This window comes from Rhodococcus sp. MT28, from assembly GCF_058792695.1.
Window position 1 is genome coordinate 1,348,950 of sequence record NZ_JBXAFD010000001.1, and the last position, 227,536, is coordinate 1,576,485.

224 protein-coding genes (2 of these 224 only partly in view) are annotated in these 227,536 nt (G+C 61.8%); 111 read left to right on the forward strand and 113 right to left on the reverse strand.

The window, feature by feature from the left end; genetic code table 11:
- Positions 1-395, forward strand: the 3' portion of a protein-coding gene (locus tag AC1Q6C_RS06490) for a MarR family winged helix-turn-helix transcriptional regulator (RefSeq protein WP_003940222.1). 121 nt of this gene lie to the left of the window's left edge; only the last 395 of its 516 coding nucleotides appear in the window; the start codon falls outside the window, past its left edge; it ends in the stop codon at positions 393-395.
- 1 nt (position 396) lies between these two features.
- On the opposite strand, the gene AC1Q6C_RS06495 is transcribed toward AC1Q6C_RS06490, so the two are convergent.
- Positions 397-801 (reverse strand): PaaI family thioesterase, encoded by a 405-nt coding sequence (locus AC1Q6C_RS06495; RefSeq protein ID WP_019745591.1) that lies wholly within the window; start codon positions 799-801, stop codon positions 397-399.
- Positions 802-918: 117 nt separating this feature from the next.
- On the opposite strand from AC1Q6C_RS06495, the gene AC1Q6C_RS06500 reads away from it, so the two are divergent.
- Positions 919-1,362, forward strand: a complete 444-nt coding sequence (locus tag AC1Q6C_RS06500) for a winged helix-turn-helix transcriptional regulator (RefSeq protein ID WP_064687803.1) — start codon at positions 919-921, stop codon at positions 1,360-1,362.
- Positions 1,363-1,364: 2 nt separating this feature from the next.
- On the opposite strand, the gene AC1Q6C_RS06505 is transcribed toward AC1Q6C_RS06500, so the two are convergent.
- From AC1Q6C_RS06505 to AC1Q6C_RS06520, 4 genes are all read right to left on the reverse strand, one after another.
- Positions 1,365-1,820 (reverse strand): PPOX class F420-dependent oxidoreductase, encoded by a 456-nt coding sequence (locus AC1Q6C_RS06505; protein WP_030536493.1) that lies wholly within the window; start codon positions 1,818-1,820, stop codon positions 1,365-1,367.
- 33 nt (positions 1,821-1,853) lie between these two features.
- Complete coding sequence (locus AC1Q6C_RS06510) at positions 1,854-2,363, reverse strand: hypothetical protein (RefSeq protein ID WP_030536492.1); 510 nt, start codon at positions 2,361-2,363, stop codon at positions 1,854-1,856.
- 70 nt (positions 2,364-2,433) lie between these two features.
- On the reverse strand, positions 2,434-3,249 hold the full coding sequence (locus AC1Q6C_RS06515) for a DUF72 domain-containing protein (RefSeq protein ID WP_218747831.1): 816 nt from the start codon (positions 3,247-3,249) through the stop codon (positions 2,434-2,436).
- Positions 3,250-3,293: 44 nt separating this feature from the next.
- Positions 3,294-3,476, reverse strand: a complete 183-nt coding sequence (locus AC1Q6C_RS06520; protein WP_003940600.1) for a hypothetical protein — start codon at positions 3,474-3,476, stop codon at positions 3,294-3,296.
- 81 nt (positions 3,477-3,557) lie between these two features.
- Here AC1Q6C_RS06520 and AC1Q6C_RS06525 point away from each other — a divergent pair, with 81 nt between their 5' ends.
- From AC1Q6C_RS06525 to AC1Q6C_RS06545, 5 genes are all read left to right on the forward strand, one after another.
- Positions 3,558-3,878: a GYD domain-containing protein gene (locus AC1Q6C_RS06525; protein ID WP_007729728.1), complete on the forward strand. Its 321-nt coding sequence runs from the start codon at positions 3,558-3,560 to the stop codon at positions 3,876-3,878.
- A gap of 44 nt (positions 3,879-3,922) precedes the next feature.
- Positions 3,923-4,771 carry an LLM class F420-dependent oxidoreductase gene (locus tag AC1Q6C_RS06530; RefSeq protein WP_175280085.1) on the forward strand — a complete coding sequence of 283 codons (849 nt, stop codon included), beginning with the start codon at positions 3,923-3,925 and terminating at the stop codon, positions 4,769-4,771.
- A gap of 75 nt (positions 4,772-4,846) precedes the next feature.
- On the forward strand, positions 4,847-5,596 hold the full coding sequence (locus tag AC1Q6C_RS06535) for an SDR family oxidoreductase (RefSeq protein ID WP_492666451.1): 750 nt from the start codon (positions 4,847-4,849) through the stop codon (positions 5,594-5,596).
- Positions 5,597-5,658: 62 nt separating this feature from the next.
- Positions 5,659-6,123 (forward strand): RrF2 family transcriptional regulator, encoded by a 465-nt coding sequence (locus tag AC1Q6C_RS06540; protein ID WP_063315611.1) that lies wholly within the window; start codon positions 5,659-5,661, stop codon positions 6,121-6,123.
- Between the two features lie 118 nt (positions 6,124-6,241).
- Positions 6,242-7,384 (forward strand): GGDEF domain-containing protein, encoded by a 1,143-nt coding sequence (locus AC1Q6C_RS06545; RefSeq protein WP_007729732.1) that lies wholly within the window; start codon positions 6,242-6,244, stop codon positions 7,382-7,384.
- A 27-nt stretch (positions 7,385-7,411) separates the two neighbouring features.
- On the opposite strand, the gene AC1Q6C_RS06550 is transcribed toward AC1Q6C_RS06545, so the two are convergent.
- Positions 7,412-8,296, reverse strand: a complete 885-nt coding sequence (locus tag AC1Q6C_RS06550) for a helix-turn-helix transcriptional regulator (RefSeq protein WP_064073862.1) — start codon at positions 8,294-8,296, stop codon at positions 7,412-7,414.
- A gap of 167 nt (positions 8,297-8,463) precedes the next feature.
- Between AC1Q6C_RS06550 and AC1Q6C_RS06555 the strand changes: the two genes are divergently transcribed.
- From AC1Q6C_RS06555 to AC1Q6C_RS06570, 4 genes are read left to right on the forward strand one after another with little or no spacing between them, the layout of a single operon-like run.
- Positions 8,464-9,501 carry a zinc-dependent alcohol dehydrogenase family protein gene (locus AC1Q6C_RS06555; RefSeq protein WP_030536486.1) on the forward strand — a complete coding sequence of 346 codons (1,038 nt, stop codon included), beginning with the start codon at positions 8,464-8,466 and terminating at the stop codon, positions 9,499-9,501.
- Between the two features lie 36 nt (positions 9,502-9,537).
- Entirely contained in the window at positions 9,538-11,016 is a 1,479-nt protein-coding gene (locus tag AC1Q6C_RS06560; RefSeq protein ID WP_202427086.1) for an MFS transporter, read from the forward strand.
- Entirely contained in the window at positions 10,991-11,377 is a 387-nt protein-coding gene (locus AC1Q6C_RS06565; protein WP_492666452.1) for a DUF2255 family protein, read from the forward strand. Before AC1Q6C_RS06560 ends, AC1Q6C_RS06565 begins: the two co-directional genes overlap by 26 nt.
- Before the next feature lie 29 nt (positions 11,378-11,406).
- On the forward strand, positions 11,407-11,820 hold the full coding sequence (locus AC1Q6C_RS06570; RefSeq protein WP_492666453.1) for a (R)-mandelonitrile lyase: 414 nt from the start codon (positions 11,407-11,409) through the stop codon (positions 11,818-11,820).
- Between the two features lie 13 nt (positions 11,821-11,833).
- Here the strand turns inward: AC1Q6C_RS06570 and lexA are convergent, their stop codons facing one another.
- Positions 11,834-12,523 (reverse strand): transcriptional repressor LexA, encoded by a 690-nt coding sequence (lexA, locus tag AC1Q6C_RS06575; RefSeq protein WP_172827072.1) that lies wholly within the window; start codon positions 12,521-12,523, stop codon positions 11,834-11,836.
- Positions 12,524-12,600: 77 nt separating this feature from the next.
- Here lexA and AC1Q6C_RS06580 point away from each other — a divergent pair, with 77 nt between their 5' ends.
- Positions 12,601-13,071 carry a hypothetical protein gene (locus AC1Q6C_RS06580; RefSeq protein WP_492666454.1) on the forward strand — a complete coding sequence of 157 codons (471 nt, stop codon included), beginning with the start codon at positions 12,601-12,603 and terminating at the stop codon, positions 13,069-13,071.
- Positions 13,072-13,153: 82 nt separating this feature from the next.
- Here AC1Q6C_RS06580 and AC1Q6C_RS06585 read toward each other — a convergent pair whose 3' ends face one another.
- Positions 13,154-14,653: a flavin-containing monooxygenase gene (locus AC1Q6C_RS06585; RefSeq protein WP_003940522.1), complete on the reverse strand. Its 1,500-nt coding sequence runs from the start codon at positions 14,651-14,653 to the stop codon at positions 13,154-13,156.
- A 516-nt stretch (positions 14,654-15,169) separates the two neighbouring features.
- Here AC1Q6C_RS06585 and AC1Q6C_RS06590 point away from each other — a divergent pair.
- Together AC1Q6C_RS06590 and AC1Q6C_RS06595 are read left to right on the forward strand one after the other, a co-directional pair.
- Positions 15,170-15,829, forward strand: a complete 660-nt coding sequence (locus AC1Q6C_RS06590; RefSeq protein WP_047271918.1) for a helix-turn-helix transcriptional regulator — start codon at positions 15,170-15,172, stop codon at positions 15,827-15,829.
- Positions 15,830-15,997: 168 nt separating this feature from the next.
- On the forward strand, positions 15,998-16,885 hold the full coding sequence (locus AC1Q6C_RS06595; RefSeq protein WP_065351495.1) for a ScbA/BarX family gamma-butyrolactone biosynthesis protein: 888 nt from the start codon (positions 15,998-16,000) through the stop codon (positions 16,883-16,885).
- Positions 16,886-16,923: 38 nt separating this feature from the next.
- On the opposite strand, the gene AC1Q6C_RS06600 is transcribed toward AC1Q6C_RS06595, so the two are convergent.
- The gene (locus AC1Q6C_RS06600) at positions 16,924-17,568 is read right to left on the reverse strand and encodes a ScbR family autoregulator-binding transcription factor (RefSeq protein ID WP_492666455.1); all 645 of its coding nucleotides are present in this window, start codon (positions 17,566-17,568) and stop codon (positions 16,924-16,926) included.
- 86 nt (positions 17,569-17,654) lie between these two features.
- Between AC1Q6C_RS06600 and AC1Q6C_RS06605 the strand changes: the two genes are divergently transcribed.
- The 5 genes from AC1Q6C_RS06605 (at position 17,655) to AC1Q6C_RS06625 (ending at position 22,520) form a co-directional block, all read left to right on the forward strand.
- Positions 17,655-18,497: an NAD-dependent epimerase/dehydratase family protein gene (locus AC1Q6C_RS06605; protein ID WP_209922226.1), complete on the forward strand. Its 843-nt coding sequence runs from the start codon at positions 17,655-17,657 to the stop codon at positions 18,495-18,497.
- Between the two features lie 358 nt (positions 18,498-18,855).
- On the forward strand, positions 18,856-19,974 hold the full coding sequence (locus AC1Q6C_RS06610) for a hypothetical protein (protein WP_492666456.1): 1,119 nt from the start codon (positions 18,856-18,858) through the stop codon (positions 19,972-19,974).
- A 217-nt stretch (positions 19,975-20,191) separates the two neighbouring features.
- Positions 20,192-20,905, forward strand: a complete 714-nt coding sequence (locus tag AC1Q6C_RS06615; protein WP_003940486.1) for a FadR/GntR family transcriptional regulator — start codon at positions 20,192-20,194, stop codon at positions 20,903-20,905.
- A 49-nt stretch (positions 20,906-20,954) separates the two neighbouring features.
- Positions 20,955-22,190 carry a CynX/NimT family MFS transporter gene (locus tag AC1Q6C_RS06620; protein WP_030536477.1) on the forward strand — a complete coding sequence of 412 codons (1,236 nt, stop codon included), beginning with the start codon at positions 20,955-20,957 and terminating at the stop codon, positions 22,188-22,190.
- Positions 22,191-22,373: 183 nt separating this feature from the next.
- Positions 22,374-22,520: a hypothetical protein gene (locus AC1Q6C_RS06625; RefSeq protein ID WP_020723613.1), complete on the forward strand. Its 147-nt coding sequence runs from the start codon at positions 22,374-22,376 to the stop codon at positions 22,518-22,520.
- 5 nt (positions 22,521-22,525) lie between these two features.
- Here AC1Q6C_RS06625 and AC1Q6C_RS06630 read toward each other — a convergent pair whose 3' ends face one another.
- Positions 22,526-23,182, reverse strand: coding sequence for an alpha-ketoglutarate-dependent dioxygenase AlkB family protein (locus tag AC1Q6C_RS06630; RefSeq protein WP_037128920.1), 657 nt, complete (start codon positions 23,180-23,182; stop codon positions 22,526-22,528).
- A 94-nt stretch (positions 23,183-23,276) separates the two neighbouring features.
- Between AC1Q6C_RS06630 and AC1Q6C_RS06635 the strand changes: the two genes are divergently transcribed.
- Genes AC1Q6C_RS06635 through AC1Q6C_RS06645 form a run of 3 tightly spaced genes read left to right on the forward strand, consistent with a single transcriptional unit; the run spans position 23,277 to position 24,575 of the window.
- A complete protein-coding gene (locus AC1Q6C_RS06635) occupies positions 23,277-23,621 on the forward strand; it encodes an ArsR/SmtB family transcription factor (protein ID WP_003939956.1) in 345 nt (114 codons plus the stop codon).
- 2 nt (positions 23,622-23,623) lie between these two features.
- Positions 23,624-24,106, forward strand: coding sequence for an SRPBCC family protein (locus AC1Q6C_RS06640; RefSeq protein ID WP_003940319.1), 483 nt, complete (start codon positions 23,624-23,626; stop codon positions 24,104-24,106).
- Positions 24,107-24,146: 40 nt separating this feature from the next.
- The gene (locus tag AC1Q6C_RS06645; protein WP_007729747.1) at positions 24,147-24,575 is read left to right on the forward strand and encodes a VOC family protein; all 429 of its coding nucleotides are present in this window, start codon (positions 24,147-24,149) and stop codon (positions 24,573-24,575) included.
- Here AC1Q6C_RS06645 and AC1Q6C_RS06650 read toward each other — a convergent pair.
- Genes AC1Q6C_RS06650 through AC1Q6C_RS06670 form a run of 5 tightly spaced genes read right to left on the reverse strand, consistent with a single transcriptional unit; the run spans position 24,538 to position 28,420 of the window.
- On the reverse strand, positions 24,538-24,831 hold the full coding sequence (locus AC1Q6C_RS06650) for an Ada metal-binding domain-containing protein (RefSeq protein ID WP_007729748.1): 294 nt from the start codon (positions 24,829-24,831) through the stop codon (positions 24,538-24,540). The two genes, AC1Q6C_RS06645 and AC1Q6C_RS06650, sit on opposite strands and share 38 nt — an antisense overlap.
- Entirely contained in the window at positions 24,821-25,540 is a 720-nt protein-coding gene (locus AC1Q6C_RS06655; RefSeq protein ID WP_007729749.1) for a 2OG-Fe(II) oxygenase, read from the reverse strand. The genes AC1Q6C_RS06650 and AC1Q6C_RS06655 overlap by 11 nt, the downstream gene beginning before the upstream one ends.
- Positions 25,541-25,561: 21 nt before the next feature.
- A complete protein-coding gene (locus AC1Q6C_RS06660) occupies positions 25,562-26,581 on the reverse strand; it encodes an ABC transporter substrate-binding protein (RefSeq protein WP_492666457.1) in 1,020 nt (339 codons plus the stop codon).
- Positions 26,578-27,954: an MFS transporter gene (locus AC1Q6C_RS06665; protein WP_042925156.1), complete on the reverse strand. Its 1,377-nt coding sequence runs from the start codon at positions 27,952-27,954 to the stop codon at positions 26,578-26,580. The genes AC1Q6C_RS06660 and AC1Q6C_RS06665 overlap by 4 nt, the downstream gene beginning before the upstream one ends.
- A gap of 46 nt (positions 27,955-28,000) precedes the next feature.
- Positions 28,001-28,420 carry a MerR family transcriptional regulator gene (locus AC1Q6C_RS06670; RefSeq protein WP_054827009.1) on the reverse strand — a complete coding sequence of 140 codons (420 nt, stop codon included), beginning with the start codon at positions 28,418-28,420 and terminating at the stop codon, positions 28,001-28,003.
- Between the two features lie 132 nt (positions 28,421-28,552).
- On the opposite strand from AC1Q6C_RS06670, the gene AC1Q6C_RS06675 reads away from it, so the two are divergent.
- The 3 genes from AC1Q6C_RS06675 (at position 28,553) to AC1Q6C_RS06685 (ending at position 32,962) form a co-directional block, all read left to right on the forward strand.
- Entirely contained in the window at positions 28,553-29,962 is a 1,410-nt protein-coding gene (locus AC1Q6C_RS06675) for an ABC1 kinase family protein (RefSeq protein ID WP_003940433.1), read from the forward strand.
- A gap of 77 nt (positions 29,963-30,039) precedes the next feature.
- Entirely contained in the window at positions 30,040-31,767 is a 1,728-nt protein-coding gene (locus AC1Q6C_RS06680; protein ID WP_257237583.1) for a PucR family transcriptional regulator, read from the forward strand.
- Positions 31,768-31,846: 79 nt separating this feature from the next.
- A complete protein-coding gene (locus AC1Q6C_RS06685; protein ID WP_042447159.1) occupies positions 31,847-32,962 on the forward strand; it encodes an NDMA-dependent alcohol dehydrogenase in 1,116 nt (371 codons plus the stop codon).
- A gap of 58 nt (positions 32,963-33,020) precedes the next feature.
- Here the strand turns inward: AC1Q6C_RS06685 and AC1Q6C_RS06690 are convergent, their stop codons facing one another.
- Together AC1Q6C_RS06690 and AC1Q6C_RS06695 are read right to left on the reverse strand one after the other, a co-directional pair.
- Complete coding sequence (locus AC1Q6C_RS06690) at positions 33,021-33,971, reverse strand: alpha/beta hydrolase (protein WP_003940156.1); 951 nt, start codon at positions 33,969-33,971, stop codon at positions 33,021-33,023.
- 246 nt (positions 33,972-34,217) lie between these two features.
- A complete protein-coding gene (locus AC1Q6C_RS06695; protein WP_003940245.1) occupies positions 34,218-34,808 on the reverse strand; it encodes a GlcG/HbpS family heme-binding protein in 591 nt (196 codons plus the stop codon).
- A 184-nt stretch (positions 34,809-34,992) separates the two neighbouring features.
- On the opposite strand from AC1Q6C_RS06695, the gene AC1Q6C_RS06700 reads away from it, so the two are divergent.
- Both AC1Q6C_RS06700 and AC1Q6C_RS06705 read left to right on the forward strand, forming a co-directional pair.
- Positions 34,993-36,162: a sensor histidine kinase gene (locus AC1Q6C_RS06700; protein ID WP_042447161.1), complete on the forward strand. Its 1,170-nt coding sequence runs from the start codon at positions 34,993-34,995 to the stop codon at positions 36,160-36,162.
- The gene (locus tag AC1Q6C_RS06705; RefSeq protein WP_058038293.1) at positions 36,159-36,788 is read left to right on the forward strand and encodes a response regulator; all 630 of its coding nucleotides are present in this window, start codon (positions 36,159-36,161) and stop codon (positions 36,786-36,788) included. Before AC1Q6C_RS06700 ends, AC1Q6C_RS06705 begins: the two co-directional genes overlap by 4 nt.
- 21 nt (positions 36,789-36,809) lie before the next feature.
- On the opposite strand, the gene AC1Q6C_RS06710 is transcribed toward AC1Q6C_RS06705, so the two are convergent.
- The 6 genes from AC1Q6C_RS06710 to catA form a co-directional block, all read right to left on the reverse strand.
- A complete protein-coding gene (locus AC1Q6C_RS06710; protein WP_003939951.1) occupies positions 36,810-37,175 on the reverse strand; it encodes a cupin domain-containing protein in 366 nt (121 codons plus the stop codon).
- Between the two features lie 17 nt (positions 37,176-37,192).
- Positions 37,193-38,656: a benzaldehyde dehydrogenase gene (locus AC1Q6C_RS06715; RefSeq protein WP_492666458.1), complete on the reverse strand. Its 1,464-nt coding sequence runs from the start codon at positions 38,654-38,656 to the stop codon at positions 37,193-37,195.
- Positions 38,657-38,810: 154 nt separating this feature from the next.
- Positions 38,811-39,758 carry a helix-turn-helix domain-containing protein gene (locus AC1Q6C_RS06720; RefSeq protein ID WP_492666459.1) on the reverse strand — a complete coding sequence of 316 codons (948 nt, stop codon included), beginning with the start codon at positions 39,756-39,758 and terminating at the stop codon, positions 38,811-38,813.
- A 6-nt stretch (positions 39,759-39,764) separates the two neighbouring features.
- On the reverse strand, positions 39,765-40,046 hold the full coding sequence (catC, locus tag AC1Q6C_RS06725; protein WP_042925169.1) for a muconolactone Delta-isomerase: 282 nt from the start codon (positions 40,044-40,046) through the stop codon (positions 39,765-39,767).
- 13 nt (positions 40,047-40,059) lie between these two features.
- A complete protein-coding gene (locus tag AC1Q6C_RS06730) occupies positions 40,060-41,181 on the reverse strand; it encodes a muconate/chloromuconate family cycloisomerase (RefSeq protein WP_003940572.1) in 1,122 nt (373 codons plus the stop codon).
- A gap of 29 nt (positions 41,182-41,210) precedes the next feature.
- Entirely contained in the window at positions 41,211-42,050 is an 840-nt protein-coding gene (gene catA, locus AC1Q6C_RS06735) for a catechol 1,2-dioxygenase (protein WP_003940427.1), read from the reverse strand.
- 199 nt (positions 42,051-42,249) lie between these two features.
- Between catA and AC1Q6C_RS06740 the strand changes: the two genes are divergently transcribed.
- Complete coding sequence (locus AC1Q6C_RS06740; protein ID WP_003939932.1) at positions 42,250-43,020, forward strand: IclR family transcriptional regulator; 771 nt, start codon at positions 42,250-42,252, stop codon at positions 43,018-43,020.
- On the opposite strand, the gene AC1Q6C_RS06745 is transcribed toward AC1Q6C_RS06740, so the two are convergent.
- A complete protein-coding gene (locus AC1Q6C_RS06745) occupies positions 43,017-43,955 on the reverse strand; it encodes an AraC family transcriptional regulator (RefSeq protein WP_007729772.1) in 939 nt (312 codons plus the stop codon). The two genes, AC1Q6C_RS06740 and AC1Q6C_RS06745, sit on opposite strands and share 4 nt — an antisense overlap.
- A gap of 273 nt (positions 43,956-44,228) precedes the next feature.
- Here AC1Q6C_RS06745 and AC1Q6C_RS06750 point away from each other — a divergent pair, with 273 nt between their 5' ends.
- From AC1Q6C_RS06750 to aztD, 10 genes are all read left to right on the forward strand, one after another.
- On the forward strand, positions 44,229-44,798 hold the full coding sequence (locus AC1Q6C_RS06750) for a flavin reductase family protein (protein WP_007729773.1): 570 nt from the start codon (positions 44,229-44,231) through the stop codon (positions 44,796-44,798).
- A gap of 11 nt (positions 44,799-44,809) precedes the next feature.
- Positions 44,810-46,438, forward strand: a complete 1,629-nt coding sequence (locus AC1Q6C_RS06755) for a 4-hydroxyphenylacetate 3-hydroxylase family protein (RefSeq protein ID WP_003939685.1) — start codon at positions 44,810-44,812, stop codon at positions 46,436-46,438.
- Positions 46,439-46,698: 260 nt separating this feature from the next.
- Positions 46,699-48,096, forward strand: a complete 1,398-nt coding sequence (gene benA, locus AC1Q6C_RS06760) for a benzoate 1,2-dioxygenase large subunit (protein WP_208690172.1) — start codon at positions 46,699-46,701, stop codon at positions 48,094-48,096.
- A gap of 11 nt (positions 48,097-48,107) precedes the next feature.
- Complete coding sequence (benB, locus tag AC1Q6C_RS06765; protein ID WP_003939939.1) at positions 48,108-48,617, forward strand: benzoate 1,2-dioxygenase small subunit; 510 nt, start codon at positions 48,108-48,110, stop codon at positions 48,615-48,617.
- Positions 48,618-48,648: 31 nt separating this feature from the next.
- Positions 48,649-50,202 carry a benzoate 1,2-dioxygenase electron transfer component BenC gene (benC, locus tag AC1Q6C_RS06770; RefSeq protein ID WP_208690171.1) on the forward strand — a complete coding sequence of 518 codons (1,554 nt, stop codon included), beginning with the start codon at positions 48,649-48,651 and terminating at the stop codon, positions 50,200-50,202.
- Positions 50,199-50,981, forward strand: coding sequence for a 1,6-dihydroxycyclohexa-2,4-diene-1-carboxylate dehydrogenase (locus AC1Q6C_RS06775; RefSeq protein WP_007729779.1), 783 nt, complete (start codon positions 50,199-50,201; stop codon positions 50,979-50,981). The genes benC and AC1Q6C_RS06775 overlap by 4 nt, the downstream gene beginning before the upstream one ends.
- Before the next feature lie 44 nt (positions 50,982-51,025).
- Positions 51,026-52,411: an MFS transporter gene (locus tag AC1Q6C_RS06780; RefSeq protein WP_208690169.1), complete on the forward strand. Its 1,386-nt coding sequence runs from the start codon at positions 51,026-51,028 to the stop codon at positions 52,409-52,411.
- Entirely contained in the window at positions 52,408-55,110 is a 2,703-nt protein-coding gene (locus AC1Q6C_RS06785) for a helix-turn-helix transcriptional regulator (RefSeq protein ID WP_065351508.1), read from the forward strand. The genes AC1Q6C_RS06780 and AC1Q6C_RS06785 overlap by 4 nt, the downstream gene beginning before the upstream one ends.
- A 4-nt stretch (positions 55,111-55,114) precedes the next feature.
- A complete protein-coding gene (locus AC1Q6C_RS06790) occupies positions 55,115-56,359 on the forward strand; it encodes a benzoate/H(+) symporter BenE family transporter (protein ID WP_054188474.1) in 1,245 nt (414 codons plus the stop codon).
- A gap of 62 nt (positions 56,360-56,421) precedes the next feature.
- Positions 56,422-57,669: a zinc metallochaperone AztD gene (gene aztD, locus AC1Q6C_RS06795; RefSeq protein WP_007729787.1), complete on the forward strand. Its 1,248-nt coding sequence runs from the start codon at positions 56,422-56,424 to the stop codon at positions 57,667-57,669.
- A 383-nt stretch (positions 57,670-58,052) separates the two neighbouring features.
- Here aztD and AC1Q6C_RS06800 read toward each other — a convergent pair whose 3' ends face one another.
- Positions 58,053-58,520, reverse strand: coding sequence for a VOC family protein (locus tag AC1Q6C_RS06800; RefSeq protein WP_007729793.1), 468 nt, complete (start codon positions 58,518-58,520; stop codon positions 58,053-58,055).
- Between the two features lie 102 nt (positions 58,521-58,622).
- Here AC1Q6C_RS06800 and AC1Q6C_RS06805 point away from each other — a divergent pair, with 102 nt between their 5' ends.
- The 6 genes from AC1Q6C_RS06805 to AC1Q6C_RS06830 all read left to right on the forward strand — a co-directional run bounded on the left by AC1Q6C_RS06805 (position 58,623) and on the right by AC1Q6C_RS06830 (position 64,278).
- A complete protein-coding gene (locus AC1Q6C_RS06805) occupies positions 58,623-59,597 on the forward strand; it encodes a helix-turn-helix transcriptional regulator (RefSeq protein ID WP_218747852.1) in 975 nt (324 codons plus the stop codon).
- Between the two features lie 122 nt (positions 59,598-59,719).
- Entirely contained in the window at positions 59,720-60,925 is a 1,206-nt protein-coding gene (locus AC1Q6C_RS06810) for an MFS transporter (protein WP_042447245.1), read from the forward strand.
- A gap of 102 nt (positions 60,926-61,027) precedes the next feature.
- On the forward strand, positions 61,028-61,696 hold the full coding sequence (locus AC1Q6C_RS06815; protein WP_003939850.1) for a FadR/GntR family transcriptional regulator: 669 nt from the start codon (positions 61,028-61,030) through the stop codon (positions 61,694-61,696).
- Positions 61,697-61,717: 21 nt separating this feature from the next.
- The gene (locus AC1Q6C_RS06820; protein WP_225320164.1) at positions 61,718-62,146 is read left to right on the forward strand and encodes a hypothetical protein; all 429 of its coding nucleotides are present in this window, start codon (positions 61,718-61,720) and stop codon (positions 62,144-62,146) included.
- 119 nt (positions 62,147-62,265) lie between these two features.
- Positions 62,266-63,630 (forward strand): HNH endonuclease signature motif containing protein, encoded by a 1,365-nt coding sequence (locus tag AC1Q6C_RS06825; RefSeq protein ID WP_492666460.1) that lies wholly within the window; start codon positions 62,266-62,268, stop codon positions 63,628-63,630.
- A 99-nt stretch (positions 63,631-63,729) separates the two neighbouring features.
- Positions 63,730-64,278: an SMI1/KNR4 family protein gene (locus AC1Q6C_RS06830; protein ID WP_230793204.1), complete on the forward strand. Its 549-nt coding sequence runs from the start codon at positions 63,730-63,732 to the stop codon at positions 64,276-64,278.
- Between the two features lie 13 nt (positions 64,279-64,291).
- Here AC1Q6C_RS06830 and AC1Q6C_RS06835 read toward each other — a convergent pair whose 3' ends face one another.
- Complete coding sequence (locus AC1Q6C_RS06835; RefSeq protein ID WP_208690166.1) at positions 64,292-65,665, reverse strand: hypothetical protein; 1,374 nt, start codon at positions 65,663-65,665, stop codon at positions 64,292-64,294.
- Between the two features lie 549 nt (positions 65,666-66,214).
- Between AC1Q6C_RS06835 and AC1Q6C_RS06840 the strand changes: the two genes are divergently transcribed.
- The 3 genes from AC1Q6C_RS06840 (at position 66,215) to AC1Q6C_RS06850 (ending at position 69,043) form a co-directional block, all read left to right on the forward strand.
- On the forward strand, positions 66,215-66,919 hold the full coding sequence (locus tag AC1Q6C_RS06840) for a TetR/AcrR family transcriptional regulator (protein ID WP_042446242.1): 705 nt from the start codon (positions 66,215-66,217) through the stop codon (positions 66,917-66,919).
- Positions 66,916-67,653, forward strand: a complete 738-nt coding sequence (locus AC1Q6C_RS06845) for an SDR family oxidoreductase (protein ID WP_492666461.1) — start codon at positions 66,916-66,918, stop codon at positions 67,651-67,653. Before AC1Q6C_RS06840 ends, AC1Q6C_RS06845 begins: the two co-directional genes overlap by 4 nt.
- 82 nt (positions 67,654-67,735) lie before the next feature.
- A complete protein-coding gene (locus AC1Q6C_RS06850) occupies positions 67,736-69,043 on the forward strand; it encodes a serine hydrolase domain-containing protein (RefSeq protein ID WP_492666462.1) in 1,308 nt (435 codons plus the stop codon).
- A 19-nt stretch (positions 69,044-69,062) separates the two neighbouring features.
- On the opposite strand, the gene AC1Q6C_RS06855 is transcribed toward AC1Q6C_RS06850, so the two are convergent.
- The 3 genes from AC1Q6C_RS06855 to AC1Q6C_RS06865 all read right to left on the reverse strand — a co-directional run bounded on the left by AC1Q6C_RS06855 (position 69,063) and on the right by AC1Q6C_RS06865 (position 71,392).
- The gene (locus AC1Q6C_RS06855) at positions 69,063-69,899 is read right to left on the reverse strand and encodes a DUF1206 domain-containing protein (protein ID WP_003943056.1); all 837 of its coding nucleotides are present in this window, start codon (positions 69,897-69,899) and stop codon (positions 69,063-69,065) included.
- A gap of 61 nt (positions 69,900-69,960) precedes the next feature.
- Complete coding sequence (locus tag AC1Q6C_RS06860; protein ID WP_037130583.1) at positions 69,961-70,362, reverse strand: hypothetical protein; 402 nt, start codon at positions 70,360-70,362, stop codon at positions 69,961-69,963.
- A 58-nt stretch (positions 70,363-70,420) separates the two neighbouring features.
- Positions 70,421-71,392: a serine/threonine dehydratase gene (locus AC1Q6C_RS06865; RefSeq protein ID WP_050655983.1), complete on the reverse strand. Its 972-nt coding sequence runs from the start codon at positions 71,390-71,392 to the stop codon at positions 70,421-70,423.
- 167 nt (positions 71,393-71,559) lie between these two features.
- Here AC1Q6C_RS06865 and AC1Q6C_RS06870 point away from each other — a divergent pair, with 167 nt between their 5' ends.
- Complete coding sequence (locus AC1Q6C_RS06870; protein WP_065351516.1) at positions 71,560-72,198, forward strand: NAD(P)-dependent oxidoreductase; 639 nt, start codon at positions 71,560-71,562, stop codon at positions 72,196-72,198.
- Positions 72,199-72,200: 2 nt separating this feature from the next.
- Positions 72,201-73,148 (forward strand): nuclear transport factor 2 family protein, encoded by a 948-nt coding sequence (locus AC1Q6C_RS06875; RefSeq protein WP_492666463.1) that lies wholly within the window; start codon positions 72,201-72,203, stop codon positions 73,146-73,148.
- Positions 73,149-73,185: 37 nt separating this feature from the next.
- On the opposite strand, the gene AC1Q6C_RS06880 is transcribed toward AC1Q6C_RS06875, so the two are convergent.
- The 4 genes from AC1Q6C_RS06880 to AC1Q6C_RS06895 form a co-directional block, all read right to left on the reverse strand.
- Entirely contained in the window at positions 73,186-74,352 is a 1,167-nt protein-coding gene (locus tag AC1Q6C_RS06880) for an alkane 1-monooxygenase (protein WP_030536015.1), read from the reverse strand.
- Between the two features lie 420 nt (positions 74,353-74,772).
- Positions 74,773-75,756 (reverse strand): ABC transporter substrate-binding protein, encoded by a 984-nt coding sequence (locus tag AC1Q6C_RS06885; RefSeq protein WP_030536016.1) that lies wholly within the window; start codon positions 75,754-75,756, stop codon positions 74,773-74,775.
- Between the two features lie 94 nt (positions 75,757-75,850).
- Complete coding sequence (locus tag AC1Q6C_RS06890; RefSeq protein WP_050655982.1) at positions 75,851-76,708, reverse strand: helix-turn-helix transcriptional regulator; 858 nt, start codon at positions 76,706-76,708, stop codon at positions 75,851-75,853.
- Positions 76,705-77,649, reverse strand: a complete 945-nt coding sequence (locus AC1Q6C_RS06895) for a D-cysteine desulfhydrase family protein (RefSeq protein WP_492666464.1) — start codon at positions 77,647-77,649, stop codon at positions 76,705-76,707. Before AC1Q6C_RS06895 ends, AC1Q6C_RS06890 begins: the two co-directional genes overlap by 4 nt.
- Positions 77,650-77,705: 56 nt before the next feature.
- On the opposite strand from AC1Q6C_RS06895, the gene AC1Q6C_RS06900 reads away from it, so the two are divergent.
- Positions 77,706-78,392, forward strand: a complete 687-nt coding sequence (locus tag AC1Q6C_RS06900) for a dienelactone hydrolase family protein (protein ID WP_341513799.1) — start codon at positions 77,706-77,708, stop codon at positions 78,390-78,392.
- Positions 78,393-78,405: 13 nt separating this feature from the next.
- On the opposite strand, the gene AC1Q6C_RS06905 is transcribed toward AC1Q6C_RS06900, so the two are convergent.
- The 3 genes from AC1Q6C_RS06905 to kynB are packed head-to-tail and all read right to left on the reverse strand — an operon-like array spanning position 78,406 to position 81,885.
- Positions 78,406-79,839, reverse strand: a complete 1,434-nt coding sequence (locus AC1Q6C_RS06905; RefSeq protein ID WP_003943087.1) for an amino acid permease — start codon at positions 79,837-79,839, stop codon at positions 78,406-78,408.
- Between the two features lie 52 nt (positions 79,840-79,891).
- Positions 79,892-81,157, reverse strand: coding sequence for a kynureninase (gene kynU / locus AC1Q6C_RS06910; RefSeq protein ID WP_341513800.1), 1,266 nt, complete (start codon positions 81,155-81,157; stop codon positions 79,892-79,894).
- Positions 81,154-81,885 (reverse strand): arylformamidase, encoded by a 732-nt coding sequence (gene kynB / locus AC1Q6C_RS06915; protein WP_341513801.1) that lies wholly within the window; start codon positions 81,883-81,885, stop codon positions 81,154-81,156. Before kynB ends, kynU begins: the two co-directional genes overlap by 4 nt.
- Before the next feature lie 137 nt (positions 81,886-82,022).
- Here kynB and AC1Q6C_RS06920 point away from each other — a divergent pair, with 137 nt between their 5' ends.
- Both AC1Q6C_RS06920 and AC1Q6C_RS06925 read left to right on the forward strand, forming a co-directional pair.
- Positions 82,023-82,514: an Lrp/AsnC family transcriptional regulator gene (locus AC1Q6C_RS06920; RefSeq protein ID WP_007730865.1), complete on the forward strand. Its 492-nt coding sequence runs from the start codon at positions 82,023-82,025 to the stop codon at positions 82,512-82,514.
- An 82-nt stretch (positions 82,515-82,596) separates the two neighbouring features.
- Complete coding sequence (locus AC1Q6C_RS06925; protein ID WP_269610710.1) at positions 82,597-83,571, forward strand: phosphotransferase enzyme family protein; 975 nt, start codon at positions 82,597-82,599, stop codon at positions 83,569-83,571.
- A gap of 49 nt (positions 83,572-83,620) precedes the next feature.
- On the opposite strand, the gene AC1Q6C_RS06930 is transcribed toward AC1Q6C_RS06925, so the two are convergent.
- The 5 genes from AC1Q6C_RS06930 to AC1Q6C_RS06950 all read right to left on the reverse strand — a co-directional run bounded on the left by AC1Q6C_RS06930 (position 83,621) and on the right by AC1Q6C_RS06950 (position 88,681).
- Positions 83,621-84,247: an MBL fold metallo-hydrolase gene (locus AC1Q6C_RS06930; RefSeq protein ID WP_007730862.1), complete on the reverse strand. Its 627-nt coding sequence runs from the start codon at positions 84,245-84,247 to the stop codon at positions 83,621-83,623.
- Entirely contained in the window at positions 84,244-85,332 is a 1,089-nt protein-coding gene (locus tag AC1Q6C_RS06935; protein WP_007730860.1) for an S-(hydroxymethyl)mycothiol dehydrogenase, read from the reverse strand. The genes AC1Q6C_RS06930 and AC1Q6C_RS06935 overlap by 4 nt, the downstream gene beginning before the upstream one ends.
- Before the next feature lie 148 nt (positions 85,333-85,480).
- On the reverse strand, positions 85,481-86,743 hold the full coding sequence (locus AC1Q6C_RS06940) for a helix-turn-helix transcriptional regulator (RefSeq protein WP_047269429.1): 1,263 nt from the start codon (positions 86,741-86,743) through the stop codon (positions 85,481-85,483).
- A 22-nt stretch (positions 86,744-86,765) separates the two neighbouring features.
- On the reverse strand, positions 86,766-87,935 hold the full coding sequence (locus tag AC1Q6C_RS06945; protein ID WP_050655976.1) for a glycoside hydrolase family 183 protein: 1,170 nt from the start codon (positions 87,933-87,935) through the stop codon (positions 86,766-86,768).
- Positions 87,936-88,054: 119 nt separating this feature from the next.
- Positions 88,055-88,681 carry a type 1 glutamine amidotransferase gene (locus AC1Q6C_RS06950; protein ID WP_007730853.1) on the reverse strand — a complete coding sequence of 209 codons (627 nt, stop codon included), beginning with the start codon at positions 88,679-88,681 and terminating at the stop codon, positions 88,055-88,057.
- A gap of 209 nt (positions 88,682-88,890) precedes the next feature.
- Here AC1Q6C_RS06950 and AC1Q6C_RS06955 point away from each other — a divergent pair, with 209 nt between their 5' ends.
- From AC1Q6C_RS06955 to AC1Q6C_RS06980, 6 genes are all read left to right on the forward strand, one after another.
- Complete coding sequence (locus tag AC1Q6C_RS06955; protein WP_065351522.1) at positions 88,891-89,394, forward strand: PASTA domain-containing protein; 504 nt, start codon at positions 88,891-88,893, stop codon at positions 89,392-89,394.
- A gap of 129 nt (positions 89,395-89,523) precedes the next feature.
- Positions 89,524-90,300, forward strand: a complete 777-nt coding sequence (cuyB, locus tag AC1Q6C_RS06960; protein WP_223304559.1) for a cysteate racemase — start codon at positions 89,524-89,526, stop codon at positions 90,298-90,300.
- A 36-nt stretch (positions 90,301-90,336) separates the two neighbouring features.
- A complete protein-coding gene (locus AC1Q6C_RS06965; protein ID WP_003942830.1) occupies positions 90,337-91,020 on the forward strand; it encodes a GntR family transcriptional regulator in 684 nt (227 codons plus the stop codon).
- A gap of 61 nt (positions 91,021-91,081) precedes the next feature.
- Entirely contained in the window at positions 91,082-91,459 is a 378-nt protein-coding gene (locus tag AC1Q6C_RS06970; RefSeq protein ID WP_054187497.1) for an ArsR/SmtB family transcription factor, read from the forward strand.
- A complete protein-coding gene (locus AC1Q6C_RS06975) occupies positions 91,456-92,052 on the forward strand; it encodes an SRPBCC domain-containing protein (protein ID WP_042446276.1) in 597 nt (198 codons plus the stop codon). Before AC1Q6C_RS06970 ends, AC1Q6C_RS06975 begins: the two co-directional genes overlap by 4 nt.
- A 133-nt stretch (positions 92,053-92,185) precedes the next feature.
- Positions 92,186-94,225: a YhgE/Pip family protein gene (locus AC1Q6C_RS06980; RefSeq protein WP_492666465.1), complete on the forward strand. Its 2,040-nt coding sequence runs from the start codon at positions 92,186-92,188 to the stop codon at positions 94,223-94,225.
- A 6-nt stretch (positions 94,226-94,231) separates the two neighbouring features.
- Here AC1Q6C_RS06980 and AC1Q6C_RS06985 read toward each other — a convergent pair whose 3' ends face one another.
- From AC1Q6C_RS06985 to AC1Q6C_RS07040, 12 genes are all read right to left on the reverse strand, one after another.
- Complete coding sequence (locus tag AC1Q6C_RS06985; protein ID WP_064113694.1) at positions 94,232-95,431, reverse strand: glycoside hydrolase family 183 protein; 1,200 nt, start codon at positions 95,429-95,431, stop codon at positions 94,232-94,234.
- Between the two features lie 173 nt (positions 95,432-95,604).
- The gene (locus tag AC1Q6C_RS06990) at positions 95,605-96,390 is read right to left on the reverse strand and encodes a RhlG family 3-oxoacyl-ACP reductase (RefSeq protein WP_007730838.1); all 786 of its coding nucleotides are present in this window, start codon (positions 96,388-96,390) and stop codon (positions 95,605-95,607) included.
- Positions 96,387-97,586: an acetyl-CoA C-acyltransferase gene (locus AC1Q6C_RS06995; protein ID WP_064113693.1), complete on the reverse strand. Its 1,200-nt coding sequence runs from the start codon at positions 97,584-97,586 to the stop codon at positions 96,387-96,389. Before AC1Q6C_RS06995 ends, AC1Q6C_RS06990 begins: the two co-directional genes overlap by 4 nt.
- 79 nt (positions 97,587-97,665) lie before the next feature.
- On the reverse strand, positions 97,666-98,649 hold the full coding sequence (locus AC1Q6C_RS07000; protein ID WP_230359158.1) for an NADPH:quinone oxidoreductase family protein: 984 nt from the start codon (positions 98,647-98,649) through the stop codon (positions 97,666-97,668).
- Positions 98,650-98,680: 31 nt separating this feature from the next.
- The gene (locus AC1Q6C_RS07005) at positions 98,681-99,778 is read right to left on the reverse strand and encodes an acyl-CoA dehydrogenase family protein (protein ID WP_047269421.1); all 1,098 of its coding nucleotides are present in this window, start codon (positions 99,776-99,778) and stop codon (positions 98,681-98,683) included.
- The gene (locus AC1Q6C_RS07010; RefSeq protein WP_492666466.1) at positions 99,775-100,968 is read right to left on the reverse strand and encodes an acyl-CoA dehydrogenase family protein; all 1,194 of its coding nucleotides are present in this window, start codon (positions 100,966-100,968) and stop codon (positions 99,775-99,777) included. The genes AC1Q6C_RS07005 and AC1Q6C_RS07010 overlap by 4 nt, the downstream gene beginning before the upstream one ends.
- Before the next feature lie 34 nt (positions 100,969-101,002).
- Complete coding sequence (fabG, locus tag AC1Q6C_RS07015) at positions 101,003-101,761, reverse strand: 3-oxoacyl-ACP reductase FabG (RefSeq protein WP_042446291.1); 759 nt, start codon at positions 101,759-101,761, stop codon at positions 101,003-101,005.
- Positions 101,762-101,806: 45 nt separating this feature from the next.
- Positions 101,807-102,841, reverse strand: coding sequence for a phosphotransferase family protein (locus AC1Q6C_RS07020; protein ID WP_039973187.1), 1,035 nt, complete (start codon positions 102,839-102,841; stop codon positions 101,807-101,809).
- Positions 102,834-103,616, reverse strand: coding sequence for an SDR family oxidoreductase (locus tag AC1Q6C_RS07025; protein ID WP_007730827.1), 783 nt, complete (start codon positions 103,614-103,616; stop codon positions 102,834-102,836). The genes AC1Q6C_RS07020 and AC1Q6C_RS07025 overlap by 8 nt, the downstream gene beginning before the upstream one ends.
- A 1-nt stretch (position 103,617) precedes the next feature.
- Positions 103,618-104,838, reverse strand: a complete 1,221-nt coding sequence (locus AC1Q6C_RS07030; RefSeq protein WP_019745701.1) for an acyl-CoA dehydrogenase family protein — start codon at positions 104,836-104,838, stop codon at positions 103,618-103,620.
- Positions 104,825-105,628 carry an enoyl-CoA hydratase-related protein gene (locus AC1Q6C_RS07035; protein ID WP_075834648.1) on the reverse strand — a complete coding sequence of 268 codons (804 nt, stop codon included), beginning with the start codon at positions 105,626-105,628 and terminating at the stop codon, positions 104,825-104,827. Before AC1Q6C_RS07035 ends, AC1Q6C_RS07030 begins: the two co-directional genes overlap by 14 nt.
- Entirely contained in the window at positions 105,625-106,446 is an 822-nt protein-coding gene (locus AC1Q6C_RS07040) for an SDR family oxidoreductase (protein ID WP_003942864.1), read from the reverse strand. The genes AC1Q6C_RS07035 and AC1Q6C_RS07040 overlap by 4 nt, the downstream gene beginning before the upstream one ends.
- Before the next feature lie 157 nt (positions 106,447-106,603).
- Between AC1Q6C_RS07040 and AC1Q6C_RS07045 the strand changes: the two genes are divergently transcribed.
- On the forward strand, positions 106,604-107,080 hold the full coding sequence (locus tag AC1Q6C_RS07045) for a MaoC family dehydratase (protein WP_003942878.1): 477 nt from the start codon (positions 106,604-106,606) through the stop codon (positions 107,078-107,080).
- Positions 107,081-107,153: 73 nt separating this feature from the next.
- Here the strand turns inward: AC1Q6C_RS07045 and AC1Q6C_RS07050 are convergent, their stop codons facing one another.
- Positions 107,154-107,834: a TetR/AcrR family transcriptional regulator gene (locus AC1Q6C_RS07050; protein ID WP_007730821.1), complete on the reverse strand. Its 681-nt coding sequence runs from the start codon at positions 107,832-107,834 to the stop codon at positions 107,154-107,156.
- Positions 107,835-107,971: 137 nt separating this feature from the next.
- Here AC1Q6C_RS07050 and AC1Q6C_RS07055 point away from each other — a divergent pair, with 137 nt between their 5' ends.
- On the forward strand, positions 107,972-109,474 hold the full coding sequence (locus AC1Q6C_RS07055) for an AMP-binding protein (RefSeq protein ID WP_064113685.1): 1,503 nt from the start codon (positions 107,972-107,974) through the stop codon (positions 109,472-109,474).
- A 74-nt stretch (positions 109,475-109,548) separates the two neighbouring features.
- On the opposite strand, the gene AC1Q6C_RS07060 is transcribed toward AC1Q6C_RS07055, so the two are convergent.
- From AC1Q6C_RS07060 to AC1Q6C_RS07085, 6 genes are all read right to left on the reverse strand, one after another.
- Positions 109,549-109,836, reverse strand: coding sequence for a putative quinol monooxygenase (locus AC1Q6C_RS07060; protein WP_007730819.1), 288 nt, complete (start codon positions 109,834-109,836; stop codon positions 109,549-109,551).
- Positions 109,837-109,891: 55 nt separating this feature from the next.
- Positions 109,892-110,524: an HAD family hydrolase gene (locus tag AC1Q6C_RS07065; RefSeq protein WP_042446307.1), complete on the reverse strand. Its 633-nt coding sequence runs from the start codon at positions 110,522-110,524 to the stop codon at positions 109,892-109,894.
- Between the two features lie 38 nt (positions 110,525-110,562).
- Entirely contained in the window at positions 110,563-111,237 is a 675-nt protein-coding gene (locus AC1Q6C_RS07070) for a TetR/AcrR family transcriptional regulator (protein ID WP_054187504.1), read from the reverse strand.
- 68 nt (positions 111,238-111,305) lie between these two features.
- Positions 111,306-112,697 carry an MFS transporter gene (locus AC1Q6C_RS07075; protein ID WP_030536042.1) on the reverse strand — a complete coding sequence of 464 codons (1,392 nt, stop codon included), beginning with the start codon at positions 112,695-112,697 and terminating at the stop codon, positions 111,306-111,308.
- A gap of 250 nt (positions 112,698-112,947) precedes the next feature.
- A complete protein-coding gene (locus AC1Q6C_RS07080) occupies positions 112,948-114,603 on the reverse strand; it encodes an AMP-binding protein (RefSeq protein ID WP_054187505.1) in 1,656 nt (551 codons plus the stop codon).
- Between the two features lie 3 nt (positions 114,604-114,606).
- Positions 114,607-115,578 (reverse strand): phosphotriesterase family protein, encoded by a 972-nt coding sequence (locus AC1Q6C_RS07085; protein ID WP_003943005.1) that lies wholly within the window; start codon positions 115,576-115,578, stop codon positions 114,607-114,609.
- Positions 115,579-115,735: 157 nt separating this feature from the next.
- Between AC1Q6C_RS07085 and AC1Q6C_RS07090 the strand changes: the two genes are divergently transcribed.
- From AC1Q6C_RS07090 to AC1Q6C_RS07100, 3 genes are all read left to right on the forward strand, one after another.
- A complete protein-coding gene (locus AC1Q6C_RS07090; protein WP_003943195.1) occupies positions 115,736-116,296 on the forward strand; it encodes a TetR/AcrR family transcriptional regulator in 561 nt (186 codons plus the stop codon).
- Between the two features lie 102 nt (positions 116,297-116,398).
- Entirely contained in the window at positions 116,399-117,103 is a 705-nt protein-coding gene (locus AC1Q6C_RS07095; protein WP_003943086.1) for a FadR/GntR family transcriptional regulator, read from the forward strand.
- Between the two features lie 15 nt (positions 117,104-117,118).
- Complete coding sequence (locus AC1Q6C_RS07100) at positions 117,119-117,925, forward strand: ABC transporter ATP-binding protein (RefSeq protein ID WP_003943111.1); 807 nt, start codon at positions 117,119-117,121, stop codon at positions 117,923-117,925.
- 12 nt (positions 117,926-117,937) lie between these two features.
- Here the strand turns inward: AC1Q6C_RS07100 and soxR are convergent, their stop codons facing one another.
- Positions 117,938-118,378, reverse strand: a complete 441-nt coding sequence (soxR, locus tag AC1Q6C_RS07105; RefSeq protein ID WP_003943238.1) for a redox-sensitive transcriptional activator SoxR — start codon at positions 118,376-118,378, stop codon at positions 117,938-117,940.
- A 63-nt stretch (positions 118,379-118,441) separates the two neighbouring features.
- On the opposite strand from soxR, the gene AC1Q6C_RS07110 reads away from it, so the two are divergent.
- Positions 118,442-119,872 carry an MFS transporter gene (locus AC1Q6C_RS07110; RefSeq protein ID WP_042446339.1) on the forward strand — a complete coding sequence of 477 codons (1,431 nt, stop codon included), beginning with the start codon at positions 118,442-118,444 and terminating at the stop codon, positions 119,870-119,872.
- A 32-nt stretch (positions 119,873-119,904) separates the two neighbouring features.
- Positions 119,905-120,117: a helix-hairpin-helix domain-containing protein gene (locus AC1Q6C_RS07115; RefSeq protein WP_007730800.1), complete on the forward strand. Its 213-nt coding sequence runs from the start codon at positions 119,905-119,907 to the stop codon at positions 120,115-120,117.
- A 9-nt stretch (positions 120,118-120,126) separates the two neighbouring features.
- Here AC1Q6C_RS07115 and AC1Q6C_RS07120 read toward each other — a convergent pair whose 3' ends face one another.
- From AC1Q6C_RS07120 to AC1Q6C_RS07130, 3 genes are all read right to left on the reverse strand, one after another.
- Complete coding sequence (locus AC1Q6C_RS07120) at positions 120,127-121,221, reverse strand: GGDEF domain-containing protein (RefSeq protein WP_042446343.1); 1,095 nt, start codon at positions 121,219-121,221, stop codon at positions 120,127-120,129.
- A gap of 147 nt (positions 121,222-121,368) precedes the next feature.
- On the reverse strand, positions 121,369-122,508 hold the full coding sequence (locus tag AC1Q6C_RS07125) for a serine hydrolase domain-containing protein (protein ID WP_136470914.1): 1,140 nt from the start codon (positions 122,506-122,508) through the stop codon (positions 121,369-121,371).
- Positions 122,509-122,612: 104 nt separating this feature from the next.
- Positions 122,613-123,506 carry an oxygenase MpaB family protein gene (locus AC1Q6C_RS07130; protein WP_371698828.1) on the reverse strand — a complete coding sequence of 298 codons (894 nt, stop codon included), beginning with the start codon at positions 123,504-123,506 and terminating at the stop codon, positions 122,613-122,615.
- Positions 123,507-123,601: 95 nt separating this feature from the next.
- Between AC1Q6C_RS07130 and AC1Q6C_RS07135 the strand changes: the two genes are divergently transcribed.
- Positions 123,602-124,222, forward strand: coding sequence for a TetR/AcrR family transcriptional regulator (locus tag AC1Q6C_RS07135; RefSeq protein ID WP_007730794.1), 621 nt, complete (start codon positions 123,602-123,604; stop codon positions 124,220-124,222).
- 9 nt (positions 124,223-124,231) lie between these two features.
- Here the strand turns inward: AC1Q6C_RS07135 and AC1Q6C_RS07140 are convergent, their stop codons facing one another.
- Positions 124,232-124,924, reverse strand: a complete 693-nt coding sequence (locus AC1Q6C_RS07140) for a GntR family transcriptional regulator (protein WP_003942905.1) — start codon at positions 124,922-124,924, stop codon at positions 124,232-124,234.
- A 9-nt stretch (positions 124,925-124,933) separates the two neighbouring features.
- Positions 124,934-126,076 carry an acyl-CoA dehydrogenase family protein gene (locus AC1Q6C_RS07145; RefSeq protein WP_007730792.1) on the reverse strand — a complete coding sequence of 381 codons (1,143 nt, stop codon included), beginning with the start codon at positions 126,074-126,076 and terminating at the stop codon, positions 124,934-124,936.
- Between the two features lie 127 nt (positions 126,077-126,203).
- On the opposite strand from AC1Q6C_RS07145, the gene AC1Q6C_RS07150 reads away from it, so the two are divergent.
- A complete protein-coding gene (locus tag AC1Q6C_RS07150) occupies positions 126,204-127,730 on the forward strand; it encodes an aldehyde dehydrogenase family protein (RefSeq protein ID WP_193604695.1) in 1,527 nt (508 codons plus the stop codon).
- A gap of 12 nt (positions 127,731-127,742) precedes the next feature.
- Here AC1Q6C_RS07150 and sfnG read toward each other — a convergent pair whose 3' ends face one another.
- The gene (gene sfnG / locus AC1Q6C_RS07155; RefSeq protein ID WP_007730790.1) at positions 127,743-128,867 is read right to left on the reverse strand and encodes a dimethylsulfone monooxygenase SfnG; all 1,125 of its coding nucleotides are present in this window, start codon (positions 128,865-128,867) and stop codon (positions 127,743-127,745) included.
- 98 nt (positions 128,868-128,965) lie between these two features.
- On the opposite strand from sfnG, the gene AC1Q6C_RS07160 reads away from it, so the two are divergent.
- Positions 128,966-130,186 carry an SfnB family sulfur acquisition oxidoreductase gene (locus AC1Q6C_RS07160; protein ID WP_058038329.1) on the forward strand — a complete coding sequence of 407 codons (1,221 nt, stop codon included), beginning with the start codon at positions 128,966-128,968 and terminating at the stop codon, positions 130,184-130,186.
- Between the two features lie 6 nt (positions 130,187-130,192).
- On the opposite strand, the gene AC1Q6C_RS07165 is transcribed toward AC1Q6C_RS07160, so the two are convergent.
- Positions 130,193-130,855, reverse strand: coding sequence for a TetR/AcrR family transcriptional regulator (locus tag AC1Q6C_RS07165; protein ID WP_003943078.1), 663 nt, complete (start codon positions 130,853-130,855; stop codon positions 130,193-130,195).
- A 119-nt stretch (positions 130,856-130,974) separates the two neighbouring features.
- On the opposite strand from AC1Q6C_RS07165, the gene AC1Q6C_RS07170 reads away from it, so the two are divergent.
- Positions 130,975-132,369: an MFS transporter gene (locus AC1Q6C_RS07170; RefSeq protein ID WP_003942889.1), complete on the forward strand. Its 1,395-nt coding sequence runs from the start codon at positions 130,975-130,977 to the stop codon at positions 132,367-132,369.
- Positions 132,370-132,375: 6 nt separating this feature from the next.
- Positions 132,376-133,371 (forward strand): ABC transporter substrate-binding protein, encoded by a 996-nt coding sequence (locus AC1Q6C_RS07175; RefSeq protein WP_231782624.1) that lies wholly within the window; start codon positions 132,376-132,378, stop codon positions 133,369-133,371.
- On the opposite strand, the gene AC1Q6C_RS07180 is transcribed toward AC1Q6C_RS07175, so the two are convergent.
- Complete coding sequence (locus tag AC1Q6C_RS07180) at positions 133,358-134,185, reverse strand: helix-turn-helix domain-containing protein (protein WP_030536057.1); 828 nt, start codon at positions 134,183-134,185, stop codon at positions 133,358-133,360. The genes AC1Q6C_RS07175 and AC1Q6C_RS07180 overlap by 14 nt on opposite strands.
- A gap of 140 nt (positions 134,186-134,325) precedes the next feature.
- Between AC1Q6C_RS07180 and AC1Q6C_RS07185 the strand changes: the two genes are divergently transcribed.
- Both AC1Q6C_RS07185 and AC1Q6C_RS07190 read left to right on the forward strand, forming a co-directional pair.
- The gene (locus AC1Q6C_RS07185; protein ID WP_007730785.1) at positions 134,326-134,994 is read left to right on the forward strand and encodes a DsbA family protein; all 669 of its coding nucleotides are present in this window, start codon (positions 134,326-134,328) and stop codon (positions 134,992-134,994) included.
- A 146-nt stretch (positions 134,995-135,140) separates the two neighbouring features.
- Positions 135,141-135,572 carry a MarR family winged helix-turn-helix transcriptional regulator gene (locus AC1Q6C_RS07190; protein WP_003942924.1) on the forward strand — a complete coding sequence of 144 codons (432 nt, stop codon included), beginning with the start codon at positions 135,141-135,143 and terminating at the stop codon, positions 135,570-135,572.
- Positions 135,573-135,626: 54 nt separating this feature from the next.
- Here the strand turns inward: AC1Q6C_RS07190 and AC1Q6C_RS07195 are convergent, their stop codons facing one another.
- Complete coding sequence (locus tag AC1Q6C_RS07195) at positions 135,627-136,319, reverse strand: alpha/beta hydrolase (RefSeq protein ID WP_007730784.1); 693 nt, start codon at positions 136,317-136,319, stop codon at positions 135,627-135,629.
- Positions 136,320-136,494: 175 nt separating this feature from the next.
- On the opposite strand from AC1Q6C_RS07195, the gene AC1Q6C_RS07200 reads away from it, so the two are divergent.
- Positions 136,495-137,403, forward strand: a complete 909-nt coding sequence (locus AC1Q6C_RS07200; protein ID WP_492666467.1) for an AraC family transcriptional regulator — start codon at positions 136,495-136,497, stop codon at positions 137,401-137,403.
- Between the two features lie 2 nt (positions 137,404-137,405).
- Here the strand turns inward: AC1Q6C_RS07200 and AC1Q6C_RS07205 are convergent, their stop codons facing one another.
- From AC1Q6C_RS07205 to AC1Q6C_RS07215, 3 genes are read right to left on the reverse strand one after another with little or no spacing between them, the layout of a single operon-like run.
- Complete coding sequence (locus tag AC1Q6C_RS07205; RefSeq protein WP_030536059.1) at positions 137,406-138,134, reverse strand: YdcF family protein; 729 nt, start codon at positions 138,132-138,134, stop codon at positions 137,406-137,408.
- A 55-nt stretch (positions 138,135-138,189) separates the two neighbouring features.
- On the reverse strand, positions 138,190-138,717 hold the full coding sequence (locus tag AC1Q6C_RS07210) for a hypothetical protein (protein ID WP_007730781.1): 528 nt from the start codon (positions 138,715-138,717) through the stop codon (positions 138,190-138,192).
- Positions 138,718-138,777: 60 nt separating this feature from the next.
- Positions 138,778-140,061 (reverse strand): PucR family transcriptional regulator, encoded by a 1,284-nt coding sequence (locus tag AC1Q6C_RS07215; protein ID WP_007730774.1) that lies wholly within the window; start codon positions 140,059-140,061, stop codon positions 138,778-138,780.
- Positions 140,062-140,197: 136 nt separating this feature from the next.
- Here AC1Q6C_RS07215 and AC1Q6C_RS07220 point away from each other — a divergent pair, with 136 nt between their 5' ends.
- A complete protein-coding gene (locus AC1Q6C_RS07220; RefSeq protein ID WP_007730772.1) occupies positions 140,198-141,073 on the forward strand; it encodes an SGNH/GDSL hydrolase family protein in 876 nt (291 codons plus the stop codon).
- Between the two features lie 52 nt (positions 141,074-141,125).
- Entirely contained in the window at positions 141,126-142,502 is a 1,377-nt protein-coding gene (locus AC1Q6C_RS07225) for a spinster family MFS transporter (RefSeq protein ID WP_003942962.1), read from the forward strand.
- A 52-nt stretch (positions 142,503-142,554) separates the two neighbouring features.
- On the opposite strand, the gene AC1Q6C_RS07230 is transcribed toward AC1Q6C_RS07225, so the two are convergent.
- Together AC1Q6C_RS07230 and AC1Q6C_RS07235 are read right to left on the reverse strand one after the other, a co-directional pair.
- Positions 142,555-143,811, reverse strand: coding sequence for a Tat pathway signal protein (locus tag AC1Q6C_RS07230; protein WP_492666468.1), 1,257 nt, complete (start codon positions 143,809-143,811; stop codon positions 142,555-142,557).
- Positions 143,808-145,136: a lipase family protein gene (locus tag AC1Q6C_RS07235; RefSeq protein WP_007730767.1), complete on the reverse strand. Its 1,329-nt coding sequence runs from the start codon at positions 145,134-145,136 to the stop codon at positions 143,808-143,810. Before AC1Q6C_RS07235 ends, AC1Q6C_RS07230 begins: the two co-directional genes overlap by 4 nt.
- Before the next feature lie 156 nt (positions 145,137-145,292).
- On the opposite strand from AC1Q6C_RS07235, the gene AC1Q6C_RS07240 reads away from it, so the two are divergent.
- Genes AC1Q6C_RS07240 through AC1Q6C_RS07250 form a run of 3 tightly spaced genes read left to right on the forward strand, consistent with a single transcriptional unit; the run spans position 145,293 to position 148,741 of the window.
- Positions 145,293-146,042 carry a succinate dehydrogenase cytochrome b subunit gene (locus AC1Q6C_RS07240; RefSeq protein WP_047269404.1) on the forward strand — a complete coding sequence of 250 codons (750 nt, stop codon included), beginning with the start codon at positions 145,293-145,295 and terminating at the stop codon, positions 146,040-146,042.
- Positions 146,043-147,995, forward strand: a complete 1,953-nt coding sequence (locus tag AC1Q6C_RS07245) for a fumarate reductase/succinate dehydrogenase flavoprotein subunit (protein WP_116057752.1) — start codon at positions 146,043-146,045, stop codon at positions 147,993-147,995. It abuts the gene before it with no gap.
- Complete coding sequence (locus tag AC1Q6C_RS07250; RefSeq protein ID WP_003943253.1) at positions 147,992-148,741, forward strand: succinate dehydrogenase/fumarate reductase iron-sulfur subunit; 750 nt, start codon at positions 147,992-147,994, stop codon at positions 148,739-148,741. Before AC1Q6C_RS07245 ends, AC1Q6C_RS07250 begins: the two co-directional genes overlap by 4 nt.
- A gap of 3 nt (positions 148,742-148,744) precedes the next feature.
- Here the strand turns inward: AC1Q6C_RS07250 and AC1Q6C_RS07255 are convergent, their stop codons facing one another.
- On the reverse strand, positions 148,745-150,226 hold the full coding sequence (locus tag AC1Q6C_RS07255) for an anion permease (protein ID WP_042446385.1): 1,482 nt from the start codon (positions 150,224-150,226) through the stop codon (positions 148,745-148,747).
- 427 nt (positions 150,227-150,653) lie between these two features.
- On the opposite strand from AC1Q6C_RS07255, the gene lepB reads away from it, so the two are divergent.
- The 10 genes from lepB to AC1Q6C_RS07305 all read left to right on the forward strand — a co-directional run bounded on the left by lepB (position 150,654) and on the right by AC1Q6C_RS07305 (position 158,928).
- The gene (lepB, locus tag AC1Q6C_RS07260; RefSeq protein ID WP_054781019.1) at positions 150,654-151,397 is read left to right on the forward strand and encodes a signal peptidase I; all 744 of its coding nucleotides are present in this window, start codon (positions 150,654-150,656) and stop codon (positions 151,395-151,397) included.
- Positions 151,398-151,503: 106 nt separating this feature from the next.
- On the forward strand, positions 151,504-151,857 hold the full coding sequence (locus AC1Q6C_RS07265; RefSeq protein ID WP_003942961.1) for a glyoxalase superfamily protein: 354 nt from the start codon (positions 151,504-151,506) through the stop codon (positions 151,855-151,857).
- Positions 151,858-151,912: 55 nt separating this feature from the next.
- Positions 151,913-152,962, forward strand: a complete 1,050-nt coding sequence (locus AC1Q6C_RS07270; protein WP_042921555.1) for a saccharopine dehydrogenase family protein — start codon at positions 151,913-151,915, stop codon at positions 152,960-152,962.
- Positions 152,959-153,543: a TetR family transcriptional regulator gene (locus AC1Q6C_RS07275; protein WP_003943180.1), complete on the forward strand. Its 585-nt coding sequence runs from the start codon at positions 152,959-152,961 to the stop codon at positions 153,541-153,543. The genes AC1Q6C_RS07270 and AC1Q6C_RS07275 overlap by 4 nt, the downstream gene beginning before the upstream one ends.
- A gap of 21 nt (positions 153,544-153,564) precedes the next feature.
- Entirely contained in the window at positions 153,565-154,191 is a 627-nt protein-coding gene (locus tag AC1Q6C_RS07280; RefSeq protein ID WP_042446400.1) for an SMI1/KNR4 family protein, read from the forward strand.
- Positions 154,188-155,288, forward strand: a complete 1,101-nt coding sequence (gene galT, locus AC1Q6C_RS07285) for a galactose-1-phosphate uridylyltransferase (protein WP_047269402.1) — start codon at positions 154,188-154,190, stop codon at positions 155,286-155,288. The genes AC1Q6C_RS07280 and galT overlap by 4 nt, the downstream gene beginning before the upstream one ends.
- On the forward strand, positions 155,288-156,418 hold the full coding sequence (gene galK / locus AC1Q6C_RS07290; RefSeq protein WP_492666469.1) for a galactokinase: 1,131 nt from the start codon (positions 155,288-155,290) through the stop codon (positions 156,416-156,418). Before galT ends, galK begins: the two co-directional genes overlap by 1 nt.
- A 119-nt stretch (positions 156,419-156,537) precedes the next feature.
- A complete protein-coding gene (locus AC1Q6C_RS07295; RefSeq protein WP_003943059.1) occupies positions 156,538-156,987 on the forward strand; it encodes an RrF2 family transcriptional regulator in 450 nt (149 codons plus the stop codon).
- Between the two features lie 31 nt (positions 156,988-157,018).
- Positions 157,019-158,212 (forward strand): globin domain-containing protein, encoded by a 1,194-nt coding sequence (locus AC1Q6C_RS07300; protein ID WP_064075004.1) that lies wholly within the window; start codon positions 157,019-157,021, stop codon positions 158,210-158,212.
- Positions 158,213-158,304: 92 nt separating this feature from the next.
- Positions 158,305-158,928: a LysE family translocator gene (locus tag AC1Q6C_RS07305; RefSeq protein ID WP_007730629.1), complete on the forward strand. Its 624-nt coding sequence runs from the start codon at positions 158,305-158,307 to the stop codon at positions 158,926-158,928.
- A gap of 2 nt (positions 158,929-158,930) precedes the next feature.
- On the opposite strand, the gene paaK is transcribed toward AC1Q6C_RS07305, so the two are convergent.
- The 9 genes from paaK to AC1Q6C_RS07350 all read right to left on the reverse strand — a co-directional run bounded on the left by paaK (position 158,931) and on the right by AC1Q6C_RS07350 (position 166,583).
- Positions 158,931-160,232, reverse strand: coding sequence for a phenylacetate--CoA ligase PaaK (paaK, locus tag AC1Q6C_RS07310; protein WP_007730627.1), 1,302 nt, complete (start codon positions 160,230-160,232; stop codon positions 158,931-158,933).
- A 41-nt stretch (positions 160,233-160,273) separates the two neighbouring features.
- Positions 160,274-161,353: a 1,2-phenylacetyl-CoA epoxidase subunit PaaE gene (gene paaE, locus AC1Q6C_RS07315; RefSeq protein WP_492666470.1), complete on the reverse strand. Its 1,080-nt coding sequence runs from the start codon at positions 161,351-161,353 to the stop codon at positions 160,274-160,276.
- 4 nt (positions 161,354-161,357) lie between these two features.
- Entirely contained in the window at positions 161,358-161,864 is a 507-nt protein-coding gene (gene paaD / locus AC1Q6C_RS07320; protein ID WP_037130654.1) for a 1,2-phenylacetyl-CoA epoxidase subunit PaaD, read from the reverse strand.
- A gap of 2 nt (positions 161,865-161,866) precedes the next feature.
- Positions 161,867-162,784 (reverse strand): 1,2-phenylacetyl-CoA epoxidase subunit PaaC, encoded by a 918-nt coding sequence (gene paaC / locus AC1Q6C_RS07325; RefSeq protein WP_492666471.1) that lies wholly within the window; start codon positions 162,782-162,784, stop codon positions 161,867-161,869.
- A gap of 28 nt (positions 162,785-162,812) precedes the next feature.
- Positions 162,813-163,130, reverse strand: a complete 318-nt coding sequence (gene paaB / locus AC1Q6C_RS07330; protein ID WP_007730622.1) for a 1,2-phenylacetyl-CoA epoxidase subunit PaaB — start codon at positions 163,128-163,130, stop codon at positions 162,813-162,815.
- Entirely contained in the window at positions 163,127-164,095 is a 969-nt protein-coding gene (gene paaA, locus AC1Q6C_RS07335; protein WP_492666472.1) for a 1,2-phenylacetyl-CoA epoxidase subunit PaaA, read from the reverse strand. The genes paaB and paaA overlap by 4 nt, the downstream gene beginning before the upstream one ends.
- Positions 164,096-164,187: 92 nt before the next feature.
- On the reverse strand, positions 164,188-164,973 hold the full coding sequence (locus AC1Q6C_RS07340) for an enoyl-CoA hydratase/isomerase family protein (RefSeq protein WP_058226875.1): 786 nt from the start codon (positions 164,971-164,973) through the stop codon (positions 164,188-164,190).
- Positions 164,974-165,000: 27 nt separating this feature from the next.
- Complete coding sequence (locus AC1Q6C_RS07345; RefSeq protein WP_007730617.1) at positions 165,001-165,858, reverse strand: 3-hydroxyacyl-CoA dehydrogenase family protein; 858 nt, start codon at positions 165,856-165,858, stop codon at positions 165,001-165,003.
- Positions 165,855-166,583 (reverse strand): enoyl-CoA hydratase/isomerase family protein, encoded by a 729-nt coding sequence (locus AC1Q6C_RS07350; RefSeq protein WP_058226874.1) that lies wholly within the window; start codon positions 166,581-166,583, stop codon positions 165,855-165,857. The genes AC1Q6C_RS07345 and AC1Q6C_RS07350 overlap by 4 nt, the downstream gene beginning before the upstream one ends.
- Before the next feature lie 107 nt (positions 166,584-166,690).
- Between AC1Q6C_RS07350 and AC1Q6C_RS07355 the strand changes: the two genes are divergently transcribed.
- The 4 genes from AC1Q6C_RS07355 to paaI all read left to right on the forward strand — a co-directional run bounded on the left by AC1Q6C_RS07355 (position 166,691) and on the right by paaI (position 170,186).
- Entirely contained in the window at positions 166,691-167,302 is a 612-nt protein-coding gene (locus tag AC1Q6C_RS07355) for a TetR/AcrR family transcriptional regulator (RefSeq protein WP_007730612.1), read from the forward strand.
- An 88-nt stretch (positions 167,303-167,390) separates the two neighbouring features.
- Complete coding sequence (gene paaZ / locus AC1Q6C_RS07360; protein WP_492666473.1) at positions 167,391-169,433, forward strand: phenylacetic acid degradation bifunctional protein PaaZ; 2,043 nt, start codon at positions 167,391-167,393, stop codon at positions 169,431-169,433.
- Positions 169,434-169,439: 6 nt separating this feature from the next.
- Positions 169,440-169,751, forward strand: a complete 312-nt coding sequence (locus tag AC1Q6C_RS07365; protein WP_003943191.1) for an EthD family reductase — start codon at positions 169,440-169,442, stop codon at positions 169,749-169,751.
- A gap of 66 nt (positions 169,752-169,817) precedes the next feature.
- The gene (gene paaI / locus AC1Q6C_RS07370) at positions 169,818-170,186 is read left to right on the forward strand and encodes a hydroxyphenylacetyl-CoA thioesterase PaaI (RefSeq protein ID WP_046380079.1); all 369 of its coding nucleotides are present in this window, start codon (positions 169,818-169,820) and stop codon (positions 170,184-170,186) included.
- Positions 170,187-170,219: 33 nt separating this feature from the next.
- Here the strand turns inward: paaI and AC1Q6C_RS07375 are convergent, their stop codons facing one another.
- Positions 170,220-172,010 (reverse strand): CocE/NonD family hydrolase, encoded by a 1,791-nt coding sequence (locus AC1Q6C_RS07375; protein WP_162114107.1) that lies wholly within the window; start codon positions 172,008-172,010, stop codon positions 170,220-170,222.
- A gap of 81 nt (positions 172,011-172,091) precedes the next feature.
- Positions 172,092-172,538, reverse strand: a complete 447-nt coding sequence (locus tag AC1Q6C_RS07380; protein WP_003943263.1) for a cupredoxin domain-containing protein — start codon at positions 172,536-172,538, stop codon at positions 172,092-172,094.
- Positions 172,539-172,810: 272 nt separating this feature from the next.
- On the opposite strand from AC1Q6C_RS07380, the gene AC1Q6C_RS07385 reads away from it, so the two are divergent.
- Both AC1Q6C_RS07385 and AC1Q6C_RS07390 read left to right on the forward strand, forming a co-directional pair.
- A complete protein-coding gene (locus tag AC1Q6C_RS07385; RefSeq protein ID WP_042446474.1) occupies positions 172,811-173,173 on the forward strand; it encodes a hypothetical protein in 363 nt (120 codons plus the stop codon).
- Positions 173,174-173,180: 7 nt separating this feature from the next.
- Positions 173,181-174,320 (forward strand): cation:proton antiporter, encoded by a 1,140-nt coding sequence (locus AC1Q6C_RS07390; protein ID WP_030536077.1) that lies wholly within the window; start codon positions 173,181-173,183, stop codon positions 174,318-174,320.
- Here AC1Q6C_RS07390 and AC1Q6C_RS07395 read toward each other — a convergent pair.
- The gene (locus tag AC1Q6C_RS07395) at positions 174,304-175,065 is read right to left on the reverse strand and encodes a DUF2127 domain-containing protein (RefSeq protein ID WP_003943067.1); all 762 of its coding nucleotides are present in this window, start codon (positions 175,063-175,065) and stop codon (positions 174,304-174,306) included. The two genes, AC1Q6C_RS07390 and AC1Q6C_RS07395, sit on opposite strands and share 17 nt — an antisense overlap.
- 75 nt (positions 175,066-175,140) lie before the next feature.
- On the opposite strand from AC1Q6C_RS07395, the gene AC1Q6C_RS07400 reads away from it, so the two are divergent.
- The 3 genes from AC1Q6C_RS07400 to AC1Q6C_RS07410 all read left to right on the forward strand — a co-directional run bounded on the left by AC1Q6C_RS07400 (position 175,141) and on the right by AC1Q6C_RS07410 (position 178,872).
- Positions 175,141-175,947, forward strand: a complete 807-nt coding sequence (locus AC1Q6C_RS07400; protein WP_492666474.1) for an alpha/beta fold hydrolase — start codon at positions 175,141-175,143, stop codon at positions 175,945-175,947.
- 118 nt (positions 175,948-176,065) lie between these two features.
- On the forward strand, positions 176,066-177,439 hold the full coding sequence (gene gabT / locus AC1Q6C_RS07405; RefSeq protein WP_162114106.1) for a 4-aminobutyrate--2-oxoglutarate transaminase: 1,374 nt from the start codon (positions 176,066-176,068) through the stop codon (positions 177,437-177,439).
- Complete coding sequence (locus AC1Q6C_RS07410; protein ID WP_162114105.1) at positions 177,436-178,872, forward strand: aldehyde dehydrogenase family protein; 1,437 nt, start codon at positions 177,436-177,438, stop codon at positions 178,870-178,872. Before gabT ends, AC1Q6C_RS07410 begins: the two co-directional genes overlap by 4 nt.
- Here AC1Q6C_RS07410 and AC1Q6C_RS07415 read toward each other — a convergent pair.
- Complete coding sequence (locus tag AC1Q6C_RS07415; protein WP_228401428.1) at positions 178,848-180,380, reverse strand: PucR family transcriptional regulator; 1,533 nt, start codon at positions 180,378-180,380, stop codon at positions 178,848-178,850. The two genes, AC1Q6C_RS07410 and AC1Q6C_RS07415, sit on opposite strands and share 25 nt — an antisense overlap.
- A gap of 163 nt (positions 180,381-180,543) precedes the next feature.
- On the opposite strand from AC1Q6C_RS07415, the gene AC1Q6C_RS07420 reads away from it, so the two are divergent.
- A complete protein-coding gene (locus AC1Q6C_RS07420; protein WP_030536080.1) occupies positions 180,544-181,983 on the forward strand; it encodes an amino acid permease in 1,440 nt (479 codons plus the stop codon).
- A 121-nt stretch (positions 181,984-182,104) separates the two neighbouring features.
- Positions 182,105-183,229 carry a GGDEF domain-containing protein gene (locus AC1Q6C_RS07425; protein WP_063892116.1) on the forward strand — a complete coding sequence of 375 codons (1,125 nt, stop codon included), beginning with the start codon at positions 182,105-182,107 and terminating at the stop codon, positions 183,227-183,229.
- A gap of 1 nt (position 183,230) precedes the next feature.
- Here the strand turns inward: AC1Q6C_RS07425 and AC1Q6C_RS07430 are convergent, their stop codons facing one another.
- The 7 genes from AC1Q6C_RS07430 to AC1Q6C_RS07460 form a co-directional block, all read right to left on the reverse strand.
- A complete protein-coding gene (locus AC1Q6C_RS07430) occupies positions 183,231-185,558 on the reverse strand; it encodes a putative bifunctional diguanylate cyclase/phosphodiesterase (protein WP_007730571.1) in 2,328 nt (775 codons plus the stop codon).
- A 237-nt stretch (positions 185,559-185,795) separates the two neighbouring features.
- On the reverse strand, positions 185,796-187,418 hold the full coding sequence (locus AC1Q6C_RS07435) for an MFS transporter (protein ID WP_042446444.1): 1,623 nt from the start codon (positions 187,416-187,418) through the stop codon (positions 185,796-185,798).
- A gap of 42 nt (positions 187,419-187,460) precedes the next feature.
- Complete coding sequence (locus tag AC1Q6C_RS07440; RefSeq protein WP_047269390.1) at positions 187,461-188,624, reverse strand: VWA domain-containing protein; 1,164 nt, start codon at positions 188,622-188,624, stop codon at positions 187,461-187,463.
- Positions 188,621-190,807: a DUF5682 family protein gene (locus AC1Q6C_RS07445; RefSeq protein ID WP_234552306.1), complete on the reverse strand. Its 2,187-nt coding sequence runs from the start codon at positions 190,805-190,807 to the stop codon at positions 188,621-188,623. Before AC1Q6C_RS07445 ends, AC1Q6C_RS07440 begins: the two co-directional genes overlap by 4 nt.
- Positions 190,804-191,937, reverse strand: coding sequence for an ATP-binding protein (locus AC1Q6C_RS07450; protein WP_003943132.1), 1,134 nt, complete (start codon positions 191,935-191,937; stop codon positions 190,804-190,806). Before AC1Q6C_RS07450 ends, AC1Q6C_RS07445 begins: the two co-directional genes overlap by 4 nt.
- Positions 191,934-193,418 (reverse strand): DUF5691 domain-containing protein, encoded by a 1,485-nt coding sequence (locus AC1Q6C_RS07455; RefSeq protein ID WP_064687866.1) that lies wholly within the window; start codon positions 193,416-193,418, stop codon positions 191,934-191,936. Before AC1Q6C_RS07455 ends, AC1Q6C_RS07450 begins: the two co-directional genes overlap by 4 nt.
- Positions 193,415-194,722, reverse strand: a complete 1,308-nt coding sequence (locus AC1Q6C_RS07460; protein WP_064075021.1) for an SWIM zinc finger family protein — start codon at positions 194,720-194,722, stop codon at positions 193,415-193,417. The genes AC1Q6C_RS07455 and AC1Q6C_RS07460 overlap by 4 nt, the downstream gene beginning before the upstream one ends.
- A 116-nt stretch (positions 194,723-194,838) precedes the next feature.
- Here AC1Q6C_RS07460 and AC1Q6C_RS07465 point away from each other — a divergent pair, with 116 nt between their 5' ends.
- Positions 194,839-196,149 carry an HNH endonuclease signature motif containing protein gene (locus AC1Q6C_RS07465; RefSeq protein ID WP_492666475.1) on the forward strand — a complete coding sequence of 437 codons (1,311 nt, stop codon included), beginning with the start codon at positions 194,839-194,841 and terminating at the stop codon, positions 196,147-196,149.
- A gap of 107 nt (positions 196,150-196,256) precedes the next feature.
- Here the strand turns inward: AC1Q6C_RS07465 and AC1Q6C_RS07470 are convergent, their stop codons facing one another.
- The 5 genes from AC1Q6C_RS07470 to AC1Q6C_RS07490 all read right to left on the reverse strand — a co-directional run bounded on the left by AC1Q6C_RS07470 (position 196,257) and on the right by AC1Q6C_RS07490 (position 203,459).
- Positions 196,257-197,546: a PucR family transcriptional regulator gene (locus AC1Q6C_RS07470; RefSeq protein WP_064075023.1), complete on the reverse strand. Its 1,290-nt coding sequence runs from the start codon at positions 197,544-197,546 to the stop codon at positions 196,257-196,259.
- A gap of 35 nt (positions 197,547-197,581) precedes the next feature.
- Positions 197,582-199,015, reverse strand: a complete 1,434-nt coding sequence (locus tag AC1Q6C_RS07475) for a phytoene desaturase family protein (protein ID WP_030536102.1) — start codon at positions 199,013-199,015, stop codon at positions 197,582-197,584.
- Complete coding sequence (locus AC1Q6C_RS07480; RefSeq protein ID WP_492666476.1) at positions 199,012-200,859, reverse strand: DUF3556 domain-containing protein; 1,848 nt, start codon at positions 200,857-200,859, stop codon at positions 199,012-199,014. Before AC1Q6C_RS07480 ends, AC1Q6C_RS07475 begins: the two co-directional genes overlap by 4 nt.
- 85 nt (positions 200,860-200,944) lie before the next feature.
- Positions 200,945-202,417 carry a class I adenylate-forming enzyme family protein gene (locus AC1Q6C_RS07485; RefSeq protein ID WP_042451673.1) on the reverse strand — a complete coding sequence of 491 codons (1,473 nt, stop codon included), beginning with the start codon at positions 202,415-202,417 and terminating at the stop codon, positions 200,945-200,947.
- 148 nt (positions 202,418-202,565) lie between these two features.
- Positions 202,566-203,459 carry a LysR family transcriptional regulator ArgP gene (locus AC1Q6C_RS07490; RefSeq protein WP_007730552.1) on the reverse strand — a complete coding sequence of 298 codons (894 nt, stop codon included), beginning with the start codon at positions 203,457-203,459 and terminating at the stop codon, positions 202,566-202,568.
- 75 nt (positions 203,460-203,534) lie between these two features.
- Between AC1Q6C_RS07490 and AC1Q6C_RS07495 the strand changes: the two genes are divergently transcribed.
- Together AC1Q6C_RS07495 and AC1Q6C_RS07500 are read left to right on the forward strand one after the other, a co-directional pair.
- A complete protein-coding gene (locus AC1Q6C_RS07495) occupies positions 203,535-204,155 on the forward strand; it encodes a LysE/ArgO family amino acid transporter (protein WP_003943198.1) in 621 nt (206 codons plus the stop codon).
- A gap of 114 nt (positions 204,156-204,269) precedes the next feature.
- Positions 204,270-205,592 carry a ClC family H(+)/Cl(-) exchange transporter gene (locus AC1Q6C_RS07500; RefSeq protein WP_073513474.1) on the forward strand — a complete coding sequence of 441 codons (1,323 nt, stop codon included), beginning with the start codon at positions 204,270-204,272 and terminating at the stop codon, positions 205,590-205,592.
- A 44-nt stretch (positions 205,593-205,636) separates the two neighbouring features.
- On the opposite strand, the gene AC1Q6C_RS07505 is transcribed toward AC1Q6C_RS07500, so the two are convergent.
- The 4 genes from AC1Q6C_RS07505 to AC1Q6C_RS07520 form a co-directional block, all read right to left on the reverse strand.
- Positions 205,637-206,506: a TIGR03619 family F420-dependent LLM class oxidoreductase gene (locus AC1Q6C_RS07505; RefSeq protein ID WP_073513473.1), complete on the reverse strand. Its 870-nt coding sequence runs from the start codon at positions 206,504-206,506 to the stop codon at positions 205,637-205,639.
- Positions 206,507-206,828: 322 nt separating this feature from the next.
- The gene (locus AC1Q6C_RS07510; RefSeq protein WP_162114096.1) at positions 206,829-208,019 is read right to left on the reverse strand and encodes a 4-hydroxybenzoate 3-monooxygenase; all 1,191 of its coding nucleotides are present in this window, start codon (positions 208,017-208,019) and stop codon (positions 206,829-206,831) included.
- A gap of 98 nt (positions 208,020-208,117) precedes the next feature.
- Positions 208,118-208,870 carry an IclR family transcriptional regulator gene (locus tag AC1Q6C_RS07515; RefSeq protein ID WP_003943227.1) on the reverse strand — a complete coding sequence of 251 codons (753 nt, stop codon included), beginning with the start codon at positions 208,868-208,870 and terminating at the stop codon, positions 208,118-208,120.
- A 49-nt stretch (positions 208,871-208,919) separates the two neighbouring features.
- Positions 208,920-210,287, reverse strand: coding sequence for an NAD(P)/FAD-dependent oxidoreductase (locus AC1Q6C_RS07520; protein ID WP_003942969.1), 1,368 nt, complete (start codon positions 210,285-210,287; stop codon positions 208,920-208,922).
- Positions 210,288-210,411: 124 nt separating this feature from the next.
- Between AC1Q6C_RS07520 and AC1Q6C_RS07525 the strand changes: the two genes are divergently transcribed.
- The 3 genes from AC1Q6C_RS07525 to AC1Q6C_RS07535 all read left to right on the forward strand — a co-directional run bounded on the left by AC1Q6C_RS07525 (position 210,412) and on the right by AC1Q6C_RS07535 (position 214,510).
- A complete protein-coding gene (locus AC1Q6C_RS07525) occupies positions 210,412-211,302 on the forward strand; it encodes a LysR family transcriptional regulator (protein WP_003943104.1) in 891 nt (296 codons plus the stop codon).
- 93 nt (positions 211,303-211,395) lie between these two features.
- Positions 211,396-212,859: a benzaldehyde dehydrogenase gene (locus tag AC1Q6C_RS07530; RefSeq protein WP_073513472.1), complete on the forward strand. Its 1,464-nt coding sequence runs from the start codon at positions 211,396-211,398 to the stop codon at positions 212,857-212,859.
- Between the two features lie 154 nt (positions 212,860-213,013).
- Positions 213,014-214,510, forward strand: coding sequence for an MFS transporter (locus AC1Q6C_RS07535; protein WP_492666477.1), 1,497 nt, complete (start codon positions 213,014-213,016; stop codon positions 214,508-214,510).
- 27 nt (positions 214,511-214,537) lie between these two features.
- Here the strand turns inward: AC1Q6C_RS07535 and AC1Q6C_RS07540 are convergent, their stop codons facing one another.
- Both AC1Q6C_RS07540 and AC1Q6C_RS07545 read right to left on the reverse strand, forming a co-directional pair.
- Positions 214,538-215,401 carry an SDR family NAD(P)-dependent oxidoreductase gene (locus AC1Q6C_RS07540; RefSeq protein WP_492666478.1) on the reverse strand — a complete coding sequence of 288 codons (864 nt, stop codon included), beginning with the start codon at positions 215,399-215,401 and terminating at the stop codon, positions 214,538-214,540.
- 47 nt (positions 215,402-215,448) lie between these two features.
- Positions 215,449-216,336, reverse strand: coding sequence for an SDR family NAD(P)-dependent oxidoreductase (locus tag AC1Q6C_RS07545; protein ID WP_042921616.1), 888 nt, complete (start codon positions 216,334-216,336; stop codon positions 215,449-215,451).
- Between the two features lie 241 nt (positions 216,337-216,577).
- On the opposite strand from AC1Q6C_RS07545, the gene AC1Q6C_RS07550 reads away from it, so the two are divergent.
- The gene (locus tag AC1Q6C_RS07550) at positions 216,578-216,925 is read left to right on the forward strand and encodes a hypothetical protein (RefSeq protein ID WP_073513467.1); all 348 of its coding nucleotides are present in this window, start codon (positions 216,578-216,580) and stop codon (positions 216,923-216,925) included.
- Entirely contained in the window at positions 216,918-217,568 is a 651-nt protein-coding gene (locus AC1Q6C_RS07555) for a Dabb family protein (RefSeq protein WP_030536113.1), read from the forward strand. Before AC1Q6C_RS07550 ends, AC1Q6C_RS07555 begins: the two co-directional genes overlap by 8 nt.
- A 5-nt stretch (positions 217,569-217,573) precedes the next feature.
- Here AC1Q6C_RS07555 and AC1Q6C_RS07560 read toward each other — a convergent pair whose 3' ends face one another.
- Positions 217,574-218,500, reverse strand: a complete 927-nt coding sequence (locus AC1Q6C_RS07560; RefSeq protein ID WP_007730522.1) for an alpha/beta hydrolase — start codon at positions 218,498-218,500, stop codon at positions 217,574-217,576.
- A 280-nt stretch (positions 218,501-218,780) separates the two neighbouring features.
- On the opposite strand from AC1Q6C_RS07560, the gene AC1Q6C_RS07565 reads away from it, so the two are divergent.
- Entirely contained in the window at positions 218,781-219,503 is a 723-nt protein-coding gene (locus AC1Q6C_RS07565; protein WP_007730520.1) for an IclR family transcriptional regulator, read from the forward strand.
- Between the two features lie 108 nt (positions 219,504-219,611).
- On the opposite strand, the gene AC1Q6C_RS07570 is transcribed toward AC1Q6C_RS07565, so the two are convergent.
- Together AC1Q6C_RS07570 and AC1Q6C_RS07575 are read right to left on the reverse strand one after the other, a co-directional pair.
- Positions 219,612-220,193 carry a PadR family transcriptional regulator gene (locus tag AC1Q6C_RS07570; protein ID WP_065352790.1) on the reverse strand — a complete coding sequence of 194 codons (582 nt, stop codon included), beginning with the start codon at positions 220,191-220,193 and terminating at the stop codon, positions 219,612-219,614.
- A 138-nt stretch (positions 220,194-220,331) separates the two neighbouring features.
- The gene (locus AC1Q6C_RS07575) at positions 220,332-221,597 is read right to left on the reverse strand and encodes a cytochrome P450 (protein WP_099697170.1); all 1,266 of its coding nucleotides are present in this window, start codon (positions 221,595-221,597) and stop codon (positions 220,332-220,334) included.
- Positions 221,598-221,965: 368 nt separating this feature from the next.
- Here AC1Q6C_RS07575 and AC1Q6C_RS07580 point away from each other — a divergent pair, with 368 nt between their 5' ends.
- Positions 221,966-223,012, forward strand: coding sequence for an NADP-dependent oxidoreductase (locus AC1Q6C_RS07580; RefSeq protein ID WP_136471995.1), 1,047 nt, complete (start codon positions 221,966-221,968; stop codon positions 223,010-223,012).
- Positions 223,013-223,073: 61 nt separating this feature from the next.
- On the opposite strand, the gene AC1Q6C_RS07585 is transcribed toward AC1Q6C_RS07580, so the two are convergent.
- Positions 223,074-224,159, reverse strand: a complete 1,086-nt coding sequence (locus AC1Q6C_RS07585; RefSeq protein WP_003942925.1) for a TerC family protein — start codon at positions 224,157-224,159, stop codon at positions 223,074-223,076.
- A gap of 225 nt (positions 224,160-224,384) precedes the next feature.
- Between AC1Q6C_RS07585 and AC1Q6C_RS07590 the strand changes: the two genes are divergently transcribed.
- Entirely contained in the window at positions 224,385-224,732 is a 348-nt protein-coding gene (locus tag AC1Q6C_RS07590) for a hypothetical protein (RefSeq protein ID WP_030536118.1), read from the forward strand.
- A gap of 4 nt (positions 224,733-224,736) precedes the next feature.
- On the opposite strand, the gene AC1Q6C_RS07595 is transcribed toward AC1Q6C_RS07590, so the two are convergent.
- Positions 224,737-225,969, reverse strand: a complete 1,233-nt coding sequence (locus AC1Q6C_RS07595; RefSeq protein WP_492666479.1) for a PucR family transcriptional regulator — start codon at positions 225,967-225,969, stop codon at positions 224,737-224,739.
- 162 nt (positions 225,970-226,131) lie between these two features.
- Between AC1Q6C_RS07595 and AC1Q6C_RS07600 the strand changes: the two genes are divergently transcribed.
- Complete coding sequence (locus AC1Q6C_RS07600) at positions 226,132-226,959, forward strand: SDR family oxidoreductase (protein WP_003942902.1); 828 nt, start codon at positions 226,132-226,134, stop codon at positions 226,957-226,959.
- Here AC1Q6C_RS07600 and AC1Q6C_RS07605 read toward each other — a convergent pair whose 3' ends face one another.
- A protein-coding gene (locus AC1Q6C_RS07605) for a PucR family transcriptional regulator (RefSeq protein WP_007730515.1) crosses the window boundary here: on the reverse strand, positions 226,960-227,536 show its 3' portion. The gene runs 635 nt beyond the window's last position; only the last 577 of its 1,212 coding nucleotides appear in the window; its start codon lies beyond the right edge, outside the window; the stop codon is at positions 226,960-226,962.

Below are 227,536 nucleotides of genomic sequence, written 5' to 3' on the forward strand. Positions count from 1 at the left end.
ACGCGCAGTCTCTTCACCAGCTCGACCGCGCACTGGCGTCCAGCGGGGTCTCTCGCGCCGAATTCGACGTGATGAGTGCACTCGCTCGCAGTGACCGTCCCCTGCGGGCGAGCGAAGTCACCGCCGTCACGATGGTCAGCGGCGCCGCCACCACAAAACACGCAGACCGCCTGGCCAAGCTGGGCTTTGTCGAGCGTCAGCGCTTCGAACACGACGGACGAGTGGTTCTGCTTCAACTCACCGATGCCGGTCGCGCATTGGTCGAGGCAGAGTTTCCCCGACGCGTCGAGCGAGACCGTCAAGTACTCACTGGACTCGACGAGGACGAACGTGCCCAACTGACGGCACTGCTCAAACGCATCTCACTCAACATCGACTCGGGGATCTGGGACTGACCTACTTCGGCAGCGGCACGTTCTGCAAACGCACCTGACCGCGCGCCACCTCTTTCCCCGATTCCGGATCGGTGATGACCACCGACCACAACTGCTGAACGCGTCCCTGCTGTATCGGCACAGCCACGACGTCCACGCGCCCACCCGTACGCGCCCGCAGGAAATCCGTTCCGTTGTGCACTCCGACGGCAAATTCGCCACGGTCCGCCACTGCGGTACTCGCCCCGATGCTCGCGGCCGACTCGACGGCAGTCGTGTAAACGCCGCCGTGGACAACGCCCCACGGAGTGTGGTGTGCCTCGGACAGATCGATGTGCCCGACAACCTTCGTGCCGGACACCTCGTCCAGTTGCAATCCGGCAGCGCTGACGAATCCGCTTGCTGCCTCGAGATTCAATTCCGTCATGACGACCCCTCATCTGCTCCGTTGGATTTCTCGACCTACCTTCCGCCCTCGAATACATGCCGTCAAGTGCTAAGTTGGAATTCCCAACTAACATTTCCAACTAACAGGGGCCCAGAGATGACGGCGACAAAAGGACGCAACTGCTCCATCGCCAACGCCTTGGAGGTCGTCGGCGAGAAGTGGTCACTGTTGGTGCTCCGAGAAATCGTCCTCGGGCAACGACGGTTCGACGAGATCGCCGCGGGCACGGGTGCGAGCCGCGACATCCTCGCCGCGCGTCTACGCACCCTTGTCGACGCCGACGTCCTCACGAAGCGACGCTACGAAGACCATCCACCGCGCTACGAATACGTCGCCACCGAATCAGGGAAGGCGCTCTATCCCATTCTGATGGCGCTCATGGAATGGGGGGACGCCTTTGCGACGACGGGTCCACCGCCAACCGTCGTCGAACACCGTTGCGGTGAGATCCTGCACGCCCAAGTTGTGTGCGCGCACTGCAAAGAGCCGCTGGCCGCCAAAGACGCGCATGTAGTCGAACTCTCGCCGCCTGCTCGATAACGTCAGCGTCCGGGCGGAAACCCGCCTGTTGCGATCGGACCCCAGGAGTCGACGGTGACGCGGATCAGGCTCTTACCCTGCTTGCGCATGGCTTCGCGGTACTCGTCCCAGTCGGGATGATCACCGGCGATGGATCGGTAGTAGTCGACCAACGGTTCCACCGAGTCCGGGAGGTCGATCAACTCCGCGGTTCCGTTCACCTGGACGTACGGGCCGTTCCACTCGTCGGAGTGGATACACAGAGACACCGCCGGGGTGCGGCGGACATTCGCGGCCTTGGCCCGTTCCGGGTACGTGGAGATGACGATCCGACCCTCGTCGTCGACCCCGCACGTCACCGGAGAGATCTGCAACTCGCCGGATTTCTTCACCGTGACGAACGTGGCCCGATGGCGCGGCCTGACGAATTCGAGGAGCTCGGCAAACGACACACGATCTGCGCTGGCGATCTTGGACATGACCTCAGCCTAATTCGATTTACGAACTGACGCTCAGGGCATCTCGATGGTCTGAGCACGTGCGATTTCGCCGATTGCACGAATGATGTACGCGCTCTGAGCTTTCTTCACTCCGGTCGACAAACTCCCGATGACCAGAACCGCCGAACGCAGGTACGCGCCGTGCCCGATACGGAACGAATCGTCTTCCAGATCCGAGATCCCGAGCGCCCCGGTGTAGACCGCAGCGAGCGCCTGCACGTCCAGATCCGGCAGCCACACGATCGTGGACTTGGCGCAGGCGGTGAGCGCATCCTGCACGTCCTCGCTGGACAAGCCGTCCGGATGCGTGTCCTCGAGCAATTCGCGCACGATCGCCGCGTGAACCGAGCTGACCTGCTCGAAAGAGAGCCCGCGCAGTTCCTCGACAGCCACGAGTAGTCCGTCACGATTTGCCGCCCGCACCGCGGCGAGTGCGTCGGCCGTGGCATCGGCGATGTCACGGGCGACCTTCGGCCAATGCGTCGGCCAGCTCTGTTCTGGCGTCCGCTGTTCTGGCGTCATCGTGGTATCTCCTCGGTCCTCGTGTTCATGCGGAAGCCTTCCACATCCCACCGACAGGCCAGGCGATCCGTCAGCGCAGCCGCTCCAACAAGGACATTGCGTTGTGCGGCGCAAAGCCTTTCATGTCGTTGTCGAAGTAGACGTACACGTCGAGGCCCTCGTCCATCCAATCCCGAAAGCGCTTGGACCACTTGTCCAGAGCTTCGTCGGTGTACCCACTCGCATACAGTTCCTTGTCCCCGTGCATCCGCACATAGACAAAATCGGCAGTAGGAGTGGTGATGCGGGGATACCTGCCGGCTGTGTCTGCGACGACAAAACCGATGGAGCGCTCGCGCATCAGGTCCACGGCTTCGTCGGTCTCGAAGCTGGCGTGCCGCGCTTCCACCGCGTAGCGAATCGGCACGTCCCTCTCGGTCTGGGCGAACACTCGGTCTTCGGTGAGTTTGTCGTCGTGCTGTGCTGCCAGATCGGCTGCAGCCTGCGTGGTACGGGGAAGACCGTCGAAGAAGTCGGCCAATCGCTGCGATTCGAACTGCAGCGTCGGAGGTAGTTGCCACAGAATCGGCCCGAGCTTGGGGCCGAGGGCGAGCGTTCCGGCGGCAAAGAAGTTGGCGAGTCCGTCACGGGCGTCGAGCAGCCGTTTCATGTGTGTGATGTACCGGCCGCCCTTGATCGCGAACACAAAATCTTCGGGAGTTTCGCTGCGCCATTTGGTGTAGCTTTCCGGCTTCTGCAGCGCGTAGAACGAGCCGTTGATCTCGATCGACGTCAATCTCTCTGCGGCATAAGACAATTCTTTGCGGTGAGCAAGACCTTTCGGATAGAAATCTCCGCGCCACGCGGGATACGTCCACCCGGAGATACCTACCCGAATATCTGCCATCGATTCAGACTAAGCGGCACTCGAGCGTTTTGGCACTCCGTGTTTCAAACTCCGGCGCTGAGCGCGACGGATACCGGTACGACGGTCAGGCACACCACCGCACCGATGAACAACGCGATCACGAGGCGACGGTCCCACTTTCCGCGTGCACCACTGGCAGCGAGCATGAAGATCACAAAACCTACACACACGGACACGATAGTCACGATCACCGGAGTTCCAACCATGCCGTGATTGTCCCCTACCCATTGCCACCGAGCGCCCTACGGGTACACGATCGAAGTACCCATCCCGAGCTAGGAGTGGAAATGCCGAAATACCTCTGGCAAGTGACGTACTCACCCTCCGGCGCCGCCGGTCTGCAGCAGGAGGGAGGCACTGCGCGGCGCGACGCGATAACGCGAATGGTCGAAAGCATCGGTGGCACTGTCGAATCCTGCCACTTCGCACTGGGCGGTCACGACATGTTCGTGATCGGCAACCTGCCGGACGACGTCGCGGCAGCCGCATTGAGCATTCGCACGGCTGCGGCAGGTGCAGCACGCTCGGAGTCGATCACACTGCTCACGCCGGAGCAGATCGACGAGGCAGTCAAGCGACCGACCGACTACCGCGCGCCGGGCAAATGACGACGGAAGGAATAGATCCCGGCAGCAGCCGAGTTGCACCCGCTGTGACGGAGACTACGAAAACACCTGACCTGGGCACCTACGGAATCTGGCGAGGAGCGGCTGGTTTGCCGCCCGAGCTGGGAACTGCGATCGAGAAACTCGGTTTCGGCACCATCTGGATCGGCGGCTCCCCACGCGCCGATCTAGGGATCGCCGAGAAACTTCTCGACGCGACCGAGCACATCACCGTGGCAACCGGAATCGTCAACATCTGGTCCTCACCTGCGGCTGAGGTGGCGGAGTCCTATCACCGACTCGAAGCCGCGCACCCGGGTCGATTCCTGCTCGGCGTAGGCGTCGGACATCCGGAAGCGACCGGCGACTACACCAAGCCGTACGCCTCACTCGTGTCGTATCTCGACGAACTCGACGCGGCCCAGGTCCCGGAATCGCGGCGCGTCCTCGCCGCACTGGGGCCGAAGGTGTTGAAACTGTCCGCCGCTCGCGCCGCCGGCGCGCATCCGTACCTGACCACCCCCGAACACACGGCCGAAGCTCGCGAAATCCTCGGCCCTTCGAAGATCCTGGCCCCCGAGCACAAGGTTGTCCTGGAAACCGATCCGGAGAAGGCCAGAGCAATCGGTCGCCCCGCCGTCGCCAACCCGTATCTGTATCTGCGCAACTACACGAGCAATCTCGAGCGCCTCGGTTTTGCGCCCGAAGAGTTGGCCAACGAGGGGAACGATCGCGTCATCGACGCCCTGGTTGCGCGGGGTACCGCGAAGTCCATCGCGGATCGACTTCGGGAGCATGTCGCGGCGGGTGCCGATCACGTTGCGATCCAAGCACTTCCCGCCGAAGGTGATCCGATCGCGACCTACGAAGCACTGGCCGCCGAACTCTTCGACTGACCGGGCAACCCTTGACTTGGATAAATAGTGTCCGAGTATACTTGGACACTACTTATCCGAGTAAAGGAGAAAAACATGAAGATCGTCATTTTCGGAAGCGGACTCATCGGAAGCCAGGTCGCCGCCAAGCTCGCTGACGCCGGGCACGACGTGAAGGCGCTCGGTCGCGGCGACGGGATCGACATCACCACCGGCGCAGGTATCGCCGAGGCAGTCGAGGGTGCCGACGTCGTCGTGGATCTGACCAATTCCCCTTCGTGGTCGGACGACGACGTCTTGGCCTTCTTCCGCGACGGAACCGGCCACATCCTCGCCGCGGAAGAGAAGGCAGGCGTCGGGCACTACGTCATACTGTCCATCGTGGGTGCCGATCGACTGCCCGATTCCGGGTACATGCGAGCCAAGGTCGCCCAGGAAGACCTGGTCAATGCGGGCCCGACCCCCTACACGATCGTCCGATCGACCCAATTCTTCGAGTTCGTCGCCGGAATCGCCGACGCGGGAACCACCGACGGCGCCGTCCACGCAACGCCGGGACATCTGCAACCCATCGCGTCTCGAGACGTCGTGTCCCACGTCGCCGAGGTAGTGACCGGCGCGCCGCAAAACGGCACGGTCGAGATTGCCGGACCCGAACCGCTGGGCATCGACGAACTGGTCCGGCGCTTGTTCCTCGTCACCGGCGACAAGCGTTCGGTTATCTCCGATCCCGAAGCCGGCTACTTCGGCGCGAAACTCGACAACTCGGCACTGACCCCGACGCCCGGTGCAGATGCATGGATCGCGCCGACAACATACGACGCGTGGCTTGCCGAGAAGGCCTGACGTCGACAACTCGAGCGACGTCCGGCCCGCACCGCTTTCCGCGGCGTCGATAGAGTCCAATCATGAAGCTTTCCGGAGGCGTGGAGTGGTCACTCCACTGCTGCGTGGTTCTGAGCCAGTCCGAGGGGCCGGTACCCACAGCCAGACTCGCCGAACTTCACGGGGTGTCGAAGACATACCTGGCGAAGCATCTGCGAGCGCTCGCGCACGCCGACCTGGTCAATCCGACCGAGGGCCGAGACGGCGGGTACGTTCTCACCCGGGCTCCCGAGAAGATCACCGTTCTCGACGTCGTACAGGCCGTTGACGGCACCGAACCTGCGTTCCGGTGCACGGAGATTCGACAGCAAGGAATCCTCGCCGCTCCACCGGAGCAGTGCCGTTCCGCCTGCGGAATCGCCAAGGTCATGGCCGACGCCGAAAAAGCCTGGCGCGCATCGCTGTCGGGGGTCACTATTGCAGATCTTGCTGCAACCCTGGACCTTCCGGCACTCAGAAAGATCCTGACCACACCGATCACACCCTAGAGCAGCCCACACCCCACGAGACGGCAATCCATCGTTCAACTATCGGGTACCTTGTTCGGGGATCAAATCTTGACGAAGAATCTTCCGGGAATTTTCGCAAGATCTCGGAGGGGGTTTCATGGGAGTCAGTGGCGCTGCGGGGTTGGGGCAGAACATTCGTCAAACAACTGGACTGTTGAGTCGCTGGTGGTCTCTTGCGTACGACGGCGAATGGTTCCCGAGGTTCCTGGCTGCTCGATCGATGTTGGGGACAGCCAGGGTGGTCGTCACCTTTTGGTGTGCTGTGTTCGTGGCACTCGCCGTACTGGCTCAATTCGTGAAGGGTGGCGCAACCGAGCTCCCTGAACGGCTCGCGGCGGGCGCAGCATGCATGATCGCGCTCTACTGCATGATTCGCTGGTCACTCGGACGGTCTTGGCCGAGTCACCATCAATCCGTTCGTTTCGTTTCGCTCACCAATATCTGCTTGTCCTTGATACTTCTCGCCGGAATCCATTCGAGCTTCCTGGCATTGACCGGCACCGTTCTGTTCGTGGTCGTCGCGAACTATTCGTCGGTATTCCACAGCCCTCGAATAGTCACAGCACAGATCACCGGCGCGCTGTTCGTCGTTGCGCTACTGACAATTCGAGCTGTAACCGATCCGGATACCGACTCTTCGCTGTCGGTGTCCACTGGATTCGTCATCGGGTGTGTTATCGCTTCAGCTTCGATGACCGTGCATTTCCTCGTCCTGTATTTGACCGACGACGCACGACACTCTTGGCGCGATCCACTCACCGCTGCCCTGAATCGACGTGGGCTGCACAATGTCTGGCAACAGTTGTTCGGTGTCGGCGAACTCCAAGGACACGTAGTCCTTGCGGTGGTGATCGATGTCGATTCGTTCAAGAGCGTCAACGACAAACTGGGTCACGCGGAAGGCGATCGGATGCTGGTGACAGTCGGCCGGCGCCTGAACTCGGTGGTCGGAGAGGTCGGGCTGGTTGCGCGGACTGGCGGCGACGAGTTCGTGATTCTCATGCCCGTGGAGCCACGTCGCATCGAACAAACCGTGGTGGACATTCACAATTCGATATCGCGGCCCGCCGGCCGGCAGTCGATTTCCGTGAGCGTCGGAGCCAGCGTGTGGCTGTCCTCGACAATCCCGGACGCTTCGGGAACCATCGATCGGATTCTTGCCGATGCCGACAACGCGATGTATCGGGCGAAACGACGAGGTGGAGACCAGGTAGCTTGGGCAGTAACGCATCTGAGCTGAATCGACACGATTACCTGTCGATCGAATTCAGAGCGCCGCTTCGCTGTCGTTCGCCGGATCCAGCTGATCCTGGGTTGCCGCCCAACTCGCCAAGAGTTTGAGTGCATCAGCCGTGGGCGTCCCCGGCGCCGCGGTGTAGACCAGCAGTGTCAGCCCGGGATTGGACGGCAGTTCCATCGCCTCGAAGTTCAGCTCCAGGTCGCCGACGACGGGGTGACGAACCTTCTTGAATCCCGTCCGATGAAAGCGCACATTGTGTTTCGCCCACCGGGTGCGGAATACCTCACTGCGAGTGGCAAGTTCACCGATGAGCTCGGTCAGCGCCCTGTCATGGGGATTGCGCCCCGCTTCCGAGCGGAGCATCGCGGCGATGTCGTCTGCCGCGCGCTCCCAATCCACGAAGAAGTCCTGCGATGCCGGGTCCAGGTACACGAACCGGGCGTTGTTCGCCGGCCTACGTGGATCGGCCAACACCGGCGAATACAACGCGCGCGCCATACGATTGGCCGCCAGCATGTCGTGCCTGGCATTACGTACCCACGCCGGCGCGTCGGTGATGGCGTCGAGTATCTGCTGAATCGCCGGGCTCACGCCCTTGGGGGCGGGCCGCTTTCTACTCGGTGCGCCTGCACTGGCGGCCTTCGCAAGGTCATACAAATGGGCAGTTTCGGCTTCGTCGAGTTGCAGTGCTCGGGAAAGGCTTTCGAGCACCGAGTCCGACGCTCCCGCCAGATTTCCGCGTTCCATGCGCACGTAGTAGTCGATGCTCACACCGGCGAGCAGAGCGACTTCCTCACGGCGCAACCCCTTGACGCGACGGTTCCCGCCGTAGGCCGGCAGCCCTGCCTGCTCGGGTGTGATGCGAGCACGACGGGAGCTGAGGAATTCGCGGATCTCGGCTCGGTTGTCCATGCAGTTCACGTTACTCGAGCGGAGAAGACCGAGGGAGGTACTGCCGTTACCTGGAACAACAGACACTCCCGCGCCCGCGAGGCGCGGCGTTGACTGATTGCAGTCGACCGGTCCACGCCGAAACGTCGACTTCGAAGCACGCGACACCAGAAGCAAGAGGGGACACCATGCGAGCAACCATCATGTACGGCGCCGGAGACGTTCGAGTCGAGACCGTGCCCGATCCGGCACTGCAGCAGCCGACGGACGCGATCGTGCGGGTCGTCAGGGCGTGCGTTTGCGGCTCTGACCTGCACCCTTACCACAACATGCCGGCCACGCCCGGTGGTTCCCCGATGGGCCACGAATTCGTCGGAGTGGTGGAAGAGACCGGTCGCGAGGTGTCCACGTTGAAGAAGGGCGACTTCGTCATCGCCCCCTTCGCCTGGTCCGACGGGACGTGCGACTTCTGCCGCGAAGGCTTGCAGACGTCTTGCCGACACGGTGGATTCTGGGCCGGAAACGGGATCGGAGGCGGTCAGGCAGAGGCCATCCGAGTGCCGTTGGCAGACGGCACCCTGGTCAAGGCGCCGGTCGGTGAGGATTCCGAACTCCTACCGTCACTGCTCACACTCTCCGACGTCTTCGGCACCGGCTATCACGCGGCGGTCAAGGGTGGCGTCAACCAACGCACGACGGTCACGGTCATCGGCGATGGAGCCGTGGGGCTGATGGCAGTGCTCTCCGCCAAACGCCTCGGCGCCGAGCGCATCATCCTCATGGGGCGCCACAAGACCCGCACGGATCTCGGTCTCGAGTTCGGAGCCACCGACGTGGTTGCCGAACGTGGAGATGAGGGCATCGAGAAAGTCCGCGAACTGACCGGAGGCGACGGCACTCATGTCGTCCTCGAAGCGGTAGGTCACATGCCTGCCTACGAGCAGTCGCTCGGAGTTGTCCGACCGGGCGGCGTCATCAGCCGAGTCGGGGTACCCCAATACGAAGAAGCTCCAATCGGATTCGGGACACTCTTCGGACCCAACATCACACTCACCGGTGGACCGGCCCCGGTGCGCGCGTACATCGAAGAGCTGATGCCGGATGTGCTCGATGGAAAGATCGAGCCGGGCAAGGTCTTCGACCACACCGTCGGACTCGACGACGTAGCGGAAGGCTACCGAGCCATGGACTCCCGTGAATCGTTGAAGGTCCTCGTCCGCCCGTAGTCCACCACTTGCGAAAGTCCACCACTTGCGAAGAAGATGCGCGTGACCCACATTGCCACCCGTCCTGTTGCCGGTCGCATCAATCCCACCGCGATCCTGGCGATCATTCTGATCAGCTATTTCATGATCCTGCTCGACAATTCGATCATCTTCACCGGGCTACCCAGCATCCAAAGCAGCATGGGTTACTCGGCAACCGGGCTGTCCTGGGTCCAGGACGCCTACACCCTGGTGTTCGGCGGGCTTCTCCTGCTGGGTGCTCGCCTCGGGGACATCTTCGGCCGTCGTCGCGTATTCGTGGCCGGTCTCGCGATTTTCGCGATTGCGTCGTTTCTCGTCGGGGTCGCGCCGAACGGTTGGTGGCTCATCGCAGCGCGCGCTCTCCAAGGCGTCGGAGCAGCAGTGGTCGCCCCGGCGTCGCTGTCACTGCTGACCGCCAGTTTCCCGCCCGGCCCGGAGCGAACGCGCGCTGTTGCCTGGTACGGCGCTGCTGCGGGAATAGGCGCCAGCCTCGGACTCGTGATCGGCGGCGCCCTTGCCGACTGGGTGTCTTGGCGCGCAGGCTTTTTCATCAACGTTCCGATCGGTATCGCGATGATCGCTCTCGCTCCCCGGTTCATTCCGGAAACCGAGCCCAACTCCGGACGTTTCGATGTGGCCGGCGCTGTTCTCGCCACACTCGGGATGACCGCGCTCGTCTTCGGCACCGTCAACTCGGCCGAAGCGGGGTGGACCTCACCGATCACCGTTGCGACACTGGCGGCCGGGGCGATACTACTGACCTTGCTCTTCCTCAACGAAGCGAGAGCGGAGCAGCCGATCATGCCACTGAGGTTGTTCCGTAGCCGGGAGCGATCCGGGGCGTACGCCGCCCGAATGCTCTATCTGGGTGCCATGATCGGATTCTTCTACTTCACGACTCAGCTACTCCAAGGCGTCATGGGCTTCAGCGCGTTCCAAGCAGGCATCGCCTTCTTCCCGATGACGATCGTCAATTTTGCTGTGGCGATGCTTATTCCGCGACTGACACCGCGATTCGGAAATTCCGCAATTCTGTCGGTTGGCATTGCCGTCACCCTAGCCGGGATGGCGTGGCTCAGTCTGGTCCATCCCGGCAGCACGTACCTCACTGCGATAGCACTTCCGATGATCTTGATCGGCGCCGGACAGGGGTTGGCTTTCGCCCCACTGACTTCTGCTGGCATCTCCGGGGTACAGGCCGAAGATGCCGGTGCCGCATCAGGATTGGTCAACACTGCACATCAACTGGGCAGTGCTCTCGGACTCGGCATCCTCGTCGCAGTCTCCGCGGGCGCCGGATCCTCTGCCGACGACGCTACAACGGCACTCACCGATCACGTATCAACGGCTCTCACCGCAGGCACCGCCCTGCTCGCCGCTTGTCTCGTCATCGTCCTCGCACTGATCGTCCCGGCTACGAGAACGCGAAGTACCGCAAAGCAATTCGACCAGGAGAAAGGAAGCCGAGATGTCGCACTCGTGGACCGAGGCTGAACTGACCAAGATCGGCGACGCCGAGGAGTTGCAGGTCTCCTCGTACCGCCGAGACGGAACCGCAAGGCCGTACGTCACGATTTGGGTTGTCCGTACCGGCAACCAACTGTACGTTCGCTCGGCCTACGGAACCGACAACCCGTGGTTCGTCCGAGCAACGGCAAGTGGAACGGGCCGAATCCGAGCAGGAGGAATCGAGCGGGACGTGGCGTTCGAGTCCGCCGCACCGGATGCCCACTCGTCGATCGACTCCGCCTATCACACCAAGTACGACCGCTACGGCCCGCAGATCGTCGGCTCCGTCACCGGCCGCGCCGCCGCACCCAACACCATTCGACTTGTTCCGCTGACGCAGAACTGAACCGCCCCTTTCGATTCCGAGGAGACCTCATGGAAATCTTGAAGCCCCAGCCCACCAGCAAAGCACCCAGCGACTGGTTCACCGGCGACGTCTGGTGGGACGTCATCTACGCCGGCCAGGAGCCGTCGAGGATGCGCGCCAACATGGTTCGCTTTGCACCGTGCGCGCGAACCGACTGGCATTCCCACGCCCTCGGACAGACCCTCCACATCGTCTCCGGGACCGCGCTGGTTCAAGCTCGCGGCGGCGAGATCGTCGAAGTTCATCCGGGCGAGACCATCTATACCCCGGCAGGAGAGGAACACTGGCACGGCGCAGCACCCGACCGTTTCATGACCCACCTTGCGCTGTGGGAAGGACCCGGCGGCGGAAGCACCGAAACTACATGGGGCGACAAAGTCACCGATGAGGAATACGGCGGTCCCCGCGCCAAACGTCGTTGAGACCGGACACCTCTCAGATACGGCGCATCACGGAAACAACTTTGCCCAGGATGACCGCGCGATCGCCGTCGATGACGCTGTACGCGGGATTGCGAGGCTCGAGGTACACGTGACCGTCGCGACGCCGGAGCACCTTCACCGTGGCCTCGCCGTCGATCATCGCGGCGACGATCTCACCGGAATGAGCTTCGTCCTGGCGGCGCACCACGACGACGTCACCGTCACAGATCGCTGCGTCGACCATCGACTCACCACGCACCCGAAGTCCGAACACCGTGCCGGAGCCGACGAGCTCGCGAGGAAGCGCAAGCACCTCGTCGGCGTGCTCCTCCGCGAGGATCGGCGCGCCGGCCGCGATGTCACCGACGACCGGAACCGTCACCGTATTCGACGACGACTGTTCCTTCGCGCCTACGAGGAACGGCCGCACGTCCAACTGCCGAGCCATGGCCGCTCCCCTACGGAGGAAGCCCTTCTCTTCGAGACTCTTGAGGTGCTTGGACACCGTCGACGTCGAGCGCAGACCAACCGCGTCTCCGATCTGCCGTGTGCTCGGCGTGCACCCGTTGGCAGCCACGAGATCCCGGATGGTCATCAGAATCTGCTGCTGGCGGAGCGGCAGGGAGGAGGCGTCGAGGCCACCGAACATGTCGAGATCGTCGTAATCGGTCACGACGAGAATCGTAGTGAGGGGTCCCGACATCCAGGCCAGGCAGCCGGAGTCTGCCAGAAACGGCACAGGCAGTTTGTTTCCCGAGCGGCGCATGGCACGCTGAGCTGATGGAGCCTCTCGAACCGATGCGCCCGGTCAGTGTTCCCGCCGACACCCATAAGTCGACGCCGATCTGGAAGTCGGCACCGGTCACTTTGGGAACGGTGGGTGTGTTTGCCTACGCATTGATGTCCGCGAGAACCGGCGTCGTCGAAGTTGCACTTGGCGCGGCGATCGCGATCGCCGGCGCCGCCCTCTACTGCATGTCAGTGATGCGCACGATCAGAGAAAACTCAGGCAGCCGCGTACCTCTGCTCGGAACCCCACCCGTCTCGCCCCGTGACGTCGACCTGCTCGCCGGGGCCGGGATGCCCTTGATCATGGGCGGATCGTTGCTGGCCATACGAGCAGCGGGATGGACCTGGCCATATCTCTATCTCGGACTGCTCGCCGTGATCATGGTCGCTACCTATGTTCTTCCCGTGGTGGTGCACAACCGACGATTACGGAAGCGAACTCACCGATCGCAAACCCCGTGACGCGGGTACGTCGACGCAACATCTCCAGCACATTCTCCGACGTCCCCACTGGTACGACCGGTCCATCCCCCGGTGGAGCCGACTATGCGCTGGCGACCTTGCTATCAGGCACGACAGCAATATCGACCTTGCTGAACTGCAGCACACCGTCTTCGATCTCGGCGTCGTGCATCAGCTTGCGGTCGCGGTAGTAATTGTTGACCACTTTCCACGCACCGCGGGCACCCTGACGCGGCATCTCTCCGTCGCCGCGCTGGATGTAGCCCGAGGTCAGGGCTCCGCCCATGAGAGATTCTTCGGCGAAGTCCTCAGGTTCGGCGTGAACCTCGAAAGTCGTGTAGTCGCGCTTACGCATGATCTTGAGTACGCGACACAGATAGGACGCGGCCAGGTCTGCCTTGAGCGTCCAGGATGCGTTGGTGTAGCCGAGGATCATCAGGAAGTTCGGGATGTCGGAGTAGAGCACGCTCTTGTAGGCGACCGTCTCGTTGAGCTTGACGGGCTCGCCGTCGATGCTCATGGTCGCCCCGCCCAGGATCTGTACGTTCAAGCCGGTCGCCGTGACGATGACGTCGGCCTCGATTTCGCGGCCCGACTCGGTCACGATGCCCTTCTCGGTGAACGTGGCGATACGGTCGGTGACGATGTCGGCCTTGCCGCTCTTGAGCACCTTGAACAGGTCCCCGTTGGGAACCACGCACAGGCGCTGATCCCACGGGTTGTAGTTGGGGGTGAAGTGACGCAGGTCCACGTTCTTGCCGAGTTGCAAGCGGATCTGGGTGAGGAACAGCTTCTTCGCCAGCTTCGGATTGGTACGTGAGAGCTGAAAGCTGGCGCGTTGCAGTGCGATATTGCGGGCTCGACCGATCTTGTAAGCGATCTGGTCGGGAACGCGTGCAAGCTTGAGACCCTTGGCAACAGGGTCCTCGGACGGAAGCGCCTGGATCCACGTGGGCGAGCGCTGCAGCATGGTGACGTGACCGGCAGTGGGGGCCATCGACGGGATCAGGGTGATCGCGGTGGCACCGGAACCGATGACCACTACCTTCTTTCCGGTGTAATCGAGATCCTCCGGCCAGTGCTGCGGGTGCACGATCTGACCACGGAAGTCGTCCTCACCGGGGAAGGCGGGGCGGTATCCCTTGTCGTAGTTGTAGTAACCACAGGCGCCGACGAGGACGTTCGCGGTCCACGTCTCGGTCTCCCCCGTCGCCTCGACCAGGACGGTCACGGACCACTGAGCAGTCGCGCGATCGAAGTCCATTGCCACGACCTTGCGGCCGAAGTTGATGTGGTCGGTGACGCCGTATTCCTTGGCGGTTTCCTCGACATAGTCACGGATACTGGCGCCGTCTGCGAGCACTTTGGTTCCGATCCACGGACGGAAACCGAATCCGAAGGTGAGCATGTCGGAATCCGATCGGATGCCGGGATACTTGAACAGGTCCCAGGTGCCACCGATGTTCTCGCGGCGTTCGAGGATCGCGTAAGTACTTCCGGTCTGCTCACGAATGAGGTGGCAAGCCGCGCCGATTCCGGACAAGCCAGCGCCGATGATCAGTACGTCGACATGCTGTGTCATGAGGAAACTCGTTTCGTCGGTCGTCGCGAAGCTACTTCTGGCGTCGGCAGTGACCGAGAACGATCGGCCGGTTCAGGCCGGGTTCCCTAAGGTCAGCGCCAATGAACAGGGTATGTGCAACTGACGGTAACAGTCAATATCTCGACCCGGCCGCGCACGGAACATTGAGGCGCGACGCACCGGCCTCGCGGAACTCGATCGAGACGCCTGAATGCCTCGAGACACCGGAGAGTTGTTCACGTCGTCGACGGAACGCCCAATGACTCGTCTACACGGGATGCTCATCGCCCAAATATTCAGCGCCCCAGCATAATTCGAAGGTCCATGATCAGGTGTCGAACGCGCGAGTTTCCATGGGAAGACGGGCAACTGCGATATCGCCGTAACCTTCGTGCGCATCAGCGGAAAGGTCACTGCGATAGCTAACCTGCTGACGAAACCACGCTGAAAGCAACGGTTTTGGTTTCGCAGCGAAGAGAGCGGGCGGAGCGGACCTCCACCGGAGATGTAGTCGCTATGACACTCTCCAGCACAGTCACCGTGTACACCACTCATAGCAATCGAGGGTTCGCCAATGCAATCGCTGCCGGAATCAGCGCCAGGGCTTATTCCGAGCCACAAACCGCAGACATGAGCCTGTTAAGGCATCACACCAGCGATCACGGTAGAGCGCTCGTTCTCCTACCACTCGGGGGCGTCGATTGGCAGGTGAAGGAGCTCTCCGCGCTCGAGGGATCGGTCCTGGTCGGCGATCTCAGTAGCGGCAACTCCATGATTCGGGGGCTCGCAGCGGGCGCCCACGCCGTGCTCAACTCTCAACTGCCATTCACATCCCTGCTCGATGAGCTGCAGGCCGCGATCAACCCCAACTCCGCTCGGTCTGCACACGACAAGTCCTCGCTCGTACAACGCATCCGGTTGCGCACCGAAGAATTCGCACGAATCAGCAGTCTCACCGATCGCGAGTTCGAGATCGTGGGCCTTCTCTACGGAGGCTCGAATGTCGACTCGATTGCTCGAACCGCCCACATCGCACCGACCACGGTTCGCGCCCACATCCGAAGCATCCTGCAAAAACTGGGGGTGCATTCCCAGCTGGAGGCATGCGCGATGCTCCGCCGCTCTGGTCACGACGCACGCAGACACCCACTGGAACTTCGGATCGGACGCTTCTAGCAGGAAGTGCCCCAGACACACTCGCCGAGATGGGGTGCCGCCCCTGATCGAACTCGACCTTCGAAAAGATCGTCAATTTTGACGATTCGATGACGCGCCCGGACGTCGAATATTAGGTCCTACACGACACCGAAGACACGAGTGAACATCGAAAGGTGCATTCAATCAATGGAATACACACGCACAGTGCCGCGGCATCTCGTCCACAGACATGCTGTTGCCGAGGTTTTCTTGACGGACTACCGGATCGAATCGGACTCGGCGTACCAGGTTGCTGTGCAACTCCCGGTCTCGCACCGGATATTCGACGTATCGAGCGAGCAACACGATCCGCTCGGGGTGGCAGAAGCATTTCGACAGGCAGTGGTGCTTCTGTGCCACACCCGATACGAGATTCCACTGCACTACAAGTTCGTCATGGAAACGTTCAGCTTCGAGATGCTGGACGCGCTCGACGTGCAATCAGTCGCGGAGCCGTTGAGTTTCTCGATGACAGTGGACAACCTCACTCATCGCGACGGAGCGGTTTCGGGGGTCGAAGTGTCGGGGATCCTCAGCGAGGGCAACCGGCACGTCGCCAGATGCAACGCTGTTGCGCGAGGAGTCAGCCCCGAGGGATACCGTCGAATTCGGCAAGGACGAGAAGACCACCGCCCGAGCCGACGCATCCTTCCTTCCGGAGCCGCGGTGGTCGGATCGGAGCGAGTCGGACGCCTAACCGATGGAGATGTGCTCATCAGCACTGATCCTGCTCGGCACGCGATGTTCTGCGCTCCCGATCCGCGCAACCACTCCCTTTTCGACCACCCCGTCGACCACATCCCAGGAATGATACTTTTCGAGGCCGCCCGACAAGCGCTCCGATTTCACATCGGCAACCCAGCAACAAAGATCGCCTCACTCTCGGCGGTCTTTCCGAGGTTCACTGAATGGGAAACGCCGTGCGAGGTGTCAACGATCCCCCTTGACGCGTCGGGCCATGTGCACCGAGTTCGGTTCACTCAAGAACTGGAAACCACCGCGGAACTCGAAATTACAGTTGCGGACCAATCATGAGAGGGAACGAACACGTTCTTCTCGTCGCGTCTTCCACGTCAAGCGCTCGGTGCTTCCCACTCTCTCGGTGCAAGCGCCGCCAGTTGCATGACGTGCGCCAACTTGTCCTCGCGGACGATCGTTGGCAGCACCAGGTTCCACATCTGACTCAACCGCTCGTACAGATCGGTTCTGCCCGTCAGCATTTCCGAGAGAATCTGCACTCCGGTGAACGACCCCACCACAAATCGAGCCAACGCGTCGATATCGGTGCCCGGGACGATATCGCCGGCTTCGGCCGCTTGGGTTGCCACCTGCTTGATAGCCTCGATCCAATCGAGGTACGGCTGTTCGATGGGGCCTTGAATACTGCCGATCTCCATCGTCAACCGCATGCCACCTCGCGCGATGGGCTCGGTCACAAGCTGCCGAGCCATCTCCTGCGAAACGAGCACCAGGGTTTCGACCGCGATGTCGGAGTGCGCAGCAACCCGCCGGGTACCCTCCATCGCCATACCGTGCTGCGCTGCGATGACCGCGTGCGCAAGCTCCTCCTTGGACACGAAATGAAAATACATCGCACCCTTCGACACACCCCCGTGCTGCAAGATCGTGCCCAAACTGGCGGAGTACCCGAACTTCTCGAAGCTCTTCGCAGCACCCAAAATGACGGCCTGGCGCGTCAGGACAGCACGCTCCTGCATGATCTACCCAGCTCTCGTTGCCGACGGAATGAATCTCAACGATACGTCGAAAGAGCCCGCAGCAACGCTCTCGACACGGACACACCGTGACGACTCTGGTACTCGGGGCCACTGGTTTCATCGGCTCCGCAGTGATGAAACAGCTGGTTTCCCGCGACGGAAACGCTGCAATCGGTTTCGTTCGCACGGCCACCGCAGCCAAACAGTTCGGCCGTGAAGGAATCGCCACCGTGATCGGCGACATCAACGAAAGTGCTTCTCTACGAGTTGCAATGAGTCAGGCGTCGACCGTCATCTGTTGCGTGTCGTACGTGGGCGACGACGAACAACGGTGCGTTCACGTCAACCAACACGGCGTACAGAACGTTGCGTCGATGGCCGCCACCGTCGGCGTCGAACGCTTGCTCTACGTCAGTACCGCGGCCGTGTACGGGCCGGGACCGTTTCGAGACTTGCCGGTCAACGGCGCACCTCTCAGCCCCTTCTCACCTGCCAGTCGCACGCGCGCTCTCGCCGAGAAGTTCGTGCGCGACGCCGGAGGCCTGGTCGTCCGGCCGCATCTCGTGTACGGACCCGGCGACAGATGGTTTCTTCCGACACTGACGCGAATTGTCTCTCGCCTCGACTCGATCATCGACGGCGGTAGCGCTGTCCTGTCGGTAGTCGACGTAGACCTACTCGCCCGATCCATCTACGAGTTGTCGATAGAACAGCAATTTCGCTACGGCTCAACACTTCACGTCAACGAGCCTGTCCCGCGGACAGTCATCGACCTTCTCGAGCAACATGCACGGGAGACCAACTGGACTCTGCCCCAGAACTCTATCCCCCGCGCCGACGCGGTGAAAGCTGCTGCCCAGCTGAGTCTCGACATGCACCAGATCGACATGATCAGCCTCGATCACTGGTTCCGGTCGAGACTGTACTGATGGCACACGGATCACTCCTGCCAAAACACCTGTCTCCCAACTTTTTCAGCCCTCTCTATTGTTCAGCCTCAGCAATCAATACGACCTATTTCGCAGTCACTACAGGCAAACAGAGAGCTCTGATCGACGAAAACCACAGCTACACAAAGACGGCAGTGATCGCGCACACCGAAGAAGCGGCGTTCACGCGACTGGCAGCAGCCTGGGGCTCCCTTCCGTCCGCCTTCGCCACCGAATGCAGTGTGTGGCGATCATGTCGTGCGCGACGAAACGGCCAGGAGCTCTGACATCACGGGAGAAGGCTCTCCATCTCGCTGACCTCGACTACCGTCATCTGAACCAGAAAACGGGAGAACAGATGCTCACTGCGGATATTTTGCTGTCGGGCCCGCGCGGGCGCCGGATGCTGCTCGCGTATGCGATCGACGCCGAACGCGCCCTGCGTCCCGAGTCAGGCGACGACATGTTCCGCATCAGCGCTCACCGGGCGGCGTATCACCTCGACGTCGGACAAGGAACCTCCCGAGTGTTGTTCGGCCCGGGCGCCGAAGAGGCCCGGCAGACCATAGTCACCGCGGAGGACGTGGCGCGCAGCCTCACGGAAATATCGCTCCCCGACGTCACCGCCGTCGATCTACGCTCCGCCCTCGCAGAAGCGGTCGATGCGGCGCGTTACTGGCAGGATCCCGACGGAGAAGACGTCCTCGTCGCCACCGAAGTTATGCGCGATGAGCTTCGACGCGTCGCCGAGCACATCGCCGGCTCCGAATGCGCGCGGTGGTGGTCAACCTCGCTCGCCTCATCCGACCAATGGTCGATTATGAGCAGAGGTGAGGAATCTCCGGACACAGACGAAGTGCCTGCTGCGCAACAACTCCTCAGCGAGTGGCGCACGAGCACCCTGGAATCTGAAGCGAGAGCTGAACGTGACCGCCCGGTGGATCCCGCGGCGAACTGGTCAGGTTATTGGTGGTCGAATCCACCCACTAAGGGTTCGACGAGGGCGCTGTTCGACGGGACTCCGGCGGGCTTGTGGTTCGTCGAAGACAGCATGGGACGGGAACGGGTCGTCGTGCGAGCATTGCGGCCACCGACTGGCGCACGCATCTACGAGATCGACAGCGCGCAAGCCTGGTCGGAGCTGTGCAGACGGTTCCCGCTCGAGGTCACCGCAGAAACGCGGCAGGTTTGGTACCGGACTACCGGCCGATCAGGCAGGTGGGTCATCCCCGACTGGGTGCAAGTCGCGGAAAGATTTGAGGGAGTGCACCTTACCGTGACGGGATACCTCGCGGCAGCAGGAACCGCGATCGAGGTCGATACCGACACGGCGAGCGTCATCGCGGGCTGGGCACCCGACGAAACATACTGGTTCACCGATGCTGCCACCTACATCTCCGAGCCGTGTGTTTGGGTGCTGCACGACGGCCCGGAAGTGACCGACCAGCCCGCGTGGACGCTGGAATCGCAGCAATGACCCGCACGTGAGGGCCTGCTAGGTATGAGGTTCCGCGAGGAATCGATCGCAGTTGCCCTCCGAGTCGAGTCAACTGCCCGTGCGCGGTCGGCAGGAGCACTCACGTGCACGCAGACATGCAGAAGGGCGGTACCCGCCCAGGCCGATCCGAACCCGAGTGCCCTAGATCACAAAGGTAAACCTATCCACAAATCGCCAAATGTCCTACATTTGACTCATGCCGGATTCCCGTATCGCACCCACCGCACGCAACATCCCACTTTCAGTGCAGATCGCGGAACAACTGCGGTCCCAGATCACTTCTGGCAACTGGGAATTAGGGGAGAAGATCCCCGGCGAGCATCAACTTGTCGAAATGACCGGCGCGAGCCGCAATACAGTCCGGGAGGCCATTCGTGGCCTCGTCCATGCCGGCCTCCTCGAAGCACGCCCGGGAGACGGAACCTACGTCTGCGCGAGCTCAGAACTCGAAATTGCACTTCAAAGACGTGCAGCGGCGGAGAACGTGCTCGAAATCTTCGAAGCCCGTGAAGCTTTGGAGCTCTACGCCGCCCGACTCGCTGCCGAACGAGCCCTGCCCGAAGACATCGACCGAATGACTCGGGCTTTGGATGGCCGAGACGCTGAGCCCGACGTCGCCAAATCCGTCGAGTACGACCTCGACTTCCACCTGGAGATGTTCGCAGCGAGCGGGAACCAACTGATCACGGACATCTACCGCAGTCTCGATCGCTCTGACACCATGAGCATCCCACAAGGTAAGTCCGACAAGGAGACTCGACAGCTGTTCATCGGACCTTGGACCGACGACGACCCACACCGGCAGCTGCTTGCGGCTATCCGTGACCGCGATCCGGACGGCGCAGCCGCCGCAGTGGTCCGACTGATGGACCACAGCCGATCCCTCTTTCTGCAAAACATGCCGAAGTAGCTGACACACAAGAGGTTCAGCGCACAGACAATCTCAGAAGGGCACACCTATGGCTAACGTCATCTCCGACACCGAAAACGTGGCGTCTGCCCCGAGCGCGATACCGATAATGCGCCGAGGACTCGTTATCGCTGGCATTCTTCTCATCGCAGCCAATCTTCGAGCCTCAATCACAGTCGTCGGCCCGCTACTCGGTGAGGTACGCACCGATCTCGATATCTCGTCGACAACAGCATCAGCGCTGATCAGCCTTCCACTGCTGTGCTTCGCAGTGTTCTCCCCCGTTGCCCCGGTCATCGCAGCTCGGTGGGGAATGGAACGGACACTCGCAGCAGCACTCGGCATGCTCGCCTTAGCGATCGTGATCCGCTCTGTTCCGTGGATGCCTGCGCTGTGGATCGGTACCGTATCGCTCGGCATGACCATCGCAACAATGAACGTTCTACTGCCGGCGCTCCTCAAACGAGACTTCCCGACCGAAGCCGGCCGTTTGACCGGCATCTTCTCGGCGGTCTCTGCAGCCGTCGCCGCAACCGCATCCGGACTTGCCGTGCCGATCGCCGGTCTCACCGATCACGGTTGGCGGATCGCATTCGGAATCTGGGCTGCTATGGCTCTCATAGGATTTGGGGTGTTCCTTCCCCAACTTCGCCGACGCACGCTTCCGAAACACGATCACGCTGCGGCTTTGGATCCCCATCCAGGCGGCCATCGCTCCCCCTGGCGCTCAGCACTCGGGTGGCAGATCACAATATTCATGGGCGTCCAATCTCTCTTCTTCTACACCGTTCTGACATGGTGGCCCACCATTGAAGAATCACACGGCACTACCGCGGCTACAGCCGGACTGCATCAAGGCATCATGCAAATATTCTCGATCGTCGGCAGCCTCCTCACAGCAGTGCTCCTGCACAAACTGCCCAAGGATCAGAGAGGAGCCGTCCTCGGGCTGGTGTCGGTCGCCGCAGTGGCAGTTCTCGGCCAACTCCTCCTCCCCTCCTGGGCCCTGCTGTGGAATGCATTCCTCGGCATCGGCATCGGCGGATCGATTGTCATTGCCTTGTCCTTCTTCGCAATACGCACTGTCAATCACGGTCAAGCAGCGGCACTCTCGGGTATGGCACAGTCCGTCGGATACCTTCTGGCCGCCACCGGTCCCCTCGTTTTCGGTGCACTGCACGACGCCGTCGATTCCTGGACGACTCCGCTGATCGCGTTGCTGGTGCTGCTGGCCGTGCAACTCGTCTTCGGCTCCCTCGCCGGCCGCAACAAGACACTGGGATAAGCGAACCACGGTCGCCTCGAATCCACCCACCAACCTCCCCAGACCCGTGCCGCGACCCGAACTGTCGTCGACGTGCTGAGGTCCGAGGATGTCGACGAGAGAGCGGGGCGCTCAACGGCCTACCGAATTGCACCCGGCCCATCCCCGACTGGTGGATCGGAGCCGGAAGTCGATAATGAGGGCATGAACGAGACACAACCCCACAACCTCGAACGAGAGCGCTGGCGCACGCTGCCAACTCCACCGTCGACCGAGTTGATCGAGATGGTCGGGGACGGACCTTCGAGCGCAGACTTCGACCCTGCTGCACCAGTGGCACAGCAGGGGTGAGACAGTCACGACATTCCGGTATCGCGCAGCGTGATGTTCAGCCGCCCGGACGGCAGACCTATGTCGGGACTTGCACTTCCCGCAATAACTTTCGGCACTCCGTGATATGCGAACCGAGACTCTCCACCGAAGACGAAGAGATCACCCGAATGGAGTTCGACGTCGGTGTACGGCTTGTTCCGGTTCTCGGAATTCCCGAATCGAAAGACACAACTCTGCCCGACGCTCAGTGAGACGACGGGAGCGTCGCAGCGCTCGTCCTTGTCCTGGTGCATGCCCATCCGAGCGCCCTCGTCGTAGAAATTGATCAGCGCGGTGTCCGGCGTGTACCGCTCCCCCGCAGTCGGATCATCATAGGCAGCGGCAACTGCGGCCCGGCCGAGGTCGACGAGCCAGTCAGGCACCGCTGCGACAGGCGCACCGTTCACGTCGTCGGCGGTGCGCGTGTACTTGTACGGCTGCCAATGCCAACCGAGACAGACTGTTTGCACCGACATCTTGTGCCCACCAGGGACAACAGCGGAGCGCATCGGTACGGGTGCGGTCGCCCACCGTCGGCACTCGGCCACCAAGAAGCGTTGCTGTTCGACGCTGAGCCAATCCGGAACGAGGATCGCCCCCGGCGCCACTTCCAATCGTGGCCGAGGAATCAGAGCGTTCATGGTTTCCACGCTAATCGGTTTCGAAGCATTGACACCCTCGCCATGGGCTCGTACCGTAATCAACAGGTTGGTTGATAAAGGAGATGGTTGACAAGTGATCGTGGATCCAGGGGCAGACGAGCGTCTCGACAAAGCGTTCATGGCGCTTGCCGACCCGGTACGACGGCGGATCATCGCCCGCCTGAGCACCGGCCCCCAAACGGTCAACGAGTTGGCCGAGCCGTTCGAGATCACGAAACAGGCCATCTCCAAACATATTCAGGTACTCGAAGCCGCGGGTTTGGTCACTCGCAGCCGCGAAGCCCAGAGGCGGCCGGTACATCTCAACGCCGCAACTCTCGAGGCTTTGACCGCCTGGATCGACCGCTATCGACTGATCCACGAACAACAGTTCCGCAAGCTCGATCACCTACTCAGCACCACACAGAAGGAGACTTAGCCATGGCTACCACCAATCCCGTCACCATCACGGCTCCTGAGGGCGTGCCGTACATCGACATCACCCGCGAATTCGACGCACCCGTCAGTGCCGTCTTCGCAGCTCATTCGAATCCCGATCTGGTCAAGCAGTGGCTCGGCCCCAACGGATACGAGATGGAGATCGACGAATACGAGTTCGTGAGCGGCGGTCGATACAAGTACGTCCATCGCAACCCCGAGGGCGAAGAGTTCCGGTTCAACGGTGTATTTCACGTCGTTCGCGAGAACGACTTTGCCATCCAGACCTTCGAATACGAGGGATTTCCCGACGTCGTCAGCATCGAATCGATCACGTTCGAGGATCTGGGCAACGGACGCACCCGCCTCTCCGGCCATTCCGTATATCCGAGCCTCGAAGCGCGAGACGGAATGATCGAGAGCAATATGGAGCTCGGCGTCACCGAAGGTTACGAACGCCTGGACAAGATCGTCGCGCAACTCTGACCACCTGTTTGCCCGAACCTCCTCAGCGAAAGGCAGTTTCATGGACTGGACCCTCGAAGTAGTCATCGTTCCCGTCAGTGACCTCGACCGCTCCATCGAGTTCTACCGTGACAAGGTCGGTTTCGATCTCGACCACCACACCGTCAACGAACACATGACGGTCGCCCAGCTCACTCCGCGTGGTTCGGGCTGCTCGATCGTCATCGGGAACCTGCCGTCGCAGACCGAGATGACCCCTGGTTCGTTGAAGGGATTGCAGTTGGTCGTGGCCGACGCTGCAGCGGCTCGCCAAGAGCTCATCGGCCGCGGCGTCGATGCCAGTGAGGTCACCGTCTTCGACGAGCGTGACGGGGGCACCTTCTTCGGATTCGCCGACCCGGACGGCAATACCTGGGCTGTCCAGCAGCTGAAGGTCCGCGGCGACAAGCCGCTCATTCCGAAGGAGTACCGCGACCGCTTCGGCGCGTAGCAACTGCCTTCCAGGCTGCGTAACCTTCGGGCATGCAGACGGCACAGGGGCGATAGCCGGCCGCAATCGCGGTCGGCTCGTCCGCGAAGAACACCCGACTGGCGACATACCCGCCACGCGCGATTGCCTGCGCGGCCCCTCGACAGTCGAGTCGCCCGTAGATCTTCGTTTTCCGGTGCCCGCCAAGCACACCGGGCGTCGAACTCTCGTAGGGTTTGTTGCGAGCGTCGCGGAGAATGTACGTCTTACTCGGCATCGTGAAGCACCAATCCCAATGTTCTACGCGTACCCGAGTGCACCACGCTGACACCATGTCGCACAGGGGCTCTCGACCACCCACGAGAACTCTGCACCGGTCGATCCCGCGTGGTGAAGATCAAAGCGTGACCTTGCCCGAGAACTGTCACCGTCCCTTTCGACTGGGCGCGCGGCCGCTGTTCCACGAGCAAGAACTCGCCGCCGACGTGGTCGATGCGAGGTCTGTCGAGCCCGATCACGACTTGCAAGGGAAACACCAACTCTCCGTACAAGTCCCGATGCAATGCATTCCAGTCACCAGGTCCGTAGGACAGAAGGATCGGGGTAGGGCGATTCTGACCGGCGTCGTGACACTGATCGATCCATTCTTCGAAAGAATCCGGCCACGGTGCACCCTCGCCCAGCTTGAACGCCCACTCCCGCGCCACGGGCAGGAGGTGTCGGTAGAAGGCGGATCGCATAGCCGTGATCGGCTCCGGTACGGGATCACCGAAGTATCGGTACTCCCCTTGGCCGAAACGGTATCGAGCCATGTCGACGGTGCTCCGGAACCGGTCGACCTCCGAGTACCAGGAAGCAATTTCGCGACATTCCGACTCGTCGAGTATCGGCGTCGTCTGGGCACACCCACTGGAGTCGATTCCCTCGATCAGCGCAGGCCAATCGAGGGATTCAACACGAGCAGACAGAGCGGTGAAGAGGTCCATACGTCGTAGACGACGCGGCGGTCAGGAATGTGAGAATGCCAGCAGCTGGTCAGCCAGATCGTTGTACGTACGGGCGATCCCGGCATAACTGAGCACGGGTTCCGGATTCCAGGTCCCGATCTTCCCCGCCTTCACCGCGGGCAAGTTGGACCACGCAGGATTGGTTCCGAGCGTATCCAGTTGCAAACTGGACGGGCGATCGTCGAGGAAGATCATGTCGGCCGGATAGTGGTCCGCCATCTCCCAAGCCAGTTTCTCGACGTAGACCGACGATCCCGCGGCCGGATCGACGACGGCAAGGCCCAATCCCGCCAGATCTGCAAGGATCGGGAATCCCGAACGACTGACACGAATCGTGTCCGGATCTGCGGACGCGAACAAAACCTGTGAATTATTCAGCGAAGAAGCAACTTCGGAGATCCGTGCACGCGCAGCGTCGTAGTCTTTTCGCTGAGCCTCCATATCCTGGTCCGCCCCGAGTTCCACGGCGAGTTCCACGATCTCTTGCACGGTTCGGTCGATGGTTCCTGCTGCCGTTTCCACGAACAGTACTGTCGACAAGCCTTTCACCGCATCCAAGTTCGCCTCGTCGAGTAGTGCCGAACCACGCAGCTGAGGGACTATGACGACGTCCGGCTCCAGCGAAGCGATCTTCTCGAGTTCCACTTGTCCCCAGAGCTGCCCGACCATGTCGGTCTTCGCGAAATCCAAATTGCCGGAGATGCTGGTGTCCGTTGATCCCGGCGATCGTGTCAGTGCCCCGAAAACTCCGACAGGCACCAGTCCGTAATCCCACAGAGCACCCGCGATACCGGTGTAGGTGACAAATGTCCTTGGTGGTGAATCCAATTCGATCAGATTGTCGCGATCATCGGTGAAGGACCAGCCTGCGTCGCCTTCGCCCCCGGCGTCTGCGTCCGAACGCGAGCAACCGGCCGCTGCCAGCGCAGCAGCCAATCCTGCTGCAGCGCCGAGGAACCTGCGGCGATTCCAGTCCATCTCGATACGCCGGTGCGGTCGTAGAGTGAACAGCGTGGTCATGTGTGTGCCCTTTCGGCGATTGGTTGAACTGTTTCAGGAGTTGACGAACGAGAAAAGAGAAGGATCGACACCAAACCCGTGAGCATTCCGACGCCGGCACAGAAGACCAACGGCCACAGCAAGGCGAACTCGTCCGGACCGACGAAGAGCGAGCCGCACAACGCAATTCCGACGGCAAGCCCGAATTGACGCGACGAGTTGGCTGTTGCCGAAGCCGTCCCGGCGCGCTCTGCCGGGGCGTCCGACATCGCGGCACCCGGCAGCACCGGCGACACCATCGCCGAACCGACACCGGTCAGAATCAGCCCGGCGATCAGTGCGGGCCAGACCGGCTCGGCGAGAACGTACAGCATGGCCACGCAACCGATTCCGCAAAGGATCGTCCCGAATCCGAGCGACAGTCGAAGGTCGACGCGCTGAAGCCGTGATCCACACAAGGCCGATACGAAGACAAAAGCGAGCGGTTGAATCGAGAGCACGAGTGCGGCCGCCGATGCCGACAGTTCCAGCCCGTTCTGCAGCCACAGTGAAAGGACTACGAGCGGGCCGTAGGCCGCGAGGTAGTACCCGAAAGCAGCGACGAGGACGCCGTCGAATTTCAGGGATCGGAACAATGCCGGATCGAGCATCGGACTGCTGCCTCGACGCTGCCAGCACACAAACGCCGTCAGCGCACCGATTGCGATCAGGAAGGCAAGAGCTGTCGACGACGAAGCCCACCCGATGTCGCCGCCCCACGTCACGCCGAGAACCGCGGCAACGGCAGCGAGGGTGAACAAAACGATTCCGGCCCAGTCGATGTTGTCGTCGCCGCGCTCACTGTCGGCGAAACAGAACACAGCCATTGCGAGCGCCACTGCGGCCACGGGGATTCCGAAATAGAAGACCGCACGCCAGTCGAAGAACTGCGTCAGCAGCCCTCCTGCAACGTTGCCGATTCCCGCCGCCAATCCAGCGACGGCACCCCACGCGGCAAAAGCCACGTGCCGATCGCGGCCCGAATAAGCGTCGCCAAGCAGAGGCAGGAGTGTCGCGAACATCGCCGCACCGGCAATTCCTTGCGCGCCGCGAGCAACGACCAGAACCGTGATGTCCGGAGCAATCGCGCACACGGCCGTTGCAACCAGGAACACGACCAGTCCACAGATGTAGAGGCGTTTGCGTCCCCACGCATCGCCGAGTGCGCCCATGCCCACCAGAAGCGCGGCAAGAGCCAGCGTGTAGGCGTCGACGACCCATGACATCGCGCCCGTACTGCCGTCCAAACCGACTGCGATGGCCGGCACCGCGATCGTTGTGATCGTGGCGTACGTCAGTAACAGGAAAGTTCCGATGCATGCGGCGATGAGCGGCAGCCATCGTCGTGCCGACATGGTCAACCTCCAGATAGGGCGGTAAGTGCGCCCTAACTATGAAGGTTCAAGTCAACTTGAAGTCAAGCGCCGCTTCGACACGAATGTCGAGCTGCTCGAGCAACCACGGGCACTGCATCGGACGCTCTTGCCGACACGTCAGGTGATGCTCGAGGATCAGCTTCGCTCGCGTAGCAGCGGCGATCTGTGCCTCGAGTGTCGACACTTGATCTGCGAGAACTGTGAAGAACTGCTCGGACGTGGTGTCGGTTTCGATGAAGGACCGCACCTGCTCCAATGACATTCCCGTCTCGGCGTACATCCGGATCAATGCCAGCCGGCGCAGCTCACGCTGCCCGTACCAGCGTTTACCGCCAGTTCGCGACCGCGCGGACAGCAGTCCTTCGTCCTCGTAATAACGCAAGGTCGACGCCGCGATTCCGAACGATTTTGCAACCTCGCCGATCGGGATCAAGTGCTCACGCATTCACCGATCGTAGGCTGAATGCGTAGGCGGTTCCGGCAGTTATGTGTGACTTGGCATACTGACTAACGGAAGGGGTCGCGTAAGTGATCTCACGGCAAAATGCTGGATGCGCTCGTTGAACGAGGGAGAGCTGTGCTGGATCCAACGCGACCTGTCGGGCCGTACTCGTCAGGAGTGCCCGCCACTGCCCTCGAAGTCCGCATGCCGGACCTCGAACGCTTCGGCCTCGCCCAGTTGTGGCGTTCCGCGATCATCGCCGTCGTGTTGTCCACGTCGATCATGCTGGCACTGATCGTGTGGCCTTTCCGCAAGCGTGGACGCACCTGGGCAGACGCTGCTTCCGACGGGATGGTCGACGGCTTCATCGCGCTGGGGCCCACCTTCGTCAAGCTCGGCCAACTGGTCGCGTCGTCGTCCGGCCTGTTCCCGGCCCCCGTCGCCAATGCATGCCTACGCTGCCTCGACGATGTTCCGTCTTTCCCGGCCGAGCAGGCCAGAAGCGTCGTGCAGAAGGACCTCGGTTACTCCGTGGACGACCTGTTCGCGAAATTCGACGACGTACCTCTCGCGGCCGCATCGGTAGCGCAGGTACACGCGTGCGTTCTGCACGACGGCCGAGAGGCGGTCATCAAGATCCAGCGTCCGGACATCTATGCGCGGATGCTGATCGACCTGCGGGCGGCGTACTGGGGCGCGAACATCCTCGAGAAATTTGTCGAGTTCCTTCGAATTGCCAATGCCACCGCCATCATTCGCGATCTGCACAACGCCACGATGACGGAATTGAACAGCGCGGTCGAGGCCGACCGGCAAACCACTTTCCGGAACAACATCAGTGCGTTCGGCGACAACAAAGGAGTCACGACACCAGAGGTGTACTGGGACTACTGCGGCCCCCGAGTCATCTGCATGGAACGCATGCGCGGCGTTCCACTGGATCGGTTCGTCGCCGGTCCGGACGGTATCGACGAAGCCCGCATGCTGATCCGACGCGGAGTGAAGGTCTGGCTCGAATCAGTCATCGTTCACGGTCCGTTTCACGGAGACGTACATGCCGGGAATCTGTGGGTCCTCGACGACGGCAGGATAGCGATGCTCGACTTCGGCATCGTCGGCGTCCTTCCCGAGACCTGGAGATCCATCCTTTCCGACATGTTCCGAGCGACCCTCATCGACGGTGATTTCGCCCGTGTCGCCCGCGGAATTCGATCCTTGGGATATGCAACCGACTACGAGGTCGACGACGATCAGCTCGGTATGCAGGTCGCAACGGCCCTGGCCCCGATTCTCGGCCGTGACCTGGGTGAACTCAAGCTCAGTGAATTGATCATGGCACTGATTCAGTTGGGCAAGCAGTGGGGCGTTGCGAGTCCCGAGGAATTGGTTCTTTTCGGTAAACAACTCGGATACTTCGAACGATATGCGACGGCTTTGGCCCCTGGTTGGGTGATCGGACAAGACCTTTATCTGTTCAAGAACGTTTTTCCAGAGGCAGTCGCCGAAAAGGTGCAGGAACTCGGCATCACCATGCCTGACGAATAAATTTGTCCCCTATTTCCTTATTCTGCATTTCGTCTGTCGGGGTTAGCCTGTAATGACCCACTGGCCGAGGAGCAAATGTGCAGCCACTTTCTGTAGCCCTCCCGCAAGCGTCGACAGGTCCGAGGAGTAACGGGCCGAGTGTCGGCACCACCCTCGGCGCCCTCATGCATTCCACGGACAAGTCCGTGATCGAGCTTCTGGAAAGCCCGGACGGACTCGATGTCGAAATCCGTTCGATCGCCCTCGTCGAGTCCTCCGATATCGACGGCACCGACAGCCGTGGTGCGATCTCCGACATTTACCTTCCCGTGGGAGTTCCCGAATCGACGTTGACGCAGTGGTTGCGAAAGTTCGAAGGCAGGCCGGCGAGGCGTCGTCCGAAGCTCTTGCTCGTCAAGAATGCGCGCGCGGCGACAACGCTTCTCACCGCCGCACGCAACATCGGAATCGCAGTGGCCGCGGTACATCCGCAGGCTAGTTCCGGACACGTCTATTCACTCGTACAACGACTTCTGACACAGAGCATGTACCGTTCGCGGGCCGTCTCAGGAGCTGTGGCCGGTGGCGATTCGGATCTGTTCGCGCTCTCGGAGACGATCGCCGAATTGACCGGCGGACTCGTGACGATCGACGACACGGCACTCCATGTCATCGCATATTCAGCTGCTCACGAAGGTGAAGACGAACTCCGTCAGCTCTCCATACTGGGCCGGGAGTGGCCGATCGAATACACCGAATGGATAGAGCGCAGAGGCGTGTTCGAGCATCTCAGGCGATCGGACGAGGTCATCAGTCTGCCCTCCGAGCCGAGCATCGGAGCCGCGCACAGGTTGGCTGTGAGCATCACCCGCCCGGACCTGTCAGCGCCGACGGGTTCTGTTGCACACCAACACAATCTCGGCAGCATCTGGGTGCAGCGCGCCTCTGAACCTCTTTCCGACGACGCCCAAGCGGTATTGCGGGGTGCAGCGGCAGTCGCCGCACGCATTCTCATGCGAACCTTGGACGCCTCCAGCCGCGAGAATGCCCAATTGCAAAGGCTGTTCGGCGTTCGCTCCGGCGGAGTCGACATGCACTCGCTGGCCGGCTCCTTCGGCATCAACACCGACGGACCGTCTGCGGTCATCGGATTTGCGACATCACTCGCGCCCGGATCGAATCTCGATCGAATCACCAACGCCTTGCGCCTGCGCGCCAGCGCATTCCGCAGCGACGCGGTCACAACGATCATCGACAACCGGATCTACGTGCTGTTTCCTCAGGCCGAACACGAGGTCGCGATCAGCGACTGGGCTTACGACACCGTGGGAGTAGTCGAGGCCCGTGCGGGCATCAGCGTGCGCGCCGCCGTCGCGGTCCCGATCGCGCGATTGCACGGCGTACCCGAGGCGCGTCGAGAAGTGGACCGCGTGCTCGATACCACCGATGATCACGAAACCTCGAAGGTCACCACACTCGCGGCGTCACGCACCGCGGTGTTGCTGGGCGAGATACTCGACCTCGTTGCTGATCACGAGCGATTGCGGGACCCTCGTATCGACAGACTCGTCTCCTACGACGACAAGAACGCCTCTGACATGCAGTTCACGCTCACGGCCTACCTGACAGCTTTCGGGGATGTGAAGAAGGCCGCCTCGTCTCTGAAAGTACATCCGAACACGCTGCGCTACCGCATTCGGCGCGCTGAACAGATCATGGGCATTTCGTTGGACGAGCCGGATACGCGACTGCTCACCGAACTGCAACTCGCCATCTTGGGACGCACCCCGGACGAGTCTGAAAGATACGAAACGTCCGATCAGTGAGATAGGCCTCGAGCCCGTCCTGAACTCTCGAGTAGACAACTGAGGAAGTCGAAGAACAACTCTTACCTCAGGAGATACCTTGCGCACTCGTGGAGCCGTCATTCGCCAAGCACCAGGCACATACGAGGTGGTCGATCTCGAACTCGATTCACCCCGCAGCGGCGAACTCACTGTCAAAATGGTCGCCTCAGGCCTGTGCCACTCGGACGATCACATCGCCAGCGGCGACCACGGAGTCGGCCGCTACCCCATCTGCGGCGGACACGAAGGCGCCGGAATCGTCGTCGAGGTCGGGCCGAACACGGAAGGATGGTCCGAGGGCGATCATGTCGTGTTCTCGTTCCTCGCCGCCTGCGGCCGTTGCCGTTGGTGTGCAAGCGGAATCCAGAACCTCTGCGACAACGGCGCCGCCATCATGACCGGCAGCAGACCCGGCGAAACCTCAAGTTACAGAATGTCTCTCGACGGTCAGCCCGTCGCACAAACCTGCGGCCTGTCCACCTTCAGTGAATACACCACGGTCAGCACTCTCTCGGCTGTGAAAGTCGACAAGCACCTGCCACTCGACGCTTTGTGTCTGCTCGGCTGCGGCGTCGGAACCGGTTGGGGCGCCGCGGTCAACTCCGCTCAGGTGTATCCCGGGCAGACTGTCATCGTCATGGGCGTCGGCGGAATCGGAATCAACGCGGTGCAGGGCGCCTCGCATGCCGGCGCCGCCCACGTGATCGCGGTGGACCCGGTTGCGTTCAAGCGCGACAGTGCATTGAAGTTGGGCGCCACCCATGCCGTGGCCACCATGGAGGAAGCCACCGACATAGCGCGCTCGTTCACCAACGGCCAGGGCGCGGATTCGGCCATCGTCACCGTCGGTGTCACCACCGGAGAACATGTCGCGCAGGCATTCTCGTCGATCCGCAAGGCAGGAACCTGCGTCGTCACCGGCCTCGGGAAGATGACGGACGTCGGAATTCCCGTGAGCCTGATGGAACTCACGCTGTACCAGAAGAGAATTCAGGGATCCCTGTTCGGTGCATCCAATCCCACCGCCGACATTCCCTGGATGATCGATCTCTACACCAGCGGCAAGCTCGAACTCGACGGACTGATCACCAACCGATACACCCTCGACCAGATCAACGACGGTTTCGCCGACATGCATGCCGGTCGCAACCTCCGTGGAATCATCGCCTTCTGAGCGAGTTCTCTCCGGACTTTCGATCGAGAGCAAGTCCGGAGAGATCCTCACTACAGCTTCACCAGGCGTTCATGGTGTCGAGGATTTGTCCTCTGGCCATCCACAATTCAGCAGACCAATACGGCCACGAGTGAATTCCGGCGGGCGGAAAGCTGTACGTCGCTGGGATTCCCAAGGATTTCAGGCGAATTTCGAATGCACGCGCGTGCACCCACGAGAGCGCCTCGAGCCCCATACCCGTCGCCGTGTGGAAGTAATCGATCGGCGCAGAGGGATGATCGTACGGTCCCGGGATGCCGTTGGACGACGAAATGTACATCGACAGTCCGCGAAGCGATTCCGCGTTGACGAACGGGTCGTTGCGAAGCCATCCGGATGACCACGGCGGGCCCCACATCGAATCGACGTTGTACCGGCCGGCGTCGAACATGGCTACGCGGATCGCTTCACGCATACCCGGACCCGAGATATTGATGTAGCCGGACAGCGAGCCGGCGAACTTGAACTGATCCCGATGATGCCCCGCCAGGTTCAACGCGGCACTGCCGCCCATCGACAACCCGATGATCGCATTGTTGGTTGGTGAAACGCCATACCCTGCAAGGAAGTCCGGAAGCTCGCGGGTGAGGAACGTTTCCCACCTGTACGTTATCGGCTGAGCGTTGAAATTGGACGGCGCGTACCAATCCGTGTAGAAACTCGACTCACCGCCGACCGGCATCACCAACGTGATGTTGTCATTGCGGTACTGATCGAGTGCGTTCGTTTCGAAACTCCAAGCATTTCTGTCGTTTTGCGCGCGAAGACCGTCGAGCAGGTACAACGCGGCGTTGCCACCGCGCGCGGCCCACTGCACCTGAACCTTGATGTTTCCCATCGAAGACGGGACCCACAACTCGTCGTACCCACCCCATGGCGCCGAGCGCGCCGGAGTAGCACTCGCGGCGGTCGGACCGAACATACCGCCGAGCAGGAATATCGACAACAACGCCGCTACGAGCACCCGCACCCGCCGTGTATTGCGTTCGGGCAACGTGAATCTGATTCTCTGCAAGGTTGTGTCTTTCCCCGAAACTGCGCATCAAGAAACTCGCTTCGGTAAGTGCATCGTCGGTTCCACTGTCGACGTGTTTGTCCCTTTCCGGGGGCTCCGGTGTTACAAAGTCGAGGTCATCGCAACAATCGGACAACTGTCGTGCCGAGCGAATCCAGGTGGCGAAAAGCACAATTCACGAAGCACGCTGAATGCGCTCACTCAGCCGAGTGACGAAGCGATCGCATCACGACCTGCGGCAGCACACGCTTGGTCCTGCATTCCGTCTGGAGCGCCACCGACACCGATACCGGCGATCGACCCGGCTCCAGCCTTCAATGTGACTCCACCTGCAAGGAAGAGAGTGCCGGGAAGGTCGGCGATGGTTGATCCTTCGCCTTTGGTACGCTGCGAGAGGTCACTGGTGTCGGCTCCGAAAGCTGCAGAGGTGTATGCCTTCTCGCGTGAGGCTTCCACCGTGTGCTGGGCTGCGTTGTCGCCGCGCACCATGGCGATGACATTTCCCGCGCGGTCTACGACGGAGACGGTGACGAAGCCGAGACCGTCGGCGCGGCATTTCGCCAGGGCCGCACCAGCAGCCTTCACTGCTGCGTCGGCACTGAGTCGATTCTGAGTGACAATCGCCGAATCACCGGTCGCGGCAGGCTGCTGCGTGGCAGTAATCGACGTCGTGCTCGATGCGTTCGCCACCGGTGTGTCGGTGGTCGAGCATGCGGCGCTGGCAAGGATTGCGACAACCGGAACGGCGACAGCGAGCGTACGGGGAAGTCGTGTGTAAATGCGGTGGTTCATGTCGGGCACACTTTCAATCGAATGGTTCGAAACCGTCCACTACAGCGTCGCGTCCGGGGGCGGGTGCGCACATCGGGCGCTCGGGTGACGAACCGTGCCCCCTACGGCTACCCGGATATCATCCGAATGGTTGATACGACGGCCTGGTGCCCTCCGTAACATTCGAGGGATGAGTAACGGAGCCATGAACGCCGACGCCGAACGCGGCCTACGCGGCCCGTTGGCGTATGCGATCCACGCGTCGTTCTTCGTACTGCTGTCTACATCGGGAGTTCGGTACGTCACAGTCCACGGGACCAGCGGTCGGTTCGGGGTGGTACTCGTCCTGGCCGTGGTCCTCGCCCTGCTCTACGCCGTCATGGCCACGGTGTCCTCGCGAGATGTGGTTCGCCAACGGCTGTGGATGTGGCCGGTACTGAGCGCATGGGCAGCGCTGGTCTGGCTTGCCCCGAGTTTCGCGTGGTGTGCGTTTCCCGTTCTCTTCCTCTGCATTCGTCTGTATCCGAGCAAGATCGCCTACCCCCTCGTCGGGATCCTGGGCGTCCTCGCCGGTATCGCGTTCTACCGGGTCACCGGTCGTGCCGAATTGGTGACACTTCTCGGGCCGCTGTGCACCGCGGCACTGGTCGCGGCCGCGTACGGGCAGATGGAACGAGATGCCCGAGAACGCCTTCGGCTTCTGCGTCAGGTAGCAGAAGCGCAATCTGCATTGGCAGATACCGAACGCGCTGCCGGCGTTGCCGCTGAGCGAGAGCGCCTCGCGCGCGAAATCCACGACACCGTTACCCAGGGACTGGCGAGCGCCCTTCTACGGCTCGAGGCAGCCGAACAAACGTGGAATACAACGGGTTCGCCGTCTCGAGCCGATGTCGATGCCGCAGCAGAGAACATCCGAACGAGCTTGATGCAGAGTCGCGACCTCGTCCACGATCTGGCGCCGACCAAGGGCGGTACGGGCGACTTCGACGCCTTGGTCGTGGCCGCCGCCCGCCAGTTCGTCCCGGCCGTTCGGATCCGCACCGTCGGTGAAGCCGTCATCTTGCCCTCGGACGTAGCTCATGCCGTCGTGCGAGTGGTCTCGAGCGCGTCCTCCAACATCGCCCGCCACGCTCGCGCCAAAACGGTGGGCGTGACGATCACGTATCTCGACCACTCCGTCTCCGTAGACATCTTCGACGACGGCGTCGGCTTCGATCCGGGAAAGCTCGCCGACCATTCTCGGTACGGTGGATACGGCCTGCGTGCGATGCGAAGCCGCGTCGCACAGCTCGGCGGATCGTTCACCGTGGAAAGTGCACCGGGAGACGGCACCGTCGTCGCGGCCCAGTTCCCTCTCGAACGGAGGATCCGGTGACCACCACCATTCGCGTGTTCCTCGTCGACGATCATCTGGTCGTGCGAGCCGGGCTGAGAGCGCTGCTGAACACTCAGCCGGACGTCGAAGTAGTAGGCGAAGCATCGTCCGGCGAGGAGGCGGCCACGGCGATACCGTCGGCCTCACCGGATCTGGTGATGATGGATCTGGACATGGGCACCGGCATGCACGGTGCAGAAGCGATCAAACGCCTGCGAAGCGACGGTGTCGATGTTCCCGTACTGGTTTTCACGACGTATGACACCGACGCCGACGTCGTGCGGGCCGTGGACGCCGGTGCCATCGGTTACCTACTCAAGGACTCGACTCCTGACGAGATCTTCGGCGCGGTGCGCGGCGCGGTCGCCGGGCGCAGCGTCCTCTCCCCCGCCGTGGCCTCTCGTCTCGTCCAGCAGATGCAGCGCCCGCAGGAAGCGCTCACCGCCCGTGAGTCCGAACTGCTCAGCCTGCTCGCCGAGGGGATGACCAACCGCGAGCTGGGTAAAGCACTCTTCATCAGCGAAGCGACGGTGAAAACACACCTCGGGCACATCTACGCCAAACTCGGTGTCGATACCCGCTCTGCCGCAGTGTCCGTCGCACTCCGTCGCGACGGAATACGCTGACCTCGGTGGCGGCCGAACAGCTCAGCCGCCCATCGCCTTACGCACTCCGTCGATCAGTTCGAGGAATTCAGCCTTGGGAGCAAAGTCGACATACTCCGAGTCGTCGATCGCTCCGGGAACGTGACCGGGTGCCCAGTAGAACACGTCGCCGGCATCGTAGGTTTGCCGACCTGCTTCGGAATCTGTGTAGATCCTTCCTTTCAAGACGTATCCGTAGTGCGGACATTGACAGCGCCCGCCTTCCAATTGTGCGAACGGTTCGGCGAAGTCTGCACCAGCAGGAATTTTGACGAAGTTGACGATCATGTCGCCTTCTTCTCGCATCCGCAATTCGAATTCGCCGTCCTGCAACACGATGGGAAGATCGTGAGCCGAGATGGTGTGCATAGGAGTACCTTTCGACTTCAGAAGGGGAAGGTCTGCGCCGCTGGCCGGCTGGTTCGCCACTGCCAGGTGGTGAATTCGTCCCAACTGCTTTGAGTTCCGAATCTCGCGCCGTTTCCGGAGGCACCCGTGCCACCGAATGGTGCATAGGCATCGTTGTTCAAAGTCTGATCGTTGATGTGCACGATGCCGGTACGCAGTCGGTCCGCGATCCGCTCGCCGCGTTCAACCGATCGTGTTTGAATGGCAGCAACCAGACCGTATTCGCTGTCATTGGCCGTCCTGACTGCCTCGTCTTCGTCCTTGACGATCACGACGGGCGCCACGGGCCCGAAGATTTCTTCACGGAACGCGGGCATGTCCGAGGTGACTCCGGCCAGGACGGTCGGCTGATAGAAGAGCCCTTCGTATGTTCCACCGGCGCGGATTTCGGCGCCGGCCGCCTTGGTGCCCTGGACGATTCGATCGACGTTCGCAATCTGCCGCGCGTTGATGAGCGGTCCGAGAGCGACGTCGCCTGTATTGGGATCCCCGACCGGCAGGACCGCTGCGCGCTTGGCCAGCAGGTCCAGGTACTGATCGGCGACCGATTCCAACACGATGTGGCGGCCTGCGGTCATGCAGACCTGCCCCTGATGCAGGAACGAACCCCACGCACCCGCCGAGCTCGCGGCATCCAGGTCTGCGTCGTCGAGGACGATCAGCGCATTGTTCCCACCCAGTTCCAGCGAGACACGCTTGAGCGTGCGACCGGCAGTTGCCCCGACCTGACGGCCGACGGCGGTCGAACCCGTGAAGGACACCATCGCGATGCTCGGGCTCTCGCACAATGCCTGACCAGGTGCCGCGTCACCGGCGAGCACATGCAGGAGGCCTTCGGGAAGACCTGCGGACGTGAACAATTCCGCGATGACCGCACCCCCGCTGATCGCGGTTTGAACATCCGGCTTGAGAACGACGCCATTTCCGAGCGCCAAGGCGGGGGCGACAGCGCGCATGGCGAGGAGAAGCGGGAAATTCCACGGGCTGATCACGCCGACCACACCCAGGGGCACCCGGCGACCGATGCTCGTGCGCCCCTCCTGGCTGGCGGGCAGAAGGTGCCCGAACGGCTGTGTCGGCAGCGCCGAGGCTTCCCACAGTTCGGAGATGACAAGATCAACTTCGAATGCGGCTTTCACTGGTACGGAACCACCTTCACGGATCAACCAGCGCTCCACCTCGGGTCGCTCGGCTTCCAAAATCTGCGCTGCCTTACGGATCACCGAAGCGCGAGCCTGCCCGATCGTCGCCGCCCACGCCGGCTGCGCGGCCGACGCGATGTGTGCCGCTCGATCGATATCCGCAGCAGTCGCCGTGCCGATCACACCGAGCACCTCGCCGGTAGCCGGTTCGAGCGACTCGACGGTGTCACCGCCTCCGTCGATCCATTGGCCGTCGAAAATCTTTCCGTGCCATTGCTGATGAGCGAGCAGATTCGTCATGCGTTCCTCGATTCGTAGCTTTCGCTGCGGTCCTCGCTGTTCGTGGACCTGAGCTCTTCGCGAGCCTGAAAAAGCGATCTGAAACACACTCTGCCCCGGTATTCGGGCTCCCAGTTGTCGTGATCGGACACGTTTGTTGTTCGGATGCGACAGATCAGCGACGTTCGCGGGCGTTCGGATCAGGCGAGTTACGTACTTCCGACGGCGCCGCACCGAATTCCGCTTTGAACGCACGCGAAAACGCTGGTGCGTCATGGAAACACCATCGTGCGGCCAGGATGGAGATCGAATGACCCCGCAGTGAGACGTCGGTGAGATCGCGGCGTACGCGGATCAACCGTTCGCGGCGAATCAGCGCACTGAGGGTCAGATCCCCGTCACCGAAGTGACGCTGAACGGTTCGCGGCGACAGGTGCAACGCACCGGCGATCGACGCGACCGAGAGGTCTGGTGAGTCGAGATTCCGAAGCGCATATCGCAAGATCTCCTCTCGCGTCGAACGTCCAGGTGTCGCGGGCGCAGATCCTTGCATCAGAACTGCCGAAGCGAGATTGACTCCAGCATCTCCGAGAAGCCCGGCTGCGCTGCCGTCGACCTGGGATGCAACAGCGCCCGAGATGAAATTTTCCAGCAATGCACCGGACCCACGCCGACCGTCGTGGGTGCGCTCGAGCGCGCAATTCAGTTCTCGCTCGGTCAGACTCACCGCACTGCGCGGTAGGGTCATGACGGTGCACGACCAGTGACCGTCGAAACGCAGCGCGTACGAATGCTCGACGTCGTAGAGAATCATCGCGCCGGGCGGGGCCGTCAACTCGCGGTCCGATTGGCGCAGTATCGCGCTCCCGGTTCGGACCGTGCAGATCTTGAGCAGATCACTACCGTGTCGCTTCGCTGCGCGTGCGCTCCGCCGCAGTATCTGCGGCGAACCGGAGATGTCGAAAGCGCCTACGTCCCCGAGACTTACGCCGCTGACCGTACCGACAGGCGCGGCATCGACGGAACTCTCGGGGCACAAGCCACCGAAGGTCTCCGACATCTCGCAGTGCCACTGCTGCACAGATTCCGGCAGGCTCGCAGGCGTGGCAGACACGGCAGACATGGCGGGTTACTTGATCGAAGATCCGTGCTGCGTCAACGGCATGACCTCGATGGTCATGTACGGGAACAGGGGCAGGTTCCAGAGAATCTCATGGAGTTCGTCAGCCGACTCGACATCGAAGATGCTGATGTTGCTGAACTGTCCCACAATTCGCCACAGATGTACCCACTTTCCCTGTCGCTGAAGGTCTTGCGAGTACGCCTTCTCCGTTGCGACGGTATCGGCGCGTATTTCCGGATCCAGGTCGCGCGGAATATCGACGTCCATCCGAACGTGAAAGAGTGCCATGTTCTTCTATCCTCTAGTTCCTGGTCCAGGTCTTGACGGCGTCCATGTTCAGTTCGACTCCCAGGCCAGGTCCGGCGGGGAGGTGCAACTGACCCTCGGAATACTTCAGGGGTTCCTGAAGCAACTCTTCGCTGAAGAGCAGTGGGCCGAAAAGCTCTGTTCCGAAGTTGATTCCGGGCTCGGCGCACGCGAAGTGCAACGAAGCGGCGGTGCCGATCGGGCCTTCGATGGACGTCGCACCGTGGCACGCGATACCTGCGGCCTTGGCAATCGCGACGATGTCGCGGCTGCGCTGGAGGCCACCACATTTGGTGGTCTTGAGGGCGATGACATCGGCGGCGCTCCGGCGGGCGATTTCCAGAGCGTCGTGTGGGGTCTGCACACTCTCGTCGGCCATGATCGGAATCGGTAGAAGCCTACTGAGTTCGGCGAGGACCTCGATTTGGTCTGCCGGAGTGGGTTGTTCGATCAGTTCGACTCCACCCTCGGCGAGTTGTGGCAAGTACCGCAGGGCAGTGAAGCGATCCCACCGTGCGTTGACGTCGACACGGACTCCGGCGTGGCCGTCCAGCGCCTGCGCGATGTTGACGATGCGCGCAACGTCGACTGCTGGATCGAGTGCTCCCATCTTGAGTTTGAAGCTGAAATTGAGCCGGGATTCGAGCTTTTCGTGAGCTTCCTCGATGATCTCGTCCGCCGGCGCAGCACCCAGTGCCCACGTGACGTCGACACTCTCGCGGAAAGCCCCGCCGAGGAGCGTGTGCACGGGGACTCCCAGGCTACGCGCCCAGGCGTCGTGCAACGCCACGTCGACGGCCGCCTTCGCGAATCGTGCATTGGCAACAACTTTTTCGATGTCGGCCATGATCGCGGTGATGTGATCCACGCGCCTGCCGACCACCACCGGTGCGATGTACTTCTCGATGATGACCTGCATCGTCTCCACCGATTCGCCACCCCACCACGGCCCGCCCGGAACGACTCCTTCACCGTATCCGATCACCCCGTCGGAGGTGCGAATCGCGACCAGCAACAACGGCTGCGCCGTCATCGACGTGGTGGCGAACTTGTGGGGGCGAACCAGCGGAACGTCGAGGATGGTCGTCTCGATGGAGACGATCGACAGGTCTGTCATCAAATCACTTTCTTCAGAGCAGTTGTGGATCAGGCCGGATCGAGCACGAAGTCGTATGTGACCCGGTTGGTTCCGTCGGCACCTGGCTTCGGATCGAGAATCAGTTCGGGCTTCGTCGCCGTTGCCACGTCGTTCTCGATCCACTCTCCATCCTTGAAATAGAGCTGGGTGGTGATGGTGCGCTTACCGGGAGCCTTCACCATGAGGTGCAGGTGAGCCGGACGCCACGGGTGCCAGCCGGCCTTCTCGATGAACCAGCCGGTGGGGCCGTCGGTCGGGATCTGGTACGGCGCAGGCTGAATCGTGGTGATCTCGAAGCGTCCCTCGTCGTCGGCGACGATCGTTCCGCGGAGGTTGCCGTCGGGGATGTGCGGCGCGAAATGGGAGTAGTAGCCTTCGTCGTCCGCGTGCCAGAGTTCGACGGTTGCACCGCCCAACCCCTTGCCGTCGAGATCGCGAACCTGGCCCTCGAAGACCAGCTTCGATCCAACCTCGTTGTCACGCATCGGAAGTTCACACTTGGCAGGCAACGTCTTGGCATCGGCAACGTAGTACGGGCCCTCGATGCTTCCCTTGGTGCCGTGCTGGCCGCGGTACGCAACCTCCTCGACGTTGTGCTCGAGGAAGACGTCCAGCCACAGGGGCCACTCGCCGAACTGGCCGATGTCGATGAGCCACTGCTTGAGGACGCGGTACTCGGGGTAGGTGATGCCGTGCTTGTCGATGACGCCTGCGAGTGCCTCGAGCACGTCCTTGGCGATGGCCGAGACGCGTTCGGGCGGGGTGTCCGCGCTGACTCGTTCCTGGAGGAACTTGTCGGTGGCGGCAGTACCCGAACCTACTGCGGTGGGACTCTCGGAAGTGGTCATGTGGTCCTCCTCGGGGCCGTATGTGGCTGTTACCGGGTGGGTGCCGTACTGCTGGGCTGCGTCGGCTCCCCAAGTTTGGGTTGTACGCTCTGCGTACCTCTGTTACGCTGTGCGTACGCTTGTACTGTGCGCCCAGTCACAAGGTTTGTCAACCTTCGAAGGCGCCGATCGGGCATACCCGCAGATGAAAGGCCATTCCGTGAGCGAGAACGATCGCGATTACATCCAGAGCATCGAGCGTGGATTTGCTGTGCTGACGGCCTTCGACGAGAAGAACCCCAACCCGTCGCTCGCCGATCTTGCCGCCGAAACGGGTCTCTCCCGCCCAGCGGTCCGGCGCATCCTCCTCACGCTGCAGAAGCTCGGATACGTCACCGGCAACAACAGTCGGTGGTCGCTCACCCCACGCGTTCTGAGTATCGGGCAGCACTTCTCGGCATCACATGCTTTGACAGAGGCGGCGCTCCCTCGTCTGTTGGAGATCGCAGAACACACCCACGAGTCGGCGTCGCTCGGGGTGCTCGACGGTGTCGACGTGGTCTACGCCGCGCGTGTACCCGTCCGGCGGATCATGAGCATCAACGTCAGCGTCGGCACCAGAGTGCCTGCATATGCCACCTCCATGGGTCGAGCCCTGCTAGCTTGGGCGCCAACCGAAATCGTCGACAACGTCATCGCGAACTCCACGTTCGACGCCCTCACACCCACCACGATCACCGACGAAGGCGCATTCCATACCGCCCTCCGGGTGGTGCGCGAGCAGGGATACGCGCTCACATCGGAGGAACTGGAAGACGGCCTGATTTCCCTCGCTGCTCCCGTCCGCGACGCCGGTGGAAGCGTCGTCGGAGTGACAGCGTGTTCGACCTCGGCCGGACGAACATCCCCGGAAGCTTTCCGCGCCGACGTCGCGCCTTTCCTCGTCGAAAAGGCGAACCAACTCAGCGCGGACATGGGGTACCGAAGCTAGCGCCTCAACACCTCGGAAGGCAGCAATCCGTACTTACGCCGAAAGGACGACGCGAACCGTCCGGTGTGCGTGAAACCCCATCTCACAGCGACATCGGTGACCGTCGTCGAGTCGTCGGCATCCACCAGATCTGCATGGACCCGCTCGAGACGGATGTCGAGCAGGCATTCCGACGGACTCCGGCCCACGTACTGCCGAAATCCCTCCTGCAATCTCCGTACGCTGACGCCCGCCACCTCCGCCATCTCGGCTGCGGTCCACACGCGGGCCGGGTCGTCGTGCATCTCGTCGAGCACCCGCTTGACGATACGTGGCCTGGCGTGTCGCACCGCGTCCTCGCTTTCGGGCATTGCGGCAAGGACGAATGCCGTGACCACGGCGCCGGAGAGCTGACCTGCCACCAGTTCGTTGTGCAGCACGCCGACCGGGCCGAGTATCTGATCCGACAGTGAGCGAACAAATTTCAGCCATCTGGCTCCGTCGTCGCCCCGAAGATCCACCTGATCAGGCAAGTGCATTCCGGGTCGACCGAGAACCTTTTCCATCTCACGGTCGAGGTACTGACGGTCCATCCGGACTCCGACGATCTCGCAGTCCGCACTCCACCGCGTGATTCTCGTCGTGATGTCGGGTGGACATACCGTCGCAACACCCTGCGTCGAGAGCACGTGCGAGCCCGCGAACACCGACTCGAGCTCGCCCGAGAGCGGGATGTTCACCCCATAGGCACCGGGATGATCGGATTCGACGGCGACGTCAGCTCCCCACCGAATATGAGCGATCCTCAGCGGTCCCAACTCGGTGGTGCACACCCCGACTCCACTGGCCGCATGCCGAGACAACGGCGTCAGCGTGTGCGGAAAGTAGGCGTCCGAAACCGCATGACACGCCTCGTCCCAGTCGCGGGGAGCTGTACCGATCATGGAGTCGACCATCGTCCTTCTTCACCTTCCAAACCCGTGACCAGCCACATTGCCGAGCAAGGGCGCTGAACATCATTGAACACTGTGTCCCCGGTCACCTCCAAGAGAAAACGGGTACGGGCCGCGATCGGGTGCGCAATCCGGATAGCCACCGCGCTGTGCGGATCGACCGAAGCCTGCGCCCGCCGTACGTTCGTCTTCACTCCCGGCGCGAGTCGCCCACTACTTCCCTCCCGCACTTCGCGGCACTCTCACTCAACCGCCATCCGACAAGGAGGTCCGGTCATGGAACAAAATCAGCTTCGAGGAATCTTCGGTCAATTCGCGAGCGGCGTCACCGTCATCACCTGTACCAATGCCGACGGTCAACCACACGGAGCCACGGTCACCGCATTCACGGCCATTTCCCTGGAACCACGGCTGTGCCAGATCACGATGACTCGCAAGTCCAAGGCGTGCGGCTACCTCGGCAACGCGCCGTTTGCGGTCAACATCCTTGCCTCCGACCAAGTGGACACGGCCATGCATTTTGCCGGCCGACCGCAGCGCACCGAACCGAGGTGGATCGACGGACCGACCGCTCCCCTGCTCGACGGCGCCGCAGCAACCATCTCGTGCGTCCCGTGGAGGGAGTACGACGGCGGTGACCACATCATCTTCATCGGCGAGATCGTCGACGCTCAGTCGAGTGGCAAGGATCCGCTTCTGTTCTACCGAAGCACTTTTCACGATCTAGGCGCTACCTCGTCGACCACAGTCTGGAACGGAAGTCAGGACGACCCCCACAGCGGCTGGTTCGACGCCACCACTTCGTTCACCCCGATTCATCTTCAGCCCGCACCCCAAACGATCTGAAAGGCTTTGCCATGACGACCACCGAAATTCCTCCCACCGGCGTCGATCCCGCAGATTCCGGAGCGCCACAGGTCAATCCGGCCGCCGACTGCGAAGCCAACCGCACGAAGAACTTCGCCACCCGACCGATGACCGGTGACGAGTACATCTCGAGCCTGCAGGACGGCCGCGAGATCTGGCTTCACGGTGATCGCGTCAAGGACGTCACGACACACCCCGCGTTCCGGAATCCGATCCGCATGACCGCGAGGCTGTACGACGCTCTGCATACGGGCGAGCACGTGGACGCCTTGACCGTTCCGACGGACACGGGCAACGGCGGTGTCACCATGCCGTTCTTCCGCACTCCGACGTCCTCGGCCGATCTGCTCAAGGAACGCGATGCCATAGCGACGTGGGCTCGTATGACCTACGGCTGGATGGGCCGTTCCCCCGACTACAAGGCGAGTTTCCTGGGCACCCTCCACGCCAACAAGGAGTTGTACGCACCGTTCCAGGACAACGCCGAACGCTGGTACCGCGAATCGCAGGAGAAGGTTCTGTACTGGAACCACGCGATCATCAATCCCCCGGTGGATCGCCAACTTCCACCGGACGAGGTCGGTGACGTCTTCATGAAGGTGGAGAAGGAAACCGACGCAGGTTTGATCGTCAGCGGCGCCAAAGTGGTCGCCACCGGATCGGCGATCACGAACTACAACTTCATCGCTCACTACGGTCTGCCGATCAAGAAGAAGCAGTTCGCCCTGATCTGCACGGTACCGATGGACGCGCCGGGTGTGAAGCTGATCTGCCGCACCTCGTACACCGAACATGCTGCGGTGATGGGCAGTCCGTTCGATTATCCGCTGTCGAGTCGCATGGACGAGAACGACACCATCTTCGTCTTCGACAAGGTGTTGGTTCCGTGGGAAAACGTCTTCATGTACGGCGACGTCGACCGGATCAACGCATTCTTCCCTCAATCGGGCTTCCTGCCGCGCTTCACCTTTCAGGGCTGCACTCGCCTGGCCGTCAAGCTCGACTTCATCGCCGGACTGTTGATGAAGGCACTCGAAGCCACCGGCGCCGGCGGCTTCCGCGGAGTCCAGACCCGTGTCGGTGAGGTGATCGGGTGGCGAAACCTCTTCTGGTCGTTGACCGAATCGATGGCACGCGATCCCGAACAGTGGGTCGGCGATTCGGTGATCCCGAAGCTCGAGTACGGCCTCACCTATCGAATGTTCATGATTCAGGGGTACCCGCGGATCAAGGAGATCATCGAACAGGACGTCGCGTCGGGCTTGATCTACCTGCCTTCGAGTTCACTCGACTTCAAGAGCCCGGACGTGCGTCCGTACCTCGACAAGTACGTTCGCGGTTCCGACGGCATCACCGCCGTCGACCGCGTGAAAGTCATGAAGGCGCTGTGGGATTCGATCGGGACCGAGTTCGGCGGCCGACACGAACTCTACGAGCGCAACTACTCCGGCAATCACGAGAACGTCAAAGCGGAACTGCTGTTCGCAGCCCAGAATCGTGGACACGCAAGTTCCATGAAGGGACTGGCCGAGCAGTGCCTGAGTGAATACGACCTCGACGGCTGGACGGTCCCTGACCTCATCGGCAACGACGACGTCTCGTTCTTCAAGAACCGGTAATCCCCTCGGCAGGTAGGGCGGACTCGCGATGTCGAGTCCGCCCTGCTCGTCGTCTTCAGCAGGCATGGCCCATCAGCAGAATTCGACGAACACTGCACCCTTGGTCAGGACTAGGCAATTGCCTAGTGTGACCCGAGACACACGATGTCAAGGTGAATTCAGTACCGGACGCAGCCCCGTCCGGAAAGCGGGTCCCACCGATTTGGTCCGACAGCCCTCGGCTTTCTCGGTAGGCGCCCACTCTTATCTGGAGGACACCCATGACGGATATGTTGGATGCTGCCCGCGGCACCGACCAGTTCGCGAACATCCGCGCCGTCCTCGACGACGCGCTCGTCGAGGACCCGGAGACCGGCCGCTACCAGGTGCGGCGCAGCGTCTTCACGGACGAGCAACTGTTCGAACTCGAGATGACGCACATCTTCGAAGGCAATTGGATCTACCTCGCGCACGAGAGCCAGATCCCGAACGTCGGCGACTACTTCACCACCTACATGGGCCGTCAGCCCATCGTGATCACCCGCAACAAGGACGGCGAATTGGGTGCGCTGATCAACGCATGCAGCCACCGCGGTGCGATGCTCTGTCGCCGTAAGACCGACAACCGAACCACCTTCACCTGCCCGTTCCACGGCTGGACCTTCAACAACAGCGGAAAACTCCTCAAGGCCAAGGACGCTCGCACCGGTGGCTATCCGGAGCAGTTCAACAAAGACGGCTCACACGACCTGACCAGGGTGGCGCGGTTCGAGAACTATCGCGGCTTCCTCTTCGGCAGCCTCAACCCCGACGTGCTGCCACTCGAAGAGCACCTCGGTGACACCACGAAGGTCATCGACATGATCGTCGATCAGTCACCTGACGGACTCGAAGTTCTGCGCGGTGCTTCCACCTACACCTACGACGGCAACTGGAAGCTACAGACCGAGAACGGTGCCGACGGCTACCACGTGTCTTCGACGCACTGGAACTACGCCGCTACCACCGCTCGCCGCACCGCCGGTGAATCGTCCAACGAGACCAAAGCCATGGACGCCGGCACCTGGGGCAAGCAGGGCGGTGGATACTTCTCCTACGACTACGGCCACCTCCTGCTCTGGATGTGGTGGGGCAATCCCGAGGACCGACCCCTGTTCGAACGCAAAGCAGAACTGGAGGCTCAGTTCGGTTCCAAGAAGGCCGAATTCATGGTCGGTGCGTCGAGGAACCTCTGCCTGTATCCGAACGTCTACCTCATGGATCAGTTCAGCAGCCAGATCCGGCACTTCCGTCCGATCTCCGTGGACCAGACCGAAGTCACCATCTACTGCATCGCGCCCACGGGAGAGAGCGCCGAAGCGCGCAGCAACCGCATCCGTCAGTACGAGGACTTCTTCAATGCCAGCGGTATGGCCACCCCGGACGATCTCGAAGAGTTCCGTTCCTGCCAGAAGACCTACCAGGCAGCCGGCGCCCCGTGGAACGACCTCAGCCGTGGTGTCACACACCAGATTCCCGGTCCGAACGACGTCGCGAAGGATCTCGGCATGAATCGTGTGCTCTCGAGCGGAGCCAAGACCGAGGACGAAGGCTTGTATCCCATTCAGCACGGGTACTGGCGCGACGCCATGCTTGCGGCCGTAGATGCCGAGCAAGCCGCTTCCAACCGGACCATCTGAGGACCATCATCATGACTGTCACCACCACCAATGCCGTCGCCCTCGAAACAGTGCAGCAGTTTCTCTACCGTGAGGCTCGCTACCTGGACGATCGCGAGTTCGAGAAGTGGATCGAGTGCTACCACCCCGATTCCGAGTACTGGATGCCCGCATGGGCGGACGACGGCGAGCTGACCACGGACCCGGCCGCAGAGATCTCCCTGATCTACTACCCGAATCGCGGCGGTATCGAGGACCGCGTGTTCCGAATCAGGACTGACCGTTCCAGCGCGACAAGCCTTCCCGAGCCCCGCACCGGTCACAACATCACCAACGTGGAAGTGATCGAAGAACGCGGCTTCGTCGTCGACGTCCGCTTCAATTGGTTCACGCTGTACTTCCGCTACAACACAGTCGACACCTACTTCGGCACCTCGCACTACACGATCGACTTCTCGGGCGAGCAGCCGTTGATCATGAAGAAGAAGGTAGTCCTCAAGAACGACTACATCCATCACGTGGTCGACATCTACCACTTCTGACACGACTTCCCTTCGAATCGAGCTGTTTCCCATGAGCATTCAAGCTGCGCCGACCTTTCAAGTAGCCCTGAGTTTCGAAGACGGCATCACCCGCTTCGTCGAATGCAACACCGACGAGACCGTCGCGGACGCGTCGTACCGCGCACGAATCAACATTCCGCTCGACTGCCGCGACGGAGCTTGCGGAACCTGCAAATCACTCTGTGAGTCAGGCACTTTCGACGCCGGCGACTACATCGAGGAGGCCCTGACGGACGACGAGGCCGAGCAGGGATACTGCCTTCCGTGCCAGATGGTGCCGGAATCTGATCTCGTGCTGCAGATTCCCACCACGTCGGCGGTCGCCAAGACCACTGCCGGTTCGTACACGTCCACCATCACCGAGATCATTCGCCATTCGGATTCCACGGTGGGTTTCACCGTCGCAGTCGACAACCGCGCAGATCTGGTCTTCCTCCCCGGTCAGTACGTGAACATCCTCGTTCCCGGAACCGAAGCGACGCGGTCGTACTCGTTCAGCTCCGGCCCTGAGGTCGAGTCGGCGTCGTTCCTGGTCAAGATCACCCCGGGTGGTCTGATGTCCGAGTATCTCAGTCAGCGTGCGCAGGTAGGCGACACTCTCGAATTGACCGGACCGATGGGTAGCTTCTTCCTCCGGTCAGGTCAACGGAGAGCCCTACTGCTTGCCGGCGGAACCGGCTTGGCCCCGCTGCTCTCCATACTGGAGAAGATTCGTACCGAAAGCTCCACTCGGCCCGTCCATCTGGTCTACGGCGTCAGCTCCGACACCGATCTCGTCGAACTCGACAAACTGCACGACTACGCGGAGTCTCTACCCCAGTTCACCTTCGACTACTGCGTATCCGATCCCGACAGCACAGCACCGAACAAGGGCTATGTCACGGGCTTGATCGAGCCCGATCACCTCGACGACGGCAACGTAGACGTCTACCTGTGCGGCCCGCCGCCGATGGTCGAAGCCGTACGTCTGCACTTCAAGGACGTATCGATCACACCCACGAACTTCTACTTCGAAAAGTTCAACAATGCGGCAGCACCGGCTGATTCACCGTCAGCCTCGGCCGAAGAATCAGCTGCCGGCACGTACGAGATCGGTGAAGAACATCTGCCGGTCACGGAGTCGGACGCACAGTTCGACGCTCGGATGGCCCTCGAACTCGGAGCAATGGAACTCACGATCGGCCGCCTCACTCCGGCACAGTTGACGGAGTACCGCATTCTGGCGGAGAACTCGGCTGCTTCCATCGACCGCGATCACTTCACGGACGCAGCGGCATTCACCGAAACCAATGCCCTGTTCCACGACTTCCTCTTCCGCTGCACCGGAAACGAAGTGCTGCTGCAGGCATACCACCGTCTCGAGGTCACACAACTGATGAACCGAGTGCTCCGCACCGCCGATTGGGTGGACGAACATGTCGCGGAGGATCACTCACGTATCGTGAGTGCATTCGAGCAGAATGATCGCGCCGCGGCCCGTGATCTGATCGTCCAGCACAGCGAACACGCCAAGTCGACGATGCACCGCGCCGTCACTGACGCTCGGGAAAGTGTGGCGTCGTGAGCACGAGATTCTTCGCCGGCCGGTTCGACGACCGGGTCGTGGTCGTCACCGGAGCGGCTCAGGGGATCGGGCGCAGCGTTGCCGAAAGAGTTTCCGCAGAAGGTGGTTCCGTCGCGCTTGTGGATCGAGCTGAACTGGTTCACGACATCGCGACACCGCTGGAGCGTTCCCATTCGGTGACCGCGGACCTCGAGACGTTCGAAGGTGCCCAGAATGCAATAGATTCCGCATTGGAGCGCTTCGGACGCATCGACGTCCTGATCAACAACGTCGGTGGGACCATCTGGGCCAAACCCTACGAGCACTACACGCCGCAGCAGATACAAGCCGAGGTCACACGATCACTGTTCCCCACGCTCTGGACGTGTCGCGCCGTACTGCCCCATCTGATCGAGCAGGCGAGCGGCACCATCGTCAACGTCTCCTCGGTCGCCACCCGCGGTGTCAACCGTGTTCCTTACGCGGCGGCCAAGGGCGGGGTCAGCGCGATCACCGCTGCACTGGCGATGGAAGTCGCGCAGTACGGAATACGCGTCGTGGCAACCGCTCCCGGCGGAACCGAGGCGCCACCACGCGTCGTGGCACGCGGACCGGGTGCCGAGACCGACGAGGAGAAGGCCTGGTACCAGCAGATCGTCGACCAGACCGTCGACTCGTCGCTACTCAAGCGTTACGGCACCCTGGACGAACAGGCTGCTGCTATCACTTTCCTTGCCTCCGAAGAGGCTTCGTATGTCACCGGAACGGTTCTTCCCGTTGCCGGTGGCGACCTCGGCTGAATCCAGCCTCCCCCGATTCCTGATCTCTCGAACGGAGATTCGCCATGTCCTCGATCGAACGTGGTTCCTGGGCCAGTGCCCGCCATCGCTCGTCAGTGTTGTGGGTGGTCACCATCGCCGCCATTGCCATTCTGTTCGATGGATACGACCTGGTCGTGTACGGCACGATCCTGCCCGTACTCATGGACGACTCCAGCCATATCGGCACCTTGACCGCATCTCAGGCCGGCGCGTTGGGTTCGTATGCACTCGTCGGAGTGATGGTCGGCGCACTGACGTGTGGAGCGATCGGCGATCACTTCGGTCGCCGAAAGATGATGCTGGTCAACATCATCTGGTTCTCGGTCGGAATGGCACTGGCAGCGTTCGCCACCAGCATCACCACTTTCGGTCTGCTGCGGTTCTTCACCGGCATCGGTGTCGGTGGGCTTGTCGCCACCGCCGGAGCCATGATTGCCGAGTTCGCGCCGCCGGGACGCCGCAATCTGTTCAACGCCATCGTCTACAGCGGTGTCCCGGCCGGTGGCGTCATGGCTTCCGTCCTGGCGATCGTTCTCCGTGATTCCATCGGATGGCGCGGACTGTTCCTCATCGGCGCCCTGCCATTGGTGTTCCTGTTCCCACTCGCCTGGTTCAAACTGCCCGAGTCTCCCGCGTGGCTGATTGCTCGCGGACGCGTCGAGGAAGCTCGCGCCATTTCCTCGAAAACCGGAATTCCATTGCCTGTCGGTACAGATCGACCCAACGACGCCGTAGCCGAGAAGGTCGGCTTCCGAGCGTTGGCGAGCAGACAATATGTCTGGGGCACCGCGCTTCTCGGCCTGATGAGCTTCGCCGGCCTCCTCCTGACCTACGGACTGAACACCTGGCTGCCCAAGATCATGGAAAACGCGGGATACAACGCGAAGGGTTCGCTCTCGTTCCTGTTGGTACTCAACGGCGGTGCCATCATCGGTGGACTTCTCGCCTCCAAGATCGCGGACGTCACCGGTCCACAGCGGGTTGTCGCAACCACCTTCGGCCTGGCCGCACTCGCCCTGCTCCTGTTCACATTCGGGTTCCCGCTTCCCGTACTCCTCGCCTCCGTTGCCATCGCGGGTGTCGGAACCATCGGTACTCAGGTTCTGATCTACGGATTCGTGTCCAACTACTATTCGACGGCCGCTCGGGCCGCAGGTGTCGCGTGGTGCGCCGGATTCGGACGTCTGGGCGGGATATTCGGGCCACTGATCGGCGGAAGTTTGATCAGCGCCGGAATCAGTTCCGAATCGGCGTTCTACGTCTTCGCCGGCATCGCGGTGATTGGCGCCATCGTCACCTTCTTCGTGCCGAAGCAAGCACCCGACCTGGGTGCCACTGCACTTCGATCCGATGGAGACCGTGCCGAAAAGGAAACCCGTGGTGAGCCCGGCGTTACGGTAGTCGGGTGACACTTCGTGACCTGTTGCTCGGCCGAGAACGCGAGCTCGCCGTTCTCGGCCGAGCCTTGGCCGCGGCAGAGACAGGAGTGCCGACTCTCGTGCTGGTCGAGGGCGATGCCGGTAGCGGTAAGTCCACTCTCGTCGACCGGTTCGCCGAAATCTCTTCCGCTCATACGCTCCGCCGCGCTCGTGGGCTGGAGTGGGAATCGAACACTGCCTTCGGAGTGATCGAACAACTACTCGAACGTCCGGTTTCCAACTCGGACCCGGTCGCCGTTGCACACGAGATCGTCGACGCAGCGGAGCAACTGACCCTGATCGTCGTCGACGATGCCCATCACAGCGATGTCAGCTCGCTTCAGGCAATCACCTCCGCCCTCCATCGAGGCCGAACGGCACCACTGCTGTTCGTCCTCGTCGCCGAGGAAACGCCGTTCCTGCGCGAGGATGTCAGGCAGATTCTCGACCTGCACTGGTCGACGCGTTTGCACATCAGCCCGATCGACGCACCCGTCATCATCGACATCGCGCGCATGCGAAGCGGAATCGACCTCAGCTCCGGCGTCGCGCTTGCCCTTCAGGACTTCACCGCGGGCAACACACTCGACATCGTCTCGCTTCTCGACGAGCTGCCACCTACCTATTGGACCCAGTGGCACCGAACTTTGCCCGTCCCTCGCCATCGTGCAGTATCGATCGCCGCCGCCCTCGCTACGTGTTCGGCGGGAGCACGAACGTTGATCGAAGCCGCAGCAGTTGTCGGGCGCAGCACGACGTTGTCGCATCTTGCTCAGCTGGCCGAAATCGACGACGTGGTCGGCGCCTTGGACAGCGCCTTTGCCAGCGGCCTCCTTTCTGTCCACGAGCAGCGCGGCAGCACCGAGGTGTCACTGAGCAGCACGATGGTCACGGCCGCAGTGCGCGGGGCGTTGGGACCCGCGCACTTGCATCTGCTGCACACACGCGCAGCCGAGATCGCTTGGGGAGAAGGTGAACGGCTTTTCCACCTTGCCGCTGCCAGCACCACCCATGACGAGGACCTCGCCGCCGAACTCGTTGCGTACGCATCACTACGAGCATCCGACGGCGCGTGGTCGGAAGTCGCCGACGCCATGGTCACGGCAAGCCGTCTCACCACGGCCCGAACCGAACACGAGGACCGACTGCTCCGCGGAGTCGACGCGCTGACCGGATCGGGTGACATCCCCCGCGCCATGGTCTTCGTGCCGGAGATCGAGAGTATTTCGCGCGGGCCTCTCCGCGACGCCGTCCTCGGCTACCTCGCCATCCATAGAGGGCGACCGACCGAGGCCGCCGATCTTCTGACCAGAGCGTGGGACAGCTGCAGCGTGGATCGTGAGCCAGGCATCGCTGCGATGATCGCCCAACGAATGGTCCTGCATTCTCTGGCTCGGCTCGATGGCACGGCGCTCGTCGAGTGGGTTGACCGCGCAGTCGAATTGGTGGGCCCTTCTGATCCCGCAGCAGTGGAGTCCGAAGCGATCAAGGGTCTCGGGCTCGGTGCTACCGGAAGAACCGAGAATGCGCTCGCGGCATACGCCGAACTCTCCGATCGTGTCCGCCCCGGAGCCCAAGCACAGCGCTTCCAGATGGGACGCGGATGGCTCGAGCTTGCGTTGGACCACCCGGAGTCCGCCAGACGCGACCTCGAAAGCGCGGTGTCCACAGAGTTTTCCAGTGGTTCGGCAAGAATCTCACTGTGGGCACAGGCCTGGCTCGCCCGCACTCAATTCGCTCTCGGCGCCTGGGACGAAGCGCTCTCGACCGTCGAGGGCGCCGGTGCCGAGGTGGATCGGTTCGAGATCGAGATCATCCGGCCGTTGGTCCACTGGTCGGGAGCACAGATTCACGCTCTGCGCGGCAACTGGGAACTGGCCCGTGACCATGTGCGACGTGCGTACGCCGGCATTCATGCCTACGAAATCATGTATGTTCCTGCACTTCTCGCCAGGGCCCAGGTTGCCGAGGCCGCCGCCGACTACGCCGAAGTTCTGGTGGCGCTGGCTCCGCTCACCTCGAGCAAGGCGCAACAATGGCTCGACGAGCCGGGCTTCTGGCCGTGGGTCGATCTCTACGCCAATGCATTGGTCATGGTCGGGCGAGCTGATGATGCCGACGCCTTTCTGCAACCACACGAGCAGACCGCACGACGTCGGGAGCACCGCTCAGCTGCGGCACGTCTCGGCTACGTTCGCGGCCGGATCCACGGCGCACGGGGCGAACTCGACTCGGCAAGAGAAAGTTTCGATGCTGCACTACTCGGCATCGAGACGCTGCCGCTCCCCTACGACCGAGCCCGAATCAATTTTGCCTACGGCCAAACTCTCCGCCGGGCCGGGAAACGCGCGGAGGCCGACGTCGTCCTCCGCGCCGCCCGCGAGCTGTATCACTCGTTGGGCGCCGCTACTTACGTCGAGCGCTGCGAGCGCGAACTCCGCGCGGGCGGGTTGAACCTCTCGCGGACGGAGAAGGGAATCACCGACCTGACCCCGCAAGAACGAGCCGTCGCCGACCTTGTCGCAGCGGGCAAGTCCAACAAGGAAGCTGCCGGCGAATTGTTCCTCTCCGTCAAGACCATTCAATATCACCTCACGCGCGCGTACGCGAAACTCGGACTGCGATCACGGAGCGAACTCGCGGCTTTGTTCCGCGACCGAGGGCTTTCGGATCCGCATCAGGAGAACTGAGAACATGCCGGACACTACGACGACCGCGCCCGTTCGCGTCGTCACCGAGCCACTCCCCCAACCGCTCTACGGCCCGAAGCGGGTCTTGCGCGACTTCGGCGGAACGTCCATTGCCAACGGAATCATCGGCATCGTCTTCTCGGCCACCGGGCCGGTGGCGGTCATTCTCGCTGCGGGGTTGGCGGGTGGACTGAGTCAAGCTCAATTGGCCTCTTGGCTTTTCGGTGCCTTCTTCGTCAACGGAATTCTCACCATCACGGCTTCCTGGCTGTACCGGCAGCCGCTGGCCTTCTTCTGGACGATTCCCGGAACCGTTGTCGTCGGAGCGTCGTTGGAGCATCTGCCGTGGGAGCAAGTGCTCGGAGCGTTCTTCGCGACCGGCGCCCTGATCTTGCTCTTGGGATTGACAGGGTGGGTCACACCGATCATGGCCGCATTACCCTTGCCCATCGTAATGGCAATGGTGGCAGGCGTTTTCCTTCATTTCGGAACGGATTTGGTCGAAGCGCCCGCCCACGACGCGGTGATCGCCCTGCCGATGATCGCCACCTTTGTCGCTCTGAGCGTGTTCGCCAAGCTGGGAAGATTCGTTCCGCCCGTTCTCGGCGCGTTGATCGTCGGCGTGGTCGTGATACTCGCGGCCGGAAGATTCAACTCCGCCGGCGACGCGCACGAGTGGCTGGCGCATCCGATGCTGACCACGCCAACCTGGTCTTGGCAGGCGATGATCGAACTGGTTGTACCGCTGGCGATCACAGTCGTCGTCGTGCAGAACGGCCAAGGAATCGCAGTCCTCCGCGCAGCGGGTCATCAACCGCCGATCGGGGCAGCAACGGTTGCCTGCGGTGTGTTCTCTCTCGTGAACGCGGCGGTGGGTTGTGTCTCGACGTGCCTTACCGGGCCGACGAACGCATTGCTCACGGCGTCGGGAGAGCGGACACGCCAATACACCGCCGGAATCTTCTGCGGCTTACTCGCCGTCGTCTTCGGACTGTTCGCCCCGACTTTCGTCGCGATGATGTTGGGAACTCCGACGGCATTCATCGTCACTCTGGGTGGTCTGGCCATGCTCAAGGCCTTACAGGGAGCCTTCGTGACCGCATTCGGCGGGAAATTCACCTTCGGCGCTTTGATCGCGTTCCTCGTGACGATCTCCGACATCGAACTACTCAATATCGGAGCCGCTTTCTGGGGACTCGTCTTCGGGGTCATCGCCTCGCGCATGCTCGAACGAGCCGACTACACCTGACATGCGAATATTCGCATACTCGACTTTGACAATCATTTACATTAAGCAGTAGATCTATACCCATGCACCTCAACACCCGCATGTCGCGGCGCCTCACCCTTGCCACATCAGTGGGCCTCTCACTCGCCCTCGTTACGGGTTGCTCGTCCGACAACAAGGACTCCGCCCAGTCCGAAACCACGACCACGACGTCGGCCGCACCAACCGAACAGGCCTCGGCAACACCACGTCTCGCCGTGTCGTACGACGGCGGCGTCCTGGTGCTGGATGCAACTTCCCTCGACGTGGTCGGCGAGACCGAGATCGACGGCTTCACCCGACTCAACCCGGCCGGCGACGGTCGCCACGTCATGATCTCTGCCGGCGAAGCATTCAAGGTGCTCGACACCGGCACGTGGTCTTCGGCTCACGGTGATCATTCTCATTACTACACAGCCGATCCCGCGATGTCCGAGGTCGAGTTCGCAGCCAACGAGCCCGGACACGTCGTACGCCATGCCGGAAAAACCGTTCTCTTCAACGACGGCTCGGGACTCGTCGAGATCTTCGATCCGGCGCAGTTGGCAAAACGCCAACCCCGCGTCGAGACGTACACCACGCCAGAACCCCATCACGGCGTTGCGGTCGCACTTGCCGACGGCAGCCTGTTGACGACCATCGGAAATTCGGAGTCCCGCAACGGCATTGCCATCCTCGATGCCGACCGCAAGGAAATCCTGCGCAACGAACAGTGCCCCGGTGTCCACGGCGAAGCAGTCGCTGCCGGCGAAGCCATCGTGCTGGGCTGCCAGGACGGGTTGCTCGTGTACAAGAACGGAGCGATCACCAAGGTCCAGAGTCCGGATGCATACGGCCGCATCGGAAATCAGGCAGGCTCGGAGGAGTCGGACATCGTGCTGGGTGATTACAAGACCGACAAGGACGCCGAACTCGAACGTCCGCAACGGGTCTCGCTGACCAACACGACGACGTCCGAACTCAAGCTCGTCGACCTCGGCACCAGCTACACCTTCCGCTCACTCGGCCGCGGACCACACGGAGAGGCACTGGTGCTCGGCACCGACGGCGCCATCCACGTCATCGACCCGAACACCGGCGTCGTCACCAAGAAGATCGCCGTCATAGACGCATGGACCGAGCCCACCAAGTGGCAAGAGCCCAGGCCCGCGCTCTTCGTAGAAGACCACACCGCTTACGTCACCGACCCCGCGTCGAAGAAGCTGATCGCAGTCGACCTCGAGGACGGCAGCATCCTGACCGAGACCACTCTCGATCACGCCCCGAACGAATTGACCGGTGTCACCGGCTGATTCAGATCCTCACCTCAGGCCCCCATCTCACACCGAGATGAGGGCCTGAGCCGTTCTCGTGCTTCGCCTACTGACCAGGGAATCTCATACCCAGGCAATCCTCGAGGTGCTACGACGCGCGCCTCAGAGAATCGAAGCCGTTGTCGCCAGCTCTGCTGGAGCTGAGCGATGAGCAGGATCACGATTGACCGCGGCACAAGTCAGCATGGAATAACTCCGTGTGGAGGTTCGTTGGAGATGGTGTCGGTGTTCGGTTCTTTGCCCCGGGTACCACCCCAGAATTGCCACTTCGAGTGGCCACTTGCCGAGAGGCGCAAGACGGGCACCGACGCGCTGGAGCCGCTGGACACCTTTCGGTGCCAGCGGCTTTGTCGTCTGAATGATCAGGCCGGGTTTTCGCCGGCAGCGACGTCGAGGATCCACGTCACCCCGAACGCATCGGTGAGCATGCCGAAACCGGGGCTCCACGCCGCGGCGGCAAGACCCTCGATGATCGATGCACCAGCAGAGAGTTTGGCCCAGTAGTTCTGCACCTCTTCGAGGGTTTCACCGCGAACCGAGACGAAGAACGGTTGGTCGGTGATCGTGGTGCCGTTCTCGCGGTGTGTCGAGCCTGCGTTGCCGGCCGAGCCGCCCGACTGTCCAGGGATGTCGTATGCCATCACACAGAAGCCGTCCTCTGTCTCCACCTGGCCGAACACGACGTTCTCAGCGCCGGGCACCTCCTTGGGCATCCCGAAGTCGCCGTAGGTTGCGATCGTGACCTGGCCACCGAAGACGGACTGGTAGAACTCCAGAGCCGCGCGGGCGTCTCCGCGGAAGTTGAGGTGGGTCGTTGTCTTGATGCTCATGTCTGCTCCTGGTACGAACGTCGCTCGGGTTTTCCCTGACAACGTCGACTCTCACAGCCGTATAGGACTGTTTTCGTCCTAGACTCGTCGTAGTCTCACCGCATGGCGACCACCACTCGACTCTTGAATCTGCTGTCCCTCTTGCAGACGAGACGCGACTGGCCGGGCGCTCTACTCGCCGAGCGGCTCGACATCAGCCATCGCACGGTCCGCCGCGATATCGACCGGCTCCGGGAGATGGGTTACCGCATTGCGGCGACCATGGGCCCGGACGGCGGATACCGACTCGACGCCGGCAGCGAGCTGCCACCCCTGCTGTTCGACGACGATCAGGTCATCGCACTGGCAGTTGCGCTGCAGGCGGCGACGCTGACCGGCGTCGGTATCGAAGAGGATGCGGTTCGAGCGTTGACCACTGTGCGGCAAGTGATGCCGTCGCGTCTGCGCCATCGCCTCGACGCGCTCAGTTTCACCACGATTTCGGCCGGTTCCGGCGACGCAGACTCCGTGTCCCCAGAGGTGCTCGTAGCGATTTCCGCTGCAGTCCGCGCTCGCGAGGTGTTCCGCTTCGATTACTCGAACGACCACTCAACCGACAACAGCGAAATAACACCCCCGCGCCGAGTGGAGCCGCATCATCTGGTGACCTCCAAGCGTCGCTGGTATCTCGTCGCGTGGGATCTCGCGCGAGACGACTGGCGAATCTTCCGCGCCGATCGCATCACCCCACGCACCCCGAACGGTCCCCGGTTCACGCCGAAGGAAATCCCCGGCGGCGACGTCAGCGAATACGTTTCCGCGCGCTTCAAAGGATCGGAACATATCAACAATTGGCCGTGCCACGGCAAGGTCGTTCTCCATCGACCAGCCAGTTATGTTCTTCCCTTTGTCGGGGACGGCATCGTCGAAGATCTTGGCCCCGAGCAGTGCAGTCTCGAAGCCGGATCATGGTCTTGGACGGCGCTGGCAGCCTCCTTCAACCGATTCGACACCGACATCGATGTCGTCGGCCCGGCAGAACTTACCCACGCTTTCGCGCAACTCGCCGCCCGCAACGCCGCGACTGCTGAGAGTTAGTCAGTCGTCTCGAATGAGATCCAGGTCTCCAACGCAACCGTGCGCCCGCGGGTTCGTGATAGCTTTCAAGTCCTCAGAGGACCTGAGGACTTGAAGACCTGAACGAAGGGATGCCCAAGGAGATGAAGAAGGGGCAAGTTGCATTTCTCACCGGCACACACGTCGTGAACGATCTGTACCAGGGGGCTGTGCCTGCGCTGTTGCCGTTCATGATGCTCGAACGCGGATATTCCTATTCCGCGGTCGCCGGAATCACGCTCGCCGCGACCGGACTATCCAGTGTCGTGCAACCTGCATTCGGCATGCTGGTCGATCGAAAGAGCCGAAACTGGCTGGTACCCACAGGTTTTGTGACGGCCGCAGCAGGCATTGTCGTGGCAGCGATGAGCACCACCTACATCGTCACTTGGCTGGCAATTGCCGTGGCCGGCATCGGCATCGCCGCATACCATCCTCCCGCCACAAATTTGGCACGCGCGGCTGGAGGTCATTCACAGAAAGCCATGAGCGTGTTCTCCGTGGGCGGTACGTTGGGCGCCTCGCTGGCGCCACCGTTTGTCACGCTCGTGGTTGGCTCACTCGGTTTGTCCGGCGGCTATCTACTCGCAGTTCCTGCAGTGGTGGCGGCTATTTGGTGGATGGTCGCCCAGTCGCGATCGGCCAACACGGGTGCGGCCGAGTCAGCCCAGTCGTTGAGTGCGCAACTGGCAGCGAACGGTCCCGTGTCAGACGATTGGCGCTCGTTCACACGACTCGTGCTGGTAACGGTCTGTTGGTCAATTCCGTACGTGACCACACTGTCGTTGGTCTCACCGTTCGTGCTCAACGCACTGAACGGATCGTCCTCGAGCGCTGCAATCGTGTTGTCCTCCTTCACATTGGCAGGAGCGGCCGGAACGCTACTGGGAGGAGTCCTCGCGGACCGTCGTGGTCGACGCGCATCCATCCGACTCGGCTACCTGCTTGCGGTACCTTCACTGGCACTGCTCGCTGCCGCCCCGCACGTCGCAGTTGCCGAATTGGGAATCGTCTGTCTCGGATTTGCTATGTTCCTGCCCTTCGCGCCACAGGTGACATTGGCGCAGGACTACCTACCGAATCGCCCCGGCACAGCAAGTGGGGTGACGCTCGGACTCGCGATGTCCGTGGGAGGCATCGCATCTCCGCTGTTCGGCTACCTGGCAGATCACTTCGGACCGCGCATGGCGATCGGGGCGACAACTGCAGTGCTGTTCGTCGGCGCCGTCATCGCATTCACGTTGCGCGATCGACGCCTCGACCCGGAAGACGAGACGGAGCGCGAACTGGACGTCATCGCCCTTCGATAAACCATAAGACGGCCCCGTAGTCTGAAGATTCATCGGAGGACATGAAGTATTACTCGGTGAGCCGCTCCATTGCGGTTCACCGAGTCAGTCAGGAGCAGTCACATGGCAGTGCGCCAGATCAAGCAGCAGTCGCTGGTACAGAAAGCCGCGGACGAACTTGCGCGCCTCATCGGCGACGGCGAGTGGCCGGTCGGGACCAAAATCCCGAACGAACAGGATCTGAGCACACTCCTCGGAGTCGGGCGTTCGACCGGCAGAGAGGCCGTTCGCGCACTGATTGCGTCGGGCCAGCTCTACTCGCATCAAGGGTCCGGCACCTACGTCATGTCCTCGACACCGGTCACAGAGCTCGAGAGAGAACTCAAACGCTCGGACCGCCGCGAAGTCTACGAAGTACGCAGACTTCTGGAAGTGGAAGCGGGCCGCCTGGCTGCCATGCGCCGGACTTCCGCCGACGTCGATCTGCTACAGGCAGCACTCGAAGCCCGTGAAAATGCTTCGACACCAACAGAATTTGTCGACGCTGACATGGAACTACATCGCGCCGTGGTGAATGCTGCGCACAACAGCGTGTTGTCGATGGTGTTCGATTCATTCATCGAAACGCTCCGCAACTCGGCCCTCGACGTGATCACCGACGTCGCGGCGCGAGACCCCGAATCGATCGACGACGAAGCCGCTGCCCACCGAGATCTAGTGGAAGCCATCGTCGCGGGTGATGCCGACGCTGCCAGCGCGGCAACGCGCAGGAACATGGACGGGCTCGACTGACCCTCTCTATCGTTGTCAGGCATGACGTCCACATCGCTCCCTCCACGGGGTCTCCGGATCGGTCTGTCCGCCATCGCGTGGCTAAACCTGCTCTCTGCGCTCGTAGGAATGGCGGGCCTGACGATCGGCGGCGGGATGGGCCTGCCTCCTGAGTGGATCGAGGGAACCGTCTTCCCTTCATATTTCTGGCCCGGAATCCTCCTCGGCGTTGTCGTCGGAGGCATCCAGGCCGCCGCGCTCTTCGCTCAGCACAACAGGTTCCGTCTGACGTGGGGCCTGCACGCGGCCGCCGGCCTGACCATGATGATCTGGATCTTCGTCGAGATCGCCATCGTTCTCGCCTGGTCGCCGCTGCAGGGCATCTTCTTCACCACCGGACTAGTCCAGACGATCCTCGCCGTTCTCGCACTCGGCGCCTGGCCTCGCCCCTTCCTCCAACGAGTCGAGTAGCGACGGAACCTGTTCTCGAACAACAGAATCACGACGGCCGGGCCCACCTCACCTTCCCGAAAAAGCCCTTGACTCGAAAGTATGTTCGAGTATGATGGAAGGCGGAACGGGGGGTTCTCATGACGATCAACATCACCGACGAAGATACTGTCACCGACGTGGTCAACAACTCCGCCGTGGGTGTGCGCGGACGATTGTGGCGGCTTCACCCCAGCGACGTCCGCGAGATCGCCATCACCGCGTCAGCGGAAATCCTTCGCCTGGAAGCCATTCGAGTCGCCGCTGTCGACACCCTGACGTTGAACCCGGACGAACAAGTACTCTGCTACCGCGGCACCGGACAATGGCTCGCGAACCACACCATGCTGCAGATCTCCGCCGGCAGAAGAATCGCAGCCCTGGGAAAAGCGCTACGGTCGTTTCCCGAGATCGAAGACCAATTCGATGCCGGTGACCTCACTTTCGAGCACGCAGCACTGATCGTGGCGTTCTGCGAATCCCCACCCAAGGCAATGCCCGACGTCGCACTACCGTACTGCCGCGACACACTCCTCGCCGCAGCATCGGGAACCGAAGCAACCACCGTCAAACTGCGCTACGCCATCAGCGTCCTCGAGCACATGTTCGAATCCGACGACCCACCACCAAGCGAAGACACCGACCGCAACGAACTGCGCATCTCCCCCACCCTCAACGGAAGAGTCGCCGTCCGAGGCGATTTCGACGGAGTGACCGGCGAAATGCTTCTCTCCGCCCTCTCCAACCTCTCCATGCCCACCCCCGCCGAAGACGGCACACCCGACAAACGACCCGCCGCCACACGCAACGCAGACGCCATGGCAGAACTCATCCGACGCTACCTCGACAACGCTGCCACCGGCATCGACGGCGGCCAACGCCCACACCTGAACGTGCACATCAACGCCAAAGACCTGGCCTACCACCGTGAATGCGCCACAACGAGTGATGGCTCAACACCTGTCCCGTCCGAGGACGACGATCCCGGCATGCTCGATCTCGACTTTCACGATCTCGACAAACAAGATCTCGATGTCGGCCACATGCCCTGGATGGGACCACTGAGCGTCGGCCGCACCCGCATGATCGCCTGCGACTGCATGCTCTCCAGCGTCCTCCTCGACGAAAACGGTGCCCCACTCGACGTCACCCCACTCAAAAGGCTTGTCACCGCAGCACAACGCACCGCCCTGATCGCCCGCGACAAAGGCTGCGCCTTCCCCGGCTGCGACTGCGTCCCCGCCTGGACCGACGCCCACCACATCAAACACTGGGCCAAAGGAGGACCAACCGTCATGGACAACCTGGTCCTACTCTGCCGAACCCACCACACCCTGATGCACCGAAAACCCGGATTCACCGGCAAATGGGAAATCCGAATGGGCACCGATCACCTGCCCTGGTTCATCCCACCACCAGGCATCGACCCCGACCGGAAACCCCGCCGCTCCACCACACGACTCTGAACCCGGAGGTCACCGAGCACACGCCTCGGTGACCCATTCCGGCGTGCTTCGATAGCCGGAAAGGGCGGCACGGTGTCCCCTATTGCTAGCGTTGAGCGTGTGTTTGCACAGGGAACCAACGCGCTGACGGTAGACGGCCGACCGACGCTCGCGCATATCGATTTTGCCCTTATGGATTCCTATCGATTTCCCGACCGGCAGGGCTTCCCCGATTCATATCGCGCATTCATCAGGCACGCAGGTTGGGCGCGGACCTTCGGACTCTGGCTCATCTATCCGCCCGTCCTTCCCGGATTTGCCGACGGCTGGCAAGGGCGCGCCCGCAACCTCACCGCCCATCTTCATTCGGTCTACAGAGAAGGACAGGATGACGAGTTCGATTGGATGATCGAACCCGACGGCGATTGGTCACTCCCCGACTCGCTGCAGGTTTTCGGATGGAGCGAAAACGGTGACGCCCTCCTGTGGGACACAGCATCACGCGACACCGACGGAGAGTTTCCGGTTTGGGAATCACGCTCGTTCAACTCTCTCCACCGTCTCGGCGGGAGCATCCACGAAGCACTACCGTCCATTCGCACCCGGGCTATGGGCCTGTTCGGACCTCGCACCTCCGACATAGAACCACTCCAGCCCACCGCGCTCTGATCTACACGTCCGGTCATTGATCGACGGTGAAGTCCCGAGCGATGCTCAGAGCTGCACCGCGCTCAGTTTCGACGTCGACAGTGACAGTGTAGGTGCCAGGATCGTAGATAGGGGTGTTGGTACCGAAGGCTCCGCCCCCTTGGCAGATGTTGAATCCGGTGTCGTCGTAGCGCGCGATTTCTGTTCCCTCACTGTTGGTAATTCGCGCGTGAGCTCTGCAGTATCCGAGGTCGCTGCCTTCTGGTCGGTTCAGCTTCCAGTGGTAATTGACGTCCACGTAGAAACGACCGTTGTTCTTGTGAACGTCCGAAATCTCGTAATGATCTGGCCCACGAGTGAACCCGAATCCGTTTGGGGTGATCTTCGTGATCAGTTCGAGAGTGGCGCCAGTATTGTTCGGCGACGGCGCAGTCGAGGTCGCGCGGACAGGTCCCCTACTTTCCAGGGTGTATTCGAGGTGATTGTCACCATTAATTTCGCCGGCGATTCCCGTGATATTGGCCATCAACTGACTCGGGAGCGCGGTGAACAGGGACGTGACGACACTCATCTTGTGCAGAATCCGACCTTGACTGTCGCCTACTGCGCCTGTCGCCCCGGCAAGTCCACATTGAGCGAGATCGCCGAGCACCTTGGTGAATTCGCCGACGCTGGCCTTACTCGGGTCAGTCAAACTCTCGTATACCGTCACCAAACAGTCGTAGGCAGATTTGGTCGCCTGAAATGCATCGACCAGTTCGTCTCCTTGGATCCCATACATGTCGAGACCGGTAAGAATCGTCTCCAATTGTAGTGCGGCGGCATCGACATCGAGGCGGACGACTCCCGTGGCCGTGCCGGCAGGTAACACTAGTGTGCCAGCGCCTTTCGGGGTCAATAGTCCCGAATTCCCGCCACTTAAACTGGATCGAAGCAATACTGCAAGTTGATCAGTCCCTTGCAACGGCCCTTGATTCACGAATTGGCCGGGCGGTTGGGAATTGACTTCGTAATATTGTGCGGATTTCGTGGCAAAGTCGACGGCGATCCCTTCCTCGGCAGCGCGGAGGCAAGCAGCAACTACCCCCGATTTAGAGGCAGTGAGCGTGTATTTCATGCCTGCAAGGTCGAGTTCGCTTTTCTCAGAGCATAATTCATCGGATCCTCCTGCACTCGCCACCCATACCTGAGTGAAAGAGTCGGTGAGCACTTGCCCGACGTCGGTAAGGAGGACTTGGAAGCTGCTGAGGTGAGTGGTTGTAGTCGTCACGGATTTCGACACCGCGTTCCATTCGGCAGGAAGCAGGTCACTACTGACAGGATCATCGGAGTTGACCGCGACGATCGGTCGAACGGAATCGCTGATCTGTCGGACGATCTCGGGTTGTCCGGACAAGTCGAAGGTCAACGTGATCGGCTTCCTGGGCTGCAGTCCGTCTTCGAGAGTGAGCTGCGCCGGGATTGTCGAGACCAACTCTGCCGGAAAGACTTTACGGTTCGTCCCGACGCCACTCGATAGCGTGAGCGTGGTCCCGATATCCGCGACTCCCGCGGGCGCTGTTGCAGTGACACCGAGCTGACCGATCTTCCCACTGACCGATACACCGTCCTCGCCAACTTCAGCCTCGACGGGCCCATCACTTGCCGAGGCCTCGACAGTTGCAGTCACGGGCGCAACTGTTGTCACGGGAGTGTCGGACGAACCACACGAGAGCAGCGGGAAGCACAGCATCGCCAACACGAAGACTATGACTGACCGAGCCGAAGGGTATTTCACCGGTAGAACCTCCTGAATTTTCGCTCCTGAGCAGGGACATGCCATCGACAGGGCGAACTCAGAGAGTTTTAACACGACTTGGGACTAGGTATCTGTAGTCCATCCAACGGACACCGACACACCAAAGCGCCTCTTCACCCCCGGTAGCGATGATCACATAATTCTGTTAGCGTTGTTTTTATGAGCTCGAGAGCAAAGATTCTGGCCGCGGCAACCGAGCTGCTCAACACCTCCCCCAACGGCGACATATCCACCCGCGCCGTGTGCGAGATGGCCGGCGTCGGCGCCCCCGCGCTCTACCGTCAGTTCGGCGACAAGGACGGACTGCTCGCAGCCGTCGTCGAGGCGGGCTTCTTCGAATACCTCGAAGGCAAACGGGCTGCGACACCTTCCGATGACCCCGTCGCCGATCTGCGGGCCGGCTGGGATGCGCACACCGCCTTCGCGCTCGCGCATCCCGCTCACTACCGCTTGATGCACTCACCTTCCGCCCAGAGCGCCGACACCGCCCTGCAGGCTCAGGCGCTACTTCGATCCGTTCTCGAACGATGCGCTGCGGCAGGTGTTCTGACCGTATCGGTCGACGTGGCTACGCAGATGGTGATGTCCGCGAATGCGGGCGTCGCTCTGATGCTCGTCGTCAGGCCGGAACAGTACCCCGATCCGACGCTGTCACAGCGAGTTCGCGACGGAATCTTCGCGTCCATCATCGACGAATCCGGCGCCCACCCGGAAACCTCACTCAACAGAGTTGCATCTACTCTCGACGCCCAACTGGCCGCTGCAGATTCAACTTCTCTCTCCGCCAACGAAGTCGGCCTACTACGAGAGTGGCTTCGCAAGCTGTCCGATGCAACCGAAACCAGTTCAGGAGTTACATCATGACTGACACCATCACCCGCGTCGCCATCGTCACCGGAGCTTCCGGCGGCATCGGGCGAGCGACTGCCGAGAAGCTCGCCGCCGACGGAATGGCTGTCGCCGTGCACTATTCAGGAAACATTCAACGCGCCCAGGAAACAGCTGACGCCATCGTCGCTGCGGGCGGTCGCGCCATAGCGGTGCATGCGGACGTCGCCGACGAAGGTGAAGTCGCCGCACTGTTCGATACGGTCGAGGAGGAGTTCGGGGGCATCGACGTCGTCGTTCACGCAGCCGGAATCATGATTCTCTCCACCGTCGCAGAACTGAACTTCGACGATTTCGATCGGATGCATCGGACCAACGTCCGAGGGACCTTCGTGGTCGACCAGCAGGCAGCCAGACGTGTCCGGCGCGGTGGTGCGATCATCAATTTCTCCACCTCCGTGAAGAAGCTGGCATTTCCGACTTATGCCGCGTACGCCGCCACCAAAGGTGCTGTCGACGCGATCACTCTGGTTCTCGCGAAAGAGCTACGGGGACGCGATATCACGGTCAACGCCGTAGCCCCAGGCCCCACGGCCACCGATCTGTTCCTTGACGGGAAAGACGAAGCTACAGTGGAGAACCTGTCCAAGCTGGCTCCCCTGGAACGCCTCGGCACACCGGCGGACATCGCGGAGGCTGTCGCGTTTCTCGCCGGCCCAGCTCGTTGGGTCAATGGCCAGGTCATCTACGTCAACGGCGGCGTGATTTAGCAAAACCATCGTCTAAGGACCACACCTTGGCAATTCCGACAAAACAGTCAAACCAGTCGACTTTGGTTGTAATGTGCAAACAATGGATAACCAGGATCGAGGGTCCGCCCGGACGTCACGACGGCAGTTCATCAGCGTTGCAGGGCTGGCGGCAACCGCGGTCATAACCCTCGCGACCTCCTCGACCGCCGGCGCCGCCGGCCCCACGGCACCCAATCCAGGTTCGCGGGTCGGCGATCCTGCTGAAGCCCAAGCGGTGCAACGCGTCGCAGAGACACTGCTGAACAGCGGCGTTCCCGGCCTTGCCTTCGCTATCGTCAAACCGGATGAGAAGAACCGCAAGGCGAGTGTCACCACTACGTACCACTACGGCCAGGCCGACGTCGAAAACGGCGTGAGAGTCACTCCACGAACGCAATTCGAGATCGCCTCGGAGACCAAGACCTTCACCGCTTCACTACTGGCGAAACTGATCTCTCGGGGAGAAGTCGGACTGGACGACCTGGCGAGCAAGTATTCGGATGGCAACCCGCTGCCGAAAGGCATCGGCGGCGAGGAGATCACGCTTCGCCAACTGGTCACCCACCGTTCCGGCCTGAGCGACGACCCGCCCAATCTTTCGGCGGGGTGTGCCGATCCCACACGATCGTGCACGGACGAGAAGGCGAAGTACACCAGAAATATGCTCTGGAAAGGACTCCAAGACGCCGGCGCCTTGGAGTTCGCCCCCGGTAGCCACTGGCTGTACTCGGACTTCGGGTTCGGACTGCTCGGCACACTCATGGCCGACAAAATCATTCCGGGACAAGAGAAGCCACCATTCGCGGCGGCAGTCGCCCGCGAAATCACCGACCCGCTCGGGATGATGGGTACCGTGATCGAGACCAAAGCAACCGACCTTGCCGTTCCGTACTACCTCGACGGCACACGAGCGCCTCTGTGGAACAACACGGGTGCGATCGCAGGCGGGGGTGGGCTGGTCAGCACCGCCGAGGACATGTCGATCTGGGCTGCAACAACTCTCGGCTACGGAAACAACCCGCTCAAACCAGTCCTGACCTCGATGCTCGAGCAGATCGACACGCAAGCTCCGGAGAATCCTGCATTCGGAATGGGAATGGCGTGGCAGCTCCAACCCCCGACGCCGAACTTCCCACAACGGTTCGCCAAGAAAAACGGAGACAGCTCGGGATCCAACTGCATCACCCTGCTGGTTCCCGACAGCGGCTGGTCGATCACGATTCTGGCGAACGGTGGAAATGCGGCGATGATCGACCCTGCAGCCGTGAACCTGATGCATGATCTGGTTCCGAAACGACCGATATTCGGTAGCTCGACGGGAAGTTCGTCGGGCAGCGACGTCGGCTTCCAGACCGGGTCATTCGGATAGGCCCACTTGCCTACAGAGGCTACATCTTCGTCGAGCGCGCCATCACGAAGCAGTAGAGCCCGTAGGTGATGATGCCCAATCCGGCAAGGATCAGCAGCGCCACTCCGTACGGCTGCGCGCCCAGCGTCTTGAACGCTCCGTCGAGTCCGGAGGACTTGCCGGGTTCGGAACTGTTGACCGCAAGAAGAACCAGAATGCCGACTGCAGCGATGGCCAAGCCCTTGGCGACGTACCCGACGGTTCCGAGTCGGCGCACGAAGTTGCTGGGTGTGCCTTTCAGATCATCGAGGAAGTTCTGGCTCGCGCCCTTGTACACGTGGTACACACCAACGGCGATGATCGCGATCCCGCCGATCACCAATGCGATAGTTCCAAGCGTGTTCTCCATCAAACGCGCCGTGATCCCCGCACTCTGACCGCTGCTGGACTTCCCGCTACCGCGGGCGAATCCGAATGCAGTGAAAGCAAAACCGAAATAGACGAGCGAAATGCCCAGAGCCTTTGCGCGGTTGAAGAACTCTTTCTTCTTGTCGTCAGAGGACGGCGACGACGAGCTTCCCAACGCAGCTTCGGCCAATCTCCACAACGCCATGGCAAGGAAGGCAACGACGCCGACCCACAGAGCGAAGACACCCCCTGGCTTTCCTGCCAACTCGGCCATCGCACCCGATTGGTCCGCAGACCCGGATCCACCGAGAGCAAGGCGGATCGCGATATATCCGATCAGCAGATGAACCACACCGCTGACGACGAATCCGGCACGGGCAAAGCGCTCGAAGACATTGTTCTGTGCGACGTCAGCCGCCGTGGACGCGACGCTCTTCTGGTCGTGCGGTGACGATTCTTTATTCATCATGATCGTCGAACCATATACGGGCAGACGCTTCCCTCGAACGCCTGCATCAAGTGTTTCGAGATCAAGGGTTTCGAGGGTTCTGATCCGGCGTCGACCGCGGTTCTTCGGGGTTGGGGACCTTGGGGTCGATCGTGTCTGCATGATCTCGTTGCTGGTTCAGTTCGTCGCGAGAACTCGTCGCCTCTTTCCGATGCTGCGCTGCATGATGTTGCAGCGCAGACGCTTCCGCCGCTTTGGCGTCGGCCTCAGCCTGCACCATGCGCGCTTTGGCTGCTGTCTCTTCTGCCCGCGCCTCGCGCTCGCCTACTTGCAGTGACTTGTCTGCGACGTCTTCGCGGATCTGTTCTGCCTCGATGTGACGACGCTCGTCACGCCTGTTTCGCGCCACCCACAGGAGTGCGGCCACGATCGCTATCACCACGACCACGGCAACAATTATCCAGATAATGCTGCTGGTACTCATACTGCGAGAGGTACCCACCTGCGACTTTCTCACACGCAGGCAAACAAATACGCTGAAATTACAGGTCGGTCGGATGTGTGTTGGCTCCGCATAGAACCACGCACAGTTCACCGTCGGACGGCGGCGACACCGTTCCGTTCAGAACCGGAGCCAATGCTGCTGCGGTTCCCAACTCCACCAGAATCCGGAACTCCCGCCACAGGAATGCCCGCGCTTGCCGGATCGAATCATCTTCGACCACAACACTGTCTACCGAACTCTCATGCAGTGTCTCCCAGGCGATGGCACCAATTCGTGTAGCCCCCAACGAGTCTCCGGCGATACTGTTTACTTCGATATCCACCGGACGCCCCGCATCGAGCGAGGTGCGCAAGGTGGCAGCCCCGGTCGGCTCGACGGCTACCACGTGATCTTCGGGACGAGCCGCCGCGACGATTCCAGAGACCAATCCGCCGCCGCCGACTGCAACGCAATACGTAATCGGTCCGGATGCGTCGTCTTCGAGCTCGAGAGCGATGGTGCCGGCCCCACTGACGATGTCGGGCAGGTCGTAGGCATGCAGTTCGAGCGCACCGCTGGTGCGTGCGATGTCCGCCGCAGCGGCAGCAGCGAGCGCATACCGGTCGCCTACCTTGTGAACGGTTGCACCCAACTCTCCGAGAGCCTTCACCTTGGCATCAGGCGCTGTCTCCGGTACCACCACTGTGCAGGTGAGTCCTCGTCGCCGCGCTGCCCACGCGGCCCCGATTGCAGCGTTGCCGCCAGACGCGATCACCACGCCGGCATCGGGCATGGTGCCGTCGGCGACCGCTCGTTCCACTGCATTGAGACTGCCGCGCACTTTGAAGGAACCGCCGTGCTGGAGGTACTCGAGCTTGAACAGAACCGGTACCTCACCCTGTGGCGTCGGTAGCGCAGTGCGAAAGATCGGAGTACGCCGCGCCAGTCCTGCGATACGAGTCCGCGCAGCTTCGACGTCCGAGCGCTCGATTGCCACTGGACCTGCATTGTTGTCGGCGGTGAGAGTCATGTACCAACCCTACGGTTCGCAACGTCGACCCGAAGCAGTCGGCCCATCGTCATCATGATGTCTGTTTTTCACCAAGGAATGCCCGCATCTGACCGAGACAATGCACCTCGGGGTGAATAAATTTACTACTACAAGCACAACGACGACATCAAGGAAAGGCACACCCCATGTCGAAGATCGCAGTATTCGGTGGAAACGGTTTTGCAGGAAGCGCAATCGCGAAAGAAGCCGCTTCACGCGGCCACGAGGTAACCGTCGTCGCTCGCAGCGCGCAGTCCGGAACCGACACGAATGTCGTGCAGGGTTCTGTTCACGACAACACGATCGTGGAGCAGATCACGGCAGACAACGACGTCGTTGTCGTTGCCATCCCCGCTCGCGAGATCGACGGCAAGCGCCTGCTCGACGCCGTCACTCCCCTCGCAGATGCCGCCGCTCGCAACGGTGCTCGCATTGCCGTAGTCGGTGGCGCCGGCAGCCTGTTGGTCTCCGAGGGTGGGCCACGCGTCGTCGACACCCCCGACTTCCCGGACGCATACAAGGGTGAGGCACTCGCTCACGCCGACGTCCTCGATGCGCTCCGCGCGACCGACAGCAATGTCGACTGGTTCTACGTGAGCCCGGCCGCGGCATTCGGCGCCCATGCCGGCATCGCTCCGAAGGGATCCTTCCAGGTGGGTGGCGACATCCTCCTGACGGACGCCGAGGGCAACTCCGCCATCGCGGGAGAAGACTACGCACACGCTTTTGTCGACGAGATCGAGACTCCGGCACACCGTCGCCAGCGTTTCACCGTCGCACACTGAATATGAGCAACCTTCGTAGGCGCGCAGCCTGGATGACTGTTCCCGCTGCCGCCGCACTCCTGCTCACCGCGTGCTCCAACGACGCGGAATCCGCAACGCCCAGCAGTTCTACGACGTCCACGAGCGTTGTTGCCGAAAAGGGCGATCAACTCGAATCCAACAAGACCATCGTCACGGATTTCTACGAACTGGCGTTCAACGGCCGTCAGGTTCAGCAAGCCGCCGACCGATACCTTGGCGACGTCTACATCCAACACAACCCCACCGCCGCCGATGGGGCAGCTGGATTTGTCAGCGGCATAGGCGGTTACGTCGAGGCCACACCCGGATTGCATGCCGAGATCACTCGCGTTTTCGCCGAGGGCGATCTGGTTGCCCTCCAGTCCCACACCACGTCTGCACCCGGCGACCGCGGCCAGGCCGTGTTCGACATCTTCCGCGTCGACAACGGCAAGATCGTCGAACACTGGGATGCCATTCAAGACGTGCCGGAAACGTCCGCGAATCCGAACACGATGTTCGACGGACCCACCTCGTCGCCGTCCAAGTCGTCAGAAGTCTTGGAGCGCAACACGGCCAACGCGTTGACGTTCCTGCAGCTCGCCTTCAACGAAGGCAAAGCCACCGAGGCTGCCGACCAGCTGGTCGGTCCGACCTACACCCAGCACAACCCCTCGTTCGCTGACGGCAAGGACGCATTTGTCACCGCACTGGCCGGGATCGAACCCGTTACCGGAGACAAGGCCACCAAGTTTCCACGGACGGTAGCCGAGGGCGACTTCGTCTTTGTTCAGACCTTCGCTTCGTCCGGTGGGGGAACGGCCGGCAGCGGCTCGATGGACATCTTCCGATTCGACGAGAACGGCAAAATCGTCGAGCATTGGGACGCCGTCCAGGACTACCCGTCGACGACTGCAAGCGGCAACACCGTGTGGGACGACGGTCGCTGAGACGACAACTCCGAACAGTTCAGAGAGGGCTACGTGATCAGCCGACGTTGATTCGTTCTGTGTCGCCGTCGTAGTAGTCCAACAATCTCTGATCCATCACCCGGCGCCACAGCGGTGGAATCCACGCGATCACGATCATCACTGCGTAGCCGGCCGGAAGTTGCGGCGCTTCGGCCGCGCTACGCAGACTTTGGTACCGCAGCTTCGGGTTGGCGTGGTGATCGCTGTGCCGCTGCAGTTGGTAGAGAAACAGATTGCTCACGACGTGATCGCTGTTCCAACTGTCAGCGGGGCTGCAGCGAACGTACGAGCCGTCGGCACGCTTGCCACGCAGCAGGCCGTAATGCTCGAGGTAGTTCGCGGCTTCGAGGAAGGTGAATCCGGCAACTGCCTGCAGCAGGAGCCAGGGCGCGACCTCCCAACCGAAGATACCGATCAGCGTCGCGAAGAGGACAACACTCATCGCCCAAGCGTTGAGAATATTGTTCTCGAAGCTCCAGGTTCGTTTGCCTTTCCTCTGGAGTCGAGCGCTCTCGATGCGCCATGCCGAACGCAGCCCGCCGAACACACTTCGTGGCAAGAACCTCCAGAAGCTCTCACCGAACCGTGAGCTGGCCGGGTCCTGCGGAGTAGCTACACGCACATGGTGGCCGAAATTGTGTTCCACGTAGAAGTGCCCGTAGAGAGATTGCGCAAGCGCCACTTTCGCGAGCCACTGTTCGATCTTCTCGCTCTTGTGGCCGAGCTCGTGGGCCGCGTTGATACCGACGCCGGCGACGACGCCCACCGTGAACGACATCGCGATCTTCTCCGCGATTCCCATCGGAGCGTTGATCCAGCACCAGCAGGCGAAGACCAGACCGGCGTATTGCAAGGGGAGGAACGCGTAAGTGCACCAGCGGTAGTAGCGGTCCTTCTGCAGTCGTGGGATCGCATCGTCCGGCGGACTTTCGCCGTCTTCACCGGCCAGCATGTCGATGATCGGGATGACGATGACCAGTAGCCACGCGCCGGTCGCCCAGAACAATCCGAGACGAAGGTTGTCGACGAGAAACCAGGAGATGAACGGGCTGAGTGGAATCAGCAATCCGAGCGGCCACAGGTACCTCTTGCGGTCGCGCCAGCGCGGATTTTCGCCGGACGGCGAGTCGGTGTTCTGGACAGCGTTCGATTCGGTACGCCGTGCGTCGGAAGTCGCTGTCATTCGCCGATCTCGCCTTTCGTCCCCTCGAACGATTCGCCCCACGCACCGTTCACGCTCAGCAAACCAGAACTAATGCCCGGACGGGTATGCTCCCGAAATCCAGAGCGCCCTGCTCGAAAGACGGCACGAGCGCTTGTACTCACCAGAAACTCCCCCGCACATCACTGCTCACCCCGACAGTAGATACGGACAAAATACCCCACGGATCTGCGGGGATGGCGACCACCTCCGCACGTCGCCGAGGATCGATGATCCCTGCCAAGGCAAGGTCGAACCGCGTCGCCCTCGTCGAAGTAACGGTAACCGGCAGTGACAGAAATCATAAGCAGAGGACAGGATTTCCGCTCGTAGTGGCGACCAAAAAGACTGCGCGCCCTCAACTGGTCAGTTGCGGGCACGCAGTGAAAAGGTGAGCAAGCGTCAGAGCGTTGCAAACACCTTCGTTTTCACTTCGTTCAGCCAACCGTTCGCGGTCACGAAGTCTGTGACGCTCGACTGCAATCCGAAGACGTGCCCGGCCTGCGCCGCCGGCAGCCTCGTGAAGAGGTTGTCGTCGAGGACCGCCTGAACCGCCGCACTGGTCGACCCGTCCGCGTTCAGCGGATACAGCACGACCGTCACGCCGTTCAGGATGTCGGCCAACTGCTCCATCGGATAGGACGCGTATCCGGCATCGGTGTAATTGGTCGGAACACCGGGCCCGTACGCCAATCCGAGTTCGTTGACCACCAAATTGCCGATCGCACCGGTGGGCTGCTGAACCGAGAAAGCGCCGGGCGCGTCTCCGAGTGAAATGTGAATCCACTTGTTGGTCGCGATCACGTCGGCGTACTCGCCACGGACACGTTCGAGATTCTCTTCGTAAGCAGTCCGCGTCGACTCGAGCACGTCGGTCTTGCCAATTGCCTCAGCAAGCTCGGTGGTGATCTTCTTCCAGTCGCCTCGGCTCTCTCCCTTGACGATGACGGTGGGTGCAATGCCGGACAGACGGTCGAACGCCGCTTGGTCCACCTCGTCGGCGTCGCCGACAATGATGTCGGGATCCGCCGCAGCGATCGCTTCGAAGTTCATTTCCCCGAAAGGCCCGATGGTCGGGAGCCCGTCGACGAAGGCCTGCTGCTCCGGCGTGAATTCACTGATCCACTTGCCGTAGTCCTGCACAGCAGCCGGTTTCACTCCGAGGGACATGAGCTGCCAAGGAGTGTCGTACGACGCGGCGACGACGCGCTCAGGTGAAACCGGAACCTCGATGTCCCCGTACGCCGACGCGACGGTCCGGACGTCCGTCTGCTCGGAGTCGGCCGACGACGAGGAACAGCCGGTCACCACCATCGCACCTACGACGGCAACCGCCGCCGCTGCAATGACTCTGGAACCGAAAGAAAATGATCGAATTGCGCGCACGCAGAACTCCTACAGGGTGATTGTTTAGCCAACCCTAAGTTCATTCTGCGGCACGGCACAAGTCCGATCGAGATGCTTTGAGTCGCTGTTCGGACTAGTCCTGTAGCCAATCGGTCATTGGCGCGCGCGGATGATCGATCAGGCTTGCAAACTCCCCCGGTGTCACGCCCATCGTTCGACGAAAAGCCGCACCGAACGCGCTTTCGGAACGAAAACCCGTCTTCCGCGCCACAAACGAGATGCTTCGACCGAGTGCCAGAAGTTGCATCGCGTGATGAGCCCGCAATCGCATACGCCATTCCGAGAAGGTCAATCCGGTCTCGGCCGGAAACCTTCGTGTGAGAGTCCTCGTACTGACCTTCGCGTCGGTGGCCCACTCCTCGACCGATCGGGTGTCGGCCGGGCTGGCGACCAACTGATCTGCGATCTGCCGAAGCCACGGCGTCGTCGGCAGCGGTACATCGAAAATCAGTCGCGGAACAGGTTCGACGAGGTCGATGGCAAACGCCTCGGCTCGTCGACGAGCCGCGTCGGTCAGGTCGTCTCGGGTGAGGTGATCGAGTACTTGTTCGAGCAGCGGAGGGGTGGACAAGGCCACCACACGATCCAACCCGGTCACATCGGATGCCACCAACCACGTGCACGACAATTCTGTGCCGCTGCGCGCTGTCACCTCGTGGGGAACAAAGGACGGGATCCACAGACTGACTCCGCTCGGCACCGTGTACACAGTCTCCGGAGTACGGACCTCGAGAACACCGTCGATCGCCCACAGCAATTCGTGATCGCTGTGGCGGTGCATCTCCCAGGTGTAGTCGGAATCGACGGCCAGCCGATTGGTCGCCAACCGCAAGTACCCGTCGGCACTGACGCGCAGCGGTCGAACGACGCGTTGCCACTCGGACAGTTCGTCGAGCGGACTGCTGAGCGGGTAGTCGATCTGCTCGCTCACCGCAGCGTCGACAGTTCGGGATGTCCGAACAGGCCAGGCAACCCACCGGTGTGCAGGAAGACCGTTTTTGATCCCGCCGTGATGGCTTCGTCCTTCACGAGTTGGATCAATCCCGCAAAGGCTCGGCCGGTGTACGTCGGGTCGAGGAAGATGCCCTCAGTACGAGCCAAACATCGGATCGCGCCGGCTGATGCTTCCGTGAGCGTCGAATATCCTTGTCCAACTTGGTTTCGCAGGATCTGAAGATCTGCGGCTCGCACGGTCGGACCAGGCACACCGTCCAACAACCCAGCGACAGTCGACACCGGGTCGGCAACAGCCCCGACGTCGACGCCCACAACTCTGTCGACGCCCAGATGCGCGACAAGGCCTGCCATCGTTCCACCCGATCCGAGTGCAACCACGACGCGATCGACGCCGGCGAGTTGCTGTTCGATCTCGCGTGCGCAGTCCACGTATCCCTGCGCAGCCACCGCGCTGGTACCACCGAAGGGAATGACAAAAGGTACACCGCCCGAGTCCGCGACGGCCTGCACCGCGGCGTCGAGCGCGGATGCCGTGTCCCCACCGGCCCAGACGATCTCAGCGCCCGCGAGTGCATCCAGAACGAGATTTCCCTGCGCGGATTCCGGCTCGGCACCACCGAGCACCAGCACACAACGCAATCCCAAACGGGCTGCTGCCGACGCAGTCAAGCGAGCGTGATTGCTTTGCGGTGCACCGGTAGTGATCAGAGTCGTCGCGCCGACGGCCAAAGCCTGAGCGCAGGTGTACTGCAGCTTTCGGATCTTGTTGCCGCCACCGCCCAGGCCGGTGACGTCGTCACGTTTGATCCACAGATCTTCCGGCCCCAATCCGAGTGCCTGCGCGCAACGCGCCACAGGTTCGACGGGCGTCGGCCAACTGCCCAGGCTGATCGGCGGAACGGCGGAACTCAACATTTGACGAGTCTAGTTCGACGGTCCGTCTACAGTCTGGGCTCGCCTACAGTCTGGATATGGGAACTTTCACGACGACCACACACGACGTGCCGCTGACCGTCAGCCGACCGGATTCGCCAGGAGAACCGAAGCATGCGGTGGTGGTTCTCCAAGAAGCGTGGGGCGTGAACCAACACATCGAGAGCATCCTCGAACGCCTCGCCGATGCCGGCTACCTTGCCGTCGCCCCGCATCTCTACCACCGCGGCGCACAGACCTCCTTCACCGACTTCCCGTCCGCGAAGGATGCGCTCATGGCACTCGACAGCACAAGCATCGGCCACGACGTACGTGCCGCCGTCGACTACAGCCGATCCGAGGGAGCAGACAAAGTCGGCTCCCTCGGATTCTGCATGGGCGGCACCGCATCCCTGTGGTGTGCCGCCGTACCCCTCGTCGATTCCGCTGTCACGTACTACGGTGGCGGCGTTGCAGAAGCCCGATGGGATGGGATTGCCGCAGGCACCGAACTTGCAGCGCAACTGCAGGTCCCGTGGCTCGGTCACTACGGCGACCTCGATCCGAGTATCCCGCCGGAGAGCGTCGGGCAATTGCGCGCAACCGCGTCCGATCTCGCCCGGGTGTACCGTTATTCCGACGCCGGCCACGCGTTCAACAACGACACTTCGACCAGCCACTACGCCCCGGATTCTGCTGCCCTCGCCTGGACCCGCACTATGGAGTTCTTCAACGAAACCCTTTGATTGCCAGCGCGAGTCAGGGCACCCGCTTGACCACCGTGCCGGTGATCTCGTCCTGAACCTGCTCAGCCGTCACCGCTCGACTCTGTGCCCGACGTGAGCGGGTGAAGTAGTAGATGCCGATCACGGCGAGGACAAACGGTACTCCGAACACCAAGGTCATCTTGAAATCCTCGACCCACAACGTCGTGACGAGGATCGCGACCATGAGGACACCTCCCAGTATCGTCCCCACCGGGAAGAACGGAATCGTGAAGGAGAGTGTCCGTCCTTCGCTCGCCATCCGCTTGCGAAAGAACCAGTGCGTCACGAAGATCAGCAGCCACGTCGCCATTGCCCCGAACATCGACAGCGAGATCATCAAGGTGAATGCCTGCTCGGGAAAGAGAACGTAGACGATGGTTGCGACGGCGATACCCGACGTCGACAGCAGCAAGGCATTGACCGGTGAGCCGTTGGCCCTGACCTTGCCGAGAATGGCCGGCGCGTCACCAGCACGGGAGAGCGAGAACATCATTCGCGAAGACACGTACAGCTGACTGTTCATCGCGGACAGCGCGGCAATGATCACCACGAAGTTCAGCACGCTGTCTGCGCCCGGAATCTTCACGACCTGCATCACCGTGACGAAAGGGCTTCCGCCGCTCAATATCTTGTCCATCGGAGCGATTGCCAGAATCAAGGCAAGCGTTGCGATGTAGAAGACGAACAGTCGGACGATCGTCACACGGAATGCCTTCTTCACCGCCACTGCCGGGTTTTCCGCCTCACCGGCCGCAATGGCGATCATCTCGATGCTCAAGTAGCTGAAGATCGATACGATCACGGCAAACCACATGCCGGACAAACCATTCGGGAAGAATCCGCCACCGGCCGTGTAATTGTGGAATCCGTAGTCCGGGTTTCCGCTACCGAACACGACGTACGCTGCCATCACGATGAACGCCACGATCGCGAAGACCTTGATCGTCGAGAACCAATACTCCATCGTTCCGAAGGCCTTGACGTTGAACATGTTCACGCCGATCAGCACTCCGGAGAACAACACGATCCACAGCCACGACGGTACGTCGGCGAACCAGAACTGCATGTATTCACCGATCGCGGTGACCTCGGTCCCGACCGCGAGGACGATGCATGACCAGTAGAGATAGCGAACGAGGAAGCCGATCAACGGTCCGACGTAGAATTCTGCGTACGCACCGAACGAACCTGATGTCGCATGTGCAACAGTCATTTCGGCGAGGGCACCCATCAGCAGGAGGGCGATCAACCCGCCGATCGCGTAACTGATGATGACGCTCGGGCCGGCAAAGCCGATGGCGAACTTACTGCCGAGGAAGAGTCCGGTGCCGATTGCACCGCCGAGCGCGATCATGCTCATCTGCTTGGGGCCGAGTTCGCGTTTGAGACCTGATTCTCGCTGCTGAATGTTTTTGAAATCACTCATGAAAGCTCCTTGCGAAAGGCGGTACCTCCCGGTCCGCGGAAACTTGGAAGAATCAGGTGACTGCGTCGCGCTCGCGGAATTCGGGGCGATCCCAGGACTTGTTCTCGAGGATGTCTCGCAACACGTCGACGGCGTTCCACACGTCGGCGTATCCGAGATAGAGCGGAGTGATACCGAACCTCAGCACTCCGGGTTCGCGGTAGTCGCCGATGACGCCCCGCGCGATGAGAGCCTTCATGATGGAATAGCCCTCGGGATGAACAAAACTCACGTGCGATCCACGACGCTCGTGTTCGCGCGGCGTGATCAACTGCAAACCGTAATCAGCGCAACGCTCCTCGACGAGGTCTATGAAGAGATCGGCCAGCGCGAGCGACTTGCTGCGGATGTCGGCCATGTCAGCTTTGAGCGCGACGTCAAGACCACATTCGACGAGAGACAACGACGTGATGGGCTGAGTACCACTCAGAAAGCGCCGTATTCCTGCGCCGGGTTCGTAGGCCGACTCCATCGCGAACGGTCGCGCGTGCCCCCACCACCCGGACAGCGGCTGGATTCCGGTGTTCTGATGGCGACGGTTGACCCAGATGAATGCAGGCGAACCCGGACCACCGTTGAGGTACTTGTACGTACACCCGACCGCGAAGTCGGCGTCGGCACCGCTCAGATCGACAGTGACGGCGCCGGCCGAGTGTGCGAGATCCCAGATCATGAGGGCGCCACGTTCCTGCACTGCTGCAGTGACTTCCGTCATCGCATACAGGTTTCCGGTGCGGTAGTTGACGTGCGACAACATCACTACGGCGGTGTCCGGTCCTACTGCTTCGGTGAGGTCGCCCGGTTGGTCGATCAGGCGTAGTTCGTATCCCTGATCGAGCAGCGAGATGATGCCCTCCGCAATGTAGAGGTCAGTGGGGAAATTGTCGCGCTCGGAGACGATCACCTTCCGGCTGGGATCCTGAGCAGCCGCGATGGACAGCGCAGAGGCCAATGCCTTGAACAGGTTGATCGACGTCGAATCCGTCACTACCACTTCGCCTTCACCTGCTCCCAGCAACGGGGCAAGTTTGTCACCGAGGCGGACCGGGAGGTCGAACCATCCAGCCTCGTTCCAACTGCGAACCAAGCCGTTGCCCCACTCGTCGCCGATCACTCTCGCGGCGCATTCCTGTGCGGCAATGGGACGCGCGCCGAGCGAGTTTCCGTCGAAGTAGAGAACGCCCTCCGGAATCGCGAACTCGCGGCGGAACTCCCTCAGGGGATCCACTGCGTCGGCCTTGACGCAGTCTTCCAACGAAAGGGTGGTTGTCGATGTCATGACGATTCTTCTCCTGCATGTGTCGGCGTTGAAAGTGATGAAGGCAGAGTCCGGAGCACGGCGCGTACCGGGCTGGCATCGAGGTCGAGGAACTTCAGCGGCAGTGCGATCAACTCGTAGTAGCCTTCGTCGACCTCGTCGAGGCAAAGTCCTTCGAGGATCGCGACGCCACGATCGCTTGCCGCGTGGTGCCCGTCCATGGTCTTGCTGTCCATCGGATCGAACGAGGCGCCGTCGATTCCGATCAGAACTCCACCGCGGTCGGCGAACCAGTGGGTCAGCTCCGGAGAAACACCGGCGAAGTCGTTGTCCCACTCGCGCGGGTACTTCGGGTAGGTCCTCAGAATCAGCCGCTGCGGCAGATGGCCGCCGAGTCGCTCCACCGTCTCTTCGACGGGCCTGATGCAGGCGGCACCGTCGACCCCCGTCATGTCGACCACCAGTGCTTCGCCGAGATAGGGCTCGAGGGGAACGGAACCAATGGTCGCGCCGTCGATGCGAGTGTGCGCCGGCGCATCGGCGTGAGCACCGATATGCGGAGTGGTGGTGATTCGGTTGATGGTGACGGCGTCACTGCCGCCGAGGTCGGACGTGACAGCGCGGGTGAAGGCGGTATCGCCTGGCCACACGGGCGTCGATTCGGAGATCGGCGGGCTGATGTCGATCAACCGTGCCCTCCAGTCGCCCGTGTGTCCGTCGCCCGCGTGTCGGCCGATCCTCGGAAGCATCCAGACCCCTTCGTCGCAACAGTCGACTGTGTAGATCTCGACCGTTTGATAATTCGATGTGTTTGGCAAAAGCTAGGATCATCGACGGGCGCGGTCAATAGATGCTGAATATTTTCGCGACGGCAGGGAGAAATCGGATGATAAATGCGATCGAACGGGCAGCTGCCGCAGCTCGGCCGAATCATGTTCGGCTCGACGACGTCGATACGGCGATTCTCCGCGAACTCGTCCGGGATGCACGCATCCCCAACAACGCACTCGCCGAGAAGGTCGGGATAGCGCCGTCGACCGCTCTGGCGCGGATGCGCGCTCTACGCGAATCGGGCGTCATCAAGGGGTTTCACGCAGACATAGACCTCGAGCTACTCGGCCTCGAGATCTCGGCGATGGTGTCGATTCTGATTCACTCCCACGCCAGAAGTCGGATGACGGAAATTGCCGAGCACCTGAGCGGATTGGATTCCGTTCAGCGAGTGTTCCTGATGAGTGGGGACCGTGATCTCCTGGTGCACGTGTCGTGTGAATCCCCCACTCGGCTTCGCGATTTCGTCAGCGCGCACCTCAACGATCCGGCCATCGCCAATACCCAGACCAACCTGATCTTCAGCGAACTGAGTCAAGGCGGCTGAACTGCAGCTGTCGCCAAGGCGTCTTCGGGTGCTTCCGAGATCGACACCTCGATTCGAACTTCCCCCACTAGAGTCGAACGGCATGTTGCCACTCGGGTTGTCCATGCTCTGGGAGTCGGTGGAGTCGGAAGCCGCTCTGAAGCAGCGATTCGGATTCAACAGCTTCGGCGCAGCCACCCATTGGGTCTCGGCGGTACTCGAGCAGACTTGGGGATTGACGGCCCTCGAGTGCTCGCGAATGGCGATCAGTGACCAGAACGCGATTGTGTGGGTTGCGAGCGACCGAGGTGGGCTGGTGGTGAAGTGGTCGCGCGCCACAGAGCGCTTCGCGAACCTGGAGGCGTCGACGCGACTGCTGAGCGCACTCGCCGGGCAGGGTGCGCCCGTTCCGTCGCCAATCACTTCCCTGAACGGATTGGACCGGGAAACACTGCTGGACCGGGAAACACTGGAAGGGCCTTCGTGCGCAGTGTCGTTCACCGTACTGCCGGAGTTGGCGGGAGATTGGTTGGACGTGCAGGACCGCGTGGCGGTCCGTTCGGCAGGAGCATGTCTGGCAGAAATACACCGAACGCTCGGCGCCACCCATGTCGACGGATCGGTTTTCTCGTCGCGCAGCACCGGGTTGAAGGAGCGCATCGGTGGTTGGCTCGAGAATTTCGACCGCGGGTTCGCGCCTGAGGCAACGCGTAGGTTCGTGGGCCTCCTGGCGCGTGCGTCCGAGCTCGATGACCAAACTCAACTGGTACACAACGACTTCCGTGCAGCCAACATCTTGACTCGAAACTCTCGGACCACCGGAGTACTCGACTTCGACGACGTGGTGATCGACCACCGGGTGAGCGACCTGGCCAAGGCAAGCGTCTATCTGGGCACCCTGTTCACCGATTGGCGACCGACACCGATCGCGGTACGGCAGAGCCTGCGCGCCGGCTACGAATCCGTCCGTCCCCTCAGCCGATCCGAGACAGAATGGTTCGAGATCCTCGAACTGTGGCACGGCCTGATGGCAATCCCGGGTGAGAACGACACCGCCGGTTGGGCATCAGCGTTGTGACAAAAGTGGGGACGCCGGTACCGGCGTCCCCACTTCGCTTCTGACCACATCAGGATCCGGCGCGGATCCATTCTTCGAGATGCGGCGCCTCGGTACCGATCGTCGTGCCGTCGCCGTGACCGGTGTGAACCTTGGTCTCGGCGGGGAGCGCGAACAGCTTGTCGCGAATGGACCCGATGATGGTCGGGAAGTCTGAGTACGACCGCCCCGTTGCGCCGGGTCCACCGGAGAACAAGGTGTCGCCGCTGAACAGTTCCCCCGCCTCGGGCAGGTAGAGGCAGGTCGACCCCGGGGAATGGCCCGGTGTGTGGATGGCCAGAATGTCCGTACCCGCCACAGCAATACGCTGATCATCTTCCAAGCTCAGATGCTTCACCCCGGGGTGAGTCATCTCCCAGAGGACATCGTCGGCCGGGTTCAGGTAGATCGGAGCGTCGAGTTTCTCGGCCAGCTCCGGCGCAACGGTGACGTGGTCGTTGTGGCCGTGGGTGCAGACGATTCCGATCACCTTGCGTCCACCGACAGCGTCGATGATCGGCTGCGCGGTGTGAGCTGCGTCGACGATCACCACTTCGTTGTCGTCACCGATCAGCCAGATGTTGTTGTCGACGTCCCATGTTCCGCCGTCGAGGCTGAACGTGCCCGAGGTGACGACGCGATCGACTCGCAATGTCACAGGACCACCACCGAACGGAGAACCTCGCCGCGGTGCATCGTCTCGAATGCCTTCTCGACCTCGTCGAGCTTGATGCGCTCGCTGACGAACTTCTCGAGCGGCAGACGCCCCTGCTGGTACAGGTCGACCAGAACGGGGAAGTCACGCTCGGGCAGGCAATCGCCGTACCACGACGACTTGAGGGCTCCGCCGCGCGAGAAGAAGTCCACCAGCGGCATTTCCAGCTTCATGTCCGGCGTCGGAACTCCCACCAGCACTACGGTTCCCGCGAGGTCGCGGGCGTAGAACGCCTGCTTCCAGGTCTCGGGACGGCCGACTGCGTCGACAACCACGTCGGCGCCGAAACCTCCGGTCAGCTCCTGAACTGCTTCGACGACGTCGTCGACCTCGGTCGCATTGATCGTGTGCGTGGCACCAAGTTCCGTGGCCCACTCCAGCTTTCGTGGATCCCGGTCGATGGCGATGATGGTATTGGCACCGGCCAGGCGTGAACCCATGATCGCTGCGTCGCCGACGCCGCCACACCCGATCACAGCCACCGAATCACCGCGTCCGACGTTGCCGGTGTTCATCGCGGCACCCATGCCGGCCATGACGCCGCAACCGAGCAGTCCGACGACAGCCGGATCGGCCGAGGCGTCGACCTTGGTGCACTGGCCTTCGTGAACGAGCGTCTTGTCTGCGAATGCGCCGATGCCGAGTGCCGGCGTCAGTTCGGTGCCGTCTTCGAGCGTCATCTTCTGCTCGGCGTTGAACGTGTCGAAGCAGTACTGCGGGCGGCCACGCTTACACGCACGACACTGCCCGCATACTGCACGCCAGTTGAGCACGACGAAGTCGCCCACCTCGACGTGAGTGACACCGGGGCCGACGCTCTCGACGATGCCCGACGCCTCGTGCCCGAGCAGGAACGGGTACTCGTCGTTGATTCCGCCGTCGCGGTAGGTCAGGTCGGTGTGGCACACACCGCACGCTGCAATGGCGACCACTACCTCGTTGGCGCCGGGATCGGGGATCGTGATGGGGACGATTTCGACGGGGGCACCCTTGGATCGGGCGATGACGCCGCGTACCTGCTGTGGCATGGCTTTGCTCCTGGCTTCGTGCGATTGAGGACGTGTCGTCACATGGCGCCGTGTTTTCACATTGCGATATGTGCACTCGTTGAAAGGTTAGCCCGAAGTAGGTGCCCGCAACCCTGGTCGAACTGACTGACCGACCTGGCCGAAAGGACTAGGGTGCAGGCTTCACGCCGGCCTCGGCGCCCGCGGCGGCCGCCGCACCCCGACTCTCGACGCCCAATTTCCGCAGGACCCCGGCAACATGAAACTTGACTGTGCTCTCACTGACGCCGAGTCGCTCCGAGATTGCCTTGTTGCGCCGTCCGGCCACCAGATGCTCGAGTACCTCGAACTCCCGCGGAGCCAGTTCCGTCAGGACGTCGCGGTTCGGTAGGGCGACGGGCGCGTCGAGCGGGATGGTTGCGCTGATCCGGTTCCCCCACCCGGGCGTCGACTCGGATTCGACGGTTCCACCCAAAGTCTCTACCCTCGAACGTAATTGGCGTTCCACGTCGATCACGTCGGCTTCACCACCACCGTCGTCGCGGATGTCGATCGAGAGCGAAGCCGCGTCGAGGGTCCAGGCCACCCGGATTCGCGAGAGCGTCTGCTGATCCGACAAGGCCAAGACCGCGCCGCGGACGACCGCGCGGGCGCCGTGCGCCACTTCACCGGGTAACCCACGCCCGTCGACGGGTGGCTCCACCAACTCCAACGCGATTTCCCGATGCTTGAGCAGCGAACGCAATTCCCCACGCATCCGCGCAAAAGCGGTGGTGGTCGACTCTTCGGCCAACTCGCGGTGCACGTCGACGGCCGAACGCAGGCCGATCAGAGCCGAGGCCGCAGTCTCCCTGGCCGAGGTTCGCGCACGTGTGTCGTCGAGATCCGCCGAGCGCAGCGTCGCCAGCATCGTCTCGAGGGTGGCCGCATGCACCTCCGTCATCTCTGCCACGGTGCGTGCACGCTCGGACGACGCTGCCCGCGACTCGGCGAGATATGCCGGGCTCGCGTTCCGGACCTGGAGCTGAATTCCGGTTGAAGTCACTGCGAACAGTGCCTGGATCAATTCGAGGGATGCTGTCTTCACCGGTACGGGGTGCGGTGTCAAAACGAGAAGCGTATCGGTTCGATCAAGCATCGCAAGCACTTCACGATCCCGGCCGGCGATAGCGCATTTTCCCCGAAATATCTGTCCGACAGTGAGATCCGTACGGATACGGTCGAGTTCGGCGATGGTCACACGATCGACGACGGCTGGATCCCCAGCGACCTTGCGCGGCCTACCGGTGCATTCACGGGTGAAGATCACCAGGGAAGTGTGCGGCGCCATGTCCGCGATCAACGTCGAAAATCGTCGGCCGATTTCGGGAAGTGGTCCCACCAACACGTCTCGAAGGGCGGTGATCAGTAGCGCATTGTCGGTGGTGCTCACCGTTCAACGATAACCATCCGGTTCACTGGTGCAGCGTGGTCTTCATGAGCATCACGTTGTAGTCGGACCACGTGGTGGCGAGAAAGTAGAGGTCCTGCCCCTGCGACCAGGGGTGCATGTACGCGCCGTAGAGTCCCGGAACCGCGTCGGTGCCGATCACGACGTCCGGTGCGCTCCACGGGCCGGTCAGGTCCGAGGCCGTCCGCAGCACCAGCGCTCCCCACTCGTTGGAGTACATCGCGACGAACTTTCCGAGATAGTTGTTGTACTGCACCGACAGTTCGCTGACATCCCCGTCGAGAACTACTGCAGCGGCAGCAGGATTGTTGGGGACCCATGCCTTTCCGTCCCAGTATTCGTACGCCGCGACGTCCGCGATGGAGGCTTCCTTGACTCGCGAGAGACGCCCCTCGCCAAAGCGTCCGGCGGGGGTGCCGAAGTTGTAGACGTAACCACCGTCTTTGACGAAGGACCCCATCTGGAAGTTGTCGTTACCTGTCAACGGCAGATTGGGCCGGGACGAGGCCGGTTCGATCTGCCAGGTCTCACCGTTGTCGTGCGAGGACGCGATCTGCGAGAAGTTGGTGACCCACTCGCCCGACCCTCCCCACGAACGTATCGACATGTAGTTGACGTACTGAACGCCGCCCACGGAGATACCCGTCGTCGGAATGCTGCTGGTTTCGACGCCGGTGACTTTCAGACTTCCGATGATCTCGCGCGAGTGATTCGGTCGGTCGGTCGGTGAGGAGTCGATGTTCATGCCGTCGGACAGATTTCCGTCCGAGCTACGGAACAGGACGTTGCTGCGCCAGTCGCCGACCACCCCGGAGCACAGAGGGTCAGATCCGATACCGACGGTGTCACCGAAAGCTGTCAGGACCTGACCTGCGCCGTTGTCCCACATGATGCCCAGATCCGTGCCGAGAACGTTGAACCGCTCGACGGTTTGGTTGGGGCTCAGCGCGCCCGTGATGTACTCGACCGCCGAGGTGCGGCCTTGCAATTCCGGCAGTTTGCCATCCGTGCCGTTGAGCCAGGGAATCGGATTGGTCGGCCCACCTGATTGATCCAAGCTCCCGGTGACATTGCAATCCCACGGGGATGCATTGGCCTGGGTCGCCCCCAAGACCGCGGTCGACGCGAGTACACACGTCACTGCTGCTGTCGATATCTTCCGCATCCGGCGCATCGCTCCCCTTTCGCGGGGGAGATCCGGACTCTACGAGGTGTGTTGCTCGACCGGATCGGTTCATCCACCCACGAGAACACAAGGTAACAGGTAAATCGGTCAATCAGGACAAAACGGGCTTATTCGGTGGAGATGGATTTCAACCATTTCTCCATCACGGCTGCGGCAATCTCGAGCCCCTGCGACTCGGCTGCACTCAACTGCTGCATGAAGATGCGCGGACCGTCCGCTCCCAGCGAAGCATGCAGCGAATCGCGGTACTCGGCCAGTTCCATCCACTCGCGCGCCACCGCGGAGGACGCTTCGAGGTGAAACTGAACGGCGTAACTCTGCTTGTATCGGAAGAGTTGATTCGGATACTTGGCTGAACCAGCGAGCCGCACCGCGCCGTTCGGAATGTCGAAGGTATCCGAATGCCATTGCATTGCAGGAAATGTGGAGGGCAGATCTCCCCACACGGGATCTTGCCGGCCCTCGACAGTCAAGGTGATCTCCTCAACTCCGACTTCAGGCACAGCGCCCGTGTAGACGCGAGCACCCAGCGCCGCGGCGAGCAACTGCGAACCCAGACACACTCCCCACACCGGGACGTCGCTCTCGACCAGATCGCGAATGTATTCGATCTCGGATGCCAACCACTCGACCTCGCCCTGATCGCCGACGCCCATCGGCCCGCCCATCACGATCACGGCGTCGAACCGTCGATGTGCCGGAAGCGGGTCGGTGCCCAGAAGAACAGTCTGCACGTCTCCGTAGCTCTCCAGGACAGGCGAATACGCCGCTGGGGGTTCACACTGCGCGTGTCGTAGTTCCAGAAAATGCATGTAGGCAATTCCTCTCGAATCCGGTGCCGAAAGCCTATGGTTCTATTCGACATAAGGCACATCGACGGCGTCGGATGTGCTCTGCGCTCGAATCTCCGCTTTCATCGCCCCTTTACCGACAAGGAACGTCTGTGCGCGCACCACACCACTTTTCGACATCGATTCGCCCGCCCTCAACTGCCGTTCGCATCGGACTCAGCGCATTCGCCTTGGCGTCACTTGCCGCGTGCTCAGGAACAAGCACCGACAGCGAGGCCGAATCAACATCCACCGCGACCACCACTGCAACCTCGACAACTCAACCCACGACGACTCAGGCTCCATTGACCACCTCGGTGATCGGTACGACGAATTCTCCACTGGCCACGACCCCAGTCGCCGCGGAAGTGACGCCCGCTGCAGCTCCCGCGGTCATGCCCAACGTCGTGTGCATGAATCTTCAAGACGCACAGGACACCATTCAGTCGGCCGGAGTCTTCTTCTCCAGAAGTGCTGACGCAACCGGCGCGGGTCGACGCCAACTGGTCGATTCCAACTGGATTGTCGTCGATCAGACACCCTCTGCCGGAAGTCCTTTCGGGGAAATCGAAGCCGTGCTCTCGGCCGTGAAGATCGGCGAACCGAACCCCTGCTGATCGGCTGAGTTCTCGAACTTCGCAATTCCGGGAACACTGCGCCTTACTTGACAACTACCTCCGACCTCCTTCACTGTAGTCAACATTACGAGTATCCAATATATTGGATGCGAAAGGTTGGATTGCAGCATGAAGGTGCCACGAATACGGCAGAGCGCCAGCTCTCCGGCGTCCATGAGCGACCCCGTCATCGGAATACTCGGAGGCATGGGGCCCGCCGCTACTGCCGACTTCTACTCCAAACTCGTTGCGCTGACACCAGGTTCGACGGATCAGGAGCACCCCAAAGTTGTCATCTGGGCCGATCCCACCGTTCCCGACCGGACATTGGCACTCACCGAGAACGGCCCTGACCCCACTCCGTGGCTGATCCGCGGTGCGCGCGTTCTCCGAGAGTCGGGCGCGACGACGCTCGCCATCCCATGCAATACCGCCCACGCCTTCCTGCCCGCCATCTCGTCCCAACTGGGACTTCCCGTCGTCCACATGATCGACGAAGTCGCTCGGCACATCCGGACGCTCTCACCCGCCGTCACATCCGTCGGACTATTGGCCACCACGGGGACGGTCCGCACCGGGTTGTATCAACAATGGCTGTCGGAACACTCGATTGACGTCCTGGTGCCCGGACCTGCGATCCAGGACGAACTGGTGATGCCGGCGATCCGAGCAATCAAGAGCGGCAACGTCGGAGACGAGACCACCGACAAGCTCGTCAGGGCCGCTGATCTTCTCGTCGAATCGGGCGCGCAGGTCGTCGTGGCCGGATGCACCGAGATTCCGCTCGGACTGCCCGCCGACGCCACAACCTGTCAGATCATCGATCCGGCAACAATTCTCGCCCGCGCTCTGCTCCGGCGGGTTGCAGATGCCCGGAGACACCCTTCGATGGTCGTTTCGGGCTGACCTGCAGCAGGGAGGCTGCAGAGTACGATATCCAGTATGTTGCGTGGCGGTAAACCGGTTGAGCGAGCACGAATGAGCGACATCGCTCTCGAACGCATTCGCGAAGCGATCGTCACCGGTGAACTGGCGCCGGGCTCGAAGATCAAGGACAGCGAACTCGCCGAGTACCTGGGACTGAGCAGAACTCCGGTCCGCGAAGCGCTCGCAAGGCTGGTCGACACCGGACTCGTGGAAGCGAAACCCGGTGCGTACACGCGCATCACCACCCTCGACCGCGGCGACGTCGAGGCAACACTCGCAGTCATCGAAGCTCTCGACCAACTGGCCGTCGTCACCGCTGTACCGAATCTCACCGACGAGATGATCGGGGCGATGCGTTCGGCCAACAAGGACTTCGCTGCCGCCGTCAAGCGAAACGACATAGGCCGAGCCCTGACCGCTGACGATCGCCTACACAGCGTCATCATCGATGCTGCGGCGAATCCGCTGTTGAAGAAGCTGATTCATCAGGTTCACCCACAAATTCACCGCATCTACTACCGCAAGTTCTCGAGCCTCCTCGGGAGCCAGGACTCCGTCGATCATCACAACAGACTGATCAAGCTGTGCGCAGACCACGATGCCGAGGCGGCAGCGACGCTGTCAGCCGAACATCGACGCCATCTCGGCGGGCTGATCGGCGAACTTTTCGACGCCGACGAGTTCGCGCTCTCGGACTGACCGAGTCCGGGTACAAGCTTCGGCGCTTGCCTATATTGGTCATTGCCGATATAAATGACTGGTGCATGCATTCGACGTTCTCGGAGACCCAGTGCGGCGACGAATCATGGAACTCCTGTCCGGCGGCGAGCGCTCGGCGGGTCAGATCGCCGAAGTCGTGGCAGCGGAGTTCGGAATCTCGCAACCGACCGCGTCCGGACACCTGCGAGTACTTCGAGAAAACGGATTCGCCACCGTCCGCAGCGAAGGCACCAGGCGTCTCTATGCCGTCGAGCCCGCGCCATTGCAAGAAGTGGACCAATGGCTCGACGGATTCCGGCAGTTCTGGAGCGGCCCTCTCGACGCATTGGCCACAGAACTCGCACGCGGGAAACGACGCGACTCGAAGCGGAGCAGATCTTCACAATCGAATTCTTCCGACGAAGGAGACTCACAATGACCGAGATCGCGAACCAGGACACCAGCCTCACCGCGGTGGAGCGGAGCATGGGTAACCGCGACATCGCAGAAGGTTCGGCTCGAACTGCCGTACTCAAGCGCCGCTACAACGCGTCGGTCGACGACGTCTGGGATGCCATCACGACCCCTGACCGCATCAACCGTTTCTTCCTTCCGGTGAGCGGAGACTTCCAGGTGGGCGGCTCGTACGCCTTCGAAGGCCAGGCAAGTGGCGAGATCCTGGCCTGCGACGCCCCACACCTGCTGCGACTGCAGTGGACACCGCCCGGCGATCGCGGATACAGCGATCAGGTCGAGATCCGGCTGACTGCAGACGGCCCCGACGCCACCTGGCTCGAGTTGGAGCACGCCTCCGTCGCCGATGTCTTCCGCAACGACCCGGACACCGGCTGCTACGGCGTCGGAACCGGCTGGGAAGGCCCACTTCACTACCTGGGCGAATACTTGCGCGGCACTCTCCCTGATGCGCCGAGCACCGAGTGGTACACCTTCGACGAAGCAGAGGAGCTTCGTCTGGCCAACTTCCGAGGGTGGGAGTGGGCAAAGATCGAGGCAGAGCACGGCGACCGATAACGCCCAATTCTTCGAAAACGGTCACAGGATGGCCGTTTGCTTTGTATCGTGACCGAGCTGGACGTATGTCCAGCAGTTTTGGTGGCTTCCTTTCGTGCCACACCTGCTTCGGTCCACGAGAAGAGAGCTCCACATGGCGCCACAACCCGTAGTCGACAACGCGGCCACGACGCGACGAACGCACATCATCCGGACAGTTCTCGCTGTCCTCGTCATCGCACCGCTGTCGATTGCGGCGTTCTACATGTGGGCACTGTGGGATCCGGGCGACACGGTCAACCGCTTGCCCGTCGCCATCGTCAACGCCGATGCGGGCACAGAACTCGACGGAACACGTCTGCAAGCCGGCGATGAAGTTGTTGCCGCGCTCGTCGAGAGCGGAGACGTTGCATGGAAGGTCGTCTCGGAACAGGAAGCCGCCGACGGCGTCAACGACGGCACCTATTACTTCTCGGTCGTCATTCCGAAAACTTTCAGCGCGGATGTGGCCAGTGCCGCATCAGGTTCGGGCCGCAAGGCCGAACTCGACGTCTTGTACAACGACTACAACAGTCTGGTCGCCGGCCCGGTCGGTGAAAGCATCATCGCTCAGGTGCGCTCGGCGGTCTCCGAGTCGATCGGCGAGCAGTCCATCGACCAGGTGCTGGTCGGGTTGGGTGAACTCGGAACAGGATTCGGTGAAGCAGCAGCAGGAGCGCAACAGCTGTCCGACGGATCCTCCGAAGCGCTTGCCGGAACCAACGAGCTCTACGCTGGAAGCAAGGAACTCGCCACCGGCATGGGCGAAGCAAATCAGGGCGGCAAGGAGCTGGCCGCCGGAGCCGGCGAGCTGGCTGCCGGAGCTGGCGAAGCTGCTGCAGGCTCGGGCGAGCTGAGCAGCGGACTCAACCAGTTGGTCGGGGGCACCGACGAACTCGGCGCAGGCGCCCGACAGATCAGCGAAGTGGTCGACATGGTCACCACCCCGGTACTCGACCTCGCGGGGTCCTCGAACGCCGTCGTCGGTCAGATCGACGCCCTCACGTCGATGCTTCGAAACTCGGCCGATCCGGTCTCCGCCGGACTCGTCGAAGCCCTGGGTGGACTGCGGGCTTCCCTGACTGCACAACCGTCGGACGACGACGTGATCGGTCAGCTCGGTCAGCTTCGCGACGGCGCGCGGGAAATCTCGCGGCAGCTCACTGATCCGAGCAGCGACTACCGTGGTGGGCTCCTTGCCGCCGCGGCCGGTGCAGGTGAACTCAACACCGGCCTGGGCCAACTGTCCGACGGCGCAGGCCAACTCGCTACCGGTGCACAGGAACTCTCCACCGGGCTGGGGCAGTTGGACACTGGAAGTATTGCGCTCCGTGACGGTCTCGGGCAGCTATCGGCCGGCGTCGGCGAGCTCGACGCGGGCAGCGCGGAACTCGCCACCGGTTTGTCCGACGGTGCCGCCCAGGTACCGCAGTTCACGGACGACGAGCGCGCCACCACGGCCAATCTCCTCTCTTCCCCGGTTGCCGTCGACGCGCGGAACAACTATCCCGCAGCCGGTTTCGGGCCGGGAGCCGTACCTGCCGTGATCTCGGTGGCACTGTTCCTGTGCGGAATTCTCACGTGGTTCGTCGTCCGCCCACGACGCGGACGTTCACTGAACTCGCACACCAGCGTGGTACGTGAGGGGCTGCGCCGCTACCGCATTCCCGCCCTGGTCACCTTGGTCGCGGCGCTCGTGTTGTCGGTGGTGTCACTGACCGTGGCAAACGTCGAACCACCTAGTGTTCTGGCGATGATCGCAGTGATGATCCTGGTGGGTGCCGCCGCGGTCAGCTCGGGCAGGCTCTTCACCGTTGTGTTCGGTGCCGTCAACGGAACCTTCATCGCTCTGGGCGCCTTGATGATTCAGATCTTCGCCTTCGGCGCGGTATACCCCATCGAACAGATGCCGACGGTTCTGCAGTGGCTGCACGCTCTGATGCCACTCACGTGGGCGCGCAACGCCATGCGCATGGTCCTTGTCGGATACTACGGCCCGAAATTCTGGGTGGCGGTAATCGCTCTGGCTGCCTTGGTGATCGGAGCCGTCCTGTTCACCATCTGGTGGCGCCGCCGACAAGAACCGCCGACCGAAGCCGATGACGACGCGCCGATCACCGAAGAGATCGTGTACCTCCAGCAAACGCAAGCGTGAGTCGGATCAGCGAACGAGCGTCGTACGCATCAACATGACGTTGTAGTCGGCCCACGTGGTGGCAAGGAAGTACAGATCCGAACCACTGGACCACGGGTGGATGTATGCGGCGTAGATACCGGGAACCTCGACCAGATTGACCAGTGTCTCCGGTGCCGTCCACGGACCGACCGGACTGGGAGCGGTTCGCATCACGATCGAACTGAACGCGTCGGCGTACATCGCCACGAACTTGCCGAGGAACTCGTTGTACTGAACGGAGACCTCACCGATGCGGCCGTCCATGACGGGTACGGCCGCAGCGGGATCGGCAAGGATCCAGCCGTTTCCGTTCCAGTACTCGTAGGCGGAAAGATCGAGGATCGCCCCCTCGGGCACGCGAGAAAGTCGAACCTCGCCGGATCGTCCCGCGGGGGTTCCGTAGTTGTAGACGAACCCGCCGTCCTTCACCATCGAGCTCATCTGGAAGTTCTCGCTACCGGCGACGGGGGCGACACCCGCGGGAAGAACCCCACCGATGTTGGGGCGCAGAGTTTCCGGACGAGTGGTCCACGTCTCGCCGTTGTCCGAGGAGGTAGCAATCTGTGAGTAGTTTGTACTCCACTGCCCGGCCTCGCCCCAGTTGCGCACCGACATGTAGCTCAGATACTGCACACCGTTCACTGCGATGCCGCTCGTGGGGATGCTGGAGGCCTCGACGCCCGGAATCTTCAGACCGGAAATGATCTCACGCGCCTGAGCTGTGCCGTCCATCGGCGCGCTGTCGATGCGCATACCGTCGGCCAGTACCCGATCCGAGCTGCGGAAGAGTACATTGCTTCGCCACTCGCCCACCAAACCGTCGCAGCCGGGGTTACGACTGAGCCCGGTGGTATCGCCGAAAGCGGTCAGAATCTGCCCCGCACCGTTGTCCCACATGATGCCCAGGTCGGTACCCAGGACATTGAAGCGATCAACTGTCTTGTTGGGACTGTATGTGCCGGTGACCTTTTCGATCGCGGTAGTACGACCGGATAGACCTGGCAACCCTCCGGTGTTGCCGTTGAGCCACGGCGCCGCATTGGCCGGACCACCGCTACTACCGACGCCACTGACTCCGACGCAGCCCGGCGCAGCCATCGCCGGCGAAGCCACCGCCGTGACGGCAGCAGCTGCCAGAGCAGCAACTACCCCGAACACCCCCAACGATCTCCCCGCGCGAAACATGACTCCCCCATGGCCGGGATTGTTGGTGTTGTCGTCGTCGTTCCCCCCGAACCTCGGACAATCTAGCAACTGCAGTCACAGATAACCCAATCAGACAAAGACGCGAAAAGGCCTGAAAGTCATAGTAGTTCAGACTTTCAGGCCTTTTCGGACAGAGAAGATCAGTCAGTAGGTCAGCGCGCTCCGCTCGCACCGCCGTCGAGTGGAATCACCGCGCCGGTCAGATAAGCCCCGGCACGTGAAGCCAGGAAGATGGCAAGACCTGCGGCATCCTGGGGAGTTCCGACCCGGCCCAACGGGACCGAGTCCGCCACAGCCTTTGCACTCTGTTCGTCCTCGAGGAGGAATGCCATCATCTTCGACGGGAACGGGCCCGGCGCAATGGCATTGACCGTGATCTGTTCCCCCGCAAGCGTTGCCGCGAGCTTGCGCGTCAACATGTGCACCGCAGCCTTACTGGCTCCGTACGAGAAGTTCTCCGAACCCGACACCACGAGTCCGTCGATCGATCCGATATTGATCACGCGCGCGGGATCTTCCGCCGTGGCTGCAGACCGCAACTGCGGCAACAGCTTCTGCGTCAGGAGGAAGATTGCCTTGACATTGATGTCGAAAATCTTGTCGAAGCCTGCGGCCGGAAAATCGTCGACGGGAGCTCCCCACGTGGCACCGGCGTTGTTGACCAGTACGTCGAGCGTCGGCGAAATCTCGGCGACCTTCGCAGCGAGGCTCTCGACCCCCTCGTCCGTGGACAGATCGGCCGGATGCGAAATGCAGGTGCCGAACTCCGAAAGCTCTCGCGCGGCTTCGTCACAGGCTTCGGCCTTTCGGGCCGAAATGACGACCGTCGCTCCGCCTTCGACAAACCCGCGAGCGATCATGTATCCGATGCCGCGTGATCCACCGGTGACCACAACGGTCTTGCCACTGACGTCGAACAGTCCCTCGATCAAGCTCATGCGACCTCGAAAAGCCCGGCAGCGCCCATACCGCCGCCGATGCACATGGTCACCACCACGAGCTTGGCTCCGCGCCGTTTTCCTTCAAGAAGAGCATGGCCGACCAGACGAGCGCCCGTCATTCCGTACGGATGGCCGACAGAGATACCGCCGCCGTCGACGTTGTACTTCTCGGGATCGATCCCGAGCTTGTCGCGGCAGTACAGGGCCTGAGAGGCGAAGGCCTCGTTGAGTTCCCAGAGATCGATGTCGTCGACCTTCAGGCCGTGAAGATCCAGCAGACGCGGAATCGCGAACACCGGTCCGATGCCCATCTCGTCGGGAGCGCAACCCGCGACAGCCATGCCACGGTAGATACCGAGAGGAGCCAACCCGCGGCGTTGCGCCTCGCCTGCCTCCATCAGCACCGACGCCGAAGCGCCGTCGGAGAGCTGAGACGAGTTGCCCGCAGTGATGGACGAATGAGCACTGACAGTCCCGTCGGCCAGAACCGGTCGCAGACTCGACAGCCCTTCCAACGTGGTGGAAGCGCGGTTGCCTTCGTCGCGGGTCAGCGTCACGGACTCGCTGCGGATCTCACCCGTCTCCTTGTCCTGCACCTGCTTGATCGAGGGCAGCGGGACGATCTCGAGATCGAACCGACCTGCGTCCTGGGCCGCTGCGGTCCGCTGCTGGGAGACGAGCGCGAACTCGTCCTGCTGCTCGCGGGTGACTCCGTAGCGCTCGGCGACGATCTCGGCCGTGTGCAGCATCGGCATGTAGATCGACGGCTTGTTTTCCTTCAGCCACGGATCAGCCGCGCGGAAGTTGTTCATGTGATCGTTCTGGACCAACGAGATCGATTCGACTCCGCCGCCGACCGCGATCTGCATTCCGTCGTCCACGATCTGCTTGGCTGCGGTCGCGATGGCCATGAGACCGGACGAGCACTGACGGTCGATCGTCATTCCGGAAACCGAATCCGGAAGCCCGGCCCGCAGCACCGCTTGCCGTGCGACGTTGCCGCCGGAAGATCCCTGCTGCAGCGCAGCGCCGAGGATGACGTCCTCGACCTCGCCGCCCTCGAGGCCCGCGCGCTGAACTGCATTCGAAATGGCATGTGCAGCAAGCTCTTGAGCCTGAGTGTTGTTGAACGCGCCGCGGTGCGCCTTACCGATCGGGGTACGGGCGGTGGAAACGATGACAGCTTGCCTCATCGGGGAAACCTTTCGTCGAACACGAAGTGCTGTGCGCCTTTATTAACCGCCGGGGGTTAATAAAGGCGCACAGCAAGAATCAGGGCTGGAACACGACGCGACCGACAGTGGTGCCGTCGCCGAGGCGACCGATACCCTCGGCAACGTCCGTCAACGACAACCGCTCACTGATCAGTGGTTTGACCAAGCCGGCATCGGCGAGCCTGGTGAGCTCGACGTGGCAGTCGTCGATGGCCTGCTGGTTGTAGGCCTTGTACAGCCCCCAGTGCAGTCCGATGATCGAATAGTTCTTGATGAGAGCGTGATTGAGTGCCGGCTGCGGGATCGTGCCACCGGCGAAGCCGATGATGACGATCCGTCCCTCGAAGGCGATGCACTTGGTGGACTTCGCGTAGGCGTCGCCGCCGACCGGATCGAAGACCACGTCGGCGCCCTTACCGCCGGTGAACTCCTTGACCGCTGCCACGAAGTCCTCACTGTGACGGTCTACGACGAGGTCTGCGCCGAGCTTGCGCGCGTACTCGGCCTTGTCCGGGCCGCCGACGACGCCGATGACCTTGGCGCCTGCCGCCTTGCCGAGTTGCACTGCCGCACTACCCACACCACCCGCAGCAGCGTGGACCAACAACGTCTCACCCTCTAGCAGTTGGGTGCGGCGATGCAGAGCGAACCACGCTGTCTGATAGCCGATGCTCAGAGCGGATGCTTCCGCGTCGTCGAGAGCCGACGGCGCCGGGAACGTGTTGTTCTGATCCAGTACCGAGTACTCGGCGAATCCGCCGGACGGCAGACTCGGATTACCGATCACCCGGTCCCCCACTGCGAATTTGGTCACCGATTCACCGACCGAGACCACTTCACCACACAGTTCGACACCGGGTGTGAAGGGCAGCGGCGGCTTGATCTGGTACTCACCCCGGCACATGAGGACGTCGGGGAAGTTGGCCGGGGCCGCCAGCACCTTGACCAACATCTCCGTCGCATTCGTGGTGGGATCCGCGGTCTCCTCCAACGCGAGCACATCGCGGGGTTGACCGAGTTCGTTGACGCGCCAAGCCTTCACAGCAATTCTCCAGACAGATAGTGGGTGAGTTTCAGGACGAGATCGGGAGGTCGACCAACTCGGCGAGGCGTGCCCGATGCTGATACGCGGTTCCCAGCGACAGCTGATCGCTCTTCGCCCGTTTGAGGTACAGGTGCGCCGGATACTCCCACGTCATTCCGATACCACCATGAAGTTGGACGCACTCCTCGGCAGCATGAACCGCGACGCCGCTGCAGAATGCCTGGGCCACCGTCGCTGCGATCGCCGCATCGGCGTCGCCGCGTGCATAGGTGTCCGCCGCATAGCGTGCTGCCGCGCCCGAAGAGCTGACTTCGAGCCAGAGATCGGCGAGGCGGTGCTTGATCGCCTGGTACGAACCGATCGCCCGGCCGAACTGCTTGCGCTCCTTCACATACGCGAGAGTCGTTTCGAGGCACCACTGAGCTACAGCGAACTGTTCGGACGCCAGAAGTGCGCTTCCGCAGAGCAACGCTTCCTCAACCGCTTGCGCCGCGTTGCCGCTGTCGACACGGACCGACGACGACCCCGAGAACTCGACGTCCGCCAATCGGCGCGTCATGTCCAGGGACAGAACCGGCGTGACGGTGGCGTCGGCGATCCGAACGGTGTGCAGCTCCAGACCGCTCTCACCGGCAACCGGAACAACAAGAACATCGGACTCGGCGACGCCGGCAACCGTCGTGACGCTGCCGACGAGTCCACTCGCCGTTGCCTTGACAGTGGGTGTGAAAGTTCCTGGTGCAGTGGACAACGGGACGATCAGAGCAGCCGTCGAATCCCCCGCCGCCAATTGACCGAGCACCTCGGTCTCGCCGGCCTTCAGCAACGCCGTGGTCGCCAGCACAGCGCTGGTGAAGAACGGAACGGGAGCGACCGCACGTCCGATCTCCTCCATCACGACCGCCGCCTCACGCGTCGACGCACCTGCCCCGCCCAGTTCCTCGGGTACCAGCAGTCCCGCCAAACCGAGTTCCGACGCCAGCGACTTCCACAGCCCGGTGAAGTCGGCGGACACGTCGTCGTACGCCGTGACCACGGTGTCGGCGCCGGCGCGCTCGCTCAGCAGTCGTCTGACGCTGGCTCGCAGATCTTGTTCGGTCTCGGAGTACAGCAGATCGGCGCTCATCGGGGTAAGTCCTTCCAGGCGATGTCCTTGTCGACGCGATGCTCGGGCGGCAACCCGAGTACACGTTCTGCGATGACGTTGCGCAGGATCTCCGACGTTCCGCCCTCGATCGAATTGCCCTTGGCTCGCAGGTACCGGTATCCGGGTTCACGCCCGGTGAAGTCGACGGAATCCGGTCGACGCAGCGTCCAGTCGTCGTAGCGCAGACCGGCTTCGCCGTGCAGCTCGAGGTCGAAACCCGAAATCTGCTGAGCCAAACCGGCAAACGCGAGCTTCATTCCCGAGCCTTCGGGGCCGGGCTGGCCGGCGGCGAGCTGCTGGCGCAGTCGCTCACCGGTCAGACGCGCAACTTCGGATTCGGTCCAGAGCCGCATCAACTCGTCGTGCATCGCCGGGTTACGCAGCTCGGGCTCGTCACGCCAGGACTGAGCGACCTTTCCGATCATGCCGCCCTCACGCGGTGCGCCCGAACCGATGGCAACACGCTCGTTGTTCAGGGTGGTGGTCGCAACCTTCCACCCCTGGCCTTCGGCTCCGAGGCGATTGGCGTCCGGAATCCTGACGTCCGTGAGGAATACCTCGTTGAATTCGGCCTCGCCGGTGATCTGACGCAGCGGCCGGACATCGACGCCCGGATCGGTCATGTCGCAGATGAAGTAGCTCAGACCCGCATGCTTGGAACGTGACGGATCGGTCCTGGCCACGAGAATCGCCAGCTGCGCATTCTGCGCGCCCGACGTCCATACCTTCTGCCCGTTGACTATCCAGTCGCCGCCGTCGCGGACGGCGCGGGTAGCGACGGCCGCGAGGTCCGAACCTGCGCCCGGTTCACTGAACAGCTGGCAGTAGACCGTCTCCGCAGTCCACAACGGGCGCAGGAACTTCTGCTTCTGCTCCTCGGTGCCGAAGGCAGCGATGGTCGGTGCCGCCATGCCCAGTCCGATCCCGTTCTTGCCGGTGGCCGGGCCCGGTGCACCGGCGGCCTCCAGCTGAGCGTTCACCTGACGCTGAAAGCTCTGCGGTACACCGAGTCCCCCATGACCTTCGGGGAAATGAACCCACGCCAGTCCGGCGTCGAATCGTGCGCCGAGGAAATCCGATACCGACACGCTGTTCGGATCGTTCTCCGCGAGAAGCGTGTTCACCTTTTCGGTGAGATCACGCGATACTGCCTCTTCGTCGAAAGCCATGCCCATTCCTTCGGTTCGAGCGGTGAGCGGACGGTCAGTCCTTCGGTCCACCGGCGACGTAGACGACCTGACCGGAAACGAAGCCCGCGCCTTCGCTGACGAAGAACGACGCGGTGTGCGCGATGTCCTCGGGCTGACCGACACGGTTGACCGGAATCTGCGAAGCGGCAGCGGTCTTGAAGTCCTCGAAGCCGACGCCCATGCGCTCGGCCGTTGCGGCGGTCATCTCGGTTTCGATGAATCCGGGGGCAATAGCGTTCGCGGTCACGCCGAACTTGCCCAGCTCGAAGGCCAATGTCTTGGTGAAGCCCTGCATTCCGGCCTTCGCAGCGGAGTAGTTGACCTGTCCACGATTACCGAGAGCCGACGTGCTCGAGAGGTTCACGATGCGGCCGAACTTCGCTTCCACCATGTACTTCTGCACCGCACGCGACATGAGGAACGCTCCGCGCAGGTGGACGTTCATCACCGAATCCCACTCGGCAACACTCATCTTGAACAGAAGGTTGTCGCGAGTGATACCGGCATTGTTGATCAGCACGGTAGGTGCACCCAGGTCTGCGGCCACACGATCCACCGCTGCGGCGACCGAAGCCTCGTCGGAGACGTCAGCCCCGACGGCCAGCGCCTGTCCGCCTGCGGCCTTGATCGCGTCGACGGTTCCGGCACACGCCGCTTCGTCGAGGTCGAGCACGGCGACGGCAAAACCGTCTTCCGACAGTCGCTTCGCCACTGCCGCACCGATTCCGCGTGCTGCACCCGTGACAATTGCGGTTCTACGTTCCTGGCTCACTGGCCCTCCATACTTTCGTGATTCGACGGACACCGGACGATCTCGTCAGATCCCGGCCTGATCTGCAATTTCCCTGGCTTTGGCGACCAAGGCGTCAATACGTTCCACGGTGGGAGTTCCGCTCTCGGCGGCATTCTGCGGTTCGTCGCGGGCGCGACGCATCACGCCCTCGGCGATCACGGCAATCTTCCACAGTCCCAACGTGTGCCAGAACTTCAGCGCAGCAGGATCCCGTCCGGTGGCCTCGAGATAGATCCGGGAGATCTCCTCTCGCGAGGGGAATCCCGGGAGTGCCGACGCCGGGAAATCGCCGCCGGTATTCTCACCAGCCGCCGGCCAGTACGCCAACAAGCTTCCGACGTCCGCCAACGGATCACCGAGTGTGCACAGTTCCCAGTCGAGGGCCGCGACAACTTCGCCGTTGCTCGCCGAGGTGATCACATTGCGTAGGTGAAAGTCGCCGTGCACCAACGTGGTTTCAGTGTGATCCGGCTGGGCTGCAATCAGGCGTCGGGTGAGATCGTCGAGATCAGGGCATTCCCGCGTCTTCGACTGTTCCCATTGACCTCCCCAACGCTTCAACTGCCGTGCAGCGTAGGGCTTGTGGCTTGCCAGGTCGTCGAGACCGGCCTGCTCGAGGTCGACGGCGTGTATCTTCGCCAGCGTCTGAGCGAGCGAGATTCCGATTGCCCGGCGACGATCTTCCGACAACGCCTCCGCAAGAGGCATTCGGTCCACCACTTCGCCGTCCACGAATTCCATGAGGAGCAGCGGAACTTCGGTGACGGCAGGATCCTCGGTCAACCCGAATACTCGCGGCGAAGGCACGTCGGTGGATTCGAGAGCGCTCAGGATTCGAGCCTCACGCGCCACGTCGTGAGCCGAGGCCAGCAGATGCCCCAGCGGTGGGCGTCGTAGCACCCAGCGATTGCCGTCCTGATCGCGAACCAGGTACGTGAGATTCGACTGCCCCAAGCCGATTCGATCGAAGGACAACGGCCCGGAAAAGTCGATCCCCAGGCCTGCGATCCACCCGGTGACCGCTTCGGTATCGAGTCCCACTACTCCGACGCTAGCCACCGACGGACGCTCCCTGCCGGAACGGGAGTGCGTCACCCAACAACTGGCCACCGTCGATGGTCATGATCTCGCCGGTGATCCACTGGGCTGCATCCGAAACCAGGAAGGCAATGGCAGCGGCCACGTCCTCGGGTTCACCGATGCGTCCGAGAGCAGTCGACGCGGACACCGCTTCTTCGTGTTCTTTCCACAGAGCTTCGGCGAGTTTGGTTCTCACCACTCCCGGCGCAACGGCGTTGACACGAATCTTCGGTGACAACTCGAGCGCCAATTGCTTGGTGATGTGGATCAGAGCAGCCTTCGACGCGTTGTACGTACCGATTCCCGCCTCGAACGCCATGCCGCCGATCGAAGCGGTGTTGACCACGGAACCACCGTGCTCGCCCATCCAGGCCCGCGCTGCGAGGCCGGTCCACAGGACTGGAGCCCACACGTTGACGTCGAAAGTCTTGGCGAAGCGCGAGTGATCCTGGTTGATGATCGGCCCGAACGACGGGTTGGTGCCCGCGTTGTTCACCAAGATGTCGAGACTGCCGAAACGCTCGATCGTCTGCTCGACGCACTTGCGTGCAGCATCCTCGTCCGTCGCGTGAGCGCCGACGCCGATCGCGTTGCCGTTCACCTGCGCGGCAGCCGCATCTGCGGATTCCTGTGAGCGCGAAGTCAGTACGACGTTTCCGCCCGCCGCCGCAATCGCCTGCGCGGTCGCGAGGCCGATGCCCCGCGATGCGCCTGTGACGATTGCCGTCTTACCGGTGAGATCCAGTCCTGCCATGTCAGTTCGCCTTGACTTCGCGGTACTTGCGCAGTTCCTGCTTGGCGATGGCGCGCTTGTGCACCTCGTCCGGGCCGTCGGCCAGGCGAAGGGTGCGCATGTGGGCGTAAGCCATCGCGAGCGGGAAGTCGTCGGTGACGCCGCCACCGCCGTGAACCTGGATGGCGCGGTCGATGATCTTGAGCGCGATGTTCGGTGCCGCAACCTTGATGGCTGCGATCTCGGTGCGCGCTTCCTTGTTGCCCACCGTGTCCATCATGTGTGCGGCCTTGAGCGTGAGGAGTCGAACCATCTCGATGTCGATACGAGCCTCGGCGATCCAGTCCTGGATATTCGCGTTGTCACTGACGGGCTTCCCGAAGGTGATGCGGGTGGATGCGCGCTTGCACATCAGTTCCAGTGCGCGCTCGGCCATTCCGATTGCACGCATGCAGTGGTGGATGCGGCCGGGGCCGAGGCGGGCCTGGCTGATCGCGAATCCTTCACCCTCACCGGCGAGAATGTCCTTGGCCGGGACGCGCACGTCCTCGAAAGTGATCTCGCCGTGTCCTTCGCGGTCCTGGTAGCCGAAAACCGGCAGGTTGCGCAGGATCGTGACGCCGGGAGCATCGATCGGCACGACCATCATCGACTGCTGACGGTGGGTGGCGGCATTGAAGTCGGTCTTACCCATGACGATCAGAACCTTGCAGTTCTGGTGCAAGGCGTTGGAAGCGAACCACTTACGGCCGTTCAGCACGTACTCGTCGCCGTCACGGTCCATACGGAGCTGGATGTTGGTGGCGTCGGAGCTGGCAACCTCGGGCTCGGTCATCGCGAAAGCGGAACGAATTTCGCCTTCGAGAAGCGGCTTGAGGTACTTCTCCTTGTGCTCGTCGGTGCCGAAGAGCGTGAGCACCTCCATGTTTCCCGTGTCCGGAGCGGCGCAGTTGGTGGCCTCGGAGGCCAGGTGGCTGCGGCCCATGATCTCCGCGAGCGGTGCGTATTCCAGGTTGGTCAGGCCGGGGCCCCATTCGGGATGGGGATGGAAGAGGTTCCACAGCCCGCGGGCCTTGGCTTCCTTCTTCAAGTCGTCGATGATCGGCGGCTGAAAGTGCGGGTTACCGGACTCACGCATCTGCTCTTCGTAGACCGCTTCGGCCGGGTAAACGTGCTTGTCCATGAAATCGAGCAGTTCGGCCTGGTACTTCTTGGTGCGATCCGAGAACTCAAACACTGACATGTGAACTCCTGACAGAGAGGGAAGGAAAATTGGGGGCTCGATGTTCGAGATGGCTGTTGACACCCTCGACGACATCCGGGCCGTGAAATGCGTTCAGCATCAGCGATTCCGCACGCCTGGCGGAATCGGTGAAGGTCGAGTGCGCATCGACACTCATCTGAGATTTGATGACGGAGAGGGACGTCGGCGAGCAGTTCGCCGCGATGTCCTCGGCGTAAGCAATCGCCGCATCCAGAACGTCACCGCCGGTGACCAGGTGGTCGATCAAACCGATGCGGTACGCCTCGTCGGCGTCCACCATCCGGCTGGAAAGCAGAAGATCGACTGCTCGACTGTGCCCGACCAAGCGGGGCAACATCCAGGAGATGCCGTACTCCGCAATCAGGCCTCGACGCGCGAACGCGGTAGTGAATCGTGTTGCGCTCGAACCGAAACGAACGTCGCAGTACAGAGCCTCGACCATTCCGAGCCCGGCAGCGACGCCGTTGACGGCGGCGATCAGCGGCTTGCGGATGGTGGTCGGGAAATGACGGTCTCGCGGCCGGACAAGATCACTTTCGGAGACTTCGCCGACGTTCTTCAAATTGCCGAGGTCAGCCCCCGAGCAGAATCCTCGGCCGGAGCCGGTGACAACAATTGCTCGGACACTGGGATCTTCGTCTGCCACGGCCAGAAAGTCGTAGTACTGATCTTCGAGCTCGTTGGTCCACGCGTTGAGAACGCGGGGCCGATTGAATGTCAGAACCAGCACCGCTCCTCTCTGCTCGGAGAGGACGAGTTCCTCGGTCATCGTGTTCCCGCGAGGAGCGACGCCTGGTACCGGCGCATCCCGCGCAGCCAACGGTCGTAGTCGGCGCCCTTCTGCCGGTACATGTCCAGCACGTTCTTGTGCGGAAGGATGAGAAATTCTTCGGCATCCACTGCCGCAAGAACGATTTCGGCGCATTCGGCAGGCTCGAGAACATTGCCTGCCGCAAGCACGGCTCCGGTTGCGGCCTTGCCGACCGGATCGCCGGAGTTCTCACCTTCGTAGAGGAGCTTGGTGTTGACGCCCATCGGGCACAAGCAACTGACGCGAACACCCTGATCTCCGTAGGTGATCGAGAGCCACTCGGCAAACGCGACCGCGGCATGTTTGGTCACCGAGTACGCGGCGGACCCGACCTGACTGAGCAAGCCGGCCGCAGAGGCCGTGCTGATGAAGTAGCCCTCCCCGCGCTCCGTCCAGCCGGGGACGAGGAGCCTGGCAGCGCGAATGTGGGCGCGAACGTTGACGTCGATCGTCGTGTCCCAGACGTCTTCACTGATGTCGAGGCCCATGCCACCGGTAACGCCGGCATTGGCGAAGTAGAGGTCGACCGGGCCGAATTCCTTTTCCGCCTGCGCGATCAGGCCCGCAATGACCGTCTCGTCGGAGACGTCGCCACCGGCAGACACGGCCGCTCCGGGACGCTCCGCGTTGATCGCCTCTGCTACTGCCGAAGCTGCTGCCCCGTCCAGGTCAGCCACTACGACGCGAGCACCCTCGGCAGCCAGTCGCTCGGCCAGTGCACCGCCGATTCCCCCGCCGCCACCGGTGACAATTGCTACCTTCTGGGCAACCTTCATGAGCGATTCCTCTCGCTTGCGTCATACCTACGCGCTGACAGTGATCCACGTCTCCCCTCATGTATAGTTGAATCCGGCGTCAGTTTCAACCGTCGAATCGCGACGGTCACCCGAACGGCCCGTTCCGTCCTCCTGAACTGCGAGTAAAGGGATAACGATGACTGAAAACCAATTGCCCGTCCGCCCGTCCACCTTCGCCGAGCTCGAGAAGCTCATCGGCCAGGAACTTGGCCCGACGGAGTGGTACGACATCACCCAGGAGCGCATCAACGCGTTCGCCGAAGCCACAAACGATCATCAGTGGATTCATGTCGACCCGGAACGAGCCGCATCGAGCCCGCTCGGCAGCACGATCGCGCACGGACTCTTCAGCCTCTCGCTGGGCCCCCAGTTCTCCTACCAACTCATCCACTTCGACGGCTTCGCCCACAGCCTCAATTACGGCTACGACAAGGTTCGCTTCCCCGCTCCCGTTCCCGTGGGATCCCGGGTCCGCATGCGCGCAACCGTCGTGTCCGCGGAGCAGTTGCCCGGCGGAATCCAAGTGAAGATGAGCCAGGTGGTCGAGCGCGAGGGTTCCGACAAGCCCGTCGTGGTCGCCGAATCCGTCGCTCGCGTCGTCGAAAAGAGCTGAACCGAAAAGAGCTGAACCGAGACTGGGACGCCCGGCCGCTCGAACATCGATGCAGCCGGGGCGGCCCACCTCGTCAGAGACGGTCGGGGAACTTCAGAGCGTTCGCCCACAGATCGGTCACAGTGGCGACAATCTGATCGAACTCCGGTGAACGCCCGTCCACCTCACCCTCACGAAGGGTGAACAGACTGTAGGCGAGTCGACTCACCATGCCGGACAGAGCAATCGACGCCGTCATCGGATCCAGCGTCGTGTCCGCGATGCCGCGGGACTGCAGATCTGCAATCCCGCGGGCATTACGGCGTATGAACGCATTGGCACGCTCGCTGCGGAACTTCCGGAACTCCGGGTCGATGTGAGCTACCTGCTCCATGAGCCCCATCAACTTCGCATTGCGTTGATACGCGGCCAGATACGCTCGATTACTTGCCTCGAGCACGGCGTACGGATCGTCCGCGCTCGCAACGCGTCCCATGCCCGGGTGCATCATGTCGTCTCGCGCGACCTCGAGGACGGCGGCGAACACCTCTTCCTTGTTCGCGAAGTACGTGTAGAACGATCCCGTCGCGCAACCGGCTTCTTTTGCGATGTCGATCAAACGTGCATCGAGATAGCCACTGCGCTCGAAAACCTTACGGGCAGCAGCAACCAATGCCGCACGCGTGCGTGTCCCCCGCTCGGTGGTCGGTCGATCCCGGAGCAGCGCGGGCGGAGCCACCGGTAAGGCGGCAATTCGCGATTCGTCGTCGAGCACGGTGCGCTCCTCATCCTTCCGATCAACATCATTTTCGGGACAATCCCAGCAGACTCGATGTTGACGCCGGATTCAAGTGTACGCTCTGGTGAGACCCAGGACACACAATCGGTCGATTCCTCCCGAAAGGCAGAACCATGGTTAGCGTTCTCGACCCGGTGACCCGTCACGCGGAAGCCACTCCGGAAAATATTGCAATTCGCGGCACGGATAGTCATTGGACATACCGACAGCTTCACGACGCGTCTCTGGCGTTTGCCGGCCGCATTCGCGACGAAGGGTTGAGCATCGGCGACCGGGTTCTGCTCGCGGCGCCGTCGGTGCCTGAATTCATCGTGGCGTACATGGGGATTCAGGCTGCAGGTTGTGTCGTGGTGCCCATCAACACGATGTCGGCGCAACCCGAAGTCGAGTACGTACTGGACGACGCCGAGATTTCGCTGGCGATCGCCTGGCACCAGCTCGGTCCCGCAGTTCAGGATGCAGGGAGTGCGCGCGGCGTCCCGGTGTGGACGCTCACCGAAGAATCGGCGAAGGCCGACCATCCACCGGCAACGGTGGTCGACCGCGACGCAGCGGACACCACGGCGATTCTCTACACCTCCGGTACCACCGGACGTCCGAAGGGCGCTCAGCTGACAGTCGGGAATCTGTTGTCTGCCGGTGAGATCGGCGCCGAGAGCAGCCGCGGAAATCCCTCGGACCGCACCGGTACCGGGCTGCCGCTCTTTCACATCTTCGGCCAGGGTTCGGTCATGATGGCAACCTTCACCGGCGGCGGATCGCTGTCCCTGCTCGCCCGGTTCGACCCGGCCGCCATGCTCGATCTGGTGCGTCGGGACAAGCTCACCATCATGGCGGGCGTCCCCACCATGTGGAATGCCATGCTGCACGCCGCAGCCGACGTGGACAGCTCCGACTTCGAACAACTGCGGATCGCAATCTCCGGTGGCGCATCACTTCCCGGTGAAGTCGCTCGCGCCTTCGAAGCACGGTTCAACTGCACAATCCTCGAGGGCTACGGCCTGACCGAGACGAGCGCATTCGGAACTTTCAACAGCATCGACCGCGTCGCAAAGATCGGATACACCGGCCGCGCCGTACCGCGCACCGAGGTCGAGGTCCGTGATCACGACGGAAATGTCTGCCAGGCAGGCACAGTGGGCGAGGTATTCATCAAAGGACCGACGGTCATGAAGGGCTACTGGAGGCGCCCGGCCGACACGGCCGCCGTCCTGTCCGACGACGGATGGTTCCGCACCGGAGACCTCGGCGAGACCGACGCCGACGGTGACCTTCGCATCGTCGACCGCGTCAAGGACCTCATCATCCGCGGTGGATACAACGTCTATCCAGGCGAGGTCGAAGAGGTGCTCTACCAGCACCCCGACATCATCGAGGCCGCGGTGATCGGTATACCCGACGACTACTACGGCGAGGAGGTTGCGGCGGTGGTGGCCGTGCGCCCAGGCTCCGACCTCGAAGCAGATGACGTCACCTCGTGGGCTCGGGAACGTCTGTCCGCCTACAAGATTCCGCGGGTGGTCCAGTTCATCGACGCGCTCCCGAAGGGTTCGACGGGAAAGATCCTCAAGCGATCGATCGACCGCACCGAACTCCTCGCCCAGAAGCAGAACTGAAAACACAGGTGAACCCCGGCGAGATTTCGCCGGGGTTCACCTGTCCATGCGCTCAGAGTGCCCTGTCCATGCGCTCAGAGTGCGTCGAAGTACTCGATCTGCGGGGCGCCTGCGAGGAAGGGCGCCATCGCCTTTCCCGCGGCCTGGAAATGCTCGGACGATCCATGGGCCTTGATCGCAGCACTGTCTTGATACAGCTCCATGAACTTGTACGAATTCGTATCCGTCTTCGAGCGGATCAGTTGATACAGAACCGTTCCGGGCTCTTCCGTGCGCACCTTCTCGGCAAGTTCGGCGACTACGGCTTCGAACTGTTCGCCGCTTCCGTCTTTGACGGTGATATCCGCGATGACAGCAATCATTCATTCCTCCAAAAGTGTTCCAGCAGTATTCGAGTGTTACCGAGAACCTACAGTTTCACTGCATGGGCAGTAGTCCGAACGTCGATTCCAACTGACTGCGAGTGCTTTCCGCATCGGTGTGGAGAATGCCGGCGATCCCCAATCGTGCCGCGCCGTCGAGGTTCTGTTGCAGGTCGTCGATCATCACGGCGCCTTCGGGCGCTACACCCAGCCGCTCACACGCGATGGTGTAGATCTGACGAGAGGGCTTACGAATCCCTACTTCCGAGGAGATCACCACTTCGTCGGCGAGGTCCTCGAGCACAAAACCCGCGTAGCAATCACGCCCGAAAGCATTGGACACGAGCGCAACAGGGTGACCCGCCGCTCGGACGTCCGCAATCAGTCGCACCATCTCTTCGTCTCGGACAAGCCCGGCCTGCATACGGTCGACCAATCCTTCGCTGTCCACGACGGCGCCGTGCGCTCGTAGCCGTTCCCCGAATCCTGCTTCGAAGGCCTCCTGGTCGATCTTTCCGGATTCGTGATCGGAGAGCAGTTTCTTCGAGACGTCGTCGCGGGAGAGCAGGGTCAACGGAAGTCGTGGGTCGCCGCCAAGCGAGGCCCCGAAATCTTCGAAGGCCCGCAGCACACTGGAGGTGAGAACTCCACCGAAATCGACGAGCACTGCCGTACGCGTGGGTGTCATTGCTCCATCAGACACCAAACATGAACCCGGCGTCAACATCAATTTTGGCGTAGCGAGAATTGCAAAGTGTTGATCCACAACCGGTTGACCGTATCGAGCAGACCATCGAAGGTCACTCCGGCGGCGCCGTCCTCGCCGCCGCGGGATACGAAGTACCCGAACGCAAGTCGACTGATCATCCCGGAGAGTGCCCGAGACGTCAGTAGCGGATCCAGATTCGCGTCCGCCAGTCCGGCCTTCTGCAGCTTCTCGATACTGCGCGCGTTGCGTCGAACAAACGCGTCAGCACGCTCGAGGCGGAGAACCCGGAACTCCGGATCGATGCTTGCTACCTGCTCGAGCAGTCCCATCAGCTTCGCGTTCCGTCGGTATGCCTCGAGGTACGCGCGGTTACTCGCCGCGATGACCTCAGCAGGATCCGCGCCTTTCGGAGTGTGCGGCATACCCGGATGCATCATGTCTTCGCGCGCCAACTCCATCACTGCCGCGAAGATCTCTTCCTTGCTCGCGAAGTAGGTGTAGAAAGTACCGGCCGAGCACTGCGCCTCCACAGTGATGTCGATCAGCCGCGAGTCCAGATAGCCGGACCGTTCGAAAACGGTGCGGGCCGCATCGATCAACGCTCGACGCGTACGCAAGCCACGCTGAGTGGAGGGGAGTTCCCGTGACGCTGTCGACGAAGCATCTTCGGAGCCTGTGCGTGCTGCAGCCATGCTCCAGTTATACGTCAGACGCCCGCTACCGGTGACCGATAGCGGGCGTCTGCTCGAAACCGAAAGAGTTACTTGGCGTACAGGTGCGCGCCCGGAATTGCGTTCGGATCATCCCGAACTTCCTTCGGGTTGGTCTCTTTCAGCACCCAGGCACTGAAGAAGGTCACCAGACCCATGAGGGCTACGAACACGGCAACCCATGTAGTGGTCCCGGTCTTCGCGATGAGTGCCGTCATGATGAACGGAGTACCACCGCTGACCGTGATCGCCGCCAGCTGGTACGCCAACGATGCTGCCGAGTAACGCACGTTGGGCGCGAACAGCTCACCCATGTACGCAGCGATCGGCCCGTAGGTCATCGACTGGAACACGCTGCCGACTGTCACCGCGATGAAGAACAGCGGCAGGGACTTGGTGTTGATCAACCAGAAGTACGGGAATGCCCAGACCACGATCGCCGCGGCGCCGATCAGGATCATCGGACGACGACCGATCTTGTCGGACATCTTCCCGGACCACAGCACCACGCCGACTGTCAGCAACGCGCTCAGGAGCGAGATGATGAGCAGTGAGTTCCGCTTCAACCCCAGTTCGGTTGTGCCGTAGCTGAGCACGCCGGCGATGCTGATGTAGAACAGTGCATTGGTGGCGGCCAGAAGTCCGCAACCGAGCAGAATCTTGCGCCAGTGATCCTTGAGCGCCTGCGCCAGTGGAGCCTGAACGACGACGTCCTTTTGGTTCTTCTTGGCGTCTTCCTGCAACTCGAGGAATTCCGGCGTGTCCTCGACCTTCGTCTGGATGTACAGAACCACAGGGAAGAGCAGCGCGCTGGCGAAGAACGGAACTCGCCAACCCCAGCTCAGGAATGCATCATTGGAAATGGTCGCGGTCGCAACGAGGAAGACCAGGTTGCCCAGCACTACACCGAACGAGACACCCATCTGACCGAAAGTGCCTGAGAATCCGCGCTTCTTGGGACTCGCGGATTCGGTGAGGAGAAGGACGATTCCGCCCCACTGGCCACCGCAGGCGAGACCTTGGATGAATCGCAGTGTCACCAGAAGAATCGGAGCGACGACGCCGATTGCCGACGCACTCGGGATCGCGCCGATCAGGAACGTCGCGACGGCCATCAGCAACAGGCAGGTGACGACAGCGGGCTTACGCCCATACTTGTCGCCGAAGTGTCCGGCGACCAAACCGCCGATGGGGCGGGCAACGAAGCCGGCCCAGAACGTACTGAACGAGAGCAATGTGCCCATCAGTGCGGATGAATCGGGGAAGAACACATGCGGAAAGACCAGTGCCGCAGCCGTTCCGTACAAGAAGAAGTCGTACCACTCGATGGAACTGCCGAGCAGTCCCGCGCCTAGAAGTTTGCGGTGCGCCTTCTTCTTCTTCCGTTCCTGATCGGACAGGCCCCCTGCCTGCGTGCTCGAATCCACTGCCGATCTCGTCATGGGTTACTCCTCGATGGGTCGGACGCTCGTCGCGCCGGGAGTTGAGAAGCGGAGCCGGGCCAGAAGTAGAAACTGACACCAACTTCAACTCTGTGGCGTTGCGATCAGTCTGCGATACAAAAAGAGTGATGTCAATCACTGAAATGCATTGCCGCATAGGGGACTAAATCCCCTACCGATGCTCGTCAGCCACCACGACGAATGGCCGGCTCACCTTGTCGGCGGCCGGCAATTCGTTGGTCAGGTAGATCTAGTTCGGTACCCGCAGTTCACGACGAAGAATCTTGCCGCTCACTGTTTTCGGCAGGTCATTCATGACCTCGACGATGCGTGGATACTTGTATGCTGCAAGCCTTTCCTTGCAGAACTCGACCAGATCCTCGGTGGTCGCCTCGGCACCGTCCTTGAAGGACACGAAGGCCTTCACGGTTTCGCCGCGATACGGATCCATGACACCGACGACAGCAGCCTCTCGTACGGCAGGGTGTTCGTAGAGAACATCTTCCACTTCGCGTGGCCACACTTTGAAGCCCGAGGCATTTATCTGATCCTTCATCCGGTCGACGATGTAAAACCAACCGTCGCCGTCCATGAATCCGATGTCGCCGGTGTGAAAACGCCCGTCCGGCATGGCATGTGCGGTCTCGTCCGGCTTGTTCCAGTATCCGAGTGCAACCTGGGGACCGGAGACCACGATCTCGCCGTACTCCCCGACCTGTACCGGCTTGTCGTTCTCGTCCACCACCTCGGCGTACGTATTCGATACCGGTACGCCGACAGCAACGGCCCCCGACGCCGGATCTACCGGCGCTTCACGCGAATTCGGCACCACGATTGCCGGGCTGTTCGTCTCGGTCAGCCCGTAGCCGTTGTGAATGTAGTGACCGAACTTCGCCCGGAACGCTTCCAACGCCGCGTGCGGGATCGGCGCGCCACCTGAATACACCGACTCGAGAGAGCTCAAAGATTCCTTCGAGACTGCGGCGCTGTCCGTCCACGCGATGAATACCGTGATCGCTCCGATGATCGCGGTAGCCCGATGCTCCGAAATTGACTCCGCTGCAACGATGGGATGGAATCGGCAGGTCAGAATCGTGGGCGCGCCGGCCAGGAGTGGAGCCGCGACGTGCCCGATCAACCCGGTGATATGGAACAGTGGCGCCACCGCGAACATCGCGCCGCCGGGGCGCAACCCCAGCCAGTCCCGATAGATCTGCGCTGCGAACACGACATTTGCGTGCGAGTTCATCGACCCCTTCGGCGGGCCGGTTGTCCCTGACGTATAGGGAAGGTAGGCAAGGTCTTCCGGGGACAGATCGACCTTCTCGGGCTTCTGCCCTCGATGAGCCTCGATCAATTCCAGTAGATCCGGAAATCCATCGTGCCGAATCCTGGACGCCGAACCGAAGATCCGTTCATCGTCGCGCGACTGAAAATCCCGTTCCGACGTAGTGATGACCCGTCGCACTTCGGTGCCCTCGGACGCAGTCGCCACGGTCTCGGCCGAGGACTCGAGACAGATGACTGCTACCGCTCCGCTGTCGGCCAGTACGGTGGACAGCTCACGGTCGCGGTACATCGGATTGACCGGAACGACGACGGCACCGAGCTTCCAGACCGCGACTGTCGCGATCACGAACTGCGGAACATTCTGCAGGACAAAGGAAACTCTGTCTGCGAACCCGATTCCATCCTTGGCGAGGGCTACGGCAAGCGCATCCGACATCTCGTCGAGCTCGGCAAAGCTGACGGTCCTGTCGAAGTACCTGATGATCGGGGCGGTGCGATCGCGCTCCAGCGAAGCACGGAACATCGCGAGGGCGTCGACGTGCTCGATGTCTACGTTCGGCGGAGTGTCGGCGTCGTAATTGGCGAGCCAGGGCTTGCTCTCGTACACGTTGGTCATATCTCAGCTCTCGAAGTACCGACGTGGGTTGTCCACCAGCATCGCCTTGACCTGGTCTTCGGTGACACCACGTTCGAGCAGCGCCGGAATGACATCATCACTGATGTGGGTGTAGTTCCAGTTCGGAAGTGCCACTTCTCTTGCCGCGCTGGGGAAGTAGTCGATGAAACACGACGCGTCATGCGCCAGAACCATCTTCTCCGCGTAACCGCGACGGGCCATCTCCACCACGGTGTTGACACGATCCTCGAACGACAGGAACGGTTCGAGACCGAAACGGTCCATCCCCAGTAGCGAACCGGCATCGGCCAGCGCACACAAGTAGTCGAGATCGGTGGTGTCGCCGGAGTGACCGATGACCACCTTGGTCAGATCCGCACCCTCTTCGGCCAGAACCTTCTGCGCGACCAGCCCGGATTCAGTGTGCGGATTGGTGTGCACGGTGATCGGCACTCCCGTTTCCACCTGCGACTGTCCGACCGCGCGCATGACCCGCTCGACGCCGGGGGTAAGGCCCGGCTCCTCGATGGCGCACTTCAGGAAGGAGGCTCGGACACCGGTTCCGGCGATTCCTTCCCTGATGTCCTTGACGAACAGTTCGACCATCGGCTCGGGGCCGTCGAACAGCAATCCCGGTCCGGTGTAATGGAATTGGAAGGGAATGTCGTTGTAGGTGTAGATGCCGGTAGCAACGATGATGTTGAGATCGACCTGCTCGTTGATCCGGACGATGCGCGGAATGTACCGGCCGAGGCCGATCACCGTGGGATCGACGATCGTGCTGATTCCGCGGGACTTCACCTCGGTCAGCTTTGCCACCGCGTCCGCTACCCGTACTTCCTCGTCCCAGGGTTCGGGGTAGTCGGGGTAGTTCTGGCGCAACTCCTCACCCAGAACGAAGACATGCTCGTGCATCAACACCTTTCCCAGATCGGCTGTATCCACCGGCCCACGAACGGTTTGTACTGAACTCATCGATCGAACCCCTGACTGTGATCGCCATCACTAACATGAGACAATGAGCTAGTGTGTCTCACGTGGCCAGGTTCGTCAATAGGCTCGATCCCCCGAGGCTCACCATTTTTCAACGGCCGAAATTGTGCAGTACCGGACAACCGGAGAGAATGTCCCGATGCCTACCGACCTCGAACGCCGACGCGCGATCGACACCGCCGCGAGCATGTACCTCGCGGAGGAACCACTCGACATGTCACTGCTCGCCGAACGTCTCGGCGTAGGCCGCGCGACGCTGTACCGCTGGGTCGGCAACCGCGACGAACTGCTCGGAACAGTGCTGGCCGAGGCCACCGAACGGACATACCGAAAGGCGATGTCACAGGCGTCGGGGCAAGGTCCGGAGTACATTCTCGACGTCTTCGGCCGCGTTATGCGATCGGTGGAATCGTCGACAGAACTGCGCGCGCTGACCAAACGCGAACCGATGGTGTTCATCAAACTCGCGATGATGCCCGGCTCCATCGAATCGATCTCCGCCTCCATCACCGCCGAAATCTTGCAGTCCCAGGTCGACGCCGGCCAACTGACGATCACGCTCTCGCCGCAAGTGCTGGGCGAAGCCCTCGTTCGCATCTGCGACGTACACCTCTACGCCCCCCTGCTCGGCCGAGAAAAGGCCGAGATCGAGACGGCCCTCGACCTGATCGCACTGCTCCTCGGCGTCACCCGCAACTGACACGCTTCGACCGCGTGAACACTACGGCGACACACCGGCCACCCGAGTCCTCAGACGTCTGATGAGTTGTTACTCTTTCGGTACCCACCCGAGAGGCGAGCCGTGTCCGACGACCACACAGGATTCACACTTCGCAGTGGTCCGCTGGTACCGCAACTCGAACAGTTGCTGCGCGGGCGAATCATGCATGGAACGTGGGCGCCGTCCGAGCGCATACCGAGCGAGGCGGCCCTCGCCGTCGAACTCGGCGTCGGGCGTTCCTCGATTCGCGAGGCAATCCGCCTCCTCGCTCGCGACGGACTACTCGAAGTCCGACACGGCGTCGGAACCTTCGTGGCTGCCGCGTCCGAACTCGAGCACGTCGACGAATTCACCAAACTTCTTCGACGCTCGAGGATCCTCGAGGTCTTCGAAGTCCGTCGCGCACTCGAGATCGAGGCCGCCAGACTGGCCGCGGAGCGGGTACAACCCGAGGACCTCGACGGCCTGCGGCGTCGACTGACCATGCGACACAGTCATTTCGAGGGTGATGTCGAGAAGTTCGTCGACGTCGACCTCGACTTCCACACCGAAGTCGTTCGGCTGTCCGGAAACGCAGTTCTGCTCTCGCTTTTCACGTCGGTGCGTCCACTCCTTCGTGAATCCCTCGTCGAGATGATGGCCCACGAGGCCGGCGTCCCCGACACCTCACATGCCCATGATCAGTTGGTCGAGGCCCTTCAAGACGCCGACCCAGAAGCCGCGGTAGCGGCAACTCGAGCAAACATCGACACCGTCCTACGACGACTGCGTGTGCTCGACGCCTAAGAGAGGTTAGTTCTCGTGCAACACCCCACCGGCACAGTTCTGTCTACCGAACACGTGGATCTCGTCCGCGACGGCCGATACTTGTTGAAAGACATCAACATTTCGATCGAACCCGGACAACACTGGGTCCTCCTCGGCGCGAACGGCGCGGGCAAGAGCACGCTTCTGAGCCTGCTCGGAGCAACCGCCCACCCGACTCGCGGTTCCGTTTACGTCCTCGGCCACAAGTTGGGCCGCGTCGACATGAGGGAACTGCGGATGGACATCGGGCACGTGAACCCTCGTCACACGATCGGAATTCCGATCACCGTCCGCAACGTCGTGATCACCGGCCTCACCAACACCACCGAGGTGATGCCGCGCTGGTCACCGACGCCGGAGCAAGAGGCTCACGCCGACGCACTGATCGATCTACTCGGAATGAGTCCGCGTTCGGACGCGCTGTGGCCCAACTTGTCCCAAGGCGAACGGGGACGAGCCCTGATCGCCCGCGCACTCATGGTCGAACCGCGCCTGCTTCTGCTCGACGAACCGGCGACCGGGCTCGATCTTGCTGCACGCGAACAACTCTTGACGGCACTGGACGACCTCCGCAATCAGAACCCGTCACTTGCCAGCATCCTCGTGACGCACCACATCGAGGAGATCCCCAGCACCACCACACATGCTCTTCTGATCAAGGACGGCGTCGTGACCGCCAGCGGCCTCGCCGAGGATGTGATCACCACCCAGAACATCAGCGAGTGCTTCTCGCATCCCATCGAGATCGAGCGTCGTGGTGGTCGGTGGAATGCTCAGTCGCGGCCACGCGAAAGAGTGTGACCGACAGTAGTTTCAGAGACGTCTGGCGCCGGGTCCCTCCCGGCCCAGTTCGTCTCCAGGGTTGAGCAGGTTGCATGTTTTCAGTGACAGACACCCGCAGCCGATACAGCCCGTCAGTTCGTCCTGCATCCGGTTGATGGCCTGCTTGCGATCCTCGAGGCGCTGATTCCACTCCGTGGAAATCTTGCGCCAGTCCTTCTTCGTCGGAGTTCGCCCCTGCGGCAACGATCCGAATACTTCGGCAACTTCGGCCAGGGGTATCCCGAATCTGACTGCCAACTGGATCAGCGACACCCGCCGGATCGAATGCCGCGGGAACTTCCTCATATTTCCTGCCGTCCGCTCCGCAGGAACCAGACCGAGTGTTTCGTAGTAGCGCACAGCCGACACGGCGACGCCGGTGCGCTCCGATACCTCACCGATCGAGAGAAGTTCGTCACTCTTACGGATCATTCTGCCTCCCAATGGCTGCGCGACATTGACCTGAAGCGCACTCGAGATTCTACCTTCGACAACATGCACTCCCCCACCGATGCTCCCGCCGGAACCTGGCGGCAACTCCTGAGCGGTCGATACCTCGGCACCGCTACCGTCCTCGCAGGCGGCGTTGCGCTGTACGCGACCAACGTCTACCTGACGACCAGCCTGCTTCCGACTGCCATCGACGACATCGGCGGTCAGCAGTACTACGCCTGGACCGCGACGGTCTTCCTCATTGCTTCCGTCATCTCTTCGATGTTGGTCACCAACGTCCTCGCCGCCAGGGGACCGCGCGGGGCCTACCTGATCGGCCTCGCGATCTTCGCGCTCGGCACCGTTGTCTGTGCGGTCAGCCCGACGATGGAATTGCTGTTGGTCGGCCGCACGATCCAGGGTTCGGGCGGTGGCCTGCTGGCCGGTCTCGGTTACGCCGTCATCAATGCCGCGCTCCCCAGACATCTGTGGACTCGCGGGGCCGCGCTGGTTTCGGCGATGTGGGGAGTCGGCACCTTCGCCGGCCCTGCAATCGGCGGTGTCTTTGCTCAGTTCGGAGCCTGGCGATGGGCTTTCGGCGTCCTGGTCATCGCGACGATCGCAGTCGCCGCTCTCGTCCCCAGCGCGCTACCGGCACATGAACCGGGCAGCACCACCAGTAGCCCGGTGCCGGTCCTCTCGCTGGCATTGCTGACTGCGGCAGCTTTGCTGGTCAGCGTTGCCGGAATTCTGTCCAACCTCGCCGTGACCGCCGCAATGGTTCTCGCCGCTGTGCTGCTACTGATCGCTTTTGTCGCCGCTGACCGTCGCTCGCGCCACGGCGTACTACCGCCGTCGACGTTCAACGCGTCATCTCTCAAATGGGTGTACCTGACCATCGTCGTCCTCGCCGTCGCGTCGACCGTCGAGACGTTCATTCCACTCTTCGGGCAACGACTTGCCGGCCTGGCGCCTCTCGCGGCCGGATTCCTCGGGGCCGCACTCGCTCTCGGCTGGACTCTCGGCGAAATCCCGAGCGCCTCGGCCACGACCCCTCGTATCGTGCGACGAATCGTTGTCAGCGGTCCGATCCTCGTCGCGATCGGGTTGGGCATCATGGCAGCATTTCTCACCGAACACGCCGGCGCCGGTGCGATGGTCGCGTGGGTGATCGGACTGCTGTTCGCCGGCGTCGGAATCGGCATCGCCTGGCCTCATCTTGCAGTCGGGGCGATGACCTCGGTCACCGATCCCGGAGAAGGTGCGCGTGCCTCGGCTGCCATCAACACCGTTCAGCTGATCGCCAATGCCTTCGGTGCAGCCCTGGCCGGAGTGCTGGTCAACATCGGCGAACCGTCGACGCTTCGTTCTGCGCAATTGCTTCTCTTCACCTTCGCCGCTGTCTCGATCATCGGCATTGCCGTGGCAGCTCGCGCACTTCCGCGAACGCCCGACAAAATCGGCAGCCCCGAAATCGTTCACGACGCTCGCTAAACTGTGAGAAACCCACACGGAGGAGTTGGCCAGTGACAGAACCGGATCCGGGCACAGTGGAAACCGACTTCCCGAAGACGGGAGCTCCCGCACAGCGCGCGCTGATCGCAGCGGGTTACACCCATCTCGCGCAGCTGACGTCCGTGTCCGAGAAGGAACTCGGCGCTTTGCACGGGATGGGACCGAAGGCCTTGAGGATTCTGCGCGAAGCACTCGCCGAACGTGGTCTGAGCTTCGCCGACTGAGCTCTCACATCAGACCAAGCTCGCCCGCACCTGGTTGCCACCTTCGCGCTTCGCTTCGTACATCACCGAGTCCGCGACGCGGAAGAGTTCGGCAAAAGCAGCGTCGACGGACTCACCCGGATTCCGGGGCGCGGTGCGGACCGCCATTCCGATGCTCGCGCTCGTCGGAGGGTCATCGTTCGCTCCGTCCATCGCGGAGCGGATCTGTCCTTCCAGCCTGGAGATCACGCTGACCGGTACCCGTTCGACCACGACGAACTCGTCACCGCCCATACGAGCAGTCAAGGCGGACTGGGTTGTCCACAAACGGATGCGCAGTGCAGTTCGCATGATCGTGCTGTCTCCTACGTCATGGCCGTGAACGTCGTTGATCGTCTTGAAGCGATCGAGGTCGATCACCACTACGAGCAGTGCATCCGCTTCGGTGACCGGAGCGCCCATCAAGTCATTCACCCGACGCGCCAATCCGCGACGGTTGAGCAGTCCGGTCAACGGGTCGATGTCGGAGGTAGTGGCATCCGAACCCAGGACCGCCAGAACAATCTGTGACACAACAGGAATCACGATGATCGTAGCCAGCACAACCGAGATCTTCGCCAGTCCCAAGCCGACGTCCGCTGCTGGCCCGAACAACAAAGTCCACCCCGAAAGCACCGTGACGGTCGAGGCGAAGACCAAGTGACCGACTTGGAGTTTCGGATTGTGGAAGAACGCGATGTAGCCGCCGATCGACGCGAAAACGACGCACGCGATGAGTCGTCCCAGCGGTTCCGAGTCGGTTGCGGCCGCCGCCGCAATCGCGACGTCGGAACCCACGACAAAGGTGTACGACCACAGCGGCGTAGGCGGAAACAGCCACCAGATCAGGGCCGCGCCGAGGCACAGCGCGATGACCGCCAGATTGACCGCTCGCCAGAACGTACCTTGCGGACCGACGTCACTGAATCGCGCCGACAGCAACACCAGCCCCATCCAGAATGCTGTTCCGCCGACCAGCGCCCGGCAGGAAGTCAAGAACCCGCGGTCCTGGAGGTACCTGCTGAAACTGTGGAACTGGTCCGGCAACTGCCACCAGCGCATGACGACGTCGACCAAACCGTTCATCGCCGATCAGCCGATGCAGCTCCGCAACTTTTGGGCGTACTTCGACGAAACGGACTCGCTGATTTCCCCCCGGAGCACACTGGCATATCCGGCAGCATAGTCAGCGGCGACAGACAAAAACCGTTCTGCCGGATTTGAATCGGTCGATCAACTCAAAGCGTCGTAGGCCGCCGATACGTACTGCGCCGATCTCTCGGAACCGAGCAGACCCGGCCCCATCTTGTTCATCACGTACGAGAACGTCATGCGCTTCTCGGTGTCGATGATGATCTGCGAGCCACCCCAACCTCCCCAGAAGCAGATTCGCCCCTCCGGAATGAACGGGACGGACTCGGGCGTCGGCAATCCGAATCCGACGCCGAAGCGGACCGGCACGCCGAGGACGAGGTCGACCCCGTACGACTGCTCCTCGAAGATCTTGTCGATCGTTTCCTCCGACAGCAAGCGAACGTCACCGACCTTGCCACCGCACGCGATCACCGATTGGATCCTTGCGAGTGCCCTCGCATTCGAATGACCGTTGGCCGCACCGATCTCGGCGGCGCGCCACCCGTCGGTCCACGAACCTGTAGCGTCAGCCGGCGGCGCGGTGAATGTCTTCACCATGATGTTGTCCATCCCGAGTGCCTCGATGTCGATCGGCAAAGGCGGTGGCGCAATCACATTCGAGACTCGCCCGTATTCCGACTTCGGCAAGCCCAGGCGGAAATCAGCATCGAGCGGGCCGGCGATTTCCTCGTCGATGAAGCTACCGAGGGTTCGTCCGTCGATGCGCCTGACGACCTCGCCGATCAGATGGCCATAGTTGAGGGCGTGGTATCCGGATGCCGTACCCGGTTCCCACCACGGAGCCTGCGTCGCCAACCGGGCGGTGGCATATTCGTCGTCGCAAATGTTCTCGAGGGTGAACGGTTGATCCCACCCCGACACACCCGAGGTGTGCGACAACAGTTGCCGGACCTGAATTCGGTCCTTGCCCGCTGCTGCGAATTCCGGCCAGTACTGCGCGACCGGGGCGTCGAGATCAAGCAACCCGCGGTCGACGAGCATGAGCGCGGCCAGTGCGGTCACGGTCTTGCTGCAGGACCAGACATTGGTAACGGTGTCGCGAGACCAAGGAGCAGTGTGCTCGACGTCGACCCAACCGCCCCACATGTCGACGACGGATTCGCCGTCGATCGTCAGTGCGATCGCTGCCCCGACGTCCTCGCCGGAATCGAGATTGCGTGCCAGCGCCTCCTTCAAGCCAGAGAATCGCTGGTCACATACGCCTTCGATGTTCGCCACTGACAGCCTCCACAGGAATGATGAAACTTGACGTCAACTTCAACTACGTTGAGTATGTGTCCGATTCACCTGTGGTGTCAATCACTTCAAGTGCCAGAGTCGGCTCAGACCAACGGGATTCCCTTGGCGATGCGCCGACGCAGATCCCAGAGATAGAAGTTGTAGGGAAACATCCGCAGAATCTTCGGGCTGAACCGATTGACCAGCGCGGCGACGCGCATGGATCGATCGAAGTTACGCTGCTGACGCACTGACCACGGGAGCCGCATTTCGTCACGAAAGGCTTGGGGCAGGAACCCGGTGGTGACAAATCGGTTGAGCGGACCGACCACGGGATGCAACAACTTCGGAGTGAAGGTCGCCGACGCGATCCCGTAGAGATGCTCACGAATCGTCTCGTCGATCGCCACCTTGTCGAGGTTCTCGTTCCAGTAGACCTCGAACGCATCCCGGTCCGCCGGCCACATGTCGCGTCGCATCTGAAGGGTTGTACCGAACGTGGCGCTGCGCTGATAAAACGCATCCCGGGTTACCGGATCGAGATCCCCGTACAAGATTTTGTAGACGTCCTCGAAGCCTCGGTACAGACAGGCGGCCACCCACAACTGCAGTTCCGGATCGAACGCGTTGTATTCGACTGCACTGTTCTCATCGGAACGAACATGCTTGTGCGAGCCGTTGACTGCGCGTCGGTACAGCTTCTTTTCTTCGTCCGTCGCCAGGCTTGCGACGGCGAGATACGTCAGTGTCGTCCGGGTTCGCTTCACCGGATGCCGATCCAACCGACCCGTCTCGACCTTGCTCTCGTACACGCCGTACCCCACCGCCGGACGCGCGAGCTGCATGATGACATTCGCGCCGGCTGCCAACAACCCGAGACCGGACATCGCCTTTTCGACTTCCGCATCGATGTCGATCGCTTTGGTGTCGACCGCTTCGATACCGCCGACTGCCTCGGTTTCCCCGCGCCCGCCCGTCGAATACCTACTCACCGTCATGGCAGAACCCCTTCGAAGTCATATCTGCGAACGCATGTTCTCAGATGAGTGAAACGCTGAAATGCCGAGATGTCAAGCAATCTCGGGATGCAAAGATGGTCTTCATGAATGACCAACCGCGTTCGTACGGTGGCGTCGACGGCGCGCTCCGCGTAGCCCAACGACGGGAGGCGCTGATCGAGGCCGGTCTGGAACTCATGGGCTCCGCCGAGCCCGAACTGACGGTCCGCGGAGTGTGCAAGAAGGCCGGTGTCGCGGCGCGGTACTTCTACGAGAGCTTCACCGATCGTGATGCTCTGATGTCGGCCGTCTACGACACCGTCATCACGGACATCGCCGTTTCAACCCAGGCTGCAGTGGACGCCGCCGAGACCGAACGCGGCAAGGCGCTCGCTGGAATCGCGAACATCGTCCGCACTATCGCGAACGATCCCCGTCGCGGACGTCTACTGTTCTCCAGCGCCCTGACGAGCCCTGTCCTGGCCGAGAAACGCCAAGCGTCGACGACGATATTCATCGGTCTCCTGGCCGCCAACGCGAAGACCTTCTACCGATTGAACGACAGCGGTCATCTGACCCTGACCGCCACGTTCCTGGTCGGCGGCCTGGCGCAGACCCTCAGTGCATGGCTCGACGGGTACATCGACGTGACGGAAGAAGAACTGGTCGCCGAATGTGCGGCGATCCTGCTCGCACCCGCCCTGCCGCCGTCTTGAGCTCCTGATTCAGTCCCAGATCCCGATGTTGTCGAGGTGAGCGAGAAGTCGAGCAGCGCCGTCGGAGAACTGCAGACTCATCTGCGCGTCCACCTGTTCTCGATCGTGCTTCTCGAACGCCGCGATCAAAGCATCGTGGCTCGATACCGCAAGCTCACCCCAGCCTGGATCCGTCGCGTAGAGACGAGCAGGGGTGTACCGAATCGCGCCGAACAGGAACCATGCCAACTTCGCACCACCCGCAGCGCGATTGATCAGGCGATGGAACTCGAATTCGCACTGCTCGATCGCAGCTGCATCCGAAGCGTCGACCGCCGCTCGCAAATCGGCATTGAGTTCCGTGAGTTCCGCGAGTTGATCAGCGGTGATGCTGTCCATCGCCCGCAACGCCAGCTTGACCGCGATCTGCCCCTGCAACCAGAAGATGTCTTCGATGTCCTGGCGACTGAGGGGCGAGACGAGATAGCCGCGATGCGGAACCAACTCGACCATCCCCTCGCCGCGTAATGCGACGAGGGCTTCTCGCACCGGCGTGACGCTGACCCCGAGGTCGGCCGCGGTTTCGTCCAGCCTGACGAACTCGCCCGGACGGACCGAGCCGGACATGATCAGGTTGCGAACGTGGTTGGCCACGTCCTCCGATAACTGTGGCCGTCTCCTCAGCTCAGATGTCGCTCTCCGAGTGCGTGCAGACGTTGCCACAACCGATCCTCACAGTCCGTACGTTTTGCCGATGATGTCTCGCTGAATCTCGTTGGTACCACCATAAATGGAGGACACAAGAGTCTTTCGCACATGGTGCTCCATGTCGAACTCAGTCGCGTAACCGTACCCACCCATCATCTGCATCCCCTCGAGCGCGACCTTCTTGGCGGTCTCGGTCAGCTTGAGCTTGGCCATCGACGCTTCCCGCGGGAACATCTTGGTCGGGTTGGCGTCGACCATCCTGGCCACGCTGTAGACCAGCAGACGGCCGCATTCGATCTCCGTGGCGAGATCCGCGATCCGATGGCGAAGCGCCTGAAACGATCCGACCGGACGGCCGAACTGCTTACGCGTGGTGACGAATTCGAGGGTGTCGTCGAAAGCGCGCTGCGCGGTCCCGAGCATCATCGCCGCGAGGATGAGGCGTTCGATGTTGAGTCCGGCCATGAGTTGACGCCAGCCGTTGCCGACTTCCCCAACCACCGCGTCCTCGGGCAGGAATGTGTCGGTGAAGTAGAGATCGTTGACCTCCTTGCCGCCCATGGTGTCGATTCCACTGATCTTCAATCCGGAGATGTCGGCCGGGACATGGAACATCGTCAGGCCCTCATGCTTGCCTTCACCTCGGGATGTGCGAGCCACCAGAAGGATGTTCTCGGCGAAGTGCGCGTTGGAACACCACGTCTTCTGGCCGTTGATCAGCCACCCACCGTCGACCTTCTCGGCGCGGCAACTCAGATTTCCCACGTCGGAGCCCGCTTCGGGTTCGGACATCGAGATCGACTGAGACGCGCCACGGACGATCCCGCCGAGCACTGCCTCCTTCTGGGCCGGACTGCCGAACTTCTCGTATGCAGCCCCGGTGATGACGGTCGGGCCGAGTCCACCGATCGGCGCCATGCCCTTGGCGGCTTCCTCCAGAAAGATGCACAGGTCGACCGTGCTTCCGGCAGATCCGCCGTACTCCTCCGGGACAGTCAGCCCGAGCCAACCCAATTCCGCCATCTTCTCGTAGAACGCCTGGTTGTGGTTATGGGCGCCATGATCGGTCAGCAGGTCTCGCTGCTCACGGGTACCACTTTCCTTCTTGCAGAACGACGCTACCGACTTGGCGAAATCAGACTGCTCCTGCGTGAAATCCATGTACATCGAAAACTCCCGAGTGAGATGAGGCTGGAGGCTTGTCGGAGCTCGGTCCGACGCATACGGTGACTACCAGCACAGTAAATCACATCACATATATGTGATGCACCGACATGTGGAGGATCTGAAGAACATGACAGAACAGCTCGGCCGCCAGAGCACGTCCACGTCGACAGATCCGAGATCGGACGATCACACCTTCGCGAGCCTCGACCCTCGCAACGATTCCGTGGTCGCGCAGCACCCCATTGCAGACCAGCGAGAGATCGAGAAAGCGGTCGCCGCAGCACGCACGGCGTCGAAGTGGTGGGATCAACTCGGATTCCAAGGCCGCCGGAAGGTGCTCGGCAATTTCCGCGCCGCGATCGCCACTCACGCCGAATCGATGGCGGCGATCATTTCCGCCGAGACCGGAAAACCCAGCGACGACGCACTACTCGAAGTCATGCTGGCCGTCGAACATCTCGACTGGGCGGCACGCAACGCACAGAAAGTGTTGCGCCGCAGACGCGTCGGTGCAGGACTGATCAGCGCCAACCAGTCTGCATCCGTCGGCTACCGGCCGATGGGCGTCGTCGGCGTGATCGGCCCCTGGAACTATCCGCTGTACACACCGATGGGGTCGATCGGCTACGCACTGGCCGCCGGTAACGCCGTAGTCTTCAAACCGAGCGAACTCTCACCAGGCGTCGGCGTCGAATTGGCCCGGCTGTGGAACATCGCGGCACCCGGACACCCTGTCCTGCAGACCATTACCGGCGACGGCAAAACCGGAGCACTTCTGTGTTCGTCCGGCGTCGACAAGATCGCATTCACCGGTTCGACCGCTACCGCAAAGCGCGTAATGGCCGCCTGCGCGAACACCCTCACTCCCCTGGTCGCCGAATGCGGTGGCAAGGACGCCATGCTGGTGGACTCCGATGCCAACCTCGATGCGGCCGTGAGCTTCGCGGCATTCGGGGCAGTGGGCAACGGCGGACAAACCTGTGCCGGCGTCGAACGAATCTACGTCGCAGCGCCCGTGTACGACGCCTTCCTGTCCAAGCTCACCGCCGCGCTACGAGACGCCCACGCCGGCGCCACCGACAGCTCGACCTACGGGCCGATGACGCTGGGAAAGCAGACTGGGATAGTCCGGGGCCAGATCGAAGACGCTCTCAGTCGCGGCGCGAAAGCTGTACTCGGCGGACTTGATTCGTTCAACGGTCCGTTCATCGATCCGATCATCCTGACAGATGTTCCGGAGGATTCCACGGCGATCACCGAGGAGACGTTCGGCCCGAGCGTCGTGGTGAACAAGGTCGCCGACATGAACGAGGGGATCGAACGCGCCAATGCGTCGAAGTACGGCTTGGGCGCCTCGGTGTTCACCAAGAGTTCGTCGAAGGGCCGAGCAATTGCCGAGAAGCTCGACTGCGGTGTCGTCACGGTCAATTCGGTTCTCGGTTTCGCCGGAATCGCCGCCCTGCCGTTCGGCGGGGTCGGCGATTCCGGATTCGGCCGTATCCACGGAGCCGATGGGCTGCGTGAGTTCAGCAGTGTGAAATCACTGGCCGTTCAGAAGTTCAGCGCTCCACTGGACCTGCTGACCATCGAGCGAAAAGCCAGGGACATGAAGATCTCACGTTGGATGCTGGCGAAACGCCACGCGAAGTCCTGAGAGATCAGGCGATCAGCCGGCGGTGACGAGCACCTGCTCGTCGCTGTCGGCTGCTTCGAGTTCACGAACCAGCGGAAGCACCTTGGCCCCGAAGTATTCGATCTCCTCCTGGAAATGCAGGAATCCGCCGAGAATCAGATCGACACCGCGACGGCGATATTCGACGATCCGATGCGCGATTTGTTCCGGCGTGCCGATCAGTTGTGAGCGGAAACCGTCGTTGTACTGAACCAAGTCCTCGAACGTCGAATCCGCCCACATCCCGTCCTTGGACGCGGTCGATGCGCCGGCCTGTTGGACTGCATTCTTGAATCCCTCGACCGCAGGGCGGTTGGCCTTGGCGATGATCTCGCGCAGTGTGTCCTTTGCTTCCGCCTCGGTGTCGCGGGCGATGATGAATCCGTTGAGCCCGAACTTGACCTCCCGATCGTTCTCACGAGCAACACGGCGAACGTCGACCAACTGTTCGGTGACGCCGTCGTAGTCCTTGCCGTTACTGAAGTACCAATCCGAATACCGGCCCGCGTTCTCACGGGCTGCCGCCGAGTTACCACCTTGGAACAGTTCGGGATTGGGGCGCTCCGGAGTGTTGAGAGGCTTCGGCTTCAACGTGAAGTCGTGGATGCGGTAGAAGTCGCCGCGGAAATCGACGTCGTCTTCCGTCCAGATCTTCCGAAGAACCTGAAGGAACTCGGCGCTACGCCGATAACGCTCGTCGTGCTCGAGCCACGGCTCGCCTAGATGTGTGAACTCGTCCTTGAACCAACCACTGACGACGTTGACGGCAAAACGACCGTTCGACAAGTGATCGGCGGTAGCGCCCAGTTTCGCCAACACGGCCGGCTGCCAGAGTCCCGGATGCACCGCGGCGATCACCTTGAGCTTCTCGGTGGCCAGGAGAAGCGCAAGGCTGAAGCTCGTGGATTCGTGCTGGAATTCGGCCCCGTAGCTCGCCTCGTAACGTACCTGGCTCAGGGCGTACTCGAAGCCGTTGTTCTCGGCGGTCTGTGCCAGCTTCTTGTTGTACTCGTAGTCCCAGCTGGTCCGCTGCTCGATGTCGGAGGTGACCAGACCACCACTGACATTGGGCACCCAGTAGGCGAACTTGATCTCGTCGGCGATACGTTCAGTAGACATGAAACCCAGCAAACATGCAGTTCCCAGTGGTTTCCAGGGTAGCGATCACACAGGTTGTAAGTGTTGGGTGGGTGCTGCGACTGTGAAACGGTGGCAGCATGACTGCTGTGGACATTCAGGAGATCGCGCACCGCATCACCAGCGAGGACGAGGCGCTCTCGGTGGCGTCACAGCTGTCCGACGAGTTCGCGGCAGGTGCCGGAGTCCGCGATGCGCAGCGCCTCCTTCCCCACGACGAGGTTCGCACCCTGGCGCGGTCCGGCTTGCTCGGACTCTCGGTGCCGAAGGAGTTCGGTGGCATCGACGCAAGCACCGAGACGTTGGCCGAGGTCTTCCGCCTACTCGCCGAGGGCGATCCCAGCATCGCGCAGATTCCGCACAGCCACTTCACTTTCCTGGAAGCGCTCCGGTACCAGGGGTCTAACGAGCAGAAGCAGTTCTTCTACGCCGAAGCATTGTCGGGCAAGCAGTTCGCCAACGCCCAGAGCGAGCGCGGCAACAAGACCATCGACATCGACGGCACCACTCTCACCCCCGACGGGGAAGACTTTGTGCTCGAAGGTCGAAAATTCTATTGCACCGGAGCGCTTTTCGCAGATTGGATCGTGGTGCGTGCCGCCAATGCGGATCAATTCACCGAGACCGGCGCACAGGTGAAATCCGCGGTCTACCTACCCCGGAATACTCCCGGACTGTCGATCGTCGACGACTGGGACGGCATGGGACAGAAGACAACTGCAAGCGGAACCGTGACCCTGGAATCCGTTTCGGTGCCGCGGTTCAATGTCGTGCCCTTCACGTCGCTCTTCACTCACCCGACCACCTACGGAGCACAGGCCCAGATCCTGCACGCCGCGATCGACACCGGCATCGCGTCGGCTGCACTGCGTGAATCCGTGAAACTCGCGGCAAAGGCGCGTCCCTTCTTCGAAGCGAAAGTCGATACAGCGGTGGAGGATCCACTGCTCGTTCAACTCGCCGGCGAAGCGGCAATCGAGGTTCGCGCTGCCAGATCCCTCTTGGCGGAAGCAGCGCGATCGATCGACGTGGCGCGTCGTGATCCCACCGAGGACTCCACGGCCCGAGCATCCATCGACGCTGCAACTGCCAAAGTGGTCGGCGCCAGGGCGTCATTGGCGGCCACGAGCACTTTGTTCGAGATCGGTGGCACCAGAAGCGCGGGCGAATCGGCGAACCTCTCCCGATTCTGGCGTGACGCGCGCACGCACACCCTGCACGATCCGACGAGGTGGAAGGTCCAGCACATCGGCCGGTGGACACTGTCCGGGACAATCCCACCGCGGCACGGACTGCTGTGAACACACTCAGTCGGAGTTCATATATCCGCTGATCAAGACTTCCAGTCCTTCCAAGTAGCTCTCAGTCGTCGTCCCTCCAGGCCAGTCCTCGAGCACCTCACTGAGCACCGGCAGTTTCTCGGGCCCGATTTCTCGGATCTTGACCGCGAGAGGTGACACGCTGCCTTCCGGTCGCGTAGTGGTGTCGTAGATGTTGAGCAATGCGCCGAGTGTGTAGTTCCACAGCGCTCGATAGACCAACAGTGCGCGACGAGGTGACATACCGAGTTCGACACACGCAGCCATCGCCCGATCGACCAAGACCACAGCGCCGCTCCCACCACGGCCACCGCGCTGAAGCAACTCGATGATCCAGCGCTCCGACGCCAGCTTTTCGAAGATCGCGGTGAAGATCGTGCGAAGCCGTTCGACCTGATCCTGCGGCAGGACCAGCGCGCCGAGATCTTGTGAGTACACATCGAGCACCGCGCTGATCAGCTGTTCCTTGTCGCCCACGTGCCGGTACAGCGCCATCGGCGTGGTGCCGAGCGACTTCGCCAACGCTCGCATGCTCAACGCGTCGGCGCCGCCGGTCTGTAGCTGCCGTTTCGCCTCGTCGACTATCTGCTCCGACGTGATCGTCGGGGGACGTCCGAGCCGCGGTGATCTCGGTTCCATCTTTTCGGCCATCCGTCGATTGTGCGCGCCCCTGCTACGACGCTCTCGCCCGGGGAACCCCTTGCATCTCAGTCGCCAGCAAGGTAAACCTAACTACTTATGAGAACGCGTATACAAATTAGGTACCTGCAATGACAACAACAACTCGAGCGGTAGCCGCACCGGCTCTGGTCCTCACAGCCGCCGCGGCAGCGCAGTTCCTGGTGGCCTTCGACATGTCGGTCATCAACGTCGCGCTGCCCGACATCCAGGAATCGCTGAACTTTTCCGACGCCGGGTTGTCCTGGGTCGTCAACGCGTACGCCCTCGCCTTCGGCGGACTGCTGCTTCTCGGCGGTCGTCTGTGCGACGTGATGGGCACTCGTCGAGTTCTGGTTTCCGGGCTTCTGCTGTTCGCCCTCGTCAGCATCGTCGGCACCTTCTCCGTGTCCGCCGAAATGCTTGTCGGAGCTCGGGCGCTTCAAGGCGTCGGCGCTGCACTGATCGCGCCGGCCGGGCTCGCCGCCCTCAGTCAGGCCTTTCCCACCGGACGCGCCAGGGCCAAGGCATTCGGCATCGGCGCAATGTCGTCAGCACTGGGCGGCGCACTCGGTGTCGTCCTGAGCGGCATTTTGACCGAAGGGCTCAGTTGGCGATGGGTGATGTTCGCCGGCGCACCAGTGGCCCTGATCGCCGCAGTTGCCGGTGCCCGCGGCCTGCCGGCCGGCCAAGCCGCCAGAGGCGGCTCTCTCGATCTCCCCGGAGCCATCTTGGCGACGGCCGGAATCACCGCCCTTGTCGGCACAGTGATCGCCACGGAATCACATTCCTGGACTTCAGGTTACGTGCTGGGTGGATTCGCGCTCACGATCGCGCTGCTCACTGCTTTCGTTGTGGTCGAAAGCCGCTGCGCCACACCACTGGTACGACTGTCCACCCTGCTTCGACCCCGAATCGGACTGGCCAACGCCATCATGTGCCTGGTGTGCGCGGCACAGTTCAGCGCGTTCTTCTTCGTCTCACTCTTCCTGCAACGCGGGCTGGGCTATTCACCGACCACCACCGGTCTGGCTTTCCTGCCCTTCTGCTTCGGCCTGGTGATCGGCATCCTCGCGTCCACCAAACTCCTTCCGCGCTACGGAGTTCGACCGCTGCTCGTAGTCGGGACAGCAGTCGCCGCAATCGGAACTTTCATGTTTTCGACCATGAACCTCGACAGTCCCTTCTGGGCCGTCATCCTGGTGCCTTCGCTTCTGGCGAGCATCGGCATCGGTCTGTCGTTCATGCCGCTCAGTAACGTCGCCACCGCCGACGCTCCCCCCGAAGAAGTCGGCATGGCATCCGGGCTACTGAGTACATCGCGTCAGATCGGCGGTTCACTCGGACTAGCCGTTCTCGTGAGCGTCGCCGCTTCCTCGACGGCACGTTCGGACAGCGCGCCGACCGAAGCACTGGTTTCCGGATACTCCCAAGCCCTCTTCGTCTGCTCCGGCCTACTGCTGGCCGGTACCCTCCTGTCCTTCTTCTTCCCACGAATGGATCGTTGACCTCAGATGTTCACCACCCGAACCGCATTCGGCATCGTCTCGGCGCTTCTCCTGACCGTCGCCGGCGCAAGCGCGTGCAGCAGCTCCGCCGAGCCCGACACCGCCTCTGCAACTCGCTCCGTCACCCACGAACTCGGCACCGTCGAAGTTCCGGCCTCACCGCAGCGCATTCTCGCGCTCGACGAGTACGCGGGGTTGAGTGCACTCGCACTCGGCGTGAAGCCCACCGTCGTCTACAGCACCCTGCGATCGGACGTCGCCAAGTCGATCCTGCGCGAGCAGGGCGTCGAAGTTCTCGACAAGCCAACCTTCTTCGCCAACCCCGCCGTCGAGGAGATCGCGTCCGTCGAACCCGATGAAATCTTGATGAGCAATGCCGGTCCATTACCGAGCCTGTTCGCTCAGATCAACGCCGTGGCGCCAACCTTGGTCCTCCCGTACTCGGCGCCGTGGCGTGACGTGCTCGAACAAGCTGGGGCACAGCTCGATCGAGGCAGTGAAGCAACCGCCATGATCGGAAAGCTGGAATCCGGTCTCGAAGACGTCAAGTCCGCGGCTGCCGGCCAGAGCCTTGCGATCCTTCTCGGCTACAGCGGAAACCTGTTCACCGTGCCACCGACCACTCCCATCTCCACACTGGTCACCGAGGCCGGATTCACCAGGCCGGCATCGGAAATCAACGCGACCAACAATCAAGACACCGGCACGATTTCGCCCGTCTCACCTGAACTCCTACCCGAGCATGCGGCGCAGACCGTCGCCGTACTTTCCGGGCAGCAGTACGACGCATCCATCGTGCGAAACACTCCACTGTTCGACAACCTGACACCCGATCCGGCGCACGCTCTGGACGTCAGCGGTGATCTCTGGTTCGGCAGCCATCCTTTTGCCATCTACTGGATCATCCAGGATCTGGACGGCATCGCACATGGCAAGGGGCAGAACAGTATCGGAACCCTCGACAGCGCCGACGCGCGATGGGCGGCATTCAGCGCGCTCTGACGTCCTGACGAAAGGTCAGCGGAGAAACACCCACCCGGGTGGCGAAGAACTTCGTGAAGTTCGCAGAATCGTCGAACCCCAACTTCGACGCCACCTGGGTGACAGTGTCCGTGCCGAAAGACAGCAGACGTTTCGCTTCGAGAACCACACGCTGATCGATGTACTGCTTTGCCGTCATCCCGGCAGCGGCTCGGGTGGCCCGCAGCACAGTCTTCTCGGAGTACCCGATCTTGTTGGCGTACTCCGAAACCGAACGGACCGTGGCGAAGTCACGTTCGACAACGGCATGAAACCTTTCGAACACGTCATTGTGCGCCAGCACGGAACTCTGTTCCTGTCCACCGAGATGGGTCAGTTTCAACAGAATTGCTGTCAGCGTGTGCCGCAGAATGGCCGCGCGAACGACCGGCGCGGAAGTATCCGGGCAGCCGTAGTTCAGGTTCAGGTGTTTCATACCCGTGCTGATGGTCTCGAGGTTCTCGCCGGACAACTGCCACGCTGCCTGCCGACTGCGAGCGTTCCCGTCCAACAACTGCTGACTGACGGCATCGAGCGACGAGGGCGTGAACAGAACAACCGTCGCCTCGAAATCCTGGATTCGCCCCCACTGTTGCACCTGCCCCGGTCTGACCCAGAACACGGTCCCCGGGCTCACCGCGTAGTTCACGAAGTCGATGGTGTGTAGCGCCGAGCCCTCGGTCACCAGAGCGAGCAAGTGAAATTGCGGACGTTGGGGGCCGACGAACTCTGCGCTTCCCCCGTTGATGCGAATGGTGTCCAGGCTGAGTACTTCGATCTCGGTCGCATCTGCCACCGACGATGCGTACCCGACGTCCCGGACGGGTACTTGTCTGTTTTTCACTAGTTCGGGACTCATCTTCACCGTGACCGAATACCCGAATGCGACATACCGTCAGGGTATCAATCAGTTCACGCTCGGATAGGAATCTTCCAGTGCAGACATCACGCTCGGAAACAGCAGGCAAGACGCAACTCACCTACGTCTTCGACGCCTATTGCGGGTGGTGTTTCGGCTTCGGCCCTGCGTTGACGGAGTTCGTCCGTCAAAATGCCGATTCCATCGACTTGTCCGTGGTCAGCGGCGGACTGTTCACCGGTGAGCGCGTCGCGCCCATGTCTTCGGCTCCGTACCTGAAATCAGCCAACGCCACCATCGCCGCCCAGACCGGCGCTGTCTTCGGTGACGGATATTCACAACTGGTGACTGATGGGCGGTTCGTCATGGATTCGACGGATGCAGCGATCGGACTCGCCGCACTGCGCGCGCAAGATCCGACACGCGCCCTCGACATCGCGGAGGCCATGCAGATCGCGTTCTACCGAGACGGTCGCAGCCTTTCCGATCCCGAGACGTACCGATCCATCGCGGAATCCCTCCAACTCGACCCATCTGCCGCGGTGTCTTCCCTGTTCACCGCCGCCTCGAAGGATGCCGCCCGCGCTGATTTCGTCCGAGCACGCAGGCTCGGCGCCACTTCGTTTCCGACGCTGTTGTTCCACGGGAGCGACGGGTCCGTCGTGAAATTCGGTTCTCCGACCAGTACCGCGGCCGATCTCACCCGCGACCTGAACACGTGTGTGCGGGCGTATGCGGTGGCTTGACCCACCCACCTTGCGAGCGAAAGGTACGACCGGCGCCTTCAGTACGCCGAACGTACCTTTCGCTCAGCGTGACTTCACCCAAATCACTTCGGCCCCCCTTCTGGTTTGATGAACACCGAACGAATCGCACCAAAGGGGAAACGACAGTGGTTTCAGATCCGATCACGGGCCTGGAGATGGAACTTGCCGACATGTGGCAACGAGGACGCGCCCAGGCGCGCACCTATGCGCGCGCAATTCATCCCAAACTCGATCCGGCGCTCTACCCGGTTCTGGTCATCCTGAACCGTTCGGATGCGGTGCGGATGTCCGACCTGATCTGCACCCTCGATATCGAGAAGTCCACCTTGACCAGGCAAATCGACGCCGCAGCTCGACTCGGCCTGGTGGAACGAATCCCCGATCCCGACGACGCTCGCGCCAAGTTGGTAGCTCTGACCCCTGAGGCGCGAACGAAGCTCACGACCATCCGTAATCACCAGATAGATCGCTGGCGCGCCCGACTCGCGAAATGGGATACGGACGACATCACCACGCTGACAGCGCTGCTTCACCGACTGGGCAGTTCCGAGGACTGACGACAAATTAGTCGTGATGGGCAGCCCACTCGAACAGCCGGACGATTTACGCCGTCACGACAATTCTGCAGCAGCACGCAGGATCAACTGGGTGACCTCGTGCGGGTGGGACGCCAAGGATGCATGGCCTGCGTCGAGTTCCTCGATCTCGCGGGCACCGATACGCTCTGCCATCCATCGCTCGGTTTCCGGCGGAATCATTCGGTCCTGCCCTGAAACCTGATACCAACTGGGCTTCCCACGCCATGCCGGCGGCCCTGACGGGTCCGAGAAACACTGACCCGCAATGGGTTTCTGCGTCAGCGCCATGACCAATGCTTCGGTGTCGTCGAGATCCTGACTGAAACTCTCCTGAAACTTGTCCGGGGCGATCCACAAGAAGCCCTCGGCGTCCGGCGCGATGTTCGCCGCGCCCGCCGGCTGATCCGTGCGGGCGAAGATACTTCCCAGGCTGTCACCCTCGTCCGGCGCAAAGGCAGCGATATATACCAGTCCCACAACGTTTTCCGCATGACCCGCGCCTGTGATCACCGCGCCGCCGTACGAGTGTCCGACCAGCAGGGTCGGGCCGTCCATCGATTCGGCCAACTTCCTGGTCCGGTCCACGTCGTCGGCGAGCGAAGTAAGTGGATTCTGGACCGCAACCACTCGATGCCCGGCGTTGTGCAGGGTGGGTATGACGTGACGCCAATGAGAACCGTCTCCCCAGGCTCCATGCACCAGAACGATGTTTACCTTCTCTGTCATGACCAACTCCTCCAGATACGCAGTGCGACGAATACTCCGACGATCGGCAAGCCTTCGAAACCCAGGCCTTGCCTGTTACCCAGGTTAAGGGGATCCTGGATCAATAACCATGACCAGATTGCCAAGTTTTTGTGCAGAAACGCCGAATGCTCGAGACCATCGGAGTGATCGATCCATGAGGACAACATCATCACAGCGGTACGTACCCACCACCGACGAGACTCGAACCCGGGACACCCTCTCGCACGTTCTCGAAGTCGTCCACCTTCGCGGTGATCAGATTCATCGCTGCGTCCACGGCGAGAACTTCACCGTGGAGGTACCCACGGGGGTGCGAGCACTTCACATTGCCGAGCACGGTGACATCGTGATCAGAACGCAGGGCAAAGCCCCGATCGAACTCGGCCCCAGGGAACTCGTACTGCTACCCCATGGGCATGCTCATACGATCGAGAATGCGATGCCGATGCCCCCGAAAAACGAAACATGTTGGCTTTTCGGTACTTTCACACTCGACGACGTCGCAGCGCAGCGACTGCTGTCCGTTCTGCCGGACTTCGTCGAACTGCGCGCGACACAAGGGACCCCGGTCGAGTGGCTCGATGTGAGCAGCCGACTGTTGGGCGCCGAGGTGGACGATCCGAAACCTGGTTCCTCCGTGATGGTTTCCCGGATTCTCGACCTTCTCTTCGTCCAGATCCTCAGAGCGTGGGCTCGAGCGGACGGATCGAACGGCGGATGGTTGACCGCAGCAATGGATCCACGAATCGGGCAGGCCCTCGAGGCCGTCCACAACGACCCGTCACGCAACTGGACCATCGACGAACTGGCGACGCTGTCCACCCTGTCGAGATCGTCTTTTGCGGAGCGCTTCTCGCGACTGGTCGGCCAGACGCCCGGCGCTTACATCACCGAGCGCCGACTCGACCGTGCCGCCGAACTACTCGTGCAAACCACCGAGCCGGTCGGAACCATTGCGATAACTGTCGGCTACGAATCCGATGCAGCGTTCAGCCGCGCCTTCCGTCGACGATTCGACGCCTCGCCGTTGAACTGGCGAAAGTCCAACTCCCACAATCACTGACGTCAGGTTGCAGCGATTACGCCTGCGACCGGGATCCGGCCGAGAACTGCAACGCGGAAGTCCACCATCGCGCGCTCCACGTGATTGGCGCTCGAGACCACAACCACGCCGGTCGCGCCTCGATCGGCGAGAATCCGCGCAGAGTTGATCGCATTCTCGACTGTCGACCACGAAGTTCCCTCTTCGGTGATCCGGCCCGGGTTGACGCCGTTGGCAACGAGCCATTCGCGCATTGCCCTGGCTTCCGTTACTCCGGCCTTCGGAGCCCCACCGCTTGTGATGATCGGAGACTGCGGGTACTGACGGGCCAGCTGGAGCGCCGCCTGAAGCCGGTCGACCAACATCGGACGCATCGTGCCGTCGTCGAAGAGGCCGGCACCCAAGACGACGATGTTCGTGCCCACGGGGTTGAGGTCGAGCAGCACGGGCGACTGGCGTGTCAGCGTCTCAGCACTCGTGCACGCAAGAATGAGAGACCGCACCGGTGTTTGGCAGCCGCCCACCGTCGACAGGATGCCGTTGACGACCGTCGTCGGAGTGATGTCGGCACTCGCTGTCGCCGGCGACAATCCCACTCCGGCTGCGGCGATTACCGAAGCAGCAATCAATCCCTTCGTCAGAGACCTACGAACATTTGCCATGTAGCCGAACCCCCAGATTGTCGATTGTCCAGCCCACGGTAACGAACATTTCGTCGCGATTGCATCATTTGACTCAAATTTACTGTTCACTGACCGTCACACAGATTAAACATAAATATTGGGCAACAATTCGGGTTCGAAACCGTCATCTACCAGCATCTCGAATCGACGCGCCTGCCGCGTTACCGATCTGAGCTGCAGCATCCCCGAGCAGGCCGGCGACACTGAACGGCAACAATTCGTTGTTGCAGATCACGATGTTGCATCCGGGTGTTCCTGCTCGCCCCGTCCCGACCATCGTGTCGAAGATCAATTCGGGGTTCGCGAAGCCGACGAGCTGTGACGGATCGTCGATGAGCGGACCACCCGACCCATGCACGGGAGGCCCGACGTACGGCGGCGGTGGAACGTCCACGATCGAAGCGACGACAAGCCGCAAGAACTCCTGGAGATAGAGATCCCGAGGCGCGTTCTGCCACACCGGATGCGAAACATACTTGCTCACCGGCGCATTCACGGAGTAGAAGTCCTCGCCCGCGTTCACCCAGGTCAAGAAGCCGTACCCCCCATTGGACGGAGAGGGCGCGGACAACTCGTCGAGGTAGGCGGAGTCGATCAACGTCTGATCACGCCACGCGCCTCGTTGCACCATCAGCTGACCCAGTCTGGCCATGTCTCCCGGCCGGATTGCCAATCCGAGAATCAGACACGTTCACAGAGAACCACAGACGCATCACGTTTGGGAAGAGTCCGCCTCCATTCCGAGCGCGCGACGCGCTCCCAACGCCATGGTGACCTGTACAAGATCTTTCGGTGACGACAGGTCAAGTCCCGTCAGGGAACTCGCTTTACGCAGGCGGTACACGACCGTGTTCGGGTGTACGTGCAACTGCCGAGCGGTGGTAGCTCGATCGAATCCGGAGTCGATGAAAGATTCGAGCGTCTCGAGCACGGCAGGATCGGACTCCAACCGCGACAACACATCTGCGAGGATCGGCAGCGCAGCGCTCGGGCGGGTCAGTTGATACTCGACTGCAAGATCCTCGAGACGCACGACCCCACTTGTACGGCCGTACTTTCGGGCAACGTTCAGCACCTCGCGCGCCTGCGACACCGCTGCGGGAATTGCCGGCGGTGCCGCGACATGTACGGCGGCAACCGTCGATGCACCGATGACCTTCTCGAGATCACCCAATCGTCGACACAATGAAAGATACTGCGGACTCGACGCCCAGTTCCCCTCAGCGGGTTCCGATTCCACAATAGGAATCAGTACGGCTCCGCCACTGCTCCCGAGCACCCCGAGCGCTTTGTCACGCCCCACCTGATCAAGCTCTCGTTGCAGGTGGCGCACCTTTCTCCGCTCGGCGACGGCAGTGTCCACCTCGGTCGAGGACTCGTCGTCATTCCGTTCGACGTGCAGCGCCACCACCCAGTACAGGCGCGCCAACCTGATGCCCACATCGTCGGAGACCCGATCAACATCGACACCCGTCGAAAGTGCTACGAACAATGACCTTCGCGCAGAATCCTCGTCCGTCTGGGTGACATGGTCGGAACCGTAGCCGGCAAGAACCGCCGACGCGGAAGCCGCGGTGTATGCATTCAAGAGTCGTCCGGTGCGGGCAAGTGCGACACCGTCTTCCGGGACCGCCCATTCGCTGATGGTCTCCCACCACAGCCCGGCTGCCAAGTGATATGCCCGCAGCACCTCACCGAGCGGAACCAATTCCTGAGCCCGTTGGCGAGCCGATTCGCTGATGTCGGCGAGCAACTCGGGCGCCAGATCGGCGCCGGTCCGCAGCATCGAAATGAACAGTTCCAGATTGCGCCTCACGATGGTGGTGACGTCGTTACGCAATGCCTCGTCAGGGAGCAACCGGTAGAAGGTGACGTCGCGGTGGACCAGATCGACTGTCTCAATGACCAGTGGATGGGTGCGTTGCGCCAGTCGGTCGGCCAGAGATCTGCCACCAACCAGGATCGGCTCGAACGGCAGATCTTTGTTTCCTGACACAAAACCCTCCACAGAATTGAATTGCCACCACAAGGCCGACCTGCCTTTTTCCTATCACTATGTAACCCACGCCACTCACGAATTCACAATCAGCGGCGTAACTGGAAGTCCCACCTTCGACCAAGAGGAGCCTCGAGTGACGTGGAAAACGCGCAGCGCAGCCATTCTGGCAGGCGTCGTGGCTGCCGGTTCGATCGCGGCTCTCGGGACCGGTGTGTCGAGTGCCGAGACAGCGGTCAGCACTATCCAGTACGTCGCGCTCGGCGATTCCGCGGCGGCCGGCCCACTGGTCACCGCGCAGGACTCGTCGTCACCGGGCTGTCTACGATCACTCGACAACTACCCGTCCGTGGTGGCGCGAGAACTCGGCGCTCAACTCACGGATATGACCTGCTCGTCGGCGCGATCCGCCAACGTCACGGACACCGCACAATCGACGTTCTCCGGTCAAGTATCACCGCAGGCAACAGCATTGGGGCCTGATACCGACCTCGTCACCATCACCATCGGTGCCAACGACATCTCGTTGTTCCCGACAGTTCTGAGCTGCGTCAATCCACTCCCCGAACCCACCGGAACGTCCTGCCGTGACAAGTTCACCTCCGGTGGCGTCGATCAACAGCGACAGATGATCGAAAATGCGTCCACAGGTTGGAGTTCCATGATCGAAGTCGCGCAGGATCGAGCACCGTCGGCGCGCATCGTCGTGGTCGGATACGGAACATACATCCGTAGTGGCGGCTGCCCCGGCACTCAGCCGTTCTGGCCGCGCGACGCCGACTATCTCCAGAGTGTGATCGACTACGGCAACACGGTCATGGCAGCAACTGCGGCCCGTTACGGCGTCGAGTACATCGACATCACCGAAACCACTGCCGGGCATGACATCTGCACGGACCCTGCCACTGCTTACTACACGGGAATCGTCCCTACCCAGCCGGCGGTTCCACTGCATCCCACTGCGGCCGGGATGCAGGCGATCGGGAAAACGGTCGCCGACGCTCTGTCCTGAGCTTCTCCCCCAGCACAATTCATTCAGCACTCGCGAAAAGGGTGGAACAATCATGTCAATTCAACGAGACGCTCCGCCGCTGCCGTCCGTCGACGGCGCCCCTGTCGGAACACGTGACAAACTTCTCGGCGGCACACTCGTCGCCCTGTTTCTCGCGAACATGCTCAACTTCTTCGACCGGGCGATCCCCTCAGTCGTTGCCGAGCCGATCAAGAACGAGTTTTCGCTCAGCGACTTGCAATTGGGATTGATCACCTCTGCATTCACCCTCGTCTACGCAGTCGCAGGACTGCCTCTGGGCCGGTTGGCCGACACGAAGAACCGTCCCAAGATCATCGGGATCGGACTCCTGGTGTGGAGCGGACTGACGGCAGCAACCGGTGCCGCCGGCAGCTATGTGCTGTTCATCCTCGCGCGTCTCGGCGTCGGTGTGGGCGAAGCGACCTTCACACCTGCAGCCAACTCGATGATCGGTGATATCTACCCGGCAGAACGACGCTCACGCGCACTTGGTGTCTTCATGCTCGGTTTGCCAATTGGCCTCATGCTCGCCTACTTCACCGTCGGCAAGATCGCCGAGGCATTCGACAGCTGGCGTGCACCGTTCTTCCTCGCGGCGATTCCCGGTGTCCTGCTTGCAGTCGTGCTCTACCGCATGGCAGATCCGGTTCGTGGTGGTTCCGAAAGTCCGGAGGCCCGCGCAGCCGCTGTTTCACAGGCACCGATCACCCGCCCGATCCGTCGTCTGCTCGCAATTCCCACGCTTCGTTGGCTCATCCTTGCCGGGCTGACGTTCAACTTCGCCGCCTACGCAGTGAATTCGTTTGTCGTCCCGCTGCTCATGCGCCAGTACCACCTGAAACTGACTGCGGCGGCATCGGTCACCGGCATCATCGTCGGAATCACGGGCCTGATCGGATTGCTTCTCGGCGCTCGCTACGCTGACAAGGCCAGCGCACGCTCACCACGCGCACGGTTGATGATCGGTGTCGGAACCTCGGCATTGGCGGCACCTTTGACGGCGCTGGCACTGTTGCAACACGGCGGAAACGTCGTGATGTTCACGCTCTTGTTCTCGGCCGGGTGGCTTCTGGCCTACGGCTTCTACATCAGCGTCTACCCTGCCATTCACGACGTCGTGGTTCCCAGGCTCCGCGGCACTGCGACGGCGCTGTTCTTCGCTGCCATGTACCTTCTCGGCGGATTCTCCGGACCGGTTGCCGTTGGAGCGATCTCGGACTGGTTCGCCAAGCGTGCACTTGCAGATGCCGGTACCGGGAAGTTGGCTCAGTACGCCGGCGACGGGTTGAACTCGGCCATGTATCTCGTGCCGATCATGTTGGCACTCACCGCGGTATTCATCTACCTGGCTACCCGCACTGTCGGCAAGGACTCCGCGCGCATGCAAGCAGAGCTGAGCCAGGCCTGACCGACAAGTTCACGGGCGGTGGCGGGACCCTGAGGCCCCGCCACCGCCGAGTTCAGTTGACCGTAATCGCCAGAGTCGACAACATGGACCGCAACATGTCCGGCAAGCGAGCGATCATTCGCTGCTCGGTTATCCGAACGGAGACGGGCGCGGCCAGCGTCGCTCGCCACAGTTCCGGTTGATTCTTCATCAGGTTGTTGTAGACCGGGAGCAACTGATCGTTGATGTAGGTCCAACGACCATCCCGGTCCGCCCAGTTGAAGTCCGGAAGCGGCGTTTGCACAACAGCATTGCCCACCGCGAACGAGAGCGGGTTCGACTCGCGTGGCGGCACGACGCCAGGCATCGACGGTGATGCGGCGAAGGTGGTCAAGTAAGTCAACGAGCGACCAACGCTACCGCGGTAGGCCTTCGCCTCGTCCCACTGATCACCCACCGACTGGTACTGCTCCCTTCGCAGCAGACGCACATTGCCGTCGAAGACCGATTCCGGTGTCCCCGAAGCAATGTTGTTCCACGCGATACGGGCGTTCTCGTCGAGCAGCCCTGCGCGATCGAGTTCGGCGATGCCGTCGACACCGTCGTGAACCCACGCCATGTGCATGGGAATCAGGTCCGAGAAGATGTGTTTGCTCATCGCAATCACTTTCCCCTGGAACCACATCACGTCCTCGGGGCGAATCTCGTGGCCGACCTCGAGAAGTGCCGCAATGTCCTCGGGTGCTCCCATCGACGATGCAACCGGCGACCCGATGCGGTCGATCTCTCGCCAGACCAGTGCCATCGCCTCGCTGATCGCTTGGACTTCCAGCACAACCCGCCCGTAGTCCAAGTCGAGGAGTCCACCGGCGAAAGCGGGCCCGACCATTCCTCCCATACCTGCCCACTGCAGCTCTCGATGCTCGAGCTGGAGTCGCTCGTAGAACTGGAAAGTGTTGGTGAGGTTTCCGAGATTCACGTGCACACCGTCGAACGGAGTCCACGAAGCGAGATCGATACCTGCCGACTCCGTCCCGACCGCGAGCCAGTACTGCTTGAGCAGTGTCTGATAGCGATGCGGATCCACTCCCGAGGCTCGGGCGGTATCCACCAAAGACCGCAGCGTCGCGGAATCCGATGGCAGAGAAGGATGCAGGCCGCCCGTGGCTTCGGCGTTTGCGTTCACTGCTTCCAGGTCGAGGTACCTGTCGAGCTCACCAGCACCCGCGGACGCCCTGCCTCCCAGTACGACGGCACCGCCGATACCTGCCGAAGCAACGAGAAGCGTGCGCGCAAAATCCCTGCGCGTCAGAGACTTCCGCAAGCTCATCGTCCCTCGGCTTCGTCGAACGTCTTTGCCAGCCAGGCGATGTCCTGCATACCCAGCTGATCGGTCACCGTCTTGTACAGGTTGGTCACGTAATCGAGCGGCCCGCAATGCGACGGGAGCAGGTCCACGTTGCCGCCGTCTGCTCGATATGTCTGCGCCAATTGCTCTGCCTCACTGAAGGGAACGAGAAAGTCGTCCTCACAGGAAGAAATCAGAAGCTTGGAAGCCGGCGCCTGCTTTCCCAACGTGTTGTCCGCGTACGCCGCGGCCAGCGCAGGGATCGTTCGGGGCGAAGGGTTGGTGAGTAGGACGTCGAACGGAACGAATGGGAGTCCGAGGTAGAGCGCCTGGCAGGACGCGCGGAAGGCTGCGGCGACGTTGTGACCGATCGGAGTCAGATGGTCGTCGAGCCGAACGTCGGGGTAGCCCGCGTCGAATCCGAGAATGCTCGAGAAGACGAATCCGGAACCGATCCCACCGGCCGCTGTTTCCTCGAACGTTGCCGGGTCGATCATCATCGCCTGAATGGCACTGGCCTGGACGTTCAGTTCCGGCGCATATTCATGGGCCTGTTCCGCGGCAAAGCCCGCTGCGACACCGCCTCCGGCGACACCGTAGATGCCGACAGGGGTGTCTGATTCGAGGCCGCCTTCCGGAAGCGCGAGTGCTGCCCGAACGCCGTCGAGCGTTGCCTTCCCTGAGAACTGTCCGATCGAGAACGGATGGGGAGCAGTGTCGCCGTCGTTGCCGACGTCGCTCATCATCACTGCCCAGCCGTGGCCGAACATCTGAGCCACCGGGCCGAGCGCCGAGAACATCGCCGGGTCGCTCTGATTGCCGCCGGTCCACTGGTGACTTGGTGCGCAGTTCGCGCCGAGGCTGTCGTTCGCCTCGGCGTATCCGATGATCTTGCGATCACCTGGCGCAGTTCCGTCCTCGGGAATCATCAGAATTCCGGTGCTGATCACCTGCCGACCGAAGTGATCAGTGGTGGTGTACATGAGTTGGTGAGCCGAGACCACGTCGGGACGGACCTGGTAGACCTGCACGCTGACCGGACGCGCTTTGAGAAGTGTGCCGGGGGCGGTACCCGGCTCGATTTCAGGTTCGTCGAACCACGGATCATCGGACGAGAGCCCGAGTGGAGTCAATTCGGTGGAAATGTCAGCGCCTTGGAGTGCCTTCACGACCAACGGGTTGAACACGTCGGCCAGGTCGACGGTCTCCTGCGCACCAGCCGGCGACCCCACCGCAAACAAGGCCACTGCCAGGGCCGATGCCGTTCCGGCGCGCCATGACCACCGTCGCCACGTCGAGTCAAACATCGTTCACGAGTTCCTTACTTTCGGGTAATGAGCACCCCTACACTCCCATTCACCTGCATTAACAGACAAGTCGGGCACCCATCCGTTGGCCGAAAACCTCGATCGGGCTTAGGCTGACGGCACCTGTCCGGCAAGTCTGGCGTGGGAGGTTTGTCTGTGAGTGCTCCGACCCGTGTATCGCGAGCTACCGGCGATTCACTCCAAGCTCGACCGCGGCCGTCCAACATCACGTGCAAGATTCTGATGGCCGTGACAGGACTGATCTTCGCCGCTTTCGTTCTCGTCCACATGATCGGAAACCTGAAGGTCTACACCGGTGCCGATCACTTCGACGACTACGCACACTGGCTACGAACGGTGTTCGAACCCTTCCTGCCCTACGAGGGACTTCTGTGGATTCTTCGCATCGTCTTGCTCGCGTCATTGGTCGCACACGTCTGGTGCGCCTGGCTGCTCACCGTCCGCGGACGCCGAGCTCGAGGAAAATTTCGACGTAAAGGTCTGGGAATCAAGTCCTTTACAGCGCGCACGATGCCCGTCACCGGAGCTGTGCTGCTGCTATTCGTCATTTTCCACATACTCGACCTCACGACCGGAACCCGACCCATCGGCAGCAGCGAGTACGAAGCGGCCACGCGCACACAGAGTTACGCATACGACAATCTGATTGCCAGCTTCGAGCGTCCGCTGGTGGCAGCGTTCTACATCGTCGCGATGGCTCTGCTGGCAATGCACCTCGCGCACGGACTCTGGAGCGCGGTCAACGATCTCGGCGTGACCGGCCAACGACTGCGCCAGATTGGCGTTGCACTCTCCGGAATCTTTGCGCTCGTCGTGATGGTCGGAAACATGTCGATCCCCATCGCGGTCATGACCGGCGCCATCTCGAAGACAGGAGCGTCATAAGTGAACAGCTTCGAACTCGACGATCTGCGCAGCATCGGGACACCGGTGGACGGTAAGGTCCCGGCCGGCGATCCGGCGACGGCCTGGCCCACTCGCAAACTCGACTACAAGCTCGTCAGCCCACTCAACCGGCGCAAGTTCACGGTCATCGTCGTCGGTACCGGCCTCGCCGGCGCGGCCTGCGCCGCCTCCCTCGGTGAACTGGGCTACCACGTCGAGTCCTTCACCTTCCACGATGCACCCCGCCGTGCACACAGTGTCGCCGCGCAAGGAGGCATCAACGCTGCTCGCGCTCGAAAAGTGGACAACGACAGTCTCGCCCGCTTCGTGAAGGACACCGTCAAGGGCGGTGATTTCCGGGGCCGTGAGGCCGACTGTTTCCGTCTCGCCGAAGAATCCGTACGCGTCATCGATCACATGAATGCCATCGGGGCACCGTTTGCTCGCGAGTACGGCGGCACTCTGGCCACCCGATCCTTCGGCGGCGTTCAGGTGTCGCGCACGTACTACACGCGCGGGCAGACAGGCCAGCAGTTGCAGATAGCGTCGTCGCAGGCACTGCAACGTCAGATCGCAGCCGGAACGGTCAACCTACACACCCGAACCGAGATGCTCGATCTCATCGTTTCGGACGGGCGAGCACAAGGGATAGTCACACGCGATCTCGTGACCGGTGAGATCGGCGCCACCACAGGCCATGCCGTCGTACTGGCATCCGGCGGCTACGGCACCGTATTCCACAAGTCCACACTTGCGAAGAATTCCAACGCCACGGCCGCGTGGCGAGCGCACCGACGCGGCGCGCTGATTGCCTCACCATCGTTCATCCAATTCCATCCGACGGCACTTCCCGTCAACTCCGAGTGGCAGTCGAAAACCATTCTGATGAGCGAATCCCTGCGCAACGACGGCCGAATCTGGGTACCGGCCAAGCCCGGAGACGATCGTGAGCCCGGCGACATTCCCGAAAACGAACGCGACTACTACCTCGAGCGCAAATATCCGGCGTTCGGGAACCTCTCTCCCCGCGACGTCTCTTCACGGGCCGCCCGCGAGCAAATCGACTCCGGTCACGGCGTCGGCCCTCTGAAAAACAGTGTGTACCTGGATTTCCGCGATGCGTTGGCACGGCTCGGCCGCAAGACCATCGAGGAGCGATACGGAAATCTGTTCTCGATGTATCGCGACGCCACCAGCGAAGACCCCTATACGGTGCCGATGCGCATCGCCCCCGGAGCCCACTTCACCATGGGAGGACTGTGGAACGACTACGACCAGATGACCTCCATCCCCGGCTTGTTCGTCGGTGGTGAGGCAGGCTGGGGATACCACGGAGCCAACCGCCTCGGCGCCAATTCGTTGCTCTCGGCATGCGTCGACGGCTGGTTCACCCTCCCGTACGCGATTCCGAATTATCTTGCGCCGCTACTCGGATCCACTCCACTCGAACTGTCCGATCCCGCTGTGACGTCGACGCTCACTGACGTGAGGGGTCGGGTGGACCTGCTGCTCTCGGTCGGCGGAACACACGGCCCCGACAGGTTTCATCGACAACTGGGCGAGATCCTCTATGCGGGTTGCGGTGTCACCCGAACGACCGAGGGCTTGACCAAGGCGATCGCCGAAATCCGCGCACTGCGAACCGATTTCTGGTCGAACCTGCGAGTTGCCGGTAGCGGAAACCAGTTCAACCAGGAGTTGGAAAGGGCCGGCAGGGTAGCCGATTTCCTCGAGCTCGCCGAACTGATGTGCGTCGATGCTCTCGATCGTGACGAGTCCTGTGGAGCGCACTTTCGTGCCGAACATCAGACTCCCGACGGCGAAGCGCAGCGAAACGATCAGGACTGGTGCTTCGTCTCCGCGTGGGAAACCGCCCAGGACGGCAGACACGTTCGACACGACGAGCCGTTGTCCTTCACCGCTGTTCCACTGCAGACGAGGAACTACGTATGAAAATCACCGTGGACGTGTGGCGCCAATCCGGACCTGAGTCGTCCGGCGCATTCGACACCTACCAAATAGACGACGCGACGGTGGAGATGTCGCTGCTGGAGCTCCTCGACCGACTCAACGACCAACTCGTGGAGAGCGGCAACGAACCCATCGCCTTCGATTCCGACTGCCGAGAAGGGATCTGCGGGTCCTGCGGCATCACGGTCGACAATGTTCCCCATGGACCGGTTGCGAACACTCCCACGTGCCGTCAGCACCTGCGTAGCTTCTCCGACGGTGACCGAATCAAACTGGAGCCGTTCCGCTCCGCAGCCTTTCCAGTGGTCCGCGACCTCGTCGTCGATCGCTCTGCGCTCGACCGGGTGCTCGAAGCCGGTGGATACGTTTCGGTCAATGCAGGAACCGCGCCGGACGCAGACAGTCAGCCGCTCTCGCATCAAAGTGCCGAAGCTGCACTGGACTTCGCCGCGTGCATCGGCTGCGGCGCTTGCGTGGCAGCCTGCCCGAACGGTGCCGCGCACCTCTTCACCGGGTCCAAACTGACCCACCTGTCTCTCGTCACGCAGGGCCGCAACGAACGTGGCAAGCGGGCCCGAGCGATGTCGCACCAGATGGAGGCCGATTTCGGGCCGTGCTCGACCTACGGTGAATGTGCGCAGGTGTGTCCCGCGGAGATACCGCTGACCGCGATTGCCGCTGTCAACAAGGAATCGATGCGATTCGGATTGCGGCGCAAGGACAACTGATCGTCACCAGGCGCCGATCAGCTTCATCCACGCGCCGCCGATGATCGTCCAGATCAGGATGATCACGACGCTCATCACGAAACCGATTCGGAACCATTCCGAGGTCTTGATGTATCCGGAACCGTAGATCACTCCGGCCGGACCGGACGCGTAGTGCGAGATACCGCCGAACAGGCTGCCGATGAAGCCGAACACCAGGGCCGAGAACAGCGGCGGCGCACCGGTTGCCACCGCCGCGCCGAGAAACACCGCGTACATCGCGACGATCTGCGCGGTGTTCGACGCAAACAGATAGTGCGCATAGAAGTACACCAAGGTCAGGATCGCAAAAGCCCAGATCCACGGCAAACCGTCGACGCTCGAGGAGACCTGGGTTCCGATCCACGAGATCACGCCGAGTTCTTCGAGATGGCTTGCCATACCGACCAGAACGGCAAAGAACACGAGCGTCTGCCACGCCCCGGTGTCGTGGACCAGGTTGTTCCACGTCAGCACCTTGGTCACCAACAGGATGCCGATTCCGACGAATGCTGTTGTAGTGGCATTGACGTTGAGCTGCGAGCCCAGGCACCAGAGCACCAGCAGCAGAACGAAGGTGGCGGCCATGATCTTCTCGTTGCGGCTGATCGGACCTGCCTTGCGCAGTTCCTCCCTGGCTTGCTCGGGTGCTTTCGGAGTCTTCAACATCGTGGGCGGGAAGATCTTCGACATCACCCACGGGATCGCGATCAGACTCGCAATTCCCGGAACCGATGCTGCCAGCGCCCATTTGCCCCACGAGATGTCGATGCCGATCTTGGCAGCCGCATCGACGGCCACAGGGTTACCCGCCATGGCGGTGATGAACATCGCGGAGGTCACGACGTTGACTTGCAGCGACGTGAGCAGCAGATATGCTCCGAGCTTCTTGCGAGAGTCCTCGGGCTCGGGATTGGAGTCCTCCAACTTGCTCAGCGAGACGATGATCGGATAGACGACGCCACCCGCACGGGCGGTGTTCGACGGCGTCGCCGGAGCAAGTATCAAGTCCGTCAACGCCATTCCGTAGGACAATCCGAGACTCGACTTGCCGAGTTTGGTCACGAACATGAGCGCAACCCGTTTGCCGAGTCCAGTGACCAGAAAGCCCTCGGCAATGAAGAACGATGCGACAATCAGCCAGATCGTGGTGTTACTGAAGCCGGACAACGCTTCCGTCGGCGTCTCGGTCTGGGTGATCATGGCGATCGACAGGCCTACCAGCGCCACAGAACCCGTCGGCAGAGGCTGCAAGATCAACGCCACGATGGTGCCGACGAAGATTCCGAGCATGTGCATGCCCTTGGGATCCACACCGTCCGGAACAGGCATGAAATAGATGATCAAGCCGAGGACGACGGGCACCGCAGCCGGGTAGTACCGCCTGAGCACTGATTGTTTCGACGGCTCCGCCGGCGGTGTCGTCTCAGAAAAAGACTCAGTGCTTTCGGATTTGGCCTCGGACATTTGCATCTCCTCGACTTGTCGCCCCAGGTGATCGCCCCAGATGATTGTCCCCCAAACATCAGGTTTTCGTGCGGTCAATCCAAGTTCGAGAGAAATTGCCCGGAAGTACAGTCGTCCTTACGAGGCGCTGTCTCGCACCGACGCTTCAGTGGGAGAATGCCCATCTCTCGCAAAAGATTGTGCCGATCGATCAACAGAGGCGCCGGCGTGCTGCACGCTTGAATCTCGGAGAGTTGTTCAACCTGCTTCTGCGAAAGGTATTCGTCGGCACGATGTTTGGGTCAGGACTGCGCGGATTGCCGATCTCGACCGGATCTTCGCGCGTGATGTGATCCAATTCCGAAGCATGTCAGCCGACAGACAGACCCACGAACCGAGAAGATTCGTATCGGGCCGACGACTGGTTGCGCCATCTATTGTCGGGAGTGTGACGGAATCCGACGCCCACGAGGACTCGACCGACTCCACTGAATCGGCAGTGGCCGATCACCCGAGGAAACGTCCACTGTGGCGTGAGATTCTGATCCTCGTTGTCGTCGCACTTGTCCTGAGTGTTGTCATTCAGAACTTCGTCGGACGCATCTTTCTGATCCCGTCGGAGTCCATGGAACCGACACTTCACGGATGCACCGGCTGCACGGGAGACAAGATCTTCGTCGACAGAATCAGCTATCGATTCGGGGATCCGCAACCTGGGGATGTGGTCGTGTTCAAGGGACCCGAGTCCTGGAACGACGAGTACAAATCCATTCGATCCGACAATTCGATTGTTCGCGCGTTTCAGGGACTCGGGTCCATCGTCGGCTTGGTCCCGCCGGACGAAAACGACCTCGTGAAGCGGGTAGTCGCGGTCGGTGGCCAAACCGTACAGTGTCTGTCCGAGGAAGAGGGGCTTCGGGTGAACGGCAAGCCGCTGACCGAGCCGTACATCGACAAGCGCATTCCGGGCAACGATACCTCTTGTCAAGGAAGGTATTTCGGGCCGGTCACGGTTCCCGACGGGAACCTGTGGGTGATGGGCGACAACCGCGCCCATTCGAAGGATTCACGTTTCCATCTCGATGACGAACACAGTGGAACGGTGCCGATCGACAATGTCATCGGCAAGGTTCAATTGATCGTCCTTCCCTTCTCACGGTGGGGAACTGTGAGCTCGTTCGATCCGCAGTGACAGATCGAATCAACCAGGCGGCCCGCATCTTCGGACGGCACAGTCGACATGGCTCCGCTTTCGGACGATCATCGAGCGCATCTGTTACCGAGGGTAGGAGAACCACATGCGCGCTCGACGCATCACCGCCAATCTCAAAGTCGCCGATGTCGGAACCGCCAAGAGCTTCTACTCCGACTTTCTCGGCCTGAGCACCGAAGAGTTCAACATGGGGTGGGTCGCTCGCTACACCTCTCCCGACACCGGCGCGAACGTACAGCTCGTCACGCACGACGCCACTGCGGCCGAGGACTCGGTCATCTCAGTCCACACGGACGACGTCGACGGCGCCTACGAAGAGGCCCGCAGGCTCGGCTACGAAATCGTGCACCCCATAACGACCGAAGAGTGGGGTGTTCGCCGATTCCTCGTCCGGGCACCCGATGGCAACGTCGTCAACATCGTGCGACACCGGGACTGAGCAGCGGAAAGAACCCCATTCGACGTTTTAGGTCATTTGACCTAGAGTTAGGTGCATGACCGATTCATTGCAGTATTCAGCCGACGGCCCGATCCTCGTGGCCGGCGGATACGGAACCGTGGGCAGCGCCCTGACAGCGTTGCTCGCCCCCGACTTCCCACTACTCCTCACCGGACGCACCCCCGAGCGAGGCGACGAACTGGCCGGCCGTCACGGCGCTTCCGTCCGCCGCTGGGACCTCCTCGACCCGACACCCTTCGACGCGTCCGTACGCGCGGTCGTTTCGACGGTCAACGATCCCCACGATCGTGTCCTGTCCGCCGCCGTCGAGGCCGGCATTCCGTACGTGGACATCACCCGCTGGACAACCCGCGTCGCTCGCGCCGCCACTCTGGCGGGTCAGAAGTCGCCGAGCGCACCGGTGTACCTGTCGTCCGGATGGATGGGCGGAGTCACCAATATCGTCGCCGCAGCGCTGGCCGAGGAACTGGGTGGCGCGAGCACGATCGACGTCTCGATTCGCTACGACGTCAACGACATTGCCGGGCTGGACTCCGTCGACTTCATCGATCGGCTCGGGCAGGATTTCGAGGTGATGCAGCAAGGAAACCCGATCACCGTCAGCCCGTTGACGGATACACGCTGGGTCGACTTCCCCGGATCGCGCACCAAGGTCGGAAGAATCGACACTCCGGAACAATTCACGTTCCCCATGACCTTGGGCGCCGAAACTGCCAGCACTCGAATAGGTTTCAGTTCGAATGCATCCACAACTGCGCTGCTCGCCGCCAAGAAGGTGGGTCTGTTCCGTTGGGGTCGCGGCGACCGCTTCACACCGCTACGACGCGGACTCCTGTACTCGCCGGGCAAGGGCGGGAGCGCGCAAGTACGCATCGATGTCACCGGCCCGAGCGGCACGACAAGCGCGACAATCGTCGACCGGCAGGGCCAGGCTCACCTCACCGCGGTGGGCGGCGCGTTGGCCGTCAGACGAGCCTTGGCCGACGATGCCCGGCCTGGAGTCACTTTCCCCGAATCGCTTCCGAACCCTCGCCGCACCGTCTCCGAGTTGGAGAGCTTCGGGGTGGCAGTATTGCGACCATGACCCTCTCCAAGGGCGCCGCCCGTGCGGCAGCACTTCTCGACGCAGCAGAACAGGTCCTCACTACTCAGGGCAATGCCAACTCGGCAATGCGCGATTTCGCAGCCGCGGCCGGAGTGCGGGTAGGACATCTGCAGCACTACTACCCCACCCGTGCAGATCTGATACGCGCAGTGATGTCACGTGCATTGACCCGCTCACTGGATCGCCTTGCCGTCGTCCCCGATACGGATCAGAGCCTTTCCCGCGAGGAATCCGAACACTTCATCGGAGTCCTGCTCGGAGAACAGGACGACCAGGCCACGGTGCGTCTGTACGTCGAAGTATGGGCCATTGCAGCGGCGGACCAAGAAGTCGCGGTCGTGCTTCGAGACTTCTACGCCCAGTACATCGCACACGTAGAGCGCGCAGTCGCGTGTGCACAACCGGAGCTGGATGCGGCGGAACTTGGCGCGACAGCGCAGACCATCGTGAGCTTGCTCGAGGGTTCCGCAATTCTCCGATCGGGAATCACCGGCCGAAAGTCCGAGGCTTCGGACCGAAAGCTCGTGGACACACTGCAGTACCTGATTCACGGGTCCTGACTCGGACGTATCGTAAAGCCCATGAGCGTTGCAAACGAATGGAGCCGAATCGAAGCGTGGTGCCGTACACACGCACCGGTGACGGCTGCAGCGTTTCAACCAGGACTCGGTGACGCCGTTATCGAGGAATTCGAAGCCTCGACCGGCGTCACGTGGCCCCAGGAACTTCGCGACCTGTATCGGGTCCACAACGGCAGCCTGACCCACGACGACCGGACCGGCCTCTTTCTCGGCAGCGTGCTCCCGGACAAATTCTTCTACCCCATCGACGTCGCAACAGAAGTTCGTCTCACTCTGCTCGAAACGTGGGATGAGACGATCTACGAGAATCCAGACCTCTACGCCGAGGACGAGATGGATCGACACGATCAACGCGACGCAGGCACTGCCGCAACCATGTTCATCCCCTCGTTCGTTCCCTTCGCCGGACTGGACGAGTACCACTACTTCGTGGACACCCGCAGCGGCGCACTCCACCATTGTGTGACCGAGTATGCCTCGGACGCCACTGACAACGGCGGTCCGATCTGGGCGTCCATCTCGGTAATGCTGGCCGCCCATGCCGTAGCGCTGGAAACAGGATCAACGATCGGAGTGTGGAAACCCGTTGTCAGCAAGGGTGTTCTGGAATGGGAAGTCGACGCATGACACCCAAGCAGGATCCGACCCGTCGCACCCTCGCCGACGGGCGTCAGATCTTCTACTTCGACGATGCCGGCAGTGCCCGCGCCCACTCTGCGCGAGATTCCCGCGAATTGCCGGCTCTCGACCACTCGTCTCGGATGAGATTCGACGTTCTCACCGGGGAGTGGATCACCATGGCTTCGCATCGCATGACACGGACACATCTCCCCTCCGCCGCCGAATGTCCATTGTGCCCGACCGACGAAACACGCACGCCCACAGAGATACCCGACGGAGACTACGACGTCGCGGTGTTCGAGAATCGGTTTCCGAGCTTTGCCGCGGCGCCCGAGGAAGACATTGACAGTCCCGGAGACGGTGCGGGCGATCGCCCAGCGGCCGGTCACTGCGAAGTGATGTGCTTCTCGAGCGATCACACGGCGTCCGTCGCCGAGCTTCCACTCGAACGCATGCGCACGATTGTGGGTGCCTGGATTTCTCGGACCGAAGAGTTGTCGGCGGATCCGCTTGTGGAACAAGTGTTCTGCTTCGAGAACCGCGGCGAAGAAATCGGGGTGACACTCACCCATCCACACGGACAGATCTACGCATACCCGTATGTCACGCCACGCACCCGATCGATGCTGACGCAGGCGCACAAACACTTCGAGCGCACCGGTCGCTCACTACTCGGCGATGTTCTGGCGTTCGAGCGCGAGGACAAGGCCCGGTTGATCTACGACGGAGACCACTGGAGCGCCTACGTCCCGACCGCCGCACGATGGCCCATCGAGATTCACCTGGCACCGCACCGAGACGTCCCGGACCTCCCCTCGCTGAACGACCAAGAGCGCGAGGAGCTTGCGGTCGTCTACCAAGATGTCCTACGCCGTATCGATCGCTTCTATCCGGGCGTCGACCGGGTACCGTACATCGCGGCTTGGCACCAAGCTCCCGTCCGCATCAACCGACCTCTGGGCCGACTGCATCTTCAGCTGTTCTCGATCTTGCGCGCACCGGGCAAACTCAAATACCTCGCCGGGTCCGAGTCCGCCATGGGCGCCTGGGTGAACGACACCGTTCCCGAGGCAGTCGCGGCCCGTCTACGGGAGTTGAAATAGTGGATACCGTCTCGAACAATTCTGTGCTCCAACAGTTTCACGCCACCTACGGCTATCCGGCAACCGGAGTGTGGGCGGCACCCGGTCGAGTCAACCTGATCGGTGAACACACGGACTACAACGGTGGATTGTGCCTACCGGTCGCTCTCGAGCAGCGAACACTGGTTGCCGTCGCACTGCGCAGCGACGGGGTCGTCCGCGTGCACAGTCGGCAATCCGCCGAGACGTACACCGGGCCCCTCGGCGACATCGCCACAGGGTGGGCCGCCTACCCCACAACCGTTCTGTGGTCTCTTGCGCGCAGAGGCCTCCCGATCGAAGGAATCGATCTTGCCGTCGACTCGTCGGTACCGGTCGGGTCCGGGCTATCGAGCTCCGCTGCCCTCACCTGTTCGGTTGCGTTGGCCGTCAACGAACTTCATGATTCACCCTTCCCCCGCGATGAGCTGGTACAGGTGTGCATCCAGGCCGAGAACGACGGCATCGGCGCACCGACCGGAGGGATGGATCAAACCATTGCCCTCTTTGCTCAGCCCTCGACTGCGCTCCTGCTGGACTGCCAGGGCGGATCCACCGAACCCATACCTTTCGAACTCCACGGTGCAGGGTACGAACTGATCGTCATCGACACCCGGGTCAAACACTCGCTCGCAGACGGACAGTACGGAATGCGGCGCTCTCAATGCGTCGCTGCAGCAGCAGCTCTCGGCGTCGGCAGCTTGCGAGAGGCTACAGCAGACCAGGCCGAGACAGTGCGAGACCCGATCCTCCGGGCGCGGGCACGGCACGTCGTGACCGAGATCGAGAGGACGCGGAAGACCGCAGAACTTCTGCGCAGCAGCAGATTCAGTGACGTCGGCGAGCTGTTCGACAACTCGCACGCCTCGTTGCGCGACGACTTCGAGGTCTCGTGCGATGAACTCGACGTCGCCGTTGCCGCAGCACGACGCGGCGGCGCGATCGGTGCGCGGATGACCGGCGGCGGATTCGGAGGCTCGGCCATCGCGCTGGTTCCGGAAGGAAGCGGAGCGGAGGTCATCGCGTCAGTGAGCCGCGACTTTGCGGCGCGAGGTTGGCGAGCACCCCACTTTCTCGGCGTCGTTGCCGGGGGTTCGGCCGCCCGTCTCTGAGCGAACGGCACGTTCAGCGCACTGGAGGTGCCGAACGTACCGTTCGCCCTGGTTGGGACACCTCGAGATCCCCCTCACATAAATAGTCATTTCAGATGCGAATTATGTAGGTTCAGATCATGCAACTGACGCAGTTCACCGATCTGGGATTGCGCGTCGTCATGCGGTTGGCAGTACTCGACGCGGATGCCTCCCCCAGTACCCGGGATGTTGCGCAGCAGCTCAACGTGTCGTATTCCCATGCCACCAAGGTGGTTACACGGCTCGGTGAGCTCGGCATCGTGACAACCAGGCGCGGCCGCGGCGGTGGGCTTTCCATCACCGAACTCGGCCGCACCGCCACCATCGGCTGGCTGGCCAGACGCCTCGAAGGCCCGGGTGAAGTCGTCGACTGCGAAGGCGACAAACCGTGCCCATTGCGCGGAGGTTGCCTCCTTCGAAGTGCGTTGCGCGAAGCACAGGAAGCGTTTTTCGTTTCACTCGACGCGGTCACGATCGAAGACGTCATCCGGCAGCCGTCCAAAACTGTCCTGCTACGCCTCACCACCCGGAGCGACGAAGCAGGCTGATCAATCGAATTTCGACCGAACGGAGCAGCTCATGCTTTCCCCACAGTCAACCGAGGTCATTCGCGCCACCCTTCCCGTGGTCGGCGCCGCCATCGGCGATATCACAACCCTGTTCTACCGCAAGATGTTCGACGCACATCCTGAACTCGAACGTGATTTGTTCAATCGCGGCAATCAGAAACAGGGCGAACAGCAGAAGGCTCTCGCCGGCGCCATCGCGGCATTCGCGACGCTTCAGCTCGAGCCGGACAGCGCCAAGGTCGATCTCATACTCTCACGCATCGCGCACAAGCATGCGTCGCTGGGAATCACGCCCGACCAGTACGCAATCGTGCACGAACACCTCTTTGCCGCGATCGTCGAAATACTCGGCGATGCAGTCACTCCCGACGTCGCGGCAGCCTGGGACGAAGTCTACTGGCTGATGGCGGAAACCCTCATCACGATGGAGCGTGGCCTCTACCAACTCGCCGGCGTCGACGCCGGTGACGTCTGGCGCACGGTCAGAATCAGCGAACGAGTTCTTCAGTCCGCCGACACCGTCTCACTGACGCTCACGTCGCTCGACGGTAGCGCACTCCCCACCTTCGCTCCCGGACAGTACCTTTCGGTCGGGGTTACACTGCCCGACGGCGCCCGCCAGATCCGCCAATACAGCCTGTGTTCGATACCGAGCAGCGCAGACTGGCGGATCAGCGTCAAGCGAATCTCCGGAACTCCCGATGGCGAAGTGTCGAACTTCCTCTACAACAACGTATTCGAAGGTCAAGAACTCTCCGTCACCACACCTTTCGGCGATCTCACCATGCCGGACGACAACTCACCGCTCCTGCTCGCGTCGGCCGGAATCGGTTGCACACCGATGATCGGGATGCTCAATCATCTCGTGGACACCGGCGCTGACCGTTCGGTATCTGTCATCCATGCGGATCGATCCATTGCGGATCACGCGCACCGCGCAGAACTCAGCACACTCGTCGACCAGATTCCCGCCGCAACCCTGCACCGTTGGTACGAGGATCTCGGCACGCACGTTGCGTTCGGATCGGTTCACGAAGGACGGGCGGATTTGCAAGGTATTGCAGTGGAGCCCGATACCCAAGCCTTCCTTTGCGGGCCGATGCCGTTCATGTTGGCGATGCGCGCATCGTTGCTCGAAAGGGACGTCCCGGCACAGAATATCCACTACGAGGTCTTCGGGCCCGACAGCTGGGCCAACACCTGAGCGGACCACTGCCTGCGAACTGGACCTTGGCGCGCGACTGCAAACCCTTGTGTACTCGACGAAACATACGCATCGAGTAGTGGGAGACCGACATGATCACGTCAGCGTCGATGACGGGAGTCGCGCTGATCGCCCTGGCGATGGTTCTGACACCGGGCCCCAACATGATCTATCTGGTGTCCCGCAGCATCAGCCAGGGCCGCCGGGCGGGTTTGATCTCGCTCGGCGGAGTCGCAACCGGTTTCCTGGTCTACCTCACCGCCACGTGTGCAGGGCTGACGGCGGTTCTCTTCGCCGTACCAACGGTGTTCACCGCGGTGAAAATCGGTGGTGCCCTGTACCTGGCCTATCTCGCCTGGTCGACACTCCGACCAGGTGGGAAGTCCGCCTTCGAGGTGGGCGAGGTCGACCGCCACGGTAGCGGCCGTCTGTTCGGGATGGGGTTGACCACCAATCTGCTCAATCCCAAGATTGCGCTGATGTACGCGGCCCTGATCCCCCAGTTCGTCGATCCCACTGCGGGTCCGGTCTGGCAACAGGCACTCGTACTCGGCGGCGTGCAGATCCTGGTCGCAGTCACCGTCAACGCGTTGATCGTGTGCTGTGCGGCAGCCGTGTCGACCTTCCTCATGGCGCGTCCGGTGTGGATGCGGGCTCAGAAATGGCTAGCTGGTGGCATTCTCGGAATCTTCGCCACCCGCATGGCCCTGGAGTAGTTTCAGTCCTTCGGACGTTGGTCGATCAGACGACGCGCTTTGCCGATCGAGCGTTCGAGTCCGCCGGGTTCGAGAACGCTCACCTCGACCGTGACACCGATCTTGTTCTTCACCAGCTTCTGCAACGCCGAAGACGCTGCCGCATGATCGGAAATTGCCGCGTCAGGGCGAGCCTCGACGCGCACTGTCAGAGTATCCATCCGGCCCGGACGCTCCAGCACACACTGGAATTGGGGTGCCAGGGCGGGGACGGTCAGGATCAGCTCTTCGATCTGTGTGGGGAACAGATTGACCCCACGCAGGATGATCATGTCGTCGGTCCGGCCGGTGACCTTCTGCATCCGACGCATCGAGCGCGCCGTACCGGGCAACAGACGGGTCAGGTCCCTGGTTCGGTAGCGAATGATGGGCAGCGCTTCCTTGGTGAGAGAGGTGAAAACCAGCTCACCTTCTTCACCGTCCGGCAGCACTTCGCCCGTGACCGGATCGATGATCTCCGGGTAGAAGTGGTCTTCCCAGATATGGAGCCCGTCTTTGGTTTCCACACATTCCATTGCCACACCCGGGCCCATGATCTCGGAGAGTCCGTAGATGTCGACCGCATGCATGTCGAGTTGCTGTTCCAGCTCGGTACGCATCTGTTCGGTCCACGGCTCCGCTCCGAAAACTCCCACCCTCAGTGAGGTCTTCGAGGGATCGATGCCTTTCTTGATCATCGCATCCACGATGGTCAACATGTACGACGGAGTCACCATGATGGCGTCGGGCTCGAAGTCCTCGATCAGTTGAATCTGCCGCTCGGTCATGCCACCGGACATGGGAATGACCGTGCAGCCCAAGCGCTCCGCACCGTAGTGTGCTCCCAACCCACCGGTGAACAGACCGTACCCGTAAGCCACGTGAACCTTGTCCGAAGACCGCACGCCGCCGGCCGAGAGACTGCGCGCGATGAGATCGGCCCAGTTGTTCAGGTCGTTGCTCGTGTACCCCACCACCGTCGGGCGACCGGTGGTCCCCGAAGACGCGTGAATTCGCGAGACCCGGTCCTGGGGCACCGCAAACATCTTGAACGGATAGTTCTCACGTAGATCCGCTTTGGTGGTGAAGGGAAACTTCGCGAGATCGCTCAGATCCTTCAAGTCGCTCGGGTGGACGCCGGCGTCGTCGAAAGCTTTGCGGTAGTGCGGAACATTGGTGTACGCGTGCATCAGGGACCATTGCATCCGCTCGAGTTGGAGCGTCGAAATGCGGTCCCGACTGGCAAATTCGATTTCTTGCGAAGTAGCAGTGACGAGTTCGGTCATGATTGTCTCCGGTGGGCTCAGTGAGGGCGCTGTGCGGGCGGTCAGGCGTCGAAATCGACTGTTATCTGTTCACCGACAGGGAAGGTCTGGCAGGTCAGTACAAAACCCGCGTCGACTTCGTAGTCTTCGAGTGCGTAGTTCCTGCGCATCTCGACGTCACCGCAGGTGACCTTGGCGCGACACGTTCCACAGACCCCGCCCTTGCACGCGAAGGGCAGATCCGATCGGTACTGTTCCGCTGCATCGAGAATCGACTGGTCTCGCGGAAGTGTCGCGGTGGTCGATCGACCGTCGAGCGTGATGGTGACCTCGCTGCCTGGTCCCACAATTCCGGGCTCACGATGCACTGCAACCGGCGGAGCGACGTCGTCGACGTAGAACAGCTCGTGATGGATGCGATCCTTGGCAATTCCCAAGCCGGCCAGTACTTCCTGGGCGTCGTTGACCATCCCGAACGGACCACACAACCAGAAGCCGTCGACCTGGTCGCACGGAACGAGAGAGGTGAAGATCTCACGCAACCGGTCGGCGTCGAGACGGCCCGAGAACAACTCGACCTCGCGCGGCTCGCGAGAGAGGACATGAATAACGTCCAGGCGCGCACCGTACCGGTCCTTTAGGTCGGCGATCTCTTCGGCGAACATGACCGAACGGGTACGCCTGTTCCCGTACAGCAGGGTGACATCGGCCTCGGGGTTCACCAGCAGTGTTGCAGCGATGGACAACATGGGCGTGATTCCGGAGCCCGCCGCGATCAGAACGTGCCGTCCACCCAATGCCGGATCGGCGACAAAATTGCCAGATGGGCCCTGGACGTCGATTCGATCCCCGGCCTTGACGTCTCGCACCAACCAGGAGGAGAAGAGTCCGTCTGCCACTTCGCGAACCCCCACCCGTGGAGACGCCCCTACCGGTGCACAGATCGAGTAGGAGCGACGGTGTTCGACGCCGTCGATCATCCGCCGCAGTGTCAGTGACTGCCCGGCGCCGAAGTCGAATTGTTCGGCGATATCGGCAGGCACGTCGAAGGTGACGGCAACTGCGTCGTCGCACAGTGATTCGACACCGGCGACCGTCAACGGGTGAAATGGTTTGTTCCGGTTCGTCGTTGCGGTACTCATCTGTTCAGATCTCCTTCACGTGATCGAACGGCTCGAGGCAGTCGAGGCAGCGATAGAGCGCTTTGCACAGGGTCGCACCGAATTCCGAACTCAGTCTGGTGTTTGCCGAACCGCACTGGGGGCACAGGATGTCGCGCGGCTTGGCCGTCAAGGTCAAGGCGATCGGGCCGGAGGTGCGACGCGGCGCGGCCCCCGGCACCGAGTACCCGGCCGTCCGAAGTTTCGCGAGCCCCTCTTCGCTGATCCAATCCGAACTCCAAGGCGGCGACAGTTGAGTCTTGATCTGGACGCTGCCGTACCCCGCGTCGGTCAGCTTGTGCTCGATGTCGTCTCGCATCGTCGCCATCGCCGGACACCCGGAATAGGTGGGAGTGATTGTCACACAGACCAAGTTCGCTTCGACGTCGACCGATCGGATGACGCCGAGATCGGCCAAGGTCAACAGTGGCATCTCCGGATCCATCACCGAGGCGACGATCTCCTGCGCGGAAGAGACGGTAGCGGCAGTCACGGTCACCACACCCCTTCCGGATGCTCCCGAGCGACGCTCTGCATTTCGGCGAGAAGTAGCCCCAGTGCCCCGGTGTGCAGTCCGGCACGCCCGCCGCGGCCGCCGACGAAACCGGAGAAACGCGAAGGGGGCTCTTCCATTTCGGCTGCATGGAGGACCTGGGCAAGAACAGCGTCGAACTCCGGCCGAACAGTACGCGGATCCACTCCGACGCCAACTTCTGCCAAAACGAGTTCGTCCTGGGTGGGAACAAAGAGTTCGTCCACGAACGGGAAGATCTCGAGCAGGGCCGCGGCAGTCCGACGCTTGGATTCTGCCGTGCCGGCGCCCAACGTGACGACCCATCTTGCCGCGTAGTCGCGGTGGTAGGTCAGTTCTTTGACGCCCTTGTTCGCCACGGCCGCGAGGACCGGGTCCCGCGATGTGCGGAGCCGATCGAACAGCGCCAGCCGCCAGGTCGAGAACACGAGCAGCCGAACGACCGTGTGCGCGAAGTCGCCGTTGGCGAGCTCCACCAGTCTCACGTTGCGGAAACGGAACTGATCACGAAAGAAGGCAAGCGCATCTTCAGCCGGCACCGGCGACGTGTCCGAGATGAACGGAACGACAGTGGAATCGGCTGCTGCCGCGCGAGCCAGCAGCAGCCTGGCCTGCCCGATCAAGTCCAGACCGACATTCGCGAGAGCTACCTCTTCTTCGAGTTCCGGTGCCCGCGTCGACCATTCGGCGAGGCGCTGCGAACTGACGAGCGCGTCGTCGCCGAGCATGAGGCAGTAGCGCGCCAGCGCACCGAGATCGACGTCATCCGGCACCGTGGTGTCGACTCCGGCGAGGGGGTCGTCGAAGCTGGTTCCGAACGCCCACTGACCGTGGCCGTCGCCGTCGACCAGGCCGTCGTAGGCACTGTCGTGATCGTTCATCTGTTGGTCCTCGAAGTCGAAGTGATTCTCACATGTGCGGAACGGAGTCCGGGATGTCGTAGAAAGTCGGGTGCCGGTAGACCTTGTCGCCGCTCGGCGCGAAGAACGGATCCTTTTCTGCCGGACTCGAAGCCACGATGTTCGCTGACGGCACGACCCAGATGCTCACGCCTTCGTTACGTCTGGTGTAGACGTCGCGCGCGTGGCGTAGGGCCATCTGATCGTCTGCCGCGCGCAGGGATCCGACATGCACGTGGTTCAGTCCGCGCTTTCCCCTCAGAAATACCTCGTACAAAGGCCATTCGCCCCGCACCTGATCGCGCTGTACCTGATCGTTCTCGCTCATGATGTTTCCCCAGTCGTGCGATCGTGCGCGAGTCTCTCGCGCTGTGCAAAGGCGTACGCGGCGTCGCGAACCCAGGCCCCGTTGTCTTGTGCGGCTTTCCGATTGGTGATCCGCTCGACGCTCGCCGCTCCGTTGCCGCGGACCACGTCCATGAATTCGCTCCAGTCCGGCTCGCCGAAATCGTGTGCGCCACGCTCGGGGTTCCAGCGCAGGTCGGGATCAGGGAAGGTCACACCGAGCATCTCGGCCTGCGGTATCGACATGTCCACGAATCGTTGCCGCAGTTCGTCGTTCGTGTGCCGCTTGATGCGCCACTTCATCGACTGCTCGGTGTTCGGCGATTCGTCGTCCGGCGGTCCGAACATCATCAGAGCGGGCCACCACCATCGGTCGACGGCTTCCTGCACCATTGCCCGTTGAGCTTCCGTGCCGCGCATCATCGTCGCCAACAGCTCGAAGCCTTGCCGCTGATGGAACGATTCCTCCTTGCACACACGGATCATCGCGCGCGCATACGGCCCGAAGGAGCTGCGGCACAGCGGAACCTGATTGCAGATAGCAGCTCCATCGACCAGCCATCCGATCACACCCACGTCGGCGTATGTCAGCGTCGGATAGTTGAAGATCGAGGAGTACTTCTGCTTTCCCTCGATCAGTTTGGTGGTCAGATCGCCACGATCGGCACCGAGCGTCTCGGCCGCGGAGTAGAGATACAGACCGTGCCCGGCTTCGTCCTGGACCTTCGCCATCAAGATCGCCTTGCGTCGCAACGAAGGCGCACGGGTGAGCCAGTTTCCCTCGGGCTGCATTCCGATGATTTCGGAGTGCGCATGCTGGGCAACCTGACGGATCAGAGTCTTGCGGTAGCCGTCCGGCATCCAGTCGCGAGGCTCGATGCGCTGGTCTGCCGCGATCGTCTCGTCGAACAGGTTCTGCAGGTCTTGTGGAGCTTCCACGTTGGTCATCGTACCTACCTTTTATTACCGAATGATCGGTTGGTAACTAGTATGCACCGAGGTGTCCCAGCACACAAGAGAATCTTTCGCCGCACCAGAAATCAGCGGCCCCCGAAAACCGGCTTCTGCTTCGACAGGAAAGCCGTGACTGCGCCTCGATGATCTGCCGTGGAACCCAGCTCCACCTGTGCGTTCGCCTCGGCCGCCAGCGTCTGGGAAAGCCCAGGAGCAACGGCACGGATCAGCGATTTCACGTGGGCGAAGGCCGCGGTGGGTCCGTCGGCAAGCCGACGCGCGAGTACCCGAGCCTCAGCTGCGACGTCCTCGTCGGCCACCACGCGATGAACCAAGCCCCACTCCAGCGCGCTCTGCGCGTCGAACTTGTCGCCGAGCAACATCAGGCCACTGGCGCGGCTAGGTCCGAGCGCGTGCACGAGCGCATGACTGAGCCCGGAGTCACTGGCCAGACCGATGCCGGTGAATGCCGTCGCAAAGCTCGCGCGAGCCCCCACGACACGGATGTCTCCGGCCAACGCGATTCCCAACCCGGCCCCGACGCAGGCACCGCCGATACCCACCACGACCGGGACAGAGAGCGTCGACAGCGCCGTGACGATGGGGTTGTAGTGCGCCTCGACGGTATCCATCGCGTGCGCCGGATCAGCATCCAACGCTGCAGCGTGCTCGCCCAGATCCTGACCGACGCAGAAGTTCTTGCCTTCGGCGAGAATCAACACCGCTCGAACCTCTGCGTCCGTGTGGACCTGCAGCAACGCTTCGAGCAGCTGAGACTTCATTTCGCCGTTGACGGCATTGGCGGCCTTGGGTCGGTCGAGAGTGATTGTCGCCAAACCTCGCTCGATCTCCAAGCGAATCACGTCAGTCATCGATGTTCCTTTCGCAGGCAGTTCGGTTCAGCTCCATGTGTGAAAACCCTGTCCCGTCTTGCGCCCCAACTCGCCGCGAGCCACCTTCTCTCGCAGCAGTGCTGGAGGTGCAAATCGATCACCGAGCGTGCTCGCGAGGTGTTCGGCGATCGCCAGGCGCACATCCAACCCGACCAGATCTGTCGAACGCAGCGGGCCCATCGGATGCCGATACCCCAATTCCATTGCTCGGTCGATCGATTCCGCGTCCGCCACACCCTCTTCGAGCATGCGGATGGCTTCGAGCCCGAGACCGACACCAAGCCGGCTGGTTGCAAAACCAGGTGAGTCGTTGACGAGCACCTCGGCTTTGCCGAGCATCGACACCCATGCTCGTACCGAGTCGACAACCTCGGGGCGGGTCTGAGGCGCCCGGACGATCTCGACCAACAGCGACGCCGGGACTGGATTGAAGAAGTGCATACCGATGAACCGGCCCGGATCCGTCAGCGCTGCGCCGAGTTCGGCGATCGACATGGAACTGGTGTTACTGGCGATCACGGTGCTTTCTCCGGCAACAGTTTCCGCAGCGGCGAGCACCTCGACCTTGAGGGCCGCAATTTCCGGGACCGCCTCGACGATCAGGTCGAGCGACGGTGGCAACGAGGTCACTGCGTCCACGGTGCTCACGCGCGCCAGCACCGTCGCGGGGTCCTGGTCGTCGAGTTTCCCTCGCTCGTGAGCTCTGTCGAGGCCGGCGGAAACACGCTGCAACGCGGCCGCGGTGTCGCCACTCTCCGCGATGGTGACCGCCCCGCCGAGACTGGCGAACACCTGGGCGATACCCGCACCCATGCGTCCACCGCCGATGACTCCGACGGTCTTCGGTGCAACTGCTTCAGTCATGATTTCTTCTCCAGGAAGGCCGTCATGCGATCGCGCTTGTCCGAACTCTCGAACAGGACGGCCTGGGCGATGTCGTCGGCAAACGGATGCGATCCCGGCGCATCGACGATGATCTTGGTCAATCGCAGTGCCAGCGGGGACAGTCGGGAAATGCGGTCGAGCAGCCGATGCGCTGCGTCGACGTGGCAGTTCGGTTCGGTTACCTCGACAACCAGGCCCGCTCGTAGCGCCTGCTCGGCGTCGAGGTTCCTGGCACCGAGGAGCATCTGCTTCGCGATCGAGACGCCGACGAGCTTCGGCAATCGATAGCTGGCGCCGGCGGCTGCCATTATGCCGAGATTGGGCTCGGGATTACCGAAGACCGCCGTCGTTGTCGCGACGCGAATGTCACAGGCGTAGGTCAACTCTGCCCCGCCGCCGAGCGCATAGCCGCTCACGGCGGCCACGGTGGGCAGCGGGAGCTTTCCGATACGGTCGAACAGGGTCCGGTTGATACCCGCAAACGCTTCCTCTCGTCCGCGCGCTCGGAGCTCCGCGATGTCAGCGCCGCCCGCGAAGTGGTCTCCGCGCCCGGCAAGCAGGAGCAGCTTCGGATCCCGTTCGAGGCGTCCACAAACCTGATGCAGTTCGTCGATCATTTCCGCGTTGATCGCATTGCGTTGCGCGGGCCTGTCGAGGGTGACCACGACGCGATCCTCGCGCTCGTCCACGTGCAGGGTGTTCACATTCGCTCCTTCTCGCTCTTCTCCATTAGTAACCGAACATTCGGTCGTTTGGCAAGGGTGAGAACGAGGATGGTGCACAGCTTTGCCCGAACTGAGAAGATGGGGACATGACTACGGCACGCCCCACTCGACGCACCGGCCTCCCCGGACGTCCCGGCTACGACCTCGATTCGCTCCTGGCCGTGGCCGTGAAGGTGTTCAACGACAAGGGCTACGACGGCGCCAGCATGGAGGTGCTCGCCAAGAAACTCGGCATCACGAAGTCCTCGATCTACCACCATGTGTCCGGAAAGTCAGAACTTCTCGAACTCGCCCTTTCGCGTGCACTCAACGCCCTGTTTGCGGTCACGACCGAAGAGGGCGCCACCACCGGTCCGTACATCGACCGGCTCGAATACCTGGTCCGGCGCAGCGTAGAGGTGCTGGTCGCAGAGCTTCCATACGTCACCCTGCTCCTGCGCGTCCGCGGCAACACGACGGTCGAGCGCGCCGCGCTAGCTCGTCGACGCGAATTCGACAACTTCGTCGGAGGTCTCGTCGCGTCCGCCGCAGCGGAGGGAGACTTGCGCCCGGACATCGAACCAGCCCTCGCCAGCAAGCTGATGTTCGGCACCGTCAACTCACTGATCGAGTGGTACAAACCCCGAGCGGGTGAGTCCGTCTCCGACATCGCCGACGCGGTCGTCGCCGTCACTTTCGACGGACTTCGCAAGGCCTGACTCCAGGCAGTTCTGCCGAATCCTTGACAACGCGGCGTTACCGGGCGATCGTAATTACCGACCGAACGTACGGTGAGATGGAGTTGTCGTGAGCAGACTGTTGGAAAGCTATGTGGCCGGTCAGTGGTACGCCGCACCGGACGCAGGTACCCCGTTGCCGAGCGCAGTGGACGGATCGGAGGTGGCCCGGATCTCCGCAACCGGCATCGACCTCGCCGAGATGGTTACGTACGCACGCGAGGTCGGCGGGCCTGCGCTGTCCGCGATGACCTTCCACGAACGTGCCGGCGCGCTCAAGGCTCTCGCCCTCACGTTGATGGCAGGAAAAGCCGAGTTCTACACACTCTCCACTGCCACCGGTGCGACGACGCGAGATTCCGGGGTGGACATCGACGGCGGATTCGGGACCCTGCTGAGCTACGCGAGCAAGGCTCGGCGCGAATTGCCCTACAGCACAGTCTTTCTGGACGGAAACGTCGAGCCTCTCGGCAAAGGCGGAACCTTCCTCGGGCAACACATCTATACATCACGTCGCGGCGTCGCCGTGCAGATCAACGCCTTCAATTTCCCGGTGTGGGGGTTCCTGGAGAAGCTGGCACCGGCATTCATCGCGGGGGTGCCGTCCATCGTCAAACCTGCCAGTTCCACGGCATATCTCACCGAACTCGTCTTCCGGCGCATCATCGAATCAGGCTTGCTCCCGGAGGGTTCCGTCCAACTGCTCTCCGGTAGTGCACGGGGCCTCCTCGATCACCTCGGCGGGCAGGACTCAGTGGCATTCACCGGATCCGCCGACACCGCCGCAACGCTGCGTGCTCACCCGAACGTCGTCGGCAAGGGCGTCCATTTCAATGCCGAGGCCGATTCACTCAACGCGTCGATCCTTGGCGAGGACGCCGTACCAGGAACGCCCGAATTCGATTTGTACGTCAAACAACTCGTCACCGAAATGACAGTCAAGGCTGGTCAGAAGTGCACGGCGATCCGGCGCGCCCTGGTCCCGGTCTCGCTGGTCGACGCCGTTGTCGATGCCGCATCCGAGCGACTGAACAAAGTGGTCGTGGGACACCCCGATGCCGACGGCGTCACGATGGGAGCTCTCGCCAGCATCGAACAGCGTGACGAAGTCTTGAAATCCATTCGCGGTCTGACGAAGTCGGCAACTATCGTATTCGGAGACCCGGACAACGTCGACGTGGTCGGTGCCGACGGCCAGTCAGGAGCCTTCCTTTCCCCTGTCCTTCTCCGGGCGGAAGAGAATGCGCACGAGGTACACGAGCTGGAGGCCTTCGGACCCGTCAGCACCGTCATCGGATACGACGGCATCGATCATGCGATCGAACTCGCGGCCCATGGCGAGGGAAGCCTCGTCGCCTCGGTGGTCACTGCCGACACCGACATCGCACGTCGACTGGTGCTGGGCCTCGCAGCTTTTCACGGCAGAGTGCTCGTCCTGAACCGCGACGACGCCAAGGAATCCACCGGCCACGGCTCTCCCCTTCCAGTCCTCGTACACGGCGGTCCCGGCCGTGCCGGCGGCGGTGAGGAGCTGGGTGGCATCCGCGGAGTTCTGCACCACATGCAGCGGACCGCCGTACAGGGCACACCCGACGTCCTCACCGCAGTCGGCGAGCGCTGGTTCACCGGATCGCAGCGCACGACCGGATCCGAACATCCATTCCGAAAGAGTCTCGCCGAGTTGAAGATCGGTGACACTGTTGTCGGCGGTCCGCGCCAGGTCACACTCGCAGACATCGATCATTTTGCAGAGTTCACCGGTGACACCTTCTACGCTCACACCGATCCGGTGGCCGCTGCGGCGAATCCACTCTTCGGCGGCATCGTCGCGCACGGCTATCTTGTTGTCTCACTCGCTGCGGGCCTGTTCGTCGACCCGGCTCCCGGCCCGGTTCTCGCGAACTTCGGCGTGGACAGCCTCAGGTTCCTGACTCCGGTCAAAGCCGAAGACAGCCTGACGGTCACCCTCACAGCCAAGACCATCACACCTCGCAGCAGCGCAGACTACGGTGAGGTTCGTTGGGACGCCGTGGTGACGAACCAGGACAACGATCCGGTCGCGACATACGACGTCCTGACTCTGGTAGCCAAGACTCGCCCCGAAGGGAATTGAAAGCACATGACCTATCGAGTAGCAGTGTGTTACGGACGCCCCACCGATCCGGAGGCTTTCGACAAGTACTACAACGAGATCCACGTCCCGCTCGCCAGCGCAGTACCAGGGCTCTCGGACTTCACGTTCAGCAAGTGCTCGACGCTGGACGGCTCCGATCCAGTCTTCTATGCCGTCGCCAACCTCGTGTTTCCCGATCTCGAGACGATGCAGAGCGGCCTGAAGTCCCCGGAGATGGGCGCCGCTGGAAAAGATGTCGCAAACTTTGCCACCGGCACGGTCGACATGTATGTCCAGGAAGTTGTCTCGGTCCTCTAGACCCCTGCAATTTCCCGATCACACAGGAGTTGTCTCGTGAGTACAGGAAGCATCACCGCCAGAGAGATGTTCGACGCGGACCAGGCATCGCAGGCACTCGGTATCGAGATTTCCGAGCTGGCGCCCGGTAGCGCAACCGTGACCGTCACCGTGGGCGAAACCATGGTGAACGGTCACGGAATCACACACGGCGGTTATGTTTTCCTGCTCGCGGACACCGCGTTTGCGCTCGCCTGCAACGGCTACGAGGATTCAGCCGTTGCAGCGCGCGCGGACATCAGATTTCTGCGTCCGACCCGTCTGGGCGACACCTTGACCGCGGTCGCCACCGAGAAGGCTCGAGGCGGCCGAAGTGGGATCTACGACGTGACCGTTCGCAATGGCGACACCGTCGTGGCCGAGTTCCGCGGCGACAGTCGAACCATCACCCGCTGAAATTCAGCCCACGGTGTATCAGCCCACGGTGTATCAGCCCACGACGGGAAGTTCGAGGGGGCCGGAACCGTCGGCAAAGATCGTCACCGGCATACCTTGCAGTCCCCCACGGAAACTGATGTCGCCACCGGTGATCGCGAGACGCACGGAATGCCCTGGCTCGAATCGGTGCACTATCGCCGGCATCGTCACCGGCACCGGCTGCGACGGATCACTGATGCGTATGGGTGCGATGAGTCCGTTGATCAGCGAGGAAGTTCCGTCCGGAGCCACGTCGTAGAGTTTCGCGAACACCACCGGCTGTCCGGGCGCCGCAACACGCAGCGTCACAGTGGGGGCTCCCACCACGTCCATCGCCTCGGTCATCGGCGCAGTGGTCCAGAGCGCCTCGGTTCCCGGAATCTGTGCATTCGGAATGTTTCCGGCCGGATTGATATTGAGTGGCTCTACGCCCGTCGGCAGCCCAGCCGGTGCGGTGACGATCGTCTTCGAACCCGGTATCACCGGCGTGCCGTCCGGTAGCAGTCCCCCGTCAGCGGACAGATGGAAGGCGCGAGCGGTCCCGACATCGACGGTGTCGGACGTCGCGTAGGCCGGTGCCGCGTTTCCCTCGTAGTCGATCCAGTTGCGGAAATACGCGAATTCCGGGCCGGTCTCCGTGTTCTCGTCCTTGAGGTAGTGATCGAACCAGTCCATGAAGCGACCGGTCTCGTACTGGGTATCCTCGTCGGGTGCGGAGAAGCTGAACTCGCCCGGCGCAGCGGCCAAGTGGCTGTGCCCCCACGAATGCCAAATCATCTTGGCATCGACGCCACGATCCTTCAGCGCGTCGTAAGTCGCGGTTGCCTCGTTCAGATCGAACAGGGTGTCCTGTTGCCCCTGAGCAAGCAGTACCGGAATATTGATCCGGTCGACGAACGACGAGACCGACGACGCTCGGAGCTCACTCACTACTTGCGGTCCGATATCGCCGGTCACCACTGCCTCGGCGATCGCGTTGCACATGTAAGGGACGTAGTTCGGGCAGCCGGGTAGCCGTGCGGGATCTGCGATGTAACCGTCCACACCGGGATTCGCGATGCCCGCGCCGAAGAGCAGCGATGCAAAGAGCACCTTCGCTGCTCCCGGCTCCGCAGTCGACACTCCGGAGATGGTCCCGGTGCTGTTGGGCGCCAGAGAATACGAGAGATCGTTCCAGGTGATCATGGGGATGATGGTGTCGATGCGGGGATCGACACTCGCGGCGGCGAATTGAATGCCGCCGCCGTAAGAGCCACCCGTCATTCCGACCCGCGGGTCGTTCGTCGACGGTGCACCGGTGTGATCGACGGAGTCCTGAACCACCGCGGTGAGCGCCGGATAGGGCTGCGTCAGAGCCTGATCCGTGAAGGCAATCCCTTCTTGGCCGCCGAGGAAGCTGACCAACTGGGAAGCGGCGACACCGTCGTATGCGGGAGAGTCGAGGGTGATCTTGCAACTCGAGCCGCCGAAACCCAATCCCGAATACGTCAGTCCGACGTACCCGTTCTCGGCGAAGTTCTGCAGGGCCGGAATCTGGTCCTTGTACGAACCGCCGAACCCGTTGGTGGTCAGGATCGCGGGAGCTGGGTTGTCAGCGTCGACACCATCGGGAACAAAGAGTTCACCGACGACGGTGCACGGCGTCGAGAGTTCAGGCCCGACATCGACCGAGAAGTACAGCAGCTGTGACGAATACGAGCCGTTCGGTGAATCCGCGAGCGCCGGCGGCGAAAAGCCGAGGGCGCAAACCACGAGCGTGACGACACTGATCGCTGTTCTCCGGCGCACCTGAAAACCGTACACCCGGATCTGTTCTCCACCAGCCTGATCGGCTGCGCGCCGCCGAAGTTTCCGGAGCAAAAGCTACGCCGGACGGGCCGACCTCTACTTGACCGTCAAGGTGCCGTGCATGCTCGGGTGGTAGGTGCAGTGGAACGTGTACGTTCCAGGCTCGTTCGGCACCGTGATGGTTTCCGTCTCACCCGCTTCGATGTCCTCGTTGAACAACCCCGCGGTATCGGACGTGACCGAGTGCTCGACGGTGTCGTTGTTCTGAATGGTCAGTACCTGTCCGGGCATCACCGACTCCGGCGTCGAATACTCGAAGCCGCTGATCACGATTCCCATCGACGACGCTCCCGGCGTCGACATACCCAGAGGCATGCTCGGCATCGACATACTGGTCGGCATGCTGGTCATCGGCATACTGGTCATCGCCATGCCGTCGTGATCGGCCGAATCGTTGTCCGACGAATCGTTGTTGTCACTGCACGCGGTCAGTGCGAACACCGCCAGGATCAGCGCTGCGAGCACTGCGAGAATCCGCTTCATTGCTTCGCCTCCTGCTCGTTCCCCCGCAGTCTGCTGATTACCCGCCGCCTAGGGGGCCAAACAGCTCCGATGTGGTGCCTGCGGCGCTGATAGTGCACGATTTCTGCACCAGCTCCACTCGCGGACCGACACTGAAGGAAACAGCACAGATGGCCAAGAGCAAAACGTCGAAGGCAGCCCAGCCGAAGGCGTCGAAGGCAGCGCAGCCGAAGGCTCCCAAGACAGCAGAGCCGAAGGTAGCCGAGAAGGCTCCCGCCGTTCTCTGGAAGGACCTGCCGGACGAGCACGACTACCCGGCGGCCCGCGATTACCTCCAGTTGGGCGCGACGCCGGTTCAGGTCCAAGCTCTCGTGTACGCCCTCAAGACGGCGACGCTGGTCTCGAAGAAGGCCAAAGACATCCTGCGGGCTGCTGGGCTCCCTCTGCTTCCGGTCGACAACCCACACGTGGCTGCCGACCTGTTGAAGATCCGCAAGGGGATCGCGCTGTCGCCGATCCTGCTGGTGCAGGGAGACTTCCGCGCCGGAGTACCGGCGCAGATCGCCGACGGCTACCACCGTGTCTGTGCGAGCTACCACGTGGACGAGAACACCGCCATCCCCGCGAAGATCGCACCCTCGACAGTTAACTCGTAGGTCGTCGATGACCTTCGGCATCCTTGCCCTCGTCGCGCTGGCCGGCATTCTCGGCCCGCTGCTCGGCGCTCGCGTCAGCTGGCATGTCCCCGTGGTGGTCGGCGAACTTGCCGCGGGCGTCGTCTTCGGTGTCACCGGTTTCGGGCTGCTCGACTCTTCGGACCAGACTTTCACGTTCCTGGCCGATATCGGATTCGCGCTCACGATGATGGTGGCCGGCTCACACGTCCCGGTTCGCGATCCGGCAGTCCGTGCGGCAATCGGCAAGGGTGCCGTTCGCTCGGTTGTCGTCGGACTTCTGTCGGTTGTTGCCGGCTACGGTGCGGCGACGGCATTCGGCACCGGTCACGCCGCGCTGTACGCGGTCCTGATCGCGTCGTCGTCCGCGGCGTTGATTCTCCCCATCGTCGATTCGCTGGGGCTCGGTGGAACCTCGGTTCTGCAGATGACTGCCCAGGTCGCGATCGCGGACACCGTCTGCATTGTTGCGCTGCCTTTGGTGATCGATCCGGACAATGCCCCTCGTGCCGGTGTCGGCGCACTGGCTGTGGCGGCGTGTGCGGTTGCCTTGTTCTTCGTACTGCGAGCCTTCCACCGGTCCGGCCATTGGCGAAGGCTCCACAAATTCTCGGAGAAACGAAAGTTTGCACTCGAACTCCGGATCAATCTGGTGATCCTCTTTTCTCTGGCAGCGCTGGCGTCGAGCACTCACGTGTCGATCATGCTCGCGGGCTTCGCCTTCGGGCTCGTTCTTGCCGCGATCGGTGAACCCCGCCGCCTCGCCAAACAGCTCTTCGCCATCACCGACGGCTTCTTCGCCCCCCTCTTCTTCGTCTGGTTGGGAGCGGCGATCAATCTGCGCGACCTCGTCACCCATCCGTCCGCCATCTGGCTCGGATTGGTCTTGGGCGGAGCAACTCTCGTGGTTCACGCCGCGATACGCGCCCTCGGTCTCCCGCTCCCTCTCGGCGTGCTGTCCGCCGCACAACTGGGAGTACCGGTTGCCGCAGTTACGGTGGGCACTCAATTGGGGGTGATGGGCGACGGTGAACCCGCAGCCATCCTCCTCGCCGCCATGATCACAATCGGTGCAGCAACGCTGGCGGGTGCTGCCGCGTCGAAAGCTGGTCTCACGAAGCCTGCTTGACCGCGGCCCTCTCCACCGTCAGCAAGCTCTCCTCCGAATGTTCGGCGTGATACGCCGCGCCGCCGCCGCGGACACCGAAGAGTCGCTTGCTCCAGATCAGCCATACGACGGCAGCGATGTTCACCAGCAGCAACCCGGCCCTCAACCACGTGATCTTCTCGGTCAATTCGTAGATTTCGAGGGGCAGGAACAAGCTGGTCGCCACCACCGCGAAGTACTCGCCCCAGCGTTCGACCATCCATAGGCCGACTGCCTCGATCACTTGAAGGCCGGCGTAGACCAACAGCCCGACTGCGATCCAGGTGAGCGTCGTAGCGGACAACGAAAACGCCTGCTCGATGTGATGGACCAGTTTGGAATCGTCGATGTTCCAGCCCAATTGACGGGCAAGTGGCCTGATCAACGGCAATTCGTTCTCGAAGGCGTCCTCGGCGCGACCCTTCGACGATCTCAGTTCGAACACACCGATCGCCAGAAGAACCAAACCCAGAGCGCGGAACATTCTCTCGGTGGCGAGAAGTCGCATGATCAACCGGTCGCGAAGCAGCCTCCCCCGCGGAACCTCGGGGGCGGCGTCCGCCGGTCCCGATGCTCGGGGCGCTCCCGGGACGAAGTTGCCGCAACGTAGGCACCGCCACGCCTGACCCACCGCAGTATCCACATGTAGTCGATCCCGCAGCTCAGGTTCGTCCGGAGCGTAGGTCTCGTGACCGTGCCAACTGCACGAGCGCAATGCGAAGTCCACGGGTGAACTCTATGCCGCATATGCCCGGTAGCGTGGATACCCGCTGACCGTGCACTTCGAACGATGAGGATTCCGATGACAACCACCAAGATCGAAACCCGGCATGGCGTCATGGCAGTCGACGACAGTGCCACCGACGGTTTTCCGGTTGTCTTCATCCACGGGAACTCGGCCAGCCGCTCCATCTTCCGTCATCAGGTCGACGCCGACTGGGCCGGCGACTACCGCATGATCACTCTGGACCTACTCGGCCACGGCGACTCCGAGGACGCGAGCGATCCCGAAGCCGCATACACGCAGAACGGTTACGCCGACGCCATCGTCGATGTTCTGACCGAACTCGGCATCGAAAGAGCCGTTGTCGTCGGCTGGTCGCTCGGCGGACACATCGCTCTCGAGTTGATCGCGAAATTCCCCGGGCTCACCGGAATCGTCATCACCGGTACGCCGCCGGCAAATCCCGAGACGCTCGGCGACGCCTTCAATGCCGGCGACGGATTGTCCATCGGCGGCACCGAGGTCATCACCGCGCAAGAAGCCGAACTCTACGCACGAATGACCGCCGTTCCCTTCGAGCAGGCTGCCCTCGACGCCGCGATACGCACGGACGGACGCGCTCGCAAGATCATGTTCGACGCATTCGGCGCCGGCCGCGAATCGGATCAGAAGGCTCTGGTTGCAACGGCGTCTGTGCCTCTCGCGGTGATCGACGGCGCCGAGGACCCGTTCGTGAACACGTCGTATGTCGCGTCGTTGACCTTCGCGAATCTCTGGGAGGGCACGTATCACGTGATTCCCGGTGTGGGGCATGCAGCGTTCTGGGAAGCCCCTGAGGTGTACAACCCACTGTTGCAACGATTCCTCGGCAGTTTCGCACAGTAACCTGCTGGACAACCTGCTGGACGCGGCGTCCTATGAGATAGAAGCCACTCGACAATCCGGCCATGTCCGGATCATTCATCGCCGTCCTACAGTTCGGAAAACGACTGGAGGCACTGCGATGACCATTCTCGAGCACGGCACGGAAACGTGCATCGGTGGACCGACCCTTCCCCAGATACGACGCCTCGTCACCGAAGTGCCCGGCCCCAACTCGCGCGCTTTGGCAAAGCGCCGGAGCGCCGCACTGCCGGCCGGGCTGACCAGCGGATCCAGCATTTACGTTGCCGCAGCGGGTGGAGGAGTTGTCGTCGACGTCGACGACAACTCGTTCATCGACTTCGGCAGCGGCATCGCCGTGACCACCGTCGGAAACAGTGCGCCGCGCGTGGTCGAACGCACCACGCGCCAGCTCGGTCAGTTCACCCATACGTGTTTCCTCGCAAACCCCTACGAGGGGTACCTCGAGGTCTGCGAAGCGCTCAACCGCCTGACCCCGGGAGATCACGAGAAGCGAACAGCGCTGTTCAACACCGGCAGCGAAGCGCTCGAGAACGCCGTGAAATACGCACGTGCCGCCACCGGTCGCCCGGCAGTTGTCGTCTTCGACCACGCATTCCACGGTCGCACGTTGATGACCATGACGATGACAGCCAAGAACCAGCCGTACAAGGCCACATTCGGCCCGTTCGCATCAGAGGTCTACCGGGTTCCGATGGCATACCCCTACCGTTGGCCGAGCGGCCCCGAAAACGCGGCCGACGAAGCATTCGCCCAGTTCCGTCTTGCGATCGACACTCAGATCGGCGCCGAATCGGTAGCCGCTGTGGTCGTGGAACCGATTCAGGGTGAGGGCGGTTTCATCGTTCCCGCTCCGGGATTCCTGAAGCGAATCTCGGAATTCTGCCGTGAGCGCGGCATTCTCGTCGTCGCGGACGAGGTCCAGACCGGTATCGCACGAACCGGAGCCTGGTTCGCCAGCGAGAGTGAGGACTTCGTCCCCGACATCATCACAACCGCAAAAGGTCTCGCCGGCGGAATGCCACTCGCCGCCGTGACCGGCCGTGCCGACGTCATGGACGCCGCGCATCCCGGTGGTATCGGCGGTACGTACAGCGGCAATCCCGTTGCCTGCGAGGCCGCCCTGGCAGTTTTCGAGACGATCGAGATGGAAGGGCTCCTCGACCGCGCCAAGGACATCGGCGACATTCTGACCACAGGTTTGTCCGAAATCGCTTCGGACACAGACATAATCGGCGACATTCGCGGACGCGGCGCCATGATTGCAATCGAACTCGTCCACGACGAGGACAAGGCTCCGAATCGCGAGGCCGTCGCCCAGATCGTCAGCTACGCCCACGCGCACGGTCTCCTTCTGCTCACCGCCGGCACCTATGGAAACGTCGTCCGTTTCCTCCCACCGCTGAGCATCTCCGACGAGTTGCTGACCGAAGGACTCGGTATTCTTCGCGACGCTGTGGCCGCAGTCCGATGAGCGTCGCAGTGCGCAGCTTGATCGGCGGAGCTTGGGTCACGGGCAGCGACGGCACACTGACGGACACCAACCCGGCCCGTCCCGACGAGGTTGTCGCCACCGGAGGCCGCGCCGGTGCCTCCGAAATGGCGACCGGTGTTCGCGTCGCCCGCATCGCCGCGAACGACTGGGCCCGCCTGCCGATGTCCGCACGCGGCGCATACCTCACTCGCGCAGCGGAAATCATAGAATCCAACGCTGAGGCCTGGGGCGAAGAACTCACCCGCGAAGAAGGGAAAACGCTGGCCGAGGGTATCGGAGAGGTGCGCCGCGCAGCGCAGATTCTGCGTTACTACGGCAACGCCGCCGACCGCGAGACCGGAACGGTGTATTCCTCCCCACGTAGCAGCGAGCAGATTCTCGTCACTCGCAAACCTCTCGGAGTGGTAGGCGTCGTCACGCCGTTCAACTTCCCGATCGCGATCCCGGCATGGAAGATTGCGCCTGCCTTGGTGTACGGAAACACCGTCGTCTGGAAACCGGCTGCCGCGGTGCCCCTTCTGGCCTTCCGTCTCGCGCAGGCACTGACCGAAGCGGGCCTACCCGACGGAGTCCTGAACATGATCCTCGCCGACAGCGCGGCCGGTGAAGCGCTGGTCGATCACCCGGACCTCGACGCCGTCACCTTCACCGGTTCCACCGGCGTCGGCCGAAAGATCGCGGGATCTGCTGCGGCGCGCGGAGTTCCGGTACAGGCGGAAATGGGTGGAAAGAACGCAGCCGTCGTACTTGCCGACGCAGATCTCGAGCTTGCGGTCGACCAGGTCATGCTGGGCGCATTTCGGTCAACCGGCCAGAAATGCACGGCCACTTCACGTCTGGTGCTCCATGAATCCATCGCCGAGGAATTCCTGGCCAGGCTGACCGTTGAAGTCAAGCAACTGAGAGTCGGAGATCCACTCGATCCCGACGTCACGACAGGTCCCGTGGTCAGCGCATACGCGCAGCAGTCGATCATCGGGGGGATCAATCGAGCCGTCGACGGCGGCGCCAGGGTTGTGGCCACCGCCGAAGCGCCGCAGTCGGGCTACTACGTCCAACCGACAGTGCTGGAACTACCGTCGAGCACCGAACTGTGGTTCGAGGAACTCTTCGGCCCGGTACTGGCGGTGCAGCGGGCAGCAACAACCGCAGACGCATTCCGCTTGGCGAACGAGGGCGAATTCGGTTTGTCCGCAGCATTGTTCACGCAAGACCTGACCAGTGCACTGGCCGGTATCGACGATCTGGACGTGGGGATCCTGCACGTGAATTCGGAATCGGCGGGCGCTGATCCCCACGTACCTTTCGGCGGCGCGAAGAGGAGTGGATACGGACCCAAGGAACAAGGCGACGCGGCGCGAGAGTTCTTCACTCACACCACCACCGTCTATCTCAGGGGCGGCCGAGCGTGATCTGAATTCGATTCCGCCTGCAGCAGTTCACGAGCTTTGAGTGCGATCCACAACTCGGACCGGGTGTGGGCGGAATCGAGATCTCTCCCGATCAACTCGGCAGCCTTGTCCATGCGGTTACGCAGCGTGTGCCGGTGAACACCCAATTGCGCTGCAGCGGATTCCCATTGACCATTGTGGTGCAGGAACGCTTCGATCGAGTCCACCAGACGGGAACCGTTCTCGGCGTCGTAGCCTTCCAGCACACCGAGACCGCTGGCCGCGATCGACTGCAGAACATCGCTCGACTGCACACTCAACAAGAGACTGAAAGTCCCGAGTTCCGAGAACGGAACGAGTGTGTGTCCTTCGACCTGCCCCACTTTGGCAGCAGAGACGGCCTCGCGCAGACTGGCCGCAACACCGCTAATCGGCCGGACGCCACCGATTCCACCGTTGATACTCCGGCGTGAATTCTCCCGTACTCTCGCATACACACTGCGCGTGACCTTCTCCGCAACTTCACTTTTCACGACGAACCACACACCGGTTCCGTCAGTCAGCGGGGCCAACAGGTACGGCACCGACTCTTCTTCCAGGGCCGCTGAAGTGATGTCGGTGGCCGCAAGCAAAGGTCCGACATCGGTCAAGGCGGTTGCCACCACCGTGGTTTCGGATTCGAATCCGAAGTACCGCAACAGACTTTCGTCGACGTCACCGCCGGCCTGGCGCACCATCGTCGTAACGGCCAACCTCAGCCGCTGTTCGGCATCGACAACCCGCAACGGCTTGGCAAGCTCGATGGTCAACAGCGACACCGTGTGGCCCACCAACAATCGCTCGGACTGATCCAAGGCGGCCTCGGACGCCACGGCCAGCGTGCCGCTCACAGCAAGGCGGTGAATGGCCAGATGGCCGTCGTCGTCCACCACGATCCGGCTGCGCTCCTTACCTGATCGCTCCCTGATGCGTTCGGGCAGAGACGAACTCGCACCTTCCGTCAGAGCCAGCACCGCGCCGTCCCGATCGAGAACACAGACTGCTGCGTGAACGGCTCGACCCAGGGCAGTGATCAGAGCCGGCACCCCGTCGAGCAGGGCACGCGCCAACTTCTCCTGCGCGTCGACCACCGCCTGCACCGTTCGTATCTGGTCGGCGGTCAGTTCGTCGATCACGGCCCGCGAAATGGCGATGAACGGCGTCTCCTTGGCGACGGAAAGCACGGCAAAACCCAGTTCGTCGCCGGCCCTGATGATCGCGTCCGGCACCCTCTCGTGCACGGTGCCGGTGTCGAACGCCAGTGCCACCGCACCGGTCTGCGCGATGCGCTCGACGTACTCGTATTGCTTTGTCGCCGAACGCGGTAGATGCAGCCCCGTCGTCATGACAAGCTCTCCACCGGCGAGCCAACGGGTCGGATCCTGCAATTCGATTGCGTGCGCCCAGCTGATCGACAGATCCACGTCGTCGTGACCGGCAACGATCGTGAGGCCGAGCGAGGTGGTGGCAGCCAGCCGTCGGACAGTCATCGGCATTACCGGAACCTCCGAAGGCAGTGAATAGAAATGCAGTGGACAGAACTGACAGTTTCCAGTTCAGATTTATACATCAAGTCCATGTTCTGGATCACACGATGAGCTTAGCGTCTCTCCGAAAGAACTGATCGCGTCATGCAATAGGAGCTGAGCCCAGATGCCCGACAGCAGCACCGAAACAGCCGAAGCCGCCAGCGTTCATTCGACACTCAAAACAGGCTTGAAGAAGCGCCACCTGACCATGCTTTCCATGGGCGGCGTCATCGGCGCCGGTTTCTTCGTCGGTCTGAGCGGAATCATCAACCAGGCCGGCCCCGGCGCAGTCATCACGTGCGCGATCTGCGGCATCATCGTGTTCCTGGTGATGCGCATGCTCGGCGAAATGGCCGTGGCCAAGCCGTGTACGGGATCGTTCACCGAATACGCCCGCATGGCGTTGGGCGACTGGGCGGGTTTCACCACAGGCTGGCTCTACTGGTATTTCTGGGTGATCGTCGTCGGCATCGAATCCGTCGTCGGAGCAACCTTGCTCTCCCGGTGGATCCATGGTGTCCCGCTCTGGCTCATGTCAGCGGTACTCCTGTTGGTGATGACCGGGGTCAATCTTCTCTCCGTCAGCAACTTCGGCGAGGCTGAATACTGGTTTGCGGGTATCAAGGTCGCCGTCATCATCGGCTTCATCGTGCTCGGCAGTCTGTTCGTCTTCGGCATCTGGCCCGGCAGTGAAGTCGATTTCAGCAATCTGACCGGCCACGGAGGATTTCTGCCGAACGGCTTCACCCCCGTACTGGTGGGCGTTGTCGCCGTGATCTTCTCCATGACCGGAGCCGAGCTTGTCACGATCGCCGCAGCGGAATCCGCCGAACCTGCCGGAGCGATCAGGCGGGCCACGAACACGGTCGTCTTCCGCATTCTCGCCTTCTTCGTTGTCGCCACCTTCCTCCTCGTGACGATGCTGCCGTGGGATTCGTTCGTCGTCGGCGATTCTCCGTTCATCTCCGCACTCGACCTGCTCGGAATTCCCGGCGCCGCCGACATTCTCAATCTCGTGGTTCTGGTCGCGGTGCTGTCCTGCCTCAATTCCGGCCTGTACACGGCGTCACGGATGCTCTTCGCACTCTCCGTCTACAACGACGCGCCGGCCTGGATGACACGGACCAACAGCCGCGGCGTGCCGGTGAAGGGAGTACTCGCCTGCACCGTGGCCGGGTACTTCTGTATCGCGGCCGGCTACATCTGGCCGGATACGATTTTCTTGTTCCTCGTGAATTCGTCGGGCGCAATCTGCTTGTTCGTTTACATCCTGATCTGTGTATCCGAACTACGCCTCCGACGCCGATGGGAACGCGAAAGCCCCGAGATTCTGAAATTCCGTGTCTGGTTGTATCCCGGCCTGCCGATAGTGGTCACTGGTCTGATTCTCGTGATCCTGGTGGGAATGGGTCTCAACGAACCCACGCGCGCGGAATTCGTCCAAAGCCTGGTCGCGCTGGGGGTCATCCTCGCCGCTTACGGCGTGAGAAAGTCTCGTACGCGAAAAGTCGGATCGTTCGCGACCGCCTCGAACAACGCACACAGCAGTTCGAAGAAAGCTTGAAACAAGCATCGAGTAAGCGCTCGACTCGATAATTGAACCTCTTCCCCGAAAAGAGCCGATCCGATGGAAGCGGTCGAACATAGATTTTCTCTTTACCTAAATTCAAGGCAAAATGGACAGCATGCCGAGCCCTGTCATCGCCTCCGAGGGGCAGAGTTCTTGGCGAACACTTCACGAATGGTTCAACGAACCACACGACTACGAGTGGATAAAGCACCAGAGATCCGGCCGGGCAATCATTCCGATCTTCCGAACCTTGCTCGGAATGATGACGATCATCTTCGGACTGTCCGCTTTCTACAAATTGATCGGTCCGGATACGCCGCCGACCACCCCCGGCAAAGCTCTTTCGATTTTCATGATCTGTACGTGTGTGGGAATCGCCGCATGCTGGTTCACACAACCGTTTCCCGGACGCCGGGGGTTGCTTGCATTCGGAATATTCGCAGATCTCGGGATCGCGGCTGCCGTCCTCCTGGTGCCGGATCGCTCGTCCGGGACGTTCGGTTGCATCGTCTTCGCGGTCACCGGAACCTTTGCGACGCTTTTTGTCAGCGCAAAGTGGCTTGTCGCTCATGTCGTTTGGTCGACGACCGTCACGACTACCGTTTTCGTTCTTGCATATCTGGAAGGAGACGTCGATATCACGACGCTTCTGGCCCGCGGCACCGTTCTTTTCGGAGCTGTCACACTCGTTCCCATTTTTGCGCACCTGACTTGGCGCACTCTCTACCGCGATGCCCAGTATTCGGACCGGGATCCCCTCACTGGACTGTTCAACCGTCGGGGACTGGAAGGGGCAGTCGGCGATCTCTTCGAGAGCGCCCGAGACGATTCTTCATCTCTCGCCTTCATCGTCGTCGATATCGACAAATTCAAAACGGTGAATGATCTTCACGGTCATGCCGAAGGCGATCATGTCATCAGGAGAACCGCGAACCGATTGAGCACACATCTCGGCGAACGCGGAGTCATCGCTCGAACCGGCGGGGAAGAATACCTGGCCGTCATCGCCGGCGATCCCGAATCGACAACCCTGTTGATCGAAGGGATAAACGCGGCGCTGTCGGATTGTTCCGACGCGATCCCCACAACGGTGAGCGTCGGAGCGGTGATGATGACCGCCGAATCGAAGGCGTGGAGCGGCGGTGCTTCCGCAATCCTGGCGGCGACAAATGTCGCGGATTCGATGATGTATCAAGCGAAGGCGGCAGGCGGTAATACGATCCGCTCGGCTCAGATCTGATTCACAGCCACGTAAGTGGGTGGACGCTGCGCCCAGTTTCCGTGTCCGTCGCGGCAAGATACACATCGACGCGCTCAGCGGTCAGAGCCTTGCTGATGTGGTAACCCTGGACCAGGTCACACCCGACCCACTGGACGCGGCGGAACTGCTCGATGGTCTCCACGCCCTCGGCCAACGATTTCATACCGAGGGCCGCGGCCAATTCGACAATGGACTTCACCACGGACATCTTCGGATCGTCCGAGTCGGTGACCAGCATGCGATCGATCTTGAGAACGTCGATTGGAAGTCTCTGGAGCGTGGCAAAGGACGAATAGCCGGTGCCGAAATCGTCGAGTGCGACGGTGACCCCGAGCTCACGCAGCTTGTAGAGATCCCGGATCGCGCGATCGTCCACAACACCTGTCTCGGTGATTTCGAGCTGCAGCAGTTGCGGAGGCAAGCCCGAATCCGTCAGCGCTTTCTTCACCATCGCACCGAACTCTCGCGACACCAACTGCACTGGTGAAACGTTGACCGAGACGCCAATTCCGGTCGGCCACCCCGCAGCAGCGGCGGTCGCCATCGCCATTGCCTGCGCGCCGAGGGGAATGATCATTCCGGTTTCCTCCGCCACCGAGATGAACTGGCTGGGCCCGATGAGGCCGCGGCTGGGATGGTTCCACCGAAGAAGAGCCTCGAAGGCCACCACTTCACCGGTCTGAGTGTCGACCTGAGGCTGGTAATGGAGATCGAACTGCCCTTCCTCGATCCCTCTGTCCAGCTCGTGCAACGCCGTCGCCCGCGCCGATGCCCTCGCCCGCAGCAGCGGTGAGAACTTACCCACTCGATTGCGTCCCGTCGACTTCGCCTCGTACAGAGCCAGATCCGCCAGCATCACCAATCCGTCGGCGTCCGTCGAATCCTCGGGCGCGCTCGAGTAACCGATCGTGGCCCGCACTTCGATCCGATTGCCTTCGACGAAGAATGGTTCGTGCAGCACTTCCAGGTACCGATCGAAGATCACACCGGGATCGTCGCGCGAAGAGGTGCAGACGATCAGCCCGAATTCGTCACCGCCCATCCGCGAGCACATGTCCGAACCGATCACGTCGCGAAGGCGTTTCGTGACTTCGAGAAGTAATTGGTCCCCGATCGGATGGCCAAGGGTGTCGTTCACCGATTTGAAGTTGTCGAGGTCGAGAATCCCGACGAGAACCTGCTTCTCCGGCACGCGGGAATCGATCGCTTCCTCGAGCGCCACTCCGAACGCACGACGGTTCGGCAACCCGGTCAACGAGTCGGTGGCCGCAAGGCGAAGGATCTCCTGCTCGTGGACATACCTCTCCGTGATGTCGGAACCGACACCGCGCCAACCCAGAATCACGCCGGATTCGAGGACCCGTGGATTGCCGGAAAGAGACCACCAGCGTCGCCTACCGTCGACATGCACCGGCACGACAGTGTCCCGGAAGGGAGCACTCGATTCGAGTTTGTCGATCATCTGGGCCGCGGCCGCACGCCCCTCCGGACTCGATGCGATCTGGAGTCTGGTGAGGAGTTGTCCGAAGGTGAGTTGCTGCAACTCGTCCACCGTCATACCTGCGACCTCGGCGAGACGTGCCGAGGTGTGGGAGAACCGGCCGTTGGTGTCGCACTCCCACAGCCAGTCGCGGGAACCGCCCTCGAAACCGTCGAGCAACAACGCCACAGTCTGACGCTCGGATTCCGCCTGAAACTCTGCGAGACAACGTCTCTGGAAAGAGGCCGACAGATAGACCGCCCCTACGGTGAGCGCAAACATGTAGATGCACAACTGAATCGCAAGTATGCGAAAGTGGGGTTCGGCGTGGACGACGAGAACAGTGAAGACGCCGAGGCCGTGAATGTAGATCCAGGTCAGGCTCACCGATCTCAGACTCGAGAACGTCACGGTCCCGGCGCCCATGATCCCGGCCATCGTCGCGATCAGAACCAAGTCGCGGAAGACGTCCATGTCGTGAAAGAGCAGAGCGAAAAGTGTGACGTCGAGGGTCGCGACCACGATCACTTCGACGAGCAGACCCACGTAGTCGTAGCGCGGGGTGTGCTTCGACGGCCGCCAGCGAAGGGGAATCCATACTCGGATCGAATTCGCGAGGACGAGAAAGATGAGGGCGCCACCCAACCACCTGAGCGTCTGACGTCCGGGCGGGACGGTGTAGGTCAGAATCACGACCAAACTCGCCATGTACGCAAGATTGGCGAACGGCGCGACGGCTGCAGCTTCGTCTATCTGACGGCGAAACAGGCTGTTGCAGTCGGCCTCCGAAGCAGGATCTTGCCTGCCCAATCGACTCGGACGGCTCATCAGCGAGGCATCCCGACATCTGCGCAGGCGCCATCAGCGGGCGTCGAATCCGCTCGCCTGGCCATCCGAACCTCCCCTGGCTCCCCACCGAACCCTTATCCGGTGAAACGTCAGTGTTTCAGACTCGCTGCTTGTTTCCTTCACAACGGTAGCCATCTGACGAATCGATTGTGCGCAGATCACTATATCCAGAGGTCGTTCCGTCGATCGTCCAGGTCGATCCGCGATTGCTGATTCTTAGCTCGAACCACGTTTGTCGCCGACCGCGACGCGGGGGATTCGAGCGGTCGGGAACAACGCGGCGATGGCGAGCAGCGCTGCCACGGCAAAAGCGACACGCAACGCGTCCAGCCTGGCTTCTTCGTTCACGTCCACGATCGCATCCGCCGTGGACTCGGCGACGCCGGCGTCATCGAGAGCGGATCGGAGTTGCGTCGTCGACAGGAACGGCACGCCCGAGGCCATGTCGGTGCTCGCTTGCTGCTGCACCGATGTCGGAACCGCCGGATTGTCTTCGATTCCGGCGATCGCCGACGTCGTGAGAGTGGCAATGAGAACCGATCCGATCAGGGCAGTTCCCAAGGAAGCGCCGAGGTTGGTGGCGGTGTTCTGCAACCCGCCGACCTCGGTGCTGCGCTCGTCCGGGACCGAGGACACCGTGACGGCTCCGAGCTGCGAAGACAGGCACCCCAAGCCGAAACCCATGAACAGCATGGGAATCATCACGATCGCCGCATTGGCGCCGGGGTCCATGCCTGCAACGAGCATCAGAATGCCGACGACCATGACCAACAATCCGACTCGGACCACGCGTCGCGGGTTCGCGGTAGGCCGTAGCTTCGGAATACCGATCGCCGCCACGACGAGCGCCGCCGACAACGGCAGGATGCGAACTCCCGTCTCCAGGGCACTGAGCTCCAGAACTACGGACAAGAACAACGGGACCGCGAAGAACACGCCCGCCTGGACCAGAAACTGCGCGAAGAACATCGACAGCCCGCCACTGAGCTCGCGGTTTCGCAGCATCGCCGGATCAAGCAACGGCTCCTTCCCCGCAGCGGCCAGGCGTCCCTCCCAGCGCAGGAATCCGTACACGACCAGGAGCCCGGCGATCAGCAGCCACACCACCGGGGAAAGCCCGACCAACTGCGGTCCGTCGGGTTTGGCCTGCACCCAACCCCACTCGCTCGAGCGCAGTACGCCGAAGACGATCATGCCCAGCCCGACCACGGACAAGATCGATCCGACGTAGTCGAGGCGCGACTTCGACGGTGGGACGTCGACCACCTTGCTCAGCACCAGCAAGATCAGGACAACGATCACGACTTCGCCGACGAACACGTAACGCCATGACGCAAATGTCGTCGCGGCGCCGCCGATCAGCGGCCCGACCGCCACGGCCATCGCGCCGGCGGCAGCGACCAGACCGTAGGCAGCCGGGCGCTTCTGCGCCGGAAAGTTGGTGGCGACGAGCGCGACGATCGCGGGCATGATGAGTGCCGCACCGACGCCTTCGAGGAACGACCATCCGATCAGCAGGACCGCAAGATTGGGAGCGAGCGCCGTTGTCAGAGAACCTGCGCCGTAGATGATCAAGCCGAGCGCGAAGGCTCGGCGACGACCCATCATCGACCCCAGCTTGCTGCCCGTGATCATCAGCGTCGCCATGACCAGGGTGTACAGCGTGATCGCGGTTTGAATGCCGGTGATGCTCGTGCCGACGTCCTCGGCGACGGTTGCCATCGAAACGTTCATGACCGAACTGTCCAAGGTCATCAGGAATTGGCTGGATGCCAACACCGTGAGAACCAGTCCTGAACCCGCTTGCGTCGTCGAACCAGCAACCTGTCCGTCACCCATCGTGCGGGTGTACCCGGTGTTCAGGTTCTCGAAGCAGACCGGTCAGTGCTGTTCGAGGCTGAGCTGATCCGCCCAAGCCGACACGTCCCCGCGTTCCAGAGCCACCGCCAGCAGTTCCGGAAACTTGTCCGGCGTGCACGCAAACGCGGGAATCCCGAGGGCACTCAGCGACGCTGCATTGTCGTGATCGAACGACGGTGCCCCGTCGTCCGAGAGTGCCAGTAGAACCACGACTTGAACGCCGGAGTTCTTCATGGCGGCCATCCGGCGCAACATCTCGTTGCGAATACCGCCCTCGTAGAGGTCCGAGATCAGAACGAACATCGACTCGGCAGGACGCGAGATCAGTGACTGGCTGTACGCGATTGCGCGGTTGATGTCCGTGCCCCCACCAAGTTGGGTCCCGAAAAGGACGTCGACTGGATCGGACAGTTTGTCCGTCAGGTCGACGACGGCAGTGTCGAAAACCACGAGCGAAGTCTTCAGCGCCTGCATCGACGCCAACACCGCGCCGAACACGGATGCGTAGACGACGCTGGACGCCATCGAACCCGATTGGTCGATCGCCAGGACTACGTCGCGCTGCACGGATTTCGACTTGCGGCCGTATCCGACGAGCCGCTCGGGGACGACGGTTCGATACTCCGGAAGGTAGTGCGACAGATTTGCTCGGATGGTTCGGTCCCAGTCGATGTCACGCAACTTCGGATTCGACGTTCTGGCCGAACGATTGAGTGCCCCGGTCACCGCGGCCTTCGTTTTCTGCGCGATTCGCTCTTCGACTTCCCGAACCACCTTGCCGACGACCATTCGAGCAGTTGCCTTGCTGGCCTCCGGCATGACCTGGTTGAGGCTCAGCAGCGTCCCGACCAGATGCACATCGGGCTCGACGGCATCGAGCAGTTCCGGTTCGAGCAGCAACTGCGCCAAACCCAGTCGGTCGATCGCGTCCTTCTGCATCACCTGCACCACCGTGCTGGGAAAGTACGTCCGGATATCGCCGAGCCATCTGGCGACGGACGGAGCCGACGCCCCCAATCCGGCTGAGCGGCGTCGCCCCTTGGTCGGGCCGGACGAATCGTAGAGTGCGGCAAGAGCTGCATCCATTCGACGCTCGCCCGGCTGGCCCAGCCCACCCGTCGATTCTTCGGCGGATTCCCCGAGCATCAGTCTCCAGCGTCGAAGGCGCTGATCGTCGTCGCTCATGCGCCCACCCCCAAGATGTCCGCAACGACCGCCATTGCCGCTCTGCCGCGTCGAGCATCGGTCTCCACTGTCGTTTCGACGCGTCGTCCACCTCTGACCGCCTGACCGATCGCTCGACGCTCCCCCGCCTCGAACGCTCCGAACGTACGTCGAAGCAGTGGAAGCGTGTCGATGAAGTCCTGCTCACGAAGTTGGCGAACCCACGTGTCGATCAGCGTGAGCAACGCTCGATCGTGAACGAGCACAAGCCCTCCTCCACCGAGAAACCCGTCGACCCACCCGGCTTTGGCGGTCGGTGTGCTTCCAACCGACAGGGCCCGAGACAAGCGCTGGGCTGCAGCGGTTTCCGTGATCGAACCGCTGTCGCGCAGTAGCCGCACCATCCGGCCGACGAGTAATCCGTTGACGTCGTCACGGTCGATCACGCCAGCCATGGCCTGCAGCCACCGTGCGCTCGCATCGCGATCGTCACGAACCATGACTGCCGAGTGAACCTTGTCGAGGTGTTCGCGAAACTCCTCGGCACTGGGATCGTCCAGGCCCGTGACGGCGACTGCGAGGCCGGTGCAAATGCGGATCAACAGGCTGTCGGCGACGTCGACCAAGGCAGACACGTCGGTTCCGCGCACATCGCCGTACCGCAGCGTTCGCGTCAGCGTGGGCAGCGCCGCCATCAGGTGCGACACGTCATGATCTAGTGCCGCCACCGTTTTCACACTTTCCAGCACAGCGGACAACGCTGCCGGCAGGTTCGCCAGGAGCGAGTTCTCCAGTAGTCCGATCAGTGACGCGAGGGAGATGTCCGGCTCGTTGATCTTCGAGACGACACGTGATGTTGCCGCTGCAGCCACCGTCGTGCCCCACAGCGACGCCTCGATCACCGAGACCGAGAATTCGGGCTTCCATTGCAGCGCCCAAGTCTCCCGGAACGTTCCGGTGGAACGGACCTCACTGTCGGCCGGGGTTCCCCAATCGATCTCGAGGATCCCCAGTCGGTGCAGGAACTGGGAACGCTCGACGTCGATATCGCGTCGCAGGTCCAGATCGAGAGTCTTTGCTCCCGCTTGTTGTCTGAGCCGCAAGGTCTTCGAGCGTGCGCGCAGGTCTGCTTCGAGTGGGACTGTCGGAGTTTCCTCGGGCACCGCGCCCAGCGCTTCGCCCACAACCAATCTTCGCGTGATCAGATCCAGAAGAACGTCGTTCCCGTCGCACATCACCGACCTCGTTGCCTCGGTGACCTCCGACAATCCCGCCAAGGGTCGAGAACGCAGTGCCGCCAACGTATCTGCCAAACGGACAGCTTCGATGACGTGAGCACTCGAGATCGGAAGGTCCTCGTCCCTGAGCACCCGCGCAACTTTGGTGAGCCACCGCGTGATCGTCTTGTCGTTCGCGGTGAACAGGTGGTGATACCAGCCCGGCGAGGTAATTCCGGCGCCGTAACCCGATGCCGATGCCAGACGTGAGTGAGTCCAGGGAACCCACGTCAGCGAGGTCTTGACCTTGGACATTCCTTTGAGGATGCGAGCATCGGGTGCCGCCGGCCCCAAGGCTCCGACCAACGCCGGCGCGTGCCAGGCTCCGCAGACGACCGCTACCCGCTCAGCGCCATCTTTCAACGTCTTTCGCAGCACCTGACGCATATACGCTTCGCGATGCGCTGTCTCCTCGTCGATCGGCACTGTCTCACGCAGCGCCTCCATCGCCTCGGTGATCGCATCGAAAGAATCTGCGCCCGAGCTCGATTCGATCACCGAATCCCACCAGCGTTCGGTGTCGTCGAAACCCGCGGCCGCGGCCAGTTCCGACAGAGGATCGCCCTCGCGGACAGTACGAATCCCCTGATCCGCCAACACGTTGAAGGCGGGCAGATCGCAGAACCGTGCCTGCACACCGTTCTTCGCAGCCCACTGCAGCGCTTGCCATTCGGGTGAGAACACCGCAAACGGCCAGAAGGCCGCCTTCGACGGCTCGCCAGTGGCGTACGCGAGCAACGCAATCGGTGGTTCCATCGATTCCGACGCCGCCAGCATCACCAACGGGTCTGCGTCCGAAGGCCCTTCGATCAGGACGACGTCAGGCGAGAACTCTTCCAGACCCTGCCGAACCGAACGAGCAGATCCCGGGCCGTGGTGACGGATACCGAAGACCCGGACACGCAGGTCCGGAATCACGATGGTCACCCGGTGACCTCGCGGCACGCCCGGTAGAAGTCGGACCACTCGCCGCGTTCACGCACTACTGCCTCGAGGTACTCGTTCCACACCACCTTGTCTGCGACCGGATCCTTGATCACCGAGCCCAGGATTCCGGCAGCGACGTCGGATGCCCGCAGTACGCCGTCCCCGAAATGCGCAGACAACGCCAAACCGTTGGTGACCACCGAGATCGCCTCCGCCGTCGACAGAGTTCCGGACGGGGACTTCAACTTGGTGCGGCCGTCGGTGGTCGTGCCTGATCGCAGTTCCCGGAACACGGTGACGACCCGGCGAATTTCCTCGGCTGCTGCGGGGGTTGTCGGCAATTCCAGTGCTGCGCCCAGCTGTTCGACTCGACGTGCCACGATGGCCACCTCGTCTTCCTCGCTGGCCGGCAAAGGGAGGACTACGGTATTGAACCGTCGACGCAGTGCGGACGACAGGTCGTTGACACCGCGATCGCGATCGTTGGCGGTAGCGATCAGGTTGAAGCCCTTGGCTGCCTGCACCTCGATGCCCAGCTCCGGCACCGGCAACGTCTTCTCGGAGAGAATGGTGATGAGGGCGTCCTGCACGTCGGCCGGAATGCGCGTCAACTCTTCGACGCGGGCGATCTTCCCGGTTTCCATCGCCGTCATCACGGGAGAAGGCACCAGCGCACCGGCGGTCGGCCCCTCGGAGAGAAGACGTGCGTAGTTCCAGCCGTAGCGGATAGCTTCCTCGGGCGTGCCCGACGTGCCCTGGACCAGGAGCGTCGACGCACCCGAGATTGCGGCCGAAAGATGTTCGGAGACCCAGGTCTTGGCCGTACCGGGAACCCCCAACAGCAGTAGCGCCCGGTCGGTGGCAAGAGTTGCGACGGCCACTTCCATCAACCGCCGTGGACCGACGTACTTCGGCGAAATGACGGTTCCGTCGTCGAGAGTGCCACCCAACAGATACGTCACGACGGCCCAGGGCGACAAGTTCCACGACGGTGGACGCGGACGAGTGTCCTGCGCGGCCAGTGCTTCGAGTTCGAGCGCGTACTCCTGCTCTGCGTGGGGCCGCATCAGCCTTGCCGGTTGCGCGAGCTTTTCCGGTTCCGTGGTGGGCACGGTTACGCTGTCAGTCATGTGAGCTCCTCGAGCAGGGTCTTGCGGTGGGTGATGGCGCTGGCAGTTCTGGCGAAGGTCTGCCGCCAGTCCGTGTCACGTGCACGTTCCGCAGCACGCTCCAGCAAAGTTACTGCGCTGTAAGGAAATCGAGTCTCGGCCAGGCGCAGCGATGCGACGTACTTGTAGCGTGAGAATTCGCCAGCCTTGGCGCCTCCGTCGGCACGTCTGGCCGCAACTCGTTCCCACTGGGCCACCACTGCCCGGGTGATGTCCTCGGGCCATGGACCTCGCAGAGCGTCGTAGATCGCTGCCCGGCCCGGGTGCAGAACATTGGCGTCGCCGTTTCCGGACCTCAACAGATCAGCCAGCGCCTTGGCCGGCACCAACGGGAGCACGCGTCGATCGGTGGCGGTGCCGCGCATACGAAAGAGTTCCAGCGCCCATTCCGTATTGTTCTGCGCGACTGCGGCGGTGGACCACGCGTCGTGAAGGATCGGCTCCCAGCTTTCGTCAACGCTCATCCCCAAGACCTTGCCTGGTCCACCGATCATGTTGTTCCACAGAGACAACGGCGCAGAACTGATCGCCTGACGCACATACTCGGCACGATAGTCGGTGTGTGGATTCGGCCGGTCTTCGATGCCGTCTCGCCTCGCCGCTGAATCGACTTCCTCAGGCGGGACGATGACGAGCGTGGACCGAACGAGTTTCCTTTCCACCCGCACCCATTTCCGAACCCGAGCAGCCATTCTCTCCCCGAACTCCGATTCGGGGAGTTGTCCGAGTACTTCCACTGCCGCGCGTCGCACGTCCTTGCGACGGTCGTCGAGGGCTTCCTCCAACAATGGTTGATCATCCGCGCTCAGTCCGTTTGCCAGCGCCGCGACGAAGGCAGCCTTCTGTTCGCCCCGCTCGGTGGCCCAGGACTTTCGGAGTTCGGCCAACGCCAGCGCGGGATCTGTTCGACGAGTGTCCATCAGCCACTGTGTGCGCTGCGACGAACTTCCGTGACGCCACACGTCCGGGTTGGCATCCCTGGTTCGGACGAGTTTGCTCCACTCGGGGTTTTGCGCGGCAAGCCATCGACCACGCTCGCCGACCATCTGCAGGATGCTCTCCCGGTGAGCTTCACTTGCACGTGCAAAGGAAAGCAACTCGGCGACCAGATGATCAGGCGCACGGTAATTGTGCTCCAACGCGACTGCGAACCATTCGTCGAGCAAGGTCGCCTTGGCCGCGAGCATCGACAGCAGATGCGCCGATGAGGATTCCGGCAGCGTGAATCGAACATCGTCTGGCGCAGATGTCGGCACCGCCGCCGTGGTGGAGCCCGCACCGCCACGGCGGTACGCCCTCTCCAACGCTGCTCCTGCGAGAAGCATCTCGGCAGGATCGCCGTCGAGTTCGCGAGCGTAGCCACGCACTTCAGCCGGCAGCTCCTCGAATGTTGTTGCTGTTCTGGCTGTCCCAAGGAGCGCCGCTGAGATCAATGTACTCACAGCACGATCACCTGCCCTCCCGTGAAAACCGAGATCGGAGTAAGAGCCAGCGCGTTCCACGTTCCGCAGACTGTGACCGGGTAACCGCCGGAAATGCCGAGCAACTTCCACAGAAGATCCGAATCACCCTCTGCCCGAAGCGCTGTGCCCGATTCGTCGACGACAAACCATGATCCGTCGACGAACGACGGGACCACCGAACTGATCACTGCCGGCCACGAGCGCAACCATGGATCCGCGGCGAGGGCATCGGTAAACTGCTGCAACGCAGTGTCGATGCTTCCGAACGGCATGGTTGTGAAGGGCTCCGGTTCTCCGTGCGTGACCCCTATCCGCGCCCGCAATGCCGCGGCACCGGGATAGAAATGAACATCGGCGTTGAGCAGAAACCCGACTGGCGGCGTTTCGGTGGCAAAATTGGGTGACCCGTGGGAGAAGTCGAGCAGCATGGCCCACCGCTTTGAATTCCTGCCGAGCATCCACACCGTTCGGGTGAACAGTCGCTTCTCCTCGGTGATCCCGGAACCGAGAATCATCCAGTTCTCTTTCACCGGAATCGATTCCATCACACTCTCGGTTGAGACCGGATAGCCGACGTGTGCTTTCACCGAATCGGCAAGATCTTCCGGCAACTCGGACAGCTTCTGATGCGCAGCAACCAGCAGGTGCAACCGAGCCAACTCGTCGAGGACTTTCTCAGGCCAGTTCTCGGTAGACGCAACGGTGCCCGCCAAGGCTCGAAGTGTGCCTGCGACACCAGGCGCCTGAGCATCCACCATTCGAGCAGCTACTGCGTCGAAGCCCGCCCAGGATGTGTCCATCGCTGCCAGACCACTGCGGATCTGATCGGTGATCCACAGGTCCAATTCGACGAGACCGCTCGCAACGCGGTCGGCGCGCTTCTGCGCTGTCGCCGGGTCGGGAGCCCTCTTGGGAGCCTCGTCGCCGGTCTCAGCCCTTTCGCCGCGGGTCTCGGCCTTCTCCTCGCGGCGCAACAACCACTCTGCCGCGAAGTCGGCGGGCTCGTCCGCCGACGGCACACGCCCTTCCGACCATTCCACCAACAGCCCCAGAGCATGTTTGCACGGAAACTTTCGACTGGGGCACGAGCACTTGTATGCAGGGCCCCTCAGGTCGACCACTGCTTGATACGGCTTCGAGCCGCTGCCCTGACACAGCCCCCAGAGCGCGAGACCCCTGTTGCCGGCATGGCTCCACGAACCAGCCAACTTGCGCGCAGCGGCCAGCGATGCGGCGTCCGGAGCTACCGACGCCACCTGCCCAGCTGTCCACGGCGAAGTCACTCGACCACAGTATGACAACCCGCTGACATCACAGAGTCAGGCCGATTCGTTGGTGAATAACCCGTTGACTCGAACACATATTCGAATATGATTTCGGGAGGGGATCGGGGGATTCAATGAGTGTCTTGTTGTCGGACGTGGTGTCGGGTTCTGCGGTGGGGTTACGCGGACGGTTGTGGCAGTTGTCTGCTGCAGAGTTGCGCGCTGCTGCGGTGTCGGCGAGTGCGGAGATTCTGCGCCTCGAGGCTGTGCGTGTGGCGGTGGTGGACGAGTTGTCGTTGCGCCCGGATGATCAGGTGATTGCCAGCCGCGGAGTGGGGTCCTGGTTGGCGGCCAACACGATGCTGCAGGTTCGGGACGGGAAGAAGATCGCCGCGTTGGGTACTGCTTTGCGGCCGTTTCCGGCGGTGGCGGCTCGGTTCGATGGCGGGGATTGCTCGTTCGAGCATGCTGTGTTGATCGTGGCGTTCTGTGAATCACCACCGAAAGGCATGCCGGAGGAGGCGCTACCGAAGTGCATCGATTTGTTGCTCGCTGCCGCGTCGGGGGTGGAGGCGACGACGACGAAAGTGCGGAACGTGATCGCGACCTTGGAGCGGTTGTTCGAATCGGATGAGATCCCGCCCGCCGAAGATGTCGATCTCAACGAGTTGCGGATCGCGTCGACCTTGAACGGTCGAGTGGTGGTGCGTGGTGATTTCGACGCCCTCACCGGGGAAATGCTGCTCTCCGCGTTGTCGAATCTGACGATGCCGACCCCGGCACCGGACGGGACTCCCGATGCTCGGTCGGCGGCGAAACGCACCGCGGACGGGTTCACCGAACTGATCCGGCGTTACCTGGACTGCGCGAAAACCGGTACCGATGGTGGTCAGCGTCCGCATGTGAACGTGCACATCAATGCTCGGGATCTGGCGGAGCATCGGGATTGTGCCGCACAGTCTTCGGATTCGAGTGATGACGGCTCACTGGAGCCGGCCGATCTTGATGTCGGGCACATGCCCTGGCTCGGACCACTGTCCGTGTCACAGACCAGACTCCTCGGCTGCGACTGCTTCCTCTCCACCGTCCTGCTCGACGATCACGGCGCACCGCTCGATGCGAAACCAGGAAAGAGGTTGGTCAACGCCGAACAACGCGTCGCGTTGATCGCCCGAGACAGAGGCTGCGCGTTCCCGGGCTGCACATGTGTACCGGCGTGGACTGATGCGCACCATATCCGGCACTGGGCGAACGGCGGCCCGACGGTGATGAACAACCTGGTCCTGCTGTGCCGTTCACATCACCGACTGATGCACCGAAAATCCGGGTTCGTCGGCAAATGGGAAATCCGAATCGGCGCCGACAACAAACCCTGGTTCGTCCCGCCGCCCTCGATCGACCCCGGCCAGCACCCACGGCCCGCGAACACCACCTTCAAAACCTGAGGGGTCAAACCTCTTTGGCGACAACAGAACACGGCCAGGCTCCGCATCGGACATCAAACGCCGATACGGAGCCCACAGGCCGTGTCGCGTCCACAACTTTCCACAACTCACGACGTTCGCGCGGGGCGCAAGACCGATCTACCCAACAACTCACAAACCTGCAGGGCCAGAGCAAGATCCAACTTGTCTCGGCCGGCAGCAACTGGATCGCCGAGCGCCTTGTTGATGCGATACTTCACCGTATTCCGGTGCAGATTCATGTGATTGGCAGTGTGCAGATGACTTTCACCATGTGCAAAGTACACACTCAACGTCGTCCGCAAGGATGCAGCAGAGGGCGTATCTTCCGCCAACGGGCCAAGCACCTCCCAGACCCATGACTTCGTCGAATCGATGTTCTCGGACAGAAGTGAGACCACAGCGACGCCGCGGTCTCCGAAGCTCACCACAGGTCGCTGCGGTGTATCCGGGACGGCAGCAACCGAATAGGCGGCGGTTGCCTGTTCGTGGGACCGTTTGAAACCGTCGACCCCTGACCCCGGCAGTCCGATTGCCACCCGCGCCCCGCCGTCCAACGGCACTGCCGCCGCGAGAAACTCCGGATCCGGCGCAGGCACCCGGCGACCGAACGGCAGCCACGCCCACACCGTGCGTCGATCGATGGCGGTGATGATCGGCGGCTTGTCCGCTCCCGCCGCTGCGCCGAGATCACGTACGAGTCGGTCCAGCGTATTGATGCCCATGACGTCGGCATCCCACGTCGACCAGACCACCAGGGCGACGTGGTTCTGACCGAGGCGGTACCCGGTCTCCGCTTCGAAAGCAGCGGTATCTGCGTTGGTGCCGGACAGGAGGGCGTGGATTGCGGCCGAATGGAGGTTTCCCTGCGCTGCCATCCATCGACTGCGTTCCCGCTCGTACGCGTCGAAGACGTAGAGCGTGATCCAGTCGATGTAGCTGTAGACCACGTCCGAAGTGTGTTTCAGGACAGCCAAAGTGAGTCGCGCCGGAATATCCAGTGTGCTGATCTCGTCGTGACAGATCCGCATCAGATCGCCTTGGCCCATGTGATAGGCCCGGACAAGGGAGTTGGACGGGACATCCCGCTGCGCCAGACGCAGCGCGTATTCCACTGCAGCAGTGGTGGGTTGGAGATGATCGATCGGAATGTCGTTGGCCAATACGTGGATGATCGTCGTGATGTTTCCCTGCACGCTGGCCTCGAGCATTTCGAGCAATTTGGCGTCTGCATCCAATTGGTCGATTTCGTGAGCCATCATGAAGGCCATCTCACGCGCGATGTCGGCGCTGCGCTCGTCGAGTCGTCGTGCCAACTCGGCAACCACCGCAAGCACTTCCGGCTCCGCGGCTGCAGGCACTCGGGCGAGGCGCCGCATCGCACCGGCGCCTCGCTCCTTGTGCGATGGACTACTCACAGAACTTCCGCACCCTTTCGTCGCAGGTACTTCAGAGCCGATTCGGCTGCGTTGTACCCGCACATTCCATGTGCTCCGGCACCCGGCGGGGTCGAGGCCGAGCACAGGTAAGTGCCCGCGATCCCCGTGCTGTACGGATCGACTGCGACGCGCGGACGCAAGACAACCTGCAGTTCGGTGTTGGCACCTCCGATGATGTCGCCGCCTACCTGATTCGGATTGTCCTCTGCCAGGTCAGCTGTACCACTGCTCGACGTCGCGACGATCTGCTCCCGGAATCCTGGCGCAAACCTCTCGATCTGACGGATGATCGCCTCCGTAGCGTCGCCGGCGTAACCGTGAGGCACGTGCGCATAGGCATACAGAGGATGAACGTTCCCGGCGGATCGGGTGGGATCAGCCAGGTATTGCTGACCTAGGAGCACGAACGGCCGGTCCGGCATACGGCCTGAATTCGTCTCACGCTCAGCGGCCACGATTTCGTCGAAACCACCTGCCAGATGGACAGTTCCGGCCCGAGCACAGTCCGGATTGGTCCACGGCACATGACCTTCGATCGCAAAATCGACCTTGAATGCTCCGGGAGCCTGCTTGAACTTTCGATAGGCCCTCGCCACTCGACCAGGGAGTCGATCGCCCAGAATTTCGAGCGCACCCCCCGGATTGACATCCAGCAGAACAACATCGGCGTCCGGAATCTCGGAGGCCGTACGAACCCGAACGCCGGTGTCGATCTTGCCGCCGTGATCGAGGAGCATCGCAGCCATCGCGTCGGTGATCGACCGCGAACCTCCCTCGGCAACCGGCCAACCGTAGCGGTGACCAGCAGCAGTGATCATCAATCCCACCGCCGAGGTGGCCGGACGGTTGAGTGGATAGAAGGCGTGTGCGGCAACCCCGCCGAACAGCGCCTTCCCCTTGTCCGTCTTCCACAGTTTGGCGGTCACCGTTGCCGGAAGCAGCGCTCGCGGACCGAAAGCTGCGAGCCGCAGCGGATGGTGCGGAACATTGACGATCGGGCGCATCAGATCGGACGCCAGCGCATCGAACCCAGTCGACAAGTCACCGAACATGCGTTGCCATCGAGGCCCGTCAGCGCCGAGCCCCGCAGCCGTCTGCTCCAGCGAGCGGTACAGGACCCCGGCGTCCCCGTTGTCGAGCGGATGCGCGCAGTCCACCTCTGCCCATCTCCAGATCAGCCCGTATCGCTCGAGGTCCAGCTTGGACAGGTACGGCGAGCCGATACCCATCGGGTGAAACGCCGAGCAGTGATCATGGATCAACCCCGGCACGTCGATCGGACCGGAGCGGGTGCCTCCGCCGATCTGGTCGGCAGCCTCGAGCACCTGCACGTCCACACCGCTACGTGCGAGGTGTACCGCGGCAGCGAGCCCATTGGGCCCGCTGCCGACGACTACGGCCTTTGTCACTTACTCACCTCTTGCTCGCTACCGCTGACCCTCGTACGCATCTTCGGTTCGGAGACAACCTGCGGATCCGTTGCCGCGCGGTCGGCCCGTACGTCCAGTGTCCACTGAACGTCGAACGGAATGGGCCCGTTCGGCAACCACGGCTGTTCGGCGACTGCGTCGGCGACCTTGAAAGTACCTCGTTCGATGACACCGAGAGCGGCATCGATCACCTGGTACTCCTGCGTTCCCTTGTGGATGGGCTGCGATTCGATCCAGGTCACCAGGAACTCACCGGGTGCGAAATTGCAGCGACGCTGAATGGCTGCGATCAACTTCGCGTCGTGCAGGTGCCCGTCACCGAAGTTGAAGGCGACGATGGAGTTGCACATGAACTCTGCTTCCCGCAGTGAGTACGTGTTGATGTCGTCGCCGAGGTGCCTGATCATCAGAGAGAACAGCGCACGCCCCTGGCTGTGCATGGAACGCCAGCCCAACAGCTGATGCAGAACGACATCGGACACATCTTCGGGGTACATCGTCATCAACTGATTGCGCGTATCCGGCGACGGACGCTTGATGAACTGGTCGATCTTGGCTTCAGCGCCCGGCGCGAATGCCCACGTCGCGGATGCCCAGTTGCCGGCGTACTGACGCATCGACGGCAGGAAGGACACCAGATCGGGTCGAAGGTTTCCGAGAATGGGGAAGAAGGCAAGGGCTGCAACAATTCCCGCGGTAATCCACGGTGAGGACATGGCGCCGAGTCCGTAGCGGTCCCATGCCGGGAATCCCAGGAACAGGAAGACCGAGGCGTAGGCGAACAGAAGATTCCATTCGAGTGGGACGGCAAGCGGGAAGGTCGACGCGATGAACAGATGGAATCCGACCATGAGGATCACGGCGAGGATCGTGAGGGTCTTGTTCGTCGAGAACAGCAGTATCAACGGGGTGACGATTTCGACCATCGTTCCGGCCACGTGTGCGACGCCGCCGCCCAGGTGTGAAGGCCGCAGATCCTCCGGGAAATTCCGGTAGTGGGCGCGCTTGATCTTCTTCGACGGGATCCACGGGGTATTGCTGAGCATCGGAGGAACCACCAGCGAGAAATGGCGACCGAACTTCGAGACACCGGCACCGATCCACACCATGACGATCAGCAGTTTGAGCGCCAGGATCATGTCGACGAACGGCAGGAATGTGAAGAAGAAGATCGCCGGCAGGTACTGCTCACTACGGGCAGCGATGAAGGGCACCTTGTCCCGCAACCCGAGAATCACCATGAGTACCAGGAAGGAGTACAAGACCGTCGGGCGCACCAGTCCGACATTGTCAGCGATTGCCGAATCGATTCCTGTGGTGTGAACACCGGGGAGAACAGCGGCAACAAGGAGATTGGCGACTGCGGCGGCATAGATGAAGACGTCGAACACCGTGCGGGTGTCACCCGAGGTGAGCGGCACTTTGCCCGGCCACGGTGGCAGACGAATCGTGCCGGGGCGGAGCCAGTAGAGAACTCCACCGGTCATCGGCTTGAAGTGGCCGGCGAGCGGTCCCCAGGATCCTGCCAAGCCCAGCATCTCGAGCATCATCGTCCAGATGATGAGTTTCTGGTAGACGATCGGCTGGTTCCACCACGATCCGATGTCGAACCACGAGAGGCCGGAAGTCAAAGTGGCAACGGCTGTTCCAGCTGCCAGGTAGAGGAACAACAGTTTCATGATGTAGACGGTGTGGACCATCTTCGGCGTACCGAAGCCGTAATCCACCCAGTGCGTGGACATGTCACGCAGACGCTCGAGAAACGGCTTGTCCATGAACGTTGCCGGATCGACGGGAGGGAAGTTTCCTTCTTTGAATCCCATGATGTGCTCCTGAAATACGGAATGTGGGCATGACGGATCGACTCGACGGACGTCGTCGAGCTGTGCTGGTATTACGGGGAAGTGACTAGTGAGCGGGAGTTGCGCTCAAAGCTCGTCTCATTCCAGGTTTGTCGATCTTGCCCACCGGGTTTCGGGGAAGCGCATCGACGACGTAGATCGCCACTGGCACCTTTACTCGGGTGAGCAAGGCCGTGACATGTTCGAGCAGTTCGTCTTCGGTGACGGGTGCATCGGGGTAGGCAACGACATAGGCAACTGGCACCTCTCCGTAGACCTGGTGCGGAGCGCCGATGACGGCTGCCTCGAGCACGGAAGGATGTGTAGCGAGCGAATTTTCGATCTCCTTGGGGTAGATGTTCTCTCCCCCACGGATGATCATGTCCTTGATGCGATCGACCAGGGTCAGGTAGCCGTCCTCGTCGAGGACTCCGACGTCACCGGTATGCAACCAACCATCCTTGACGGTCTTCGCAGTCTCCTCCGGCTTCCCCAGATAGCCACGCATCACGTTGCCACCCTTGATGACCACCTCTCCGGCAGTCCCGGCGGGCGCAAAGGTTCCGTCCTCGGCAAGAATGGCAATCTGCTGGCCGGGCAACGCCGGGCCGACCGTACCGAGTTTGCGCACGCCGTCCACAGGATTGCAGGCCGACGCACAGGTCCCCTCGGTGAGTCCGTAACCTTCCACGATCACGAAACCGAAACGCTGCTCAGCGCGTTCGAGGAGTTCCTTGCTGATCGGCGCCGCACCGCACACGGCAAACCTCAAGGACGACGTGTCGATCGAAGGGTCTTCCGGCTGTGAGGTCAGCATCGCGTAGATTGCCGGCACCGCCGAGAAATACGTGGGGCGAAGCCGCGCGACGTCGTCGAAGAATCTCGAAACCGAGAACTTCCCGGTGACACTCACCTGTCCGCCGACAAGTAAGGGCGTCAAGACGCTGACGCAGATCGCGTTGACATGGAACAGCGGCAGAATCAGCAGGCAGTGATCCGCGCCGGTAACACCGATGTTCTTGCCCATCGACGAAGCCATGAACTGCAGGTTGGCATGCGTGAGCATCACTCCCTTGGGCCGTCCGGTGGAGCCGCTGGTGTAGATGAGCAACGCCAGATCGTCTGCTGCAACATCGATTCCGGGTCGGGGATCGGTCGGCGGCACTGTCGCCAGATCTTCGACGGCCAGCACTGCTCGGCCGCCCGAGGGTGCGTCGGCAGTGGCGGTGATGACCAACTCGGCCCCGGAGTCCGCGATCTGGTAGTCCGCTTCGTTCGCGGTGAACATCGGATTGATGGGTGTAGCCGCAGCACCGATGCGCCAGGCAGCCATGATCGCGATCAGCAACTCGACGCGATTGGGCAGCATGATCGCCACCACGTCACCGAGGCCGATTCCGAGTCCGGCCAATTGCGCGGCAACAGCTTCCGTGCGATCTGCGAACTCTTCATACGTGAGTTCGACGTGGTCGTCCCGCAAGCACGGCTTCTGCCCGTACTTCTCTGCAAGATCCCAAGCCAGATATCCGATGTTCGCCACGAGAGTCAGCACCTTTCATTCGTGTGTGACTCAAAACACTATCGGCGTCCTGCGGCCGAAGAAACGGTCCCAGGGGATCAACTTGTCCAGGTTCTTTGTTCCCTGAGCACAACACCGCCCGAGCACAACACCGCACGTGCGGTGCACATCAGCTCGACGGCTGATGCAACACCTCGTGGGCGCGTCTGGTCACCACCTCGGAGATCCGGCGCAAGACAGGTGACGACAGTTTCCACTGCTGCCAGTACAGCGGAACGTCGTCCACGAAGTCCGGATCGAATCCGATCAGCACGCCGGAGCGATCGTCGTCGCCGCGCTGCAGGTCCGGTATCAATCCCCAGCCGTATCCCCGCCTGACGGCGTCCGCGAAGTCTGCCGATGAAGGAACAAGATGACGGGGCGGATCGGCGGGGTGGCCGACCTTTTGATCGAGGTACCGATCCTGCAGTAGATCCTTGCGATTGAACACAACCAGCGGCGCCTCCGAAAGGGATTCGGCCGTGACACCGTCTGCGAACCAACGACGGCAGAACTCCGCACTCGCCATCGGCCGATACCGCATGATGCCCAACCGACTGGAGGTACACCCTTGAATCGGTGACGCAACAGACGTGACGGCAGCCATGACCGAACCGTCGCGCAGCAGTTCGGTGGTGTGGTCTTGATCGTCGAGATGAAAATCGAAACTGACTTCTTGCGTGAACTCCGCGAGGGCCCCGAGAACCCAGGTGGACAGCGAATCGGCATTGACCGCGATCGAGACACGCGCAAACATCCCTGAACCATTTTCAAGGCCGAGCTCTCGCACGGTGTCACGCGACAAAGCGTCTATCTGACGTGCAAGACGCAGGACTTCTCTCCCGGAATCGGTGACCTGGACGGGTTTGGTGCGCTGCACCAGGATCCGGCCAACCGAGGTCTCGAGACCTTTGATTCGTTGGCTGACCGCCGAAGGCGTGATGTGTAGTTTCCGCGCCGCCGCCTCGAAGGTTCCCTCGTCGACCGCGGCGTGCAATGCCCTCAGTTGCTCGAAATCCAACATAATCTGAAGCTACTCTGATGTGTCCTTAGAATCATTAGCTGGACTGAATGATATCTGCGCGGCAGGCTCGACAACATGCTCAGCACCAACGACCCTGCGTCGGCCCTCGTCGGTTTCGGGGTCGGACTGTCTTTGATCGTCGCAATCGGCGCCCAGAATGCGTTTGTTCTTCGTCAAGGCCTGACGCGATCGCACGTACTCCCGATCGTCGCAGTGTGCGCGTTGTCAGACGCAATTCTGATCCTCGCGGGCGTCAGCGGAATCGGGACCCTCCTCGAACACGCACCGTCGATGATCACGTTCGTTCGTATCGCCGGCGCCGTTTTCCTCCTCAGCTATTCGCTCTTCGCCGCCAAGCGGGCACTTCACCCCCAGACGTTGGCACCGGATCGACATGGCAACGGGTCGAGGCTTGCCGCCGTCACGATGGCATTGGCTCTCACCTGGCTCAATCCACACGTGTACCTCGACACCGTCGTGCTCATGGGTTCCATCGCCAACGGTCGCGGCGAGATCGGACGTTGGTGGTTTGCCGCCGGTGCCATCACGGCAAGTGTGGTCTGGTTCGGCGCCCTCGGTTACGGCGCACGTCTGCTGACGCCGCTTTTTGCGAAACCCAACGCCTGGCGGGTTCTCGATGCTCTGATCGCCGTGATGATGGCGGTTCTCGGAATCAGCCTGCTTGTCGAATTGTGACCAGGCTGCACAACCTCGATCCGACCCTGCGGGTAGCGCGATGGGTTACCGTCCAAGGTGAGGAAGCTCAATTCACCTGTCGCGAGTTGTGACCATCAGGTAGGGCTGATCACGATGACCGAGGACGATGGCGGCACCGAACCGCGTGACTCCAACCGCGGACTGGGTTTGCTGTGTCTACTCGCTGCGGTCGCCGGCGTCGGGGTCGGATTTGTCGGCGGCGCGTTCCGTTGGTGTCTGATCAGGGCCGACGAACTTCGTCAGGCGATCGTGAACTGGGCGCATCATGTTCCGTACGTCGGGTGGCTCGTGCCGGTCCTCCTGGTGGCCCTGTGCACCGTACTTGCCGTACTGATCGTCAGACGAGTGCCCCTCGCAAAGGGAAGCGGCATCCAGCACGTCGAGGCGGTGTCCCGCGGTGAAGCGAAACCGCCGGGAATCAATCTCGTGCCCGCCAGATTCATCGGCGGCCTCTTGGCGATCGGCTCCGGTCTGGTTCTCGGTCGTGAAGGCCCCACCGTACACATGGGTGCGGCGATCGGAGCAGAAGCGGGACGGCGAGCCCGCCTCACCGAACCCGACGTCGCCATGCTGCAAACATCCGCGGCCGGAGCAGGACTCGCTGTCGCATTCAACGCGCCGATCGCGGGAGCACTGTTCGTCTGCGAGGAGGTGACGCACTCGTTCCGGCTGCGCACCGTGCTGCCAACGCTTTTCGGTGTTTCAGTGGCGGTGGGCTGTGCACGGATCGTCATCGGTGATCAACCCGATTTCGAGGTCGGCACCGTGCCGACACCTCAACTTGCACTCTTGCCACTGTTCGTCGTCTTCGGAATCCTCACGGGGCTACTGGGTATTGCGTACAACCGCCTGATTCTGGGACTACTCGACATCGTGGCACGACTCGACAAGATCCCACCGACTGTCATCGGCGCAACGATCGGCGCCGTCATCGGCCTGACGCTGTTCCTCGACCCGTTGGCCAGTGGGGGCGGCGACGTTCTTGCACAGATGATCGTCGGCGGAAGGATCTTCGTACTGCCGATCCTGCTGCTGTACTTGGTGGTTCGGTTCTTCACCGGCCCGCTCTCGTATGCCGCTGGAACTCCCGGCGGACTGTTCGCTCCCTTACTCGCTCTCGGCGCGCTCTGGGGGTCGATCTTCACCGGACTGTCGAGCTTCGTGCCCGGAGTGGACGCCGGGCTCACGGTCACCATGGCCACCGTCGGTATGGCTGCCTTCTTCGGCGCCGTAGTACGCGCACCGTTCACCGGCATCGTGATCGTGGTCGAGATGACCGCGGTGACGTCGACGCTGGTCCCGATGCTCGCTGCCACTGCGGCAGCGGTATTCGTCACCACGTCGGCAGGGTCGGCACCTATCTACGACAGTCTGCGCGAACGGATGTTGGAGCCGCAACGCCCGCATACGGATTGATCCCCGCACACGGGTCATTGCAGCACGGGCGCGCTACGTGAATTTCAGAATTTGCAGATGACTTCCTCGGAGAACCTGCGTACCGCATCTTTCTTCGCTTCCAGGTCGCAGTCGAACCCGAGGCCGTACATGGCCCAAGGAATGACGATCGATTCCGTCACTCCGCTATCGGCCAGTTCCAAGGAGCCGTCGAGACCGAAGCGATCGGCGCAGACGGCCTGAATTTCGAACGGGAACTCGGCGCGCCCGTACTCGACCCGCAGGACGCTGATCCTCGCGATGAGAGCTTGCAGATCAGCGAAAGAGACTGTAGCCGAGGTCCAACCGTCACCCACTCGCGCTGCACGGCGCAATGCGGCCGCGGAATGTCCTCCGATGTAGATGGGGACGGGATCGATCGGCGCCGGGCTCATCTGCAGCCTGTCGAAGTCGAAGAACTTGCCGTGATGTTCGACCATACCGCCGCCTAGAACCAGTCGCAGTACCTCGAGCATCTCGTCGACTCGCGGGCCTCGATCCTTGGGGGAAGCGCCGCACCACTCGAATTCCTCTGGCGCCCAGCCCACACCGACCCCGAGACCGAAGCGGCCTCCTGTCAGATTCGCGACCGACCCCACCTGGCTTGCCAGCAGCAGAGGATTGCGTGAGCTGAGCTCGAGCACCTGCGGATAAAAGCGAATCTTCGACGTTCCGGGTCCCATGAAGGCCGCGGCAATCATGGGGTCTACAAATGGTGTCTTCGCGTCCCACATCCGCACACCGTCAGCGGTATACGGATACCCGGTAGCGCCCCGCTCGGGAAAGAACAGTGAGTCGGGCATCGTGATCGAAGAAAAGCCGCATTCTTCGGCCACTTTCGCAAGTGCAACGAGTTGAGAGAGGGGAATCATCGCCACGGCGAGGCTGAACTTCATCGGAAGATCCCTCTGTTCAGTTGACCGGAGCGACTGAAGTGCCTCGATGAGCTCGAAGTCGGTTCGCACCGATCGGCTTGGGAGACAGTGGATCCTGAACAGTCACTTCTTGCAACGCTCAGTCATACGACAACTCCCCCGCAGTGCGGTCGAAGCATCAGCCACCCTCGGTTGGACAAGGACGTGTTCGAGGTTACAAAGCTCCCGCTACTTCGGCTCGGCGGCTTCCCGCCTGGCGGACACATACCAAGAACTTCGGGGTCCTGGTGACACCTGGCACCCCACTCCCCCTGATTTCGCACCGTGCAACCTGCGAATCGGCCTACTGATGCAAGGGAGTTCCGACGTAGTTCTCGGCGATCAGCGTTCGTCCGGCCACCGAACGCGTGACCATGTCCAACTCGGCCAACTGTCGGCGATGCCCGAAACCGCTGTCGTCTGGCAAGCGATGGAGCATCGACGACATCCACCACGAGAAGTGCTGCGTCCGCCACACACGCGGCAACACCGTTTCGGTGTACCCGTCCAGCATCTTTCGTTCGGACGAGGTGAAGAAACCGTCCATTGCCTTCGCCAGTGCGTAAACGTCGGCGATCGCGAGATTCATTCCCTTCGCGCCGGTCGGCGGCACGGTGTGCGCCGCATCCCCGGCAAGAAACAGGTTGCCGTGCTGCATCGGCTCACACACGAAGCTGCGGAACTGGAGGATCGACTTCTGAAAGATTTTGCCGTCCTTGATCTCCGCCCCCTCACCGTCGACGCGCATGTGCAGCTCGTCCCAGATTCGATCGTCGGACCAGTTGTCCACGGAGTCGTCCGGATCGACCTGAAGGTAATGACGCTGTACCTCGGGCGTCCGTGTGCTGATCAGTGCAAACCCGCGCTCATGGTTGGCATAGATCAGTTCTTCGGACGACGGCGGCGCCTCGGCCAGGATGCCGAACCACGCGAAGGGATACTGGCGGAAATGATCCGTTCGGATCGACGGTTCGGGAATCAGCTTTCGCGTTCCGGTGCGTGAACCGTCGCAACCGGCCACCAGGGCGCACTCGAGCTTCTGATCATTTCCGTCCGAGTCGACAAAAGTGATACTCGGGCGATCCGATTCGTGATCGTGTACTTGCGCGTCGGACACTCCGAATCGAATGTCCCCGCCGTCAGCGAGACGCCGCGCGATCAGATCCTTGAGCACCTCGTGTTGCGGATACACCGTGACTGCTCGCCCGTCGGTCAGTTCGTCGAACGCGATTCGGTGCCCTCGTCCACCGAATCGCAACTCGATTCCGTGATGTTCGAGGCCCTCCCGCTTCAGTCGATCACCGAGTCCGGTCTCGACCATGAGATCAACCGTGTTCTGTTCGAGCACGCCGGCACGAATGGTGCCTTCTACCTCTTCGCGGGTGCGGCATTCCAGGACAACCGAATCGATTCCCTTCAGATGCAACAGATGCGAGAGCATCAACCCGGCGGGACCACCACCGACGATTCCGACCTGGGTGCGTGAAGAAGACATACAGAGAGCTCCTGAGGTGAGTGACGATTGAGACCACCCTCGACCACGATCACTCCTCTGAACAGCTGCAATTTCACTCAGTGAAAGACCGAAACGAGCTATCGAAACCCACCGCTACCAAGCCCGCGTGATATTCCACGGGCGGCCGCGACCAACGCCGGCAGTAAAGGAGCCGGATCCTGCTCCACCGGAACAACTGTCGAGACCGCTGCCACGACACTGCCCCCGGCTTCGCGGACAGGAGCGGCGACGGCAAGGGTTCCGACGTTCAGATACTCGCGACAGACCACGAATCCGGCGCGCCTGATCTCGTCGAGAGTTGCTCGCAAAATCCGCTCGGAAGTAATGGTTTTGGGAGTGAACGACTCGAGGCCGGCGCGAAGGACGTCGTCGAGAAGCTCGGTTCCGCCGTGCGCGAGGAGAATCAATCCACCGCTGGACGCGTGCAACGGCAATCTTCCGCCGGCACGGCCGACCACGGTGACGGCGCTACGCGAGGACAAGCGCTCGAGGTACAGAGCCTCGGTGCCCTCACGAACGACCAACTGCACGTTCTCTCGGGTGACCTCGTACAGGTCTTCGAGGAACGGCAACGCCACCTGCCGTAGGCCGTGAGCGCCGGGAGCGAGAGCGCCGATCTCCCACAACCGGACTCCGACCTGGTACTTGCCGTCACTCCGACGCTCGAGTGCGCCCTCAGCCACCAACTGCCCACACAGTCGGTGGACGGTGGGCAGAGGCAAACCGCTGCGACGACTGATCTCCGACTGCGTCAACCGCGGCGATTTCGCGTCGAAGGCACCGAGCACGATAAATGCCCGGCCGATCAACGAACGCTCGCCTGATGCCATTCACACAGTGTGACTGACATCAGGCGAAACGTGTTCAGGCGGTGCGGAGCTACGCGGAGTGCGCCAATTCCGGTTCGCGTTCGGTCACCGGCGGCGTGGCCTCGATCTTCATCGGCTCCTGCGCGTAGTGGAAGTGCGGACGACGGTGACCGATGAACGAACCGAACCACGACATCACAGCGACATACCGGTTGCGGAAGCCCACCAGATACATCACGTGCACGGCCAGCCACATGAACCAGGCGATCGTGCCCTTGAACTCGACCTTGCGGACGCGACACACAGCGCTGAATCGGCTGATGATCGACATGCTGCCCTTGTCGAAGTACTTGAAAGGCGTTCCGGCCTTGACCTTTCCGTTCACAGTCTTCGCTGCGTGACGGCCACCCTGCATTGCAACGGGCGACTGACCCGGCAGACCGTTCAGCGAAGTCATGTCGCCGATGGCAAAGACGTTGGCAAACCCGCCGACGGTCAAGTCCGGATTGATGAGCAGACGACCTGCACGGTCACTCTCACAACCGGTCGCCTCGCCGAGCACTGCTGCGAAGTCGTTGGCGCGAACACCGGCCGACCAGATGACGGTCTCGGCGTCGATGCGCTTCTCTTCCTTGGTCTTTGCCGAAGAGACGGTGACACCGTGCTCGTCGATGGCGGTGACCATGGTGTTGAGAACAACCTCGACACCCGACTTCTCGAGCGAGGCCTGTGTGTACTCACTGAGCTTGCCGCCGAAGGCCGGAAGCGCAACGCCCGCGCCCTCGACCATGGTGACCGTGACCTCGTCGGCGCTGATGTTGTTGATGGACTTGGCGAAGTAGCGACGCGCCAGTTCCTTGATCTGTCCGGCGAGCTCGACGCCGGTCGCGCCTGCACCGACGACAACGAAGCTGAGCAGGTTGCGGCGAACCAGCGCGTCGTTGGTGGTGTGAGCCTCTTCGAAGCAACGCAGGATCTGCTTACGCAGGACCTCGGCATCCTCGACGGTCTTGAGCTTGTAGGTGACCTTTTCGAACTCGTCATGACCGAAGTACGCCTGGGTGGCACCGGTGGCTGCGATGAGCGAGCGGTATCCGAGAGTGTGGCGGGTGCCCGAAGCCTCGTAGACGACGGTGTTCTCTTCGGCGTTGACCTCGACGACGCGACCGAGACGCACGTCGGCGTTGGGGTACTTCTGCAGGATCGTGCGGATGGGCGGAGCAACTTCGCCTGCCGACAGAACACCCGTCGCCACCTGGTAGAGCAGCGGCTGGAAGAGGTGCTCGGTGGTGGCGGAGATGAGGACGAACGGCGTCTTGGACTTCGCGAGGGTCTTGGCCGCGGCGAGGGCTCCGAATCCCGAACCGACGATGACTACCTGAGTCTGCTCGTGTCCAGTCGCGTCGATGTCAGCGCGACCCGCAGCTGTTCTATCCACAACAAATCTCCTCAACCAAATTGAAAGTATGACTATTACGGTATGGACTGATCATGGGTCGGGTCCAGCTAGCTGGAGTATTCGCAAGACTGTTATCTCGATTGCTCATAAGTAAGCTGTCCTCATGGACTTCCGCCAACTCAAGTACTTCCTCGTCGTGAGCGAGGAACTGAGCTTCAGTCGCGCTGCCGAGCGCTGCTTCATCTCGCAGTCGGCGATCAGCCATCAGGTCGCCCGACTGGAGAAGGAGCTTGGCGCGACACTCTTCGAACGCTCGACCCGAGCCGTTCGCCTTGCCCCGGCAGGATCGCGACTCGTGCCCATCGCGCAGCAAGTCCTCAGCCTCGAAACGATGGCCTACTCCGTCGCACGCGACCCACGAGCCCGTATCCGGATCACCGGAAACATGAGCTTCGCCGCTCAGACGCTGGACGCCATCGCACACGTGCGCGAACTTCATCCGGACCTGGACGTCGAGTTCGTCATCAAGAGTTTTGCCCACCGCATGGACGCCGTGGCCTCCGGCGACGCCGACATCGCGCTGATTCGCGGCGGCGTCGACCGCCCCGGACTCGAACCCTTGGACCTCGGCGTCGAAGATCTGCTGGTCGTCATGTCGAGCCGGCACCCCCTGGCCGGCCAACAAAGCGTCGACCTCAATGATCTGGCCGCATACCCCCTGCTCCTGCCGCCGCGCCAAAGCCAGGTGCTCATTCACAAGGTGGTCGAGGACGCGTTCCGCGAGATAGATCGACGCGTCCAACTGGGCCCTGCAATTCCGAGCGATCACACAGCCACGCTGGACGTGATCACCAACCCGCGCGCCTGGACCCTCCTGTATTCGATCACCGCAGGCGAATCTCCACGCGCCGGCATCAGCTTCATGCGAGAATCGCACGGCCGCTTGCGAATTCCCGTCTCGGGAGTGACCCGCAGCGGCGCCACCCACTCGACCGAGTTCGCCGATCTGATCCAAGCGCTCAAGGACGCCATGAATCCGTCTTTCACTGAGTGAAAGTGCGATGGCGATCGACTCCCCTCACGGAGCAACGTGGTGCACAACCATGTGATGCGGCGCGCGGTTGCATCCCTTTACCGAGGAGCGGCCATGACGCGTTTGCTGAGCGAACCTGTGTGGGAATCGAAGATCTTCGACGGTGAATGGGTTCGCGGTAGCGCCGACGATCGTATTGTCGTCGAACCGGCCACCGGCAAGCAGTTGACGACGGTCGGCATGGCAACACCAGACGACGTGGCAGCCGCTGCAACAAAAGCTAGTGCCGCTCAGAAGGATTGGGCAGCAAGGCCGTACACCGAACGAGCCGCCGTTCTACGCCGCGCCGGTCAACTGTTCGAGCAGTACGCCGACGAAATCGGCGAATGGGTAATCCGCGAGGCCGGCAGCATTCCCGCCAAAGCCGGACTGGAAACCCACACCGCTGCCGAAGAGTGCTACAACGCAGCAGCTTTGGCCGCACACCCCATCGGCGAGGTGCTGCGCTCGGAGCAACCGCGGCTGAGCTTCTCTCGTCGCGTCCCCGTCGGCACCGTCGGCGTCATCGCACCGTTCAACTTCCCGATCATTCTGTCGATCCGTGCAGTCGCTCCCGCACTGGCACTGGGCAATTCGGTGATCCTCAAGCCTGATCCGCGCACGGCGATCTGTGGCGGTGTGGTTCTTGCCCGCATCTTCGAAGAAGCCGGTTTGCCTGCCGGAGTGTTCGGCATGCTGCCGGGTGGCGCTGACGCCGGTGAGGCAATCGTGGTTCATCCGAGCGTTCGCGTCATCGCATTCACCGGGTCGACCCGGGCAGGACGCGCTGTCGGTGAACTGGCGGGCCGCCATCTCAAACGAGCACACCTCGAGCTCGGGGGAAACAACGCACTGATCGTCATGGACGACGTCAACCTCGAAAAGGCCGCATCTGTAGGCGCTTTCGGATCCTTCATGCACCAGGGGCAGATCTGCATGACCACCGGCCGCCAGCTCGTCCACGAAAGCATCGCCGCCGACTACACCGCACTCCTTGCCGAACGCGCCGACAAGCTTCCGGTAGGCGACCCGTTCACCGGTCAGGTCGCACTCGGACCCATCATCGACGCCAAACAACGCGACCACATCCACTCCCTGGTCACCGGAAGCATCGCGGCCGGAGCAAAACTGGCAGCCGGTGGCACCTACGAGGATCTCTTCTACCGGCCCACCGTGCTGGCCGACACCCCACTCACCGCGCCGGCATTCGCCGACGAAGTCTTCGGGCCAGTCGCACCGGTCACCTCCTTCGCCACCGTCGAACAGGCCGTCGCCATGGCCAACGATTCCGAGTACGGACTGTCACTGGGCATTCTGACCTCCGACGCCATGCGAGGGCTCGAGCTCGCCCAACAAATCCCCACCGGCCTCGTACACATCAACGATCAGACCGTCGGCGACGAAGCAGTCATCCCGTTCGGCGGTATGGCGTCTTCGGGTAACGGTGGCCGCGTCGGCGGTATCGGCGCAAACCTCGACGCCTTCACCGAAACGCAGTGGGTGACTGCGCAGAGCGCACTCCCGGTCTACCCCTTCTAGTCCGGAACACGCCGAGTTGGTCCTGAATACACCGAGCTGGCCCCAGGGGCTCACTGACCAGCATTGACGGGATCGATCTCGCGGACTTACCATCCAGAGAAAATTACTTCGGCACATTAAGCAATTTCTCTTGTAATTCCCGAGAAGGACCCACTTGACGAATTCAGTGACGACCGAAAGCGCTGCGCAGCCAACGGTCCACGACACCCCGGATGTATCCGTCGTAACATCGCCGCGCCGCGAGGCCGTCATCATCGGGGCGCTCAGCCTGGCCGCGATGATCGTCTCGATGATGCAGACACTGCCCGTCCCGATTTTGGGGCGTATTCAGTCCGATCTGGGCGCATCCGCGGCCGGCATCAGTTGGGTGACGACGGCGACGTTGCTGTCGGCCGCCGTTTTCACTCCCCTGTTGGGCCGCTACGGCGATCAGCACGGCAAGAAGCGCACGCTGGTCGGCGTTCTGGTCGTCATGGTCATCGGTTCGATCGTCGCCGCACTGGCACACAATCTGCCACTTCTCATCCTCGGACGCGTCCTCCAGGGGACCGCCACCGCCATCTTCCCGCTGGCTCTGTCGGTCCTGCGCGAAGAGGTCCGCCCACACAAGCTTCCCGGCGCGATGGCATTGGTCAGCGGAACTCTCGCATTCGGCAGCGGGCTCGCCCTCGTAGCCACCGGACTTCTCACATCGGCTCCGGATGCCGACTACCGCAACGCCTTCTGGATGGCCACCGGGTTCGCGTTGCTTGCCCTCGTCGCCGTCATCACGCTGGTTCCGGCAACCAAGCACAAGAGCGGCGGGCGCGTCGACGTCATCGGCGCGCTGAGCCTGGGCGCTGCACTCCTTCTGCTCCTGTTGTCGATTTCGCAAGGCCACCAATGGGGTTGGTTCTCACCCGTGACCATCGGTGTTTTCCTGGGCTCGATCGTGATGTTCGCAGTCTGGGTCTGGATCGAGAAGATCGTCGACGAACCACTGGTCGACATGCGAATGTTCGTCCACCGGCCCGTGATGATGGCGAATCTGGCGGGGGTCATGCTGGGCTTCGGAATGTTCGCCAACTTCCTGGGCATCTCCTATCTCGTGCAGCTTCCCCACGCCCTCACGGGATACGGATTCGACGCCAGCATTCTGCGTGCGTCGGTGGAATTCCTGCTGCCGGGTGCGATTGCCTCGCTGATCGCAGCACCGATCGGTGGGCGGCTCATCAGAGTGCGTGGGCCACGCTTCGTCCTGGGACTCACCGCCGTCTGTGGTGCGGTGCCGTTCGCCTGGCTCGCGTACGACCACACGCACACCGCGTCGGTCATCGGTGCCGGCATCGTGATCGGCGCCGCCGTGAGCCTGGGCTACGCGGCCATGCCCGCGATCATCATGTCGAGCGTTCCGCGACACCAGAGTGGAATAGCCAACGGCATCAACTCGATCTCCCGTTCCACCGGCAGCGCCATGGGCAGTGCAGTGGTGACTACGATTCTCGCCTCGATGACCATCGCGAACCTGCCAGAGGGCGTATCCGCTCTGCCCAGCGAATCCGCCTTCACCGTCACCTTCGTCACTGCCGCCGTAGCTTTCGCTCTGGTCGGCCTGGTGGGTTGGTCAGGCCTCCCCAAGAGTGCGCCGACGTCTGTCAACGGCAGCGCGTGAACAGGCCTGCTCCGAACAGCTCCGCATTCACGAGATGCCCATGCGTGTGAGCATTGTGCGAGGATCGGCGGGAGGTAGCAGGTCTCGAAGCTGAGCGGCTCGGCGGTCGGTGAACTGCCGACACGCGTCGTCGTCGGAGAACACCCAGAAGTCCCCACGCGCTATTGCTTCGGTCATGTGCTCGGCGGCATCGAGCGGGTCGAGTCCGGATTCGACGTTCGCCTGTTGCATTGCATCGAAGACAGCGTTTGCCGTGACGTTCGTAGTCGGCGCGTCACGCTGGGCCGCACGAAAGATCTCACTCCGGATCGAGTGTGGAACAACAGCACTGACCTGAATCAGAGAGTCGACCAACGACAGATCTTGGTGCAAGCTCTCGGTCATCGCCAGCACCGCGAACTTACTGACGATGTACGGTCCTTGCACCGCGGCGCTGTTGATCCCGCCGACAGAAGACAGATTGGCCACACACGCCCGCTTACCCACCTTCAACATCAATGGCACGAAAGCACGAAGGCAATAGAAGACGCCGTCGACGTTGATCTCCATCAACCGTCTCCACCGCGCACCACTGACTTCCCACAGCAACCCGGCCGTCTCCACTCCGGCATTGTTGACCAGCAACTCGACGCTGCCGTGACGATCGAACACATTGTCCGCCATCCTCTTCACGGCATCTGCATCCGCTACGTCCACTCCATGGACGTCAGCTCTCCCACCGGCCGCGCGAATGTCCTCGGCGACGAGCGACGCACGCTCCTCGTCGATGTCGGCAACTACCACCGTCATTCCCAGCCGCGCAAGGTGTCGGGCGAACCCTGCACCGATACCGGCCCCCGCACCGGTCACGACGGCCGTGCCGGTACCGAACCGGCGTTCAGCGTGGGACATCTCCACTCCTCGGGTTGTGTCGCCGAAACTATTGCTCGACAAAGACTTCAGATTCCTTCGGGCAGAATGTTGGGATTGCACCACGTCGGTGGCTCACGTCTGGGCATCAGCCCTTGCCCGTCGAGCGCCTTCACGACCAGATCCTGATACCAGGGAAAATGAAGACTGAACGCTACAAGGCCGGTCCGCTCGGCCGCGGGAAGAGAACACATGGCCAGTACCGTCTCGGCAAGATACTCGACGGGCTCGGTTTCGTATCCATCCGGAATGAGTGCGTCGGCGCCGGGAGTCGAGATCGCAGTGGAAGGCCCCACCGAGTTGACCGCGATATTGTCGTCCAGCACCTCCGCGGCGAGGCCCTGTGTGAACCTGTGCAGTGCTGCCTTCATCGACGCGTAAATCACGTCACCCGACGTCTTGTTGTAGTCGCGGAAGGGCCTGATCGGATTCAGTCCCGTCGAGGAACCGATGTTCACGATCCAGCCTGCGCCGCGCTCTCGCATGTAGGGGATGGCTGCCTTCGACAGGGCGAACGGCGCGCGAATGTAGTGGTCGAGGGTCCGATCGAACGTCGCCAGCGACATCTTCTCGATCGGCGCGTAGTCGGCAAACCCGGCATTGTTCACGAGGATGTCGATACCTCCGGTCCGCGAGACGACCTTCTCGATCAATCCGTCGCGAGCCTCGGAATCCTCGAGATCGGCCGGAATGGCAAGTGCACGACCGTGTTGCGACTCGATCATCTCGACGGTCTCGGACAACGTACCGCCGATGACGACATTACTGTCGGCACGGACTGCCGCCGTAGGCCGAGTCGACCGTGCGGTGACGACCACGGTTGCCCCCTCTGCCGCCAGTCGCCTGGCGATCGCCCTGCCGATGCCTCGACTGCTCCCGGTCACCAGCGCGGTCTTCCCTACCAGCGAGTGATTCAACTGCTCCTCCAAGGCTCTTCCACTTCACGACATCGAACACATGACGTATGTGTTCGACCTGAGTTCGACTGCATTTCACGCAATCGTTGTCCGCCATGTTGCATCATCCGATTCTGTTGCACAGCAACGATTCCCGCCTGACGGGAGGTGTCGAAATGCCGGGCACATGACCAAATCCGCTATCTCCCGCTGTGTGAGATCGAAAGCATCACAACGGGTTAGGGGAAAGTAATCTTCACCAATGGCAGATGAAACGCTCTACGTGATCGATCGGATAGTCACGAAACCGGGATGCGGTCGACAGTTCGTCGACGCGCTACTCGACCAGTATTTGCCGACTGCACAGCGTCGCGGCATGACACTCGCCGACGTACTCGTCAGCCCTCCGTTGTGGTGCGATCAAGACCCGAACACCTTGACCGTCACCTGGACGGTCGACGGCACGGCCGGCTGGTGGTCGATGACGCGCCAGGGCCGCAGAGACTCCACCCTCAGGCAGTGGTGGGATGCAATGGCTCCGCTCATAATCGAACGGAGTCGCTCCATGGCCGCCGCAGCAAAGGACATCGAAGGACTGAGCAATGTATAACGTGACAAGAGTCGTGCACGCCGCCAACGGGGCGGGCGCCGACGAGTGGACCGCTGCAGTGAAGAACATTGCCGCAGTTGCCGAATCGTCGAACGCGCTGCGTCGTCTCGTCTGTACGACACTTCCCGGCGTCATCAACGGCGGAGATCTGATCGTCCATCTTCAGTTCGAAGACGAGATGGCTTGGCAGACAGCCCGAGATGCGGTCGACGACAGCCTGCGCTGCGCCGCCGTCGACCACTTCCACGGTGCCGAGTACTCGTCCGGGACCACGGGACGTTCCGGCGCCGAAGCCGCCGGTCAGGTGTACCGAGCGCTGTTCATCCGGGTATCCCCCAGCACACCCCAGGACGTACTCGAGGAATTCGAACGGGATCTGCTCAGGATGCCTACCCATATCTCGTCGATCTGCGCCTGGCGTCTCAGCCGAGTCGACGCAGCGATCGGGCACACACCATGGACTCATGTCTGGGAGCAGGAGTTCACCGACCTCGGCTCACTGCAGACCCAGTACCTCGATCATCCGATTCACTGGGCAGTGGTGGACCGGTGGTTCGACCCCGAATGTCCCGAGGCCGTGGTCCACGACAGAATCTGTCACACGTTCGGCAATCTCACCGAGAGACTCCTGACAGTGAAGTGATCTGCCTACTCGCTACCGAGCGCCTCGCGCGTCATCGCCCAAAGCTTCTGTCGCGCAGGCTCGGTCAGTGACAAAGACGGGATAGTGAGGAAGCCGTGGAACAATCCTTCGAAGCGATGATGGCGCACCGAAACGCCAGCCGTCGCGAGCATCTGCGCATACGCGTCACCTGACGAACACGGCGGATCGAGTTCGGCTGTCACGACGACAGCAGACGGAAGACCGGCGAGCGTCTCCGCACGCGTAGGAATCACACGGGCGTCGTCGCGACCTTCAGGCGCGTACTGCTGCCAGTACCATTCCATCGCTGCGGTGGTGTTGTAGTGACCCGTGCCGTAGAGCCGATACGACTCGGTTTCGAAGTCGTCGTCGATCACGGGGTAGATGAGAACCTGAAGGGCAATTTCCGGACCACCCCGATCCCGAGCGGCAATAGCCACAGTCGCCGCGAGGTTCCCTCCCGCACTGTCGCCCACAAGTGCGATTTTACCTGCGTCGGAACCGTATTCGGCAGCATGCTCGCTGGCCCACGCCACCGCGGCGTAGACGTCGTCGTGGGCTGCCGGTGCCGGATGCTCCGGCGCCAACCGATAGTCGACGGCAACCACTACTGCGCCGACTCCCTGCGCCATCGATCGACAGAATTCGTCGTGACTGTCCAGATCGCAGAACACGAAACCGCCCCCGTGAGCGAAGACCACGAGAGGAACGTCGTTCGAGGTTCCATGCGGACGAAAGACGCGAATTGCCAGATCTCCACCGGGACCGTCGATTACGTGATTCTCGACTGAAAGCATGTCGGGAAGACCCGTCAGCGGCGCACGTCGGTTCCGAATCAGAGTTCGTAGCTCCGACGGCGGGACACTGGTGACATCCGGGAATCCAGCGTTGAGGGTTGCAAGCATCGTGGTGACTTCCGCTTGAATCGTCATATCGTCTCCTGGTCTCTCAGCCCGGCGGGTGGCGCTACGTCTGCGCCGGCATCCGCGTTTGTCCACTTGGCGTGTGATCACGTCAACGTAGATCGCCCACCACCAAGCAAGGAACCCGCTCTCCCGATCAGTGGTCCGTTTCCGCCGACGAGCACCGGAGGCGTCCGATCCACAGGGTGGCCTTCTTCACAAAGCAGAAAAAACATGTCATCATTCCTAATCGAAATAGCCTTGTCCAGGGCAGTTGTCCAACTTGACTACGGGATAGCAGAGGGAACACATGTCGCTCCAGCTCGAAGTCGATCCCGCAACGCCGAACGCCTTCCTCGACCGAGTCTCTCTGCTACTGGATGCGTTCGGCGGTCGAGATCGTCTCACCCTCGCCGAGATTGTCCGACGAACCGGGCTTCCAAGGTCTTCAGCCCACCGCATACTCGACCATCTGGTCCAACTTCGGTGGCTGCACCGCAGCGGCCGCGATTACACGCTCGGGCTGCGGCTCGTGGAACTCGGCTCGTTGGCCGTGTACCAGGACAGACTTCACTCAGCTGCGCATCCGCACCTGTACGAATTGCACCGGCGTACCGGACTGATCGTCGAGATGACGATTCTCGACGGCTCAAATGTCGTGTGCCGCGCCCACATGGCAGGTCGTTTCGCCAGCATGATTCCGAATCGGATCGGTTTCAGCACGCGCGCAGACGGAACTCTCGTCGGCAGGGTCCTCCACACCTTCAACAACGAGCGAGGAGAGGCGGCCGACGAGGTCCGAAAAACCGGCGTGGGATACGGCCGTGACACGCCGATCGACGGATTCGGCACGATCGCCACTCCGATCGGCCCGATCGGCGTCGCGACCTCCGCGCTGTCGATCTGCGGACCGCTCCGACAAATGCCGCTCGACGAGCGGAACTCGCCTCTCACCGGGCTTCTTCGGGAAACAGCCGCTTCCCTGTGGCGAAATGCGGGCGTCCGGACCACCGAAAGCATGCGAGCTCAGTAGGCACGAAGACTAGGCACGAAGACTGGGCACGAAGACTGGGCACGAAAACCTCGACAGCACAATTCTATTGGCGTGGGGCAGAATCTGGAGAGTTGTACCTCCGCACGCTCAGATCAACTTCCAACTACCGGCATTGACGGGCTGCGGCAAGCCGAGAGAGTTGGCGTCGCCTTGCGCGAATCGAGCGGCGGCCTCATCGATGTCATCGAGCAACTGAGCGGCGAGGTCGATCTCCATCTGAAAATGGCGGCCTATCCATCGCAGACTCATCTCGGTAAATGCCCAGGCGGGTTCATTCTCCGAGTTATCGGCGTGTTCGATTGCCTTGAGCTTCTTTGCCTCGAGGTTGTCGATGTGATCGAGCACTATCGACTTGAGCTGATCGGGGTCGTTGAGGTGGCCGACCCACAGTCTCAACATCACTCCATGTTTGAGAACGGGGGTTTCGATCTCCGATCGGCGTGACCATGATCTGAGAGCCTCGATACCGGATTCGGTTATCGTGAACACTCGTCGACGACGCCCACCCGATTCCGAAACCTCCCGCGAACTGACGAATCCCAGCGTTTCCAGCTTTTTGAGCTCGGTATAGACCTGGCTCACCGACGGGCTCCAGTAATAGAACCCGATGCTCCAGTCGGCCCAGCTTTTCAGATCGCTGCCACTTAGTTCTTCTCCGAATGTGAGCATTCCCAGCACTGCCCAACTTGTCGCGGGCAATGCCGGGTAACACGCAGTTGCGGGATCAGGCACCGGCCCAGACTAACAAGACGTCGACCATCTGACACCGACTTGCCCACCGAGTGGTCTGTTCACGAATTCGTGCAATCAGAAAAGGTTCAATCGCAGTTCGGAGACACCGCGGATAAAGGCCGTGCCACCCCACGTCACTCCACCGTCGACGAGCTCGGTCTTCGGCGCTTTGTCGATCAACGCATTCAGGATGGTCTTGATCTCCAGCCGGGCCAACCACGCACCGAGGCAAGCGTGCGCACCGTGACCGAACGTGATGTGGTCCCGGACATTTGACCTCGACCAGTCCAATCTGTCCGCGTTCGGACCGAATCGAGTTTCATCGCGGTTTGCCGACGCCAGCCACGTCACAATGTGATTTCCGGCCGGAATCACCGCATCTCTCACCGCGTAATCCTCGGGAGCAATGCGAATCATCAACTGCGCCGTCGGCTCATAGCGCAGGACTTCTTCTACCGCGTGATCGAGCAGTGCCCTGTCGTCGACGAGTCGTTCCCACTGATCACGATGGCCCATAAGTGCATTCATGGTGAGACCGACCTGATTGACTGTGGTGTCCAGTCCGGCGATGACCAAAGTCTGCACGGTAGCGGCAACTTGATCCGGCCCGATTATCTCGCCTTCGTCGCCGGCGGAGATGAAGTCCGACAGGATGTCGTCGCCAAGATTGTTGCGCTTCCAAGCGATAACGTCCTGAAGGTGTGCCGAGAAATCACGCTGAGCGGAAATGTAGTCGCTGGTCTGCTCGGCAGTCAGAAACGGATCGAGTAGGTTGAGTCCCTTACGGGTCCACTCGAACATCGTATCGGTGTCGGCAGGTACGGGGATACCGAAAATTTCGCAGACAAGGCGAATCGGTAGCGGATGAGCAACTTCCGTCACCAGCTCGATCTCGGAGCCCCGTCCATGATCGGCAAGCAACTCGTCGACGATTTCCTTCGCCCGCGCGTCGTAACGCTTGATTGCCCTGGGCGTGAACGGGCGCGCCAGTAGCTTGCGCAATGCCAGATGGTCCGGCGGATCCAGCTTCGACAACGATGGGCGCAACAAGTAGGCGTCGCTGCCACCGGCCGCCTTGATCCGCATATTGCGCGGCGCCTCGAGTGCATACTGTTCCGACGAACTCAGCGACTTGTCCGCCAGTGCGCGTTTCACGTCGTCGTAGGCGAAAAGCATGTATACGCCATTCGAATGCTGTTGTACCGGAGCAACTTCTCGCGCAATCGCGTACCGCGCGTACGGATCGGACAGGAAGCCTGGCTCCGTTGGATCGACCAATCCCGTTCTGAGCCAATCCGTTGTGTCATGAACCGCACGCTCCGAACCCACCGGCGAAGTCATAGTCAACCTCTCGTCCTCGACAAAATCACTCACACAAGATCTGGCAGATCATTGACGCCCTCGTAAGAATCCACAGCCGAATACCACTGGTGACGAGCGTCAGCGCTGCGCTGAACTGAACTGCGCAGAGCTTCACAGTCGGACTACGAGGCAACCAACAAACCGCCCGCTGTATGGGAAATGAAGTCGCGCTCCGGACGTCGGGTTGCCACATTCTCACTGAGCGGGCGGGAAGGTGCGCTCCTTGCTGCTCGAGGACAGAATTCCCAGACGTCTTCGCCGTGAATCAGTAAGGCGGCGAGATCAATTCCGGGCAATCGTCCCGAGAAGTGATGCGAACCGGTGTCGAAGCAGATTGGAAATTGCGCATGACCGAATATGTGAACCGCGCTGTGCGAGTCGTTCGAGCTCCCCGCGGCTTGCCTGTCGTAGAAGATTTTCGGATCGACGAGGTTCCGATCCGGCCGCCCGCGGACGGCGAAGTTCTGTTCCGCGCCCACTATCTTTCGATCGATCCGGCGATACGAAGACGCCTACCGTCCACCAGCTCTGCCCCCGGGCCGTTGGGAGCTGTTGCCGGTATCGGCGACGTCGTCTTGGCTGGAGTAGTGCCTGCGCACTCCGGTTTGGACGGCATCGCAGTCGGCGAAGTGATTTCTTCGCGGCATCCTGACTTTGCGGCAGGTGATTTGGTTCGAGGCGGAACGCACTGGCAGATTTATCACACAATCAAAGGCGCTGCCCTGGACCGCATACCGAGGGAGAATCGAGCTTCCTTAGGAGATGAACTCGGAATTCTAGGACAGCCAGGATTTGTCGCACACTGCGGAATGCGGTTGGTCGCCGACGTCCGAGAGCGAGACACAGTCGTGGTTTCGGCGGCCGGCGGAGCAGTCGGCATGGTTGCAGGCCAAATCGCGAAGCTGGCGGGCGCCCGGGTGATCGGAATCGCCGGGGGTGAGAAGACCGAATACGTTGTGGAGGAATTGGGGTTCGACGCCTGCATAGATAGGAAGACGGCGAACATCGGCGAGCAGTTGGACGAATTGTGTCCGAAGGGCGTCGACGTCTATTTCGACAACGTCGGAGGCTCGATCACGCGAGCGGTTTTCGATCGCATGGCCGATTTCGGAAGGGTCGTCGTGTGCGGAATGATCAGCGAATACAACCAGGATGAAAGCGAAGTCGGGCCTCCCCTACGCCCTGTACTACGCAAACGTCTACGCATCGAAGGGTTCGTCTGCTACGACCACTACGACCGGTACCCGGAGTACCGGGCGTGGGCGTCCGCTCGAATCGCCGAAGGTGGACTGCGCTACCGCAACGATGTCACCGAGGGCATCGAAAATGCCCCAGCGGCCTTGATCGGGCAGCTTTCGGGGCACAACCGGGGGAAGCAGTTGGTGATGATTTGACAAAGGGAGACCACACGTCGTTGTGTGGTCTCCCTTTTCGATTCGTTCAGCCGATCAGGCGTCAGCCTCTGGGCCGAGCATCTACCTTGTCGTCATCGTCGTCGCGCTCGCCGGTTGCGAGCTGGACGCCGGATTTCTCGATGCTGCCGTCAGCACCTGACTTCTCGAGGTCGATCGGTGCATCACCGGTCGCAACCTCTTCGGCCTCAGGCTCTTCCGGTAGCGGCTTCTTGAGACTCAGGATGATCGAGCCTGCCAACACCACGATGATCACCGCGAGGCTGACCAGTGAGGGAATCTCGGGGATCGACGTGCTGATCACCTTGTGGCTGGCCTGCATGATCAGCTTCACGCCGATGAAGGCGAGGATGATCGACAGACCCTTGGACAGGTAGTGGAACTTCTCGAGCAGGCCCGAGAGCAGGAAGTACAGGGCACGCAGACCCAAGATCGCAAACGCGTTGCTGGAGTACACGATGAATGGATCGTCACTCACTGCCAGCACTGCCGGGACACTGTCGACTGCGAACACGAGGTCGGCAGCTTCGATGGCGACGACGACGGCGAACAGTGGTGTTGCGACGCGCTTTCCGGCTTCCTTGACGAAGAACTTGGTTCCTGCGTATTCCTCACGGACCGGCATGATCTTGCGCAGCAAGCGAACCGCCAGCGAGGTTCCCGGATCGAAGTTCTCGTCGTCGTCCTTGAGCAGCTTGTAGGCGCTGTAGAGCAGGATGGCGGCGAAGACGAACAGAACGGCCGTGAACTTGCTGACCACGGCAACGCCAGCGGCGAGGAAGATACCGCGGAAGATCAGGGCGCCGATGACACCGAAGAACAACACGCGGTGCTGGTATTCACGGGGCACCTTGAAGTAACCGAAGATCAGGGCGAACACGAAGAGGTTGTCGACGGAGAGGCTCTTCTCCAACAGCCAGGCCGTGGTGAATTCGACGCCCGAGTTCACCCCCAAGGTCAGGGTGACGACCACCGCGAATACGAGAGACAAACCGACCCAGAGTGCACTCCACCAGGCCGCTTCCTTGAAGCCGATGACGTGCGCGCCGCGGTGGGCGAGCAGGTCGATGAGCAACATGACGACGATGACTGCGGCGAACGCGGCCCACGCCCACATGGGAACGTTCATCGCTGACCACCTACCCGAATGGCACTGATGACTGCGGTCACGGGGAGCTCCTTCACTGGGTTCGGACGGCCGTCTCGCCGTCTTCTCCAGTGTTCCTTGCCGACTTCTATCCATCCCGGTCGAAATATCGACGACTTTCACACCTGAAGTTGCCGAAACCATGCAATCTGAGGGTGTTGCGTCCGAAACCGCCGCTGGACGGCATCTTGTTCTAGCCTGGCAAGCATGAGCACCTCGTTGTACTACTCCGCCGTCCGCACCACACCGCTGACCGACGACGAGAAGGCCGAAGTCGACCGACTCATCGCCGTCCACAACGACGAATTTCCGTTCGACTACGAGGTCCTGGACCTCTATCCGTCGGATATCCCCGACACTCTGCTCAACGGTTCGACAAAGATCTCGAGCGACCCGACCGAGGTAATCCCTTCGCTCGTCTACTGGTTCAACGCTCTGACCGAACTCCGGCGAGCGGTGCCCGACGCAGACTGGGACGTTTCACTCGACGACACCCCCGCCGATTGGGATGACAGCTCCGGCTATTCGCTCCCCGGGCTCGACGACATGCAGTAGCGAGTCACGGGTTCGCCAGGAGGGCGGCTCCGTAGCTCTCCAGCGCGATGAGCGCCAACTCTGTTGGCAGCCGACGCTGGTCCACGCTGCGGTCTAACAGCTTTTCGGCCTGATCGAGTCGATACCGCACGGTGTTCTTGTGCAGACCGAGCGCCACGGCGGTAGCGGCTGCAGTGCAATTGTTCTCGTAATAGACCCGAACGGTGTCACGGATACGCGTCGTGACACCGTCCGCGCCGGCGAGTCCTTTCAATTCCCGGGCCACCAACGCACGCAGTTCGTCCAGATCTTCGGTGAGCAGACAGGGAACCTGAACATCTTCGTAGACGGTGACCCCCGGCGAACCCGTCGAACGGACCGCGATGCGCTGCGCGGCGAGAGCCTCGCGGTGACTGCGCGCGAATCCTTCCATTCCGTAACCGCTGGCCCCCACCGCGACACGAAGATCCGAATTCCGAGCACGATCGAGCGCCGCCCACTCATGGCCGTCGAAATGCGCGACCCACGACCACACCTCGCGCGCCCCCGAAGGCAGCGTCAGCACGCGCTCGGCGTTCGACTCGTCCACAAAGGAACGCGCATACGAGTCCAATCGGGCCAATACGTCGGCGGCCGGATCGGTGTCGTCCGTCCAGAGAACAAACGCAGTGTGGTGGCGCCGCATCGGGTAGTCGAGAATCTGCGACACCTCATCGGAGTGAAGTGCTTCGCCTGCGACAATCGCGTGCACCGTCTCGGACCGACGCGCAAAAGCGCCGCGCGCCAAGCTCTCACGCTCCTTCGCATACGTTGCCACCAACAATTCGGTGGTCACTTCCAGCCATCTCATCGCCGAACCCCACACTCGGACCAGAAGTGCGCGCTTGAGTTCCGGACCGATCGGGAGTGCTTCTATCGACTCGTCGACGAAGCCCAGCATCGCGAGGCGTCCGGCACCGTAGATCTTGAGCAGGACTCGAAGATCCATACCGCGCCTGGCGACGGTGAGTGCAAGCGCAACCGACTCCGGCGGCGGCGTGACCTCCTGGGAACCGCCCGCGATCGCGGCCACGATGACGCGAAGCTGCGCCGCAGTGCTCGCATCCACATCGCGTCGTAGCTCCCGATCACCCGCCACTTCAGGATTGGCCACCGCAATGGCGTCGTCGATGCGTTGAACGAAACCGTCGATCACCTCCGGCTGGAGATAGATGGGCGCGAGATTTGCAATCCAGCCGTCCAACTCCGATGTGTCCATGGCGCCTCCCCGACTTGTCACCCTGATTGTGACTTAGTCACAAATCTATCGTCTCACTTCGGCCAAGAAGCCCTAGCAACCCGGTTTCGACTGGTCCACAATCACATCCCTGCAGATTCATCTCACTGCAACCAACCCCTATCTTTGGAGACGCTGGAGTAAATGAACAAACCTTTCGACGGTCAGGTAGTGGTCATCACCGGCGGCGCCCGGGGCATCGGATACGCCACCGCGAAGCGGCTGATCAGCCTGGGTGCGACGGTCGCGATCGGCGACATCGACGAAGCCACTCTCGCGCGAGCAGCCAAGGATTTGGGCATCCGCACGTTCGGGCGCCTCGACGTCACCGACCCCGCCTCGTTCTTCGACTTCCTCGACACCGTCGAAGGTGAACTCGGCCCGATCGACGTGCTGGTCAACAATGCGGGCATCATGCCTGTCGGACGGATCGTCGACGAGGACGACTCCGTGACCAGACGCATCATCGAGATCGACGTCCTCGGCGTGATCACGGGAACCAAGCTCGCATTGCGACGGATGCTTCCGCGCGGACGTGGACACGTCATCAACATCGCTTCGCTTGCAGGCGAACTCCCGTGCCCCGGTTTGTCGACGTACTGCGGCGCCAAGCATGCGGTGTTGGGCTTCACCGATTCTGTCCGCAAGGAAGTTCGTGGCACCGGAGTTCACATCTCGTCCGTGCTGCCGACGCTCACCAACACCCAACTCACCTCGGGCACTTCGGGAATGAAGGGATTCCGAGAGGTTCAGCCGGAGGAAATCGCCGAAGCCGTCGTCGGCTTGATCACCAAACCGCGCCCACGCGTACGCATTACGCGGGTGTCCGGGCTGCTCGTGCAGGCACAGGGCTTCTTCCCCCGGCGGCCGTACGAGGCATTGAGCCGACTGTTCGGCGTCGAGACGCAGTTTCTCGGCGACGTCGACACCGCGGCACGTGCTGCCTACGAAGAACGCGCCCGCGCAAGCTGATCAGGTCAGCTCGGTGGCCGGCCAGTCGAGCAGCTTCGCACCCAGTACGGCAGCGTGGAGCGCGAAGCTGTCGTTGGGATCGTTGACGTTCTGACCGGTGAGTTCACGGATGCGGTCCAACCGGTACGTCACGGCGCGGACGGACAAATGCAGGTCTCGGGCGGTCTTAGCCGTATTGCCGCCGGCGGAAAAGTACGCGAGCAGCGTGTCGATCATCGGTCCAGCGCCACCACGCGCCTCGAGCAGCGGTGTGAGAAGGGTGTGGATCAGGTCGGTGACCGCCGGTCTGTCGTTGACCAGAACCCGGTAGACCAGCAGGTCACGAGCATCGATGATCGGTGCGGTCAACGACAGGCGCTGCGCCAGGTCCAGTGCGTCCAGCGCCTCCCGGTACGACGCCACCACGCCCGAAGCGGTGGTTCGAGGGCGCCCGACAGCGATCTGCCACGTGCCGTCCAAAGGACGCCGCTGCAACTGCACTCGCCCGTCGTCATCGGTCCCCGGCCCGAGAGCCGACCGAATCCCTGCCAGCACGTGGTCGACGGCATCGCGATCCGGCGCCGCGAAAACGACCACC

Bases quoted from the DNA above. Each gene is read 5' to 3' on its own strand.
- AC1Q6C_RS06495 (WP_019745591.1), bottom strand. From the start codon at position 801: ATGACGGAATTGAATCTCGAGGCAGCAAGCGGATTCGTCAGCGCTGCC.
- AC1Q6C_RS06500 (WP_064687803.1), top strand. From the start codon at position 919: ATGACGGCGACAAAAGGACGCAACTGCTCCATCGCCAACGCCTTGGAG.
- AC1Q6C_RS06505 (WP_030536493.1), bottom strand. From the start codon at position 1,820: ATGTCCAAGATCGCCAGCGCAGATCGTGTGTCGTTTGCCGAGCTCCTC.
- AC1Q6C_RS06510 (WP_030536492.1), bottom strand. From the start codon at position 2,363: ATGACGCCAGAACAGCGGACGCCAGAACAGAGCTGGCCGACGCATTGG.
- AC1Q6C_RS06515 (WP_218747831.1), bottom strand. From the start codon at position 3,249: ATGGCAGATATTCGGGTAGGTATCTCCGGGTGGACGTATCCCGCGTGG.
- AC1Q6C_RS06520 (WP_003940600.1), bottom strand. From the start codon at position 3,476: ATGGTTGGAACTCCGGTGATCGTGACTATCGTGTCCGTGTGTGTAGGT.
- AC1Q6C_RS06525 (WP_007729728.1), top strand. From the start codon at position 3,558: ATGCCGAAATACCTCTGGCAAGTGACGTACTCACCCTCCGGCGCCGCC.
- AC1Q6C_RS06535 (WP_492666451.1), top strand. From the start codon at position 4,847: ATGAAGATCGTCATTTTCGGAAGCGGACTCATCGGAAGCCAGGTCGCC.
- AC1Q6C_RS06540 (WP_063315611.1), top strand. From the start codon at position 5,659: ATGAAGCTTTCCGGAGGCGTGGAGTGGTCACTCCACTGCTGCGTGGTT.
- AC1Q6C_RS06545 (WP_007729732.1), top strand. From the start codon at position 6,242: ATGGGAGTCAGTGGCGCTGCGGGGTTGGGGCAGAACATTCGTCAAACA.
- AC1Q6C_RS06550 (WP_064073862.1), bottom strand. From the start codon at position 8,296: ATGGACAACCGAGCCGAGATCCGCGAATTCCTCAGCTCCCGTCGTGCT.
- AC1Q6C_RS06555 (WP_030536486.1), top strand. From the start codon at position 8,464: ATGCGAGCAACCATCATGTACGGCGCCGGAGACGTTCGAGTCGAGACC.
- AC1Q6C_RS06560 (WP_202427086.1), top strand. From the start codon at position 9,538: ATGCGCGTGACCCACATTGCCACCCGTCCTGTTGCCGGTCGCATCAAT.
- AC1Q6C_RS06565 (WP_492666452.1), top strand. From the start codon at position 10,991: ATGTCGCACTCGTGGACCGAGGCTGAACTGACCAAGATCGGCGACGCC.
- AC1Q6C_RS06570 (WP_492666453.1), top strand. From the start codon at position 11,407: ATGGAAATCTTGAAGCCCCAGCCCACCAGCAAAGCACCCAGCGACTGG.
- lexA (WP_172827072.1), bottom strand. From the start codon at position 12,523: ATGTCGGGACCCCTCACTACGATTCTCGTCGTGACCGATTACGACGAT.
- AC1Q6C_RS06580 (WP_492666454.1), top strand. From the start codon at position 12,601: ATGGAGCCTCTCGAACCGATGCGCCCGGTCAGTGTTCCCGCCGACACC.
- AC1Q6C_RS06585 (WP_003940522.1), bottom strand. From the start codon at position 14,653: ATGACACAGCATGTCGACGTACTGATCATCGGCGCTGGCTTGTCCGGA.
- AC1Q6C_RS06590 (WP_047271918.1), top strand. From the start codon at position 15,170: ATGACACTCTCCAGCACAGTCACCGTGTACACCACTCATAGCAATCGA.
- AC1Q6C_RS06595 (WP_065351495.1), top strand. From the start codon at position 15,998: ATGGAATACACACGCACAGTGCCGCGGCATCTCGTCCACAGACATGCT.
- AC1Q6C_RS06600 (WP_492666455.1), bottom strand. From the start codon at position 17,568: ATGCAGGAGCGTGCTGTCCTGACGCGCCAGGCCGTCATTTTGGGTGCT.
- AC1Q6C_RS06610 (WP_492666456.1), top strand. From the start codon at position 18,856: ATGCTCACTGCGGATATTTTGCTGTCGGGCCCGCGCGGGCGCCGGATG.
- AC1Q6C_RS06615 (WP_003940486.1), top strand. From the start codon at position 20,192: ATGCCGGATTCCCGTATCGCACCCACCGCACGCAACATCCCACTTTCA.
- AC1Q6C_RS06620 (WP_030536477.1), top strand. From the start codon at position 20,955: ATGGCTAACGTCATCTCCGACACCGAAAACGTGGCGTCTGCCCCGAGC.
- AC1Q6C_RS06625 (WP_020723613.1), top strand. From the start codon at position 22,374: ATGAACGAGACACAACCCCACAACCTCGAACGAGAGCGCTGGCGCACG.
- AC1Q6C_RS06630 (WP_037128920.1), bottom strand. From the start codon at position 23,182: ATGAACGCTCTGATTCCTCGGCCACGATTGGAAGTGGCGCCGGGGGCG.
- AC1Q6C_RS06640 (WP_003940319.1), top strand. From the start codon at position 23,624: ATGGCTACCACCAATCCCGTCACCATCACGGCTCCTGAGGGCGTGCCG.
- AC1Q6C_RS06645 (WP_007729747.1), top strand. From the start codon at position 24,147: ATGGACTGGACCCTCGAAGTAGTCATCGTTCCCGTCAGTGACCTCGAC.
- AC1Q6C_RS06650 (WP_007729748.1), bottom strand. From the start codon at position 24,831: ATGCCGAGTAAGACGTACATTCTCCGCGACGCTCGCAACAAACCCTAC.
- AC1Q6C_RS06655 (WP_007729749.1), bottom strand. From the start codon at position 25,540: ATGGACCTCTTCACCGCTCTGTCTGCTCGTGTTGAATCCCTCGATTGG.
- AC1Q6C_RS06660 (WP_492666457.1), bottom strand. From the start codon at position 26,581: ATGACCACGCTGTTCACTCTACGACCGCACCGGCGTATCGAGATGGAC.
- AC1Q6C_RS06665 (WP_042925156.1), bottom strand. From the start codon at position 27,954: ATGTCGGCACGACGATGGCTGCCGCTCATCGCCGCATGCATCGGAACT.
- AC1Q6C_RS06670 (WP_054827009.1), bottom strand. From the start codon at position 28,420: ATGCGTGAGCACTTGATCCCGATCGGCGAGGTTGCAAAATCGTTCGGA.
- AC1Q6C_RS06695 (WP_003940245.1), bottom strand. From the start codon at position 34,808: ATGAACCACCGCATTTACACACGACTTCCCCGTACGCTCGCTGTCGCC.
- AC1Q6C_RS06700 (WP_042447161.1), top strand. From the start codon at position 34,993: ATGAACGCCGACGCCGAACGCGGCCTACGCGGCCCGTTGGCGTATGCG.
- AC1Q6C_RS06710 (WP_003939951.1), bottom strand. From the start codon at position 37,175: ATGCACACCATCTCGGCTCACGATCTTCCCATCGTGTTGCAGGACGGC.
- AC1Q6C_RS06715 (WP_492666458.1), bottom strand. From the start codon at position 38,656: ATGACGAATCTGCTCGCTCATCAGCAATGGCACGGAAAGATTTTCGAC.
- AC1Q6C_RS06720 (WP_492666459.1), bottom strand. From the start codon at position 39,758: ATGTCTGCCGTGTCTGCCACGCCTGCGAGCCTGCCGGAATCTGTGCAG.
- catC (WP_042925169.1), bottom strand. From the start codon at position 40,046: ATGGCACTCTTTCACGTTCGGATGGACGTCGATATTCCGCGCGACCTG.
- AC1Q6C_RS06730 (WP_003940572.1), bottom strand. From the start codon at position 41,181: ATGACAGACCTGTCGATCGTCTCCATCGAGACGACCATCCTCGACGTT.
- catA (WP_003940427.1), bottom strand. From the start codon at position 42,050: ATGACCACTTCCGAGAGTCCCACCGCAGTAGGTTCGGGTACTGCCGCC.
- AC1Q6C_RS06745 (WP_007729772.1), bottom strand. From the start codon at position 43,955: ATGGTCGACTCCATGATCGGTACAGCTCCCCGCGACTGGGACGAGGCG.
- AC1Q6C_RS06750 (WP_007729773.1), top strand. From the start codon at position 44,229: ATGGAACAAAATCAGCTTCGAGGAATCTTCGGTCAATTCGCGAGCGGC.
- AC1Q6C_RS06755 (WP_003939685.1), top strand. From the start codon at position 44,810: ATGACGACCACCGAAATTCCTCCCACCGGCGTCGATCCCGCAGATTCC.
- benA (WP_208690172.1), top strand. From the start codon at position 46,699: ATGACGGATATGTTGGATGCTGCCCGCGGCACCGACCAGTTCGCGAAC.
- benB (WP_003939939.1), top strand. From the start codon at position 48,108: ATGACTGTCACCACCACCAATGCCGTCGCCCTCGAAACAGTGCAGCAG.
- benC (WP_208690171.1), top strand. From the start codon at position 48,649: ATGAGCATTCAAGCTGCGCCGACCTTTCAAGTAGCCCTGAGTTTCGAA.
- AC1Q6C_RS06780 (WP_208690169.1), top strand. From the start codon at position 51,026: ATGTCCTCGATCGAACGTGGTTCCTGGGCCAGTGCCCGCCATCGCTCG.
- AC1Q6C_RS06790 (WP_054188474.1), top strand. From the start codon at position 55,115: ATGCCGGACACTACGACGACCGCGCCCGTTCGCGTCGTCACCGAGCCA.
- aztD (WP_007729787.1), top strand. From the start codon at position 56,422: ATGCACCTCAACACCCGCATGTCGCGGCGCCTCACCCTTGCCACATCA.
- AC1Q6C_RS06800 (WP_007729793.1), bottom strand. From the start codon at position 58,520: ATGAGCATCAAGACAACGACCCACCTCAACTTCCGCGGAGACGCCCGC.
- AC1Q6C_RS06805 (WP_218747852.1), top strand. From the start codon at position 58,623: ATGGCGACCACCACTCGACTCTTGAATCTGCTGTCCCTCTTGCAGACG.
- AC1Q6C_RS06810 (WP_042447245.1), top strand. From the start codon at position 59,720: ATGAAGAAGGGGCAAGTTGCATTTCTCACCGGCACACACGTCGTGAAC.
- AC1Q6C_RS06815 (WP_003939850.1), top strand. From the start codon at position 61,028: ATGGCAGTGCGCCAGATCAAGCAGCAGTCGCTGGTACAGAAAGCCGCG.
- AC1Q6C_RS06820 (WP_225320164.1), top strand. From the start codon at position 61,718: ATGACGTCCACATCGCTCCCTCCACGGGGTCTCCGGATCGGTCTGTCC.
- AC1Q6C_RS06825 (WP_492666460.1), top strand. From the start codon at position 62,266: ATGACGATCAACATCACCGACGAAGATACTGTCACCGACGTGGTCAAC.
- AC1Q6C_RS06840 (WP_042446242.1), top strand. From the start codon at position 66,215: ATGAGCTCGAGAGCAAAGATTCTGGCCGCGGCAACCGAGCTGCTCAAC.
- AC1Q6C_RS06845 (WP_492666461.1), top strand. From the start codon at position 66,916: ATGACTGACACCATCACCCGCGTCGCCATCGTCACCGGAGCTTCCGGC.
- AC1Q6C_RS06850 (WP_492666462.1), top strand. From the start codon at position 67,736: ATGGATAACCAGGATCGAGGGTCCGCCCGGACGTCACGACGGCAGTTC.
- AC1Q6C_RS06855 (WP_003943056.1), bottom strand. From the start codon at position 69,899: ATGATGAATAAAGAATCGTCACCGCACGACCAGAAGAGCGTCGCGTCC.
- AC1Q6C_RS06860 (WP_037130583.1), bottom strand. From the start codon at position 70,362: ATGAGTACCAGCAGCATTATCTGGATAATTGTTGCCGTGGTCGTGGTG.
- AC1Q6C_RS06865 (WP_050655983.1), bottom strand. From the start codon at position 71,392: ATGACTCTCACCGCCGACAACAATGCAGGTCCAGTGGCAATCGAGCGC.
- AC1Q6C_RS06870 (WP_065351516.1), top strand. From the start codon at position 71,560: ATGTCGAAGATCGCAGTATTCGGTGGAAACGGTTTTGCAGGAAGCGCA.
- AC1Q6C_RS06875 (WP_492666463.1), top strand. From the start codon at position 72,201: ATGAGCAACCTTCGTAGGCGCGCAGCCTGGATGACTGTTCCCGCTGCC.
- AC1Q6C_RS06880 (WP_030536015.1), bottom strand. From the start codon at position 74,352: ATGACAGCGACTTCCGACGCACGGCGTACCGAATCGAACGCTGTCCAG.
- AC1Q6C_RS06895 (WP_492666464.1), bottom strand. From the start codon at position 77,649: ATGTTGAGTTCCGCCGTTCCGCCGATCAGCCTGGGCAGTTGGCCGACG.
- AC1Q6C_RS06900 (WP_341513799.1), top strand. From the start codon at position 77,706: ATGGGAACTTTCACGACGACCACACACGACGTGCCGCTGACCGTCAGC.
- AC1Q6C_RS06905 (WP_003943087.1), bottom strand. From the start codon at position 79,839: ATGAGTGATTTCAAAAACATTCAGCAGCGAGAATCAGGTCTCAAACGC.
- kynU (WP_341513800.1), bottom strand. From the start codon at position 81,157: ATGACATCGACAACCACCCTTTCGTTGGAAGACTGCGTCAAGGCCGAC.
- kynB (WP_341513801.1), bottom strand. From the start codon at position 81,885: ATGCTTCCGAGGATCGGCCGACACGCGGGCGACGGACACACGGGCGAC.
- AC1Q6C_RS06920 (WP_007730865.1), top strand. From the start codon at position 82,023: ATGATAAATGCGATCGAACGGGCAGCTGCCGCAGCTCGGCCGAATCAT.
- AC1Q6C_RS06925 (WP_269610710.1), top strand. From the start codon at position 82,597: ATGTTGCCACTCGGGTTGTCCATGCTCTGGGAGTCGGTGGAGTCGGAA.
- AC1Q6C_RS06935 (WP_007730860.1), bottom strand. From the start codon at position 85,332: ATGCCACAGCAGGTACGCGGCGTCATCGCCCGATCCAAGGGTGCCCCC.
- AC1Q6C_RS06945 (WP_050655976.1), bottom strand. From the start codon at position 87,935: ATGCGCCGGATGCGGAAGATATCGACAGCAGCAGTGACGTGTGTACTC.
- cuyB (WP_223304559.1), top strand. From the start codon at position 89,524: ATGAAGGTGCCACGAATACGGCAGAGCGCCAGCTCTCCGGCGTCCATG.
- AC1Q6C_RS06965 (WP_003942830.1), top strand. From the start codon at position 90,337: ATGTTGCGTGGCGGTAAACCGGTTGAGCGAGCACGAATGAGCGACATC.
- AC1Q6C_RS06975 (WP_042446276.1), top strand. From the start codon at position 91,456: ATGACCGAGATCGCGAACCAGGACACCAGCCTCACCGCGGTGGAGCGG.
- AC1Q6C_RS06980 (WP_492666465.1), top strand. From the start codon at position 92,186: ATGGCGCCACAACCCGTAGTCGACAACGCGGCCACGACGCGACGAACG.
- AC1Q6C_RS06985 (WP_064113694.1), bottom strand. From the start codon at position 95,431: ATGTTTCGCGCGGGGAGATCGTTGGGGGTGTTCGGGGTAGTTGCTGCT.
- AC1Q6C_RS06990 (WP_007730838.1), bottom strand. From the start codon at position 96,390: ATGAGCTTGATCGAGGGACTGTTCGACGTCAGTGGCAAGACCGTTGTG.
- AC1Q6C_RS06995 (WP_064113693.1), bottom strand. From the start codon at position 97,586: ATGAGGCAAGCTGTCATCGTTTCCACCGCCCGTACCCCGATCGGTAAG.
- AC1Q6C_RS07005 (WP_047269421.1), bottom strand. From the start codon at position 99,778: ATGAGCGCCGATCTGCTGTACTCCGAGACCGAACAAGATCTGCGAGCC.
- AC1Q6C_RS07010 (WP_492666466.1), bottom strand. From the start codon at position 100,968: ATGGCTTTCGACGAAGAGGCAGTATCGCGTGATCTCACCGAAAAGGTG.
- AC1Q6C_RS07025 (WP_007730827.1), bottom strand. From the start codon at position 103,616: ATGGCAGGACTGGATCTCACCGGTAAGACGGCAATCGTCACAGGCGCA.
- AC1Q6C_RS07030 (WP_019745701.1), bottom strand. From the start codon at position 104,838: ATGTCAGTGTTTGAGTTCTCGGATCGCACCAAGAAGTACCAGGCCGAA.
- AC1Q6C_RS07035 (WP_075834648.1), bottom strand. From the start codon at position 105,628: ATGACCGAGGAACTCGTCCTCTCCGAGCAGAGAGGAGCGGTGCTGGTT.
- AC1Q6C_RS07040 (WP_003942864.1), bottom strand. From the start codon at position 106,446: ATGAAGGTTGCCCAGAAGGTAGCAATTGTCACCGGTGGCGGCGGGGGA.
- AC1Q6C_RS07045 (WP_003942878.1), top strand. From the start codon at position 106,604: ATGACTGAAAACCAATTGCCCGTCCGCCCGTCCACCTTCGCCGAGCTC.
- AC1Q6C_RS07055 (WP_064113685.1), top strand. From the start codon at position 107,972: ATGGTTAGCGTTCTCGACCCGGTGACCCGTCACGCGGAAGCCACTCCG.
- AC1Q6C_RS07060 (WP_007730819.1), bottom strand. From the start codon at position 109,836: ATGATTGCTGTCATCGCGGATATCACCGTCAAAGACGGAAGCGGCGAA.
- AC1Q6C_RS07065 (WP_042446307.1), bottom strand. From the start codon at position 110,524: ATGACACCCACGCGTACGGCAGTGCTCGTCGATTTCGGTGGAGTTCTC.
- AC1Q6C_RS07070 (WP_054187504.1), bottom strand. From the start codon at position 111,237: ATGGCTGCAGCACGCACAGGCTCCGAAGATGCTTCGTCGACAGCGTCA.
- AC1Q6C_RS07075 (WP_030536042.1), bottom strand. From the start codon at position 112,697: ATGACGAGATCGGCAGTGGATTCGAGCACGCAGGCAGGGGGCCTGTCC.
- AC1Q6C_RS07080 (WP_054187505.1), bottom strand. From the start codon at position 114,603: ATGACCAACGTGTACGAGAGCAAGCCCTGGCTCGCCAATTACGACGCC.
- AC1Q6C_RS07085 (WP_003943005.1), bottom strand. From the start codon at position 115,578: ATGAGTTCAGTACAAACCGTTCGTGGGCCGGTGGATACAGCCGATCTG.
- AC1Q6C_RS07090 (WP_003943195.1), top strand. From the start codon at position 115,736: ATGCCTACCGACCTCGAACGCCGACGCGCGATCGACACCGCCGCGAGC.
- soxR (WP_003943238.1), bottom strand. From the start codon at position 118,378: ATGATCCGTAAGAGTGACGAACTTCTCTCGATCGGTGAGGTATCGGAG.
- AC1Q6C_RS07110 (WP_042446339.1), top strand. From the start codon at position 118,442: ATGCACTCCCCCACCGATGCTCCCGCCGGAACCTGGCGGCAACTCCTG.
- AC1Q6C_RS07120 (WP_042446343.1), bottom strand. From the start codon at position 121,221: ATGAACGGTTTGGTCGACGTCGTCATGCGCTGGTGGCAGTTGCCGGAC.
- AC1Q6C_RS07130 (WP_371698828.1), bottom strand. From the start codon at position 123,506: ATGACGGTGAGTAGGTATTCGACGGGCGGGCGCGGGGAAACCGAGGCA.
- AC1Q6C_RS07135 (WP_007730794.1), top strand. From the start codon at position 123,602: ATGGTCTTCATGAATGACCAACCGCGTTCGTACGGTGGCGTCGACGGC.
- AC1Q6C_RS07145 (WP_007730792.1), bottom strand. From the start codon at position 126,076: ATGTACATGGATTTCACGCAGGAGCAGTCTGATTTCGCCAAGTCGGTA.
- AC1Q6C_RS07150 (WP_193604695.1), top strand. From the start codon at position 126,204: ATGACAGAACAGCTCGGCCGCCAGAGCACGTCCACGTCGACAGATCCG.
- sfnG (WP_007730790.1), bottom strand. From the start codon at position 128,867: ATGTCTACTGAACGTATCGCCGACGAGATCAAGTTCGCCTACTGGGTG.
- AC1Q6C_RS07160 (WP_058038329.1), top strand. From the start codon at position 128,966: ATGACTGCTGTGGACATTCAGGAGATCGCGCACCGCATCACCAGCGAG.
- AC1Q6C_RS07165 (WP_003943078.1), bottom strand. From the start codon at position 130,855: ATGGCCGAAAAGATGGAACCGAGATCACCGCGGCTCGGACGTCCCCCG.
- AC1Q6C_RS07170 (WP_003942889.1), top strand. From the start codon at position 130,975: ATGACAACAACAACTCGAGCGGTAGCCGCACCGGCTCTGGTCCTCACA.
- AC1Q6C_RS07175 (WP_231782624.1), top strand. From the start codon at position 132,376: ATGTTCACCACCCGAACCGCATTCGGCATCGTCTCGGCGCTTCTCCTG.
- AC1Q6C_RS07195 (WP_007730784.1), bottom strand. From the start codon at position 136,319: ATGACAGAGAAGGTAAACATCGTTCTGGTGCATGGAGCCTGGGGAGAC.
- AC1Q6C_RS07200 (WP_492666467.1), top strand. From the start codon at position 136,495: ATGAGGACAACATCATCACAGCGGTACGTACCCACCACCGACGAGACT.
- AC1Q6C_RS07210 (WP_007730781.1), bottom strand. From the start codon at position 138,717: ATGGCCAGACTGGGTCAGCTGATGGTGCAACGAGGCGCGTGGCGTGAT.
- AC1Q6C_RS07225 (WP_003942962.1), top strand. From the start codon at position 141,126: ATGTCAATTCAACGAGACGCTCCGCCGCTGCCGTCCGTCGACGGCGCC.
- AC1Q6C_RS07230 (WP_492666468.1), bottom strand. From the start codon at position 143,811: ATGAGCTTGCGGAAGTCTCTGACGCGCAGGGATTTTGCGCGCACGCTT.
- AC1Q6C_RS07235 (WP_007730767.1), bottom strand. From the start codon at position 145,136: ATGTTTGACTCGACGTGGCGACGGTGGTCATGGCGCGCCGGAACGGCA.
- AC1Q6C_RS07250 (WP_003943253.1), top strand. From the start codon at position 147,992: ATGAAAATCACCGTGGACGTGTGGCGCCAATCCGGACCTGAGTCGTCC.
- AC1Q6C_RS07255 (WP_042446385.1), bottom strand. From the start codon at position 150,226: ATGTCCGAGGCCAAATCCGAAAGCACTGAGTCTTTTTCTGAGACGACA.
- AC1Q6C_RS07265 (WP_003942961.1), top strand. From the start codon at position 151,504: ATGCGCGCTCGACGCATCACCGCCAATCTCAAAGTCGCCGATGTCGGA.
- AC1Q6C_RS07270 (WP_042921555.1), top strand. From the start codon at position 151,913: ATGACCGATTCATTGCAGTATTCAGCCGACGGCCCGATCCTCGTGGCC.
- AC1Q6C_RS07275 (WP_003943180.1), top strand. From the start codon at position 152,959: ATGACCCTCTCCAAGGGCGCCGCCCGTGCGGCAGCACTTCTCGACGCA.
- AC1Q6C_RS07280 (WP_042446400.1), top strand. From the start codon at position 153,565: ATGAGCGTTGCAAACGAATGGAGCCGAATCGAAGCGTGGTGCCGTACA.
- galT (WP_047269402.1), top strand. From the start codon at position 154,188: ATGACACCCAAGCAGGATCCGACCCGTCGCACCCTCGCCGACGGGCGT.
- AC1Q6C_RS07295 (WP_003943059.1), top strand. From the start codon at position 156,538: ATGCAACTGACGCAGTTCACCGATCTGGGATTGCGCGTCGTCATGCGG.
- AC1Q6C_RS07300 (WP_064075004.1), top strand. From the start codon at position 157,019: ATGCTTTCCCCACAGTCAACCGAGGTCATTCGCGCCACCCTTCCCGTG.
- AC1Q6C_RS07305 (WP_007730629.1), top strand. From the start codon at position 158,305: ATGATCACGTCAGCGTCGATGACGGGAGTCGCGCTGATCGCCCTGGCG.
- paaK (WP_007730627.1), bottom strand. From the start codon at position 160,232: ATGACCGAACTCGTCACTGCTACTTCGCAAGAAATCGAATTTGCCAGT.
- paaE (WP_492666470.1), bottom strand. From the start codon at position 161,353: ATGAGTACCGCAACGACGAACCGGAACAAACCATTTCACCCGTTGACG.
- paaC (WP_492666471.1), bottom strand. From the start codon at position 162,784: ATGAACGATCACGACAGTGCCTACGACGGCCTGGTCGACGGCGACGGC.
- paaB (WP_007730622.1), bottom strand. From the start codon at position 163,130: ATGAGCGAGAACGATCAGGTACAGCGCGATCAGGTGCGGGGCGAATGG.
- paaA (WP_492666472.1), bottom strand. From the start codon at position 164,095: ATGACCAACGTGGAAGCTCCACAAGACCTGCAGAACCTGTTCGACGAG.
- AC1Q6C_RS07340 (WP_058226875.1), bottom strand. From the start codon at position 164,973: ATGACTGACGTGATTCGCTTGGAGATCGAGCGAGGTTTGGCGACAATC.
- AC1Q6C_RS07345 (WP_007730617.1), bottom strand. From the start codon at position 165,858: ATGACTGAAGCAGTTGCACCGAAGACCGTCGGAGTCATCGGCGGTGGA.
- AC1Q6C_RS07355 (WP_007730612.1), top strand. From the start codon at position 166,691: ATGACTACGGCACGCCCCACTCGACGCACCGGCCTCCCCGGACGTCCC.
- AC1Q6C_RS07365 (WP_003943191.1), top strand. From the start codon at position 169,440: ATGACCTATCGAGTAGCAGTGTGTTACGGACGCCCCACCGATCCGGAG.
- paaI (WP_046380079.1), top strand. From the start codon at position 169,818: ATGTTCGACGCGGACCAGGCATCGCAGGCACTCGGTATCGAGATTTCC.
- AC1Q6C_RS07380 (WP_003943263.1), bottom strand. From the start codon at position 172,538: ATGAAGCGGATTCTCGCAGTGCTCGCAGCGCTGATCCTGGCGGTGTTC.
- AC1Q6C_RS07390 (WP_030536077.1), top strand. From the start codon at position 173,181: ATGACCTTCGGCATCCTTGCCCTCGTCGCGCTGGCCGGCATTCTCGGC.
- AC1Q6C_RS07400 (WP_492666474.1), top strand. From the start codon at position 175,141: ATGACAACCACCAAGATCGAAACCCGGCATGGCGTCATGGCAGTCGAC.
- gabT (WP_162114106.1), top strand. From the start codon at position 176,066: ATGACCATTCTCGAGCACGGCACGGAAACGTGCATCGGTGGACCGACC.
- AC1Q6C_RS07410 (WP_162114105.1), top strand. From the start codon at position 177,436: ATGAGCGTCGCAGTGCGCAGCTTGATCGGCGGAGCTTGGGTCACGGGC.
- AC1Q6C_RS07415 (WP_228401428.1), bottom strand. From the start codon at position 180,380: ATGACTGTCCGACGGCTGGCTGCCACCACCTCGCTCGGCCTCACGATC.
- AC1Q6C_RS07420 (WP_030536080.1), top strand. From the start codon at position 180,544: ATGCCCGACAGCAGCACCGAAACAGCCGAAGCCGCCAGCGTTCATTCG.
- AC1Q6C_RS07425 (WP_063892116.1), top strand. From the start codon at position 182,105: ATGCCGAGCCCTGTCATCGCCTCCGAGGGGCAGAGTTCTTGGCGAACA.
- AC1Q6C_RS07430 (WP_007730571.1), bottom strand. From the start codon at position 185,558: ATGAGCCGTCCGAGTCGATTGGGCAGGCAAGATCCTGCTTCGGAGGCC.
- AC1Q6C_RS07435 (WP_042446444.1), bottom strand. From the start codon at position 187,418: ATGGGTGACGGACAGGTTGCTGGTTCGACGACGCAAGCGGGTTCAGGA.
- AC1Q6C_RS07440 (WP_047269390.1), bottom strand. From the start codon at position 188,624: ATGAGCGACGACGATCAGCGCCTTCGACGCTGGAGACTGATGCTCGGG.
- AC1Q6C_RS07450 (WP_003943132.1), bottom strand. From the start codon at position 191,937: ATGACTGACAGCGTAACCGTGCCCACCACGGAACCGGAAAAGCTCGCG.
- AC1Q6C_RS07465 (WP_492666475.1), top strand. From the start codon at position 194,839: ATGAGTGTCTTGTTGTCGGACGTGGTGTCGGGTTCTGCGGTGGGGTTA.
- AC1Q6C_RS07470 (WP_064075023.1), bottom strand. From the start codon at position 197,546: ATGCGGCGCCTCGCCCGAGTGCCTGCAGCCGCGGAGCCGGAAGTGCTT.
- AC1Q6C_RS07480 (WP_492666476.1), bottom strand. From the start codon at position 200,859: ATGGGATTCAAAGAAGGAAACTTCCCTCCCGTCGATCCGGCAACGTTC.
- AC1Q6C_RS07490 (WP_007730552.1), bottom strand. From the start codon at position 203,459: ATGTTGGATTTCGAGCAACTGAGGGCATTGCACGCCGCGGTCGACGAG.
- AC1Q6C_RS07495 (WP_003943198.1), top strand. From the start codon at position 203,535: ATGCTCAGCACCAACGACCCTGCGTCGGCCCTCGTCGGTTTCGGGGTC.
- AC1Q6C_RS07500 (WP_073513474.1), top strand. From the start codon at position 204,270: ATGACCGAGGACGATGGCGGCACCGAACCGCGTGACTCCAACCGCGGA.
- AC1Q6C_RS07505 (WP_073513473.1), bottom strand. From the start codon at position 206,506: ATGAAGTTCAGCCTCGCCGTGGCGATGATTCCCCTCTCTCAACTCGTT.
- AC1Q6C_RS07510 (WP_162114096.1), bottom strand. From the start codon at position 208,019: ATGTCTTCTTCACGCACCCAGGTCGGAATCGTCGGTGGTGGTCCCGCC.
- AC1Q6C_RS07515 (WP_003943227.1), bottom strand. From the start codon at position 208,870: ATGGCATCAGGCGAGCGTTCGTTGATCGGCCGGGCATTTATCGTGCTC.
- AC1Q6C_RS07525 (WP_003943104.1), top strand. From the start codon at position 210,412: ATGGACTTCCGCCAACTCAAGTACTTCCTCGTCGTGAGCGAGGAACTG.
- AC1Q6C_RS07530 (WP_073513472.1), top strand. From the start codon at position 211,396: ATGACGCGTTTGCTGAGCGAACCTGTGTGGGAATCGAAGATCTTCGAC.
- AC1Q6C_RS07540 (WP_492666478.1), bottom strand. From the start codon at position 215,401: ATGTCCCACGCTGAACGCCGGTTCGGTACCGGCACGGCCGTCGTGACC.
- AC1Q6C_RS07550 (WP_073513467.1), top strand. From the start codon at position 216,578: ATGGCAGATGAAACGCTCTACGTGATCGATCGGATAGTCACGAAACCG.
- AC1Q6C_RS07555 (WP_030536113.1), top strand. From the start codon at position 216,918: ATGTATAACGTGACAAGAGTCGTGCACGCCGCCAACGGGGCGGGCGCC.
- AC1Q6C_RS07560 (WP_007730522.1), bottom strand. From the start codon at position 218,500: ATGACGATTCAAGCGGAAGTCACCACGATGCTTGCAACCCTCAACGCT.
- AC1Q6C_RS07565 (WP_007730520.1), top strand. From the start codon at position 218,781: ATGTCGCTCCAGCTCGAAGTCGATCCCGCAACGCCGAACGCCTTCCTC.
- AC1Q6C_RS07570 (WP_065352790.1), bottom strand. From the start codon at position 220,193: ATGCTCACATTCGGAGAAGAACTAAGTGGCAGCGATCTGAAAAGCTGG.
- AC1Q6C_RS07575 (WP_099697170.1), bottom strand. From the start codon at position 221,597: ATGACTTCGCCGGTGGGTTCGGAGCGTGCGGTTCATGACACAACGGAT.
- AC1Q6C_RS07580 (WP_136471995.1), top strand. From the start codon at position 221,966: ATGACCGAATATGTGAACCGCGCTGTGCGAGTCGTTCGAGCTCCCCGC.
- AC1Q6C_RS07585 (WP_003942925.1), bottom strand. From the start codon at position 224,159: ATGAACGTTCCCATGTGGGCGTGGGCCGCGTTCGCCGCAGTCATCGTC.
- AC1Q6C_RS07590 (WP_030536118.1), top strand. From the start codon at position 224,385: ATGAGCACCTCGTTGTACTACTCCGCCGTCCGCACCACACCGCTGACC.
- AC1Q6C_RS07595 (WP_492666479.1), bottom strand. From the start codon at position 225,969: ATGGACACATCGGAGTTGGACGGCTGGATTGCAAATCTCGCGCCCATC.
- AC1Q6C_RS07600 (WP_003942902.1), top strand. From the start codon at position 226,132: ATGAACAAACCTTTCGACGGTCAGGTAGTGGTCATCACCGGCGGCGCC.